We start from the raw sequence: 230,686 nt of genomic DNA on the forward strand, positions 1-230,686 counted from the left end.
CTGACTCACGCTAAAAATGTGTCTGCCATTCTGAGTGCTCGTCCTGAGCTGATGGTGGCAGAAGCTTCAGACGAGAAATTAAAGGAATCACTCGAATGGGCCGATATAGTGGTGATTGGTCCGGGACTGGGGCAGAGCGCCCGTGCCCGTGAGATCCTGAATCAGGTAAAAAAAAGTAAAAAAGACACACTTTGGGATGCCGATGCCCTCAACCTTCTGGCAATCGATCCCGATACACGTCAGAATCGAATTCTTACCCCTCATCCGGGCGAGGCCGCACGATTACTCGGGGTGACGGTCAGTGCCGTCGAACATGACCGGCTACAGGCGGCGCGCGAGCTGACACGGCGTTATGGGGGTGTGGCCGTACTGAAAGGGGCGGGCACAGTGATTGCGGCTTCCGGTGACGGTATGACAATAGCCGATGTGGGAAATCCCGGCATGGCGACCGGGGGCATGGGTGACGTGCTGAGTGGTGTGATTGCGGCACTTGCCGGGCAGAAACTCTCTCTTTATGATGCGGCCTGTGCCGGTGTGATTGCCCACGGCGCCGCAGCCGATGCGGTTGCCAGCGAATTCGGCATGCGTGGTATGTTAGCCAGTGATTTATTTCTTCCGCTTAGGCGATTTGTTAATCCGGATATGAACGTAAAATAAAGAATGAAAACCTCTGTTATCGCTTTACCTGATGAATCGGCCACTCTGGCTTTAGGCGCATCTCTTGCACAGGCCAGTCACCGGGCCACGGTCATCTATCTGTACGGTGATCTGGGGGCCGGCAAAACGACCTTCAGTCGCGGGTTTATTCAGGCCCTCGGGCATCAGGGAAATGTGAAAAGCCCGACCTACACCCTGGTAGAGCCTTACACCCTGGGGCAGCGCACTGTTTACCATTTTGATCTGTATCGTCTGGCGGATCCTGAAGAGCTGGAATTCATGGGGATCCGTGATTATTTCGGCGCGGAGGCGATCTGTCTGGTTGAATGGCCTCAGCAGGGAAAAGGCTTTTTACCTGAACCGGATCTGACGATTACCCTGAGTTACGTGGCCGATTGCCGGCAGGCAGAGATCGTGGCCCATACCCCGTATGGGGAAAACATTGTCGCGCAGTCAGGCTCAGACAGGGATGGAGTATGACCTTAGGGCAGTTGTATCGGCATGGACTCTTATTACTCATCCTCCTGTTGCCGGGGCTGAGTGCTGCAGCATCGTTATCCAACATCAGTGTCGATAATGGCGGTTCACTGGCCACGGTGACACTGCATTTTAACGGTAAACCTGCCTACTCATGGTTCTCTCTCCACAAACCCGAACGGGTTGTCATGGATATCAATCAGTCGGGTGTGATTAAAGGCCTGCCGCTGAATTTTAGTGGTGAGAATATCGTAAAGCGTATTCGCACCAGTAAACCGGTCAACACGCACAGTTTCCGGCTGGTCTTTGAGCTGACTCAGGCGGCGAAAACCACCACACGGATGAATGTGCAGGGAAATGATTACCAGGTAATTTTTTCTCTGCGCGGAAGAAACGCCGTCACTTCGGCCGCTAAAGCGACGCCGGCCAGTGATCCTTTCAAAGGGCAGAACGGCGCCACGGCGACCAATACCAACACGACGACCTATCCCGGCGGTAAAGTCCGTAATAACGAGCAGGTGATTGTCGCTATCGATGCGGGACATGGCGGCCAGGATCCCGGCGCTATCGGTCAGAACGGTCTGAAAGAGAAAAATGTCACTATCTCTATCGCCCGTAAGCTGCAAACGCTACTGAACGCCGATCCGATGTTTAAAGCGTTGATGACCCGGACCGGCGATTACTATGTCTCCGTGATGGGACGTTCAGAGGTTGCCCGTAAAGAAAAAGCCAACCTGCTGCTCTCCATCCATGCGGATTCTGCACCGAGCCATTCTGCCACCGGGGCCTCAGTCTGGGTGCTTTCTAACAAGCGGGCAAACTCAGAAATGGCTGGCTGGCTTGAACAGAGAGAAAAACAGTCTGAATTACTGGGCGGTGCGGGTGATCTGCTGGCAAATAATCAGGCTGACCCGTATTTCAGTCAGGCCGTGCTGGACCTGCAATTTGGCCATTCACAGCGGGTAGGGTACGACGTTGCGGTTAAAGTCATCCAGCAACTGCGGGGGGTGACGACGATGCACAAGCGTCTGCCTGAACACGCCAGTCTCGGAGTATTACGTTCTCCGGATATCCCGTCCTTACTGGTGGAAACCGGATTTATCAGTAACCGAAAAGAAGAACGTTTACTGGGTAACGGGGCGTATCAGGATAAAATTGCCAAAGCGATTTACCGCGGCCTGCGCAATTACTTTAAAGCGCATCCGCAGCAAAATGTGCCACGGCGGGAAAATAAAGCGCAACCCGCTACACCGGCAATCTCTGCCACATCAACGGTTCATGTGGTGCGATCCGGCGAAACACTGACGGGGATTGCACGGAGTTATGGGGTCACAATCCGTTCACTGATTGACCTTAACCGCCTGAAGAAAGAAACTGTCATGACAGGACAGCGTCTGAAAATCCCTGCGACCGCGGCGAGCCCGCAAAATGTGATCTCCGCTAAACCTTCTGCCACTGTCCGGCATAAAGTGGTCAGAGGAGATACACTCAGCAGTATTTCCGCTAAGTATGGTGTGAGCTCAACGCGTATAATGCAGCAAAACCATATGCGTTCTGAAAATGTCATGCTGGGCCAGACACTGACCATCTCTCCGCCATGATCCGCTGACAGAAGAGCACTTCTGGTCATCAACGTTCTGTGAGGAAGGGAATGACAATAAAAATATTACCACCTCAACTGGCGAACCAGATCGCCGCCGGAGAAGTGGTTGAAAGACCGGCCTCGGTCGTTAAAGAGCTGACAGAAAACAGCCTTGATGCCGGGGCGACCCGCATTGAAATAGAAATTGAGAAAGGTGGTGCAAAGCGGATATCCATCCGTGATAACGGCTGCGGGATAGCTAAAGATGAACTATCGATGGCACTCGCCCGTCATGCTACCAGTAAAATCGCCAGCCTGGATGACCTGGAAGCTATCATGAGCCTGGGGTTTCGCGGTGAAGCCCTGGCCAGTATCAGTTCTGTGTCACGACTGACCCTGACTTCCCGCCCGGAATCGCAGGAAGGCGCATGGCAGGCGTATGCACAGGGGAGGGAGATGGATGTTTCTCTCAAACCGGCGGCGCATCCCTGCGGGACGACTCTGGAAGTGCTGGATCTGTTCTATAACACACCGGCACGGCGGAAGTTTCTGCGTACCGAAAAAACCGAATTTACACATATTGATGAAGTGATCCGCCGCATCGCCCTGGTGCGTTTTGATGTTGAGTTCTCCCTCAGTCATAACGGTAAACGCATCCGTCATTACCGCGCAGCCAGTGAGCAGAAGCAGCAGGAGCGCCGGCTGGCGGCTATCTGCGGGTCTGCTTTTCTGGAACATGCCCTGCACCTTGAATGGCAGCATGATGCCCTGGGGCTGACCGGCTGGGTGGCGGACCCCCGTGCGGCGGGCCAGTTCTCAGAGTTACAGTACTGCTACGTTAATGGCCGTATGATGCGCGATAAACTCATTAATCACGCAATCCGGCAGGCGTATCAGGATAAGCTGGGAGCCGATCAGCAACCCGCCTATGTACTCTATCTGACCATCGACCCGCACCAGGTCGATGTCAATGTCCATCCGGCCAAACATGAAGTCCGCTTCCATCAATCGCGACTGGTCCATGACTTTATCTACCAGGGCGTACTGAGTGCGTTACAAAGTGCGACGGAATACCTGCCGGAGATGACGGAGGCCCCGGTAAGCACGGCGGCAGTGAACCGACGGGCCGCCGGGGATAATCTGTACTCTTCGCCACCGCGGCCTGCGGCTGTCGACCGCCCGGTTCCGGGCGATAATAGCGGCGGCATGCAGGGAAAACTCCCCAGCCGTGCGACCGGGACGGTGGCCCCGGCCGCCTATACCGCACCGCGCTATCAGACCCGGGAAGGGGAGCTGTACCAAAAGATGCTCTCTGCGGCTCAGTTACCGCCGTCAGCACAGGAGCAGGTTCCGGCGCCGGCACGAAGTCATCCACGGGAAACCGACGTGCCTTTAGCCTCACACCCGCGAAGTTTTGGCCGGGTGCTGACCGTGCTGCGCCAGGTGTATGCACTGACCGAACATCGGGACGGGGTGCAGCTGATCGCGCTGCCTGTGGCCTCGCGCTGGCTTATCCAGGCGCAGTTACAGCCGGGTGAGACGGGGCTTCGCTCCCAGCCATTGCTGATCCCTGTCCGGCTGAAAGCAGAAAAGTCAGAGCGTCAGGCACTGTCGGTACACAGTGACGCGCTGCACTCTCTGGGGCTGGACTTTGCGACGGATGCCCAGCATGTCACATTGCGGGGGGTGCCTTTACCATTGCGCACACAAAATTTACAAAACTTGATTCCGGAGCTGTTAGGCTATCTTGCCCGACAATCAGAGGTCAGTGCAGAGCAGCTTGCCCGATGGCTGGCAACCCGCTGTAATACCGGACACTCTGAATGGAATCACTCACAGGCTATTGCTTTACTGGCAGACCTGGAGAGGCTGACACCGTCGCTGGTTGCTGCCCCTCCTGCCGGATTATTACAGGCAGTGGATTTAAACAATGTATTTGAAGCGTTGAAAAATGAGTGAATTAAAACAGTCCGGCCGGCCGAAGGCTATTTTCCTGATGGGGCCGACGGCTTCCGGTAAAACGGCCCAGGCCATTGCATTACGTCAGCAGCTGCCGGTAGAAATTATCAGTGTCGACTCTGCGTTAATTTATAAAGGTATGGATATCGGCACTGCCAAACCGTCAGCAGAAGAACTGGCTCTGGCCCCGCACCGTTTGCTGGATATCCGTGACCCGGCGCAGGCCTATTCGGCGGCAGAGTTCCGCCGGGATGCTCTGAAAGAAATGGATGAAATTTCACAGAGCGGGCGTATTCCGCTGCTGGTGGGCGGTACGATGCTTTATTATAAAGCCTTGCTGGAAGGGTTATCCCCGTTACCTGCGGCTGATCCGGAAATTCGCCGGCAGATAGAAGAAAGAGCGGAAGCGGAAGGCTGGGAAGCGCTGCATCGCGATTTATGCCGGATTGATCCCGAGGCCGGGCATCGTATTCATCCGAATGATCCCCAGAGACTGTCGAGGGCACTGGAAGTTTTTTATATTTCAGGTAAAACTTTAACAGGGCTGACAAAAACATCTGGCGAAGCGTTACCTTATGATGTCATACAGTTTGCAATTGCTCCCTCCAGTCGCGAATTGTTGCATCAACGCATCGCATTGCGGTTTGAGCAGATGCTGGCGTCGGGATTTGAGGCAGAAGTGCGAAAATTATTTATGCGGGGTGATCTGCATACAGATATGCCATCTGTCCGCTGTGTAGGATATCGCCAGATGTGGTCATGGTTATCGGGTGAAATCGATTACGATGAAATGGTTTTTCGCGGGATCTGCGCGACGCGACAACTGGCAAAACGGCAAATCACCTGGTTACGGGGATGGGAAAATATCCACTGGCTTGACAGTGATCAACCCCGGTTAGCACAGGAAACGATAATGAAGGTTGTTAGTGCTAACATTGGGTGATTGTGTACAATTGACGGGTTACGGTGCGCAAAATTTTCGCAATTTTAAACTGTTGGTTCTGAAATAATAAACAACAAGCATATAAGGAAAAGATAGAATGGCTAAAGGGCAATCATTACAAGACCCGTTTTTGAACGCATTGCGTCGCGAACGTGTACCGGTTTCAATTTATCTGGTTAATGGTATTAAATTGCAAGGTCAGATCGAATCCTTCGATCAGTTCGTCATTCTGTTAAAAAATACCGTCAGCCAGATGGTCTATAAGCATGCTATCTCGACGGTAGTACCGTCACGACCGGTATCTCACCACACTAATGCGCCGACGGGTGGCAGTAACTATCATAATAATGGAACTGCATCTGCTCAGTCACAACAAGACGGTGATAGCGCAGAGTAATTTGTCACTGTAATTCCAGGGTCGGTGTCCGCAACAAGGTCGCCGCCCTGGTTTTTTTTATTAAGAGAGGTTTTCGCTTGTTTGAGCGTTATGAAGCTGGCGAGCAGGCTGTTCTGGTCCATATCTGGTTTACCCAGGACCGGGATCAGGAAGATTTACAGGAATTTGAGACACTCGTATCTTCTGCGGGCGTAGAAGCCCTGCAGGTAGTGACCGGTAGCCGTAAGGCACCCCACCCCAAATATTTTGTGGGCGAAGGAAAGGCACAGGAAATTGCTGATGCGGTCAAAGCGACCGGTGCCTCCGTCGTCCTGTTTGATCATGCATTATCCCCGGCCCAGGAACGTAATCTGGAAGCTATCTGCCAGTGCCGGGTCGTCGATCGCACCGGATTGATCCTGGATATTTTTGCTCAGCGTGCACGTACCCATGAGGGTAAATTGCAGGTTGAACTGGCTCAGTTACGTCACCTGGCGACACGACTCGTCAGAGGCTGGACTCACCTGGAACGTCAGAAAGGCGGGATAGGCTTGCGCGGGCCCGGCGAAACCCAGCTGGAAACGGACCGCCGTTTACTGCGTAATCGCATCAGTCTGATCCTCTCGCGCCTGAGCCGGGTGGAGAAGCAGCGTGAGCAGGGACGTCAGGCACGCGCAAAAGCGGACATTCCTACCGTGTCGTTGGTGGGATATACCAACGCCGGGAAATCCACCCTGTTTAACAAGGTGACGTCGGCCGACGTTTATGCGGCTGACCAGTTATTTGCAACGCTGGACCCGACACTCCGTCGCCTGCACATCGCGGATGTCGGGGACGTAGTGCTGGCCGATACGGTCGGGTTTATTCGTCACCTGCCGCATGATCTGGTAGCTGCATTTAAAGCCACCTTGCAGGAAACCCGTGAGGCCTCTCTGCTGATGCATGTGGTGGACGCGGCCGATCTGCGTCTGGATGAAAACATCGATGCCGTCGATGAAGTGCTGGCAGAAATTGAAGCCGATGAAATCCCGGCATTGCTTGTGATGAATAAGATAGACCGGCTGGAAGACTTTGAGCCGCGTATTGACCGTAACGAGGAAAATATGCCGATCCGGGTCTGGTTATCGGCACAAAGCGGAGCCGGCATTCCTCTGCTCTGGCAGGCGCTCTCTGAACGTCTGGCGGGGGAAATTGCGCAATATGAACTCCGCCTGCCGCCTCATGCCGGTAAGTTACGCAGCCGTTTCTACCAGTTACATGCGATCGAAAAAGAATGGAATGAAGATGATGGCAGCACAGGCCTGCACATCCGGATGCCCGTCGTTGACTGGCGCAGGATGTGTAAGCAGGAGCCATCGGTGATTGATTATATTGTCTGATTTATTTTTTCAATACCTGAACGACGTATCTCAGTATCCGATACCACCGCACTTACAATTTTCACCGCAATTACTATAAATGGAGTATAAGCATGGCGTGGAATCAGCCCGGTAATAACGGACAGGACCGCGACCCGTGGGGGAGCAGCAATAAAAAAGGCGGCAACTCCGGGGGTAATCGTGGCGGGCGTGATCAGGGCCCCCCTGATTTGGACGATATTTTCCGTAAACTCAGCGAAAAACTGGGGAAATTTGGCGGATCAAAATCGGGCGGTGCCGGCCAGTCGGGCGGGAAAATCGCCGGCGTGGTTGTACTTGTAGCGGTGGTTGTCTGGGCAGCCAGTGGTTTTTACACTATCGGTGAAGCAGAGCGTGGGGTAGTGACCCGTTTTGGTAAGTTCAGTCATCTGGTTGAACCCGGGCTGAACTGGAAACCGACCTTTATCGACCATGTGCGTGCCGTGAACGTTGAAGCCGTCAGAGAGCTTGCCACCTCAGGTGCGATGCTGACGTCTGATGAAAACGTGGTGCATGTGGAAATGAACGTGCAATACCAGGTCACCGATCCGGAACAGTATCTCTATTCCGTCACCGATGCCGATGACAGTCTGCGCCAGGCGACAGACAGTGCCTTACGTGGCGTCATTGGTCGCTCGACGATGGATCGCGTGCTGACGGAAGGGCGTACGGTAGTACGCAGTGAAACCCAGCGTGAAATCGAAGAGACAATCCGTCCTTACCATATGGGGATCAGCATCCTGGATGTGAACTTCCAGGCGGCCCGTCCTCCGGAGCAGGTGAAAGCCGCGTTTGATGATGCAATTGCTGCCCGGGAAAACCGTGAACAGTACGTGCGTGAAGCCGAGGCATATGCGAACGAAGTCCAGCCAAGGGCAAATGGCCAGGCCCAGCGTATTCTGGAGGAAGCCCGTGCATATAAAGAGCGGACAGTCCTGGAAGCGCAGGGGGAAGTCGCTCGTTTCTCAGAAATTCTGCCGGAATATAAAGCAGCCCCTCAGATAACCAAAGAGCGTCTGTATATCGATACGATGGAGCGGGTATTATCCGAAACCCGTAAAGTGGTGGTCGGTGATAAGAGTAATAACCTGATGGTACTGCCCCTTGATCAATTAATGAATGGCGGATCGTCGGCGCAAAGTAACGGGACCCGTAAAACAGTACCTCCGTTAAAAGCGCCATCAGCGACTTCTTCGGCAACCAATGCACGTCGTGAAGCGTCGTCATTGTCGACGGAAAGCATTATGGATCAGCGCAGAGCGAATGCACTGCGTAATGATGGCCTGCGCGAAGGAGAGGAATAATGCGTAAATCTGTAATAGTTGTCGCAGTGGTCGTGCTGGTCCTGCTGTTTACCTCAATGTTTATCGTGCCGGAAGGGCAGCGGGGGATCGTTGTCCGCTTTGGTAAAGTATTACGCGATAATGAAAACAAGCCTCTGGTCTATTCGCCAGGCCTGCATTTCAAAATCCCGTTTTTTGAAACAGTAAAAACCCTCGATGCGCGTATTCAGACGATGGATAACCAGGCGGATCGTTTTGTCACCAAAGAGAAGAAAGATCTGATTGTCGATTCCTATATTAAATGGCGTATCAGTGATTTCAGCCGTTACTATCTGGCGACCGGCGGCGGCGATATTTCTCAGGCGGAGCTGTTACTGAAGCGTAAGTTTAGTGACCGTCTGCGCTCAGAAATGGGCCGGCTGGATGTGAAAGATATTGTCACTGATTCACGGGGTCGTCTGACAACGGATGTGCGTGATGCACTGAATACCGGGAGTGCCGGAACGGATGATGAAGTTCAGACTCCGGCCGCAGACGATGCTATCGCCAGTGCAGCAGCCCGGGTAGAGAAAGAAACTCAGGGCAAAGTCGCGGCCGTGAATCCGAACAGTATGGCGGCACTGGGTATCGATGTTGTTGATGTCCGCATCAAACAAATCAACCTGCCGGCTGAAGTTTCGGATGCGATTTATAACCGTATGCGTGCGGAGCGTGAATCTGTTGCCCGTAGCCAGCGCTCGCAGGGGCAGGAAGAAGCGGAAAAAATTCGCGCCCAGGCGGATTATCAGGTGACAAAAACACTGGCTGAAGCGCAGCGTCAGGCGCTGATCACCCGGGGTGAAGGGGATGCAGAAGCGACGAAACTGTTCGCGGATGCCTTCAGTAAAGATCCGGACTTCTTTACCTTTATCAGAAGTCTGCGTGCTTATGAAAATAGCTTTAAAGGTGATCGTGACGTGATCGTGATGAGCCCGGACAGTGATTTCCTGCGCTTTATGAAATCACCCGCTCAGACGACTCACTGACAGGCGGTATTAAATGTTCAGGCCGGCCTTTCGCCGGCCTTTTTTATTGGATGGAGAGTATGAATTCAACAATATGGACGGCGCTGGCCCTGGTATTGGTGCTTGAAGGGCTGGGCCCGATGTTATATCCGGGCGGCTGGCGAAAATTTATTGCCGCGATGACTCGATTACCGGATACCTTACTGCGTCGTTTTGGCGGCGGGCTGGTGGTGGCTGGCATCGTTATCTATTACATGGTGAGCCGCTGATTACCGGAAAGGACGGGTGTTGCGGCCTGTGACGGGATGCTGCAGATAACAGTATGATGAAAATTGCGTCAAAAAAAGTGCGCAATCGTATGCTAAAAATGCTGAAAGTGAATTTTTCAGATGGTAGAATCCTTTTTTAAGCAATCGGTGGTTTTGGAAAATGGGTAAGAACGTTGTCGTCCTTGGCACCCAATGGGGTGACGAAGGCAAAGGTAAAATCGTAGATCTTCTGACTGAACGTGCTAATTATGTTGTCCGCTACCAGGGGGGCCACAATGCCGGTCACACACTTGTCATCAACGGTGAAAAAACCGTCCTCCACTTAATTCCATCAGGTATTCTGCGTGAAAACGTTATCAGCATCATTGGTAACGGCGTCGTATTATCACCTGAAGCTCTGATGAAAGAGATGAAAGGCCTGGAAGATCGCGGAATTCCGGTACGCGAACGTCTCCTGTTATCCGAAGCCTGCCCGCTGATCCTTCAGTATCATGTCGCGATGGATCTGGCACGTGAAAAAGCCCGTGGCGATAAAGCTATCGGTACTACAGGACGCGGCATCGGTCCTGCGTACGAAGATAAAGTTGCCCGTCGTGGTCTGCGTGTCGGTGACCTTTTTGATAAAGAAACCTTTGCCGTCAAGCTGAAAGAAATTGTTGAGTATTATAATTTCCAGCTGGTCCATTACTACAAAGCCGAAGCCGTTGATTACGACAAAGTACTGAACGACGTACTGGCGATTGCTGACATCCTGACCGGAATGGTGGTGGATGTTTCTGAATTACTGGATAACGCGCGTAAACGCGGTGATCTGGTGATGTTTGAAGGGGCACAGGGGACACTGCTGGATATTGACCACGGTACCTACCCGTATGTCACCTCTTCAAACACGACCGCAGGTGGTGTCGCGACAGGTTCCGGACTGGGGCCGCGTTACGTGGATTACGTGCTGGGAATTGTTAAAGCCTATTCCACCCGTGTGGGTGCAGGTCCTTTCCCGACCGAACTGTTTGACGATGTCGGTGATTACCTGGGGCAGAAAGGTAATGAGTTTGGCGCAACGACGGGTCGTCGTCGTCGTACCGGCTGGCTGGACGCGGTTGCTGTCCGCCGTGCAGTGCAGATCAACTCATTATCCGGTTTCTGCCTGACCAAACTGGACGTGCTGGATGGATTAGAGACCGTCAAAATTTGTGTCGGATACCGTATGCCTGATGGCCGTGAAGTGACGACCACTCCACTGGCTGCAGAAGGCTGGGAAGGTATTGAGCCGATTTACGAATCAATGCCAGGCTGGACGGAGAGTACTTTCGGTGTGAAAACGCCTGAAGGGTTACCGCAGGCAGCGCACAATTATATTAAGCGTATTGAAGAACTTACCGGCGTACCGATCGATATTATTTCTACCGGTCCCGATCGCAGTGAAACGATGATTTTACGCGACCCGTTTGATGCTTAATCATACTCTGGCCGGAAGTTTTCCGGCCTTTGTCTCTCCTGCTATCAACAGCTCTTTCCCTCTGTTTGCTGATCAAGTTCATCGGTTACTTAAATAATTCTCCGCAAATCCTGACTCTGGTTTATTATCAGTACACAGAGATGCCTTTTGCTTACCAGCCGTGCATCGGTTTTTGTTCGGTACACATTCCGGGGATACAGTGCAGCTAACCAGCTTTACAGATTACGCTCTTCGGGCATTAATTTTTATGGCGACATTGCCTGAAGGCCAGATGACCAGTATCACTGAAGTGACAGATGTCTACGGGGTTTCACGGCATCATATGGTCAAAATTATTAATCAGCTGAGCCATGAAGGCTTTGTGCAGACCAGTCGCGGTAAACATGGCGGGATCCGTCTCGGGATGCGTGCAGAGGCGATAAATCTGGGCCGCGTTGTCCGGCAACTGGAGCCTTTGCAGTTAGTGAATTGTGATGAGTGTGCTATTACCCCGGCTTGCCGCCTGAAAGCAGCGTTACATAATGCAATGGAACAATTTCTGAAAGAACTGGACACCTATACGCTTGCGGATATCGTTAGAGATAACAACAATTTATATAAAATTCTTATCACGGATGCCGCTGTGGTAACGACACATTCATGACATCGGAGGTACCTATGTCACAAGACCCTTTTCAGCAACGGGAAGCGGAAAAATACGAAAACCCGATCCCCAGCAGGGAGTTTATCCTTGCGCATCTGGAAAAACGCGAGAAACCTGCCCGCCGCGATGAGCTGGCACAGGAACTCAATATCACCAGCGAAGAACAAACCGAAGCGCTGCGTCGTCGTCTCCGTGCGATGGAAAGAGACGGTCAGCTGGTCTTTACCCGTCGTCAGTGCTATGCCTTGCCGGAACGGCTGGATTTGCTGCGCGGAAAAGTCATCGGCCATCGTGATGGCTATGGCTTCCTGAGACTCGAAAACGCGAAAGATGATCTCTATTTGTCGGCTGAGCAGATGAAGTTCTGCATGCATGGCGACATTATTCTGGCGCAGGCGGCCGGTGCAGACCGTCGTGGTCGCCGCGAAGCCCGGGTAGTCCGGGTCGTTGAACCCCGTAACAACCAGATCGTCGGGCGTTATTTTGTCGATGCCGGGGCCGGATTTGTGGTGCCGGATGATAGCCGCCTGAGCTTTGATATTCTGATTGAGCCGGAGCACACGCAGAATGCCCGTATGGGCGCTGTCGTGGTGGTGGAACTGGAAAAGCGACCGACCCGCAGAGCAAAAGCGATTGGCCGGGTGATTGAAATCCTCGGGGATAATATGGGTACCGGGCTTGCTGTAGATATGGCCTTACGGACCCATGAAATTCCTCATGACTGGCCGGAAGCCGTTGAACAGCAAATGGCGGCGCTCAGTGAACAGGTCCCGGAAAAGGCGAAAGCCGGACGGGTGGACCTGCGCCAGTTACCCCTGGTCACCATTGATGGTGAAGATGCCCGCGACTTTGACGATGCCGTTTACTGCCAGAAAAAACGCGGTGGCGGCTGGCGTCTGTGGGTGGCTATCGCGGATGTCAGCTACTACGTACGTCCCGGGACCGAGCTTGATAACGAAGCCCAGGCACGTGGCACATCGGTTTACTTCCCTTCGCAGGTCGTACCCATGCTGCCGGAGGTCCTGTCCAACGGACTGTGCTCGCTGAATCCTCAGGTCGACCGTCTGTGTATGGTCTGTGAAATGACCATCTCTGCCAGTGGTAAACTCAGTGGCTATAAGCACTATGAAGCGGTCATGAATTCGCATGCGCGTCTGACCTATACCAAAGTGTGGAATATTCTGCAGGGCAATGAAGAGCTGCGCGAACAGTATGCTCCGCTGGTCGGCGACCTGGAAGAATTGCACCGTATGTATCAGGTGCTGGAACAGGCCCGTGCTCAGCGTGGCGGTATTTCTTTCGAAACGGAAGAAGCGAAGTTCATCTTTAATGCCGATCGCCGTATCGAGCGGGTCGAGCGAACCGCCCGTAACGATGCTCATAAGCTGATTGAAGAATGCATGATCCTGGCGAATATCGCCTCGGCACGTTTTGTCGAAAAATATCAGGAACCGGCGCTGTTCCGTGACCATGATCGTCCTTCAGATGACAGCATCAAAAGCTTCCGTACCGTATTGAGTGAACTGGGCCTGACTCTGTCTGGCGGCACAAAACCGGCACCTGTGGATTATTCGGAATTGCTGGAGAAGATCGCGGGACGTCCGGATGCGGAAATGCTGCAAACTATGCTGCTGCGTTCCATGAAACAGGCGGTCTATGACCCGGAAAACCGCGGTCACTTTGGTCTGGCATTGACCTCCTATGCACACTTTACATCGCCTATCCGCCGCTACCCTGACTTATTACTGCACCGGGCGATTAAATACCTGCTGGCTAAAAATGCCAATGAACTGCAGGGGAACACGACACCGACCGGCGGCTATCACTATGATATGCAACAGATGCTGCAGCTGGGTCAGCATTGTTCCCTGACCGAGCGTCGTGCCGATGAGGCTACCCGCGATGTGGCAGACTGGCTGAAATGTGATTTCATGCAGGACCAGGTCGGGAATACCTTCAGTGGTGTTATCTCGAGCGTGACCGGGTTCGGTTTCTTTGTCCGTCTGAGCGACCTGTTTATTGATGGTCTGGTACACGTCTCGAGCCTGGACAATGACTATTACCGGTTTGACCCGGTCGGTCAGCGGCTGATCGGCGAGTCCGGCGCACATACCTATCGTCTGGGCGATATTGTTGAAGTCCGCGTTGAAGCTGTCCACATGGATGAGCGTAAAATCGATTTCGCACTGATTTCCAGCAAACGTCAGCCACGCGGTGCAGGAAAAACGGCGCGTGAAAAAGATGCCAAAGCGGGTACCACGGCGGGTAAAAGCCGCAAGGGTGCGCGTTCAGGGGCTAACTTCGAAGCGGATGAAACCTTCCGGAGTGAGAAGAAAAAGTCCGGCAAAAAACGCGGCAAGAAGAAGCCTGCGGCGAAAGAAAGTGTGACAGAAGCTCCGGTGAAGAAAGTTAAAAAAGTCTCGGAGAAAACACGTAAAATCGCCGCCGCGACCAAAGCGAAGCGGGCAGCAAAAAAAGATAAGTCTGCGACTAAAAAAGCGGACTGATTTCAACAGCACAGGTCCCCGTCGGGGATCTGTGCCTGGTATTTAACGTCTAACCATTGAACTGAGTTATGAGCGAAATAATTTTTGGCATTCATGCCGTTGAAGCCTTACTGGAGCGTGATCCTCAGCGTTTTCAGGAAGTTTATATTCTGAAAGGGCGCGATGATCGTCGCCTGCAACCGCTGGTCTCCGCACTGGAAACTCAGGGGGTTGCTGTTCAGGTGACAACCCGTCAGTGGCTGGACAGCAAAGCCGAAGGTGCTGTGCATCAGGGCATTGTGGCGCTGGTAAAACCCGGCCGCCAGTACCAGGAAGGCGACCTTCCGGATCTGCTGGAAAAAACCGAACAGCCGTTTTTGTTGATCCTCGACGGTGTGACCGATCCCCATAACCTGGGCGCTTGTCTGCGAAGTGCGGATGCTGCCGGGGTACATGCCGTTATTGTGCCGAAAGATCGTTCTGCCTCGCTGAATGCGACTGCTAAAAAAGTGGCCTGCGGTGCGGCGGAGACGGTTCCGCTTATCCGTGTGACTAACCTGGCGCGTACGATGCGTCTGTTGCAGGAATACCATATCTGGATTGTCGGCACCGCAGGTGAAGCCGATCATACGTTGTATCAGAGCAAAATGACCGGCCCGATGGCGCTGGTGATGGGGGCTGAGGGTGAAGGAATGCGCCGTCTGACCCGGGAACATTGCGATGAACTGATCAGTATCCCGATGGCAGGTAGTGTGTCTTCACTGAATGTCTCAGTGGCGACAGGGATTTGCCTGTTTGAAGCCGTGCGTCAGCGTCAGAGCTGATTTGCCGGGCAGTGCTCCGCAGCCCGCTCAGGGCTGTGGAACGCTCACTGCACAGGAGCCGGCATAGGTTCCGTAGAAGATTGCCTCCCCGTACCACTGCCCCGGAATGACCGTTTCACTGACCATTATAATGCGATACCAGCGGACACCCGTCCGGTTAGCTTTTTCTGCGATAGCCCTCTGTGCATCATCCGGTGACCCCCTGACAACCACATGTACCTCTGCGGTTTTACACAGGTCGTATGTCATGTTTTTGCTCAGCTCCTGAGCATAGGGCTGCAGAGGAGGGCGGGGGGCCGGAGCCGGCGTCAGTAACGCGCAGCCGCTGAGCCCGAAAATCAGGAAGACCGTCAATATCAGCCGATGCATCTCATGCCCCGGAAGACCGGACGTGTTGGCAGGACACGGATTATTTGTCCGTGTAGTTAAACGCCTGCGGATGATTCGCCAGGCTGCCGCTGAGGGCCGCATATAAAACGGTTTTCCCGTCAATCGACAGGGCATCACTGATATTCAGCCACTGTAACTCTTCACGATGGCGAGCTTCGTTGTTACGGGCGAACAGGCCACTCATCGTATTATCGGCGGGTGAGTAAATCAGCGCAAAATTCTCGCTGGCACAATCATGGGGTTTGCAGGCACTGTATACCTGATAAGTGACCCCCTTAAGCGTCACCTGCTGCATCGGACTTTCAACGCCGCCTTTGATTATCCAGTCCGGCAGGTGCTGATGGGCAATCAGTTTAGAAAAGGCGCTGCCCCCCTGCTGACTGGCCACCAGACTGCTCAGTGTGAGCGTCTGAGCCAGAGCAGTGAAAGAGATCCCCGTACAGCAAAGGGTAGTCAGAAGAGCCATTGTGCGAAATTTCATAATATCCCCGGTCCGTCATCATGTGAGTTTAAGTATATCGTGAATTCCGTGAATTACCGGGCGTAAAGGGAATTCTGTTGCCTGTGTAACGGAGGAGCGTATCAGGCCGTGTGGCTGTTTCTCTCTGCCGTGTGATTTAGCGATTTATTTGCTTGAGTTTCAGGCACCATATAAGTATTATTACGCGTCAATTTTTCAGCCGCATTTTAACACGTTCCTTGCTTCCATGGGCCGCGGCTGACCCTGACAGGAGGCTGAATAATCCGTAAGGAGCAACCGATGCGTCATTACGAAATCGTATTTATGGTCCATCCTGACCAGAGCGAGCAGGTTCCTGGCATGATCGAGCGTTACACTGGTGCTATCACTGGTGCTGAAGGCACGATCCATCGTCTGGAAGACTGGGGCCGCCGTCAGCTGGCTTACCCGATCAACAAACTGCACAAAGCACATTACGTTCTGCTGAACGTAGAAGCTCCGCAGAGCGTTATCGATGAGCTGGAAACTAACTTCCGCTTCAACGACGCCGTTATCCGTAGCATGGTTATGCGCGTTAAAAACGCGGTAACTGAAGCATCTCCGATGGTTAAAGCGAAAGAAGAACGTCGTGATCGTCGTGAAGACTTCGCTAACGAAACCTCTGATGACTCAAGTGCTGAGGATTCTGAAGAGTAATCCATGACGGTGGCGAATCGTCTGCGTCTGTCCGGCAATGTCTGTGGCAGAGTCGTCAGAAAGACCAGCCCCTCAGGAATTCCTCACTGCCAGTTTGTGCTTGAGCACCAATCGATGCAGGAGGAAGCCGGATTATCCCGGCATGCATGGTGTCGTATTCCTGTCATTATCAGTGGTACAGCACACCTGCAGATTACTCAACATATAACGGTCGGCACGCAACTCATTATTGACGGTTTCCTGCACTGCCATCAGGCAGCGACGGGACAGAGCAAAATGGTGTTACATGCCGAGCAGATTGAATTGATAGATTCTGGAGACTAGCCTAATGGCACGTTATTTCCGTCGTCGCAAGTTCTGCCGTTTCACCGCGGAAGGCGTTCAAGAGATCGATTATAAAGATATCGCAACGCTGAAAAACTACATCACTGAAAGTGGCAAAATTGTACCGAGCCGTATTACCGGTACTCGCGCAAAATACCAGCGTCAGCTGGCCCGTGCTATCAAGCGCGCGCGCTACCTGTCTCTGCTGCCGTACACTGATCGTCATCAGTAATCGGCCACTGTCCATTAACGACTTTGAGAGGATAAGGTAATGCAAGTTATTCTGCTTGATAAAGTAACAAACCTGGGTAACCTGGGTGATCAGGTCAACGTTAAAGCGGGCTACGCTCGTAACTTCCTGGTACCAAAGGGCAAAGCTGTCCCTGCGACCAAAACTAACATCGAGTTTTTCGAAACTCGTCGTGCTGAGCTGGAAGCTAAACAGGCTGAAACTCAGGCTGCTGCCAATGCCCGTGCTGAGAAAATCAACGCACTGGGTACTGTAACCATCACTTCTAAAGCCGGTGACGGTGGCAGACTGTTTGGTTCTATCGGCGCACGTGACATTGCTGATGCAGTGTCTGCAGCGGGTGTTGAAGTTGCTAAAAGTGAAGTACGTTTATCAGAAGGCGTTCTGCGCTCTACTGGTGAGTACGAAGTTAATTTCCAGGTTCATAGCGACGTTGTTGCTAAACTGGTTGTTAACGTTGTTGCTGCATAATCGCAGACAACATAAAAACGCCGGCCTTGTGCCGGCGTTTTTGTTTTCAGCGCGTACGTTTTTGCGGCTGCGGATCAACGGGCCTGAATAAAACTGCCATCCTGTTGACGAACAAAGAGCACCTGACCCTTTTTAGTGGACAGTGTCAGTCCGGTCACTGTACCGCGATCATTAATTCGTAATCTCACTTCCTGGCCGGTCTGTAAGTTACTGAGCGGTTTATCCTGGTCTTCCACATCTGCCATGGCAAAGACATCCCCGACCGGTAAATTATTGTCACGGAATAACTGGGCCAGCGTTTGTCCGGCAGCAATATGGTAGCGATGCCATTGCCCCTGTGGGTCATCAGAAGAAGGCGGCGGAGATGCGTCGTTAGCATCCTGCGAGTTATCCAGTTGTGCCTGCATCACCGTGGACGACGGTGGGATGGCATGTTCCACCGGGAACGGTTGTCTCTCGCCCGGCAGCAGAACCCCGACGATCAGCATGACCAGTCCGGCAAAAATACCCCAGCGGTGAAACAGCGACAGTGGATCCATCCAGTGCAGCTTTTCAGGCCAGTGCGCCATCGTGCTGACAAACGTTGTGCTACCGTTAATTCTCTGTTTACGCATCGCCGTTTCCTCGCCCGGGGATACCTCTTTCCTGACCAGGCCTTGATATGACTTTAATTTTTCCGTGATACGGTTACGGATTCCGTTGTGTTGCCGACGGGCGAAATGGCCCATAGAGTTTCTCACTTATAACACGGGTGATACCCGGGGATTGATATACCGTCATAGTGTTTATAGCAGAACGACGGATATCTGCATTTTAAGTGTCATATTCTTCATCTTTCTCAAAAAAAAGTCATCAGTGACAGGTTCGGTTTTACCCGGGAAGCATGCGCTGTTATGCTTTCGTTTCACATATAGTAGATAAATCAGGAACAGAAATGACGACTCTTTCTTTTGATAGCGTTGAAGCGCAGGCGAGTTATGGTATCGGTCTGCAAGTGGGGCAGCAGCTGCTGGAATCAGGTTTACAGGGTTTACAGCCTGAAGCGTTACTGGCCGGTCTGCGTGATGCGCTGGAAGGAAACTCGCCTGCTGTGCCTGTAGATGTCGTTCATCGCGCCCTGCGCGAAGTGCATGAACGTGCTGAAGCCGTTCGTCAGGAACGTACACAGCAGATGGCAGCAGAAGGCCTGAAATATCTTGAAGAGAACCGTCAGCGTGAAGGTGTGAACAGCACCGAATCGGGTTTACAGTTCCGGGTGCTGAAACAAGGTGAAGGTGCTATCCCTTCACGTCAGGACCGCGTACGTGTGCATTATACCGGTAAACTTATCGACGGAACGGTCTTTGATAGTTCTGTTCAGCGTGGCGAGCCTGCAGAATTCCCGGTCAGCGGTGTGATTGCGGGCTGGATTGAAGCACTGACGTTGATGCCAGTCGGTTCTAAATGGGAACTGGTGATCCCTCAGCAGCTGGCCTACGGTGAGCGCGGTGCCGGAGCGTCTATTCCGCCACTGAGCACATTGGTCTTTGAAGTTGAGCTGTTAGAAATCCTGTAAGCGATTAGCATTCAGGACAGTAATCAAGCCGGTCAGATGACCGGCTTTTTTTATCCCCTGAACCTGAGCGTGCCGGGTCTTCTCCGTCCTATCGCTGGCTCTGCGTTAAAGAAAAAAATCGGTTACACTGACAGAACACGCTGAAGATAACGCACCTGTCCGCGGGGTGCCGAAAGTAACGAGGTGAATGATGCTGGAACAAATCTGTCAGCTGGCACGGGATGCCGGACGGGAAATTATGGAGATTTATAATGCGGCTCATCCTGCCGAAGTTTCGCATAAGGCCGACAATTCGCCGGTGACGGCTGCGGACATTGCCGCACATCATGTGATCCTTCACGGGCTGACCCGGCTCACCCCGGAGATCCCGGTGCTTTCTGAGGAGTCACCGACGGACTGGGAAGAGCGCCGTCACTGGCAGCGTTACTGGCTGGTTGACCCGCTGGACGGCACGAAAGAGTTTATTCAGCGTAATGGTGAATTTACCGTAAATATCGCGCTGATAGAGCAGGGCGTGCCGGTCTCGGGCGTTGTCTACGCACCCGCCAGTGACCTGATGTATCTGGCTGGCGGGGGAAAAGCCTGGAAAGAAGAGAACGGGGTCCGTACGCAGATTTGGGTACAGGAAGCCCATCCTCCCCTGGTGGTAGTGAGTCGTTCCCATGGTGATGCGGAATTAGCGGAATACCTGCAACAATTAGGTGAGCATCAAACCATTGCCGTTGGGTCATCGCTGAAATTTTGTCTGGTGGCGGAAGGGAAAGCGCAATTGTATCCGCGTTTCGGACCGACCAATATCTGGGATACCGGGGCTGGACATGCCGTTGCTAAAGCGGCCGGTGCCCATGTGACTGACTGGACAGGTAAGACGCTCGATTATACGCCGCGTGAATCTTTTCTGAATCCGGGGTTTCGTGTGAGTCTGTTCTGAAAATAAGGCGAACGGAATATTCACCGTGCTGAGAATAAAAAACCATAGCCGAAGTCATCACTCATAAACCTGAGAAATAATCCCCCGGTTTTCCCCGATCCCACACCCGGTGACTTACCGCGACATCGCACCGCTGAGTGAGCGAATATGTCCAGGACAAGCCGCAGGGACGCGGCGAGAGGTCACGCTGAGCAGGAGCGAATCGTGACCGGTCCGTAAAGGACAAATGAGTGAGCGAAGGTACCGCGCCAGCGGCGGGCAGGCTTGTCGCAAGGCCCGGAGTGCAGAGGGCGCTGCCCTGTGCCCTTTGCCCGGTCGCCCCCGGCGGGGCTAAGGCAGCCTGCCTTAACATAAAGCGAACGGAATACTCACTGTGCTAATAATAAAAGCTACAAACAGACTGAATATTCCCTGTCTGAAATAAAAAACAACAACCAGATTCCTTACCCACAAACCTGAGACAAAAATCTCCCGTTTTTCTCCGGGCGACCAACCCGGTGATTTACCGCGACATCGCACCGCTGAGCGAGGGAATGCGTCCGGGACGAGCCGCAGGGACGCGGCGAGAGGTCACGCTGAGCAGGAGCGAATCGTGACCGGTCCGTCAAGGACAAATGAGTAAGCGAAGGTACCGCGCAGCGGCGGGCAGGCTTGTCGCAAGGCCCGGAGTGCAGAGGGCGCGGCCCTGCGCCCTTTGCCCGGTCGCCCCCGGGGGGGGCTAAGGCAGCCTGCCTTAACATAAAGCGAACGGAACCCCCGCGATATGATCCTAAAAAAATACAGATGAACGGAACACTCACCGCACTGATAATAAAAAGCTCTTCCGTTTTTTCACCGGTCCCATACCGGCGGGCAGGCTTGTCGCAAGGCCTGGAGTGCAGAGGGCGCGGCCATGCGCCCTTCATTTAATTGCAATATCCTTCCGCCAGAATATCTCTCCTGTTAAATGTTAAAACTTTGTGTGCAAACGCACAGTTATGATTTTTGTCCTGCATTACTATCGATATGCAAAATATAAGACTAATCCATAGCGAAAATGTGGTTTATCTGATGGGTAATGCGGCACTTTTTCGGTAACCTGTTGTCTTAACCGTGCCAACTGAGTCTGAACGCAGGGGGCATAGTGATACAGGACATAAGTCAGTAAGGATCAAAAGGATGAAGATTTTTCAGCGATATAACCCTTTGCAGATTGCCAAATACGTCAAGATTTTGTTCAAAGGGCGCTTATATATCCGCGGTATCGGTATGTTCGATTTCGATAAAGGCAGAGTGTTACTGCCTGTCGTGAAGGATAAGCAGCAACTGAATGTGATGTCGGAGATCAATCGGCAGGTGCTGCGTTTACAAGCGGATTATCGTTAGTGATGGCGGGGGCGGATGCCGCCCCCGTGGTAGCAGAAATTATTCGGCGGCGAGATTTCCGACAGGTAAAACGGCAGGGCGCTCGTCAATACGGGTGACCAGTAATTGATCGATGCGATAGCTGTCGATATCTACCACTTCAAACTTATAGCCGGAAAACATCACGAAATCAGTACGTTTCGGGATCTTCCTTAGCATATACATCATAAATCCGCCGATCGTTTCGTAGTTACCGGATTGCGGGAACTCATCGATGTTCAGAACCCGCATCACATCATCGATAGGCGTTCCGCCTTCTACCAGCCAGGAGTTCGCGTCACGGGCAACAATCTGCTCTTCAAAGCCCTGGCCGACCAGGTCTCCCATCAGGGTGGTCATCACATCATTCAGCGTAATGATCCCTACCACTAATGCATATTCGTTCATGATCACGGCAAAGTCTTCACCGGCAGACTTAAAGCTTTCCAGCGCTTCTGACAGGGTTAAGGTATCCGGCACAATCAGTGCCGAGCGGATCTGAACACCGCTATTCAGCGTCAGACTCTGATTGCCTAATACCCGTAACAGTAGTTCCTTCGAGTCCACATAACCAATAATATGGTCAATATCGTTGTTACAGACCAGGAACTTGGAGTGCGGATGGCGGGCAATTTTCGATTTAAGCGTGGCTTCATCTTCGTTTAAATCGAACCAGACAATATTTTCCCTCGAGGTCATGGATGAAGGTACGGTGCGTGATTCCAGCTCGAACACGTTTTCAATAAGCTCATGTTCCTGTTTACGCAGTACCCCGGCAAGGGCGCCGGCCTCAACCACCGCATAGATATCATCGGGTGTAATATCGTCTTTGCGGACCATCGGAATTTTAAACAGTCGGAAAATGTTGTTCGCCATTCCGTTAAAGAACCATACCAGTGGACGGAACACGGTCAGGCAAAACCGCATCGGATGAATAATCCGTAACGCGATAGCTTCCGGGGCAATCATACCGATACGTTTCGGTGTTAAATCCGCAAATAAAATAAACAGGCTGGTGACTATCGTAAATGAACAGATAAAACTCAGCTGTTCTGCCCATTCGGGAGAAAGGAAACGTAAAAATAACCGGTTAAATGCCGGGGAAAACGCCGAATCACCGACGATACCACCGAGGATGGCGACCGCATTCAGTCCGATTTGTACCACGGTAAAGAACATCCCCGGGGATTCCTGCATTTTCAGAATGTGTTGTGCGCGCACATCACCGTCATCTGCCAGCAATTTCAGTTTAATTTTGCGGGCTGCAGCCAGAGAGATTTCAGAAAGAGAGAAAAAAGAACTAATAACAATCAACAATAAGATGACAAGTAAGTTATCTAACATAAGAGATCCAATTTTTATACTCTTGTCATTTTTGGCCTGGGCAACACAATCACGGGTTACCGTACAACAGCACAGTCCCGTGGGCTATCCGCGCCAAAAATGTCTGTCCCGCACCCGGGGCGGGCACTTGTCGGACAGAAACACATCAGGATGACCTGAAGCGCCCATTATAACAGCAGCCGCAGAGAGCCTGCCAGAGGCAAAATTGATTAAATGTTAGCCGATTTTCTATGCGCGGATACCCCGGACGTCGCCCGGTTTAAGGCACGACGGGGCAGATAAATACAGGAAAATACCGGTGAACAGTGTTTTATCTGTTCTCAGGTGTTGTGTTAGCCGGAGCATTTTCAGACAATACCTGCCTGCAGGCGGAGAGCATTTTTTATCGGTTTTTCTCTCCGGTTTCGGAATGGACGACTACGCTGTAGTTAAGCAATTTCATACTGTCAGGGAAATCTCCCCGCAGAAGAGAACGGTTTTTTAACAGGAGTTTACGTGCCACGTCTACGTTTATCACTGTATGGTATGACACTGTTGCTGCTGGCTGCACCAGCAATTCAGGCGGCGACCGTTCGGTTACAACTGGAAGGCTTGTCGGGCGAATTACAAAATAACGTCAGACTCGGTCTCGCCTCCATATCCAGTGAGGAAGTCTCAGCAGATAGTCGCTTTCAGGCACGTTTGACGGATTCAATCAAAAAAAGCCTCAGTGCTCTGGGATATTTTCAGCCGGTAATCACCTTTCAGACATTACCTGAAGCACTGAGCACAAAAAACAGTGTGATTAAAGTGACGGTTGACCCCGGGCCACCGGTCAAAATTGCCGGCAGTACGATCGTGCTGGAAGGGGAAGCCAGACTGGACCCGGAATACCAGGCCTGGATAAAAAAAGGCCGGCCTGTAACAGGGACCATCCTGAATCAGGGTGATTATGATAGCTTCAAAAATGGTTTCTCAAGTCTTGCCCTGCGTAATGGCTATTTTGACGGTGAGTTTAAAAAAAGTCAGCTTGGCGTTTCTGTCGACAGGGGAGAGGCCTTCTGGGATCTGGATTATGACAGCGGTAAACGCTACCACTTTGGTGATGTCAGCTTCCAGGGGTCCCAAATCCGTCAGGAATACCTGCGTCGTCTGGTTCCGTTCCATCAGGGCGATAAATACAGTTCGCTGGATCTTGCTGAATTAAACCGTCGTTTATCGGCGACCGGCTGGTTCAGTTCCGTGGTTGCCTCCCCTGATTTTTCTAAAGCACATACCACAAAAGTATTACCTATCGATGCAGTACTGACCCCCGCGGTGAAAAACAGTGTCGAAACCGGGGTGGGTTATTCCACCGATGTCGGCCCGCATGTCAAAGCGACCTGGAAACGTCCCTGGGTGAATGATGACGGGCAGAGTATGTCTTTCAGCACTTACCTGTCTCAGCCTGAACAGCAACTGGATATGAGTTACAAAGTCCCGTTACTGAAGAGCCCGCTGGAACAGTACTATCTCTTCCAGGGCGGACTGAAACGAACCGATCTGAATGATACCCAGGCCGATACCTCTACCCTGGCGGTGTCCCGTTACTGGGAAAACAGCTCTGGCTGGCAGAAAGCGCTGAACCTGCGCTGGAGACTGGACCACTATACTCAGGGAACCGTCACGGATACCACGATGCTGCTCTACCCGGGCGTCAGCGTCAACCGTACCCGCTCGCGGGGAGGAATGATGCCAACATGGGGTGATTCACAACGTTACTCTGTGGATGTTTCTGATACCACCTGGGGCTCTGACATTGATTTTGTCATTCTGCAGGCACAGAACGTCTGGATCCGCACACTGGCTGAACGTCACCGGTTTGTGTTCCGCGGCAATGTGGGCTGGATAGAAACCAATGACTTTGATCGCGTGCCGCCGGATTTACGTTTCTTCGCCGGGGGGGATCGCAGTATCCGTGGTTATAAATATAAAGATGTCTCGCCGCGAGATTCCGATGACAAGCTGACCGGGGCTTCTAAAATGGCGACCGGTTCGGTGGAGTATCAGTACAACTTTACCGGCAAATGGTGGGGCGCCGTGTTCCTTGATTCCGGTGAAGCGGTAAACGATATCAAAGATACCGACATCAAAACCGGTACCGGGGTCGGGATCCGTTGGGCTTCGCCGGTGGGGCCAATTAAACTGGATATTGCCCGTGCGGTGGGTGATAAAGATGAACGCGGATTACAGTTTTATATCGGGCTGGGGCCGGAATTATGACGCTATGGAAGAAAGTCCTGACAGGGATCCTGGTATTCTTATTACTGCTGATAGTGATTATCGGGTTGTTGATCGGGACAACACCGGGACTGCATCTGGTTCTTAACAGTGCTGCCCGCTGGGTACCGGGATTGAAGATCCAGCAGGTGAACGGTGGCTGGAAAGATCTGACCATTAAAGGCCTCGGCTACCAGATGGATGGGGTGAGTGTATCCGGTGGCGAGCTGCATTTATCGCTGGATGCCGGATGTCTGATCCACTCCTCGGTCTGTGTTAATGATATCACGCTGAAAGATGTGAGTGTGGTGGTGGATAGCAGCAAAATGGCCCCGTCATCGCCCGCCAAAAGTGAGGACAAAGGCAGCGGAGAAATCTCGACCCCTTATCCGATACTGCTGCGGCATGTGGCTTTAGAGAATGTGAATGTCAAAGTCGATGACACCGCCATCTCATTGGGGGGCTTTTCCACGGGGCTAAACTGGCAGGGCCGTCAGCTGACGCTGACCCCGACCCGGATAGAAAACCTGCTTCTGGCCCTGCCAAAAGCGAAAACCGCGGTGGCAAGTGCGGCGACCGATGTCGCGACAAAAACTGTCAACAGTACGCCAGCGAAACCTGCGGCGCCGGGCACAGAGAAAACCGCTCCGGCGGCGGAGAAAGTTCCGCAACAGTCACCGGCAGACATGCTGAATGCGCTTTTTGCCAAACCGTTGCTCAACCTTCCTGAATTCCGTTTACCGCTGGATATTCGTATTGATGAAATCCTCGGTGAAAACCTGCGCCTGACGGGAGACACCGATATTACGGTGAACCGTCTGCAATTAAATGCTCAGGCCATCGATAACCAGGTAAATTTACAAACCCTGCGCATCAATGCACAGCAGGGGATCCTGAGCGCTACCGGACAGGCGACCCTCAGTGGTGACTGGCCGGTGAACCTGACCCTGAACAGCGATGTGAATATGGCCCCGGTGAAGGGTCAGAAAGTCAGACTGCTGATCGATGGTGCGGCGAAGAAACAGGTGAACCTGAATCTGAATCTGTCCGGCCCTGTCCGTGCGCAGCTGCAGGCAATGGCTCAGCCTGCCGTGACCGGACTGCCATTCTCTCTCCGTCTGACCAGCCCGCAGTTACGCTGGCCTCTGAGCGGGCAGTCCGAATGGCTGGTGAATAATCTGGCATTAACGGCCGGCGGGAAAGCGACTGACTACACTATCGCGTTCCGGAGTTCGGTGTCGGGCAGCACTATTCCTCCTGCAGATATTTCGCTGGACGGGAAAGGGAATACGCAGCATTTCTCACTGGATAAACTGCATATCGGTGCATTACAGGGAAGTGCGGATGTTAAGGCTCTGGTTGACTGGACGAAAGCTATCAGCTGGAACAGCCAACTGACGCTGGCCGGCATCAATACCGCGAAGCAATACCCGCAATGGCCGTCACGTCTCGACGGGACGATCACCACCCGGGGCAGCCTGTATGGCGGAAGCTGGCAGGTCAGCGTTCCGACGTTATTACTGAAAGGGAACGTCAAACAGAATGCGGTGAACGTTAAAGGCTCCCTGTCGGGTAACAGTTATAACCAGTGGACGATCCCCGGAGTGACCGTGGCGCTGGGACAAAACCGGCTGGATATTAAAGGGGCGCTGGATAAAAAAATCAGTCTCGATGCTGATATTGACGCCTCGCACCTGGATAACGCACTGCCAGGTCTCGGCGGCAGGGTGAAAGGGTCGGTGAAAGCACGCGGCACACTGGAAGCCCCGGAGATTCAGGCCGACCTCGCGGGCCAGGCATTACGCTGGCAGCAGTTACAGATCCATGATTTCAGTCTGAAAGGTAACGTCAGTTCCGGAAAAGAGATTGCCGGAAAACTGGCCTTACGACTCAACCAGCTCCGGCAGGATTCGCTGGATATCCGTAGTGTGGTACTGGATGCCAGTGGCAGTGAAAAACAGCATCAGCTCACACTGACGGTAGAAGGCAAGCCGGTTTCCGGGCAGTTAACCCTGAAGGGCAGTTTTGACCGTCAGCAGCAACGCTGGCAGGGGGCTCTCAGTAATACCCGCTTTGCGACCCCGGTGGGTGACTGGCGCTTAAGCAAAGCCGTGAGTCTGGATTATAAAAACACGCTGAAGAGTATCACTGTCGGCAGCCATTGCTGGCTGAATCCGGATGCGCAGATCTGTGTACCGGAACCGATTGTCGCCGGCGCAGACGGGCATGCGCGTATTCAGTTAGTCCGTGTTGATTTAGCGATGCTCAAACCGCTGTTACCCGGCACGACGCAACTGAAAGGGGTGTTCAGTGGCGATGCCCGCGTAAACTGGAAAGCCGGTTCAGGCTTACCCACCGGGAATGTTGTGCTGGACGGTAAAGGGGTCGAGGTAAAACAGGAGGTCCAGGGGAAAACTCTGCCTGTCGCATTTGATGCCCTGAACCTGAAGGCGTCGCTGGTCAACGGTAAGGCGCAACTTGGCTGGCTGATCCGGATTGCTAATAACGGTCAGCTGGACGGAAACATACTGATTAATGACCCGCAAAAAGTCCGTAATCTGAGCGGTAACGTCAATATCAATAACTTCTCTCTCGGGTTGTTTAATCCGGTGCTGGCCGCAGGAGAGCAGATCAAGGGGGTACTGAATAGTCAGTTACGGCTGGGCGGAAATCTTGCTAACCCGCGGGTCTACGGCCAGACTGCACTGACCAATGTGGATATCAACGGTAACTTTATGCCGATCGATATGACCACCGGCAACCTGAAGCTGGTGTTCAACGGTGTCAGTTCCACTCTTGAAGGGATGATCGGCACACGGCAGGGGAACCTGAATCTGACCGGCAATGCAGACTGGAGTCAGCTGGATAACTGGCGGGCGAAGATTGCGGCGAAAGGGGAAAAGATCCGTGTTACCGTGCCACCGATGGTCAGAATGGATGTTTCTCCGGACCTGGTGTTTGAAGCCACGCCGGCTGCATTTAATCTGGATGGCAGGGTGGATATCCCATGGGCAAGAATTACTGTACAGTCCGTGCCGCAAAGTGCCGTCGGTAATTCATCAGATCTGGTAATGCTGGATGATAATTTACAGCCTATTAAGCCGAAAACGACTGCAATTCCTATTAATAGTAATTTAATCATACATATAGGTAATGATGTCCGTTTGTCCGCCTTCGGTCTGGATGCCCGGCTGAACGGAGATTTGAAAGTATTACAGGATAAGAATGGACTCGGGCTGAATGGACAGATTAATATCCCTTCAGGACGCTTCCATGCGTATGGTCAGGATCTTGTGGTTCGTAAAGGACAGTTACAGTTCTCCGGACCGCCTTCTGAACCCTATGTCAATCTGGAAGCTATCCGTAATCCTGAAGCGACAGAGGATGATGTTACCGCAGGTATTCGTGTCACCGGTCTGGCAGATGCACCGAAAGTTGAAGTGTTCTCTGACCCGGCAATGTCACAGCAGGAAGCCCTGTCGTATCTGTTACGTGGGCAAGGCCTGGGCAGTGATGGTGACAGTAATGCGCTGACATCGGCTTTGATTGGCCTCGGGGTTGCACAAAGCGGACAGGTGATGGGCAAAATTGGTGAAACCTTTGGTGTCAGTAACCTGGCGCTTGATACCGCGGGTGTCGGCGATAGTCAGCAAGTGCAGGTCAGTGGATATGTCCTGCCGGGACTGCAGGTGAAATATGGTGTCGGCTTATTTGATTCACTGGCGACACTGACACTGCGTTACCGGCTGATGCCTAAACTCTATTTGGAAGCCGTGTCTGGCGTTGACCAGGCGCTCGATTTGCTTTATCAGTTCGAGTTTCAGTAATGCGAATAATTGTCTATGGCAGTTTAAGGCGCAAGCAGGGAAATAGTCACTGGATGACCAATGCGCAGTGGTTAGGGGATTACCGGGCCGAGGGATATGAGCTTTATCATCTGGGGCTCTATCCCGGAGTGGTTGAGGGAGAAGGTAGCGTCTATTGTGAGGTGTACCGGATTGATGCCACCACACTGGGGGAGCTGGATGCGTTGAGAACACGCGGGGGGGAATATTCACGCCGGTTAATCTCTACCCCTTACGGCAGCGCATGGATGTATATTTATCAACGTCCGGTGGCCGGGCGTCAGCGAATTGACAGCGGCGACTGGCTGGAAAGGGACTGAACATCGCCATCAATAAAAAAACGCCGTCTGTTGACCGGACGGCGTTTTTTTTCGTTCAGCAGAAATTACTTCTGAGCGCGTTTGAAAGATTCCAGAATTTCAGCTTTCGCTGCAGCCGCATCGGCCCATCCGTCAACTTTCACCCACTTACCTTTTTCCAGGTCTTTGTAGTGCTCAAAGAAATGTGTGATCTGAGCGCGCAGTAATTCCGGAAGATCAGTCACATCTTTAACGTGATCGTACTCTTTGGTCAGTTTGCTGTGCGGTACAGCAACGACTTTAGCATCTTCACCGGACTCATCGGTCATTTTCAGTACACCCACCGGGCGGCAACGGATCACAGAACCATGCTCTAACGGGTACGGTGTAGGGACCAGTACGTCTACCGGATCACCATCCAGAGACAGGGTATGGTTGATGTAACCATAGTTACATGGGTAGAACATGGCAGTAGACATGAAACGATCGACAAACAGAGCACCTGAGTCTTTATCTACTTCGTATTTGATAGGGTCAGCGTTCGCCGGGATTTCAATGATAACGTAAATATCTTCTGGCAGATCTTTACCTGCCTCAACCAGGTTCAAACTCATCGTTTAATTCCTTTAGTGACGTAAATTAAGTGCCCGGTATTATAGCTAACTGACAGTGAAAGTATTGTCTCTTTTTCTTCTTTCAGAGTGATCCCTCCGGGCGGAATAACGTGGCCGGCCAGGTCAGGGGATACGATGGATAAAAAACCGTCAGCTGCCGCAGGGGCAGGGCGAAGATACGGGGAGAACGTCAGCGTGAGCGGGGCAGGCCCTCACCGGGAGACGGGAAACACCGCAGACCCGAAGTCAGTGGTCGCGATGTCTGTCGTAAGGCAGACATCGTGACTGACACGGCTCCCGGACAGTGTCGCCGAGCTTAGCGTGGCGCTTGTTCCGGGTTCTCGCGCATAAAACGTTCCACGTCATCGACCATGGAAGTGTTACCGACGAAGAACGGGCTCCGCTGGTGGATAGTCTGGGGTTTCAGTTCCAGAATACGGTTTGCGCCGTCACTGGCTTTCCCTCCGGCCTGCTCCGCCAGGAAAGCCATCGGATTACATTCATACAGTAAACGTAATTTACCGTTCGGGTACTGAGCGGTGCTCGGATAGAGGTAGATACCGCCTTTCAGGAGGTTGCGGTGGAAGTCGGCAACCAGTGAACCAATATACCGTGAGGTGTACGGGCGGCGGCTGGCTTCATCATCTTCCTGACAGAATTTAATGTATCTTTTTACTCCTTTCGGGAAACGTGAGTAGTAGCCCTCGTTTATGGAGTATGTACTGCCCTGTGGCGGGAAGGTCATGCGCTCCTGGCTCAGACAGAACAGGCCGAGTGACGGGTCATAGGTAAAGGCATGTACTCCATGGCCGGTGGTGTAGACCAGCATAGTGGACGACCCGTAAACCACATAACCTGCGGCCACCTGCTGCGTACCCGGTTGCATAAAGTCTTCTTCGGTCACCGGCGTTCCGGTCGGGGTGATACGATGATAGATAGAGAAAATGGTGCCGACTGAGACATTGACATCAATGTTAGAAGAGCCGTCGAGGGGATCCATCAGGACCACATACTTACCGTCCTCGACCCCTTCAAAAATGACGAACTCGTCTTCCTCTTCGGAGGCAATCCCGGCGACGATCCCGCGGGCTTTCAGTGCAGATTTCAGTTTTTCGTTGGCGAACAAATCCAGCTTCATTTGCTGCTCGCCCTGAATGTTTTCGACACCGCTGGTACCAAGAATATCCACCAGGCCGGCTTTATTAATATCACGATGAATCACCTTTGCACCCAGCTTGATAGCCGAGATCAGTGCGGTAAGTTCACCGGTGGCATGAGGAAAGTCATGCTGCTTCTCAACAATAAATTCACCCAATGTTTTCATAACAATTCTCTGATTTGTTAATTAATGACTCACCTGATATTAACACTATCGCAACCTTATCGGGGTGCAACAACTTAATCAATCATCTGTTTCTTAGTTGTCGGCTCAGGAGTTACACTGTAGCTGAACTTTTGGGTAATGGATCTGTTTATGCGAATTCACATTCTGGGTATTTGTGGCACATTTATGGGCGGGTTAGCAATACTCGCCCGTGCGCTGGGACATGAAGTCACCGGCTCGGACAACAATGTTTACCCGCCAATGAGCACGCTGCTTGAACAACAGGGTATTGAATTAACTCAGGGTTATGACCCGGAACAACTGGATCCGGCCCCTGACCTGGTCATTATTGGTAACGCGATGGCGCGGGGGAATCCCTGCGTGGAAGCGGTGCTGGAAAAAAATATTCCGTATCTGTCCGGTCCTCAATGGCTTCACGATTTTGTGCTGCGTGACCGCTGGGTGCTGGCGGTCGCGGGAACACACGGTAAAACCACCACCTCAGGGATGGTGGCCTGGATCCTGGAAGCCGCCGGGCTGGCACCGGGATTTGTGATTGGCGGTGTGCCGGGTAATTTTGATGTTTCCGCCAGGCTGGGGGACAGTCCGTTTTTTGTGATCGAAGCCGATGAATACGACAGTGCCTTTTTTGATAAGCGGTCAAAATTCGTCCATTACTGTCCGCGTACTCTGATCCTCAATAACCTCGAGTTCGATCATGCGGATATCTTCGATGACTTACGGGCTATTCAGCGTCAGTTCCATCACCTGATACGCATCGTGCCGGGGCAGGGGAAAATCCTGTGGCCTGAACAGGACAGCCATTTGCGTCTGGTCATCAATATGGGCTGCTGGAGTGAACAGGAAACGCTGGGCGAGCATGGTCACTGGCAGGCACAAAAGCTCACGGCAGATGCGTCACGCTGGAAAGTCTTGTATGACGGCGAGCCGGTGGCAGAGGTCAACTGGTCGCTGGTCGGTGAACACAACATGCATAACGGGCTGATGGCGATGGCTGCCGCGCGACATGTCGGTGTGACCCCGGAAAATGCGGCGCTGGCGCTGAATGACTTTGTGAATGCGAAACGACGTCTGGAATTGCGGGGACAGTTTAACGGTATCGATGTGTATGATGATTTTGCACACCATCCGACGGCCATACTGGCGACCCTGTCAGCGTTGCGCAGCAAAGTCGGCAATGGCGGACGGATTCTGGCAGTCCTTGAACCCCGCTCCAATACCATGAAACTGGGCATCAGTAAGAATGAACTTGCCCCATCGCTTGCCAAGGCTGATCAGGTCTTTCTCTATCAGCCACATCATATCGGCTGGCAGGTATCTGAAGTGGCAGAAGCTTGTCTTCAGCCGGCACACTGGAGTGCGGATATCGATACGCTGGTGGAGATGATTGCCCGGGAAGCAAAACCAGGGGATACCCTGCTGGTCATGAGTAATGGCGGATTTGACGGTATCCACCAGAAACTTCAGCAGCGGTTACTTCAGGCGGGATAAGATCTCAGCCGGGCGAGGAGACTCGCCCGGTCTGAACGCTTATTCTGCTTCTGCCAGCTCACGCAGATACTGAAAGATTAACCGCGCAGATTTTGGCGCTTTGTTTGTCGCCTTCTCTTTTTGTGCGTTGCGGATAAAACTCCGTAGCTGCTGCCGGTCAGCGGCCGGGTAGAGGTTAATGACTTCAGCGATAGCATCATCACCTTGCTCAATTAACCGGTCACGGATCCCTTCCAGCTTATGGAATAACGCGACCTGCTGATTATGGCGGTTTTTCAGCTTATCCAGCGCCTGGCGGATAGGCTCGACATCGCGGGAGCGTAACAGCTTACCGATCAGCTGGATCTGCCGGCGGCGGGCTTCTTTCTTAATACGCTGCGCCAGTTCAATCGCTTCACGTAATTGCTCATCCAGCGGTATACGCTCCAGAGAACTCTTACTCAGGTCGATAAGCTCGGCTCCGAGGCGTTTCAGTTCTTCGGCGTCACGCTTTATCTCACTTTTACTGACCCAGATAATCTCATCATCTTCATCTTCTAGCGGGTCCGGCTCGTGGTCGAGCCACTCTTCGGGTTGTTTTGTCATTATCTGGCTCCTGAAAAAAGAGGCTAATGCTAACAGGTTACAGGGTGACTGCGAAATTGTTCTCTGACTCTGATAGACTGATTATATTCATACATAAGAGTAGACGGCAGATCGATGAACGTATCAACTCAGGTTGCAGAACAACGTAAAGTACTGGAACAGGCAGTTTCTCACGCGCTTGAACTGGCGAAAGCCACCACCGATGGCGCGGAAGTCGCAGTAAGTAAAACGACGGGACTCAGCGTCAGTACCCGCTATGGCGAGGTGGAAAATGTTGAATTCAATAGCGATGGTGCGTTAGGGATCACCGTTTACCTGCAACAGCGTAAAGGCAGCGCTTCTTCGACTGACCTTAGCCCGGAAGCTATTCAGCGGACGGTGCAGGCAGCGGTAGATATTGCACGTTATACCTCACCGGACCCTTATGCCGGTGTCGCAGAAAAAGATCTGCTGGCCTGGAATCCGCCCGATCTGGACCTGTTCCACCCGCTGGACATCGGGGTTGACCGTGCGATTGAACTGGCGGCAGAAGCCGAGCAGAGTGCCTTACAGGCGGATAAACGCATTGTGAATACCGAAGGTGGCAGTTTCAACACCCATGCCAGTATTCGCGTATTCGGTAACAGCCACGGTCTGCTGAACAGCTATTGCAGCAGCCGTCACGGCATTTCCGGCAGCGTAATTGCGGAGCAGGACGGGCATATGGAACGTAACTATGCCTACACCGCGGCCCGTGACTTTGCCGATTTGAAATCTGCGCAATGGGTCGGCGAAGAGTGCGCGCGCCGTACACTTGCCCGCCTGGCCCCGCGTAAACTGGCGACCATGAAAGCGCCGGTGATCTTTGCCTCCGAAGTGGCGACAGGATTATTTGGTCATCTGGTGGGAGCGATCAGTGGCGGCAGTGTCTACCGCAAATCCACTTTCCTGCTCGACTCACTGGGGAAAGAAATTTTTCCGCACTGGCTGACGATTGAAGAACGACCGCACATACTGAAAGGCGTGGCTTCCACGCCGTTTGACAGTGAAGGTGTCACGACCCGCGACCGGACGATTATTGATCACGGTGTCTTACAGCAATGGCTGCTGACCAGTTATTCGGCCAGGAAACTGGGGCTGCACAGCACAGGACATGCCGGTGGCATCCATAACTGGCGTATCGCCGGTCAGGGACATTCCTTTGACCAGCTACTGAAACAGATGGGCACCGGGCTGGTGGTGACTGAACTGATGGGGCAAGGGGTCAGTGCCATGACCGGAGACTACTCCCGTGGCGCTTCCGGCTTCTGGGTAGAAAATGGCGAAATCCAGTATCCGGTCAGTGAAATCACCATTGCCGGGAATCTGCAGGATATGTGGAAGAATATCGTCACCGTGGGTGATGATATCGAAACCCGCAGTAATATTCAGTGTGGTTCCGTTCTGTTACCGGAAATGAAAATCGCCGGTCAGTAGACCCGACAGTAAAATAATATAAGAAAGGGGCCGCTATCGCGGCCCCGTTTACCGTAAGGAGTGAGCAATGCGTCTGTCTTCAGTGGTGGTTCTCACCGCATCATTAATATGCTTCCCGCTCATCGCCAATGCGCTGCCCCTCGAGCAGGACATGGATATTCTGGGTTCTGAACTGGTCACCGTACAGAACGCCGGTAATGCTCAGGAGATGCATCAGTCGCTGGAAAAAATGCGTCATGCCGCAGAAGATGCCAGAACAGGAACCCCGTATACTTTGCAGGGTCAGGCCGCTGACAGTGAAAATATGAAGGCCTACCGTGCCGGCATTGACCAGTTGATTGCACAAATTAATGTTGTGGATGCACTGGCGGTGAAAAATAAATTACCGGAAGCCAAAGCCGCGGCTAAGAAGCTGATTGATATCCGCAATCAGAACCACCGCAAGTTCCGCTAATCACGGAGCCACCACAGCACCCCTGTTGCCCGTGGTGGCCGTGAAACGGGGGCGCGGTTTCTCAGTGGCGATCGTCCGCCTCTAACCAACGTACCAGTGCGTCCCAGTGCTTCTGAGTGACCGGATCATTGCCGTCGCTGAACCGTGCAGACTGCTCCCGGACTTTTTCTATTGCCTGTCGTGGCGCCGGCAGAATATTATCCCGTCCCCCGGCCAGTGCGGCTATCTGGATATTACAGGCCCTCTCAAGGACATGCAGATGACGGAAAGCCTGAGCGATATTCTTACCGGCCGCCAGCAGCCCGTGATTACGCAGGATCATCACATCGCTCTCCCCTAAGTCACGAACCAGTCGCTGCTGTTCATCCAGGTCCAGGGCGACCCCTTCGTAATCGTGATAAGTGATGCGGGAATAGAAACTGAGCGCATGCTGGGACAGCGGCAATAAACCGTCCCGCTGAGCGGAAACGGCGGCACCGTCCCGGGTATGGGTATGCAGGATCACTTTCAGGTCCGGTCTTGCCCGGTGAATAGCACTGTGGATCACATATCCTGCCTGATTGATCCCAAGCCCGGTCGGGTCATCGATAATATGACCGTCTACATCGATTTTGGTCAGGTTTTCCGGGGTGATCTCCTCAAACAGCAGCCCGTAGGGATTAATCAGGAAGTGTTCCTCCTCGCCCGGCACCCTGGCAGAGAAATGGGTATAAATGTGGTCGGTGAATTTCAGCTTTGCTGCCAGGCGGTAGGCCAGGGACAGATCGCGGCGAATACGTGCTTCTTCTGCAGACCAGCGACTATGCTGGCCAGGCGCTGGGCGGACTAATATTTCTGTACTCATTACAACTCCTGTTTTTCAGGGTTACCAGTCTGTTCCCTGGCCGAGCAGGGCCAGGATCTCCTGCCGTTGTTTCACCAGCAAGGGGGAATCGCGATGGCGCGGGAAAGGGGCGGGATTATGGAATTCCGCCAGGATCCGGGCAGGCCGGGGGGAGAACACCACGACGCGGTGACTCAGTAATAACGCCTCTTCAATATCGTGGGTCACCAGTACGCTGGTATACCCCTGACTTTGCCACAAGGTAATCAGCTCACTCTGCATCCGGATACGGGTCAGCGAGTCGAGTTTACCCAGCGGTTCGTCCAGCAGTAACAGGCGCGGTTCATTCAGCAGTGCTCTGGCCAGCGCGGCGCGCTGTGCCATTCCGCCGGATAACTGTGCCGGCCAGGCCTGAGCAAACTCCTGTAAGCCGATGCGTGAAATTAACCGATCTGCCTGAGGGCCTAACCCTTTCAGTCCCCGGGCCTGCGGCCCCAGTAAGACATTCTGTCTGACCGTCAGCCAGGGATAGAGTGTCGGGTCCTGAAAGACCAGGATCCTGTCCGGCCCCGGGGCGGTTACCGGTTGCCCGTCAGCCAGCAGTTGCCCCGCCTGTAAGGGCTCCAGACCGGCCAGCAGACGTAACAGCGTCGATTTACCGCAACCCGACGGACCCAGCAAGGCCACACTCTCGCCCGGCGCTATTTGCAGGCTGACATTGTCCAGTACCGGCAACTGCTTATCTTTCAGAGTGAAACGGTGACTGATATTCTTCAGGCGAATGGCCAGCCCGTCAGCATCCGCTATGTTTTGTGCCGCATTTACCATTTCATCGTTCCTTTTTGCCAGCGTAACACCCGGTTTCTGACTAAAAACAGCAGGCTTATCAACCCGGAGCAGAGCAGGGCCATCAGCAGTAAGGCTGCATACATATTGGGATAGGCCGCCCAGCCCTGGGCCCACTGCAGGTAGAAGCCAATTCCCGATTTAACGCCGACCATTTCGGCCACAATCAGTACTGAGAACGACGCCCCCAGCCCCATAAATAAACCGACAAACACACTGGGCAACGCCGCAGGAATAGCCACGCGTAAGATGAGAAAGCGGGAGTTTCCGCCCAGTGTTCTTGCCACGTCATACCAGGAGGTATCGATAGCCGCGACGCCGGACCAGGTCAGCACCGTGACCGGAAACCAGGTGGCCAGGGCAATCAGAAACACGCTGGCATCGTGACTGGTCGGGAACAGAAAAAAGCACAGCGGTAACAGGGCAGTCGCCGGTAACGGCCCCAGAATGCGCAGTAAGGGATGCATCCAGTAGCCAACCCGTGGAGACCAGCCGATAGCGAGGCCCGCAATAAATCCGGCCAGGGTTCCCAGCACCACCCCACTCAGTAATAACGACAATGAGTGATAAAGACTGTCGAACAGCCGTGGCCAGTCATCGTGAAAGACCTGGATCAACGCCTGTGGCGGAGCAAAAAAAGGTACCGGCAGGATCAGCAATTTCGCGGTTAACAGCTGCCAGGCACTGAGTAATACCGGTAAGGCAATCAGCCAGGCACCTGCGTATTTCAGACGCGGGAGATGCAACGACCACTGGCGAAATGTGAGCGACAGGATCAGTAACAGCAGGGCGATGCCGGCATGACATTCTGCCCAGAGTTGAGAGTAGGGCCACAGCCTGCTGCCGTCCGGCCAGTATTGTGTGATGGCGGCCGAAGCGAGCCAGGCACCGGCGGCGATGACCCCCTGTGCCCACAGCGGCGGCAATAGCCGTGCGGGCCTGTCGAACACCGCCTCAGGCGAAGACATTTGCATAGATACTCTCCGCAAACTGATGAGGATTGACTGACGCACTGATCACCTGTACCCGCTGCAGATCGGTGACGTATTGAGTCATTTCGTTCACAAAGGCCTGGCCGACCGCGTGGTGGCTATGGGCCTGACTCATTAAAATCGCGGACACTTCCTGCGGAGTCGTATTCAGGGCATGCGCCATGAATTCCGTGCCCACTTTTTGAGGATTTGTGGCTGCAAAGCTATGAGCATCCAGCAACGCCTGGGTGAGTGCCGCCGCTGCCTGTTTATGTTTCCGCACCAGGGCACCGCTGACACCAATAACGCAGCAGCTCAGATGCGCGTATTCACCGCTCATATTACTGGCCAGCAGATGATATTTTCCGGTATCCAGTAACCGGGTACTGAAAGGTTCACTGCCACTGATGGCGGCTATCTCGCCTTTATCCAGGGCCTGGCTCATCAGGTCTGCAGGATAGACTTTCCATTCGACCTCTGTAATGGGATCGATACCGTGATTGTTCAGTAAAATGGCAAAGAAATTCTTGTCCGGCCCGGCCATATCGGTGACGCCGATAGCCTTGCCTTTCAGGCTTGCCAGCGAGGTATACGGCGAATGATTGGCGGTGATCAGACTCAGGCAACCGCCGTGGGTGCCGGCGGTCAGTTTGACATCAAACCCCTGCTCCAGAGCTTTAAGCCAGCGTAACGCCATGCCAATACCGGCATCGGCTTTACCGGTCGCAATCGCCTGCAGCAGAACATCGGTCGAATTACCAAAATTAACGAATTCAACATCCAGATTATATTTACTGAACAGATTCTGTTGCTGAGCGACGGTAACCGGCGCGATACAGATAGCGCTCTGATTGATGGCCAGCTTCAGTTTAAAAGGTTCGGCCAGCCGCAGTGATGAGGTATCGGTCTGTCCGCCGGGCGTATTATCGGCCGTTTGTATCCTGTCTGCCATGCCGGGCATGGCACCGGCACTGTCTGCCCATAACGGGGCGGAGAACCCGCCGAGCAGCGAGGTCGCAGCCACACCGGAGCCGAGCGTCAGAAAACGTCTGCGGGAGAGTACGGAAGAGCGCATAAGTCAGTTCCTTTTCATCATTCCCCTGTCCGGGGAGAAAGAGTGAGTCACAAAAGTATTTGTCCGGCTCTGATCATCCGGCCGGGAGTGGCGGCAGAGAGGGTCAGGGCAGACCTGCCTCCAGCCGTTGCCGGCCGGCACTTAGCCAGGCACTGTCCTGTTGCGGTGTATGTACCCGGCCACATAAAACGTTCCGGTAATGTCGTTCCAGCGGGTTACGTCTCGTCAGCCCGTAATTTCCTGATAACCTGAGCGCCAGGTCGACAACCGTGATCGCATTATCTGTGATAGTGTTTTTAGCCAGCCCGGCCCCGACCGTGGTGAAGCCTTCCGCCGCCGCCCGTTCCAGCAGCGTGCTGTTCACCAGTAACAGCGATTCCATCTCTCCGGTCTGTTCCTGAATCCTCGGCAGCGTCGCCAGGGGTTTTCCGGTCCCCGACGGAATGCGTTGTTGCAGCCACCCGGCCAGCCAGTCGGTAGCGGCACGGGCTATTCCGTCGTAAATAGCCGCCAGCAGGGCAGTATTGGCATTCGCTGAGAGCGCTGCCGCCCGGTCATCGGCAGGTGGCTGATGGCCCAACGGGCTGACGGCGGCGGCATAGCTGAGTGGCACAGTGACCTCCTTCAGGATCACTTCATGGCTGCCCGTGCCGCGCATCCCCAGGTGATCCCAGCTGGGAATAATGCGGATGCCGGGGGCCGATTTCGGCACCAGCCAGCTTCCGACCAGTGGAGGCTCATCGTCACTGCGGGCCCATACCGCCAGCCAGTGCAGGCCTTCAATACCGGTGGTGTATAATTTATGGCCATTCAGGACCCAGCCGGTGGCCGTCCGTCTGGCCAGGGTCTGCGGCAGTCCCCCGCGTGCCGGAGATCCGAGTTCCGGTTCGACCCGCAGGCTGTTGATCAATGCCCCCTCCGTCACGGCGGTTTCACTCACCTGACGGACCAGGCTGGCAGGCCAGTTTGCGGGCTGACGCAGACGTAAATGGTGCAGGTAATGCATGCAGACAATCAGCGCGGTTGAAGGCTCAGCCAGGGCAATCGCACGGATCACCGCCTGCAGGGCCGGCAATGAAGCACCGCCACCGCCATAATGCGAGGCCGTCGCCAGTGACAGCAGCCCTTGCTGACGTAACCACGCCAGATTCTGATGCGGGAAAGCCCCCGTCCTGTCGGTCTGCTCTGCGTTTTCCGCCATCGCCTGCGTGATGGCCGCGGCGGGGATAACGCCAGGTGGATGCCCGTTGATCTGTGGCGCACTCTGCTGATTAACCTCAGGCACGTTGGCGTACCTCCTGCTCCTGCTCCTGCTCACGGCGGGCTACTTTTTCCCGGGTGAGCGGTATTAAGGCCTTACCGTAATCAACGGCATCGTTGAGGGGATCAAAACCACGGATAAGAAAGTGACGGACACCGAGGTCGTAGTAGTCGAGCAGGGCATCCGCAACCTGCTCCGGTGTACCGACTAGTGCCGTAGAGTTCTGGCCCCCTCCGACCAGTCGGGCGATCCCTGTCCACAGTCGTTTGTCGACAACCTCTCCGGACTCCGCAATAGCCCGCAGCCGTTGTGCCCCGATACTCTGTGGTTTGTTATCCCGTTTCAGCGGTCCGCTGTGACGCTGACGTTCGGTCGCCACCGCGAGGATGTGATCGGCCTTTGCCCAGGCCGCCTCTTCCGTATCGGCGATAATCGGACGAAATGACACGCTGAAACCGACGGTCCGTCCATGGCGTGCGGCTTCAGCACGGACACGTTCGATGGTCTCTTGTGTCCCGGCCAGCGATTCCCCCCACAGGGCGTACACATCCGCATGCTTACCGGCGACCCGGATAGCCGCTTCGGAGGAGCCCCCAAAAAATACCGGCACAGGGTGCTCAGCCGGAGGACGGATCGCCGAGACGGCCTGTTCTGCCTGATAAAAATCGTTACGGATATCGAGAGGTTTCTCACTGGTCCAGATATCACGGACCACTTGCAGGAAAGCCTCTGAACGGGCATAGCGCTGGTCATGATCCAGATAATCACCATCACGGCGCTGTTCGGCATCACTGCCACCGCTGATGATATGAACCGCCAGACGGTGATTGAGTAACTGATGCAGGGTGGCAAATTTGCGGGCAGCCAGTGTCGGCGAGACAAAACCGGGACGATGAGCTAACAGAAATTTAATTTTTTCCGTCGACAAGCCGGCGAGTGCGGCGACCAGAAAGCCATCCGGCTGGTCAGAGGCATGGGCGACCAGCAGACGGTCAAACCCTGCGGCTTCATGGGCCCTGGCAATACGCGTGATGTAATCAGCATCAAATACCGGACCGGAGGGAGGGAGGGTTTCTGAAGCCAGGCGATGGCTGATCATACCGATAAACTCAATGCTCATAATGGGTTCCCGTGCGTCATGGTCATATCAGGCACGCTCCTGTCAGGGGCGCGTATTTTTTATACTGTAAAACGGCGGCTAATATGATCAAAATTCATTTTTAACATTAGTTACTATGCTTATTTGATATAACAGGCTCCAGACCTTCTTACCGGAGGAAATCCGGCGCGGCATGCTCACTGACATGCACTTTTTCCGGGAGAATGCCGTAACCATAAAAGCGATCGGCGGTGGCCTGCAGACTGGCAATATCGCTGGCATTGACACTGCGCGAGCCGGAAGGCGCCCGTGAGGTGATTAATAGCGCGGTGCGGTAGGGGAGCTGGCTCAGCTGAGCGTAGCTTTGGGCATATAACGCCGGATGGCGGATAGCCCACTCTCTTGCCCGCAGAACGCGGCGCGCAAAATCCCGGATCGCCTGACGTTTGGCAGGGGAGTCCAGTGACGCGGTGGTGGCTGTCAGGAAAGAAAAAGAGGGCGTCAGCTGGCTGGCATCGGTAAGTTTTCGGGCACCATTCTCTTCAGCCACGGCGAGATAGGGGTCAAAGGTTGCCCACGCCCCGATTTGCCCGCTGCTAAAGGCGGCGCTGGCATCGGTCGGCAGTACGAAACGGATCGGCGCATCCTGCCGCGATAACCCGGCCTGCTGCAGTGCCAGGTAGAGCAGATTTTGAGAAATGCTGCCTGCCGCCGAGGAGACGACGACCTGCCGGCCTTTCAGATCACGGATACTTTTCAGGGGGCTGTCAGCCGGCACGATGATCGCATTGCCTTTTCCGGTCCCTGTTTCGGTGAGAATAATGGTCAGTTTTACTCCGCCCGCCAGGGCCTGAATGACCGGTAAGTCTCCGGCGTAGGAGGTATCTACCGCATCTGCCCGCTGGGCCTCAAAAAGCGGGGCCGCTCCCTGAAAGTTAGCCCAGCGCAAATGGTAGGGGATGCCCTGTAACACTCCGGAGGTTTCCAGCAGACTTCGTAAGATCCGGGCCTGGTCGCCGATCACCAGGGTGGGTTCTGCCGTATTAGCGTACGAGTTGCCGGTCAGGGTCAGCCATATCCCCAGCAGACCAGTAAGCAAAGTTAAACGTGAACGGGGCATAAAAGGATAATGCATAACAATTCCCTGCAACTATGAAATGTGATATTTACGTTAGCAAAGGGATTTTCATTCCTAAAATTCAATTTTAAGCTAAGTTAATATGCGTAAAGTTCATAAGAGACGGGTATGCGAATAGACGATATCGACGCACTGCTGGCAGTCGTGCAGTTTTCTTCTCTGAGTCAGGCGGCAGATCATCTGGGGATCACCCAGTCAGCCATTACCCGCCGTTTACAAAGTCTGGAGCAGTCTCTGGGTACCCGGCTGCTTGACCGGCAGACCAAACCTTTACGCCTGACTACGGTCGGACAGCGGGTCTACCAGCAATGTCTGACGATGAAGCGTGAAGCCCGGCGTCTGTATGCCCTGGCTAATGAGGATGGAGAGGCCCGTGGCCCGCTGCGTCTGGGGTTACCGCAAAGCCTGAGCGAACTCTGCCTGTCCCGGACACTCGCCGGCCTGAATGCGCATTCGGCTGAGGCCGATGTGACGGTCAGTTGCGGCTGGGGAGGCCAGTTATTATCACGGCTGGAAAACCTTGATCTGGATGCGATGCTGGCTATCGGACCGGCAAATCTGACCATCCCCGACACGCTCCGCGCGACCCGGCTCAGGCCTTTGGCGGTGGGCGTGATTGTCCGTCAGGGAGTATTCAGCGAAGGTATGACGCTCAGTGAGGTGGCCAGGCTGGGCTGGGTGGTGAACCCGGAAGGTTGTGGCTTACGCGCCGGCGTCATCCGCTATCTGGAGCAGCAGGGAAGCCCGTTTAAAGTGAATGTGGAAAGCGCCGGTATCCATCTGCAGTTACAGCTGGTGGCGAACGGGGCAGGGGTGGGCATTGTGCCTCTGGCGGTGCTGGAAAACAGCCCGTTACGCGAAAGCCTGCAGGTGATTGCCAGCGAAGAGTACTGCCCGGAAAACTATCTGTGGCTATTATCTGCCCCGGACCAGGGCAATCTGGCACCGGCAATCCGTCAGTTTGCGCAGCTGGTCTCAGAGCAGTTACCCTGACGTTCAGACGTTCCTGCGGGGGGAGGCCGGCGATGTCCGGCACCGGCCGGGCGTTGCCAGGTCATGCCGGCAGGCCATATCAATCCGCGCTGGCAGAGAGCGGAAACAAAAAGGGGCTGCTCCTTCCGCGCCCGGTTATCCGGTATGCGGTAAGAAACAGCCCCTGATTGTATCGAATGAGTCGAAGCTGACCGGTAAGCCGGGTTCTGTCGTGGACAGTCATTCGTCTAGGCCAGCAATCGCTCACTGGCTCAAGCAGCCTACCCGGGTTCAGTACGGGCCGTACCATGTGAACCCCTATTTGGCCTTGCTCCGGGTGGAGTTTACCGTGCCACGGACTGTTGCCAGCCGCGCGGTGCGCTCTTACCGCACCCTTTCACCCTTACCTGATCCCGTAAACGGGCCATCGGCGGTTTGCTCTCTGTTGCACTGGTCGTAGGCTTGCGCCTCCCAGGCGTTACCTGGCACCCTGCCCTATGGAGCCCGGACTTTCCTCCCCTCCGCCCGTCTCCCCGAAAGGACGACGACGAAGCGGCGACTGTCTGGTCAGCTTCGGCGGCGGATGATAGGGCATTTGCCACCGTTTGTCACGCGTCTTCCTGATCTTCCTGCTGATCCAGCGCGTACCGGTATAAAGCATTTTTCTTCACGCCATGAATTTCAGCGGTGAGGGCGGCGGCTTTTTTCAACGGCAGTTCGCGCTGCAGAAGGCCGAGTGTCCGTAAGGCTTCCGGAGGCAGAGCTTGTTCATCGGCATGATAACCTTCGACAATCAGCACCATCTCACCTTTACGGCGGTTATCATCCTCGCGGACCCAGGCGAGCAGCTCCGCGACCGGCGCGCCGTAAATGCTTTCCCAGGTTTTAGTAATTTCCCGTGCCAGTACCACATAGCGGGAGCCGCCTAACTCCTGCACCATATCCTGCAGGCAGTCCAGTAAGCGGTGGGTAGATTCATAGAAAATCAGCGTCCGCGGTTCCTGCACTAAGGCGCGGAGGGCATCGCAGCGGCCCTTGGTTTTCGCCGGCAGAAATCCTTCGTAACAGAATCGATCGGACGGTAATCCCGAGGCACTTAATGCTGTGATCGCCGCGCAGGCTCCGGGGAGGGGGACCACCTTCAGTCCGGCTTCCCGGCATTTACTGACCAGATGATAGCCGGGATCATTGATTAATGGCGTACCTGCATCGGAGACCAGGGCTATACTTTGACCCGCCTGTAAGCGGCTGATGAGTTGGTCAGCTTTTTGTTGTTCATTGTGATCGTGCAGTGCGAACAGGCGCGCATTGATTGCGAAATGTTGTAGTAACATACCTGTGTGGCGTGTATCTTCTGCGGCAATCAAGTCTGCATCTGACAGGACAGTCAGCGCACGCTGAGTGATATCGCCCAGGTTACCAATGGGGGTCGGGACAATGTAGAGCGTGCCCGCAGAAATCTCTGTCTGATCGTTTTGTTTCATTGTTTCATCCGAATTGCCGATTTAATATTAGGCGTTCTGAGAAAAACATAACCGGATACCGTATGCTTCTTTCAAAAGTGAATCGTCGTAAAGCAGGGCGTTTTGTCCCCGTCGTTCTCGCCGGGCTGATTCTGGCGGCCTGTACCACTCAGCAGCCCCCGGCACCTGCTGTAGATGTGCAGGGCGCGGAAACTGGCACCTCTGCCTATTACCTGCAGCAGATGCAGCAAAGTCGTGATGATAGCAAGACCGGCTGGCAATTACTCGCAATCCGCGCGCTAATCAACGAGGGTAAAGCCCCGGACGCTGCAAAACTGCTGCAGACACTCCCTGATAACCTGACGGCAGTGCAAAAGCAGGAGCTGAGCTTACTGAAGGCGCAATACGCGGTATCTGTGCATAATGCCGCTGACGCCGTGCCGTCGCTGAAAGCGATTGACCTCAGCAGCTTATCTGCCGATCAGAAGGGCCGGTATTACCGTACCTATATTGCGGCAACCGCCGCACAACCGACGCTGGATACCCTGCGGGCCTTTATTGCTCTTCAGCCTCTGTTGCCGTCTGCGGACGAACAGCAGAAGAACATTAATGCGACCTGGCAGGCACTGCGTGCGATCCCTCAGCCGCAGGCAAATAACTTTGTCATTAATGCCAACGAAAATATTCTGCAGGGCTGGCTCGATCTGCTGGGTGTGTACTACCGCAGCAATAATAATCAGGATGCACTGAAAGCGGGGGTTAAAGACTGGCAGATCCGTTATCCGGATAACCCGGCGTCGAAACGACTGCCTGCCGGATTGCTGCAGAGTATGAATATGACGGCGGCCTCGACCAACACTATTGCTCTGTTACTTCCGTTAAGTGGCCCGGCGGCGATTTTCTCGCAGGCTATAGAGCAGGGGTTTGAGGATGCCCGTAACGGTGTGCTGGCGCAGGCATCGTCACCGCAAACCTCAGCAGCCTCCGCAGGACAAGCTTCGTCTGCAACGGCGGCACCGTCCGGGACCTCAGCACCGGTGGTTGGCAGTGCTGATATGCCTATCAGCGCCACCCGTCCTGCGGCAGCCGCCGCTCCCGCCGCTCCGGTCAGCCAGAATGCGGTGGTCAGTCCTTCCGCCGCGTCGGTGACATCGCTGACGGACCCGGCAGCGGGAAATCCCTCTGCTGCGTCGGCAGGGCAGGTGAACGCGACTCCGGCAACACCCGCCACCCCGGCACTTCCTGCTACCGCACCGGCGAACAGTCAGGCGCAGATCAGGGTCTATGATACCAATACCATGCCCGTGGATCAGTTACTGCAGCAAGCTCAGAGCGACGGCGCAACCCTGGTCGTTGGCCCGTTGCTGAAAGAGAATGTGCAGCAAGTGGCGAATACGTCCACCCCGCTCAATATCCTGGCGCTGAATGAACCGGACGGCTTACAGAATCATGCCAATATGTGCTATTTCGCCCTTTCTCCGGAAGATGAAGCCCGTGATGCGGCTCGCCATATCCGGGCGCAAAATAAGCAGATGCCACTGCTGTTAATTCCCGCCAACAGTTATGGGCAACGGGTGGCGAATGCCTTCGCGCAGGAATGGCAAAAGCTAGGCGGTTCCCAGGTTGAAGAGCAAACTTTCGGTTCGATTGCCGACCTGAAAGCCCGTATAAACAGTAATTCGGGCATTGCAATGACCGGAACACCGGTCACGGTGCAGCCTGCGAATAACACCGCCGGTTCTGCGGTCTCCGTGGCGGGGATGACCTTTAACGCACCACAGACGGCTCCTGAGGCTCCTGCCGCGGCATCCGGCAATATCGATTCTGTGTACATTGTGGCCAGCCAGGGTGAACTTGCGCTGATAAAGCCGATGATCACCATGCGCACCGGGTCCCGCAGTAATATTGCCCTCTATGCCAGCTCCCGCAGTTCTCAGTCCGGAGCCGGCCCGGATTTCCGTCTTGAGATGGACGGGCTGCAGTTCAGTGATATCCCATTGCTGTCCGGGGCGAACCCTGCTTTGATGCAACAGGCAGTGAAGAAGTTTAATAACGACTACTCACTGGCACGCCTGTATGCGATGGGGGTGGATGCCTGGACGCTGGCTAACCACTTTAGCCAGTTACGGAACAGTACCGGTTATCAGATCGACGGAAATACCGGTATTCTGAGTGCCGGCTCAAATTGTGTGATCGACAGGACGTTGTCATGGAATCAGTATTCTCAGGGAGAAATCGTACCGGTGCCACAGACCGCACACTGACCGGTAAAGGGTATGAGTGGCGGGCACGCCACTTTTTACAACAGGCCGGACTGGAGTGGGTCGCCAGTAATGTTCGCTACCGTTACGGTGAAATAGACCTCATTATGCGTGATACCTGTGGATGGGTATTTGTTGAGGTCCGTTTCAGAAAAAATGATCACTTTGGCGGTGCGCTGGCAAGCATCACCCGTGAAAAAAAGCGGCGTCTTCTTCGCGCCGCCGCGGCATGGCTTGCCGCCCGCCAGCAAAGTTTTGCTACGGATGACTGTCGTTTTGATATCATTGCCGTGACAGGAAGTGATGTGCAATGGATTAAAAACGCTTTTGATACCGAAATGTAATTATCAGGTGGTCGTGTGCAGGAAAGAATAAAGTCTTGTTTTACCGAAAGTATTCAGACGCAGATAGCGGCGGCAGAAGCGTTACCGGATGCGATTTCCCGGGCGGCGCTGACGCTGGTTCAGTCGTTACTTAACGGGCACAAAATACTGAGCTGTGGCAACGGTGCCTCCGCCGCTAATGCTCAGCATTTTACTGCAACGATGATAAATCACTTTGAAAATGAACGACCCAGCCTGCCGGCAGTCTCATTAAGTGCCGATAACATTATGCTTACCGCCATCGGAAACGATCGGCAACATGATGAAATCTACGCTAAACAGGTGCGTGCGCTGGGCCAGGCGGGTGATGTGTTACTGGCAATCTCGACCCATGGTAACAGCCGGGATATCGTCAAAGCCGTGGAAGCTGCAGTGACCCGCGATATGACGATTGTCGCATTAACCGGCTATGATGGCGGAGAACTGGCGGGGTTACTGGGTCCGCATGATGTCGAAATTCGTATTCCCTCTCATCGCAGTGCAAGGATTCAGGAAATGCATATGCTGACGGTGAATTGTCTGTGTGAACTGATCGATAACACGCTGTTTCCCCAGCAGGAATAATTGAAGGAGCATTGATGAAAATATTTTCTGTGTTAGCCGTAGTGATGTCCGCTCTGTTGTTACAGGGCTGTGCTGCTGTTGTGATTGGTAGTGCTGCGGTGGCCACAAAATCCGCGACTGACCCGCGTACCGTCGGGACTCAGGTGGATGATGGCACGCTGGAGCTCCGGGTCGCTAATGCCCTGGCGACAGATAAGCAGGTCAAAGCCGCGCATATCAACGCCACCGCTTATCAGGGTAAAGTCCTGCTGACGGGTGAGGCTCCGGATCAGTCTGTCGCGGATAAAGCGAAGCAGATCACCGCCGGTGTCGAAGGGGCTACCGAGGTGTATAACGAAATCCGTATCGGACCCAATGCAAGCCTGGGTACCTCCTCGACAGATACCTGGATCACCACGAAGGTACGTTCACAGTTGCTGGCCAGCGACAGAGTGAAATCGTCGAATGTGAAAGTGACCACAGAGCAGGGAGAAGTCTTTCTGCTGGGACTGGTGACGGCACAGGAAGGCCAGGCCGCCGCAGAGATTGCCAGTAAGATCAGCGGAGTAAAACACGTTACGACCGCATTTACTTTACTGCAATAATAGCCCTGTCAGGCAGCCGTTCAGGCTGCCTGCTCACTCCCGCAACAATCAATAATCAGCAACCGGCAGTCGCTTACGGCGGTAATATTCAGCTGTTTTTCATCGCTGATAAATACACCGTCTCCGCAACCGGCCTGAAGGGAAGTATTCTCTCCGCCCAGTGCCACTTCGCCATACACAGACTGCAGATAGCAATGAGACCCGTGCAGGGGAAAATTCTGTGTCTCTTCCTGCTGTAACGAAAGCTGAAAGACCCGGATCTGCTGACGGAGTTTGAGACTGCCTTGCTGCCCGTCGCCAGAGGCGATCAGTACAGACTGCTCATTGGCCGGTAACGGCCGGTGTTGCAGGATAGGCGCATTTTGTTCCGGACAGGTCTGCAACCACAGTTGTAAACGGACGAGATCGGTCGCCGGTGAGGGATTACTTTCGCGGAAAATCGTATTATCACCGGCAAACAGCAGTGCATCCCCGGCGCGTGCCGATGTCACCTGACCGTCACTGCTACGGTATTCGGCTTCACCCTGCAAAATAATATTCAGGACATCCACTCGCGGGAAACTGCGTGGCTGAAAGGTCGATCCCGCTGCCAGCACTTCCTGATTAAGTACCTGCAGATAGCCAAAACCGAGTAATTGCGGGTCAAAGTAGTGTCCGAAGGAAAAACTGTATCGGGACTTCAGCCAGCCATAGTCAGCACTGCCACACTTTTCAGCGGCTCTTAGCCTAAACATTTTTTTCCTCCGGCCAGTGATATTCTGCATTTATCTTAAAGCGCTGGACGGCTGAATGTTAGCCAGTTAATCTGCCTGCTCTGTTCAAATTTACTGAAAGAGAATCCGATTGTGAGAGAACGGGCACTGACACTTGAAGCGCTGCGCGTGATGGATGCCATTGAGCGGCGCGGTAGTTTTGCCGCCGCAGCTGATGAACTCGGTCGGGTTCCTTCAGCCCTCAGTTACACCATGCAGAAGCTGGAAGAAGAGCTGGATGTGGTGCTGTTTGACCGCTCCGGGCACCGGACAAAGTTCACTAATGTCGGTCGCCTGTTGCTGGATCGCGGCCGGGTGTTGCTGGACGCGGCAGATAAACTGACGACGGATGCGGAAGCCCTGGCGCGTGGCTGGGAACCCCATCTGTCCATCGTGACGGAAGCGCTGGTGCCTTGTGAGCACCTGTTCCCGCTGGTCAATCGTCTGGCCGAAAAGGCGAATACTCAGCTCTCACTGCAGACCGAGGTTCTGGCCGGTGCCTGGGAGCGCTTAGATCAGGGGAAAGCCGATATTGTGGTCGCCCCGGCACTTCATTTCAGGACTTCCAGCGAAATTAATACCCGTAAACTTTACAGCATGATGAGCGTGTATGTGGCCAGTCCGGATCATCCTATTCATCAGGAGCCGGAGCCGCTCTCAGAAACCACCCGGGTGAAGTATCGTGGGATTGCCGTTGCGGATACCGCCCGTGAACGTCCGGTCATTACGGTTCAGTTACTGGATAAACAACAGCGACTGACCGTGAGTTCACTGGCAGATAAACGCAAGGCCCTGCTTGCCGGTCTCGGTGTGGCCACCATGCCCTGGCCCTGGGTAGAAAAAGATGTTGCCGAAGGGCGTCTGAAGGTGGTGAGTCCGGAGTATAAAGCCGACATTAATATCATTATGGCCTGGCGACGGGACAGTATGGGGGAGGCGAAAGCCTGGGCCCTGCGCGAGATCCCGCGCTTACTGACAAAATATCAGACTTCCTCGCGGTGGTAACACCGCGCAGCCGGAAGCGGTACTGTCGTCAGCCGGCATCCCGGTGATGCGGAGCAAGCCAGTCATGCTGCAAACGGCCGGGTACAATGCCGGCGGCTGTGGTCACCGGAAGAAGCGGTACTGTCGTCAGCCGGTATCCCGGTGATGCGGAGCAAGCCAGTCATGCTGCTGACGGCCGGGCACAATGCCGCCGCCTGCGGTCCCCGGCAGTGGCACTGTCGTCAGCCAGCATCCCTGTGATGCGGGGCAAGCCAGTCATGCTGCAGACGGCAGGGGATAATGCCGGCGGGATTAAGATGCGGATGGCTGCGATAGTAGTGGTGACAGATATGGCGGAGGTCCACCGTATCGGCAATGCCGGGCTGTTGATAGATATCGCGTAAGTAGCCGTAGAGATTCGGGTAATCGCTGATGCGACGGCGATGGCATTTAAAATGCGTCACGTAGACGTCATCGAAACGGATCAATGTGGTCCACAGACGAATATCGGCTTCGGTCAGTTGTTCTCCGGCCAGATAACGTTGCTGTGACAGGATCTCTTCCGCTTTATCCAGCCCGTCGAACACCGCGTCTGCCGCGCTATCGTAGGCTTGCTGGCTGGTGGCAAAGCCTGCCTGATAAACACCGTTGTTAATTTGCGGATAGATCCATGCATTGAGGGCATCGATCTGTGGCTGCAATTCCTGAGGATAATAGTCGGGCGTTACGGCAGCCATCTCTGTAAACGCCGTATTCAGCATACGGACGATATCTGCTGATTCATTACTGACTATCGTTTCACGATGTTTATCCCATAACACGGGAACCGTAACCCGTGTCGTCGCCTGAGGATCGGCTTTCTGATACAGCTGATACAGGTAGTCCAGCTGATAAAGTGGATCACCGTCTGTCCGGGGAAAACCCCGGGCGAATGTCCAGCCATTTTCCAGCATCAGCGGGTGAACGACGGAGACGCTAATGAGCTTCTGTAATTGCTTCAGCTGTCGCAGGATAAGCGTCCGGTGTGCCCACGGACAGGCCAGCGACACGTACAGATGGTAGCGTCCCGGCTCAGCCACGAAGCCGCTCGCTCCGTGCGGCCCGGCCTGACCCTCGGCCGTGATCCAATGTCGCCATTGTGACTGTGTACGGACAAATTTGCCCTGACTGGCTGTCGTATCATAGCCAATATCGACCCAGCGACCTTCCTGTAGCATGCCCATCCAGTGCTCCCGGGATAACGTTCTGTGTGATAGAAAAAAGATGAGTATATGGCGTGACGGGGAATAAAAGGGCGGCGAAGTACAACTTCGGCCTTATTCCGGCCTGTGGGGGAAGAACTTTTCAGTCAGCGAGCCGCTGACTGAAAAGAGAGTCGCTTATTAGCGCCGTGGCAGCGCTTTACGGATCATCCGCCAGCTGCTCCATAAACCGAACCCACGCTTGGCCCAGCGGACAATAAACGCAGGATGGCGCATAGACCAGACCGCCGCCAGTCCGCTACCGATCGCAATATAACGGCGTAATCCTACGACGGTATGCCACAGAGTGTCATACCGGGCAGTCCCCTGATACCAGTCACGCTCGCAGGCTTTTAAATCCAGCCGTTGTTGCTGAACCAGAACCAGCAGGGCATTTTTACGTCGTTCTATATCGCGACGGCTCATGACTGACGCTCCTCCAGTAGCTTACGATCCGTGGAAAGTTCTTCACGGGAACTGCTCAGCAAGGTCGAACGCCGGGATTTAACAATGACCCAGATACCCAGTATCAGTGCCAGAGCAAACAACACCCCGGTGGTAACAGCAATTGCCATCAGACGATATTGAGGCTCTACAGCAACGATAACCAGGATCATCAAACTCATCAGTCCGAACGCTGTAAAAAGCATGGTTAATCCGACCATCAGCAACATCTGGATCAGATTCGCCTTTTCCTCTTCTAACTCGACAATTGCCAGACGAACCCGGGTCTCTACAATACTGACCAGGGTCGTGACCATGCGCTGGCCGACATTGATAAGGCCTTTTCCCGGACCTTCGTTCGGTGAATGATTATCCATAATTATCGACGCGAGATAAGAATACCGAAGACCACACCAATCGCCGCACCGATCCCGACGCCGTGCCATGGATTGTCGCTGACATATTCATGGGCTTTTTGTGCCGCTTCACGGGTGGTTTTACTGAGCTGCTGACCGGATTCCCCCAGGCTTTCCCGGGTCGAGTCTAATGTTGCCCGAGCTTTTTTATGTAACTTATCGACTTCAGATTTTGATTTATCACTGGTCCCGCTCAGTACTTCTTCCAGTGTGTCCGCCAGGGCAGACAGTTCAGCACGCAGATCCTTTGAAGATGGAATATCAGCCATATAAAACTCCTTCTGAAAGATGTTGGTTGGCTCCGCCGGGCGGAGAAAAGCACACAGGCACTTAAAAGAGACTTTTCAAACCGCAGAAAAAGGGCCTCTGTTTCTGCGTTATCAGGGCGATGCCGGGTGTGGCGCAGCACGGGTTACCTTGCTGCGGGAGCACTGGCGCTGAATTCCGGCTAATGCCTGTTTCAGGCCGTCGATCCTGTGCTGATTGTGATGCTGCCTCGCCAGTGAGATTTCATACTCAATATTGTTAATGTTGTCCTGAGGGTATCGCGGACAATGGGTCCCGCGGGCATCGGCAGTGACCGGTAATATCATCAGCACAATTAGCAGACCATCTACGCTCTTCATCAGGATCTCTTATCCCGGGCCTAAGTGCATGACATCTGTGTGATGTCACTACAAATTTACCTGACTGTTTTTACTTAGTTATCTGAGTATAGATAGCCCTGGCAGAAAGTTCAAAGTCAGGGCAGAGAGGAAATACAGAAAGCGCCTCTTTCCGGCATGCTGCCGCCGGGTCAGGCCGTGATATACCCTGCCGATAAGATGTGACTAAGGATACGCCGGGCAGCCAGTTGCTGCTCTTCATTTTCCAGGTGGATCACCAGACTATCGGGGCCCGGGGTAATACTTTTTATCGTGATCCCTCTGGCGGTGAGCTGCTGGTAAAGAAAGAAACCATCCGGCAGGCTCATCCCTTTATGGGTCACCATAATCCGTACGACCGGGTCACTCACGACCATGCCAGGCATCAGCCGTATCGTCGCGAGGATAATCAACGCGACGATCACGATAAAAGGGAGCAGCCGATACCTGGAGAACAGCGTTTGGCGGGACATTACAGAGATTTCCCGCCTTGCTGAGAACGTTTACGCCACAGAACATACAACGAGCCGAACAGACCAAAAACCAGCAACACCAGAGGTAACAGCATCAGACAAAACATCAGCTGATCTTCATACTTCTGGAATAAGGGGGTTTTACCGAGGGCGAAGCCGGCGCAGGTCAGGATAACAACCCAGAGTAATCCGCTAAACCAGTTAAAAAACTGGAACCGGGCGCTGCTCAGTCCGGAAATACCCGCAATGGTTGGCAGCAATGTGCGGACAAAGGCGATGAAACGGCCGATCAGTAATGCAGATAATCCGTGCCGGTGAAAAAGTGCATGCGCCCGCTGGTGATATTGTGCCGGAAGGTGAGACAGCCACTTCCTGACCAGCGGCGTATTGCCCAGCCATCGCCCCTGAATATAGCTGACCCAGCACCCCAGACTTGCCGCAACGGTGAGGATAAACAGGGTCATCGGGAAGCCCATAGTCCCTTTTGCGATCAACACGCCGACCAGGATGAGCAGGCTATCGCCCGGTAAAAACGCCGCAGGCAGCAGGCCATTTTCCAGGAATAAAATGATAAATAAAATGCCATAAATAGCCCATACCAGAGAAGGATCGGCGAGCGTTTCAAAATCCTGTTGCCAGAGTGCGTGCAGTAGGGCGTGTAAGGTATCCATTAACTGTTCCTGACCATCATTAATATTCCGGAAGAAGTCTTAAAGATAACGCATTCCGGAAAACCCGGAAGGGCAATGAGGTGACTTCTGAACACTTCACCACTGTTATCCGGGGAAGGATAACAGCAAATAATTGTAACAAAAAATAAGTAAGGGCAATAAGTTTAATCGCGCAGAGGCACAGAGTTTTACCTGTTCTGCGCGATTAAAAAAGGATATTTACACGGACTGACATTCTCCGTGGCTCTGCCGTGCAGAGAAGTCTTGCCGGTAAAGCCGGGAAACGGTGGCGAGTACAAAGAGGGGCACCGTGACGGCGCGGAAGAGATCCCGCACCGTTTCAGACCATTATCTGACCGACGCCTGGCGTTCCGGGCTTTCAGCCGTTCCGGAGACGGATTTTTTCATCGCTTCTGACTGGCAGACCGCGGCGGTAAACAGAATATCGGTGGAAGAGTTCAGTGCAGTTTCCGCAGAGTCCTGCAACACACTGATCAGGAACCCGACGGCGACGACCTGCATGGCGATATCATTAGGGATCCCGAACATATTACAGGCCACGGGGATTAACAGCAGAGAACCACCAGCGACTCCGGAAGCTCCGCAGGCACATAATGATGCCACCAGGCTCAGGACGACCGCCGTCGGTAAATCGACAGCGATGTTCAGGGTATGTACCGCCGCCAGGGTCATCACGGTGATGGTGACAGAGGCACCTGCCATACTGATATTGGCTCCCAGCGGAATCGAGACGGAATAGGTGTCTTCATCCAGATTCAGACGCCTGGCAATCGCCATATTTACCGGAATATTGGCGGCGGAGCTGCGGGTGAAAAATGCAGTTACACCGCTTTCCCGCAGGCATAAGAACACCAGCGGATAAGGGTTGCGGCGAATTTTCCAGAAGACCAGTAACGGGTTGACGACCAGTGCCATAAACAGCATACAGCCCAGGAGCACAGACAGTAAGGTCGCATAGCTCCACAATGCAGAGAAGCCGTTGGTGGCCAGCACCGAGGCGACCAGCCCAAAAATACCCAGCGGAGCACAGCGGATCACCTTACGTACCAGCCAGGTGACCGCAGAAGACATATCATTCAGCACCTGTCGGGTGGTATCACTGCTGTGCCGGAAAGCAAGGCCCAGGCCAATAGCCCAGACCAGAATACCGATATAATTAGCGTTCAGCAGTGCGTCAAACGGGTTAACGACCACACTAAGCAGTAAGCCGCGCAGGATCTCCTCAATGCCCCGGGGCGGAGTGACTCCCTGATGGACATCGGTCAGGCTTAATACCTGAGGGAAGTGGAAACTGGCAACCACGGCCACCACCGCAGCAAAGAAGGTACTGAGCAGATAAAGAATAGCGATCGGTTTGATATTCGTTTTCTGCCCCTGAGCATGGTTGGCGATCGACGAGATCACCAGTACCAGCACCAGTATCGGGGCAACGGCTTTTAAGGCATGAACAAAGAGTTCACCCAGTAACCCGACGTCGCGTGCACTTTCTTTTGACACCGCTGCCAGCAAAATACCCGCCAGCAAACCCGCAATGATCTGTCCAATCAGATTACCTGAGCTCAGCCAGAGCATCAGTTTGTTATTTTTTTTAATCATATAATATTTACTTATTTTTTAAGGAATTCTCATTTTCCTGACGTGGTTAGCGTCACTGAAAATAATGGGTCGCGGGCAAGTATAAGTAAAAGATATACATAATAAAGAAGAAATCAGACCGCCAGATTCTGCAGCCAGTGTGAAAATATCTTCAGGTGTGCGCTTGTTAGCGGTAAATCATGCAGATTGATTCTTACATGAAGGATTTGAGGGGGTTTTTCACCCCCTTCGGGATATTGTTTCGTTATAGCTTGTGCGCCATCTGACGGTTTTTCAGATGATTTATGCCCAGGGTGATCAGCAGGATGGCGGCAACCACCGTCAGGGATACTGCGGTCGGAATATGATAAACCTCCAGCAGCAGCATTTTTATGCCGATAAAGACCAGGATCACGGCCAGGCCATACTTCAGTAATGAGAACCGCTCAGCAACCCCTGCCAGCATAAAATACATGGCCCTCAGACCGAGGATGGCGAACAGATTTGAGGTCAGTACGATGAAAGGGTCGGTCGTGACGGCGAAAATAGCCGGAATACTGTCTACCGCAAAAATAACATCACTGAACTCCACCATGATCAGGGCCAGAAACAGGGGAGTGGCATACCTGAGCCCCTGGCGTTTAACAAAAAAACGCTCACCCTCCAGGGATTCTGTCATACGTATATGGCGGCGTAACCAGCGGACGACCGGCTTTTCTGTGCTGCTGTCTGCCGCTTCGTCGGAAGGGATCGCCATCCTGACCCCGGTGATCACCAGGAAGGCACCGAACAGATAAAGGATCCAGCTGAACTCACTCACCAGCCAGCTGCCGGCAAAAATCATAGCGGTACGCAGTACGATGGCACCCAGAACACCGTACACCAGGACCCGTTGTTGCAGGGCGGCCGGAATAGCAAAATAATTGAATAACATAAGCCAGACGAATACGTTATCTACAGCCAGTGCTTTCTCCAGCACATATCCGGTGAGAAAGGCCAGGGTTTGCGAAGAGGCAACCGCCGGACCTGCATGTTCCCGTAAATACCACCACAATGCGGCACTGAACAACAATGAAAGGGCGACCCAGACAACGGACCAGAGGGCGGCCTGTCTGACCGTCATACCGGCACGATCGCGGCGACCCTGTAAGCGAAGATCAACTAACAGCATGATCACGACAACTACGATAAAACTGCCCCAGAGGAGTGGGTTACCCACGCTGTGCATAATGTTTTCCCCGAAAAAAAACGGCTGAGATCAGAAGATATCAGCCGCTGTGGTGTGACAGGCAAACCTTACCTTCCGGCAAGGTCTCACTTGCAACACCGGATTTCCGGGTTGCGCGGCGACCGGTTGTTATACACAACGTAATGACGATCAGCCGGCTTTTAAGTTACTCCCCTTTGCTTTCTACAGGCTAGGAGGGATCAGGCATAAATTCAAGTAAAAAAGAAATAAAATGAAATATTCTGATAAATCTGTTCACTTAATTGCGGTAAACAGAGTCGATTGCCTCCGGCGGGCGACAGTTTTATCATAGCGGTTCTCCCTCCCGGCCCAGGATACTCAGTGAAAGAAGGTAAGCACGCACTCCGATGGATGGCACTACTGATAGCGATTCCGGTCGGATTCGCCGGCGCGATGGTTACGCTGGCTTTTCGTCATACCCTTGATTTTTTCAATCGCCTGCTGTTCGGGCGTAGTGATGATATCACTCTGGCGATGCATGCCTGGCCCTGGTACTGCTGGCCACTGATTGTGGGGGGCGGGGGACTGATAGCCGGTATCTTCCTGCAATATGCGGTCAGATTAGAGAAAAAACAGCGTATTAATACCGACTATCTGGATGTCATCAATGCCAGGCTGGATGCCGTTCCTACCCGTACCTCGTTGTTTCGGGCACTCTCGTCGATCGCCAGTATTTCCAGTGGGGCCTCCATAGGGAAAGAAGGACCGATGGTCCAGTTAGCGGCACTGTGCGGCAGTATTATCGGTCGTTTTCTGCCCGCCGCGACCTTGCTGAAAAACAGTGATGTTGTGGCGATGGCTGCGGCTGCCGGTCTGGCTTCGGTTTACCATGCACCGCTGGCCTCTGCGATTTTTGTCGCCGAAGTGGCTTTTGGTATCTCCGCCTTGCAGCGGTTGATCCCGCTGGTGATTTCAGCCGCCGTCTCGGTAATGACCTTGTGGTGGCTCGGTGACCGATCAGCCCTCTATCCGCTGGCTGAGGTACAGTTCGACGTCAGTATTACCAGCGTCGTGACGGTGGTGGCGATCGGCTGTATCGGCGGCCTGGCCGGGGCCGGATTTATCACCCTGACCGCCTACAGTAAAAAACAGTTTTCCCGGATCACCCGTCTGCCTTACCGGCTGGCGAGCGGCGGGATCGCCGTGGGCCTGTTAGCCATACTGTCCACGGATATTCTGGGAAATGGCTATGAAGTGATCGTCAATATCTTTCGCGGTCACTACCTGTTGTCCGGGCTGTTGCTGGTGCTGGTGTTAAAATTGCTGGCGACCTGTTGCTCCGTCGGCTCTTCTGCGGTCGGGGGCATGTTTACGCCTTCATTACTGATAGGGGCGCTGGTCGGGGCAATGTTTACGGTGCTGACGGTACACCTCGGGGTTGGCACACAGCCTGGCTGGCTTTACGCGGCCGTGGGGATGGGGGCCGTGCTGGCGGCTATCAGCCAGGCACCGTTAATGGCGATGCTGATGGTGATGGAAATGACCCTGAACAGCAGCCTGCTGTTCCCGTTGATGATAGCCACGGTACTGGCCACGATGGTGACCTATCGCCTGCAGTCCGCCGTGACTTATCCGCTGATCGCTACCCACTTTTCCCGTGCCGAAGCGAAGTTTGATTTTGATAACACCTCGATTGCTGAACTGATCATCCCCGGGGCGGCTATTTTGCCGGGAACCCCGGTCAGTGATGCTCTGGCGATCAGTACACTGAAGCGTGAACGCTACGTCTATGTCATCAATGAAAGCGGGCGCTTTCTGGGGGTGGTTTCTATTCATGAAATCGCAGCCAGTGTGCTTTCCCAGAAGATCACCTCAGACTCTCCGGTCAGTGCCGTGATGGATAACGAGTTTCCGTATGTCTGCCAGGGACAGAGCCTGCGGGAAGGCTGGGAGGCCTTTGAGAAGGTCACGTTAGAGCGTCTGCCGGTACTGAGTAATGATACCGAGCGCTATTTCCTGGGGGCGCTGACGAAAACCAGTCTGGTCCGTAAAGCCGGAGCCTTTATCTGAGCCAGCCGGAACCCGGTCTTTGCGGTTGGGTTTATCGGCTAAAGCCAGTATACTGCGCCCCTTTTCAGAAGCCCCTGTTTGCCAGACCCGTGCCGGAGATATCATGACCGTATTTGAAATGAGTGATTATTCACTTAACCTGCAACGCTTTCCGCGGACAGGCGATGACAGTGCTTTACAGGCCTGGGATGCCGCAGATGAATATCTGTTACAGCAGGAGATACCTCAGGGGCCGGTGTTTGTCTTTAACGACAATTTCGGGGCGCTGACCTGTGCGCTGGTCCATCAGGGGCGTCAGGTCTGGCACATCAGCGACTCACTGAATAGCCAGCAATCGGCACAGCAGAATCTGGCACTGAATGGCCTGGATGAAAGTCATGTCACCTTTGTCGATAGCATGACAGCGCTGCCGTTAATCCCCGCGGTTGTGCTGATTAAAGTGCCAAAAACTCTGGCCCTGCTGGAATTCCAGCTCGGGACGTTGCGTGATGTGCTGCAGCCGGACACGGTGATCATTGGCGGAGCGAAAGCGAAGGATATCCATAATTCCACGCTGGCGCTGTTTGAACGTATTATCGGCGAAACAAAAACCTCACTGGCAAAGAAAAAAGCGCGACTCATTTTCAGTCGCTTCACGGTGGCGGAAATGACCCCGCGTGATGTTGCCGAGCGGTGGCCGCTGGAAGGCACCCCGTATATTATCCATAACCACGCGAATGTTTTTTCCCGTCAGTCGCTGGATATCGGTGCCCGTTTCTTTATGCGTCACCTGCCTCGCGGTCTGGAAGGGGAGATCATTGACCTCGGCTGTGGTAACGGCGTGATCGGCCTGAAAGCGCTGGTGGAGAATCCTGAGGCTAATGTTCACTTTGTGGATGAGTCCTGGATGGCCGTCGCCTCGGCACAGATTAATGCGGAAACGAACCTGCCCCATGAGCTTTCCCGCTGCCGTTTCACGGTGAACAATGTGTTGAGTGGTTTCGCCCCGGACAGCTATTCGGCGGTGTTATGCAATCCGCCCTTCCACCAGCAAAATGCGATTACGGAGCATGTCGCCTGGCAGATGTTCCGTGATGCGTTCCGTTGCCTGCAATACGGCGGGGAATTAAGGATTGTTGCCAACCGTCACCTTGACCATGATCGAAAACTGAAAAAGCTTTTCGGTAACTGCCAGGTGGTGGGTTCTGATACAAAATTTGTCGTGCTGCGTTCCGTTAAACTCCGCTAAGCCGCAGGTCACCGGCGGGTCACTGAGTGTGGCCCGCCGGTCGTCAGGTCCGGTCTGCGCATGCTTTCAGGCTTAATTCCCGCCACCTTTCTGCGGGTCCCGGGTCCCGGAACCAAGCCGTAGCCCTTTAAACCGGTATCGTCTGTAAAACCCGATAACTGCTGTGCAGTCCGGCATAGTGCCGCAAACCCCGATATCCGGTGAAATAAGTGACGCGCCAGCGAAAGCGCATTTCCTCCGGGAACCCCGATATCTGCTGTGGAGTCCGGCATAGTACCGCAAACTCCGATATCCGGTGAAATAAGTGATGCGCAGCGACAGCGCAATTCCTCTGTTAACGCCGGCATCTGCTTCGCAGTCCGTTACTTCCTGTTTCCTGTGGCTCTCTCTGGTCTTCAGTCAGCCTGCGGCCGCGCGGGTAAATCACCGGCAATCCATGAAAAGCGTAACTGATAGCCTTCATCCGTATGAGTATTACGCCGGTAACTGGCCCCCGGTTCTGCCATACAGTAAGTACACTGATTCAGGTTATCGATCCGCGATGCCGCAATTCCTTCCTGCAGTAACATCCGGGTGGCCAGTGCCGGTAAATCCAGCCAGAAAGCGGGCTGTGTGGAGGGCGCGGTCGGGCGCAGAGCGCGGGGATTTATCGCCGGGTGAAAGGCGCCGGGGAGCGGCCCGCTGACATAACGGCAGGCTTTAATCTCTTCCACCAGGGGTAAACCCAGTTCATAGCAACAGGGGCCTATCGCCGGGCCGATCGCCACGAAAAGATCAGCGGCGGTGGATCCCGCCTGAAAAAATTGTCTCAGGGTCTGTTGCAATATCCCGGCCAGCGTACCTTTCAGCCCGGCGTGGGCTGCCGCCACCTGATGTGTTTTTTCTGATGCGATAAGTACCGGTAAACAGTCGGCAGTATAGATGGCGACCGGTTGCCCGTGATGGCTGAACAAGGCATCCGCCACCGACTGCTTCGGGGGAAAGTTACTCTCTGCCGGACAGACGGTAGCGGTATGACGCTGCAGAGCATAGGCTGTGTTATCGGGAGGACGCTGACCTGAAGGTAAAAAGCTATGTCTGACCCAGCCGAGAGAACGGAGAAGGGACGATTGCTGACCTGCGGAAGAGGGAAGGGACATAGGCATTTCCTGTTGAATAATTTCATCCAGCGATTGCATTTATAATGAAGATACTGCGATAGTCCTTACGGGGTCAATGACTGAATATTAACAATAAGATGAGGAAATTAAATGAAAAAGCGCTGGCTTTTAACCTTACCTGCGCTGGTAGTTCTTGGACTATCCGGCTGTGCGCAAAACACACAACAACGACTCAATGACCAGACGGTGACGGCGGTAAACTGGATGCAGCAATCCGGTGAATATCAGGCACTGACCTGGCAGGCATTCAATGCAGCCACGGCCGCGTTCGATCATGCCTCCTCGCTGACCGGTAAACCGAAAGCGGTGATTGTTGATCTGGATGAAACCATGCTGGATAACAGCGCCTATTCGGCCTGGCAGGCGAAGAATGGCAAATCTTTCAGTGATGCGACCTGGTCTGCCTGGACACAGGCGAAGCAAGCCCGTGCTATCCCGGGGGCGGTAGAGTTTGCCCGCTATGTCGACAGCCATGGCGGTACGGTGTTCTATGTCTCTAACCGTGATCAGAAAGACTATCAGGCCACCGTCGAAAATATGCAGGCACTGGGCTTTCCTGGCGTGAACGAAAAAACCGTGTTCCTGAGTACCGGTTCGTCTAATAAGCAGGCCCGTTTTGATCAGATCACCCAATCCGGGGCGAATGTGGTGCTATATATCGGTGATAACCTGAATGACTTTGGCGGGGCGACCTGGCATAAAGGGAATGCTGAGCGCCGTAACTTTGTCAGCAGTAATCATCAGTTGTTTGGTACCCGTTTTATTATTCTGCCCAACGCAGAGTACGGTGACTGGGAGAGCGGAATGGCTCCCGGCTATAACTCTCTGACCGACCAGCAAAAAATCGATGTCCGTGAGCAGCATTTGCGTGCGTGGGACGGAAAATAAAGATTAAGCGTTAAACGGGCGCCCTCTGCGGGGTGCCTTTTCACGATTAAATCCGGCCACCGACCGATATTCACTCTGTCAAAGCCTCCTCCGGTGCAGTAAAATTCCTAACTTCATCCAACATCCGTCGCTCCGTCATCGGAACCCTGACACTGAACGCCTGTCATCGCACACCCGATTGTGCGGTGTATGTTTCGGTTGACTACGGTTTTACCTTCAGGCAGGTCATTACGTTCTGCTGATTTCCGGGTGGTCTTTATCTGCGTGGTCCGCTGAGACACAGCTAACCGGGGCCGCAGGGATCCCGGTTTATGAAGACACGAGCAGGCACTGCCTGGGGTAGTAAGTCATGACATTTCGGGTATTCCGTGAAAAAAATACCGTTGCCAACGGACTGGTCATTTTTTTCTTAACCGCCTTCTTATGCGCTATCGGCAGCCATTTGCGTTTGCCGATGGTGTTATCGCTGTTCTGGATAGTCAATGCGGTCATTGCAGGGTTATTTATCCGTAAGCCCTGGCTGCACACGCCGCTGAACTATCTGTGGTGTTATGGCGGTATGGTGGCCAACGATGTACTTTTTTCCGGGTGGGCGATGGAATCGTTTACGATCAATATCGCAAATATTATTTTTATTCTTATCGCCTCCTGTGCCCTGAACCGTTACCCGCCTTATTTGCAGGGGAAAGCCAATATTCGTCATATTATGCTGATTTTCCCCGTCTGTTTGCTGGCGGCATTGGCCTGCGGTCTCTGGGGGGCACTGGCCTCGGGGGGGATCAATAGCGGGATCGCGTTTATGCTGTCTGCCGGCGACTGGAGCAGTGAACAGTTTTCGACCGGCCTGCTGTTATTACCCCTGATCCTGACGTTTTATCGGAAAAGCGACTATCACTGGCGTCTGCATTCTTTGTTACCGATAGGGTCGGTGATCCTGTTATTAGCCGCCGCCATTATGCTGGGCGGGCCGGGTAGCCTGGCGATCCCCCTGCCCGGGCTTATCTGGTGTGCACTGGTGTTACCGATTTCCGTGACCTGTCTGATGACGTGCCTGACCGGTGTGGCGGAAATCATGCTGATTTATATGAATATTATCCGCGTCAGTTCCGGCTTTTTACCTTCGGCGGTGACACCGCTGATTTCGGTACGTCTCGGGATTGCGGCGCTGGCACTGACGCCTTATATGGTAGCGGTCAGTCTGGAGGCCATTCGGGAGTTAAACCGGCAACTGGCGACGCGTGCTAATTACGATTTCCTGACCCGCCTGCTCTCGCGGGCCGGATTATTCGACAGCCTGACCCGACAGCCTTTCCGCCCCGGTAAGACGATGGGGTTGATCCTGCTGGACGTGGATTTCTTTAAGCAGATCAATGATAACTACGGCCATGATGGCGGTGATTTGGTATTACGGGAAATCAGTCGCCGTCTGGCGGGATCGGTAGTCCCGTCGGCCAGACTGTCACGCTTTGGTGGTGAGGAGTTTGCTGTGGTTCTGTTTGAATGTGATGAACCCCGATTATACCGGCAGGCTGAGGCTTTACGCCTGGCCGTCTCCGGTGAGCCTTTTACCGTAGTACAGGGAGAAATTCCTGTGTCGGTCAGCCTGGGCACTGCGCTGGAAATTGCCGGTGAGGACAAGAACTGGACCACAGTAATGAACCGTCTGGTCAGCGTGGCGGACAGTCATCTGTATACTTCAAAACGTAGTGGCAGAAACCGGACAACTCCGGTCTGGCAGGAGCCTGCCAGACCGGGGGAACCTGACATCGATTAGTGGTCAAAGGCCGCTGTCATTTGTTTATCCTGGTCATAACGTTCAAACGCCAGTTCAATCAACCGGGTGATCAACTCACTGTACCCGAGACCACTGGCCTGCCAGAGTTTAGGGTACATGCTGATATTGGTGAAGCCAGGTAATGTATTGATTTCGTTGATAATAACCTGGTTTTCCGGTGTCAGGAATACATCGACACGCGCCATGCCACAACATTCGAGTGCCTGAAACGCCTGCAGTGCGATTTCACGGATACGGCTATCGGCATCCGGGGATATCTCTGCCGGTACGACCACCTGTGCGCCTTGCTCATTAATGTACTTGGTCTGATAAGAGTAAAACTCATCACTGAGCACGATTTCACCGCAGTGGCTGGCTTCAGGCTGGTCGTTGCCGAGCACAGCACATTCGATTTCACGTCCGACAATGCCGGTCTCGATCAGCACCTTACGGTCATAGCGGAACGCTTCTTCTAACGCCGGCAGTAATTCGCCGGCATGGTGAACTTTACTGACCCCGACAGAAGAGCCCTGGTTCGCCGGTTTTACAAACAGGGGCAGTCCCAGCTCTGCGATCACCGCGGCCGGATCGATCTCCTGCTGGCGGTTACGGTAAGCGGTAATGAAAGGTGCAACCTGTAATCCGGCATCCCGTAACAGGCGTTTAGTGACTTCTTTATCCATGCTGACCGCGGAGCCGAGGACGCCGGAGCCGACAAAGGGCAGGTTTGCCATCCGCAGCAGCCCCTGTAGAGAACCGTCTTCACCCAGCGTGCCGTGGACAATCGGGAAGATGACATCGACCTGCGGCACAGGTGCCAGTACGTCACGCTCAATTAACTGTTGCTGTTCCTTACCGGGAACCAGTGCGACCTCGCGGGCCGAACGGTTAAGCGCAATATGCTGAGGGTCATTAGCATGCAGTAAGAAATCAGACTGCTCATTCAGTTGCCAGTATCCCTGCTTATTAATCCCCAGAAGCACAACTTCAAATTTTGTTTTATCAATAGCATCAATGATATTTTTGGCTGACTGTAATGAGACTTCATGCTCAGCCGATTTCCCACCAAAAATAATTCCTACACGTTGTTTTGTCATTCTGGTCTGCCTGAATAGCCTGGTACAAAGGCACAACATACCATGCAGCGAAAGGCGACAACAGTACTCTGCTTGATTACGCGCCGGGTGGCTCATTTTTCAGACCAAAGATAAGCGTTGTTACTGTCCTGTCCACTCGCGCAACAGGTTATGGTACAGATGCAGTAACGAAACACCGACCGCCGGGGCTTCTGCGTTTTGTTGCAGAGTGCGGATGTTTTCATCGAGAGAAATCAGCATGGCACGTTTGTTTTCATCACGGATCATCGACTGGATCCACATAAAGGAGGCCAGACGCTCTCCGGACGTCACCGGTGTCACACAATGCAAACTGCCGGAGGGGTAGAGCACCATGTCCCCCGCGGGTAATCTGACCCGGTGCTCGCCATAGGTATCCTTAATCACCAGTTCTCCGCCCTGATAACTGTCCGGGTCTGAGAGAAATAAGGTGGCGGAAATGTCTGTTCTCAGCCAGGCGTTGCCTTCACGCCGCACGGCTCCGTCGACATGAAACCCGTAGGTGCCCCCTTCGCGGTAACGGTTGAACAGCGGGCTGGAAATATTGACCGGCAGAGTGGCCGAGAAAAACTGCGGGTGGCTGTTGAGTTTATCCAGCACAAAACGTTGTAACTCCTGCCATTCATGGCTGGCGGTATCGACCTGCTGGTTAGACTTGACCTCAGCCCCCAGATGGCCGGTGGTGGCCCGCCCATCGACCCAGGGGCTGACCGCCAGTTTATTACGGATCAGTCTGACTTCGTCCGGGCTGAGCAGGCCGGAGATTTTTTGCATCATAAACAGGTTCCTGCAAAGATGCCGCAGCCAGGCTGCGGCATGTCGGGGATCAGAAATGAACGTTGGCGGTCAGCATCCAGCTGCGCTCTGCGCCCGGGAAGTACCGGTAGCCGCTTTTATTTATGGACGCCACATAATGGGTATTAAAGACGTTATAGACGTTCAGTTGCAGATCCAGATTATTGTTCACACGGTAGCCGGCCATGGCGTCGGCGACCCAGTAATTATCGACTTTATCCGGTGTTCCTGCCGCACCATCGGACCCGCGATGCATGCTGCCCACATAGCGGGCCCCGGCCCCGGCCAGCAGCTTATCGGTCAGCTGATAGGTCGTCCAGGAGGTGAATGCATGTTTCGGGGTATAACTCAGCGCAGAGGACCCGTCATTACTGACAGTACTGCCTTCTTCGACGACGGCATTCTGCAGGGTATAGCCCATCATCAGATGCCATTTATCGGTCAGATTACCGCTGGCAGTCAGTTCGTATCCCTGTACGCGCTTGCGCCCGGTCTGGACATAGTCGAGCGTGATCGGGTCCCGGGTCACTTCATTACGGATATCGGTACGGAACAGTGCACCGCTCAGTAACAGGGTGTCATCAAACAGGCTCCACTTGGTGCCTACTTCTGCCGTCGCGGTTTTTTGTGGCTGGAAGTCGGTACGGTTCGCACTGTTGCCGCTTCCGCTTTCGGCCAGCTGGAAGTTGCTGCCGCCCGGAGGTTGCTGTGAAACGCCATAGTTAATATAGACGTTCCCCTGCGGGGTCAGATGATACAGGGCACCGGCTTTCCAGTTAAACAGTTTACCGCTTTTGGCGGTGTCTACCGTCGATACCGGTGTCCCGGCAGAGACTCCTGCCGGACAACTGACGGCACCGCGTCCTGTTCCTCCGCAGACCGATAAGGCGCTATAGCGGGTACGGTAACTGTCCAGTCGGACACCTCCGTTCAGCTCGAACGCCGGTGTGACCTGTAAGGTATCAAAGGCATACACGCCAAAGGTATCGGTCGTTCCCCGCGCATCGGCCCCGGTCGGGGTCAGTCCGCCAATGGATACATCACTGTCGGGATGATAGATATTCACCGCCGGTGCCGTCAGAGATTTCACACCGTAGTTGACCTGTGTTTCCCGCGTCACTTCTACCCCGGTACTGATATCGTGGCTCACGGCCCCGGTGGAAAAACGGGAGGTCAGATTGGTCTGGTTAGTGACTATCTTGTTCAGAGCATCTTTGGTGTTGATCAGTCGCGCCCAGTCCCAGTCACCCGCAGAGGCGGAGCCGTGGGTCGTGATCTGGGTGTTTCCGCCCATAATCGACGTCAGTAAATATTTCTGACGTGTCTCTGACCAGCGGGTGGTGTTACGAAGCGTCGTGTTGTCAGAAAAATCATGTTCGAAACGCAGGGTCGCGGTATCACTGTCGGAAATATCAAAATCAGAGTCCGTGCCGTAATAATTGTGGGTGTTGACCTTCCCGCTGCTATTCAGTGCTGCAAAGCCTGCCGGGGCAGTATAGCCCGGCAGACCGATCGTCGGGATACCGCCATCCGGAGTGTTGTGTTGATGTACATGTTCATAATCCAGATAGAGCCGCGTTGGCGTATCCAGTCCGAAAGCGATTGAAGGGGCAATCCCATACTTTTCATGGCTGATATTATTACGGGTATTGCTATGACCTTTGTCGCCCATCATGTTGACACGAAAAGCGGTCGTATCATTAATCATCTGATTATAGTCGACGGTGGCACGTCGTTCAGAACCACTGCCATAGCTCACCGATCCTGCGACAGAGGTTCCTGCCAGTGGCTGTTTGGAAATCCGGTTGATGGACCCGGACGGGGCGCTGCGGCCATAATCCGACCCGGAAGCCCCTTTAATGACTTCAACGCTCTCGGTGTTGAAGGTGTCGCGGGTCGTGGTGCTGATATCGCGGATCCCGTCCAGATAAATACTGGACGACGTATCGATGCCGCGCATATAAATCGTATCCCCGGTCGAGGTACTGCCGTTTTCCCCGGCAAAAAATGCCCCGGCCCCGGCGACGTTTTTCAGCGCATCCGTCAGGGTCGTGGCCTGCTGCTCCTGCATCACCTGTTGCGGAATGACCGTGACCGTCCGTGTGGTGTCAGCCAGCGGGCGGGTAAATTTCGGGTCAGACAGTGTCTGTGGCAGGTAAAGCGACGGTAAGGTACCTTTGACCACCAGGGTCTCGTCCGGGCCAGAGGCTTTTTTCGGGCTTCCGGCGACAGGCGTCGGTGGGGTTAATGCGGTCTCAGTGGCTGACATCGCGGGTGCAGAAAGGCCGACACACAGACTGGCGAAAATGGTCAGTGTGCCTGAGACAGGGAAAGCCGGTGAAATATTGGAATCAGGTTTCAAACGAAAGGTCTCCGCAAATGCTAAATTTAATGAGAATTATTATCATGATGATTCTCATTATGACGTCTTTCATTTTTCAGGTAAAGGGATGTAAATGAATATTGCTGAAAAGAGGTGAAATTGAAAAAACCTGAAGAAAAAACCGACAGAAGACCAAAAAAAGGGGCAGCCATGGCTGCCCCGCAGGGAAGATCTTATCAGATTACTTACGTAACGGTGCCGTGCGTGCCGGAGCATCACCCGCGATATAGTACGGCGCGGTGCTGCGTGGCAGTGGCTGACGACCACGAATGATGTCGGCCATCTTCTCACCGATCATGATGGTGGTGGCGTTCAGGTTACCTGTGACAATTTCGGGCATGATCGACGCATCGACAACACGCAGTCCCTCAAGCCCGTGGACCCGGCCTGCTGCATCAACCACTGCCATCTCATCGTTACCCATTTTACAGGTTCCGCAAGGGTGGTAAGCCGTTTCCGCATGGTTACGTACAAACTCATCCAGCTGTTCATCGCTCTGGCAGTCCATGCCCGGGCTCAGTTCTTTGCCGCGATATTTATCCAGCGCCGGCTGATTGATGATCTCACGGGTCAGGCGGATACAGTCACGAAATTCCTGCCAGTCCTGATCATGAGACATGTAGTTAAACAGAATCGACGGATGCTCATGGGGATCGCGTGATTTAAGCTGGACACGACCGCGGCTCGGAGAACGCATGGAACCGACATGACACTGGAAGCCGTGGGCTTCAATCGCATTGGTGCCGTTGTAGTTAATCGCCACCGGCAGAAAATGGTACTGGATGTTCGGCCAGGTAAACTCTTCGCGGCTGCGGATAAATCCGCCGGCCTCAAACTGGTTACTGGCACCGATGCCGGTACCGTTAAACATCCATTCAGCGCCAATCTTTGGCTGATTCCACCATTTCAGTGCCGGATACAAAGAAACCGGCTCTTTACATTCATATTGCAGATACATTTCCAGATGGTCCTGCAGATTTTCCCCGACCCCGGGTAAATCGTGAACCAGCGGAATATTGAATTTTTTCAGTAACTCTGCAGGGCCGACGCCGGAACGTTGCAGGATCTGCGGTGACGCGATGGCCCCGGCAGACAACAGCACTTCTTTGCGTGCGGTGGCCCGGACAGGGGTTTTATTGTCCCCCTGCAGATATTCCACGGCGATGGCCCGCTTACCTTCAAACAGAATACGGTCCGTCGTGGCGTGGGTCACAATGGTCAGATTACTGCGTTGTTTGGCCTGATCCAGGTATCCGCGCGCGGTACTGGAGCGGCGACCGTTTTTGGTCACGGTACGGTCCATCGGGCCGAAACCTTCCTGCTGGAAACCATTCAGATCATCCGTCCGCGGGTAACCTGCCTGCACACCGGCTTCAACCATGGCGTCGAATAACGGGTTTTTATCCGCTTTCGGGGTGGCGACACTGACCGGGCCTTCACCGCCGTGATAATCGTTCGGGCCGATATCGCGGGTTTCCGCTTTACGGTAGTAGGGCAGGCAGTCCGCATAGGTCCAGTTTTCCAGTCCCGGTGCTTTAGCCCAGTTTTCCAGGTCCATCGCATTACCGCGGATATAGCACATGCCGTTGATCAGGGAGGAGCCGCCGAGGCCTTTGCCGCGTCCGCACTCCATGCGGCGGTTATTCATATGCGGTTCCGGGTCAGTTTCATAGGCCCAGTTATAACGCTTACCCTGCAACGGGTAGGCCAGTGCCGCCGGCATCTGAGTGCGGAAATCGGCACGATAGTCAGGGCCGCCCGCTTCCAGCAGCAGCACCTTAACATTGCTGTCTTCGGTAAGGCGGGTAGCCAGTACGTTGCCGGCAGAACCGGCACCGATAACAATATAATCAAATTCCATCATCATTCCTCAGGCTGAGTGTTTAAAATACGGACTGGAAGGTTTCCAGTTCGACCTGAACAGATTTCACCCGGGTATAACTTTGCAGTGTCATTTGTCCGTTTTCGCGGCCAATCCCTGAATGTTTGTAGCCACCGACCGGCATTTCTGCCGGGGACTCTCCCCAGGTATTGATCCAGCAAATGCCGGCTTCCAGCTGGTGGATAATGCGATGAGCCCGGTTGATTGAAGGCGTGACGACGCCTGCCGCCAGACCAAAATCGGTATCATTAGCCCGGCGGATCACTTCTTCTTCGCTCTCATAGGTCAGAATAGACATCACCGGCCCGAAGATCTCTTCACGGACAATTTCCATATCATCTGTGCAATCGGTAAAGACGGTTGGGGCAACCCAGGCACCGTCGTCAAAGCCCGCTGAGGTCAGCGGTTCACCGCCGCACAGCAGGGTGGCACCATTCTCAACACCGGAACGGATGAAACGCAGCACATTATCGCGATGAGCAAAGCTGACCAGCGGTCCGAAGTTAGTATCCGGCTGTTGCGGATCACCGGCACGGATGCGGGCAACGCGGGTCAGGATCTTTTGTTCAAACTCTTTTTTCAGTGCCGACGGGATGAAGACACGGGTGCCGTTAGTACAGACCTGACCGGAGCTGTAAAAGTTAGCCATCATGGCAATATCGGCCGCCAGATCCAGGTCAGCATCATCACAAATCACCAGCGGTGATTTGCCGCCCAGTTCCATGGTGACTTCTTTCAGGGTAGAACCGGCAGAGTTCGCCATCACTTTACGGCCACTGACCACGCCTCCGGTAAAGGAGACTTTATCGATGCCAGAGTGTTCAGTCAGGGCCTGGCCGGTAACCGCTCCGGTACCCGGTAATACGTTGAAGACGCCATCCGGTACACCGGCTTCGGTATAGATTTCGGCCAGTTTCAGTGCGGTCAGCGGTGTGACTTCACTGGGTTTGAAGATCATGGCATTACCCGCAGCCAGCGCCGGGGCAGATTTCCAGAGGGCAATCTGGATCGGGTAGTTCCAGGCACCGATACCGGCGACCACACCCAGGGGTTCACGGCGGGTATAAGCAAAGGAGGTATCCCGCAGCGGGATTTGCTGGCCTTCAAGGGTAGTTGCCAGCCCGGCATAATATTCCAGCACATCCGCCCCGGTGACGATATCGACCGCCTGAGTTTCGCTCAGGGGTTTTCCGGTATCCAGTGTTTCCAGTACAGCCAGTTCGTCGTTGCGTTCACGCAACAGATCCACGGCTTTGCGCAGGATGCGCGAACGCTCGACGGCAGTCATGGCTGCCCAGATTTTCTGACCCCGGCGCGCGGCGGCCACTGCCAGATCCACATCCTGCTGGCCGGCTTCATGCACCGTGGCGAGAACTTCTCCATTGGCGGGGTTCACCGTCTGAAACGTCGAACCGCTCTGTGCGGGCACACTGGCCCCGTTGATGTACAGTAACTGTTCTGCGAATCGTGACATAGTTTATTCTCCGTCAGTTGATTTTCTGTCCGCCAGCTGCTGGCGGATGAATTGGGTGGTAAGCGCTTTCGCTGACGCCTTGTCGAAAGGTTTTCCGCTCAGCGCGGCGCGCAGCCATAACCCGTCAATAAGTGCTGATAATCCGTAACCGGCAATTCTGGCCTTGTCCCTGGGCAATTCACGGCGAAATTCAGCAATCAGTGTCGAAAGCAGCCGCTGGCTGCTGGCTATCTGTAACCGGTGCAGCATCGGCTGGTGCATACTGCTGGCCCAGAAATCAAGCCAGGCCTTCATTGCGGCACTGTGCAACTGTGTATCATCAAAGTTACCATCAACGATCGCCGACAGACGAACACTGGCATCGGCCGCCGGGAGTTGCTTCAACCGGCTCAGCACGGCAATCCGAAGCTGTGACGTGATATCACGCATCGTGGCTTCCAGCAGTCCGTTTTTATCCCCGAAATAGTGACTGATGATCCCTGTTGAAACACCGGCGCGTTTGGCTATCTGTGCAATAGTGGCGTAATGCAGCCCGACATCATTGATAGTTTCCAGTGTGGCATCGATAAGCTGACGCCGACGAATGGGTTGCATACCTACTTTAGGCATACCGCTGACTCCCCGAGACTTTGTTATGCAGTATTAAAACTTTTTTTGATTGGATGTTCAATATAAAAAAAGAAATTGTTATGATTAACCCCTCAGACTGCTATACGGTCAGGAGAAACGTCCTGACTTCAGAATAAATAACTGCTACAGGGAGTATTAGCAGAGACTATTGTCAGCCCGTAATGGCGGCATCCGGGGGTTATCCACGAACACCCACGGGCAAGCCTGCAGTTTTCACATCGCTTAGTAACCGGAGGTATTGAATGAACCACCCGCCCGCCGAAGGAAAAGACAGAATTAACCCGGTGGTGTTTTACACCTCCGCAGGATTAATTTTGCTGTTTTCGCTGATGACGTTCTTCTTCAGCGACACCTCAGCCAGGATAATTCAGTCGACAGTCAACTGGGTGTCCGCCACTTTTGGCTGGTATTACATGCTGGCCGCGACCCTGTATATCGTCTTCGTTCTGTTTATGGCAGGCTCACGCTTTGGTGCGATTAAACTTGGCCCCGAACACTCAAAACCGGAGTTCAGCTTACCGAGCTGGGCGGCCATGCTGTTTGCCGCAGGTATCGGTATTGACCTGATGTTTTTCTCGGTTGCCGAACCGGTCACCCAGTATATGCAACCCCCGGAAGGGTCGGGTCAGACACTGGAAGCCGCCAGACAAGCGATGGTCTGGACCTTATTCCATTACGGAGTGACCGGCTGGTCGATGTATGCCCTGATGGGAATAGCGCTGGGCTACTTCAGTTATCGCTATAACCTCCCTCTGACCATCCGTTCGGCCTTATACCCGATATTTGGTAAACGGGTAAACGGCCCTATCGGGCATACGGTAGATATCGCCGCCGTGGTGGGTACCATTTTTGGGATCGCGACCACGCTGGGAATTGGTGTGGTACAGCTGAATTACGGGTTGAATGTGTTATTTCACATCCCGGACAGCCTCAGTACTAAAGCCGCCCTGATCGTGCTCTCCGTGGTTATCGCGACCATTTCGGTCACCTCCGGGGTGGATAAAGGGATCCGGTTGCTCTCCGAACTTAATGTCCTGCTGGCGCTGGGCTTGATCCTCTTTGTTTTATTCTTCGGCAATACCGAATTTTTACTGAATGCGCTGGTGCTGAATGTCGGTGATTATATTAACCGCTTTATGGGTATGACGCTGAACACCTTTGCTTTTGATCGTCCGACCGAATGGATGAATAACTGGACCCTGTTTTTCTGGGCCTGGTGGGTGGCCTGGTCGCCGTTTGTCGGCCTGTTTCTGGCGCGTATCTCCCGTGGCCGTACCATCCGCGAGTTTGTGCTTGGCACCCTGATTATTCCGTTTGCCTTTACCCTGTTGTGGCTGTCGGTGTTCGGAAATGCTGCGCTCTACCAGATTATTCACGGTAACCTCAGCTTCGCCAACGATGTTATGCAGCATCCTGAGCGCGGTTTTTATAACCTGCTGGCACAATATCCGGCCTTTACCTTCAGTGCGTCGGTGGCCACCATTACCGGCCTGCTGTTTTATGTGACCTCTGCGGACTCGGGGGCGCTGGTGCTGGGGAACTTCACCTCGCGTCTGAAAGATATCAACAGTGATGCCCCTAACTGGATCCGTATCTTCTGGTCTATCGTTATTGGGGTACTGACGCTGGGAATGCTGATGGCTAACGGGATTTCGGCGCTGCAAAGTACCACCGTGATCATGGGGCTGCCGTTCAGTTTCGTCATTTTCTTTGTGATGGCGGGGCTGTATAAATCGCTGAAGGTTGAAGATTACCGTCGTGTCAGTGCCAGCCGTGATACCGCGCCTTATCTGGCAACGGCCCATGACCGCCGTAGCTGGAAAAAACGGCTTTCCCGGTTGATGAACTATCCGGGCACCGGGTATACCCGCGAAATGCTCGAGCAGACCTGCTGGCCGGCGATGCAGGAAGTGGCGAAAGAGCTCGAATTACGCGGTGCGAATGTGACCTCTGAAAACCTGCTGCCGGAAGGGGATGACGACCTGGGGCATCTTTCTCTGACCGTGAATCTGGGGGAAGAGCAGAACTTTGTTTATGAGATCTGGCCACAGAAGTATTCGATTCCCGGCTTCACCTATCGGGCACGCAGCGGCAAGTCCAGTTACTATCGCCTGGAAACTTTTTTGCTTGAAGGGAGCCAGGGCAATGATTTAATGGACTACAGTAAAGAGCAGGTGATCATTGATATCCTTGATCAATATGAACGCCATCTGAACTTTATTCATTTACACCGGGAAGCACCTGGAAATCATATCAATTTTCCGCACTTGTAAGGATGATTGACCCGGCAGGGGGAAGCCTCTGCCATTCTCTGCGGGGCCGGGGAACGGCCCCGGTCAGCATGTTTTTCCGGCGTTATCGCATCCTGTGAACTGCACTCAGGGAGATGTAATGCAAAAAATCCTCAATACCTTTCTGCCCCTGTACACCACCACACTTCTGATGCTGCTCGGCTCCGGCCTGCTGACAACCTATGTTTCATTGAGACTGGCCCACGAAAATGTGAGCGGTACGATGATTGGTCTGATCACCGCAGCAAACTATGTCGGGCTGGTGGTCGGCGGAAAGATTGGGCATAACCTGATTGCCCGTGTGGGACATATCCGTGCCTATGTCGCCTGTGCCGGGATTATTACCGCGTCAGTCATTGGTCACGGACTCAGTAGCTATATTCCGGTCTGGATTGTGCTGCGCTTTATCATCGGGTTATGCATGATGAGCCAGTATATGGTGCTGGAAAGCTGGCTCAATGATCAGGCAGAGTCTGATCAGCGTGGCGTTATTTTCGGTTTTTATATGGTGGCGACATACCTGGGGTTATCTGCAGGGCAGATTATCTTATCGCTGGAAACCGGCTTCGGTATGCTACCGTTATTGATCGTTGCCCTCTGTTTTGCCTTGTGTCTGGTACCGATTGCCTTAACCACACGAACAAAAGTGCAGCCCATGTCACCGGCTCCGCTGGAGCTGGGCTATTTTCTGAAGAAAATCCCGAAAATCCTGATCATTACCCTGGTCACCGGCATGGTGATCGGCGCGTTCTATGGCATGGCACCGGTCTACGCCAGCCAGATGGGGCTGTCCACCTCACAGATCGGTACCTTTATGGCTGCCACTATTTTTGCCGGACTGGTGACGCAGTTTCCGCTGAGCTGGTTATCCGACCGTTATGATCGCGGGCATCTGCTCTTTTTTATCGCGATTTTATTTCTGGTCGTCTCGCTCCCGCTGGCATTCATGAAACATCTGAGTTTTATCGCTATCCTCAGTATTTCTTTTGTGGTCAGTATGATGCAGTTTGCGTTATATCCGCTGGCGGTGGCGATGGCCAATGACCGGATTGTGGCTGAACGCCGTGTCTCTCTGACCGCATGTCTGCTGATGTCCTATGGTATCGGGGCCAGTATCGGGCCACTCCTCACCGGTGCGGTCATGCAGCCTCTGGGGGGCAATATGTTGTATCTGTTTTTTGCCCTCTGTGGCGTGGTGATTATCGGCCTGACCTGGTTCAGATCGCCGGTCCCGGTTGCGCTGCAGGAAAGCCAGGTTCCGCACGTCCCTCTGACCGATGGTCTGGTGAGTTCACCGCTGGCAGCGGCATTGAACCCGACGCTGGATGAAGAAGATATTCAGAACACGATGGTGACCACGCCGGAAGATGAGGCGGCAGAAACCGATACCGACCCGGCCGCGATGCCGGAAGAGGAGCATCAGCGTGAGCCCTGGCCCTGAGCGCGGGTATCCATGGCCTGACCGGCAACAGCCAGCGGAGCACGTCTCTGCGCCGGCTGCTGCCGGTTATTCGTCCGTCTGCTGATACCAGACTTTAAAATATTCAGGGAACTGTAGAGGATGACATACAGGCTGGCGGAGTACGTCCCTGTGCCGGCTGCTGCCGGTTATTTGTCCGTCTGCTGATACCAGACTTTAAAATATTCAGGAAACTGTAGAGGATGACATACAGGCTGGCGGAGTACGTCCCTGCGCCGGTCGGATCTGCTGACGGTTATTTGTCCGTCTGCTGATACCAGGCTTTAAAATATTTCAGGAAACTGTAGAGAGTGGCATACAGGCCGGTGGCGGCACCGACCTTGCCTTGCCGCCAGGCGCCACTCATCAGGTACCATTTGAAAAATGCCCCGATGGCGCTGATCACTCCGCGCAACAGTGAAGGCCGGATTTTCCGGAAACGGACCAGCCGGGTGGTGTAAGCATTCATTTTGCTGAACATTTCATGCAATGAGTAAAAGGTATCATGCCGCACATGGCCCGGGATTATCTGCGTCAGCACCGGGCCGGTGACTTCATCGTCGACCGGACGGTCATTAAACCGGGCAACGGTACGGTTAAACAGACGTACAGGATAGTCGGGGGAGGAGACCGGATAAATCGTCTGAACCTGTTCTCCCAGCACGTACCAGTAGCGTGAGATGCACCACGCCTGCTCCGGGGGTAAGGGGGCAGGTGAGTCTTTTAACCGGCGCAGGTAAGTGATAGTGGCTTCATCGAGGATCTCATCACTGTCCAGACAAAAAACCCAGTCATGCTCTGCCAGGGCGATCGCGTTATTCATCTGTTTACCGTGCATTTCATACGGGCAGTAGCGTGGCTCAATACCGTACTGACGGCAGACAGACAAGGTCTCATCATTGCTGCCGGAGTCGAGGACAATGACCTGATTGGCAAACTGAAAAACCGGGGCTAACACGGCCTCCAGGGTGCGTGCGGAATTATACGTCAGCAGACAGACGGTTATTTTTATCATAGGCGGTCTGACCAGGATCATCCTGTAAAAGAGTCGATTATAATTAACCGATGCGCCTTCTGATGGACTTTTGATGTGAACGTGCTGGTATTTCAGCAAAGTGTGATCCCGGCCGGAAGGGCAGGGGCACCGGGAAAGCAGCGGCAGGTCGTCTGCAAAGCATCGCAGAAGGTTTTCTTAATTTGTGAGCAACTTCTTTATAAATATTCATTTTAAATCAGCATTTGCCCGGCGTATGGTGTATCCATTCTCCCTGACATTGCAGTAAGGATTTCTTATGACTGATTATGCATTATCTCTGAACCCCACTACCGGTGAGGAAATTGCCCGTTATCCGTTTCAGGGGAGCGATGCCATCGAAAGCAGCCTGCAGCGCAGTACTACCGCTCTGAAAGAGTGGCGGGTCACTTCGATGGATGATCGTGTTGAAGTGTTACGCACCCTGGCGGTTCGTCTGCGTGAACGTTGTGATGAACTGGCGGAAATGATGACCCTGGAGATGGGTAAGCCGATCGCCCAGGCCCGTGCCGAGGTCAACAAATGTGCGCAGGTATGTGAATGGTATGCGGACAATGGCCCGGCCGTCCTGGCGGCACAGCCGACCCAGGTGGAAAATCAGCAAGCCTGGCAGGAGTTTCGTCCGCTGGGCGTGATCCTCGCGGTGATGCCGTGGAACTTCCCTTACTGGCAGGTGCTGCGCGGGGCCGCCGGGATGCTGCTGGCGGGGAATACTTATGTCCTGAAACATGCGCCGAACGTCATGGGATGTGCATCGTTACTGCAGGATGTGATGAATACCGTAGGCTTCCCGGAAGGGACATTCGAATTACTGAATGTGACCAATGAGGGCGTATCTTCACTGATCAAAGACCCGCGTGTTGCCGCCGTGGCCGTGACCGGCAGTGTCGGTGCGGGTGCAGCGATTGCCAGCCAGGCCGGTGCAGCACTGAAGAAAACGGTTCTGGAATTGGGCGGTTCCGACCCGTTTATCGTGCTGGCCGATGCGGATCTGGACGAAGCAGTAAAAGCGGCAGTAGCCGGTCGTTATCAGAATACCGGACAGGTCTGCATGGCCGCAAAACGCTTTATTATCGAAGCGCCGGTGGCGGCTGAATTTGAAGCCCGCTTCCTGGCGGCGTTACAGGCGCTGAAGATGGGCGACCCGCTGGATGAAGCGAACTACCTCGGTCCGATGGCGCGTTATGATCTGCGTGATGAACTGCACAATCAGGTCACTGAAACCCTGAAGCAGGGCGCGCGTCTGGTGTGCGGTGGTGAGAAGATTGAGGGCGCCGGTAACTATTATGCGCCGACGATTCTGGCCGATGTCACTGAGTCAATGACCGCGTTCCGCCAGGAGATCTTTGGTCCTGTCGCGGCCCTGATCACTGCAAAAGATGCCGACCATGCGCTGGAACTGGCTAACAATAGCGATTTCGGTCTGAGTGCGACCGTATGGACCGCGAATGAAGCCGTGGCGGATCACTTCGCGCTCACTCTGGAGACCGGCGCCGTCTTTATTAACGGTTATGGCGCTTCAGATCCGCGGGTAACCATCGGGGGTGTGAAGAAAAGCGGTTATGGCCGTGAGCTAAACCACTTCGGGCTGCATGAGTTCTGTAACATTCAGACGGTCTGGCGTAACCGCCGTTAATCTGAATCCTACCCTGTCTTAGCAGACAGGGTATTTTTTAGCTATCGCCCGGTGACAGAGGGCGCACGCGACAAAGTCCGGCATTGATCAGACATTGTCTCAGCAGATGAAACGCCGTGAAAATCTGCTGTTCATTAACACAGGCATATCCCAGCAGTAACCCGCGTTTTTTCTGACGTTGCATGTAATATTGCGATAATGGTCGCACGCTGACACCTTTACGCAGTGCGTCATGGGCAATGGCAACATCATCACTCTTATCCGGTAATCTCAGTACCAGATGCAGCCCTGCATCATGGTTATAGGGTGGCATAAAGGCTTCACCCAGGTACCGCTGGATAAGCCCCAGCAGAAACCGTCGCCGCTGACTGTAGAGCAGGCGCATCCGGCGGATATGGGCCGCATAATGGCCCTGGCTGATAAATTCCGATACCGCCCGCTGAATAATTAAATGTCCTCCGCGATATAACTCGGCCGCTGCCGTGCGCAGGGGTTGCTGCAGGTTTTTGGGGACCACCAGATAACCGATACGCAACGCGGGATAGAGCGTTTTACTGAAGGTCCCCATATAAAGTACCGGAGCATCTTCTTCCAGGCCCTGCAGCGAAGGATACGGGCTGCCTGAGAAGCGAAATTCGCTGTCATAATCGTCTTCAATTATCCAGAAACGATGGCGACGTGCCATCGCCAGCAGATGTTTCCGGCGACTCAGGCTCAGGTGAACCCCTAACGGATACTGGTGGGAGGGGGTGACAAACACCATTTTCGGGGCCGGATGGCGGGCGGTAATTTCGGGGATCATCCCTTCTTCATCGACCGGAACAGCATGCACATCCAGTCCGTTGATCCTCAACAGGTTACGGGTTCCCCAATAGCCAGGCTCTTCTATCCAGACCGGATCATTCTGGTCACAGAGTACCCTGGATACCAGGTCAACGGCCTGGTGGATCCCTTCGGTAATGATTATCTGATCGGCATCGGCCCGGATGGAACGGACAACCCGCAGATAATCCGCCAGCGCCTGACGCAGGTGCGGGCATCCGCCGCCATTACTGTAAATAAGCTGGTCGATTTCCGGTTGCTGGTGCAGTTTTGCCTGGATTTTACTCAGTGTTTTATGCGGGAACGCCGTCACATCCGGAGCGCCGGGCACAAAAGCCCCCCACTGATGCGGGGAGGCGGTGGCATAACCGAGCAGTGCGGCACCGCGTGACGAAAGGCTGGGCGGCTGGGTCTGCGCGGGATGAGGAGGCTCAGCGGATTGCGCACTGTTCAGGCAGAACTCAGGCAGGGTGCTGGCTACCCGTGTTCCGCTGCCGGTGCGGGAAGTGACATAACCTTCTGCCAGCAAGCTGTCATAGGCATTCATCACGGTGTTACGTGAAACGCCCAATTGTTTTGCTAAATCACGGGTCGATGGCAAGCGTGTTTCCGGCGGAAAGACACCGTCGATAATTGCCTGCTGTAAGACCCGCAGGACGCGCTGATGCAGTCTGCCATGCTGCTCAAACTGTAAACGCTCCAGAAGGTGGTCGGTGTAGAGTGTCCGCAATTGGCTCCCTCATTTTGATGATGAATGGCTCTGGAAACTACCTCAAATGGCAGGATAAATAAACGGAGTTTATTAATAAAAGTCCATCAGCCAGATTAACGAGGCAGGAACATCATGAGCGATTCTAAAAATACATTAAATCAACGCAAGCAAAATGCGCTGCCACGTGGCAATGCTGTCATGTGTGACTGGTATGCCAGCAAAGCCGAGAATGCCACACTCTGGGATACTGAAGGACGTGAAGTTATTGATTTTGCTGGTGGCATCGCGGTACTGAATACCGGGCACCGCCATCCGAAAGTCGTGGCGGCGGTCAAAGCACAGCTGGATAAATTCACGCATACGGCTTTCCAGATCGTGCCTTACGAAAGTTATATCTCTCTGGCGGAACGTATTAACCAGCGTGTTCCGGTGGAAGGCCCGGCTAAAACGGCTTTCTTCTCTACCGGTGCAGAAGCGGTAGAGAACGCGGTGAAGATTGCCCGCAGCTATACCGGCCGTCACGGCGTGGTCACCTTCGGTGGCGCGTTCCATGGTCGTACCATGATGACGATGGCGATGACCGGAAAAGTGTCTCCTTACAAACAGGATTTCGGGCCGATGGTTCCTTCCGTGTTCCACGGACGTTTCCCGGATGAAAAAGAAGTCACTGTTGAGCAGGCCCTGAACAGCCTGGACGATATCTTCCATTACGATATTGCGCCTCATAACGTGGCGGCTATCGTGCTGGAGCCAATACAGGGTGAGGGTGGTTTCCGTGTGGCGCCGAACGCCTTTATGACCGCGCTACGCGAACTGGCAGACAAACATGGCATCCTGCTGATTGCCGATGAGGTGCAAACCGGGTTTGCCCGTACCGGGACGCTGTTTGCGATGGAAAACTTCGATGTGAAACCTGACATTATCACCATGGCGAAAAGCCTGGCCGGTGGCTTCCCGCTGTCAGCCGTGGCTGGTCGCGCAGAAGTGATGGATGCCCCGAACCCGGGCGGTCTGGGGGGTACCTATGCCGGTAACCCGCTGTCGATTGCAGCAGCACATGCGGTACTGGATGCTATCGATGAAGAACAGCTGTGTCAGCGTTCAGTACAACTGGGCGGTGAGCTGGTGAGTTGTCTGCAGGAGCTGCAGGCCCGTTGTACGGCCATCAACGAAGTTCGTGGACTGGGCTCGATGGTGGCTGTGGAATTCCATCAGGCAGACGTTGCCCGTAAGGTGCAGGCGGCTGCCATGGAAGCCGGTTTATTACTGCTGACCTGTGGACAGAAAGGCAATGTTATCCGCTTCCTGTACCCTCTGACCATCCCGACGGAACAGTTCCGTCAGGGACTGACCATTCTGACCCGGGCACTGCAGGAAAACGCTGCCTGATCACGAGAGTTTCTCATGTGCTGTTCCGGAGACCGTTCCTCTCCGGACAGCCTGGTAAAGTACTTCCCGCTCAACCGCAGGTGACTGAATCTTCAGTCACTTAGCAAAAAAACTATTATGAGGGAAAACCATGAGCGTTACTTCTTCTGGTACTGATTCATTATCTCCGGGCCTGAAATCCCGTCATATCCGTATGCTCTCGATTGCCGGTGTGATCGGCGCGGGATTATTTGTCGGTTCCGGCCATGCGATTGCTGAAGCCGGACCCGCTGTTCTGATCGCCTATATTATCGCCGGCGGGCTGGTAGTCTTAATTATGCGTATGCTGGCGGAAATGGCCGTCAGTACCCCCGACTCCGGGTCGTTTTCCACTTATGCACAAAAAGCCCTGGGCCGCTGGGCCGGGTTTACCATCGGCTGGTTATACTGGTGGTTCTGGGTGCTGGTGATCCCGCTGGAAGCCAATGCCGCGGCGACCATACTTAACGCGTGGTTCCCGCAGGTGGCTATCTGGCAGTTCACGCTGGTGATCACCCTGCTACTGACGGCAAGTAACCTGTTCAGTGTGAAACATTACGGTGAATTTGAGTTCTGGCTGGCGCTGGTGAAAGTCGTTGCGATTGTGGCGTTCCTGGTGCTGGGATGTGTGGCTATCTTCGGTCTGATGCCAGGCAGTCAGGTCAGCGGTATGTCGCATTTATACGATACCGGCGGCTTTATGCCCCACGGCTTCGGTGCAGTGCTGGCGGCTATCCTGACCACCATGTTCTCTTTTATGGGCACCGAGATTGTCACGATTGCGGCGGCTGAATCTAAAAACCCGGGCCGTGAAATTTCACGGGCAACGAACTCCGTTATCTGGCGTATTTCTCTGTTCTACCTCTTATCTATCCTGTTTATTGTCTCTCTGGTGCCCTGGAATACCCCGGCACTGGCAAAAAACGGGTCTTATCAGACGGTGCTGGAACTGATGAATATTCCGCATGCCCGGCTGATTGTCGATATCGTGGTGCTGACCGCGGTATGTAGCTGTCTGAACTCTGCCCTTTATACCTCATCACGTATGCTCTATTCACTGGCCACCCGTAAAGATGCCCCTGCGGCAGCGGCGAAAACCAGTAACAGCGGAACACCGTGGGTGGCCGTATTGTCTTCCACCGCGGCCGCGTTCCTGGCGGTGTTTGCGAACTACTTTGCACCTGCAGAAGTGTTTGACTTCCTGCTGGCCAGCTCAGGCGCGATTGCCTTGCTGGTGTATCTGGTCATCTCCTGCTCGCATCTGGTGATGCGTAAACGTATGGAAGCACGGGGTGAGGTGCTGGATTACAGAATGTGGCTGTTCCCTGGCCTGACCTACGCGGTGATAGTGGTGATTGTGGGTATCCTCTGCTCAATGTTGTTTATGCCTGCCCACCGTAGTGAGATTATTGCGACCGGTATTCTGGCGTTACTCGTCGTACTGGCAGGGATGGTGATCCACCGTCGTCAGCGCAACAACCGCTCTGAACCATCATTGCAGGAAAACGGTATCTGATAGCCGTGACCTGTTATAAAGAGCTTCTCTGAAGAGCTGATAATCATAAAACCGCAGACAGAGTGACTGCGGTTTTTTTTGTCTGAACCGGGGCTGGCAGACCGCGAAGCTGTCCTGTAAGCGGCCTCCGTGTTCCCGGGGAGTGAGTGTTTATTCTGAGGTTATCGTAAGAGGTGGTCATGAAATTTACACAAGTCATAACCCGGTTACCGGCCCTGAATTGCGCGGAAGGGCAAACCACGGCGGATGACGGGCGGCCGGATAGCGGGAAAACCCGCCAGCAATTTTTCAGGTATATCGAAATTATGCTGGAACTGGGGATCCGGGTCACTATCCTGCCGGCAGAGCCAGATTTTCCGGATGCACACTTTGTGGAAGACCCGGCGGTGATCCTTCCTGAGCTTGCCATTATCACACATTCCGGGGTACTCAGCCGTCAGGGGGAAGGTGCATTGCTGGCACCTGAACTGGAGAAGTATCGCCCGCTGTATGTGATGAGTGATAAAGGGCAGCTTGATGGCGGGGATGTGTTACTGGCGGATAAACACTTTTTTATCGGGATGACCCGACGCACCAATATGGCCGGGCTTGATGAGTTTGCCACGGTGGTGGCGCCCTTAGGCTACCGGGTGACGCCGGTTGCGGTGGATTCCGGACTGCATCTGAAGAGTGTGGTGAATTATATTGGTCAGAATACGCTGCTGATGACGTCGGCGTATGAAGCTCTGCCCGCGTTTGCCGGGTTCCGGCGGCTGGTGATCCCCGATGATGAAGCCTATGCCGGGAATACCTTACTGATTAACGGCACCCTGGTGATGCCGGAGGGATATCCTGTCACCCGGGAAATCCTCCGTCAGGCAGGCATGCCTGTGGTGACCCTGGATACCAGTGAATTTAAAAGGATGGATGGCAGTTTGTCCTGTCTTTCGTTACGTTTCTGACCCCTCAGATTGCTGAGCCACTCAGGATCTCCTGTTTATCCTGCCGGACGTCGGGTCCGGCTTTTTTGTGATTACGCTCTGTTGCGCCCTTTAACCCCCTGCAGCCGAAGACTGAACCCGGCCCCCAACCCGACTCAGACCCCAATCCAACCCGACTCAGACCCCAATCCAACCCGACTCAGACCCCAATCCAATCCCGACTCAGACCCCGATCCAATCCCGACTCAGACCCCAATCCAATCCCGATTCAGACCCCGATCCGGACCCCGACTCAGATCCCAATCCAACCCGACTCAGACCCCAATCCAACCCCGACTCAGGCAAATACACAGGCCGAATCCGAACCCAACACACAACCCAAAACCCAAAACCCAAAACCCAAAACCCAAAACCCAAAACCCAAAACCCAAAACCCAAAACCCAAAAACCCAAAACCCAAAACCCAAAACCGGCTTTTATCCGGTATCGGTGCCTGAGACGGAGAGCCGCGACAGGGCGGCCGTCTGCGTTTTTCTTTCTCTGTCATCGGGCAGTCCCCGATGACAGAGAAAATCTGATAAGTATTTAGCTGGGCAGTCAGTATAAAAAAAATAATTTCTCTGCCGCCGGCCTCCGGTGATGATGGCCGTTATCAGACTGCGGGGTCATGGTTGCCGGATGCCGGTAACGGAAATGCAGCACGAGCATGACTAAGATATCCCCGCGCAGACATCACATACCGGTTAACGGGGGCAGACCGTGCCGGATCTCTCATCATGACCGAAGGAAGGATGTATCCTATGACAACACCGACCCATACCCGGATCCGAATGTTTAATACCAAAGAGACTTACCCGAACCAGTCTCTGGACAATGATTTATGTCAGGCCGTGCGTGCGGGCAATACCGTTTATGTCCGCGGTCAGGTCGGTACAGACTTTGAAGGGCGTCTGGTCGGGCTGGGCGATGCGCGTGCCCAGGCAGAGCAGGCGATGAAAAATGTGAAGCAGTTACTGGAAGAAGCGGGCAGCGAGTTGTCACATATTGTGAAAACGACGACCTATCTGATCGACCCCCGCTACCGCGAGCCGGTCTATCAGGAGGTCGGTAAGTGGCTGAAAGGTGTATTTCCGATCTCCACCGGACTGGTCGTTTCCGCGTTAGCGCAGCCACAATGGCTGATGGAAATTGATGTGATTGCAGTGATCCCTGATACACAATCCACTGAATAATCTGAGGAGCGACGATGACATTTTCTATAGCCGCCCGTTGTGCGGAGACCGGACAGCTCGGTATTGCAATCAGCTCATCCAGTATTGCGGTAGGTGCGCGCTGCCCCTGGCTGCGTGCCGGTGTGGGGGCCGTCTCCAGTCAGAACATCACCCTGCCGGCCCTCGGGCCACAGATCCTCGCCAGGCTTGAACAGGCCAGCCCGCCGGTACAGGCGATTAAAGAGGTTCTTTTTAGTCAGGGGTACAGCGAATACCGGCAGGTACTGGCGATTGATGCCGGGGGAAATACGGCTTTTTTCAGTGGCGAAAAAACGCTGGGGACCCACCGCGGTGTTGCCGGTAAAGACTGTGTGGCGGGCGGTAATATGCTCCGGACCCCGAAGGTTGTCGACGCGATGGTGAAGGCTTTCGAAGACGCCAGTGGATTGCTTGCCGAACGATTATTGGTCGCCCTGCAGGCGGGACTGGCGGAAGGGGGCGAAGCCGGCCCGGTGCACTCGGCGGCACTGAAAGTGGTGGGAGACCTGGTCTGGCCGGTGGTTGATCTTCGTGTCGACTGGGCAGATAACGATCCGATCGGTGAACTGCAACGGCTGTGGCGTAGCTATGAACCGCAAATGGACGACTATATTTTACGGGCTATCGATCCCTCATTAGCCCCGGGCTACGGAGTCCCCGGCGATGAACGTTAATGTCAAAGAGTGGCTCTCGCGGCTGATTGCCTTCGATACTACCAGCCGGGTGTCGAACCTGCAGTTGATTGAGGCGATAGCCGGGTATCTTTCTGAACTCGGGATAACCCATCAGCTGATCTATAACTCTGAACGCAGTAAAGCCAATTTATATGCGCGGATCGGGCCGGTGACTGCGGGCGGGGTGATGTTGTCCGGACATACCGACGTAGTCCCGGCCCAGGGACAAGTCTGGCAGATGCCTCCTTTTCAACTGACCGAGCAGCAGGGCAGGTATTACGGACGCGGCACTGCGGATATGAAAGGCTTTATCGCCTGTGTGCTGGCCGCTCTGCCGGATTTTCTGACCGCGCCACTGCATGTCCCGCTGCATCTGGCCTTCTCCTATGACGAAGAGGTTGGCTGTCTGGGGGTAAGAAGTCTGATCGATGCTATCAATGACCAGCCGTGTAAACCGGCGCTCTGTATTGTGGGGGAGCCGACCGGAATGCGCCCGGTATTCGGTCATAAAGGGAAAGCGGCCATGCGTTGTCATGTCCGGGGGCATGCCTGTCATTCTGCTTACGCCCCGGAAGGGGTCAATGCGGTGGAATATGCGGCCAGACTGATAAGCCATATGTGCACTCTGGCGGAGACGCTGAAGCAGCATCAGGACAGCCGTTTTTCTCCGCCCTTCAGCACCTTACATACCGGAGTGATCTGCGGCGGGAATGCCCTCAACATCGTCCCTGCAGAATGCAGTTTTGATTTTGAATTACGTCATCTCCCCGACAGTTCCCCGCAGGCTACGCTGGATGCGATCACCGGCTTCGCCAGACAGCAGTTGATACCGCAGATGAAACAGACTGAGGAGACGTGCGATATCCGTTTTACCCGGCTGAGCGAGTATCCGGGCCTGTGTACGGACGTTGAATCCGTGGCGGCGCGGCAGATTATGGCCTGGAGCGGCGTCAGTGACGCCGGTACGGTGCCCTATGGCACAGAGGGTGGATTATTCCATGAAGCAGGCATACCGACCCTGGTCTGTGGCCCGGGAAATATGGATCAGGGTCATAAGCCCGATGAATACGTGGCCATCGATCAACTGGATCAGTGCAGCGCGATGCTGCAGAACCTTTGCCAGTGGATGCAGTCGTCAGACTGATCCCCGGCGGGATCGTTTTCAGGCGTCCTCAGCCAGCATTTCTTTACAGAAATCAACAAATAATCGAGCCGGTTTGGTCAGCTGTGTCCGGGTCAGCCAGGCGGCAGAAAGACCCGAGCCTTCCACTTCTTCGCTGATTTCAAGCGTGACCAGCGGCTTACCATCATAACTGAACGGGCTGTGCGGACAGGTTACCAGTAAGGCGAACCCGAACCCGTGACCGACCATACCGCGCACCATTTCGATGGAGGGCGAGCTGAACACAATGTTAGGGGTTAGATCGGCCTGCGTGAACAGATCGACGAAATAGTTACGGCTTGGCTGTACATCGAGCAGGATCATTGGTTCGGAGGCGAGATCTTTCAGCGATACCGATTGCTGTTGAGAAAAACGGTGGCCTGCCGGCAATAAGACATAGGGCCTGGAAGGAGGCATCAGAGGCTCGGTGGTAATACTCTTATCCAGCTCATGTTTATACAATAACGCCAGATCGAAACTGCCGGCAGTCAGTCCCTGCACCAGTTCATGCTGTTCGCCATCCCGCAGGATAAACTCGACCCCCGGATAGCGTTGTTTGAAACCGGCAATCAGTTTAGGCAGGATCAGCGGGGCAACGGTTTCAAAACAGCCAATATCAATCTGTCCCGCAACAATATCGTTATCGGCCAGCGCGTTTTGTTCAAACTCATGGGCCATACGCAGGAGTTTCTGGGCCTTACGATAAAAGCGTGCACCGGACGGCGTCAGTGAGACTCCCTGCGCATGGTGTCGGATAAAGAGTTGTACCCCGAAGCTGTCTTCCAGTCCTTTAATCGCCGTGGAAATGGAAGGCTGCGCGATATACAGCTTACGTGAGGCTTCTGCCACACTGCCGCATTCCACCGTGGTAATAAAATACTTCAGTTGGCGCAGCGTATAGTTAGCCATTAGTTCTCTCCGGTCATAGCCATTTCCTATGATCAAGCAATTAACATGCCATTAATTCCCTTGTTATTGTGTGGTTTTTGGGTGGGCATGGTCCCGGATAACATCGTTGCCGGTGAGTTATTTTTTTACCGTCCGGGGTCAACGACCGCGGTTAGTTTTTTTAGTGTCAGGGCCAACATATTTAATAATTTTCAGCGATGCCAAAAGCCCTGAGGATGGAGGTGAAGGAGATCCTCTCCGTTCCTCAGTATCTGCCGCTGTGGTTTCGCAGCCCTCGTGCGAATACTGACGTCAAAGCAGAATAAAGGGCGCGCATATGACGTTTGACTGGAGTTATTTATTCAGCCTGTTCAAAGATACGGATTTCTGGTGGGCCACCTGGACCGTGATCCGGCTGAGTCTGTTAGCCTGGGCTATCAGTATGGTACTGGGCTTCGGGCTGGCACTGGCTAAGCAGTCCGCAAAGCCCGTTCTGCGTTTTCTGGCAAATCTTTATATCTGGTTCTTTCGCAGCCTGCCATTGCTGGTGTTACTGATTTTTGTCTACAACATGCCACAGGCCATTCCGTCCACGTCGGGGGTACTGAGTAATCCGTTTTACGCCGGGCTGATCGCGCTGGTACTGAGTGAAACGGCCTATATGGCAGAAATTCACCGCAGCGGCCTGTTGTCGATAAACAAAGGGCAGTACGAGGCCGGAAGGGCGCTGGGGCTGGCCTATGGCGGTATCCAGTGGAAGATCATTATTCCGCAGGCGGTACGCGTCGCTCTGCCCGGGCTTGCCAACGAATATATTTCTATCGTCAAACTGACCTCCCTGGTCTCTATAGTTTCTCTGACGGAGATTCTGCTGGTGGGACAGCGCCTGTATTCAGAAAACTTTCTGGTCATGGAAACGATGACGGCGGTCGCTTTCTACTACATTCTGGTCGTGACCGTGTTTGATTTTTTGCTGAAACAGCTGGAGAAATATCTGGATGTTACGCGCAAAAAAGGACGACAGGTCCCTTCGCAATGGCTGGAACTGGCGCAGACCCCCGTCGCGGTAGTCAGCCCTGCCGCAACGCGGGGAGAGGTTCCGGCGCTGTCAGCGCGGCGATTACATAAAGCGTATAACAACGTCGAAGTCCTCGGTGCGGTAGATCTGAGTGTCAATGCCGGTGAGGTGGTCTCGGTGATCGGGCCTTCCGGGTCCGGGAAAACTACATTGATTCGTTTGCTCAATGGTCTGGAAAAACTGGACCAGGGGGAAGTGAAAATGAACGGTGAATCCTTTATTCATCTGAAGCAGTCTGGCGCATCGTTACCGGTATTTACCGAAAATACGGCCTTGCGATTAAATATCGGGATGGTATTTCAGAGCTTTAATTTATTTCCCCACCTGACGGTGATGGACAACTTACTACTGGCACCGCAGTATCACCATATCGGTGATAAGGCCTCACGGTTGCACCATGCCTGTGCATTGCTGCAGAAAGTGGGCATGCTGGAACATGCCTGCAAATATCCTCACCAGTTGTCAGGCGGCCAGCAGCAACGAGTGGCTATCGCCCGGGCGTTGATGATGCGGCCACAGATTATGCTGTTCGACGAACCCACATCGGCGCTGGACCCGGAGAAAGTTAATGAAGTCCTCGGCGTGATTGAGAGCCTGGCCCAGGAAGGGATCACCATGGTCATCGTCACCCATGAAATGAACTTTGCCTTCGGGGTATCTGACCGGATTGTCTTTATGGAAAAAGGGCGGGTTGTCGTAGATGAAGCCCCCGGACTGCTACGGCAGGGCAGCAATGCAAGGGTCGCAGATTTTCTGAAAGACGTCACGCTGGCCGGATGATCTCCGAGACAACGTGGGGTATCTGATAGCGTCCGGCACCACCTCTGAGAGAGCGAGAAAAGTATGTCGTTAACACCTGAGCAGCAATTACGTATTGATCTGGCGGCCGTCTTCCGGCTTTCGGCTCAACTGGATATGCATGAAGCCGTCGCCAACCATTTCAGTGCAGCCGTGTCTGAAGACGGTAAAAAATTTCTGATTAACCCGAAATGGGTACATTTTTCGCGACTCCGGGCCAGCGATTTACTGCTGCTGGATGCCGATAACCCGGAAGACGGCCTGCGGGACGATGTGGATCCTACCGCCTGGGCGATCCACGGGCAGATCCATCAGCAGTTACCGGAGGTGCGGGTGGTTCTGCATCTGCATCCGGTGTATACCACCGCCATATCCTGCCTGGCGGATCCGGTGATCCCCCCCATCGATCAGAACACGGCACGCTATTTCCGGCGGGTGGCGGTCGATACGTTATATGGCGGCATGGCGGATACGGAATCGGAAGGCAAACGACTTTCTGCCTTGCTGCAGGGCAAACAACGACTGCTGATGGGAAACCACGGTGTGATGGTGACTTCAGGGAATGTGGGAGAAGCCTTCGATGATATTTATACCCTGGAGCGTGCCTGCCGGATCCTGACCACCGCCTGGTCCACCGGTCAGCCGCTGAAAGTGCTTTCCGATGAAGTCGCTGAAAAAACAGCTCAGGACTGGGAGAAAATTACCGACTTTTCCCGCCGGCATTTCGAGGAAATGAAGCTGTTATTGATGAAAAGCGATCCCTCATTTATGGAGTAGTCGTATGACATCCCTGCCGCTATCCCCCGACACAGCAACGTTCACGGGCGGTGCCGTATTTTTAGATTATGCGTCTCTGGATTTCGGAGACCTCGATGCGGCGGCCCTGTATCGGGTATTTCCTGACCTGACGTTGCATCTTCACACCACTCCCGCGCAGATAGCTGAACGTCTGGACGGGGCGGAGGTCGCGATTGTCAGCGATCTTCATTTGCCGGCAGAGATCCTTGGCCGGCTGCCGCGGCTGAAACTGATCCTGCTGGCCTCCACGGGGACGAATGCGGTCGACCTTGCTGCGGTACGGCGGCTGGGGATCACCGTATGTCACTGCCAGGGGTATGGCACGCATGCTGTCGCTCAGCATACTCTGGCGCTGATGCTGGCGCTGACAAATCATGTGGCCCGTTATTCTGCACTGGTCAGTGCCGGCCAATGGTCTGCGGCTGATCGTTTTTGTCTGACGGATTATCCGATCAGCGGGCTGAACGATAAACGGCTGGCGATTGTCGGGCAGGGTGAGCTGGGACGTCGGGTGGCGTATCTGGCGGAGGCCTTCGGAATGCAGGTCAGCTTTGCCGGACTCCCCGGACGTGAAGGTCCGCAGGATAAAATCGCTCTGGATGAACTGCTGCCCCTTGCCGATATCGTGAGCCTGCATTGTCCGTTGACGCCAGAAACGGCCGGGCTGATAAACACGCGGCGGCTCGGGCTGATGAAACGCTCAGCATTACTGATCAATACGGCCCGGGGCGGTCTGATCGATGACACTGCCCTGGCCGGGGCGTTACGGGAGGGACGGCTTGCCGGCGCGGCGCTGGATGTACTGAGTCAGGAACCCCCTCCGCACAACCATCCGTTACTGACCGGCGATATTCCGAATCTGCTGATCACGCCGCATGTGGCCTGGAGTACGACCGGGGCCAGGCAGTGCGCTTTGCAGCAACTGGCCGAAAACGGACAGGCCTGGCTGGCGGGCCAGCCGATCCGGGTCGTGAGTTAAGCGGCCGACAGGAGGTACTTGACTTCCTGCGCCTCAGTAAAGCTTGTGTCTCTGAGGTTTGTTGCTAAGTACAACCGTAGGAAAGGTCCGGATGACAGTATGCCTCAACCTTTTTTTATACGGAATAGTATTTGGGGGGCGTATTCTAAGAACCCCGTAAGATGCATGAAAACTATCCATTATCAGGAGAAAGTACGTGGATTTTCGTCATACGGTAATGCTGACCAAAAATGCTCCCGTGTCGGGGCATACGGCCCGTAGGACTTATTTGGGTGTTAGCTCACTTTGTAATTTTAAAATAAACCTTGACACAGGCGAAACCAATGCCTTAATTCTGCATAGTATATTTATTGATTTAGATATCTTATTTTTGAATTTGCGCTTTATTTATTATTAAAACAAAATGTTCCTCCTTATCGACGCTGTGTCACACATCATATGAAAAGGCCTGTAACAGGATAATGCCGGTCATTTAAGGAAGTAAGACCCGAAAATTCGGGCCTGTGATGAAGTTAATTAGGTTGAAACCCTAATTCCTTTGCTTCCCCACTGAGCATTATTATGAGTTTATATTCATTAAAGCGTTTAACTGACAGGCCTTATGTAACGCGCATTTTTTGTGAAAAATTGGATGAACAGCGTGTCTTTTTAGTCTCTGCCATGAAATGTGCAGTTAATCAGGAGAATGAACCGGGTGAAGGCATTTTTTAAAGGAATGGCGGTGGTTATCTCTGCCTTAAGTATGACGAATATCTATGCTGCTGATCTTTCTGTCCCTACTCATAGCTCACTTGAGGTCCAGGCCGATCCGGCACTGACCAAACTTCTCCCGGTTAACATTACCCAACGCGGTTATGTTGTGGCTGCAACAAACCCGAATACCCCGCCTACGACTTTTTTTGAAAAAGATAACCGGACGCTTGCCGGACGTGAAATCGATGTGATGAATGCGATTGGTGAGCGCCTCGGTCTGAAGGTTCAATGGCGTGACAGCGGTGGGTTCGATAATATTATTCCCGGACTGATGACGGGGCGTTATGATGTAGCGCTGTCTAATATTAATGCGACAAAGACACGTCTGAAACTGGTAGATTTTGTCAGTTATTATGATGCCAGCCGTCTGGGGGTCATCTCCCTGAAATCGTCAAATATTGCACCTTTTACCTCGTTTGACGCACTGTGCGGACAGACGGTGGGCGCAGGTGCCGGAACGACCCAGATCACCCGACTGGAAACTGCCGGTAAGCAGTGTCAGGCGGAAGGTAAAAAAACGATTCAGGTCGCAGTGTTCCCTGATCGACCTTCAGGTGTTCAGGCTGTCGTTAGTGGCCGTGTTCCGCTATTTATCGGGCCTTATGAAGGCTTAACCTGGCAGGTAAAACAAATTGAACCAGCCACAATTAGCGGTGTACTGACCGTTGATGATGCGCCAGTTTCTATCGCTTTACCTAAGAATTCAGCCTTAGAGCCTGCAATACAAGCCGCGCTCAATTCTCTGATCAAGGATGGTAGTTATCAGAAGATCCTTGATCATTGGGGGATCGGTTTCGGCGCAGTGAAGCAGTCATTACGTAATGAAGAGATCTTTCAGTGAAGAACCGTCAGATACCGGAGGATGAGCTTAGGATTGTTGGCAAGCGTTATTACGGACGCTGGTTAAGCGCGATACTGGTGCTATTGGGTGTTGCCGGTATGGCGCATTCGATGTTTGAAAATCCCCGCTTTGAATGGCGGGTTATTGCAGATAATTTCACGGAAGCTTCAATTCTGCAAGGGGTCTTAATGACCCTGCAACTGACGATTATTTCGGTGGTGCTGGGTTTCTTCTTTGGCACGATACTGGCATTGATGAGGTTATCTTCTAACCCCGTACTTTCTGCAGTGAGCTGGGCATATACCTGGTTTTTCCGGGGCGTCCCTATGCTGGTACAACTTTTTCTCTGGTACAACATCGCAGCACTGTACCCGACATTGTCGGTATCATTGCCAGGAGTTGGGGAACTCTGGAGTGTACAATCCAATACACTGATAAGCCCTTTTACCGCGGCGGTCTTCGCTTTAGTTATGCATCAGTCAGCCTATGCCGCAGAGATCGTGCGTGCGGGGATCCAGAGCGTGAATCAGGGGCAGATAGAAGCGGCCAGAGCGCTGGGCTATCGCCCAGCGCAGATTTTCAGGCATACCATCCTGCCTCAGGCGATGCGGGCGATTCTGCCCCCGGCAGGCAATGAAGTGATTGGGCAGTTGAAAACGACCGCGGTGGTCTCTGTGATATCGCTTCAGGATGTCTTGTTTTCTGCTCAGATTATCTATCAGCGCACTTATGAAGTGATCCCATTACTGCTGGTGGCGACACTCTGGTATTTGCTGATGACCTCGGTACTTTCTGTCGGCCAATACTACGTCGAGCGTTATTTCTCTCGTGGACACGGGCGGCGTGAGCCACCGGCACTGTTTACCTTCTTATCCCGGCTGAAAAAACCGATCCTGAAAGGAGCTTCTGATGGCTGAAGCGATTTATTTACGAAAAGTCACCAAGCATTTTTCCGGGAAAACGGTGCTAAATCAGGTCGACCTTGATATTCCTGCAGGGTCAGTGACTGTGATCCTCGGGCCGTCAGGGTCGGGGAAATCTACGCTACTGCGTTGTATCAATCATCTGGAAAAACTGGATGGTGGCACAATTCGGGTCGGTGACGAGTTGGTGGGTTACCATCAGAAAGGACGGGCACTCTATGAGCTGAATCATCGTGAAATTGCGCGGCAACGGCGGGATATCGGGATGGTTTTTCAGCAGTTTAATCTGTTTCCGCATCGGACCGTTCTCCAAAATATTATTGATGCACCTGTGCGGGTGAAAAAACAGAGCCGAAAGCAAAGTATTGCCCTGGCAGTAGACTTGCTGGAAAAAGTAGGGCTGGCTGGTCGTGAAGATGAGTGGCCACAAAATCTGTCGGGCGGGCAGCAGCAGCGGGTTGCCATTGCCAGAGCATTGGCGATGAACCCGCAAGTGATGCTATTCGATGAACCGACCTCTGCTCTTGACCCGGAGCTGGTCGGGGAAGTTTTGCAGGTCATTAAACAACTGGCCCATTCAGGGATAACGATGGTTATCGTGACGCATGAGATCGGGTTTGCTAAAGAAGTTGCCGATAACCTTGTGTTTATGGAATCAGGGGCTATTATCGCCGCCGGACCCACCCGCCAGGTACTGGAGGATCCGAACCAGGCCCGGGTACGCGACTTTATTGCGACAGTACTCTGAATTATTGTCAGGGCGAAGCTTTCGTCCCGGCAGTAGGTTCAGACTGACGGGACGATAAATGGCTATTCAGGCAGCAAGGCCGCAATTAACCGATACAACTGTTCATTTGTGAGCAGGGCACAGTCCTTAAGCACCGCGTGACTTCGTTCTTCAGATTCTCCCTGTAAGGCCCGCTGCAGTTTTTCCTGTACATTAACGCCATCGCGTACTGATTGCTGCCGGGTCCGGCGTTGTATTAATTTCCGACCATCCTTCAGAAAAAGAGTCACTTCATGAAAACGGAGCGCCGGGTTCAGTGCATCCGACGGGGCGCTGTCATCCGGACAACGCCGCACACGTGCCGCAAGTGCCATAATGTCTGCGTTAATCGGGCCTTCGGCGAAATCACGCATTCGCAAGTCACCGTAAAGCAACATGGCTGCCACCACATATTCAAGACTGAAACGTGCGCCGATCCCGGTTACCGGCCGGCGAACGGAGGCAGCAATATCACCCCCGGGCGGGAAGGCTACCTCGATATGGTGGATAGCATTGAGCAGTCCGTTAAGCGTCCGTTCCTCCTGCAACCATTGATTGCGAATGAGTCGTGCAGCTTCTGCGGCACTGTGCGTACCGCTGCACGTCGCAAAAGGCTTAAACTCCAGGCCGGGAGAGACGATCCGCCAGGGGGCTCCCCAACCGCTCGTAAGAAGTTCACCTCTCGCCTGCCCATGACTTCCGAAAGACAAAAAGGATTCCAGAACACCCCTTGACTGCCCGTTGAATCCAGCCAGTGCCAGCTGTGCTGACCTGACCGCACGTTCAGCAGCCAGCCCGGCATGGAGTGGCTTAACGGCAGAAGCGAACTGTGCTCGCAGGCCGCTGGCCTGAGTTGCAGCAATACCCAGCAGCACTGCGGCACGTCCATGAGAGGGACGGGTCAGACGTATCAGTGCTGCTGCAGCAGCCAAAGTCCCGAGTGTCGCTGTATTGTGATTTCCGAGAGCATAATGTTGCTGTGTGATTGCCAGCCCTGTCCGGCCTGCGATTTCTACTCCAATAATATAGGCATCAAGAAAGTCGTTGATGCTAAAGGTGGGCTGCAGACTGCACCACGCAATTAATGCGGGCAGTATGACCGTCGACGGATGCCCCCGGAAATCTGCGTGGAAATCATCAAAATCAAGAGAATGCCCGGCATAACCGAGTATTACCGCCCGGTTTGCTGCACTTTTCCCGGAGTAAACTTCCCGCAGGATCGGCAGGCCCGACTCGGGTATTTGTTGTTGCAGCGGGAACCAGCAGGCAGCGAGAAAATCACAGAATCCTTTGCGGGCACACTGCCGTGCCAACTCATCCGGACGGCTCTCAAGAATATGGCTGACCAGTGATTCAGTGACGCCCATCTTCCGGTCTCTTTTCTGAATGTAATGCACTTTCTGCCAGACGAGCCAGGTAGCGGGAGACTGGTAAAAGAACATCATCATTGATGCGGAAGGCAGGGTGATGTAAAGCATACTGCTGGCCTGTTCCCACCATCACAAACGCTCCGGGAAGTTGCTGCTGATAAAATGCAAAATCTTCACCAATGGGGCTGGCTTCAACCTCTCTGGCTTCAAAACCGCTGGTGGTGGCTTGCTGAAGCGCAAAACCGGCCCAGCCGGCATCATTAATGACCGGTGGCGGACCGGCCTGCCAATCCAGGCGGATTTCAGCCTCAAACCCAGCGGCAATGCCGTTCAGCAGATTTCGTAAACGGGTCTCAATCAGCTGACGTGTCGCGGGCGAAAACGTCCTAACTGTGCCTTCCAGCCAGGCACTGTCCGGGATAACGTTCCATGTCGTACCGCTGTGCATCTGTGTGACAGAGACCACGGCATTATCGGCGGAAGGTGTATTCCGGCTGATCAGCGTCTGTAATGCGGTGACCAACTGACCGGCGATGACTATGGGGTCATTGCCCTCATGGGGACGGGCGGCATGACTACCCGTACCGGTGATAGTGATCCTGAATTTATCCACCGCCGCCGTCAGTGCTCCCGCTTTCGTGCCAATAACACCGGCAGGCAAGGTGGGATCATTATGTAACCCGAAGATCGCAAATGCTTTCTTTAACGCACCGGTATTAATGATATCCGGTGCGCCCTGACCGGTTTCTTCTGCGGCCTGAAAAAGGATCCTGACCCGGCCCTGCAGCGTGGCTTCCTGTTTTTTTAGCAGAATGGCTGCACCCAGTGCGGCGGTGCAATGAAAGTCATGGCCGCAGGCATGCATGACGCCCGGATTTTGTGAACTGTATTCAACGCCGGATTGCTCTTCAATGGGCAACGCATCGATATCTGAGCGTAATACCACCAGCGGGCCCAGAGGATCCCCCACTTCGGCCACCAATCCGGTCTTCAGCGGCAGGTCCAGAATACGGATCTGATAAGATTCCAGCCGGGCACGCAGCCGGGCTGTTGTTTCAAATTCCTGATTAGATAATTCGGGAAAACGGTGAAGTTCATGGCGAAAGGCGATCAGGCTTTTAGCAAAGCCGCTCTCGTTTAATTCAGTCATAGTGTTTCTGTGATCCTGTCATCGGTGGCAGGCTGAACAGCGTGTTGTGTCAGCCAATGTTTATGCGCGGATTCATCAAGGATTTTTTTCATATACAGAGTGATATGACCTTTTCCCAGATTGGCGGTATGCATTCGCGTAAACCCGCGTTTCTGATACATATCTATCAACCAGGGATGGCTTACTGCCGTTCCTAGTGAGACAGCAGGAGCCCGCAGTTGCTCTGCCAGTATTCTCTGTTCCAGCACTTCAAGTACCTTCAGGCCATAATTCTGCCCGGGGTAATCAGGATGTGCTGCATACCAGCCAATGTGCGGTAAGCCAAACGGACCCGGAAGCGGTCCCCAGGGATAGCGAAGAGTCACTGAAGAGACCATCACTGAACCGTTATACAGGGCATACACACCATGACGTTGTATATGTTGCAGAGTTTTTTCCCTGGTGGTACTGGCGGCATCAAAATGAATACCCAGCGCTTTCGTCGGAGCGTAAGCCGCCAGAATCAGCGCCTGATAGTCATCCGTTTCATCTTCCCTGACCTGACGAAAATCAAGAGACATACAATTTTCCTTACCGGTAATCTGTGAATAAAAGAATAACGTCGGTAGTCAGCTGCGGACAAGTTATCAGTAAATGAATAGATGGGTATAGTTAAAATATATCTAAGCTAATGCATATTTTATATTTAACATTGCCGTTTTTTAATTGCGTATACAGGCAGGGGGCGTAATATATGTTCATTTGTTTTCATCCCTGTATTCAGGGGAAAGAAATTATTTTTTGGTGATACGATACGGTATCGTTTAAATGATAAATCTCAATCAGCCATTATTTCTTTAAATAATGTTCAGCTGAACCTCTGAAGCATTAAGATAAAGTAAAGAGCAGGAGATACACCCGGTAAAACAGAAGAGGGCTGTAAAAATAAGCGTTACGGATAAGTCCGCAGGTTTGTCCAGGATGGGATTATACTATGAAGGTCTCTCGCCGGTCAGTGTTTATATCACGAATAAGGTATAAGCCTGTGACGATATTTCCTGCAAGCTTTCTGTTACGGCGCGATGAAACCTACCGGTGACATAATAAATTTATCTCTGTTCTCCGTCTGTTACGGAGAAAAAATCTGTGTGCAGATATTCTTATCCGGAAAAAACCGGAATTATTTCATTAATAGAATACTCAGGAATACTTTATGGACAGTTCAGATATTCAACGCCGCCTTCGTCTGGGGCTTTTTGTTCAGCCTCTCGGGCATCATGTTAGTGGTTGGCGTTTGACCGATAACGCGGGATCTCCTACCGATATCGACTGGTTAATTACCCTGGCAAAAAAAGCAGAAGCCGGGACGTTCGATTTGTTTTTTGTCGGGGATGCCCTGGCGACCAGTATGTATCGTTTACCGTCAACGATGGCACGGCTGGAGCCATTGACGCTTTTATCGGCTCTTGCGGTACATACCCGAAGGATTGGTCTGGCGGCCACGGCATCCACCACATTCAGTGATCCTTTCACCCTGGCCCGTAGTTTGTCCTCACTTGATCATATCAGCCGCGGGCGGGCAGCCTGGAATGTTGTCACGTCATTTTCAAATGATGTGGCACGTAATTTCAGCCGTGATGATATGCCGGACCATGCCCAACGTTACGGGCGGGCCCGCGAGTTCCTTGATGTCGCCAGTAAATTATGGAATGGCTGGGAGGAAGGGGCAGTTCAGCCGGACGCAGACAGTGGCCGCTATTTTGTCGATGAAAAAATAAAAGCCGTTAACCATCGCGGCGAGCATTTTCAGGTTCAGGGGCCGCTGAATATCACGCGTTCCCCGCAGGGGAAGCCTGTGATTATCGCCGCTGGTTCCTCTACCGACGGACAGAAACTGGCGGCTGAAACAGCAGAAGTTATTTTTACGGCATCAGCCACGCTGGAAGAAGGACAGGAATTTTACCGTGTTCAGAAACAGCAAATCAGGGTAGCAGGGCGCGATCCGGCCAATGTGGTCATTATGCCCGGAGTGATGCCGATTATCGGCCGTACGCGTGAGGAAGCCCGTGCACTCTGGAAACAACTGAATACCCTGGTCGATCTTGAGAACGGGATCAATCAGTTATCGCTGCGTTTTGGTATCGATTTATCGGGTTACCCACTGGATGAGCCGGTACCCGACGTGCCGTTGGGCGAGGGTAACCAGAGCCGTGTCAGATTGATGCTGGATATGGCGAAGCGGGATAACCTGACGTTAGGTGATCTGGCTGCAATCGCGGCCGGATCACGCGGGCATCGGGTGATCATCGGTACGGCAGAAGATATCGCCGATGATTTTCAATTATGGCTGAATCACAACGCCGCGGATGGTTTTAACATTATGCCGGCGATTATGCCGGAGCAACTGGATCTGTTTATTGAGCTGGTGATCCCTGAACTGCGTCGCCGTGGCTTGTTCCATCAGGATTATGCGTATAGCACGCTGCGTGAAAATCTGGGGCTACCGCGCATATAGCGGCTTTCACTCTGAATGACTGTATATTCTGAAAAATAAAAGCAGGTACGGGATACCCTGGAGTCGTTTCCTGCACCTGCTTTGACAATGATCTCTACCCGCCGGTGCCGACATATCCCCCCTAACCGAAGAAAGCATCTCTTTGCAGTGTCCGGGAGAGTGGTATACCGTAATAATTCTCCGTGCCTTGTCTTGTGGATAGTCCGGCAACGATCTGTGTCTTATCGCTTCCTGGCGGTCTGCTACGTCCTTTAGTGCCCGGGAAATTCCGTGCTCAGTCTCATGTATTAGCGGAGAGCTTCAGATAACAATGACCTGCTTTCGGACAATGATTTTTATCACGAGCCTGATATGATGAAGGCGGTTTTTCGGTGAGGGTCCGACAGGATTACAACGCGAGTCTGTTACTGTCCGTGTTTCGGCCGCTGTGCCGGATGGCTTGCTCCAAAAACCGGTAGCGTACGTTGTGAGACTGATCGTGTTATTATCCGGTAATACACACTTTTCGCGCCTGTCGGTGAGGAAGTGTCCTTGTGCAGAGCGCAGGGGGACGCTGGCAGAATGATACAGATGACCCGCAGAGCCGGGAACCGGTCGCTGGCTGGCGTCACGGACAGGGAAAAGCCGTCGACAAACCTTTGCTGATGTTCTGCAAAACCTTGTCACAGATGAGGACAGGAAAAAGCGGCGTAATGCTGTTCTACTTAGCGCCGGATAAGCTATAAACCTTTGTGTTAACCTGTCGCCTTTATTACTGCCCGTCGTGGGAAAGTTTGTTAGGGAGTTTTTATGCGTAAGCCGTTTGTTTTAGCCTCATCTGTCATGCTGATGACGGTGAGTTTACTGGGTGTCAGTCAGGTCAATGCGGAAGATGCCCCTGTAACCCCGGTCACTTCTGCGCCTGCGGCCTCTCCGGCCCCGGCAGAAGCCCCGGCAGCCTCCGCTCCCGCGACCGCGCCTTCAGGCACGTCAAAAGATCCGCTGGATCGTGATACGGTTTTTGGTGATTTCCATCACTATGCTATCGGCGATGTTGTTCCGCCGTTGTACCGTTCAGCGACCTACAATATTGCCAAATGGCAGTTGAGAAAATTACCGGCGCCGGTTGCCGGCAGTCACTGGACCTATATGGGCGGTGATTACATCCTGATCACCGATGCGGAAGGAAAAATACTGCGTATTATTTCCGGCGATATTATCTACCGTTAAGCTGTTTTCTGCAGAGGGGGCGTGATGCCCCCTCGCTTATTTCTGAACACGCCTGCCTGTCAGGGCTGACCGTCCCCGGTGACAATCTGTAATGACTGTAAGCCTATCCCCAGTTTACGCGGATCCTGTCCGATAATATTATCCAGCATACTTTCTGTAGGTTCCGGCGGGGTCAGGGTAATAACACGGCTGCCTGCCGGCGGCGTGAAATGCAACTGATACTCTGCGAATGTCGCCGTCGGAATAAAGGTCTGTTGCTGATCACCGACCGTCACTTTCACTGGCTTGCCGATATTCGGGCCAAAACCTTTGGCGGTGATCCGCAGCGTGAATGCCGCCGGCAGGGGCATTTTGTAGGTCAGTGTCACGGCCGGGGCAAGATTCGCATTGGACCAGCGACCCCAATTCTCGTTTCTTGACAAGCCACTGAAGGACATGACGGACTCCGGCGCACCTGGCAGGTTAAAAAGATAGACGGCCGACGGGTAGCGGATAGCGTTGTCGGGCATTTTCAACAGAGAGATCGCCTGCTGATAGAGGTCTGCCGAAGGAAGTGCCGGTGTGAAAACCACCTTGCCCTGGAAGAGACCGCTCCCGAGTTCGGTCACTTCCGGTGTCCCTCCTAACTGGCCGTGGGTATAACAAAGCGCATCGCTCAATGCCAGCGAGGGTGCCCACAGACGGCCGGCTTTATAACATTTATCGATCCAGACAAATTTATCCCCGGCCGCAAACCGGCTAAGCCGTGCAGTCAGAGTTTCAGCATAGACGCCTTCAGGAATAGGCTCGACTTTGTCGGCATCGACTTTAATCAGCACCGGCAACCGGAAGGTGGAGCCGGAAAAACTCAGGGTATTTTTCTGCTGATCGACGGTGAAGTGATCTATTTTCCGGGGGAAGTTCCAGAGCTGAATAATGTCCGGCTTCCACTGCAGTACTTTCTGCGACAGGTTATCAAACACCTCTGACAGAGAAGTTCCGGAAAGCGTACTGCGTCCCAGACCGATAAAATTATCGCCGCCCAGGATATCCAGTACGGTGGCACCATTATCCATCGTATTACGTTTGTTGTTCTGGGTAACGGCATCAGGCTTATCGCCGCGGATCACAAAGAACGTATCGTGACGAGGATAGCGGGTCAGGTAACGGTAGGCCGTATTATTCATCGCCAGGTGATCTGACCCGACAACAATGACCGTGTTTTTAAAGCCGGGGGATTGCTTTATCCGTGCGATCAGTCGCGCGATATGTTCCTGAGAACAAGCCACCGCACTGAAGGAGAGATTATTTTTCCCCTCGTAAGGATAGGTTTTCCGCTGACAGGACGCAGAAATAAAACCATCCGGATGATGGGTATCGACAGTCAGCGCAAACAGAGCAAAGCGTTGATTCTGCGCCGACAGTTGCTGGTATTTATCGAAAACTTTATCCAGCACGGTATCGTCATAAAACCCCCAGTTATTCCGGTAGCCGGGGTCCGCGACCTGCGTTTTCAGCTCTTCCGAGCCTTCCATATGCTGCGTTTCAAATCCATGAGAGCGCAGGAAGACATCTTTTCCGCCAAAGCGTAAATCGGCGCCCTGAATAAACCAGTTCTGGTAACCGGAATTTTTCAGAATATCGCCGAGGCAGATATTTTGCGGATAAAAACTGGAAAGCGAAGACGATGCATTCCCTTCAAACGGGGCAAACAGAGGGATCCCGCACTGCGAAGCGACCATGCCGGCGATGGTATAGTCGGTGCCGGGTAACTGTGCGGTGGATGTGAAATCGATGCCTGACTGCATTTGCCGGATCAGTTCCGGGGCAAGATCCGGGAAGGCCTGCTGGTTGAAATACGTTCTTTCCAGACTTTCTGCATAGATATAGACCAGATTCAGGTGAGGTTTTTTAATCGTGCTGTCAGGGACTTTATAATAGTCATCAAAATCAGACCCTTCCTGGAAAGAGTGCGAGGCAATCAGGGTCTTTATCTGCTGATAGGCCGGACTGGTATTAATGGAAAGACCGGCCAGCAGACAGGCAAAAATACTCCAGCCGAAATGGTGCTGATGATTTTTATTCCGCAGAATACGGGTCAGTACCAGAAAAATGAGTACGATAGCGAGGAGTAACGCAGCGGCGGGTAATAGATAGCGTCCGGTACCGGCTCCGGTCAGGTTATTTGTCAGAGTATAAATAACGGCTTCGGTTATTCCGTTGCCGGTAAAGTAATTACTGGCAAATAATGTCGCATTCAGCAGCAGAAAGCTCATCAGCAGCAGAGTAATAATAACAAACCAGAGCCGGTGACGGCCGGCTTTACGGGCGTAAATAATGACCGAGGCCGCAAAAAGTCCTGATGAAATAAGCTCTGAAACCAAAATGCTCTCCTGTAAAGCGTAGGTGGCGGCCAGGGGCCGGGGGCCAATGACCGGAAGGTGCCCAGTGGCCGTGTCAGATTTTTATGCCGGGCAATGTGCTATTTTCCGGGGGTTAGGACAATGTTTTTCTCTCTATTTAAAATATTTTTTTTGAACCAGGTCGCGAAGCTGAGATAAAAAACCCTTTTTCGTTCGTGACTATGCAGGAAGGGTGTCATATTACTGACATATCTTTACGCTAATTTTCTCTGCAGTGCAGGGGCTAATTACCGTCTTTCTGCACTAACAATGTGATTTTACTCTCAATAACCGAATGATTAATTCATTTGAAACAGGAAAACATCTGAGGATTATAAAACACAATGGATTTTCTGTGCGCTTTTTCTTGATTTATCTACGCGCGTAGATAAAATTCCTGCCGAAAAACGCCCACGAAAAATCGGTGCAATCCGGTCATTCAGTTGCTCTTGTAACATTTAAATGATTAGTCATCTAAGACTGGCACAAATGACAAGCGAATATTCCGACACCAGGGAATTTCTTCTGATCTCCGTATGCCGGAGAGCCATTGCGTACTGTGGGCGTTTTTCACTCAGTACTGCAGAAAGCCACTTTCTGAACCGACCGACAGGGAGTACTGAGTTATGACACATCCTCCCGGGCATCAGACCCGTCATCCCTTGCTGATCCTGGCAGAAGAGAGAGAAGCCCGCCGTGATTTCCGGCGCGCAACGTTTTCCTGCTGGCTCGGCACCGCGATGGAATATGCTGACTTCGCACTCTACGGCTTAGCTGCCGGTATTATCTTCGGGGATGTCTTTTTCCCTGAGGTCACCCCTGCCATGGCGCTGCTGTCCAGTTTTGCCACCTGGTCGGTGGGTTTTATTGCCAGGCCCATCGGGGCACTGTTCTTTGGCTGGCTCGGGGATCGTCACGGGCGTAAATCGGTCATGGTGATCACTATCCTGCTGATGGGGCTGTCTACCATGCTGATAGGGCTTATTCCGGATTACCGGACTATCGGTCTCTGGGCACCGGCCTGCCTGGTGATATTGCGTTTCACCCAGGGGTTGGGGGCCGGGGCTGAGCTGTCCGGGGGAACGGTTATGCTGGGAGAATACGCCCCACCGGCAAGGCGCGGACTGGTCTCTTCGGTGATTGCCCTGGGGTCTAACAGTGGCACCCTGATAGCTTCTGTCGTCTGGTTACTGGTGGTTCAGCTCGACCATCAAAGCCTGATCAGTTGGGGATGGCGGATCCCGTTTTTGTGCAGTTTCCTGATTGCGCTTGGGGCACTGTGGATGCGGCGTTCGGTCCGGGAAACCCCGGTCTTTGAGCAACGCCGGAAAACGCTGATGGCAGAACGCCAGCAAACCCTGCACACGGCCTCACTGAGCGACAGGAAGCCTCGCGGCCCCGGTAAAGCCTTCTGGGTCATGATGGGTCTGAGAATTGGTGAAAATGGTCCTTCGTATCTGGCGCAGGGATTTATGGTCGGTTATGTCGCCAGAGTACTGATGATGGATAAATCCGTGCCGACGACCGCCGTTTTTATCGCCTCTGTACTGGGCTTTTTGGTGATCCCTCTGGCCGGCTGGCTGTCTGACCGTTATGGTCGCCGTAAACTCTATCGTCTCTTTTGTCTGTTACTAATGATCTACGCCTGGCCAGCGTTCACGTTGCTGGACAGTCATCAGCCCTGGATTGTGATTTCGACCATTGTTGTCGGAATGGCTCTGGCTTCCCTGGGCATTTACGGGGTCCAGGCCGCATGGGGGGTGGAGTTATTTGGTGTTACACATCGCTATAGCAAAATGGCCGTGGCCAAAGAACTGGGGTCCATTATTTCCGGCGGAACAGCCCCGCTGGTGGCCGCAGCACTGTTATCCTGTTTCGGGCACTGGTGGGCGATAGCGGTCTATTTTACGCTGATGGCGGGTATCGGTTTTGTGACGACCTTTATTGCCCCGGAAACCCGGGGCCGGGACCTGAATTTACCGGATGACGCAATTTAGAGGACTGGCCCGGGGCGGATATCCGGCCGGAGAAAACAGGAGAGTGTGTGGGTAAACGGTTAACTCAGCGAAGAGTGACGCGGGAAGAGGTTGCCAGCCTGGCCGGGACATCGGTGGCGGTGGTCAGTTATGTGATTAATAACGGACCGCGCCCGGTGGCAGAGGCGACACGGGAACGGGTACTGCAGGCTATTCGCCAGACGGGCTATCAACCCAACGGTATTGCCCGTGCGCTGGCTTCCGGAACCACCCGTACATTCGGGGTGGTGGTTCCGGATATTTCTAACCCGTTTATCGCGTCTCTGGCTCATGAATTACTACAGGAGTCGATGCGTTACGGTCACGTCATGCTGCTGGGGGATTCCGGAGATGACGGTCAGCGGGAGCAGGACATCATTCAGGGATTACTGAACCGCCAGGTCGACGGACTGATCTATATCAGTGCTGACCGTCAGCCGCACACGGAGATTATCCGTCGCAGCGGAACACCGGTGATCATGCTGGACGGTGTCGAGCCGGGACCGGGGGTTTCGGTCTTACGGATGGATGAACGGCAGGCCGCCAGAGAAGCGACGGCACATCTGTTGAGCCATGGCTACCGGGAAGTCGGGATCATTACCGGACCTGCCTGGATGCTGAATACCCGTGACCGTTTACAGGGCTGGCGTGACGCGATGGAACATGCCGGGCTGGCGGTTAACCCGCACTGGGTGGTGCCGGCAGATTATACGCGTCAGGGCGGATATCAGGCAGCATTGCATCTGCTGTCCGGCCCGGGGTGCCCGCGGGCGCTGTTTGTCTGTAATGAACAAATGGCGATAGGCAGTCTGCGGGCCTTTCATCAGCAAGGGATTCGGGTACCGGATGATCTGGCCATTGTCGGTTTTAACGGGACGGATCAGGGCGCTTACCATCTGCCTTCACTGACCTCTGTCCGTCAGCCGATTGCTGAAATTGCGGCGACGGCCATCCGTCTGCTCCATGAGTGGCAGGCCGGGGGCGGGTTGCATGACATCCGGCATTTTCTGGAACCCGGCGAGTCCTGCGGGTGTCCTGCCGGTTCTCCTTCACTTCAGCCAGGTCTGCGAAAAAATGCAACGGATAATTATTGATTGTGACCCCGGAAACGGGATCGCGGGGGCCAATACGGATGACGGTTTAGCCCTCGCGCTGGCGCTGGCCTCGGCGGATCTGCAGGTAGAGATGGTCACCACTGTCAGCGGGAATACTCCGGCCGCGACCGGCGCCCGGGTGGTAACCGATCTGGTCCGGCGTTGCGGCTTAATGGTGCCGGTCTATTGTGGTGCTGAGCGCGCGCTCTGTGAACCGGAAGAAGAGTGGCGTCGCCAGCTGGACACACGGGTCGAGGCACTTTCTCTCGGGTATTTGTGGGATTCCGTCCGCCCGCCGGCACGGTTGTCAGAGTATTCACGTCATGCCGCAGAACGGATGGCCGAATGTATCTGTGCCTCGCCGGGAGAGATAACCCTGCTGGCACTGGGGCCGCTGACCAATATTGCCCATGCGTTACAGCGTTTTCCGCAGATGGCCGGTGCGGTGGCAGAAATTATTATTATGGGCGGTGTCTTTCACCTGGACGATTATATTAAAGACACCAATTTTGGTCTGGACCCGGAAGCCGCCTCTCTGGTGCTGAACTGCGGGGCAAAAATTACGCTGGTTCCGATGGATGTGACGGTGAATACGTTGCTGACCCGGAAAGACTTACAGCGGATCACGGCCGGATCTTCGCCGCTGGCCCTGTTTGTGCGTGACACGCTGACGCCCTGGATAACCTATTCAATGCTCACCCGGCATCCCGGGGGAAGCTGGATCCATGATGTGCTGGTGGTGGCGTGGCTGCTGGATCCGCAGGTGGCAACCGCAGAGAATTTTCGTGCCGGTATTGAGATACGCCCTGGCCTGACGCGGGGTAAAAGCTGGCGTTACCGGCCACCTCTGCGTGTAGGGGTAGGGATCGATCCCGAAGAGGGGGCTGACATCCGTATTCTGACCTCGGTCGACAACGCCTTGTTACTTCGTCTGCTGGAACGTGTGCTCAGCCCTCCGGCGGCGGCGGACATGTCCCGGCGAATGTCCTGACGGTGTCATCTGCCGCCGGACTTTCGCGATAAATATACTTTCTTACAACTGATACAGTGAGCTGGCGCAGGTTCTGTCATGCGGTTTGTTTTTTACATGCTATATAAAAATATATAACAAACTAAATACATACCTGCTGCTCTGTGACTGCTCCCTCTGCCCGGCACTGTTAAGCGCTGTGCAACGGGACCGGCAAGGATCTCTGCCATGCTCCACTGGACCGCTACACAAAAGAATGTCGCTTTTTCCTGTTTTACCAGCTGGATGCTGGATGCCTTCGATTTTTTTATCCTTGTCTTCGTCCTCAGTGATCTGGCGGACTATTTCCATCGCAGTATGACGGAAGTTTCGCTGGCGATCATGCTGACACTGGCGGTAAGACCGGCAGGGGCTCTGTTATTTGGCTGGCTGGCGGAAAAGTATGGTCGCCGGCCGATACTGATGCTGAATATCGTGATGTTCTCGCTGTTTGAGCTGTTATCGGCCTGGTCTCCGACCTTTACCGCATTCCTGATTTTCCGGGGGCTTTACGGTGTGGCCATGGGAGGTATCTGGGGCGTCGCCTCCTCACTGGCGATGGAGACGATCCCGGATCGCTCACGCGGTCTGATGTCCGGAGTTTTTCAGGCCGGTTATCCCTGCGGTTATCTGCTGGCCTCGGTGATCTTCGGGCTCTGCTATACGCTGCTCGGCTGGCGGGGCATGTTTCTGGTCGGGACTGCGCCGGTGCTGCTCCTGCCGTTTATCTATTTTAGGGTGCCTGAATCCCCGGTCTGGCTGGCGTCGAAAGCGAAAGCCGAAAAGTATGCGTTATTACCGATCATCAGACAGCATGCCAGGTTATGTCTTTATCTGGTGTTACTGATGGCCTGCTTCAATTTCTTCAGCCACGGGACGCAGGATTTATATCCGACTTTCCTGAAAATACAGCATCAGTTTGATGCTCATACCATCAGTGTGATCGCCATCAGCTATAACATCGCGGCTATGGCGGGGGGGATCGGCTTTGGTTTACTTTCTGAGAAGATTGGCCGTAAAAAAGCAATTATGCTGGCCTCGTTTCTGGCACTGCCGGTCCTGCCTCTGTGGGCATTTTCATCGGGGTCCTGGATGATTGGCCTGGGGGCATTTTTAATGCAGTTTATGGTGCAGGGAGCCTGGGGAGTGATCCCGACCTGGCTGACCGAACTGGTGCCGGCGAATGCCCGTGCCGTCCTCCCGGGCTTCGTCTATCAGTCCGGTAATCTGATAGCCTCGGTGAATGCGACGTTGCAGTCGGGTATCGCCTCTGCCCACGGTGGAAATTACGGACTGAGTATGGCTCTGGTCGCCGGAGTGGTGGCGGTACTGATTTGTCTGCTGACCGCGCTGGGCAAAGAAACCCGGGGGATGACGATCACCGGCAAAGAATAACGGCGGCCCCCGGGCCGCCGGGGGCGTTACTGGCTGACATCCACCCAGCGGGCTTCCGTCAGTTCTGCCATGCGCTGTGGGGTGATACGCACGCAGCTATGTGTGCTGCCGGCGGCGGGCAGCACTTCGCTGAATGCCTGCAGCGAAACATCACAATAGATCGTTAACGGATTCTCCAGCCCGAAAGGGCAGACCCCGCCGACCGGATGCCCGGTCGCATTGATAACCTCATCCACACTGAGCATCCTGGCTTTGGCCCCCAGGGTGGCTCTGAGCTTTTTGTTATCCAGCCGTGCGTTTCCGCTCATTACAACCAGAATAATTTCCTGCTTCACTTTCAGTGACAGGGTCTTCGCAATTTGTCCGGGTTCGACCCGATGGACCCGGGCTGCCATATCGACAGTCGCGGTACTTTCTGCGGCTTCTATGACTTCAATATCCGGGGCATGCTCAGCAAAGAACTGCTGTACCGACTGCAGACTCATTTTATTCTCCAGGAATTTTTCAGATTTAAAAATTGCCATAAGCGGAGGAGGCTGTAAACGCTTCTGCGGGAAATTACACCGGGTTTGGTGAAAAAACTTTTTTGTGCTCAGGAAGCATAAAATAAGTTGAAAATGATAACTACTATCATATGATATTGAAAATCATTCTCGTTAATAGGGTTTATTGATGGAAATGGCGATGGTAGCGTCAGGATCGTTGTGGATATTCAGCTGGATGATGGGCAAAAAGATCGACAGCGGCTGGGGCGTTTTGCTGCCCTGTGCGGCAATGCCGGTCTTTGCGCTCTGGCATCCCGGGTTTGAGCAATGGCGGATCATTATGCTGATGGCGTTGATACTGACGCTGGTGATGTTATTACATCCCCGTTTACGTCATTACCTGTTACTGCCTGCCTGTCTGGTCGTTTCCGGCAGTGTAGCCGCAATGGTGGTGAATTTCCCTTAGCGGGTACCGGATAAGCAAAGCATCAAAGGGGATCACGATAGCTGTGAAGTAAGGATAAAAACGGGAAATAACAGAAACAGCACGCGGGATAACAGAAAGGTTTAGCAGAGAAGACAACGTGGTGCGAAGAGAGGGACTTGAACCCTCACGTCCGTTAAGACACTAACACCTGAAGCTAGCGCGTCTACCAATTCCGCCACCTTCGCATCTGTGTTGTCTGTTCATCGATTGTCCTGGTGCGAAGAGAGGGACTTGAACCCTCACGTCCGTTAAGACACTAACACCTGAAGCTAGCGCGTCTACCAATTCCGCCACCTTCGCAGTATTCAGGATAATGATGAAACATGTGGTGATTGGTGCGAAGAGAGGGACTTGAACCCTCACGTCCGTTAAGACACTAACACCTGAAGCTAGCGCGTCTACCAATTCCGCCACCTTCGCATACCATCAATACAAAAAGATTGTATTGTTACCACGGAGGCGCATTGTAGAGATTTTACACCCCGCGTCAACTGATATTTCGCTGAGCGGAGTGTGACTGCTGTAAAAACCAGCAGACGCTGCGGTGGCCGGCAGAAGCAGGTCAGCCGCCGGTATTATTTCGCCCGGCTGCCCCGTCCGTATACGCTGCGGTACACGCGGAATTTGCCGGTCTGCGCCAGTATCTCGTGATTACCGAAGGTCTCTTCCAGAATTTGCGGGTACGGGAGGAAGGCATTCGCCACAATACGCAGTTCACCGCCGGTATTCAGGTGTTTTGCTGCACCGCGGATCAATGCTGAGGCCGCGTCCAGGCTGGTCTGTAATCCGTCATGGAACGGCGGGTTAGAGATGATCATATCGAAACGGCCACTGACGTCTGAGAAAACGTTACTGGCGAACACTTCACCTTCCACACCGTTTGACGCTAACGTCGCTTCACTGGCGGCCAGGGCGGCGGCATTCACATCGGTCAGCCACAGACGGACTTTCGGTGAATGTTTTGCCAGAGCCACCGAGAGCACGCCCGCACCGCATCCCATATCCAGCACTTTGCCTTTGGTATGTGGTGTCAGGGTGGAAAGTAGCAGCGCACTGCCGTTATCCAGGCCATCGCGGCTGAAGACGCCCGGGAGAGTATCAATGGTCAGGGTCTCTGTCTGGTATTGCTCCCGGAATTCAGCGATATCGAATGCCGGCTGAGTTTCCAGCTGGCCGTGATACAGACCACAGCGGCGGGCGCTGTCGATTTTCTCTAACCGGGCCCACGGGGCCAGCAGGGTTTCTGCGCTACGGACGCCGCTGCGGTTTTCGCCGATCACGAAGATATCGCAACCGACGGGCAGCAGGGACAGCAGATTCTGTAACTGAAAACGGGCTTCCGGCTTATTTTTTGGCCAGTAATACACCAGAGTGTCGCAGCCGTTGACCATAGCGGCATCGGCCGCCAGGCTGAAGCTGGCATCTTCACCCATCAGCTGGCTCAGTTTTTGCCAGTGGTGATATTGCTGGGTATGAACTTTGCGGGAAGCCGTCACCAGATGGGCGGGCAGGTCATCCTGCAGGTCCCCGGCAAATAAAACCTGACGGGTTTCGAATTCTTCACTGTGGCGCAGTATGACTTCACTGGCCGGTGTATATACGGACATGTTAGCTCCTTATTCTTAAGCCGGATGATTATAGTGGTTTGTTGGCGCATGTACGATGGGTTTGCTAGCATAGACACGCAATCTTCTTCAGGACGGATAAATGCATGGCAGGCAGGCGCGACTGGTTATTACAGCAGATGGGTATTACGCAATATCGTTTACATCGCCCACGGGTGCTCCGGGGGGAGGTGGCTGTTCGTCTGCGCGCGGAAACCCGGCTGGTGATTGTCACCTCAGAGACACTCTCTCTGACACCTGCATTTATGCAGGACGTGTTGCGTACTCTGGACCTTAATGAACATCAGTTATTAATACTGACAGAGCGGCAACTTTCTATGCTGCCGGCGCCGGTGCCTTGTGCCCTGTGGCTTCTGGGGGTTCCGGCCGAAAAACAGTATGCCGGGGTGCAACTGACCACGCCGCCACTGGCAGAACTTATTGATAACAGCGAAGCGAAACGTAACCTGTGGCAACAGATAATAACTTATGACAGTCATTTCTTTTCTCGCGCCTGAAGATCAGGCGCTGGCGCTGGCGCTGGCGATAGAGCAGCGCAGCCACGCCTTTCCCTGGTCGGCTGAAACCTTTGCCGGCAATCACGGTGAGCGTTACCTCAATCTGCGGGTGGACGCCGACGGAAAAATGGCAGGATTTGCCATTACTCAGATAGTCCTCGACGAAGCTTCGCTATTTAATATTGCGGTCGACCCGCAATTCCAGCGTCGGGGGTTCGGAAAACAACTGCTCGAACATCTGGTGGCCTTGCTGACAGAGCGCGGTGTACTGACCCTGTGGCTGGAAGTTCGTGAGTCCAATGCCGCCGCGATTGCGCTCTATGAACAGATGGGATTTAACCAGGTCTCCCGCCGGGCGCGTTACTATCCGACGGCGACCGGTCGTGAAGATGCTCTTCTCATGGCGCTGGTCTTGTAATCAGCACCCAATTTCGCGGAGATTTCATGCTTAATACTCTGGATTGCATCATTTTCGATGCCGATGAAACACTGTTTGCTTTTGATGCCTTTCAGGGGTTACAGAAGATGTTTCAGGCTTATGATGTTGTTTTTTCTGCAGATGACTATCAGGCTTATCAGGCGGTCAATAAACCCCTCTGGGTCGATTATCAGGACGGAAAAATCACTGCGGCTCAGTTGCAGACCCGCCGTTTTATTCCCTGGGCCACCCGTCTGAATGTGTCTGCGGAAACGCTGAACCATAACTTCCTGCTGGCGATGGCGGAGATCTGTCAGCCACTGGAGGGGGCAGCGGCATTACTCGACAGCGTAAAAGGCAAGGTCCGGCTGGCTATCATCACCAACGGGTTCACGGCATTACAGCAGGCCCGTCTGCAGCGTACCGGATTCGGTGAGTATTTTGATGCGCTGGTCATTTCTGAGCAGGTCGGCGTAGCAAAACCGGATCCTGTGATTTTCGAACATACCCTGAAACTGTTAGGTAATCCGGCCCCGGAGCGGGTACTGATGGTCGGGGATACTCCGGAATCGGATATTCTGGGGGGCATCAAGGCCGGAATGAAAACCTGCTGGTTAGATCATGGCGTCCGGACTCTGCCGGACACGATCCACCCGACCTGGCAGGTACAGAACCTGGCCGGGTTGCAGCAGTTATTAACCGGCCGCGGCTGAGAACCGATGGCGGACGGTTACGACAGGCTGGCGTCCGCGTCGGAAAGCAGATGGCGATAAAAGGTCTGCGCCAGTGCTGACTGTTCGTTGGCCGGGGCCGCCAGGTAGATGTCGCAGGGTGGCAGGTCATCCAGCGGAAAGTGATAAAGCCCGTCCAGCGCGGGGTTACCGGCAATAAACGTCTGTGGCATGACGGTAAACCCCAGCCCCTGGCGCACGGCATTCAGTATCAGGTCATAGGACTCAATATCCGACTGCCGTGAATAGCTCAGTTCCTGCTGGCTTAGCCACTGACGAGCCAGCAGATAGTAGAAACAGCTTTCACCGAAGCTGAATAAGGTCAGCCCTGCGGCCTGAGCCTTAAACTGCTGCTGATCCGCCAGATGGGTGACCAGTGACAGGCTTTCCGGCGCGAAAAAATGGGTTTTCAGCGCCGGATGCTGAACCGGACCATCGACCAGAATCATATCCAGATCCCCGCGAAGTAATCTCTCCATCAGCGGTAATGACGAATCACAGCAAATATTAATCTGTACCTGAGGGTTCTGCTGCATAAAACGGATAACCGGTGCCTGTAAGCGGCCTTTCAGTGCCACGTCCAGCACCCCGAGCCGGAGTGTTCCCTGCAACAAGGCGTGGCGGAAAAAGGTCCGGCACTGCCGGCTCTGCTCCAGCAACTGCTGTGCCTGCGGATAAAAAGCCCGACCTTCCGGCGTCAGTGTCAGACGCTGTTTGTCACGGTTAACCAGGGGCACTTCCAGGCTGGCTTCCAGTTCTTTAATGCGGGTACTGACATTGGACGGAACACAGCACATCCGATCTGCCGCGGCCGCGATACTGCCTTCTTCCACCAGTGCGCAGAAAAAACTTAACTGATGCAGTTTTAATAGCATGCTGACTCCGTCATACACATAATCGCTATAAAACGCTGTGCCAGGCGGCCAGCGTGATGAATGAAAACAGGATACCGTAACTTTGCAGGGCATTGGCCAGTTCCGGTCTGAGCCCTGCCCGTTGTGCCATCATGGCGGCCGCAATCATCGGCGCCATGCCGGCCTGTAACAGTGACACACTGACAACCTGATGGCTGAGTGAGGAAAACCCGGTGGATAACAACCAGACCAGGGCCGGAGCGGCAATCAGTTTCCAGCAGGTCCCGGTGATCAGTGGGCCGAGCAACAGACGCGGAGGACGAAGCCGGATTTGTAAACCGGTGCTGAACAGCGCCAGTGGCGTCATCGTGGCCCCGATGGTGGCCAGCGGGGTCTGAAGTATTTCCGGCAGTCCGCCAAAAGGTTTGAGCGCGAGGCTGACGATAAGCGCGATAAACGGCGGGAAGGTCACAATTCGTGTGGCTACACTGCGCAGGCTGACTCCGCTTCCTGAGCAGAACGCCATCGTCACCACACCTGCCGTGGACAGAATAATAAAACTGCCTAACTGGTCGGCGATAACCGCTATTTTCAGCCCGTCAGCCCCGTAGTAGCCGGAGATCACCGGGAAACCCATAAAGGAGGTATTGCCGATACCGGCCACTAAGACCAGTACGCCACACACTTCCCGTGACCAGCCCGCGAAACGCCATGCCAGCAGGGCAACCGCCACAGCCCCCAGAAAGACCACCCACATACTCAGTACCGGAAACAGACCGGAGGTATCAATGCAGGTGTGCGGAATCAATGTCAGAATAACGCAGGGCAGTGCAATGGTGATAAGCCACCAGTTTACTGAAGGCACCAGTTGCTGAGGATAGCGTCCCGTACAGCGGACACCTGCGCCAATCAGCAGACAGAGGACCAGTAACATATTCATGGGCGTTCCTGTCATGATATTGCACGGTCGCGGGCGTTACCGCCAGGCGGGGAGAGGCACTCCCCGCGTGCGATTAGTGATAGTCGATATAGACGGTTTTACGTTTTACGTATAACTGATAGCCGTGTTCGCCATCGTCGCCCCCCAGACCGGAGAGTTTCCAGCCCGCATGGAAGCCGTTGATCTCCTCAGGCCCGTGACGGTTGATATACACTTCACCGTACTCCAGGGCGTCAGACAGGGTCAGTGCAACCGACAGATCCCGGGTATAGAGATAAGAGCTGAGCCCGTATTCAGAGTCATTGGCCTTTTCAATCACTTCCTCAGGCGTATCAAAGACGACCACCGGCAATATCGGACCAAAGACTTCTTCCCGCAGGATGCGCGCATTATCCGGCAGATCGGTGACGATGGCGGGAGCCACCCAGTTCCCTCCCTGCAGTTCAGGGTCGCGGGGTAATTCCGCCTGCCATATCACTTTGCCGCCTTCCTGCAGCGTTTCCTTCATCAGCGCTTCCACATGTTCTTTTTCCGGAACAGAGACTTTAGGGCCAACCGTTGTCGATTCTGCCATCGGATCACCCACCAACACGCCGGCGGCCGCTTTCAGCAGTGCCTGAATAAAAGCGTCATAAACCCCGCGCTGCACATAAGTTCGTTCGTTACAGATACAGACCTGACCGCAGTTTGACATCCGCGCATTCAGGGCATCGGTAGCGGCCCGCTCAATATCGGCATCGTTCATTACAATGAAGGGGGCTTTTCCTCCCAGTTCCAGTGATACCGGGATCACTTTCTCCGCGGCATTTTTCATTATCTGTTTACCGGCGCCGGTAGACCCGGTCATGGTAATCAGTGCAATGTCCGGATGTTTTACCAGCGCATCGCCAACGACGCGTCCGGTACCGCAGACCACATTGATGACACCCGCCGGGATCCCCGCCTTCTGACTCAGCGTGGCCAGGGCCAGGGCACTGAGGGGAGTCACCTCACTGGGTTTAACCACAATCGTGTTCCCGGCCACGATGGCAGGAGCGGTTTTACGGATAAACAGGGCGAGCGGGAAATTCCAGGGCGTAATCGCCCCGACCACTCCCAGAGGGACTTCACGGGTCACGGAGTGTTGTCCCGGGGCGCTGGCGGCAAGGACTTCACCCTGATTTCGCCAGGCAAAGCTTGCCGAGTAACGCAACATGGTGAGTGCCATCTCCACTTCACCGCGGGCTTCACTCAATGGTTTACCTTGTTCGGTCACCAGCAGATGAGCCAGTGCTTCAGCATGTTCTTTAACCTGCTCAATCCATGCCCCGAGGAAGGCTGCGCGCTCCGGCTGGGGTTTTTTAGCCCAATGCTTCCGGGCTGTCGCTGCCTGCCTGACGGCCTGGTCGACGGTTGTTTTATCCCCGGTGGCGACCCGCGTAATGACTTTACCGGTCGACGGGTTAAGGACCTCATCGCTTTCAGACGCGGAAACCCACTGACCATTGATAAAATGCGAGGGCTGTTCAGGGAGCAGATGCTTAAACAGGTGAGTCATAGACACTCCTTAGCTTAGGGACAGAGATAAAAAGAAGACGTTAGTCTGCAAGCGGGGTGGGTTGCAGGATCTCAATCCAGTAGCCGTCAGGGTCTTTGATAAACGCGACGTATTTCATCCGGCCTTCAGATAATTTTTTGCGAAAAGGCACGGATAACTGCTCAAAGCGTTCACAGGCCTTGCGGACATCCGGCACGGTGACGCAGAGATGGCCAAACCCCTGCGGGTCACTGTTACCGTCGTGATAGCTGAATCCGGCGTCTTTTTCGGTACCGTGGTTCCAGGTCAGCTCAAGTACGCCTGGCTGGCTTAATACCCACTCTTTGAGAACCTCGTCATCCTGGGGAATTTCTGCAATGGGTCGGCGGACCAGGTAAACAATGGTAAATGCCGCCTCTTCAAAGCGTTCCTCATAGACCGGAACAAACCCGAGAACACGACTGTAAAAATCAATAGCGACCGGGAGGTCTTTCACGCGGATCATCGTATGATTGAATACATAGCCGGCGGCCAGCAGGTTATCGCCCGCATTGATCCGGTATTTATCAATTAAGTCAGATAATGGCATGGTCAATTCCCTCATCGTTGATGAATAACAGGGTGTTTATCAGTACCGACGCAGGAGTATTCCGGCTCTGCGCGGTCACCCCGGCGAGGGAGAGAAGGCACGGCGAACACCGTTTTGCGGTTCCCGCAAAGCGATGCGTTTCCTTCCTTCCCCGTGGCTGATGAGATAAGCCTGGCAGATAACCGGAGTGCACGGTATTAACTTTTTTAGCAAAAAGTTATTCACTTTTAGTGAAGTAAGGTGAAGCAGGCCGTTTAGCAGGGGACTGCAGACGGATAGCAAGCGCCGGGCGAGGGTGCCGGAGATAAGTGCAGGCAGCGGCGGTGAGAGAAACAGACTCAGCCGGCTAAGGGCCGTCCGGGGAGGTCAGAGTAAGAGAAGACTGAAGACTGGGATGGGGTATGTGCAGGCAGCGGCGGTGAGAGAAACAGACTCAGCCGGCTAAGGGCCGTCCGCGAAGGTCAGAGTAAGACAAGGCTGAAGACTGTGGTGGGGTATGTGCAGGCAGCGGCGGTGAGAGAAACAGACTCAGTCGGCTAAGGGCCGTCCGCGAAGGTCAGAGTAAGACAAGGCTGAAGACTGTGGTGGGGCTGGCTCAGGCAGCGCAGGGCAGACAAGTGACCGCCGCCGGAATCGTCCGGCGGCGGTCGGGGCGGCCGGTCAGCGACCGGCAGGGCGTTTTTTACGTGGCCGGTATCGCTGCGGCGTGGCCGGTTTTTTTGCTGCCGGACGCGCAGGTGCTGCGGGTTTCTCTGCATCCTCTTCCGGATCCTCCTGCGGGACGGGCTGGCTGGCCGTGAGCAGAAAGGGGGATTGCTGCCAGTGGGTCCGCCGGTTCCTGAGCAGTGTCTGGCTCAGCACCAGACCGATCGCCAGCGCCAGCAACAGCATCAGTCGCAGGATATTGGTGGTGTTATCCACCTGCCGGGATTCGGTCGCCAGCACGTGTGTGTCCAGAGTGATGCGCAGAAAACCCAGTGGCCCGTTTTTTCCGATGACGGGCTGGACCAGCTGGTGGCTGAAATAACTGCCGGCCCGCTGGCCATCGAGTGCCAGCCGGTCACGCACGGTAATATTCTCCCCGCTTTCTGCGATGACGGCCCCGGTCGTGTCATAGAGTGAGGCATCCAGAATACGGCTTCGGGTGGTCAGCTGTTTTAAAATGGCATCGATACGCGCCTGGTGTTCATTGCTGTCATCCATTAGCGGTTCGAGACTAAAAGCGACCTGCCGGGCAAGGGTCTGAGCCAGTTCCTCCGCCTGGGTTGACTGAACTTTCTGGTGATTCTGACTAAACCAGGAGGCTCCCTGCATCAGTAATACCAGTAATGCCAGACAGACCAGCGTAATGACAGTCCGGTGCAGTTTGATCTTCATTTTTTGCTGTGCCATGGGCGGCGGATCTCATTCCTGAGGTGAATATTCGAGATGACTTATGGTTTATGTTGCCAGAATAGCTGCACTCGGGGTAGCCTCTTGCGTGGTTTTGTTGTCCCCCTACAGGAGTTCTGATGCCGAACCGTCTTACCTGGTGCGATCTGCCTGCGGATGTTGCGCAATGGCCGGGTCTGCCTTTATCTCTGAGTGGTGATGAAGTGATGCCACTGGATTATCGTGCCGGGAGTACCGGCTGGTTACTTTACGGACAGGGGCTGGATAAACAGCGACTGACCGATTATCAGCACCGTTTAGGGGCTGCGATGGTTATCGTCAGTGGCTGGTCTGTTGACGATGTTCAGGTCATCCGGCTTGCCGGTTCGCTGACACCAAGAGCCAGTAAACTGGCCCATGACAGCGGACTGGATGTCGTTCCTTTAGGTAACCTCCCGCATCTGAAAACCCCCGGGTTACTGGTAATGGATATGGATTCCACCGCGATAGAGATCGAATGTATCGATGAAATCGCCAGACTGGCAGGGTGTGGCGAACAGGTCGCGGAAGTCACAGAACGCGCGATGCGCGGAGAACTGGATTTTGAAGAAAGCCTGCGCCAGCGGGTGGCCGCCCTGAAAGATGCCGATGCCGGTATCCTCAGACAGGTGCGTGATGAGTTGCCGCTGATGCCGGGATTACGTTATCTGGTGCGTGAATTGCAGAAGTATGACTGGAAGGTGGCGATAGCGTCCGGCGGTTTTACCTTCTTTGCCGATTACCTGCGCGATGAACTGGACCTGGTGGCTGTTGCTGCCAACGAACTGGAAATCTTTGACGGGCGTCTGACAGGTAAGGTCATTGGTCAGGTCGTGGATGCGAAATATAAAGCCGTGACGCTGGAAAAACTGGCCGCACGTTTTGAGATCCCGCCACAGCAGACGGTGGCGATCGGTGACGGTGCAAACGACCTGGTGATGATGAAAGCCGCCGGGTTAGGCATTGCGTACCATGCCAAGCCGAAGGTGAATGAAAAGGCGCGGGTCAGCATCCGTAATGCATCCCTGCTCGGGGTGCTGTGTATTCTGAGTGGTAGTTTGATCCACGAACAGCGATAAGCTGAGGAGTAGTTTTGGCCAAAGCGGCAAAACGTGCCTATGTCTGTAATGAATGTGGCGCTGATTATCCCCGCTGGCAGGGGCAATGCAGTGCCTGTCAGGCATGGAATAGTATTACCGAGGTGCGTATCGCCTCTACCCCTGCGGCTGCCCGCAGTGAGCGGTTATCCGGTTACGCCGGCAGCGCCGGAGTGTCTAAGGTACAGAAGCTTTCAGAAATCAGTCTGGAGGCCTTGCCACGCTTCTCCACCGGGTTTATCGAGTTCGACCGGGTATTAGGCGGCGGCGTGGTGCCCGGCAGCGCAATTTTGATCGGCGGCAGCCCGGGCGCCGGAAAATCCACATTACTGCTACAGACGCTTTGCAAGTTGTCAGAGCAGATGAAGACGTTGTATGTGACCGGTGAAGAGTCCCTGCAGCAGGTAGCGATGCGTGCTCACCGGCTGGGATTACCGACCGAAAACCTGAATATGCTGTCGGAAACCAGTATTGAGCAAATCTGCCAGATTGCCGGCGAAGAGAAACCCGGCCTGATGGTGATCGATTCTATCCAGGTGATGCATATGGCGGATGTTCAGTCATCCCCCGGCAGCGTCGCGCAGGTCAGAGAAACGGCCGCGTATCTGACCCGTTTTGCCAAACTGCAAGGCGTGGCCATCATTATGGTCGGGCATGTGACTAAAGATGGCTCACTGGCCGGCCCGAAGGTACTTGAACACTGTATCGACTGTTCGGTATTACTGGATGGTGATGCGGATTCCCGCTTCCGGACCTTACGCAGTCATAAAAACCGTTTCGGTGCGGTGAATGAACTGGGTGTATTCGCGATGACCGGGCAAGGGATGCGTGAGGTGAGTAATCCTTCCGCCATCTTCCTGTCCCGCGGTGAGGAAGTGACCTCCGGAAGTTCAATCGTCGTAGTCCGCGAAGGGACGCGTCCTTTGCTGGTCGAAATTCAGGCGCTGGTAGACCACTCGATGATGGGGAACCCGCGACGGGTGGCTGTGGGTCTGGAACAGAACCGGCTGGCGATTTTACTGGCGGTGCTTCACCGGCATGGTGGCCTGCAAATGGCCGACCAGGACGTATTTGTCAATGTGGTCGGCGGGGTGAAAGTGACCGAAACCAGTGCTGACCTGGCGTTATTGCTGGCGCTGGTTTCCAGCCTGCGCGATCGTCCGTTGCCTCAGGATCTGGTTATCTTTGGTGAGGTCGGGCTGGCCGGTGAGATCCGCCCTGTCCCTGGCGGCCAGGAAAGGATCAGTGAAGCCGCCAAGCATGGCTTCCGGCGAGCGATCGTTCCGGCGGCCAATGTTCCGAAGAAGCCGCCGGAAGGGATGAAAGTCTATAGTGTGAAAAAACTGGCTGATGCGCTGGATATCTTCGACGAACTGGCCTGAGGCCGGACAGACAGCGGACTTTTTTCAGGCTCAATTGCAGTATTCAGTGTTGCAGTTAAGCCTGCAGCGCCAGTCCCCGGAGCAGAGTGACAGATACGCTCTGCCTGCGAATAGTTAAGAGGCACTGAATGTCGACTTACGATTATTTAAAAACGGCAATCCGCCAGCAGGGGCATACACTGCAACAAGTGGCCGATGCCTGTGATATGACCAAGGGCTACCTCAGTCAGCTGATTAATGCAAAAATTAACAGCCCGAGTGCCCGTAAACTGGAAGCCTTACACCGTTTTCTTGGCCTGGAATTTCCCCGCCGGGAAAAGACGGTCGGGGTGGTTTTTGGTAAGTTTTATCCGCTACACACCGGTCATATCTATCTTATCCAGCGTGCCTGCAGCCAGGTCGATGAGTTGCACATCATCATGGGGCACGATGACCCGCGGGATCGTCTGCTGTTTGAAAACAGTGCCATGTCAGAACAGCCGACCACCAGCGATCGCCTGCGCTGGCTGCTTCAGACCTTTAAATATCAGAAAAATATCCGGATTCATTCCTTTAACGAAGAAGGAATGGAACCGTACCCCCATGGCTGGGATGTCTGGAGCCGCGGGATGACCAACTTTATGTCGGAACACGGGATTACCCCGGACCGGGTATATACCAGTGAAGCGGCCGATGCGCCGATGTTTGAGAAGTATCTGTCGATACAATCAGTCCTGGTGGATCCCGATCGTTCTTTTATGAATATCAGTGGTAAGCAAATCCGTCAGGATCCTTTCCGCTACTGGGAATATATTCCTACCGAAGTGAAGCCATTCTTTGTGCGTAAGGTGGCGTTACTGGGCGGTGAATCCAGCGGTAAGTCGACGCTGGTGAATAAGCTGGCGAATATCTTCAATACCACCAGTGCATGGGAATACGGGCGTGATTATGTCTTCTCACATCTGGGGGGCGATGAGATTGCGCTGCAATATTCAGATTACGATAAGATTGCCCTCGGTCAGGCACAATATATTGATTTTGCTGTAAAATATGCAAACAAGGTCGCCTTTATTGATACGGATTTCGTGACCACTCAGGCTTTCTGTCTTAAATATGAAGGGCGACGACATCCCTTTGTGCAGGCGATGATCGATGAATACCGCTTCGATTTGGTGATCGTGCTCGAAAATAATGTGCCCTGGGTCGCTGATGGTTTACGTAGCCTGGGGAGTTCGGTGGATCGCCGTGAGTTTCAGGGTCTGTTACTGGATATGCTGGCAGAGAATAATATCGATTATGTCCGGGTCGAGGAAGATGATTATGACTCACGTTTTCTTCGTTGTATCGAGCTGGTGAAGCATATGCTGGAGCATCCGGCAGAACAGCCCCCGGTCATTCGTAAACCCTGAAGGGCAGGGGGGGGGGCGCCTTTTTCGCCTGCTTAACGAGGTCGAATTAAGAGATAAAGGATAATCCCGTTGGGTGCGTTTGAACTCAGTCATCATCACGTTCTCCGGATTTACGTCCGGAACGTGTCAACCCTCTTCAGGACGGGTCATGCCCGTAAAAAAAGCCACCGGCATTCACCGGTGGCTTTTTTACAGGAATAACCGGTAATTACTTGGTCATACGCTTGTACTTGATACGTTTTGGTTCCAGTGCATCGGCACCCAGGGTACGTTTTTTGTACTCTTCATATTCGGTGAAGTTACCTTCAAAGAAGGCAACATTCCCTTCATCCTGATAATCCAGAATATGAGTTGCAATACGGTCAAGGAACCAACGGTCGTGGGAAATAACCATCGCGCAGCCCGGGAATTCGAGCAGCGCATTTTCCAGCGCACGCAGGGTTTCCACGTCCAGGTCGTTGGTCGGTTCATCCAGCAGCAACAGGTTACCGCCGACCTGCAGCAGTTTTGCCAGGTGCAGACGGCCACGTTCACCACCGGACAGTTCGCCTACGCGTTTGCCCTGATCGGTGCCTTTGAAGTTAAAGCGGCCAACGTAGGCACGGCTTGGCATTTCAAAGTTGCCGATCTTCATAATGTCCTGACCCCCGGACACTTCTTCCCAGACGGTCTTACTGTTATCCATGGCATCACGGAACTGATCCACCGAGGCCAGTTTCACCGTCTCGCCCAGGGTCACAGAGCCGGAATCCGGTTGCTCCTGGCCTGAAAGCATACGGAACAGTGTCGATTTACCGGCACCGTTAGGACCGATGATCCCGACAATGGCTCCTTTTGGTACAGAGAAAGAGAGATCGTCGATCAATACGCGGTCGCCGTAGCTTTTCGTCAGGTGTTCAACTTCGATCACCTTATCGCCCAGGCGAGCCCCTGGCGGGATAAACAGTTCGCTGGTTTCGTTACGTTTCTGATAATCGACGCTGTTCAGCTCTTCAAAACGGGCCAGACGCGCTTTGCCTTTAGACTGACGGCCTTTCGCTCCCTGACGCACCCATTCCAGCTCTTTCTCGATTGACTTACGGCGGGCGGCTTCAGATGAAGCCTCCTGGGCCAGACGCTGATCTTTCTGCTCAAGCCAGGAGGAGTAGTTACCTTCCCATGGGATCCCTTCACCGCGGTCCAGTTCGAGGATCCAGCCCGCCACATTGTCCAGGAAGTAACGGTCATGGGTAATCGCAACGACGGTACCTTCAAAGTCGTGCAGGAAGCGTTCCAGCCAGGCGACAGACTCTGCATCCAGGTGGTTCGTCGGTTCATCCAGCAACAGCATATCCGGCTTTTCTAACAGCAGACGGCACAGTGCAACACGACGACGTTCACCCCCGGAAAGGTTCGCAATTTTTGCATCCCAGTCCGGCAGACGCAGGGCATCCGCCGCACGTTCAAACTGGGTATTAATGTTGTGACCATCGTGCGCCTGGATGATCTCTTCCAGACGTCCCTGCTCGGCGGCCAGTTTATCAAAATCAGCCTCCGGCTCGGCGTAGAGCGCATAGACTTCGTCCAGACGTTTCAGGGCGCCGACAACTTCAGCCATCGCTTCTTCCACGGACTCACGTACCGTGTGTTCAGGATTCAGCTGAGGTTCCTGTGGCAGATAGCCGATTTTCAGGCCAGGCTGCGGGCGGGCTTCACCTTCAATGTCGGTATCAATCCCGGCCATGATACGTAACAGCGTTGATTTACCTGCACCGTTAAGACCGAGAACCCCGATTTTTGCGCCGGGGAAAAAACTCAGAGAGATATTTTTCAGTATGTGACGCTTCGGCGGGACGACTTTGCCCACGCGATGCATGCTGTAAACGAATTGAGCCACGGAAATGAGCCTCTTTTAATACATAGTGTTCATAGGAATTCAGGCGGCAAGTGTAGCCTTTTTCACGACATATTCACACCCACTGTCGCTGAATGTCCGCCATCAGATAGCCTGCTGACCCGTGGCACGGAAGAGTACAGCAGACAGCCCTCCGGCCGCAGAGCGGCCTTATAACGGGTCGGTACGCGGAGGGACGCGCGGCCGGAAAAGAGAGCAGCGCTGCACCGGTAAGGTGATGATCAGCAGACACAGCAGAATCAGTCCGATCCCGGCCCAGCCAGTGAAAGGCAGTCGTTCACCGACCAGAGTGACCGCGAGCAGTGCAGCCACGACCGGTTCCGTCAGAGTCAGGGTGGTGGCGGTACTGGCCCGGATGCGGGCCAGGCCATAGCCGTAGCAAAGGTAGCCAATAAACATCGGGACCAGCGCCATATAGGCCCCTACGGCAGTATTCATCCGGCTGTCAAGCAAAGGCGCCCCGGTGAACAGCAATACCGGCAGCAACAGCAGGGCACCGGCACCAAAGGTGGCTCCCATGGCTGCGCTGGCGCTGACCCCGTTTTGCATCATCCGCCGGGCGGACCAGGAATAGAGAGCATAAGTAAAACCGGCCACCAGTCCGAGCAGGATCCCGACCGCGATGTGCAGGCCATTACCTGCGGACGCCACATGGCTTTCTGCGAGACATAACAGCACCATTCCGGCGACGCCGGTCAGGGCACCGAGGGTCCACTGGCGGCTCAGTGGATGCTTATCAAACCCATATTCGATCAGGGCAGAAAGCAGAGGCGCTGAACCGATGGAGACGACCGTACCTGCCGCGACACCGGCATTGTGCATAGAGGTGTAAAAGGCCAGCGGATAGATACCCACAGCCAGAGCGCCAATCAGTAAATAGCGGAAGTTCCCGGCGATCCGCCGACGCTGACGCAGTACCGGACGTAATGCGATCAGGGCCTGCAGCAGCCCCCCGGTCCCCATGGCGACGGAACCAATCGCCAGCGGGCTGACACCGGTGGCGAAAGTGGCCGCGGTTCCGGTCGTGCCCCACAGAATCGCAGCCATCAGGACGGCCATTATCCCCGGCAGAGTGCGGGTATCGGACTGGCTCATAAGGCCTCCATTAAGGCTTTCGCCATCGATCCCGCCTGACGAACACAGTCACCGTTACCTTCCAGGCCGGCACGGGAGGCACTGCCCTCCAGCAGAAAAGCCAGATGGCGGGCCAGCAGACGACAGCGCTGCGGGTCTGAAACAAGCTGGCAAAGGTGGCTGTTCAGTATCGCCTCCACTTCCTCTTTATGCTGGCGGATAGCCTGCCGGCCGGGCGCGCCGGCGGGCAGTTCGGCGGCTGCGTTCAGTAGTCCACAGCCGCGGAACCCGGCCTCATAAGCCACCCCGGCATGATCCGCATACGCGTCAAACACCGCCATCACGCCCTCCCGCGGGTTAGTGACCCGCGCCGCCCTTTTCTGATAGAGATCCAGCCACTCCTGATGCCGCACCGTCAGATAGACGGCAATCAGTTCGTCTTTTGAACTGAAATTGTTATACAGACTTTTTTTCGCTACCCCGGCTCGTTTTACGATGGCATCAATCCCGGTAGCGGTGATCCCGTAGTTATAAAACAGCACACGGGCCGCATTGATCAGTTTGTCATGGGCGGAAATTTTGTCGCGCTGTATCGCAGTCATGGCAATGCTCTCGGATTAAGTAGGTAGACCAGTATACTTACTTTTTCTCCCGGATCGAGATCGGTCAGAAAAAAAACGGCAGCAGAACACCCTTGCGGTATTCAGAGAGTTCCGGAAATGGCGGGGCGACCAACACCGGCCACGTCAGGGGAACGTACCGGGGAGATTCCCCGTTATAGTGAGTGCGACACGTGCTATAACTAAAGATGACCCGGCCAGCCCGGCGATAAATTCCCCCTGTATCCCGCAGATTTGTTCAGTATGATTGCCCTTCGTGGAGAATTATTCTGTGAGTCAGTCCGGGTAAATTTTCAGCCAGCCATAGCAAGTCAGGGGGCAACCCGTTAGCATGGAAGACTGCCAGTGATACGGTATTCAACGCCAGGCGACAAGAGGAGAGAAGTGTGATTAAGTGGAAGAACTGGGTATTAGGTCTCTGTCTGACGGGAATTGCAGGGATAAGTCAGGCCGATTCCTTAGATCAGCAGCGCCTGCGTTATCAGCAAATCAAACAAGCCTGGGATAATAATCAGATGGACACGGTTGATCAGTTGCTGCCGTCGCTGAAGGATTATCCGCTTTATCCGTACCTTGAATACCGCCTGATCTCTCAGGATCTCGATCAGGAAACCCCGCTGGCGGTGACCAACTTTATTAACCAGTACCCGACTTTGCCTTCTTCTTATAGCCTGAAAGGCCGCTTTATCAATGAGCTTGCCCGCCGTCAGGACTGGCAGGGGATCATCAGTTTCAGTCCGAATCCGCCAGGCCCGGTACAGGCGCGGTGTAACTGGTATTACGCCAACTGGGCGACCGGTAAACAAGCTATCGCCTGGGAAGGTGCTAAGAAACTGTGGATGACGGGGGCTAATCTGCCTTCAAGCTGTGATGCTTTGTTCACGGCATGGCAATCCTCCACCACATTCTCCCCGCAGTCCGTGCTGCTACGGATTGAATTAGCCTTTAATGACGGTAATGATGCATTGGTAAGAAAGTTAATTGCCATGCTGCCAGCCGATTACGGCACTCTGGCCGGGGCGCTTGGCGCGCTGCAACAGAACCCTCAGGGATTAAGCCTGTTTGCCGGTGCCGTGTCGCCCACCGATTTCAGCCGTGAAATTACCCGCATCGCGTTTGCCAGGCTGGCCCGGCAGGATGCGGATAATGCGAGAGCGATGATCCCTGTGCTGGCTTCTGAACAGAAAATGAGTGATGAGGAAGTCCAGCATCTGAAGGAGGATGTCGCCTGGCAATATATGGGCACCGATATCACCTCAGAACAACTGCGCTGGCGTGACAACGTGGTGATGGATAGTGATTCGACCGCTCTGATCGAGCGCCGGGTCAGACAGGCGATTTCAGATGATGACCACCGGGGGCTGAATACCTGGATTGCCCGGTTACCGGTAGAAGCGAAACAGAAAGATGAATGGCAGTACTGGCAGGCAGAATTACTGCTGGAGCAAGGGCATAAGCCGGAAGCGCAGCAGATTTTACGTGATCTGATGCAGCAACGCGGGTTTTATCCGATGGTCGCTGCTCAGAAACTGGGCGTACCTTACCATTTAACGATAGATCCGGCCCCGGCCCCGACGACCGCCATCACTCAGGGGGCCGAAATTGCCCGGGTCAGAGAACTGATGTACTGGGGGATGGATAACCTGGCCCGCAGTGAATGGGTAAACCTTATCCGCAGCAAACCCCGCACTGAGCAGCAAATGCTGGCACGCTACGCAGACGAACAGGACTGGTGGGATCTGAGTGTTCAGGCGACCATTACTGCAAAAATGTGGGACAGCCTGAAAGAGCGGTTCCCGCTCGCCTGGCAGCAATACTACCAGCAGTACGCTGCAGGCAAAGCGATCCCTGTAAGCTACGCCATGGCGATTTCCCGTCAGGAAAGTGCCTGGAACCCGAAAATCCGCTCCCCCGTCGGCGCCAGTGGTTTAATGCAGGTCATGCCGGGAACGGCGGCACATACCGTGAAAATGTTCCCGGTCAGCGATTACGTGAACAGCAGTCAGTTGCTCGACCCGCAGATGAATATTCAGATCGGGATGCAGTACCTGGATTATGTCTATCGTCAGTTCGACCAGAATCGTATCTTTGCATCTGCCGCCTACAATGCAGGGCCCGGGCGGGTACGTAAATGGCTGACAGTCAGTGCCGGTAAGCTGGATGCCGTAGGCTTCATCGAAACCATCCCGTTTGCTGAAACACGTAACTACGTGAAAAACGTGCTGGCTTATGATGCCTATTACCGTTATTTCCTGGGCCAGCCTGATCAGATAATCCAGGACCCGGAGTGGAATCGTCGCTACTGAGTGTGCTATGCTTCCGTACTCTTCAACGAGTACGGAAGTCTCCTATGCTGCCTGATGCACCTGCGGACGAAAATTTTGAAGTTAACTGGTCACGTTATGTGATGCTGCTGCAACAGGCAGTGCATGATAAGCAAGCAGAAACTCTGCTCCGGTTAATGATGACCCCGGACGAGCGTGAGGCATTAGCCACACGTTTGCGGATAATTGAAGAGCTGATGCGGGGTGAACTGAGCCAGCGGCAGCTAAAAGATCAGCTGGGGGTGGGTATTGCTACCATTACCCGTGGCTCGAACAGTCTGAAAGAGTCGCCGGCGGAACTGCGTCAGTGGCTCGAAACCCTGCTACCGAAACTCTGAGTGTTATGGCAGCGTCGCCTGCTGATAAAGCGGATGCTGCATCGAACACAGCGCCAGTAACAGTGCCTGATGATATACCGACGTGCGTGTCAGCAGGCCGTCAGTGATAACACTGATGGCGCCTCCCTTTTGCTTAATATTCTCAATACCGGTCAGTCCGGCCATGACATGTCCCAGTTCCTGTCCCTGACGGAGCGCATCCATAATCGTGGACGGCAGGGGTAAACTGGCCGAGCGGGATTCCGCCCGGGTGGCAGAGTTTTCGATAACAATCCAGCCAAACGTCTGATTTTCATCAATACCGGCTTCTATCGCGACCCAGAAATCAGCCTCCGGATGCTGCTGACGCGCATTGAATACCCTCTGGCGTGCCCCCGTCAGGGTTTCCTGACTACTCATTGGCTGATCTGCTACACCACTCTCAGTTTCTGCCCCCGATATGTGGCACTGATCAGGGCCGAAAACGTCAGCGAAGGCCCCGGTAATGGCTTTGATTTTTGCCGGGTTGCGGGTAGCGGCGACAACATGGTACATAATGGTTAACTCACTTCGGGCAGTGGCTGGATCTGCCTCAGTATAATGGATAGGTAACATGCTACAAGTCTTTCTGGTTCGTCATGGTGAAACACAATGGAATGCCGAACGCCGCCTGCAGGGACAGAGTGATAGCCCTTTAACCGCTCTGGGAGAGCAGCAGGCCAGGCAGGTCGGAGAGCGTCTGAAATCGTACGGGATCACCCATATCATCAGCAGTGATCTGGGACGTACGCAGCAAACCGCAGCTATCATCGCGGAGTGTATCGGGTGTTCAGTACAATCAGATCCTCGCCTCAGGGAATTAAATATGGGGGTGCTGGAAACCCGTATTCTGAGCGGACTGACCACAGAAGAAGAAGGCTGGCGACAGTCGCTGGTGGACGGAACCTGTGAGGGGCGTATCCCGCAGGGGGAGAGTATGTCTGAAGTCGCCAGCAGAATGCGACAGGCGCTGGATGCCTGCCGGGAATTGCCTGCCGGAAGCCGCCCTTTACTGGTCAGCCACGGTATGGCGCTGGGCACGCTGATTAATACGTTACTTGGCCTGCCAGCCTGGGCCGAAAGACGCCTCAGGCTGAGAAACTGTTCTTTGTCGCGGGTCGATTTTCAGCACAGTCCCTGGCTGGCAGACGGCTGGATCGTGGAAACGGCAGGGGATGTGGCACATCTCGGAATGGTCACTGAGAATGCCAGTCAGTAGACGTCGGGATTTCATCACGACCCAGCGGTACAGTGCGCGGAATCGCTGAGAAATCCCGGAAGTTTAGCGGCTATGATCACCCTGATTGCGAATAGGAATGAGATATTCGCAATGCACTTCCACGTTGACCTCCCGGCTCAGTTTGCCGCCACGCGTAAAGAAGCGTTCGATATCCTGTCCGGCACGACGGGTCAGACCGAGGGTTGGCATACAGGTACTGTAGAGCACCAGGATGAACTCCTGCAGTTTTTCCTTTGGCCCTTTATAAGTAAACTGCACATAATCGCCGCCCTCAAGCGTGATTTTTTGTGCCGTTTGCAGATTACGGGCTGAGTCGTCGTCCGGGACCGCGGTGGTATACAGAATCTCCTGCTCGTCTTCTTTATCGATGCTGGAGCGGACCTGATGCAAGCCATAAAGAATGCGCGGAGCGGATTCGGTATCATGCAGAAACTGACGCCAGAAGTGGCTGCGCATTTCCGCCCTGTAGACAGAGATTTGTTCCAGTGTGCAGCTATAACTTTGCGTCTGGCCCAGCAGAGAGGTTTCCGGCAGAGTGACAAAAGTCGCCTGAGGCATGGAGAATTCCCCCATCCGGATAGGCGGGCGCAGACCATAAGAGTTCCAGTCAGATGCCCGCCGATATCCTGCCGGCGTCTGGTTGAACTGCTTTTTAAACGCCCGGGTGAATGTCTGCTGAGAATCAAAACGGTATTGCAAAGCGATGTCCAGAATAGGACGACTGGTTAGCCTTAGTGCGACAGCTGCCTTAGAGAGACGTCTTGCCCGGATATAGGCGCCGATAGCATGCCCCGTTACATTTTTAAACATCCGCTGTAAATGCCACTTTGAGTATCCGGCCTTGAACGCAACATTATCCAGAGATAAGGGTTGGTCCAGATGGCTCTCCAGCCAGACAAGCAAATCGCGAATGATACCAGCTTGGTCCATATTACATCCTCACAGTCCTGGTTGGCACAAAAAGTAAGCAACCTACGCCAAACTAAGAATAGCATTAAATGCAAAAAAAACAGGGGCGGCGCACCGGTACCGTTTCCTGTTGTTACAATAATTCAGTGCTACAAAAGGAACACTTGAAGATATCAATAGTAACCTTATATTGATTATTCAGTAATCACCTAATAACGGGTACCTTAATGAAAATCAAAAAACTCCAGTATTTTGCCAACAAATTCCTCGCCGCTGGCTGCATTTTCTGTGCTTTTCAGGGAGTCGTTCATGCGGAAGAAATCGGTTCTGTTGACACAGTTTTCAAACTGTTAGGCCCTGACCACAAGATTGTAATCGAAGCGTTTGATGATCCAGATGTTAAAAATGTTACATGTTATATCAGCAGGGCGAAAACCGGTGGTATCAAAGGCGGTCTGGGATTGGCAGAAGATACCTCCGATGCTGCTATCTCCTGTCAGCAGGTAGGGCCGGTCGAATTATCCGACACTATTCAACCCGGAAAGTCAGATGTCGTGTTTAAAAAACGCACTTCTCTGATTTTCAAGAGCCTGCAGGTTGTACGTTTTTACGATAAAAAGAGAAATACACTGGTTTACATGAGCTATTCAGACAAGCTGGTTAACGGCTCGCCGAAAAATGCGATTAGCGCGGTTCCGATTATGCCCTGGCATTAAGAGGTCATAAAAAAGGGCCTGACAGCATCACTGTCAGGCCCTCAGAAAGCCGGTTTCCGCGGATTAATGCTCTTCTAACTCACCGCAAAAACGATAGCCTTCACCATGAATGGTGGCGATGATTTCCGGGGTATCCGCATTTGATTCAAAATGTTTGCGGATTCGACGAATAGTCACATCGACCGTCCGGTCATGAGGTTTCAGATCACGGCCCGTCATTTTTTTCAGCAAGTCGGCGCGGGTCTGAATTTTGCCCGGGTTCTCACAGAAATGCAGCATCGCGCGGAATTCGCTACGCGGCAGCTTGTACTGCTCACCCTGAGGGCTAATCAGTGAACGGCTATTGATATCCAGCGTCCAGCCATTAAACTGATAGTTTTCTACATGCTTACGCTCTTCGGTGCTCACGGCCAGGTTCATGGTACGTGACAGAAGGTTGCGGGCACGGATCGTCAGCTCACGCGGGTTAAACGGTTTGGTGATATAATCATCCGCACCGATTTCCAGACCCAGAATTTTGTCGACTTCGTTGTCACGTCCGGTCAGGAACATCAGCGCAACACTGGCTTGCTCCCGTAATTCACGTGCCAGCAGCAGTCCGTTTTTACCTGGCAGGTTGATATCCATAATCACCAGGTTGACATCGTTGTCAGTCAAAAGCTGGTGCATTTCGGCACCATCAGTCGCCTCGAATACAACGTATCCTTCAGCTTCAAAAATACTTTTCAGGGTATTTCGGGTTACGAGCTCGTCTTCGACGATAAGAATTTGCGGGGTCTGCATGTTTTGCTACCTAAAATTTGCCATCAAAATTGATACAAGGCATACAGTGCTGATGTCTGAGATATCGGTTAACGTATTATGAGTCTGCATTGCCAATTTACGACGTTTTGTTCTTGATGCAGCACAGAATAACGCTAACGGCGGGTTCAGCTTAAACACAATCTGTCTGTATGCGCCGAAACGGGTCTTTCTCTGTTTTCATCCTAACCGCTTTAACAGCCAGCTAACAGCACCAACAACATTCAGGAAGCAAATAAAAACGCTTCGTTGACTTATATCAAAACTGAGTGTAGCACGTTAACACTTGTGTGAAAAATATCTCTTTTTTATCTCTCATAGGATAAATCGCTAAATAATTCACATACCGGCGGGGTCTGACGGGTATTTCGGGGATTTTTACATATAACTTATTGTAATTAAATAGTAAAAATGAATTTAACTTCGCTTATTCTCTGTCAGGCATGAATTCTGCCCCGCCAGCCGGTTAAAATAGACCGTTATCTGGCGCATAAAGTCTTCAGGCTTGTCCCGTCTATACCCATCGATAAGGTAATGAAATGTCCTTTCCTGTTATTTTAGTCTCACCGGCCAGACCCGAAAATGTGGGGGCTGCGGCCCGCGCGATGAAAACCATGGGGTTTAGCGAATTACGCATTGTGAACAGCGACGTCTGGCAGGACCCTGCGGCTTACCGCGTGGCACATGGTGCGACGGAGATCCTTGATAATGTTCGTCCGTTTCCGGATCTTGCGTCTGCGCTGGCCGACGTGGACTTCTCCGTGGCAACCACCGCCCGCAGCAGAGCAAAATTTCGCTATTACGCCACCCCGCAGCAGGCAGAAGTCTTACTGAAAGAGAAGCAGCAATGGGCAAGGCGTCTGGCCCTGATTTTCGGTTGTGAAGAGAGTGGCCTGACCAATGATGAACTGGCTCTGGCCGATCTGCTGACCGGTATTCCTATGGCCGTGGACTATCCCTCCCTCAACCTCGGGCAGGCAGTCATGGTACTTTGTTATCAGTTCTCCTCCCTGATGCAGGTTTCTGCGCCCCGTCATGCAACGGCGGACCCTCAGCAGTTACAGGCACTGCGTGCGCGTCTTCATCAATTGCTGGAACGTCTGGATGTCAGTGATGACCTGAAAATGACAGACTGGCTGGATCAGCGACTGGGATTGCTGGAACAAAGAGACAGTGCAATGTTACATCGCTTGCTGCACGATATCGAAAAAAAACTGACAGAGTAAATGGCTGTTTAACTTCCTTTTAGCAGCGGCTGATGTTGTCATCTGGCGGCAGAGTTTACGGATCGTACGGAATTTTACTGAATGTGCCGAGCATTAAAGTGCCGGGGAAAAGCGGTGAATATGATAAATTTATTGACTTAGAGGGCAGTTTGTTTTACTTCTGAAAGCAGACAGATTAAAAGCAAAGCAGACAGAAAATACATGCGTAACTACAGCCTGAACATTACTATTATTACCATCACCATTACCACAGGTAACGGTGCGGGCTGACGCATAACAGGAAAAAATGAAAAAGCCCGCACCCCATCAGGTGCGGGCTTTTTTTTGGCGTAAATTCAGGAGTTAGTGAATCATGCGAGTGTTGAAATTTGGCGGAACCTCCGTTGCCAATGCCGAGCGGTTTATGCGCGTTGTCGACATACTGGAAAATAATGCAAAACAGGAGCAGGTTGCGACAGTTCTCTCTGCACCGGCCAGAATTACTAACCACTTAGTCGCGTTAATAGAGAAGACGATTTCCGGGCAGGATGCGTCCGCCAATCTGCAGGATGCCCGACACATTTTTGACACTCTGCTGAAAGAGTTATCGGTGGCACAGCCGGGGTTCGATCTGGCAGCACTCACACAATTCCTTGAAACTGAATTTGCCCGTTTACAGCACGTTATCCACGGGATTACCTTACTGGGACAATGCCCGGACAGCGTCAATGCTGCGGTCATCTGTACCGGTGAAAAACTCTCGATTGCCATTATGCAGGCGTTATTACAGGCCCGGGGCCATCGTGTTACGGTGATTGATCCGGTTGAAAAGTTACTGGCCATCGGTGGTTACCTTGAATCCACGGTGGATATTACCGAATCCACCCGCCGTATTGCTGCCAGCCAAATCCCGACGGATCACTTTATTCTGATGGCGGGCTTCACCGCCGGTAACGAACAGGGTGAACTGGTCGTGCTGGGACGCAATGGTTCTGATTATTCTGCGGCGGTGCTGGCTGCGTGTTTGCGGGCAGACTGTTGTGAAATCTGGACAGATGTCGACGGGGTCTATACCTGTGATCCGCGTCAGGTACCGGATGCCAGATTACTGACCTCGATGTCGTACCAGGAAGCGATGGAACTCTCCTACTTTGGTGCTAAAGTGCTTCACCCCCGGACCATCACCCCTATCGCCCGTTTCCAGATCCCCTGCATTATTAAAAACACCGCCAACCCTTCCGCCCCGGGCACCCTGATTTCGGGAAATGCCGGGGATGACAACACACCGGTCAAAGGGATCACTAACCTGAATAATATGGCGATGTTTAATGTCTCCGGTCCCGGAATGAAAGGGATGGTGGGTATGGCCGCCCGGGTGTTTGCGGTCATGTCCCGTAAAGGGATCTCGGTGGTTTTAATTACCCAATCGTCCTCTGAATACAGTATCAGTTTTTGTGTTCCTCAAAACGAGATGCTGGCGGCCCGCCGGGCGCTGGAAGATGAGTTCTATCTGGAACTGAAAGACGGGCTATTAGAGCCGCTGGACGTTATCGAAAAACTGGCCATCATCTCGGTGGTCGGCGATGGAATGCGCACGCTGCGTGGGATCTCCGCCAGGTTCTTTGCCGCACTGGCGCGGGCTAACATTAATATTGTTGCGATTGCCCAGGGGTCGTCGGAACGCTCCATTTCGGTGGTGGTCAGCAATGAGGATGCCACGACCGGCGTCAGAGTCGTCCATCAGATGTTATTTGCAACCGACCAGGTCATTGAAGTGTTTGTGGTCGGTACCGGCGGTGTGGGCGGTGCCTTGCTGGAACAGTTGCATCGCCAGCAGAAGTGGCTGAAGAATAAACATATTGATCTGCGGGTCTGTGGTATCGCTAATTCGCGGGCCATGCTGACCAATGTGCATGGCATCCCGCTGGATAACTGGCAGGAACAATTATCGGGGGCAAAAGAGGTCTTCTCACTGGAGCGCCTGACACGACTGGCGAAGGAGTATCACCTGCTGAACCCGGTGATTGTGGATTGTACCTCCAGCCAGTCAATGGCCGATCAGTATGCGGATTTCCTGGGTGAAGGTTTCCATGTGGTGACGCCGAATAAGAAAGCGAATACCTCTTCCCTCGAGTACTATCAGGAAATACGCACGGCGGCTGAAAAGTCGCGTCGTAAGTTCCTGTACGATACCAATGTCGGTGCCGGATTACCGGTGATCGAAAATCTGCAAAACCTGCTGAATGCCGGGGATGAGCTGATTAAGTTCGACGGCATTCTGTCCGGTTCGCTCTCTTATATTTTCGGTATGCTCGACGACGGCGTCACGCTTTCCGAAGCCACCCGTAAGGCCCGTGAACTCGGGTTTACTGAGCCGGATCCGCGTGATGATCTTTCCGGCATGGATGTCGCCCGTAAGTTATTAATTCTGGCCCGTGAGGCCGGAATGTCGCTGGAACTGAGTGATATTGCTATCGAAGCCGTTCTGCCGCAGGCGTTAACGGATCTGACAGATACGGAAGAGTTTATGCGTCGTCTGCCGGAACTGGATGCCACCTTTGCTGCCCGCGTCAGTGAGGCGCGTGAAGAAGGTAAGGTATTACGTTTTGTCGGCGCTATCGATGAGCAGGGGCAATGCAGCGTGAAAATTGCTGCGGTCGATAACAACGACCCGCTCTATAAAGTGAAGAATGGTGAAAATGCGCTGGCTTTCTACAGCCGTTATTATCAGCCGATCCCGCTGGTTCTGCGCGGGTACGGTGCAGGAAATGATGTGACTGCAGCCGGTGTATTTGCAGATTTATTGAGAACTCTGTCGTGGAAGCTGGGAGTCTGATCATGGTAAAAGTTTACGCACCGGCCTCTATCGGCAATGTCAGTGTCGGTTTTGATGTTCTGGGGGCCGCGGTCTCTCCGGTGGATGGTACCTTACTGGGGGACTGCGTCACCGTCGAAACAGCGGATGTCTTCAGTCTCGAAAACCGCGGAAAGTTTGTGGCAAAGCTCCCGGCTGATCCGAAGGAAAATATTGTTTATCAATGCTGGCAACGTTTTTGCCAGGAAATCGGCCGCGAAGTTCCGGTAAAAATGGTACTGGAAAAAAATATGCCTATCGGCTCCGGTCTCGGCTCCAGTGCCTGTTCGGTGGTTGCCGGACTGATGGCAATGAATGAGTTTTGCGGTAAGCCTCTGGATGATAATCGCCTGCTGGCGCTGATGGGCGAACTGGAAGGCCGCGTCTCCGGCAGTGTCCATTTTGACAATGTGGCTCCCTGTTTCCTCGGCGGTCTACAGCTGATGCTGGAATCCGCGGGGATCACCTGTCAGCCGGTACCGTGCTTTGAGGAGTGGTACTGGGTTATGGCCTATCCGGGGATCAAGGTGTCGACAGCGGAAGCCCGTGCCATTTTACCGGCGACGTACAGTAAATCTGACTGTATTACCCATGGACGTATGCTTTCCGGGTTTATCCATGCCTGCCATACCCGACAGCCTCAACTGGCGGCAAGCCTGATGAAAGATGTCATGGCCGAACCGTATCGTGCCGGACTTTTGCCAGGGTTTGCACAGGCGCGTCAGGCCGTCACCGGATTAGGCGCACTGGCCTGCGGTATCTCCGGATCGGGTCCGACATTGTTCGCCGTCTGTGACACGCAGGAAGTGGCTGAACAAGCCCGCCAATGGTTGCAGCAGAACTACCTGCAGAACGATGAAGGCTTTGTACATATTTGCCGTCTTGATACGACCGGCGCACGAAAACTGGGATAAGCAATGAAATTATATAATCTGAAAGATCATAACGAGCAGGTCAGTTTTACTCAGGCCGTAAAGCAGGGGCTTGGCTCACAGCAGGGGCTGTTCTTTCCTAACGAACTCCCTGAGTTTGAACTGACAGAGATAGACCAGCTGCTGGAGATGGATTTTGTCAGCCGCAGCAGCAAGATCCTGTCGGCGTTTATCGGCGATGAGATCCCTGAACAGGAACTGGCAGCCCGTATCAACGCGGCCTTTACTTTCGGAGCCCCGGTACAGACGGTTTCTGACGATGTGGCGTGTCTGGAACTGTTTCATGGGCCGACGCTGGCATTTAAAGACTTTGGCGGCCGTTTTATGGCGCAGATGCTGGCGTTAAGCAAAAGCAGTGATGAAAAAATCACTATTCTGACTGCCACCTCCGGTGATACCGGTGCGGCTGTGGCCCATGCGTTTTATGGTATGGAAAACATTAATGTCGTGATCCTCTATCCGCAGGGGAAAATCAGCCCGCTGCAGGAGAAGCTGTTCTGTACGCTGGGAGGAAATATCCGGACTATCGCCATTGAAGGCGATTTTGATGACTGTCAGGCGCTGGTCAAACAGGCATTTGATGATCAGGAACTGAAACAGGCCATCGGCCTGAACTCAGCGAACTCGATCAATATCAGCCGGTTACTGGCGCAGATATGCTACTACTTTGAAGCCGTCGCCCAGTTGCCTCAGGAAAAACGTAATCAACTGGTGATCTCAGTCCCCAGCGGCAACTTCGGGGATCTGACCGCAGGTTTGCTGGCGAAGAGCCTGGGGCTGCCGGTGAAGCGTTTTATCGCAGCCACTAATGCCAATGATACGGTTCCGCGTTTTCTGAGCAGTGGCGACTGGACACCTCATAAAACAGTAGCCACCTTATCGAACGCGATGGATGTCAGCCAGCCGAACAACTGGCCGCGTGTTGAGGAGTTGTTCCGCCGTAAATCGTGGCAGCTGAATGAACTGGGATACGGTGCGCTCAGTGATGAGCAAACCCGGGTGGCGGTACGTGAGCTGGCTGCAGAAGGCTATATTTCTGAACCCCATGCGGCCATCGCCTGGCGGGTTCTGCGTGATCAGTTACAGGACGGTGAGTATGGTCTGTTCCTGGGAACGGCCCATCCCGCGAAATTTAAGGAAAGCGTGGAAGAGATCCTGCAGCAGACACTGCCACTGCCGGCAGAGCTGGCAGAACGTGCAGAGCTGCCGCTGTTATCTGAGACCTTACCCGCAGATTTTGCTGCGCTGAGACGCTTCCTGACCGGTAACTCAGCGGAATAAGGTGTTACCGCCGGCGGGTCGTCAGACCCGCTGTCGTCACCGGTGGCCGGGCAGGTCACGCAGGTTTACTTATTGTTCGTGACGTTTGAAGACCAGTTCATCTGCACTGCTGCCCGCTTCATCATAGAAATACCCATCGGTATCAAAGGCCTTAAGCTGTTCAACCGAGCTCAGACGGTTGCGGATAATGTAGCGGGTCATCAGTCCGCGGGCTTTTTTCGCGTAGAAGCTAATCACCTTAAACTTGCCATTCTTTTCATCCAGGAATACCGGTTTCACTATCCGGCCTTTCAGGCTGCCCGGCTTCACCGCTTTGAAATATTCATCGGAGGCCAGGTTAACCAGCACATCGTCACCCTGATCGGCCAGAGCGTCGTTCAGCACTTTCGTCAGCCTATCTCCCCAGAAACTGTAGAGGTCTTTACCTTGCGGATTTGACAGTTTAATCCCCATTTCCAGACGGTAAGGCTGCATCAGATCGAGTGGTCGTAACACGCCGTACAGACCGGAAAGCATCCGCAGATGTTGCTGTGCAAAGGTGAAATCATCTTCTTCCAGCGTCCCGGCATCCAGCCCGGTATACACATCACCTTTAAAGGCCAGAATCGCCTGGCGGGCATTGTCAGGGGTAAAGTCTGCCTGCCAGTCATTAAAGCGTTCGGCATTCAGGTGCGCCAGTTTATCGCTGATACTCATCAGGGAGGCTATTTGTGCCGGGCTTAGCTGGCGGGCGATATCGATAAGTTGCTGCGATGCGGCGAGCAGTTCTGGCTGTGTATATTTTTCAGTGGCCAACGGGCTTTCATAATCCAGCGTTTTCGCCGGGGATATCACCATTAACATTTACCATTCCTCTTGATTTCAGGCCCGCAGGCGATAGCTGATAGCCGGAGTTTAACAAAAAAGTTGCACGGATTGATCAATCGTTACTATTCCTCCGGGCTATGGTTAACAGGTCTGCCGGCATTTCAGCAGGCCTGAGAGGCTATCCGCACGGCATTATTTCACGGCTGTTTATCCGGGGCGGCCTTGCGCCTCAGCAAGTGCGTGATATTATCCGGAGAGGCTTTTTACACTGACAGTACAACAGAAGAGAAGCAAAACATGACGGACAAACTTTCATCACTGCGCAAGATCACCACCGTTGTAGCCGATACCGGTGATATCGAAGCAATGAAACTCTACCAGCCACAGGATGCAACCACTAACCCTTCACTGATCCTGAATGCTGCACAGATCCCTGAATACCGTAAACTGATCGATGAAGCTATCGAGTGGGCGCGTAAACAAAGCAATGATAAAGAGCAGCAGATTGCTTTTGCTTCCGACAAGCTGGCGGTAAACATCGGTCTGGAAATTCTGAAATTAATTCCTGGCCGTATCTCAACAGAAGTTGACGCACGTCTTTCTTACGATACCGAAGCGAGTATTGCTAAGGCTCATAGCCTGATCAAGCTGTACAATGATGCGGGTATCAGCAATGACCGTATTCTTATCAAGCTGGCATCGACCTGGCAGGGCATCCGTGCTGCCGAGCAGCTGGAGAAAGAAGGTATCAACTGTAACCTGACGCTGTTGTTCTCTTTCGCTCAGGCCCGTGCCTGCGCAGAAGCGGGTGTATTCCTGATCTCTCCGTTTGTTGGACGTATTCTGGACTGGTACAAAGCTAACACCGATAAGAAAGAGTATGCCCCTCAGGAAGATCCGGGCGTTGTTTCTGTCACCGAGATTTATGACTATTACAAACAACATGGTTATGAGACTGTGGTCATGGGTGCCAGCTTCCGTAACACCGGTGAGATTATTGAACTGGCCGGATGCGACCGTCTGACAATTTCTCCGGCACTGCTGAAAGAACTGTCTGAAACTCAGGGTGAAGTTGAACGTAAACTGAGTTACAGCGGTGAAGTGTCAGCCCGTCCTGAAAAAATGACCGAAGCTGAATTCCTGTGGGAGCACAACCAGGATCCGATGGCTATCGACAAACTGGCACAGGGTATCCGCAACTTCGCTCTGGACCAGGGCAAACTGGAAAAAATGATTGCAGACCTGCTGTAATCTTTCCTCTCTCCCGCGACACGTTGCGTGTTGCGGGCTATTACTTCCTGCCTGCCGCTTTTACTGTTTCGACAGTCTCAATATAAAGTGAATTATCATGAATACTCTACGAATCGGACTGGTGTCGGTCTCTGATCGTGCCTCCCAGGGCCTTTATCAGGACCAGGGCATTCCTGCGCTGTCTGACTGGCTGGGTCAGGCGATGGCCACGCCTTTTGTGCTGGAAAGCCGGGTGATCCCTGACGAACAGTCAGTGATCGAACAGACCTTATGTGAACTGGTTGATGAATATCATTGTCAGCTGGTGCTGACGACCGGCGGGACCGGACCGGCACTGCGTGATGTCACACCGGAGGCGACCCTGGCGGTGGGGGATCGTGTCATGCCTGGCTTTGGTGAACAGATGCGCCAGATAAGCCTTCATTTTGTTCCCACCGCCATTTTGTCACGACAAACGGCCGTTATCCGTCAGCAGTCACTGATCCTGAACTTACCGGGGCAGCCAAAATCGATCAAAGAAACTCTGGAAGGGCTGAAAGATGACACCGGCCATGTCCGTGTGCCCGGGATTTTTGCAAGTGTACCGTATTGTTTACAGTTGCTTGAGGGGCCTTATGTGGAGACTCACCCCGACGTGGTAGCATCATTCCGTCCTAAAAGCGCAAGTCGTGAGATAAACGACTAAATATCGTTTTTTTTAAGTGGAAAATTCAGGGGTGCTGGTGTATCAAAATATTGACGATATAGTAATGACGGATTTACAACAATAACGTCACCGGACCTCTGAAAAGACGACTTAACATGGAAAAACACGCTGCAAGACCCCTGAATGCTCAGGACTATAAGACCTTGCTGCTGGCTGCCCTGGGCGGAGCACTGGAATTTTACGATTTTATCATTTTCGTTTTTTTTGCCGCCGTCATTGGCGAACTCTTTTTCCCCGCGGATATTCCTGAATGGCTGCGGCAGGTACAGACCTTCGGGATCTTTGCGGCAGGTTACCTGGCCAGGCCGTTGGGCGGCATCATCATGGCGCATTTCGGCGATATTCTGGGCCGTAAAAAAATGTTCAGCCTGAGCATTTTACTGATGGCCTTGCCGACACTGGCGATGGGGCTGTTACCTTCCTACGACGTACTTGGCCTGGCCGCTCCGTTGTTACTGTTACTGATGCGTCTTTTACAGGGCGCTGCTATCGGCGGTGAAGTCCCCGGTGCCTGGGTATTTGTGGCCGAGCATGTGCCGGAAAAGCGTACCGGGATAGCCTGCGGAACCCTGACCGCCGGTCTCACCGTCGGAATTTTACTTGGGTCGCTGGTGGCCGGTGAAATTAACCGGCATATGACACCTCAGCAGGTGGCCTCTGTCGGATGGCGTCTGGCGTTTCTGCTGGGGGGCGTGTTCGGATTCGTAGCACTTTTCCTGCGCCGCTGGCTGCAGGAAACCCCGGTGTTTAAGCAGATGCAACAACAAAAAGCGCTGGCTGAATCGCTGCCTTTACAGGCAGTGATCCGCGATCATCGTAAGAGTCTGATGGTGTCGGTGTTACTGACCTGGCTATTGTCCGGTGCGCTGGTAGTACTGATCCTGATGGCTCCGGCACTGATGCAGAAGATGTATCACATCCCGGCTGTGGTCAGTTTGCAGGCTAACAGCGTTGCCACGCTGATGCTTCTTGCCGGGTGTCTGCTGGCCGGGGTGCTGGTCGATCGTTACGGAGCCGGGCCTTGCCTGATTGCCGGGTGCGCATTTCTGGCGCTGATGACCTGGGTATTTTTCACCGTGACGGCGCTATACCCACAATATCTGTTACCGGTTTATGGGTTGCTGGGGCTGAGTGTCGGAACGGTAGGGATTGTTCCGTTTGTGATGGTGAGGGCGTTCCCGCCCGCCATACGCTTCAGCGGAATTTCACTGGCCTATAATCTGTCGTATGCCATTTTTGGCGGCCTGACGCCGGTCATTGTGACGCTGGCGTTACGCCTGACGCCGATGGCACCCTGCGTATACATGGTCAGTCTGTGTGTCATGGGGGCAATAATTGGCGGTTATCTCTGTCGGCGGAGTCGCGGAGAAACGGTACCGCAAACGGCGTAAACCAGGCGGCAGATCTGAAAAGCAGCGCGGTGCGCTGTTTTTTTTGATTTTTTTTCGGGGTAAACACTTGATGCGTGTTAAAGCAGCCCCATTTACTTTGTCATGCCGGAGAATGAATCTGAAAAAAAAGTTTTTTCTGCCGCTTGAAATTAGTTTCGGCGACCACATTTATGGTTCATATCCGAACAAAAACAGAATTTACGTGGGAGATGTGTAGAGATGGGTAAAATTATTGGTATTGACCTGGGTACAACCAATTCATGTGTTGCAATTATGGATGGTGGCAAAGCGCGCGTACTGGAAAATGCTGAGGGTGATCGTACCACACCTTCAATCATCGCCTACACTCAGGATGGCGAGACTCTGGTAGGTCAGCCTGCTAAACGTCAGGCCGTGACTAACCCGCAAAATACCCTGTTTGCTATTAAGCGTCTGATTGGTCGTCGTTTCCAGGACGAAGAAGTCCAGCGTGACCTGAAAATCATGCCTTACAAAATCGTCGGTTCAGACAATGGCGATGCCTGGCTGGAAGTGAAAGGCCAGAAAATGGCACCTCCGCAGATTTCTGCTGAAGTGCTGAAGAAAATGAAAAAAACCGCAGAAGATTATCTGGGTGAGCCGGTGACTGAAGCAGTCATCACCGTACCGGCTTACTTTAACGATGCTCAGCGTCAGGCTACTAAAGATGCCGGCCGTATCGCTGGTCTGGAAGTTAAGCGTATCATCAACGAACCTACCGCAGCGGCACTGGCCTACGGTATGGATAAAGCACAGGGTAACCGTACTATCGCGGTATATGACCTGGGGGGTGGTACTTTCGATATCTCTATTATCGAAATCGACGAAGTTGATGGCGAAAAAACCTTTGAAGTTCTGGCAACCAATGGTGATACCCATCTGGGTGGTGAAGACTTCGATAGCCGTCTGATCAACTATCTGGTTGAAGAATTTAAGAAAGAGCAGGGCATTGACCTGCGTAATGATCCGCTGGCAATGCAGCGTCTGAAAGAAGCGGCAGAGAAAGCAAAAATTGAGCTTTCTTCTGCGCAGCAGACCGACGTTAACCTGCCATATGTTACTGCGGATGCGACCGGTCCTAAGCACCTGAACATCAAAGTAACACGTTCAAAACTGGAATCACTGGTTGAAGATCTGGTGACCCGCTCGATTGAGCCGCTGAAAGTTGCTCTGAACGATGCTGGCCTGTCAGTTTCTGAAATCCATGACGTTATTCTGGTCGGTGGTCAGACCCGTATGCCTATGGTTCAGACCAAGGTAAAAGATTTCTTTGGTAAAGAGCCACGTAAAGACGTTAACCCTGATGAAGCTGTCGCTATCGGTGCCGCAGTGCAGGGTGGTGTTCTGGCCGGTGATGTAAAAGACGTTCTGCTGCTGGATGTCAGCCCGCTGTCCCTGGGTATCGAAACTATGGGCGGTGTGATGACGACCCTGATCAGCAAGAACACCACTATCCCGACCAAACACAGTCAGGTGTTCTCAACGGCAGAAGACAACCAGTCTGCGGTAACTATCCATGTGCTGCAGGGTGAGCGTAAACGTTCTTCTGATAACAAGTCGCTGGGTCAGTTTAACCTGGACGGTATTCAGGCAGCACCACGCGGTATGCCGCAGATCGAAGTGACTTTCGACATCGATGCTGATGGTATCCTGCACGTTTCTGCTAAAGACAAAAACAGCGGTAAAGAGCAGAAAATCACCATCAAGGCCTCTTCCGGTCTGAACGATGATGAAATCGAAAAAATGGTTCGTGATGCAGAACTGAATGCAGAATCAGACCGTAAATTCGAAGAACTGGTTCAGGCTCGTAACCAGGGTGACCAGGTTGTTCACAGCACCCGTAAGCAGTTAGAAGAAGCCGGTGACAAACTGTCTGCTGATGACAAAGCACCGATTGACGCTGCGCTGGCTGAGCTGGAAACTGCGCTGAAAGGCGAAGACAAAGCGGCTATCGATGCGAAGATTCAGGCACTGGCTGAAGTTTCCGGTAAGCTGATGGAAATGGCTCAGCAGTCCGCTCAGGCGAATGCCGCGGGTGCAGATGCTTCAGCTCAGAAAGATGACGATGTTGTCGATGCTGAATTTGAAGAAGTTAAAGATAAAAAATAATTGCCCATGAAGGGCCGGGCGAGGGGTAAAACCTTCGCCTTCAACCAGCACGGGCGTAGGATAATATCCACGCCCGTGCGATCATGTTAAGGGCAATGAAAAAATGGCGAAGAGTGATTACTACGAGGTTTTAGGCGTATCCAAAACAGCGGATGAGCGTGAAATCAAAAAGGCCTATAAACGGCTGGCAATGAAATATCACCCTGACCGTAATCCGGATGATGCAGAGGCGCTTGAGAAATTTAAAGAAGTTAAAGAAGCCTATGAAATTCTGACGGATGAACAGAAGCGCGCAGCTTACGACCAGTATGGTCATGCGGCCTTTGAACAAGGTGGCATGGGCGGCGGCGGATTCGGCGGTGGCTTCGGTGGCGGTGGTGCTGATTTTGGCGATATCTTTGGCGACGTATTTGGCGATATCTTCGGGGGTGGCCGTCGGCAGCGTTCTGCGCGGGGTTCTGACTTACGTTACAATATGGAACTCACGCTGGAAGAAGCGGTACGCGGTGTCAGCAAAGAGATCCGTATTCCGACATTGCAGGAATGCGATACCTGCGATGGCAGCGGTGCAAAAGCAGGTTCAAAACCTCAGACCTGTTCTACCTGTAAAGGGGCCGGTCAGGTCCAGATGCGTCAGGGGTTCTTTGCGGTTCAGCAACCTTGTCCGACCTGCCAGGGACGCGGGACGATTATCAAAGATCCTTGTAACTCCTGCCACGGTCATGGCCGCGTAGAAACCACCAAAACACTGTCAGTGAAAATTCCTGCCGGTGTGGATACCGGTGACCGTATTCGTCTGTCAGGCGAAGGTGAAGCGGGTGAACAGGGCGCACCTGCCGGTGATTTATATGTTCAGGTGTCGGTGAAAAAACACCCGATCTTTGAACGTGAAGACAGTAACCTCTATTGCGAAGTGCCTATCAATTTTGCCATGGCTGCACTGGGGGGCGAAATTGAAGTGCCAACCCTCGATGGCCGGGTAAAACTGAAAATTCCGGCCGGTACACAAACGGATAAATTATTCCGTATGCGCGGTAAAGGTGTTAAATCGGTGCGTGGTGGCGCTGTGGGTGATCTGTTATGCCGGGTTGTCGTTGAAACCCCGGTGAACCTGAGTGAGAAGCAGAAAGAGCTGCTTAGCGAACTGGGTGAAACCCTGGGCGGACCTTCAGGTGATAACAATAGCCCGCGCTCAAAAAGCTTTTTTGATGGCGTGAAGAAGTTTTTTGATGATCTGACGCGCTAACCGGTCTGTTCCGGTAGAGACTGAAGCCAGTCCCCCTTGGGGCTGGCTTTTTTTATGCTGGCGGAAAGTGCCGGTGAGTTGCGTCATGCGATGTTAAAATTTTTACCGACATGTAAAGATATACGGACTTAAGATTCACTGAGAGGATGCTTACGGAATGTCAGTACTGCATAAATGGATAAAAAGCGAAGCTGCGGGCGGCGTGATACTGATTATCGCTGCCGGACTGGCGTTAATACTGGCCAACGCCGGCTGGAGTGCGGAAGGCTATCAGCGTTTCCTGCATTATACGCCGACGGGACTGAGCAGCGGTGAGCATCCGCACGACATCCTTTTCTGGATCAATGATGCCCTGATGGCGCTGTTTTTCCTGCTGGTCGGATTAGAAGTAAAGCGGGAACTGGTGACAGGGGCGCTGGCCAGTAAACAGCAGGCACTTTTTCCGCTGATCGCGGCCCTCGGAGGCATGATTGCCCCCGCCCTGATTTTCCTGGCATTTAATGCCTCTCACCCCGATATCCGCGATGGATGGGCGATTCCGACGGCGACAGATATTGCTTTTGCATTAGGGATCCTTGCCTTGCTGGGCAGCCGTGTGCCGCCGGTATTAAAAGTTTTTCTGATGGCATTGGCGGTGATTGATGATCTGGGCGCGATCGTTATTATCGCGATATTTTACAGCAGCCATATCGCCTGGGGCGCGATGGCGCTGGTCGTAGCGGCGGTGGCCGTATTAGCACTGATGAACAGAGCGAAGGTATCCTCACGGCTCCCTTATCTGCTGGTCGGGGCCGTGTTATGGGTTGCCGTACTGCTGTCCGGGATTCATGCCACGATTGCCGGTGTGGTTCTCGGCCTGATGATGCCGGTGAAAGGTTTATCTGAGACGGCGGCTGCCCCCCGTTTAACCCACTCTCTGGAGCCCTGGGTCCGCTGGCTGGTATTGCCGTTATTTGCGTTCGCCAATGCCGGAGTGGTGGTGGGTGATATTTCGCTTACTCAGGCCTTTTCTTCATTGCCGTCGGGGATTATTGCCGGTTTGCTGATTGGAAAGCCATTGGGCATCACGGTGGCGTGCTGGCTAAGTCTCCGCCTGGGATTAACCCGGTTACCGGAAAATACCGGGGTCAGGGATATCGCGGCCATCGGGGTGTTGTGTGGGATTGGCTTCACGATGTCTATCTTTATTGCTTCTCTGGCGTATGGTCAGGAGGCGGCCTCGCTGGTCAATGAGGCCAAACTGGGTATTCTGGGCGGTTCGGTACTTTCTGCGGTTGCCGGGTATTTGTTACTGCGCCGCCGGTATACCTTGCCATAATCGCGGGCCGCTTTCAGTGAACCGTCAGGCTGCGGGGGTCAGAGAACCAGCCTGGCGGCATTGCGTGTGAAGATACCGGTGAGGTGCTGTGAGTCGTTCCCTGCACCGTTCACGTTGATGTTGCCAGGTACGTTAATCCCGCAATGCAACAAAGCGCTCAGGGATGATTTATGCGGGTTAAAGACCGGCGTGGCAGTTTGTCTCAGTGGTAACAGAAGAGCCGGGGGTAAAAATCACGGCAGGGAGGGGAAGCAGGAATAACGGACATAAAAAAACCGGCCTGAGCCGGTTCTTTTCAAAGCAACAACAAATCAGCGATTAAGCCAGTTTGTTGATTTGTGCAGTCAGGTTTGCTTTATGACGTGCAGCTTTGTTTTTGTGGATCAGACCTTTAGCAGCCTGACGGTCCACGATTGGTTGCATTTCGTTAAATGCGTTTTGCGCAGCAGCTTTATCGCCAGCGGCGATTGCAGCGTATACTTTTTTGATGAAAGTACGCAGCATTGAGCGACGGCTTGCATTGTGCTTGCGACGTTTCTCAGATGTTACAGCGCGTTTCTTAGCTGATTTGATATTAGCCAAGGTCCAACTCCCAAATATGTTCTATATGGACAAATCAAAGGCCGAGGACTATGCCTTTTGCGCCTTCTCTTGTCAATGGATTTGTGCAAATAAGCGTCGTTTAAAAAACAACACCCGGTTACGTAATTGATGGCGCAAGATTCTACCAGCTTCCTTGTGTTGAATACAGCTTTTCGCAACAAAATTGTCGGGATTTTGCCCGGCAGGTAAGAAACATGAGGAAAAGCAGCAAAGAAGCGACGAAAGGCTACGCTAACGGGTTAATTTTGTACGCTGTAAAGGGTATAATCCGGCGATTTCCAGCGATTTGAGTCAGCCATGAAGTTTATCCGCGGTTTACATAATCTCACAAAGCAGCATCGTGGCTGCGTTTTGACTATTGGTAATTTTGACGGTGTGCATCGCGGGCATCAGGCATTGCTGAAACAGCTTTGTGAAGAAGGCAGAAGGCGACAGCTGCCGGTGGTGGTGATGTTATTTGAACCGCAACCTCGCGAGTTTTTCACCAGCGGTAATGTGCCGCCCCGCCTGACGCGTCTGCGGGAAAAAGTGACCTATCTGGCCGCGGCCGGGGTGGACACCGTGCTCTGCGTGCGCTTCGATAGCGACTTTGCCGCACTGAATGCCGGCGATTTCATCCATGATATCCTGGTGGATAAGCTGGATGTCCGCTTTCTGGCGGTCGGTGATGACTTCCGGTTCGGCGCTGGTCGTGAAGGTGATTTCCTGTTATTACAGAACGCCGGGCGCCGTTACCACTTTGATGTGGTGAATACCCGAACCTTTTGTGAGCAGGGGACCCGAATCAGTAGCACCCGGGTCCGCCAGGCGCTGGCAGACGATGACCTTGCGGGGGCAGAACGGTTACTGGGACGGCCTTATGCCATCAGCGGCCGGGTGGTTCATGGCGATGCGCTGGGCAGAACGCTGGGATTCCCGACGGCCAATATTCCCCTGCGACGTGCGGTCTCACCGGTCAGCGGTGTGTATGCCGTAGAGGTGCTGGGGATTGCAGAAAAACCGTACTACGGTGTGGCTAATATCGGCACACGACCGACGGTGAAAGGTATACGGCAGCAGCTGGAAGTGAACCTGCTGGACGTCAGTATGAATTTATATGGCCGCCATATCTCTGTGGTATTGCGGCATAAAATACGCAATGAGCAACGATTTGCCTCTCTTGATGAATTAAAAGCGCAAATTGCCAAAGATGTGGTGACGGCCCGCGAATTTTTTGGGCTAAAAGCAACGGTGTAATCACCGAAATATGGAACCGAGAATCTGATGAGTGACTATAAATCTACCCTGAACTTGCCGGAAACAGGCTTCCCGATGCGTGGCGACTTAGCCAAACGGGAACCTGCGATGTTGCAGCGCTGGACCACCGATAACCTGTACGGTGCGATCCGCGCGGCTAAAAAAGGCAAAAAAACATTTATCCTGCATGATGGCCCTCCGTACGCCAACGGCAACATTCATATCGGTCACTCAGTTAACAAGATTCTGAAAGATATTATTGTTAAATCTAAAGGTCTGTCCGGATTTGACGCGCCTTATATCCCCGGCTGGGACTGCCACGGATTACCGATTGAGCATAAAGTCGAACAAATGATCGGCAAGCCTGGCGAAAAAGTATCTGCCGCAGAATTCCGTGCCGCGTGTCGTCAGTATGCCGCTGAGCAGGTGGAAGGGCAGAAAAAAGACTTTATCCGTCTGGGCGTACTGGGCGACTGGGATCGCCCGTACCTGACGATGGACTTCAACACCGAAGCGAATATCATCCGCGCATTAGGTCGTATCATCGGTAATGGTCACCTGCATAAAGGGGCCAAGCCGGTTCACTGGTGCCTGGATTGTCGTTCTGCATTAGCGGAAGCTGAAGTGGAATATTATGACAAGACATCCCTGTCTATCGATGTCATGTTCAACGCCACGCAGCCGGAGACAGTCGCCGCCGCGTTCTCCGCAGCCACTCCGTCAACGCCGGTGTCGCTGGTGATCTGGACCACCACCCCCTGGACGATGCCGTCAAACCGGGCCATCTCGGTCAACCCGGAATTTGACTACCAGCTCATCCGGACGGAAGAGAGAGCACTGATCCTGGCGAAAGATCTGGTCGACAGTGTGATGAAGCGTGCCGGTATTACCGAATGGCAGGTACTGGGTGAATGTAAAGGCAGCGCGCTGGAAATGTTACGCTTCGCGCATCCGTTCCTGGCCTTTGATGTCCCTGTTCTGCTGGGCGACCATGTCACTCTGGATGCCGGTACCGGTGCTGTCCATACTGCTCCGGGCCACGGTCCGGATGACTATGTCATCGGGCAAAAATACGGTATTGAAGCGGCTAACCCGGTCGGTCCGGATGGATGCTACTTACCAGGCACTTACCCCGGGCTGGATGGCGTAAACGTCTTCAAAGCCAACGAAATGATCGCCGATCTGCTGCGCGAAAAAGGCGCGTTACTGCACCTGGAAAAACTGCACCACAGTTATCCGCACTGCTGGCGTCATAAAACCCCAATCATTTTCCGTGCGACCCCGCAGTGGTTTATCAGCATGGATCAGAAAGGCTTACGTGCGCAGTCGCTGAAAGAAATTAAAGGCGTGCAGTGGATCCCGGACTGGGGTCAGGCACGTATTGAATCGATGGTGGCTAATCGTCCGGACTGGTGTATCTCGCGTCAGCGTACCTGGGGCGTGCCGATGGCTCTGTTTGTTCACAACCAGACCGAAGAGCTGCATCCGGATACCCTTAACCTGATGGAGCAGGTTGCTCTGCGGGTTGAGCAGGAAGGTATTCAGGCGTGGTGGGATCTGGACGCGAAAGAACTGCTGGGTGCAGACGCGGACAACTACACCAAGGTCCCGGATACGCTGGATGTCTGGTTTGACTCCGGATCTACCAGCTGTTCAGTGGTCGATGTGCGTCCGGAATTTAACGGGCATAGCGCAGATATCTACCTGGAAGGCTCCGACCAGCACCGTGGCTGGTTTATGTCATCGCTGATGATCTCGACGGCGATTAAAAACAAAGCCCCTTACCGTCAGGTGCTGACCCACGGATTTACCGTCGATGGTCAGGGTCGTAAGATGTCGAAGTCTATCGGTAATACCGTGAGTCCTCAGGATGTGATGAACAAACTGGGTGCCGATATTTTACGTCTGTGGGTGGCTTCAACCGACTATTCCGGGGAAATGGCCGTTTCGGATGAGATCCTGAAACGTTCGGCGGATGCTTACCGTCGTATCCGTAATACAGCCCGTTTCCTGCTGGCTAACCTGAATGGCTTTAATCCGGAGACGGATCAGGTGGCGCCGGAAGAGATGGTCGTGGTTGACCGCTGGGCGGTGGGCCGTGCGCTGGCCGCACAGCAGGATATTGTGGCCTCTTACGAAAACTATGATTTCCATGAAGTGGTTCAGCGTCTGATGCAGTTCTGTTCTGTGGAAATGGGTTCGTTCTACCTGGATGTGATTAAAGACCGTCAGTACACCGCGAAAGCTGACAGTGTGGCTCGTCGCAGTTGTCAGACCGCGCTGTGGCATATTGCTGAAGCACTGGTTCGCTGGATGGCACCGATTATGTCGTTCACTGCCGATGAAATCTGGGGACATTTATCCGGGCAACGTGATCAGTACGTGTTCACCGGGGAATGGTATCAGGGGCTGTTTGGCCTGCCTGAGAACGAAACACTGAATGACTCGTACTGGGAACAACTGCTTAAAGTTCGTGGTGAAGTGAACAAGGTTATTGAGCAGGCGCGTTCGGACAAACGTGTCGGTGGCGCGCTGGAAGCGTCAGTGACTCTGTATGCCGATGCGGCACTGTCAGAAAAACTGACAGCGCTCGGCGATGAACTTCGTTTTGTGTTACTGACCTCGGCCGTTAAGGTCGCGCCACTGGACGCTGCGCCGGCAGATGCGGTGCAGAGCGAACACCTGAAAGGTCTGAAAATTACTCTGGCTAAAGCCGATGGTGAGAAATGCCCGCGTTGCTGGCATTACACGACGGATGTGGGTCAGAACCCTGAACATGCTGAGATCTGTGGACGCTGCTACACCAACGTCTCCGGTGAAGGTGAAGAGCGTAAGTTTGCCTGATGAGTAAATCGTTATGTTCAACCGGCCTGCGCTGGTTGTGGGTTATGGTGCTGGTGATAGTCGCAGACTTCGCCAGCAAACAGTGGATTATGGCCCACATGCAATTGCATGAAACCCGGGCCCTGCTCCCTTCACTTAATCTGTTTTATGCCCATAATTACGGGGCGGCCTTTAGTTTTCTGGCCGATAAGGGCGGCTGGCAGCGCTGGTTCTTTGCCGGTATCGCGATAGCCATCGCTATCACACTGGTGGTGATGATGTACCGTAATCGCGCCAGTCAGCGTCTGACGAATATCGCCTATGCGATGATCATCGGCGGTGCGCTGGGCAATTTACTGGATCGTTTCTGGCATGGTTTTGTGGTCGATTTTATCGATTTCTATGTCGGTGACTGGCATTTTGCGACCTTTAATATTGCGGATTGTGGGATCTGTATCGGGGCCGCGTTGGTGATCCTGGAAGGGTTTATTGCGTCCTCCCGTAAAACGGACAAAGGGTAAGCCATGAGTTATCAGGTACAGCACGACAGTTCACTGTTAGTGCATTTTACCCTCACTCTGGAAGATGGCTCGCTGGCAGAGTCGACCCGGGCCAATGGTAAGCCTGCCTTGTTTCGCTTAGGCGATGGTAGCCTGTCGCCGGCTTTCGGTCAGGCTCTATCCGGTATGACTGCCGGGGAAACCCGGCAGTTTACCCTGACGCCTGAGGATGCGTTTGGCCCTGCCAACCCTGATCTGATTCAGTACTTCTCGCGCCGGGACTTCGCCGGTGCGGCTGAACCGGAGACTGGAACCATAATGTTGTTCACCGCCATCGATGGCAGTGAGATGCCTGGTATTATCCGTGACGTTTCCGGTGATTCGGTGACGGTAGATTTTAATCATCCGCTGGCCGGGCAGACGGTGACGTTTGCTGTGGAAGTGCTGGAGGTTGATCCGGTCCTGGAGAATGAAAATGCAGATTCTGCTCGCTAATCCCCGTGGTTTTTGTGCCGGTGTAGACCGCGCTATCAGTATAGTGGAGCGGGCGCTGGAAATGTACGGCGCACCTATCTATGTCCGCCATGAGGTCGTGCATAACCGTTATGTGGTCGAAAGTTTACGCGACCGTGGGGCGATTTTTATCGAAGAAATCAGTGAAGTCCCTGACGGAGCGATCCTGATCTTTTCGGCCCATGGGGTGTCGCAGGCTGTCAGGGCTGAAGCCCGTGCCCGCTCACTGACCATGTTGTTTGATGCCACCTGTCCGCTGGTCACCAAGGTGCATATGGAAGTCGCCCGGGCCAGCCGTAAGGGTGTAGAAGCGATCCTTATCGGTCATGCCGGTCACCCGGAAGTGGAAGGCACGATGGGGCAGTATAATAATCCTGAAGGTGGCATGTATCTGGTGGAATGCCCGGAAGATGTGTTCAGACTGAAGATTAAAGATGAGTCAAACCTGAGTTTTATGACTCAGACCACGCTGTCGGTGGATGACACTTCTGAGATCATCGATGCGCTGCGTCAGCGTTTTCCGGCGATTATCGGGCCACGCAAAGATGATATCTGCTATGCGACCACCAATCGCCAGGAAGCGGTTCGTACGCTGTCTCAGCAGGCCGATGTGATTCTGGTGGTGGGTTCGCGTAACTCTTCAAACTCGAATCGGCTGGCTGAACTTGCCCGCCGGGCCGGTAAGCAGGCGTGGCTGATCGACTCCGCAGAAGATATCAGCGAAAGCTGGCTGAAAGACGCGGCTTGTATTGGTGTCACTGCCGGAGCGTCGGCTCCGGATATCCTGGTACAGCAGGTGATTAGCCGTCTGCGTGAGCTGGGCGGTGACGCCGCTATCGAATTGATTGGTCGTGAAGAAAATATCGTGTTCGAGGTTCCTAAGGAACTTCGTGTGGAAGTCAAAGAAGTCGAATAATCTGTCTTATCCCGTAGCCGTCTGCTCAGGCTGGCTACGGGCCCCGCCTTTCTGTCCCGTGCGTTACCGGCGTCCTGCCGGGCACCGCTATTCACTCCCTATTGATTTTACTGATAAGATTATCGGTGAAACCTGAAATTCTAATGATATTTTTTTTTGCTGGTACTGGCTCTGGTGGCTGGTTACCCTGACTCCGCATGCATGTGTACAGGAATGAATAGTTATGAATAATATCCGAATAGGTATTGTCGGTGCCTCCGGAAGAATGGGCCGTCAATTAATTGAAGCCACAAAACTGACTGACGGAGCCACCCTGGGGGCTGCTGTTGTGCGTCAGGGCTCCTCTCTGGTTGGCTGCGATGCCGGTGAATTAGCCGGGAGTGGCAAAACCGGTATTCTGGTCAGCGATAATCTGGATGCGGTGAAGGATGACTTCGATGTGCTTATTGATTTTACACGCCCTGAAGCCACGGCCGGCTACCTGAAATTCTGCCAGACACACCGTAAAGCCATTGTGATAGGGACTACCGGATTTGATGACGCGGGTAAACAGGCTATCCGCGCTGCCGCAGAGTCTATCCCGGTGGTGTTTGCCGCGAACTTCAGTGTCGGGGTCAACCTTGTGCTGAAACTGCTGGAGAAAGCCGCTAAAGTGATGGGCGAGTATAGCGATATTGAAATCACCGAAGCCCATCACCGGCATAAAGTCGATGCTCCGTCAGGAACGGCTCTGGCAATGGGGGAATCTATTGCCGATGCGATGAACTGGACACTCTCTGAACATGCCGTCTATAGCCGGGAAGGGCATACCGGCGAGCGTAAGCCCGGGACTATCGGTTTTGCGACAGTCCGTGCCGGTGATATTGTTGGTGAGCACACGGCAATGTTTGCAGACATCGGAGAACGGGTAGAGATTACCCACAAGGCCTCCAGCCGGATGACGTTTGCAAAGGGTGCGGTAAAGGCAGCTTTGTGGTTAAACGGACATAACCATGGTTTCTATGACATGCGTGACGTGCTTTCTCTGAATGATATCTGATGTTTTTCGTTCAGTCTTCCTTGTTTAATTAAATGATTATAAAGGGGATTTTATTAATATCCCCTTATGTTTGTGAAAATTGACCATTTGGTCTGGTTTTTGGTTTAAACGGTGCTTTACCTGTAATTATTGTTATTTTTATCGCCGTTTTTTTTGCGTCAGATACCTTTCTGTACACATCTTCACCGTAATTCTCTCTCCCGGGATACATTTCTTCAGGCAATCGTTTTATCCACCCTCCATACGTGCCTTTTTATCGCTGTTTTATAGTTTTTACTCCCAATGGCGTAAAAAAAACAACTTTATCCGCTTTCAGACTGGACATAAGCAAAGCTGCTCATTAGAATGCGCCCAATTTGCCGAAAATCGAGTATTCAGCGTTTTTTGGATTGATTCAGGCGACACTTATGAATTAATATGCAGGTATAGTGACTATTTATTCCCCGGAGGAAGTTTTGATTAAGTCAGCAATCCTGGTTCTGGAAGACGGAACCGAATTCCATGGCCGGTCCATAGGCGCAAGCGGGTCGGCAGTCGGAGAAGTCGTTTTCAACACATCAATGACCGGCTATCAAGAAATTCTTACTGATCCTTCCTATTCCCGCCAGATTGTCACTCTTACTTATCCCCATATTGGTAATGTTGGTACTAACCCCGCTGATGAAGAGTCATCTCACGTTCATGCTCAGGGCCTCGTCATCCGCGATTTACCGCTGATCACCAGCAATTACCGTAGTAAAGAAGACCTCTCTGCTTATCTCTCACGCCATAACATCGTTGCTATCGCCGACATTGATACCCGTAAACTGACCCGCCTGCTGCGCGAAAAAGGTGCTCAGAATGGCTGTATCATTGCCGGGAACGCGCCGGATGTGGCTGCGGCCTTAGCGCAGGCGAAAGCCTTCCCGGGACTGAAAGGGATGGATTTAGCGAAAGAAGTCACCACGCAGAAAAGCTACTCCTGGACACAGGGAAGCTGGACGCTGAGTGATGAACTGCCTGCGCCAAAAGAGGAAAGCGAACTGCCATACCACGTGGTGGCCTATGACTTTGGTGCGAAGAGCAATATCCTGCGTATGCTGACCGACCGTGGATGCCGCCTGACCGTGGTTCCGGCTCAGACCCCTGCGGAGGAAGTCCTGAAGATGGCACCGGACGGGATTTTCCTGTCTAACGGACCGGGTGACCCGGAGCCGTGTGATTATGCCATCAGCGCGATTAAAACCTTCCTGACCACCGACATTCCGGTATTTGGTATCTGTCTGGGTCACCAGTTGCTCGCTCTGGCAAGCGGCGCGTCAACCGTAAAAATGAAGCTGGGACACCACGGCGGGAACCATCCGGTCAAAGATCTTGACCGTGATGTGGTGATGATCACCGCGCAGAACCATGGCTTTGCTGTCGATAAAGAGGGCCTGCCGGAATGCTTGCGCGTCACTCATACGTCACTGTTTGACCATACCGTGCAAGGTATCCATCGTACCGACAAGCCTGCATTCAGCTTCCAGGGACATCCGGAAGCGAGCCCGGGGCCGCATGATGCAGCGCCACTGTTCGACCACTTTATCGAGTTAATCAATACCTACCGTTCAGAAACCCGGTAATCAGGAGCTAATCAATGCCAAAACGTACAGACATAAAATCCATCCTGATCCTGGGTGCCGGTCCGATTGTTATTGGTCAGGCCTGTGAATTTGACTACTCCGGTGCGCAGGCGTGTAAAGCTCTGCGTGAAGAGGGTTACCGCGTTATTCTGGTGAACTCAAACCCGGCAACCATCATGACCGACCCGGAAATGGCCGATGCGACCTACATTGAGCCGATTAACTGGGAAGTTGTGCGCAAAATCATCGAAAAAGAGCGTCCGGATGCTGTCCTGCCGACCATGGGTGGGCAGACTGCCCTGAACTGTGCTCTGGAACTGGAAAGACAAGGCGTTCTGGAAGAGTTCGGCGTCACCATGATTGGTGCAACCGCCGATGCGATTGATAAAGCAGAAGATCGTCGTCGTTTTGATAAAGCGATGAAAAGCATCGGTCTGGATACTGCGCGCTCCGGTATCGCACACACAATGGAAGAAGCATTTCAGGTGGCTGATGATGTTGGCTTCCCTTGCATCATCCGTCCTTCCTTTACTATGGGCGGTACCGGTGGCGGAATTGCCTATAACCGGGAAGAGTTTGAAGAGATCTGTACCCGCGGGCTGGATCTTTCCCCGACCAATGAGTTGCTGATTGATGAATCACTGATTGGCTGGAAAGAGTATGAAATGGAAGTGGTCCGTGACAAAAATGATAACTGTATCATTGTTTGTTCCATCGAAAACTTCGATGCCATGGGGATCCATACCGGTGACTCCATCACTGTTGCGCCGGCACAGACGCTGACCGACAAAGAATACCAGATCATGCGTAATGCCTCGATGGCCGTATTACGTGAAATCGGTGTGGAAACCGGCGGTTCTAACGTCCAGTTCTCCGTTAACCCGGAAAATGGTCGCCTGATTGTTATCGAAATGAACCCAAGGGTATCGCGTTCGTCCGCCCTGGCATCTAAAGCGACAGGCTTCCCGATTGCGAAGATCGCCGCAAAACTCGCCGTAGGTTATACGCTGGATGAGCTGATGAATGATATTACCGGTGGACTGACGCCGGCATCCTTCGAGCCTTCCATCGACTATGTTGTGACCAAGATCCCGCGTTTTAACTTCGAAAAATTCGCCGGCAGTAATGATCGCCTGACCACCCAAATGAAATCTGTCGGTGAAGTCATGGCAATCGGCCGCACGTTCCAGGAATCTGTGCAGAAAGCACTGCGCGGCCTGGAAGTCGGCGCCAGCGGATTTGACCCGAAAGTCGAGGCTGAAGACCCGGAAGCCCTGACCCGTATCCGCCGCGAACTGAAAGATGCCGGTAGCGACCGTATCTGGTATATCGCCGATGCTTTCCGTCTGGGGATGTCCGTGGATGGCGTTTTCAATCTGACCAATATCGACCGCTGGTTCCTGGTGCAGATTGAGGAGCTGGTTCGTCTGGAAGAGCAGGTTGCCCGCCAGGGACTCAATGGCCTGACGGCCGGTTTCCTGCGTCAGCTGAAACGTAAAGGGTTCTCGGATCTGCGTCTGGCCAAACTGGCCGGTGTTGCGGAAAGCGAAGTCCGCAAACTGCGTCAGCAATATAACCTGAATCCGGTCTATAAGCGGGTGGATACCTGCGCGGCAGAATTCGCGACCGATACCGCTTACATGTATTCCACTTATGAAGAAGAGTGTGAAGCTAACCCATCTACCGATCGTGCCAAAATCATGATCCTGGGGGGCGGCCCGAACCGTATCGGTCAGGGTATCGAGTTTGACTATTGCTGTGTTCACGCGGCGCTGGCCTTACGTGAAGACGGTTACGAAACTATTATGGTGAACTGTAACCCGGAAACCGTATCTACCGACTACGATACCTCCGACCGTCTCTATTTTGAGCCGGTGACGCTGGAAGATGTACTGGAAATTGTCCGCATCGAAAAACCTGAAGGCGTCATTGTACAGTACGGTGGTCAGACACCACTGAAACTGGCCCGTGAGCTGGAAGCTGCCGGCGTACCGGTGATCGGTACCAGTCCGGATGCCATTGACCGTGCCGAAGACCGTGAACGTTTCCAGCAGGCCGTTGATCGCCTGGCGCTGAAGCAACCGGCGAATGCCACCGTAACCGCTCTGGAGCAGGCCGTCGAAAAAGCCGCGACCATCGGTTATCCCCTGGTGGTACGTCCTTCTTATGTTCTGGGCGGTCGGGCGATGGAAATCGTCTATGACGAACAGGATCTGAAGCGTTACTTTATGACTGCGGTGTCCGTCTCAAATGATGCGCCGGTTCTGCTGGACCGCTTCCTGGATGATGCGGTAGAAGTGGATGTCGATGCCATCTGTGACGGTGAGCGGGTACTGATCGGCGGGATCATGGAGCATATCGAACAGGCAGGTGTTCACTCCGGTGACTCCGCATGTTCATTACCGGCTTACACGCTGAACCAGGAAATCCAGGATGTTATGCGTGACCAGGTCAGTAAGCTGGCCTTCGAGCTGAATGTCCGTGGTCTGATGAACGTACAGTTTGCGGTTAAAGATAACGAAGTGTATTTGATTGAAGTTAACCCGCGCGCTGCCCGTACGGTACCTTTTGTCTCGAAAGCGACCGGTGTTCCGCTGGCGAAAGTGGCTGCCCGTGTGATGGCCGGTAAAACGCTGGCGGCTCAGGGAGTGACAGAGGAAGTGATCCCGCCTTATTATTCGGTGAAAGAAGTGGTTCTGCCATTTAACAAGTTCCAGGGCGTTGACCCGATCCTTGGCCCTGAAATGCGGTCTACCGGTGAAGTGATGGGCGTGGGCAGAACCTTTGCCGAAGCCTTCTCCAAAGCGATGCTCGGTGCTCAGGCGACGATGAAAAAGTCCGGTCGTGCGTTATTATCCGTCCGTGAAGGTGATAAAAAGCGTGTGGTTGACCTGGCGGCTAAGTTACTGAAATTCGGTTACGAGCTGGATGCAACACACGGTACTGCTGTGGTACTGGGGGAAGCCGGGATTAATCCACGCCTGGTCAATAAAGTTCATGAAGGTCGTCCGCATATTCAGGACCGTCTGAAAAATGGTGAATACAGCTATATCGTAAACACCACAGCCGGACGTCAGGCCATTGAAGACTCCCGTCTGATCAGACGCAGTGCACTGCAGTATAAAGTCCACTACGACACCACGCTGAACGGTGGTTTCGCGACAGCGATGGCGCTGAATGCTGACCCGACCGATCGTGTAATTTCGGTTCAGGAAATGCATGCTGAAATAAAAGGCTAAGACCTTACCCGGATAAGCAACCCTGTTTCAGGGTTGCTTATCTCTGTCCGCACTGGCTTCTCACTCCCCACTGTTGTTTTATTTCCTACTGCTGACTGCTGACTGCTGACTGCTGACTGCTGACTGCTGACTGCTGACTGCTGACCTTTTACTTCTTACCTCTTACCTCTTACCTCTAATGGCTAATGGCTAATGGCTAATGGCTATCTGTCTCAATCCGGGAATAACGCGAGTCTCGCCGTGCTCTGGTGTTCTGCCAGCCGGATGACTCACAGGCAGGCATTATGTGCAGGGCGGGGGTTTACCCCCGGACTCACTTAACCGGGGATCCTGTCCGTCAGAAGTATGACGCAAGGCACCGGATAATCTGTGACCGGCTGACCGCCATCAGAGCAGGTGGTCATGCCATACCGTATTTTCCGGCTAATCAGTGTATGCCTTTATTATTTTTATCAGGGGAAGTTGCTACTTTTTGGTTACCGCTGAAATTCTCCCCGTATATGACTTTTCTCTGAAAGTAATACCCTGAATAAGTCGTGATAAATGTTCTACTTAGGATCTTCATCGTAGATTGCCGGCTTATTTATATCATTCTAAGGGTTATCACTAAAAAAGAGTTGTTGTCTGCCTGATGATAATAAAAATGGCTATGCCAGATTATAGGGGGGCGGGAGAATTATTTAACCAGAGTGAGTTTATATTACCCGGTTATTCCCATCGTCCGATAGCTGTGGTTTCTGACATCAGGAAATCTTTTATTTTTTATCTGAAGCAGGTCCGTCAGTTCACCGTCTGAAGTCACCCTGGTTCAGCGGCCCCTGGGAGGATGATTTATTAAGTCGCTTAACTTTTCAGAGGGGGAAGCCCGGCACCCCGGGGTAAGTCATTCTGCCGGAACGAAGGGAGCATCTCTGCAGGGGAGTATTGAGGGTGGCACCCGTTTTCGTTTTACAGCAACTTACGGACTTAACGAGGGGCCGGACCGGACATACCATGACGAGTCGGGTGTGAATATTCCGGTACGACTCCACCGGGAACATGATTATTGCCGGGCCGGAGGTAATACCCTTCGCAAAATGTCAGCTACCGGACTAAGCCGCAAGGCGCGGGTAAGTAAATCTTCGCCAGAGTCGCCGTATTGATCAGGATATTATCGGGGCTGAAACCGGTATCCGGGAATACGATTGACCGGGAAAAGCACCGGCGAATGGCATTCAGGAAGATGACGAGCGGCCGGGTTACACCCCCGTTATCAGAAAGCCTCCGGTGTTATAAAGTTGCTGACGACGTCTCTGTTCTCTGGCAGTGATTATCTGTCCGGCAATGGAGCAGATCACTAAAGAAAAACGGAGGTCGCCGGGGCCTGATGACTAACTCTGAACTCTGGCCGGGGATTCGCGTGGAACGGAACGACACCAGGGCCGTAAGGTGTCATCGCACTCTTACGAAGATAAAAATGATATTCAAAACATCCGGGGTCGAGGTTCAGTGGCAAATACGACCCATCCTCAATCGCGTCCGGTGACGTTTGGTATCCGTATTTTCCCCCTGCTAAACGCAGGGATGTGAATCATTACTTTGCCGGGGATGCGTGGGGTGTTGCGTACTATGCAGGTTACAGAACAGTACAGATTACAAAAAGTGCCCCCTTATTGATGAGAGACAAAATGCAATTTGCGACCGGAAGAAATTATCAATTTACAGACAATGGGTTACGGATTCCCTTCACTCTGGCAGACGGTCAGAGTATGAATGATGAAAATACCCCGACCCCCGGGTCTGATAATTCAGACGGTATCAATCTGGTCCGGTTTAACGATGATTTTTAGTGTTAAAAACAGCAGGTAAGGGACGTTTAATTCATTTCAACGCGGCGGTGAAACCGCCGGAGTTCCTGAATTGGGCAAATACCGGGACCGTCAGCCCTGTTAAGGCAGGACTTTGTGCCGGAGAAGGGTTTAGTGAAATAATGACCAATCCCTATCGACGAAGTCGATCCCTTTCCGTATGATGGCGCCAATTTTTCCAGCGGGTTAATGTAATGATTAGTTTGATTGCTGCAATGGCGGCAGATCGGGTTATCGGTATGGATAATGCCATGCCATGGAATTTGCCAGCGGATCTGGCCTGGTTTAAAAAACAGACCCTGAATAAACCCGTGATCATGGGGCGGCGTACGTTTGAGTCCATTGGCCGGCCACTGCCCGGACGACTGAATATCGTGATCAGCCGTTCAGCGGGTACCGCTGAGGGCGTCAGCTGGGTCACTTCCCCCGAAGAGGCGCTGAAACTGGTCGCCGATGCGCCGGAGATCATGGTGATCGGCGGCGGTAAAATCTATGCTCAGATGCTGGAAAAAGCCGACCGGCTCTATCTGACACATATCGATGCAGAAGTCGAAGGAGATACCCAGTTTCCGGATTACGATCCCGATCATTGGCAGTCTGTATTCAGTGAGTTTCATGACGCAGATGCGAATAACACCCACAGCTTCTGTTTTGAGATCCTGGATCGTCGGGTCTGCACTGACTGACGGAAAATCACTCTCGTCCGTAAAGAATAATATTCTGCCACAGGGGAATCAGCCCCTGTGGCAGGTCCTTGTTATGACATGCAGTAATAAGTAACGTATTTCCTTTTATTCTAAAATAGACCTTCCTCACAGTTTTAATCTCCCATTAAAATTAATCTGTATCGCGTTGTGAATGATAGAACTCTCCCCGTCTGGTCATATTTTTTAATAAATTCATCGGTAATTACGGATTGACAGGATATCGGTTTACCCGTGGGCGCGGTTCAGACTTTTATTTCCTGATGCCCGTAGTTCGGGTTATTTTCTGAAGAACCGTATTGTCCCGGGAATATAGGATTTTATCCTTCCGGATAATTACCGGGATACTTTTCGCCGGACGGGTAAAGGTGGTTTTTTCAGTAAACGCGGCTCGCGTATAGCCGTAAATACGGTATCCCGTATTTTGAAGATTTCACCCTGAATATTAAAAAAGTGCTCAGTAAGGATTATCCGGGCACGATGATTTGCGGAAAATTGATCATCCTGCAAAGGACTGGTGCTGTAAATTAAGGAGATTAGGATGACCCGATATTTGCAATTAGCAGAACAGATTATTGAGGACGCAGGGGGAAAGAAAAATATCCGGACACTCGTCCACTGTGCGACACGGCTGCGTTTTAAACTGCATCATACCCCGGCAGGGGCAGCGGACCGGATAAAATCTCTGGACGGGGTTATCGCCGTCGTCGAAAGCGGGGGGCAGTTCCAGGTGGTCATCGGCAATCATGTGGGCGAGGTGTTTCGTGCCATTGAAAGCTGCCTGGCCGGAACCGCCGTGACTTCTCAGCAGCCCGTCCACGGCTCTGAGCGCGAAGATGAAAAGAACCCCGCAGCGTCTCTGCTGGCACGCTTTATCGATCTGGTTTCCGGGATTTTTACTCCGGTCCTGAGTGTGATGGCAGCCTCCGGGATCCTGAAAGGATTTCTTGCGTTGTTTGTGGCGCTGGACCTGCTGGATCCGCAAAGCGCGACTTATCAGGTCTGGTTTGCAGCCAGTGATGCTCTGTTCTATTTCTTCCCGATGGTTCTCGGTTATACGGCCGGTAAGAAGTTCGGTGGCTCGCCGTTCCTGACGATGGCCATCGGTGGCGCACTGGTTCACCCGACTATCCTGTCACTTGCGGAACCGGCGAGCTTCTTCGGTATTCCGCTGACGTTGATCAATTACAGTTCCTCGGTGATCCCGATTATTTTCTCTGCGTGGCTGAGTTGCTGGCTGGAGAAAACGCTTTACCCGCGCCTGCCTGAATCCATCCGCAATTTTACCGCCCCGCTGATTTGTCTGATAGTGATTGTCCCGCTGACCTTCCTGGTGATCGGGCCGCTGTTTACGTTCCTCAGCCATCTGCTGGCCAGCGGTTATCAATGGATTTACGATATCGCGCCCTGGATTGCCGGGATTTTCCTTGGCGCAGTGTGGCAGGTCTGTGTCATTTTCGGCCTGCACTGGGGCCTGGTGCCTGTCGCAATCAACAATCTCAGTGTGCTGGGATACGACACCATCATTCCGTTGTTACTGCCAGCGGTAATGGGTCAGGCCGGTGCAGCCCTTGGGGTGTTTCTGGCAACCCGGGATGCCCGGCTTAAAATGCTGGCCGGGACATCGGTGACGGCGGGCATTTTCGGTATTACAGAGCCGGCAATCTACGGCGTGACATTGCCCCTGAAACTGCCTTTCCTGTTCGGGTGTATTGCCGGGGGACTCGGGGGCGGCATCGTGGGTCTGTGCCAGGTGAAAGTCTGGTCATTCGGACTGGTGAGTATTTTTTCTGTGACACAGATGATCCCGGCCAGCGGGATAGATCTTACCGTCTGGGCTGCGATCGGTGCGGCAATCCTGGCACTGTTCCTGTCTTGTCTGCTGACGTTCCTGTTCGGGGTGCCTCGTACCGGGCCAACTCACAGCACAGTGAACAATGGATAACATGGCCGGCCTGTCGCAGTTATGACAGGCCATGCGTGATTGGAGTGATTCATCATCATCAGGGAGAGAGTTATGAAGTTATTTCCGGAACATTTTCTGTGGGGAGGCGCGATTGCGGCCAACCAGGTGGAAGGTGCATGGCGTGAAGGAGGGAAGGGGCTATCGACATCCGATGTTCTGCCGGAAGGTCTGTTCGGGCGCCTTGATGAGCGCGGGTCTGATAATGAATATCTGAAGGACGTGGCGATCGATTTCTATCATCGCTACCCGCAGGATATCGCGTTATTTGCTGAAATGGGATTCACCTGCCTGCGCCTGTCGATCGCGTGGAGCCGTATTTTTCCCCGCGGTGATGAGGCGGCACCGAATGAAGCCGGGCTTGCGTACTATGACGCGATTTTTGCTGAACTGGCAAAACACAGGATCCTGCCAGTAGTGACACTTTCTCATTACGAGATGCCCTGGGCATTAGTTAAAGAATACGGTGGCTGGGGAAATCGTCAGGTCATTACTTTCTTCCTGCATTATGCCAGAACGGTGTTTCAGCGTTACCGCCACCAGGTGCGTTTATGGCTGACGTTCAATGAAATTAATATGTCACTGCATGCGCCCCTGACCGGTGTTGGTATCCCGATGGAGAGTTCGCCGGGAGAAATTTATCAGGCCATCCATCATCAGCTGGTGGCCAGTAGCCTGACGGTCAAAACCTGCCATGAAATGATCCCGGGAGCCAGAATAGGCAATATGCTGCTGGGCGGTTTACAGTATCCGTTAAGCAGCAAACCGGCCGATGTGATGGCGGCCATGGAGGCAAACCGGCACTGGTTATTTTTCGGGGATGTGCAGGTCAGGGGAGAGTACCCGGGCTATATGCAACGTTATTTCCGCGATAATGCGATTGAGCTGCATATCACCGATGAAGATCGTGACGCTCTCAGACACGGCGTGGATTTTGTCTCATTCAGTTATTACATGTCCGGATGTGCCAGTGCCGAGCCGGAAAAATATCTGCAACAGCGCGGAAATATCCTGAACATGATCCCGAACCCGCACCTGAGTGCATCGGAATGGGGGTGGCAGATAGACCCGCAGGGATTACGGATACTGCTAAACCTGCTCTGGGATCGTTATCAAAAACCGCTGTTTATTGTAGAGAATGGCCTGGGGGCACGGGATCAACTCACGGCGGAGGGCCAGGTTAACGATGATTACCGCATCAGTTATCTGAATGATCATCTGCAACAAGTCCGGGAAGCTCTGGACGATGGTGTGGATATTATGGGGTACACCAGCTGGGGGCCTATCGATTTAGTCAGTGCTTCCAAAGGTGAACTTTCCAAGCGCTATGGCTTTATTTATGTCGATCGCCACGACGATGGTACCGGGACGCTGCAACGTTACCGTAAAAAAAGTTTCGGCTGGTATCAGTCGGTGATTGCCAGCCGGGGGGCCGTACTGAAATAAGAGAAAATTCAGGGGCGGTCACGGAGCGACGGCCCCGGAAGGTTAACTCTTTTTCTTCTGCAGGGAAGGCTGGTGGAAATACTGCTGGTCTTCCCAGCGCAGCAGGGTCAGCGTTCCGCCCCAGCAGCATCCGGTATCCAGCCCCAGAATCCCCGCCGGCATGCCTTTACCTTCCAGCGATGCCCAATGACCGAAGGCAATGGTATAGCCTTCACGCACCGGGCCTTCCAGCATAAACCAGGGTTTGAGCGGCGGTGTCGCTTTTTCCGGAACATCTTTGCAGATCATGTCCAGCTGTCCGTTCGGAAAGCAATAGCGCATCCGCGTCAGTGCATTTGCACTGAAACGCAGCTTAGCCAGTCCGCTGAGTTCGGGGGTCCAGTTATTTGGCATATCGCCGTACATGGCATCCAGGAATAACGGATAGCTGTCACTGGAGAGTATGACTTCCAGTTCCCTGGCACAGGCTTTTGCGGTTTCGATATCCCACTGTGGTGTGATCCCGGCATGGGCCATCACCAGTTTTTTCTCTTCATCCACCTGCAATAATGGCTGACGACGCAGCCAGTTGATCAGGTCATCGCAGTCATCGGCGGCCAGCAGCGCGGCCAGATTATCTTTAGGTTTGTTGCGACTGATCCCGGCATACACCGCCAGAATATGCAGATCATGGTTGCCCAGCACCAGCCGGACAGAGTCACCCAGTGACTTCACTTTTCTCAGCACAGCCAGTGAGTCCGGGCCACGGGCGACTAAATCACCGGTCAGCCAGAGTTCATCCCTGGCCGGGTCAAAACTGACCTGATCCAGCAATGCACAAAATTCAGTGTAACAACCGTGAATATCGCCTATCAGATACGTACTCATGTAAATCCTGTCAGCATAAACCCCGGGCCTGCAGAGACAGACCAGAGGGCGGCTTAATGAAGCTGAGTAGAGACAGCAAGGCGAAACACAGGGATCGGGGTAGTAAAACGCTCGCCGTTTTCGTCTTCCATGACATAGTGCCCCTGCATGGTACCTATCGGCGTTTCGAGGACGGCACCACTGGTATACTGGTATTCGTCACCGGGCTTTATCCGCGGCTGTTCACCGACCACCCCTTCACCCTGAACCTCTGTCTCTTTCCCGTTACCATTAGTGATTAACCAGTAGCGCTCACGTAACTGCACTTCAGAGTGCCCTAAATTACGGATGGTGATGGTATAAGCAAACACATAACGTTCTTCCTCAGGCAGTGACTGCGAGGCGGCATAAAATGTTTGTACATGTACGTAAACGCGTCTGGATCCACTCATGATTAACTCTCCCGGGGTTGTTCCGGATGCTCTGTCAGCCAGTGTGCCAGCTGGCAGTATTGGGCAATCGAGATATTCTCTGCCCGCAGGGTATCATCAATACCAAGATCAGAAAGTACCCCGGCAGAGAACAGGTGACCGAGGCTGTTGCGTAATGTCTTACGACGTTTCCCGAAGGCTTCTGTCGTGATCCGGCTGAGGATTTTGACATCCACTTCAGGATACGGAGAACGGGTATGTGGCACCAGGCGCACGACGGCAGAATCTACTTTCGGTGGCGGAGTAAAGGATTGTGGCGGTACTTCCAGCACCGGGATGACCTGACAGTAGTACTGAGCCATAACCGTCAGACGGCCGTAAGCCTTACTGCCGGGGCCTGCCACCAGGCGATTGACGACCTCTTTCTGTAGCATAAAGTGCATATCTTTAATGGCACCCGGATAGCTAAACAGATGGAACATCAATGGCGTTGAGATATTGTAAGGCAGGTTACCGAAAACACGTAACGGTTGCCCGCGCTCAGCGGCCAGTTCAGCAAAATTGAATGTCATCGCATCCTGCTGAAAAATAGTCAGTTTCGGACCCAGGAATGGGTGAGTCTGCAGGCGGGCAGCCAGATCACGGTCGAGCTCGACCACCGTCAGCGCATCGACTTTTTCACCGACCGGTTCGGTCAATGCCCCCAGGCCGGGACCAATCTCCACCAACGCATCACTGGTAAGCGGATGGATGGCTGAGACAATGCTGTCAATAATATATTGATCGTTCAGGAAGTTCTGCCCGAAACGTTTACGGGCGTAGTGCCCCTGATGGACGCGATTATTCATTACTGCTCTTAATCATATTGATGGCGAGTTTAATCGCCGTAATAAAGCTGCCCGGATCGGCCTGACCACGACCTGCCAGTTCAAGGGCAGTTCCATGGTCGACTGAAGTCCGGATAAATGGGAGACCCAGGGTAATATTTACCGCCCGGCCAAATCCCTGATATTTTAACACCGGCAGTCCCTGATCATGGTACATCGCCAATACAGCATCGGCATGTTCAAGATATTTTGGCTGAAACAGGGTATCGGCTGGCAGCGGCCCGATGAGCGTAATGCCCTGCTGGCGCAACTCTTCCAGTGCCGGTTCGATAATATCAATTTCTTCACGTCCCATATGCCCGCTTTCGCCGGCATGAGGATTTAATCCGCACACCAGAATTTTCGGTTCAGGAAGATGAAATTTCTGCTGTAAATCCCGATGAAGGATGGTGATCACTTCGTGCAGGTTTTCCCGCGTAATCGCGGCAGAGACGTCTTTTAACGGAAGGTGTGTGGTGGCGAGAGCGACCCGTAATTCGGTCGTCGCCAGCATCATGACGACTTTATGGCAGCCGGCACGATCCGCAAAAAATTCGGTATGCCCGGTAAAAGGTATCCCGGCGTCATTAATCACGCCCTTATGGACGGGGCCTGTGACCAGAGCGGAAAATTCTCCGGCAAGACACCCATCACAGGCGGTCGCGAGAGATTCGACCACATAGGCACTGTGACTGGCGGACAGTTTGCCGGCGGTCACTGCCGCAGGTAAATCCACCGGCAGCAAGGTCAGTGTGCCGGCTTTCTGTGCGGCGGCAGGGCGTTCCGGCTGGTAATCGGTCAGCGTGACGGAGATCCCAAGCTGTGCGGCTCTGTCCAGTAACAGTTGCCTGTCGGCACAGACCACTAACTGAACTGGCCAGTCAAAGCTGGCCAGTTGTAACGTCAGGTCAGGTCCAATCCCGGCGGGTTCGCCGGGAGTGATGACGATACGTGGTATATCAGTCATTGTTATCCAGAACTTTCACATAAGCAGATGCGCGTTCTTCCTGCATCCAGGTCTGCGCTTCTTCTGCGAATTTACGGTTAAACAGGATACGATAGGCACGATCTTTCGCCGCCTCATCCGTTCTGTCAACCTGACGGGTATCCAGCAACTGGATCAGATGCCATCCGAAGGAAGAACGGACAGGCTGGCTCAGCTGGCCTTTTTTCAGGTGCATGACCGCATCACGGAACGCCGGGTCATAAATGTTCGGCGATGCCCAGCCTAAATCCCCGCCCAGATTGGCAGAGCCCGGGTCATCAGAATATTTATTGGCGGCGTCGGCAAAGGTCAGTTTGCCATCACGGATATCCGCGGCGATCTGTTCAATTTTGGCATGAGCCTGCTGATCATTCATTATCGGGGTCACTTTGATCAGGATATGGCGCGCATGAACTTCCGTAACCGAAACGTTCTGAGATTCACCACGCATATCGTTCACTTTCAGAATATGGAAACCGACACCCGAACGAATAGGACCGACGATATCACCTTTATGGGCGGTGCTTAATGCCTGACTGAACAGGCTTGGCAGCTCTTCAATTTTGCCCCAGCCCATATTGCCGCCTTTCAGCGCCTGAGGGTCGGCAGAATAGGTGACGGCCATTTTTCCGAAATCGGCACCGTTTTTCAGCTCACCGACCAGTTTTTTTGCCAGAGCTTCTTCATCATCAACCTGTTGCTGGGACGGATTTTCCGGTAACGGCAGCAGGATCATGCTGAGGTTAATTTCTGTGCCCGGCACGTTTTGCGCTGAAATCTGTTTGGCCAGATTATTCACCTCTTCAGGGAGAATAGTAATACGGCTTCTGACTTCGTTATTACGAACTTCTGCGATCAGCATCTCTTTACGGATCTGATTACGGTAATCGTTGTAATTCACCCCGTCGTAGGTCAGGCGGCTGCGTAACTGATCCATACTCAGGTGGTTCTGCGCGGCGATATTCTGAATTGCCTGATCCAGTTCCTGGTCACTGATCTGCATGCCGGCACGCTGGCCCATCTGAGTGATGATGCTGTCCATAATCTCGCGTTCGAGGATCTGATGACGTAAGGTCTGATCATCTGGCAACTGCTGGCCGGCCTCCTTTGCCTGAGTTTTCACAGTGCGCATCAGGTCATCAACATCGCTTTCAAGAACCACACCGTTGTTGACGATCGCTGCGACTTTATCAATCATCTGTGGTGCAGCCAGAGCAGTCGTTGCCTTAAGCGCGACACACAGAATCAGCATTCTCCAGTTCTTCATACTATTTCCATCGTTGTTACCGCTATGCGGAATTTACCGGCCATACATTACAACATCAAAACGCTGACTGATAAGGGATAATCCCCTGGCTCAGCATTTGACTGGTTCCCAGACTATAGTTTGAACTCAGGCCCCGGAACTCAATGTTGAATGAAATCTGGTTGTCATATTTACTTGTATCGTTTTCCCAGCCATTGATCTTACGCTCATAGCCTAAACGGATGGCATAACAACAAGAACTGTATTGAACACCTAACAGTTGCTCAGCAGGTTTACGGTTACGGGTATCGTAATAGTAAGCGCCGACCACTGACCATGCATCTGCGATAGGCCAGCTGGCAGTTGCGCCCGCCTGCGATATCCCGTTTTTGTAAATCGGGCTGTTCAGCAAGGATTCATCGTTCAGTGCTGCAGCAACATACTGAGGGCTGCTATAACGGTAACTCAACTGCACCATGCGGTCGGCGTCACGACGATATTCCAGTATCGCATTCCCCTGGGAGACATTATCCAGTTTGGTATCATATTGCAGACCCCCACGGACACCCCAGCGATCGCTGATCTTCCAGTACGTATCACCGGCCCAGGTCAGGCTACCGGTGCTGTCTTCATCGTCGATTGATGCAATTCCCGTACGTGCAGGGGTAAACGAATATATCTGACCCACAGAAATGTTAAATCGTTCAACCAGATTACTATCATAAATGCGGGAAGTAACCCCGGAGGCGACCTGATTCGCAGATGCGATGCGATCCAGACCGCTATAAGTCCGGTCACGGAACAGCCCGGTATAGTCAGTTTGTAATAAGGTCGAGTCGTAAGGATAGATATCGCTCTGATTACGGTAAGGCACATACAGGTACTGAACACGAGGTTCCAGGGTCTGGGTATACCCCGGAGACCAGTCCATGTCCCGGTCAAAGACCATCCGGCCATCGACTTTAAACTGCGGCATCGTCCGGTTGACGGAATCTTTCAGATTATAACGGGAGCCGTTTTCTGTCAGGTCACCGCTGTTGTAATCATCCAGGTTATCCTGCTGATAATGTGTCGCCAGCAGTTTTGCTTCGGTATTCAGGCTGGCCCAGCTGTTGGACAGAGGTAAGTCCAGGGTCGGTTCGACATGCAGACGGGTAGCCTGCGGATAACGCGGGTTGGTATTGGTAAAACGCGCCACCTGACCAAAGACATGGCCATCAAACGGGCCGATATCATTCTGATAAAGGTTAACATCAAGCTGCGGCAGGGTGCGGTAAATATTACTGTTGGTGCGTGAGAATGTCTGGAAGTCACGCGTGGATAAGGTAGCATCCCAGTGAGTATCGGCATAACCAATACTGAATTTCTGCGAGGCATAACCATCCGTTGAACTGTAATATTTCGAATCCAGGTCGTTAAAGTAGTAAGTATCACTGACTTTGGTGTAGTCGGCATTGAACCGCCAGTGTTGATCATAAACACCGGAATGGCGCCAGTAGAACAACCAGCGGTCAGAGCTGGCACTGTCGGCGATACCCCTCGCGGATTTTTCGTTGTTATATTGCTGATCCGAAGGCAGGTAATCCAGCTCCATCAGCCCGCCGCCTAATCCGGAAAGATAGCGGAATTCGTTTTGCAACTGCATCCCACGCTTGCTCATGTAATGAGGCGTGATCGTGGCATCCATTTGTGGCGCAATATTCCAGTAATACGGCAACATAAACTCGAAGCCGTTATTATTGCCATATTTCGCATTCGGGATCAGGAACCCTGAACGGCGGCGGTCACCGATCGGCAGTTGCAGGTAAGGGCTGTAAAAAACAGGAACCGAACCGATTTTGAAGCGGGCATTCCAGATTTCGGCGACTTCTTCCTGACGGTCCTGAATGATTTCAGAGCCGACCACACTCCAGCTATTACTGCCGGGCAGGCAGGAGGTAAAGCTGCCGTTTTCCAGGATGGTGTAGCGGTTATTATCACGCAGTTTCATCTGGGTCGCGGTGCCACGGCCCTGGCGTCCGACCATCTGATAATCGCCATTCCAGACGTTAGTATCTTTATTATTCAGGTTGGACCAGGCTTTTGAGCCCTTCAGAATTACCTGATTGTCGTCATAATGAACGTTGCCCAGTGCATCGACAGTACGGGTCGGTGTACTCTGGCCGGATTGCTCATTCTGATGAAGTTGTATTTCATCGGCCTGCAGCTGTCCGTTGCCCTGATTAACGATGACTTTACCGGAAAAAACGGAATTGTTCGGATACGTTCCCTTCGCCGAGTCAGAGTTGATGGTGACGGGTTGCTCATTAGGCGTTCCGCTGGTGAGCGGGCGATTATATGAGGGAACGCCCAGCATACATTGCGACATCAGGTCATCTGCAAGGGTATGCTGACTGTAGAGCGCTGCACCAATCATCGTGGCAAGCAGGGTAGGTATACGTTTATTCATACGCAGTATCTGGGATTCCGTTAAAACTGGCATCATGCCGACAATTGGCGAAGACTAACTTACCGCATTATGAAGCCGGTGTTAATCCTGATCTATCCGGTTTGCCGATAGGCGGTTGAGTAAATGACGGGTATGATAATGCAAATTTCGACCTGAAGCATGGCGAATTGAGGAGTTTATGCGCTATTGGGGTAAAGTAATTGGATTTATGGTGGGTCTTTTCTCTGGCGCCGGCTTTTGGGGCGTGGTTCTGGGGATGATGATTGGCCATGCCATCGATAAAGTCATGAGCAGTAAGGGGCAGGGATATTTTTCTGACAACCAGTCACGTCAGAACCTGTTTTTCCGCACCACATTTCAGGTGATGGGGCATCTGACCAAATCGAAAGGACGGGTCACCGAAGCGGATATTCAGGTCGCTTCCGCGTTTATGGATCGTCTGCAACTGCACGGAGAGTCCCGCCGATCGGCTCAGCAGGCATTCCGCGAAGGTAAAGACAGCCAGTATCCGTTACGTGAGAAGTTGCGGGAGTTTCGCAGTGCCTGTTTCGGACGTTTTGATCTGATCCGCATGTTTCTGGAAATCCAGGTTCAGGCGGCTTTCGCCGACGGAATTCTGCATCCCAGTGAACGGCAGGTCTTATATGTGATTGCCGAAGAACTCGGTATCTCCCGCGGACAGTTCGATCAGTTTCTGCGGATGATGGCGGGGGGCGAGCAGTTCTCCGGGGGGAGTTATTCCCGCCAGGAACAGTATCAGCACGCGCAGCGTGGTCCGACGCTGGAAGATGCCTGCAGTGTACTGGGTGTTAAGCCTGGTGACGATCCGACGACCATTAAGCGGGCGTACCGCAAACTGATGACTGAACATCATCCGGATAAACTGGTGGCGAAGGGATTACCGCCGGAGATGATGGAAATGGCGAAACAGAAGACACAAAAGATCCAGTCTGCTTACGACATGATCCGTAAAGAGAAAGGGTTTAAATAGTCCGGGAACAGAGCCGTTACCGGTGCGGGAAACGGCTCTTTGAGTGACTGCCGGTCAGAAACCGGCAGGCTGGCGAAACGTCATCGGCGTGCCGTACGCCGGATGCGTGATCGTCAGTGATTCTGCATGCAGTAACAGACGATCGGCCATTGCTAAGGCTTCAGGATGTGCATAGAACCGGTCTCCCAGAATGGGGTGGCCCAGCGCCAGCATATGTACCCTGAGCTGATGTGATCGCCCGGTAATGGGTTTCAGTTCGACCCGGCAACTGGCATCATCACAATACTCCATTACCCGCCATTCCGTCTGCGCCGCTTTCCCGGTGTCGAAGCACACTTTCTGCATCGGCCGGTTCGGCCAGTCACAGATCAGTGGCAGGTCGACCAGTCCCTTTTCTGCGGCCGGATGGCCCCAGATGCGGGCGATGTAGGTCTTCTGAGGTTCGCGCTCACGGAACTGACGTTTCAGTTCCCGTTCAGCGGCTTTGGTCAGAGCGACCACAATCACACCGCTGGTGGCCATATCCAGACGGTGAACCGACTGTGCCGCCGGATAATCACGCTGAACCCTGAGCATGATACTGTCATGGTGTTCCGGCAAACGCCCCGGCACGGACAACAGCCCGCTCGGTTTATTCACCACCATGATATGGCTGTCCTGGTAAAGGATATGCAGCCAGGGTTCGGTGGGAGGATTATAGGGTTCCATACACGTTTCCATCGGGGGCCGAAGCCCCCGTAACCGGTTACTGGTGGGTGACAACAATCAGCCGTAAAGCATCCAGCCGCCAGTTTGCCTGAGCCAGGCTTTCCATCACTTCCTGGCGGTTGGTTTCCAGTGCTTCGACTTCATCGTCACGGATATTCGGGTTCACTGCCTGCAGGGCACGTAACCTGTCCAGTTCAGCCGTCAGTGTCTCATCCGCCTGATGGCGGGCTTCTTCAATCACGGCCTGCGCATCGGTCACCACCAGTTCTTCCCCCCGGGTCAGGATCTGATAAACATCCTGCTGGACCGCATTCACCAGTTTGCTACCGGTATGACGGTTGACGGCACTCAACTGACGGTTGAAGCTTTCAAATTCAACCTTCGCCGCCAGGTTATTTCCGGCTTTATCCAGCATCAGACGCAATGGGGTCGGTGGCAGGAACCGGGTCAGTTGCAGGTGTTTAGGTGCCTGTGCTTCCACCACATAGACCAGTTCAACCAGTAAGGTCCCGACCGGCAGTGCTTTATTTTTCAGTAAGGAAATGGCGCTGCTGCCGGTATCACCGGACAGGATCAGGTCCAGACCATTACGGATCAACGGATGTTCCCAGGTAATAAACTGGGTATCCTCGCGGGAAAGCGCCTGTTCACGGTCAAAGGTGACAGTACAGCCTTCTTCCGGTAACCCCGGAAAGTCCGGTACCAGCATATGATCCGACGGCGTCAGGACAATCAGATTATCACTGCGGTCTTCCTGATTAATACCGACGATATCGAACAGGTTCAGGGCAAAATTCACCAGTTCGGTATCGTTATCCTGCGCGGCGATGGCCTCTGCTAACCCGACAGCGGCTTCACCCCCGTTGGAGTTCAGCTCCAGCAGACGGTCACGCCCTTGTTCCAGCTGTGCTTTCATAGCATCATGTTGCTGACGGCAGTCGGCAATAAATTCATCCAGCCCTTCGGTTTTTTCCGGTGCGGCCAGATACGTCAGCAACTGCGGATGTACCTGGTCATAGACCGTACGTCCGGTCGGGCAGGTATGCTCAAAGGCATCCAGCCCTTCGTGGAACCAGCGCAGCAATACGGCCTGAGCGGTGTTTTCCAGCCAGGGAACCAGGATCTGAATGTCGTTCTGTTGCCCGATGCGATCCAGACGTCCGATACGTTGTTCCAGCAGATCCGGGTTGAAAGGCAGGTCAAACATGACCAGCCGGCTGGCGAACTGGAAGTTACGTCCTTCAGAACCGATTTCCGAACACAGCAGCACCTGTGCTCCCTCTTCCTGTGAAGCAAAGAACGCCGACGCTCTGTCACGTTCAATAATCGACAGGCCTTCGTGGAAAACGGCGGCACGGATACCTTCCCGCTCACGCAGGAATTGTTCCAGTTGCAGTGCCGTCGCGGCTTTGGCGCAGATCACCAGCACTTTCTCTTTACGGTTTTCCAGCAGATAGTCGGTCAGCCATTCGACACGCGGGTCAAAGGCCCACCAGGTACCGGAATCGCCTTCAAACTCCTGATAAATCTGCTCAGGGTAGAGCATATCGCGGGCGCGTTCTTCGGCGCTTTTACGGCTGCCCATGATCCCGGAGACCTTGATGGCCGTCTGGTATTGCGAAGGCAGCGGCAGGCGGAATTGCTGCAGCTGACGTGAAGGGAAGCCTTTAACACCCTGACGGGTATTACGGAACAAAACGCGGCTGGTGCCGTGGCGATCCATCAACAGGGAGACCAGCTTTTTACGAGCCTCAAGGCGCAGTTCATCGCCGCTGTTTGCCCGGGCGATCAGTGCGGAAATATCCTGGTCGCTGATCAGGTCATTGATCATCGCTTCTTCGCTGGTCGCGATAGGGGTATCCGCCAGTAAAGAGGTGACGGCATCGGCGACCGGCTGGTACTGCTCCTGTTCTTCAACAAAAGACTGATAGTCGTGGAAACGGTCCGGATCCAGCAGGCGCAGACGGGCGAAATGGCTTTCCATACCCAGCTGCTCCGGAGTGGCGGTCAGCAGCAACACACCAGGAATGTTTTCAGCCAGTTTCTCGACCACCAGATATTCACGGCCAGGTTTACCTTCAGACCAGGACAGGTGGTGGGCTTCATCGACCACCAGCAGATCCCATTCCGCCTCAGACATCGCTTCCAGGCGCTGCCGGTTCTTACAGGCAAAATCGAGTGAACAGATGACCAGCTGTTCGGTAAAGAACGGGTTGCTGGTGTCAAACTGTGCTTCGTTGTAGCGGTCATCATCGAACAGCGCAAAGCGCAGGTTGAAACGACGCAGCATTTCAACCAGCCACTGGTGCTGTAGCGTTTCAGGGACCACGATCAGTACACGTTCAGCACGGCCCGCCAGTAGCTGCTGCTGAATGATCATCCCGGCCTCAATGGTTTTTCCAAGGCCGACTTCATCGGCCAGTAATACGCGCGGTGCATGGCGACGGCCCACATCGTGGGCAATATGCAACTGATGCGGGATCAGGTTCGTCCGCATGCCGCGCATACCACTGACGGGCAGACGATATTGCGCACTCTGATATTTACGGGCGCGGAAACGCAAGGCAAAGCGATCCATCCGATCGAGCTGACCGGCAAATAACCTGTCCTGAGGTTTGCTGAATACCAGTTTACTGTCGAGCATGACTTCACGCAGGCTGACATCATTTTCCTGAGTATCCGTACGTGTCCCGGTGTAGGTCATGACACCGTCATTATCCCGGACACTTTCTACGGTTAACTGCCAGCCTTCATGGCTGGTGATGGTATCGCCCGGGTTAAAGATGACCCGGGTAATAGGAGAATCATTACGGGCATACAGTCTGTTTTCGCCAGTAGCCGGAAAAAGTAAAGTGACCATACGTGCATCGATAGCGACGACCGTCCCCAGTCCAAGTTCACTTTCTGTATCACTAATCCAGCGCTGACCAAGTGTAAAAGGCATAAATAATTAGCTCGATTCTCTTAACGTGTAAAAAGATATTCATGCGCTGCAGGCAATAGCATGGCGACCAGACAAAAGGTCTGGTAAATAAAATGCAGAGCAATGAGATTCAGGGAGGGCGCTATGGTACTGGAAGGTGAGCCATTCGTCACCTATCAAAACAGTCCCAGCTGCCCGGTAATCAGTGTGTTGAAGTCGCCGCCGACAAACCCGAGTATGCCGTCCGCCACAGGTTCCAGCTGACGTGTCAGGTAATGATCATAATCCAGCGGGGCACTGCGGGCATTCAGGGGTTCCGGCCCGCGGGTGGTCATCACATAACGGATGGTCCCGCCTTTCTGATACCGTAACGGGTGTCCGGCCTTACGGGCATAGTCATCAGACAGCCTGGCGGCCCGCGCATGGGGCGGCACATTTCGCTGGTACTCATCCAGCGGACGCCGTAACCGCTTGCTGTAAATTAATTTATCATCCAGTTCACCCGCCATCAGTTGAGCCACCGTGTCCCGGACATATTGCTGCCAGGGCTCGCGCCGGAAAATCAGGGAATACAGCGTTTGCTGGAACTCTTTGGCCAGTGGGGTCCAGTCCGTACGGACCGTCTCCAGCCCTTTAAAAACAATCTGGTCCCGGCCGTGATGATTCACCCGGCCGGCATAACGCTTTTTACTGCCCTGTTCGGCACCCCGGATGGTGGGCATCAGAAAACGGCAATAATGGGTTTCGTATTCCAGCTCAAGGGCGCTGTCCAGCTGAAACTGTTGTGCGAGCTGCTGCTTCCACCAGTCATTGACGCTGGCGGCCAGCTGGCGGCCAATTTCCTCCGCCCGGGCTTCGCTGTGGGCCGTTTTCAGCCAGACAAAGGTCGAGTCGGTATCGCCGTAAATCACGCGGTATCCCTGTTGTTCAATAAAATCACGGGTCTTTTGCATAATTTCGTGACCGCGCAGGGTGATGGAGGAGGCCAGCCGCGGATCAAAGAACCGGCAGGAAGGGGTTCCCAGCACACCGTAAAACGCATTCATAATGATTTTCAGCGCCTGGGAGAGTGGCTGATTATTCTGCCGTTTTGCCTGTTCACGGCTTTGCCAGATCTGCCCGACGATATCCGGCAGGCAGAAGGTCTGCCGTGAGAAACGGGCATCCAGAAAACCGGGCATCGAAGTGTCATCCGCAGGGTGCGCCATGCCTTCCACCAGTCCGACCGGATCGATCAGAAAGGTTTTGATGATGGAGGGGTACAGACTCTTATAGTCCAGCACCAGCACGGAGTCATATAATCCCGGGCTTGAGTCCATCACATACCCGCCGGGGCTGGCGGCCGGAGCAACTTCACCGGTATTGGGCGCGACATAACCGGCCCGATGCATCCGCGGAATATAGAGGTGGCTGAAAGAGGCGACGGACCCGCCGTGACGATCGGCCTGCAGCCCGTTCACACTGCTGCGTTCCAGCAGGAAGGGCATCAGGCGGGTATGGAGGAAGATCCGCGTGACAAGCTCGCAGTCCCGCAGGTTATAACGCGCCAGGGCCGGTTTATCGGTGGCAAAACGTTGATTGATCTCCGCCATCCGGTTGCCCGGCTCATCAATAAATTTGCCCTCGCCAAACAGCGTTTGTGAGACATTCTCCAGACTAAAGGAATCGAAATTCATAAAGGCCGATTTGAGTGCCTCAATACCATCAATGATCAGCCGGCCGGCCGCCTGAGCAATATAGGTGCCGGGTTTAAAACCATGTTCCCGCCACTCAAGGGGGACGCCGCCGCGTCCGGCCAGCAGAGGGATCTGATACCGGTCAGCCTGTTTTTGTAAAACGCGTAAATCGAACTGGATCACATTCCAGCCGATAATGACATCCGGATCGTGGTCGGTGAACCACTGGTTCAGCCTCTCCAGCAGTTCCCTGCGGGTAGGGACATACTCCAGGGTGAAATCCACTGTCTGTCCACCGGGCGTCGGGGGGCCGAGCATTATCACCCGCCGTTCACCACAGCCCTCAATACCGATGCAGTACAACTCGCCATGCTCGTTGGTTTCGATATCGAGAGACATCCAGGTCAGGGACGGACGATAGTCCGGGTGAGGTTTGAGCCGTGCCTCATCGATCAGACCGTCACGGGCCACACCACTGAACCAGACCGGCGCCATAATAAAGCGTTCCATCAGGTAGCGGTCCGGTGGACGGATATCGGCTTCAGCCACCGGAATGGCATTTTCCCGTAACAATTTTTCAAACCGTTGCAGTTGACGATATTGCGAACAATACAGGCCGGCCTGTGGCTGCCGATGGAAGTCGAGCAATTGCAGCGGACTCAGCCGGAACGCTTTTTCCCGCGACAGCAATCCCCGGGCTTTTTCGCAAGCGGACTGTGGTATAAAGGCAACCGCCTGCTGAGCCGGCACGCGCACTTTTACCGGCCCGGAATCGGTGGCCAGCCAGAAATAAAGTTCGATGCCCCGGGGGGTATCCCGCCAGTGACGGGTTAATAAAAAACCAGCTTGAGGATTGTTCACAAAGACTCCGGTGTTGCAGAGTCTTCAGTATAGCACAGGGGGCAGGGAGCCCGGAGAGACGCAAGGGGCAGGGATGTTTTGTATCTGTTTGTATTTAACCGAACACTTAGCTTGACGTTCCCGGGCTTGCTCAGGACAATCCAGGCTCTGTTTACTTGAGGAATCTTTATGGAAGTCTGGATCCAACATCTGCTTACCCAATCGCTGGAGTGGGCCCTGTTTGCGGTCGCGGTAGTGACTTTTTTTGAGTCACTGGCCCTGGTCGGGTTAGTCCTGCCCGGCACCGTAATGATGGCGAGCCTGGGAGCGTTGATCGGCAGTGGCAAGATCGGGCTGTATCCTGCCTGGGGGGCCGGATTCATCGGGTGCCTGCTGGGAGACTGGATTTCCTTTTATATTGGCTGGCGTTTCAAAGGTCCGCTGCATCGCTGGAAGTACCTGCAAAAATACCGGAAATTGCTGGATAAAACCGAGCATGCCCTCAACGAGCACAGTATTGCCACCCTCCTGATCGGTCGTTTTGTCGGTCCGACCCGTCCGCTGATCCCGATGCTGGCAGGAATGCTGGAACTGCCGGTGAAAAAATTTCTGCCACCGAATATTGCCGGTTGTCTGCTATGGCCGCCGGTGTATCTGTTACCGGGCATCCTGGCCGGTGTGGCGATTGATGCACCGCATACCGCACAGAGCAGCGATTTTAAGTGGCTGTTACTGGCGGAAGCGGTGATGATCTGGCTGGCGGCGTGGTCTGGCTGGCGGTGGGGCCGCGCTATCAAAAGTAAAAAACCCGTGAGCGGATTTTTAACGACAAAACGTCTGCACTGGCTGGCCCCGTTACTGATTATTCTGGCGATTGGCGGATTTGTCGCACTTCAGTTCCATCCGATGATGCCGGGGTTCCGTCATCTGTTATGGCGTGTCTTTATTGCCTGATCCCGGGGGGGTAAAGCCCGGGATCACTGCGTCGCCAGGGGCATCGACCTCCCGGGCGACATGTCCGTCACGGATAACAATGGCCCGGTCCGCAATCCGGCGGATATCATCCTGATGGTGGGTGACCATTAACAGGGTGATCGTATGTTCACGACAGAGCTGATCCGTCAGGGTGATCATTTCCTGCCGCAGGTGCGGGTCCAGGGCAGAAAACGGCTCGTCCAGCAGTAACAAAGGGCGCTGGCGTAACAAACAACGGGCCAGCGCTACCCGCTGACGCTGGCCGCCGGACAACTGCCCCGGCAAACGGTCTGCTAACCCGTCCAGTCCTGCCTGCAGGAGAATATCACTGATCTGCTTTTTCTGTGGTGGAGTCAGGCGCAGACCGGGGTGCAGACCTAACCCGAGATTCTGCTGTACATTCAGATGCGCAAACAGATTATTTTCCTGAAACAGCATTGAGACCGGACGTTCAGCCGGCGGCAGGCCGGTACAGGCTTTGCCGTCTATCCATAACTCTCCTCCGGTGACCGGCAAAAACCCCGCAATCAGGCTCAGTAGCGTACTTTTTCCGGCACCGCTTGGCCCGAGGATGGCAAGCCGTTCGCCTTTCGCGGCCTGCAAAGTAAAGCTCAGTGTCCGGGACTGATAGCGGTAGCTCAGGTCATTCAGTGTCAGCATGGGTTCCTGCTATTTTTTCAATCAGTGAGAAAAGAATAAAACATACCAGCAGCAGTACTAAGGCGGTGATGGCTCCCTGTTGCTGCCGGTAGGCTCCTATCTGCTGATACAGATAAAACGGTAACGTCCGGAAATCATCGTTACCGAACAGAGAAATAACCCCGAAATCGCCGACCGAGAGGACACTGGCAAAGGCCAGTGCCTGAGCCAGAGGGCGTTTTAATGCCGGGTACTCGACCAACCGGAGTCGCCGCCAGCCGGTAACATCCAGGGACATGCACAGCCAGCTGTAGTTGCGGGCGATATCCCGCATCGGATTATCCAGGATCTTTATGGCGTAGGGCATCGCCATCAGGGCATTGGTGACAATAATGATCGATGCGGGTGAGTCGGGGATGCCTGTAGTGGCATTAAAAAACATAAAGAAGCCGCTGGCCAGCACAATACCCGGCATCGCCAGGATCAGCATACCACTGGTTTCCAGCACTCTGGCGGGAAACAGTTGCTCACGTAAACGAAGTTCACGGCTGCTCCACAGCAGCATAACGGTCAGGACCGTGGCCAGTAAACCGGCCCGCAAGGCAATACTGACGGAGGTCAGCGTGGCCTGCCAGAGCACGGGTTGTTGCAGTGAGGGAAGTATATCGCCGTTAATACCATTAATGATCACCGCCAGCACCGGGGGAACCAGTAATATCAGGGCCAGCAGGATCCAGGCACTGTCAGACAACCGTGCCAGCCACCGCTGTTCCGGGGCGCGCCAGGGGGACATCAGAGAGGTGTTACCGGTCAGCACCGTATTCAGCCGCAGACTGATCACGACCAGTGTCAGACAAAAACCTAACTGAACCAGTGCCAGTATTGCCGCTTTTGCCGGGTCGAAGTCATAACTCAGGGCCTGATAGATTGCCAGTTCAAGCGTGGTGGCGCGGGGGCCGCCCCCCAGCGCAAGGACAATGGCAAAGCTTGAAAAACAGAGCATAAAAATCAGTGCGGCCACCGGCAACAACTGGCGCTTAAGCCAGGGCCACTCCAGCCAGCGGAACAGATTCAGCCCCTGCATATTAAGCTGAGCGGCCAGCTGACGTTGTTCGGCCGGGATCTGTTCAAAGGTCTGTAACAGAAGCCGGGCCGCCATAGGCAGATTAAAAAAGACATGGGCCAGTAAGATGCCTGGCAGCCCGTAAAGCGAAAAGGTATAGCGCAGGCCCAGCCAGGCACAAGCCTGCGCCAGCCAGCCGTCACGTCCATAGACACTAATAATGCCAAACACTGCAACCAGTACCGGTAATACCAGCGTCATAGCACACAGGCGAAGTAACCAGCGTCGTCCCGGGAAGCGACGACGATAGAGTGCTCTGGCTACCGGTAGGGCCAGCAGAACGGAGAGGGCCGTGGAAAGCGTCGCCTGTTCAAACGAGAAGCGGACGACGTGCCACAGGTAAGGGTCGGAAAGCAGATTCAGCCAGCGTACCTGCGGAGCATTGAAGAACAGGCTTGCCAGTGCGAGCAGCGCGACACAGCAACTTAACAGGGCTGCAAGCAGCCCGGGAATAAGCCAGCGGGGCATTACTGACTCACTGCATTTTGCCACGCATCCACCCAGGCTTCACGGTGCTCAGCGACCTGCGCAGGGGAATATTGCAGGGCCGTTTTTGGCACCACCAGTGACTGATAACCGGCAGGTAATGGCATTTTTATGACCGGATACATCCAGTTGCCTTCCGGCAAGGTTTTCTGGAAGGCCGGACCGGTGACAAATTGCATAAACTCTTTTGCCAATGCGGGTTGCGGGCTGTTCTTCAGGCGTGCGGCAACTTCCACTTCCATATAATGGCCTTCACTGAAGTCTGCGGCGGCGTAATTCGTTTTATGTTCTTCGATGATATGGTACGCCGGCGACGTGGTGTAACTGAGGACCAGGTCGCTTTCCCCTTTCAGGAACAGGCTGTAGGCTTCACTCCAGCCACGGGTGACGGTGACGGTTTTCGCCGCCAGTTTCTTCCAGGCGGCAGGGGCGTTATCGCCATAGACCTTTTGCATCCATAGCAGCAGGCCCAGCCCCGGGGTGCTGGTGCGCGGATCTTCATAGATGACGCGCCATTTTTCAGGGCTTTCAACCAGCTGTTTCAGGCTGGTGGGCGGGTTCTTCAGCGTTTTTTTATTATAGACAAAGGCAAAGTAGCCATAGTCATAAGGCACGAATGTTTTGCTGGTCCAGCCACCCGGCACGGTAAGCTGATCGGTGCTGACGTCTGACGGGGCGAACAGTCCGGTTTTTTCTGCGGAATCCATCAGGTTATTGTCGAGTCCGATAACCACATCGGCTTTACTGTGGCGGCCTTCCATGCGCAGGCGGTTGAGCAGAGCCACGCCATCACCCAGCGCGACATATTTAAGCTCGCAGCCACAACTGGCTTCAAAGGCTTTTTTTACCGCCGGTCCGGGGCCCCAGTCTGATGAAAAAGAGTCATAGGTATAAACGGTCAGCACCGGTTTGGCGGCCAGCGCCGGGGTGCAGACAACCAGTAAAACGGGCAGGATTTTTTTTAACACTTTGCGCTCCTTGAGGCATTATTTAGCAAGGCGCAAAGGATCTGAGGGGGCTGACTCTCAAATCCCTACGCCGGTATTAACCGGATCAGGTTCGACGGGTATCTCTCAGCATTCACATGCACCCCGTTGAGAACGGCTTATTCTATGTAATTCTGCAGGGCGGGGGAAGCCCGGCGTGAAGCGTGGGGAGGCGCGGTCACGATGACGTCCACGGTTTTCAGCAGACGGTGCCTGTTACCTGCTCGCCGGAAACCGCAGAATTTTGTTATCGTCCCAGTTTATTCACGATATTCTGCGGTACACAGGGCCATTCCGGTGTAGATTATCCACCGGACCTCAGGTCACGCTGTCCCGTGTCTTAACGCAATGTTGTCTCATCTTATCCGGATATTTTTATGGAAACCCCTGAAAGGTTGCCTGCAAAAGGCAATACCGTGTTTATCTTTTTTATGCTGGTCACCTTTTTTGTCAGTATTGCCGGAGCCTTGCAGGCACCGACGCTGAGCCTGTTTCTCAGCCATGAACTGCATGCCAAACCGTTTATGGTCGGTGCATTTTTTACGGTCAATGCGGTGACAGGAATTATTGTCAGCTTCCTGCTGGCCCGGCGATCGGATAAACAGGGCGACCGGCGCAACTTACTGATGCTTTGCTGCCTGATGGCGCTTGGCAACGCGATCGTCTTTGCCTTTACCCGCAGTTACTGGGTACTGATCACGCTCGGACTGATACTGTCAGCCTTTTCCACGGTCGTGATGCCGCAGATTTTTGCCCTCGCCCGGGAATATGCGGATCACACTTCCCGTGAGGTGGTGATGTTCAGTTCGCTGATGCGCGCGCAGATGTCGCTGGCATGGGTGATCGGCCCGCCGATTTCTTTTGCACTGGCCCTGAATTATGGCTTTATTGTGCTCTATCTGGTGGCGGCCGCTTTATTTTTACTGGCACTGGGGTTTATCCGCTTTACTCTGCCCTCGGTACCGAAAGTCTTTCCCCCGGCGGATATTGCCCGCAGCGCGGTGACCGGCTGGAAAAACAGCCATGTTCGTCGCCTGTTTATCGCCTCGGTCCTGATGTGGATCTGTAATCTGATGTATATCATCGATATGCCGCTCTATATCAGTCAAACCCTCGGGATGCCGGAGAAAATGGCCGGGGTCTTTATGGGAACGGCGGCCGGGCTGGAGATCCCGATCATGCTGCTGGCCGGATTACTGGCCAAACGGGTAGGTAAACGTCCTCTGGTGCTGCTGGCGGTGATGGCCGGGGTACTGTTTTATCCGGGCATGCTGATGTTTCCCACCCGCGGAGCGATGCTGGTATTACAGTTATTAAATGCCATCTTTATCGGCATCGTTGCCGGCCTGGTCATGCTCTGGTTCCAGGATCTGATGCCGGGTAAAGCGGGTGCCGCGACGACGATGTTTACCAACTCGGTGTCGACCGGGATGATTTTTGCCGGATTATTGCAGGGAATTCTCAGTGACTGGCTGGGGCATCGGGCCATTTACGGGCTGGCATCGGGGCTGATGCTGCTGGCGCTGGTACTGATCTGGCGGGTGAAAGAGCCTGTTCAGGGCTGATTTCCCCCCTCCGGAGGGGAGGGGGAAGTGCTAAAACTGTGGCTCAGTGCGACTTAACGCAGGAAAGCAGGCTGTGCAGATTCGTACGAGGAGATAGCCTCCTCATGCTGCAAGGTCAGACCGATGCTGTCCAGTCCATTGATCATGCAATGCCGGCGGAAGCTGTCCAGGGTAAACGGATAGACGTTGTCACCGGCAGAGATCACCAGTTTCTCCAGATCTACGACAAATTCGATGCCCGGTTCTGCTTTCACCAGACGGAACAACTCGTCCACTTCAGTCTCGGTCAGGGTGACCGGCAGCAGCTGGTTATTGAAGCTGTTTCCGTAAAAAATATCGGCGAAAGAAGGCGCGATCACCACACGGAATCCAAAATCGGTCAGTGCCCAGGGGGCATGTTCGCGTGACGATCCGCAACCAAAGTTTTCACGGGCCAGCAGAATGCTGGCACCTTTAAACTCAGGTTTATTCAGTACAAACTCCGGGTTAGGCACCTGACCGGCATCATCCAGAAAACGCCAGTCATTAAACAGATGCTGCCCGAAACCGGTACGGGTCACTTTCTGCAAAAATTGCTTAGGAATAATGGCATCGGTATCGACGTTAGCCGCATCCAGCGGGGCAACAATACCGGTATGTTGGGTAAATTTACTGGCCATAAAGTCTTCCTTAATTCAGTTCACGAATATCGGCGAAGCGGCCGGTGACGGCAGCTGCAGCAGCCATGGCCGGGCTGACCAGGTGGGTACGTCCGCCACGGCCCTGACGCCCTTCGAAGTTACGGTTGCTGGTAGAGGCACAACGCTCACCGGCATTCAGACGGTCATTATTCATCGCCAGACACATGGAACAGCCAGGCAGACGCCATTCAAACCCGGCATCGATAAATATTTTGTCCAGGCCTTCTTCTTCTGCCTGGGCTTTCACCGGACCGGAGCCCGGAACCACCATGGCAACGATCCCCGGAGCGACCTTACGTCCCTTCGCGATCGCGGCGGCTGCCCGCAAATCTTCAATACGTGAGTTAGTACAGGAACCGATAAAGACTTTATCAATGGCAACGTCGGTCAGTCTGACGCCCGCATCCAGCCCCATATAAGCCAGTGCTTTTTCAGCGGAAGCGCGCTCGACCGGGTCACTAAAGGATTCCGGTGCCGGAATCGGCTGGTTAATGGCAATGACCTGGCCCGGGTTGGTTCCCCAGGTGACCTGAGGGGCAATGTCTGCGGCATCCAGGGTGACGACCGCGTCAAAAACGGCATCGCTGTCCGATTTCAGACCCTGCCAGTAAGCCACCGCCTGTTCCCATTTTTCACCTTTCGGCGAGAACTGACGGCCTTTCAGGTAAGTAAAGGTAGTTTCATCCGGGGCGACCAGGCCTGCTTTGGCGCCCATTTCGATCGCCATGTTACACAGGGTCATCCTGCCTTCCATGCTCAGGGCTTCGATCGCCGGACCACAGAACTCGACGACATGCCCGGTACCGCCGGCACTGCCGGTTTTACCGATCACGGCCAGCACGATGTCTTTTGCGGTGATCCCCGGCGCAGCATCGCCGGTCACTTCAATTTTCATGGTTTTAGCACGACCCTGTTTCAGGGTCTGGGTGGCCATAACATGTTCCACCTCTGAGGTACCGATACCAAAGGCCAGCGACCCGAATGCGCCGTGGGTGGCGGTATGGGAGTCACCACAGACAATGGTCATCCCCGGCAGCGTCATACCCTGCTCAGGGCCGATGACATGCACAATGCCCTGGAAGGGATGATTCAGGTCATATAACTGTACGCCGAACTCTTCGCAGTTTTTAATTAACTCCTGCATCTGAATACGCGCCATCTCACCGGAAGCATTAATATCACGGGTCTCCGTAGAGACGTTGTGATCCATGGTGGCGAAGGTTTTTGAAGGCTGACGCAGCGGGCGTCCCTGTGCACGCAGGCCATCAAATGCCTGCGGAGAGGTCACTTCATGGACCAGGTGACGGTCGATATACAGTAACGGTGTTTCATTAGGGGCTTCATAAACGACATGTGCATCAAATAACTTCTGGTATAAGGTCTTGCTCATTTTTATTTTTCTCCGGTGATAAAGCGGGCAATGATGTCACCCATTTCATCGGTACTGACAGAAGGCCCCTGACCGGCCAGATCGCGTGTCCGGTAGCCTGCTTCCAGTGCCTGGTTAACGGCCTGCTCAATACTGTCTGCGGCTTCGCCGGCGTTCAGGCTGTAACGTAACAGCAGCGCCAGTGATAAAATCTGTGCCACCGGGTTAGCGATATTTTGTCCCGCGATATCCGGTGCGGAACCGCCTGCCGGTTCGTACAGGCCAAAGCCTTGCTCATTCAGGCTGGCGGAGGGCAGCATCCCCATCGAGCCGGTGATCATGGCACATTCATCCGACAGAATGTCACCAAACAGGTTTGAACATAACAGCACATCAAACTGCGACGGATCTTTAATCAACTGCATTGTCGCGTTATCGATGTAGATATGTTCCAGTTCAATCTCCGGGTACTCTTTGGCGATTTCTGTCACGGTTTCACGCCACAGGATGGACGATTGCAGGACGTTGGATTTATCGACCGAGGTGACTTTTTTACGGCGTTTCGCCGCAGATTCGAAAGCCAGTCGGGCAATACGTTCAATCTCATAGCGGTAATAGACTTCGGTATCGAACGCCCGTAATTCGTCACCGCTGCCTTCACGGCCTTTGGGTTGACCGAAATAGATGCCCCCGGTCAATTCACGGACGCATAAAATGTCGAACCCACGGGCGGCGATATCACTGCGCAGAGGACAAAAAGCTTCCAGTCCGTGATAAAGCGCAGCAGGGCGCAGGTTGCTGAACAATTTAAAATGTTTACGCAGGGGTAACAATGCGCCACGCTCAGGTTGCGCATCCGGCGCCAGGTGTTGCCACTTCGGACCGCCTACAGAACCAAACAGGACCGCATCTGCCTGCTCACAGCCGGCTAACGTTTCCGGCGGCAGTGGCTGGCCATGATTATCAATGGCAATACCGCCTACATCATACTGACGGGTGGTGATGTCGAGAGAAAAGCGTTCACGGATAGCCTTTAATACTTTCAGGGCCTGCGCCATGACTTCCGGACCGATGCCGTCACCCGGCAATACTGCAATGTGAAATGATGTAGACATAATTACACGGTTTCCTTAGCTTCATTCTTAAATTTACGCTGCAATTCGATTTCAACCTGCTTCGCCTGCCAGATATTATTCAGGGCGTTGACCATCGCGGTCGCCGACGACTCCACAATATCAGTAGCCAGACCAACGCCATGGAATTTACGGTTGTTATAGCGGATGACGATATCCACCTGACCCAGCGCATTCTCGCCGTGGCCCTTGGCAGATAACTGGTATTTGACCAGCTCAGCCTGATACCCGGTAATGCGGTTAATGGCCTGATAAACCGCATCAACAGGGCCGTTGCCGGTCGCGGCTTCTTCTTTAATGTCATCACCACAGGCCAGTTTCACGGATGCGGTGGCAGAGATGCTGGAACCTGACTGAACGTTGAAGTCCTGCAGGCGGAAATGGTCGTGCTCTTCATTCTGTTTATTAATGAAGGCCAGTGCTTCCAGGTCGTAATCGAAAATCTGCCCTTTCTTATCGGCCAGTTTCAGGAAGGCATCGTACAGCGCCTCTGCATCATAATCGGTCTCTTTATAGCCCATCTCTTCCATGCGGTGTTTCACCGCGGCACGGCCTGAACGGGAAGTCAGGTTCAGCTGGATCTGATGCAGACCGATAGATTCCGGGGTCATGATTTCGTAGTTTTCGCGGTTTTTCAGTACGCCGTCCTGATGGATCCCTGAAGAGTGAGCAAATGCGTTGGAACCCACCACCGCTTTGTTCGCCGGGATAGGCATGTTACAAATCTGACTGACAATCTGACTGGTACGGTAGATTTCCTGATGATTGATCCCGGTCGTCACATTCAGGATCTGCTGACGGGTTTTAATCGCCATAATCACTTCTTCCAGTGCACAGTTACCGGCGCGTTCACCCAGACCGTTCAGGGTTCCTTCCACCTGGCGTGCGCCGGCCTGCACTGCGGCCACAGCATTCCCGGTCGCCATTCCCAGGTCGTCATGGGTATGTACCGACAGGATGGCTTTATCGATATTCGGAACGCGTTGGGTTAACTGAGAGATGATATTGGCATATTCATGGGGCAGGGTATAACCGACGGTATCAGGGATGTTGATGGTCCGTGCACCGGCATTGATCGCGGCTTCGACGACGCGACACAGATCGTCTATCGGTGTCCGTCCGCCATCTTCACACGAGAACTCCACATCGTCGGTATAACGGCGGGCGTGCTTGATCATATGCACCGCACGTTCAATCACCTCCGGCAACGTACTGCGTAACTTTGTGGCGATGTGCATCGGCGAGGTGGCAATAAACGTATGAATACGAAAGGCTTCTGCGACACGTAAGGCTTCACCGGCGGCATCAATATCTTTCTCTACACAGCGGGCCAGCGCGCACACACGGCTGTTTTTAATGGTTCTGGCAATGGTCTGTACGGATTCAAAATCGCCAGGTGAAGAGACCGGAAAACCGACTTCCATGACATCGACTTTCATACGTTCCAGTGCCATTGCAATCTGCAGTTTTTCTTTAACACTCAGGCTGGCCTGTAACGCTTGTTCACCATCACGCAATGTTGTATCAAAAATAATGACTTGCTGGCTCATATTCGTAGATTCCTTAAGTGTTTTTGGCACCGGCCAGCGGGTATAAAAAAACCCGCGCTGCGGCGCGGGTTTTTTTGTTCTCAGGCCCGAATCATTTTTTAATTCCGCCCGCAACACTACCGCGCATATTTAATGCGAGAAGTAGTAGTCCTGCGAGGCGGATAAAACGAATCATTAGTTCAGACCCAATAAAATAAAGTATGCCTATATTGGTACTGTAAACGCCGGCCAATGTCAACCTTAATGACGCAGGAATCAATACCGGTGAGAAAGATGAATCTTCTGCATTTTTACCGGCAGAGAGCGCACTATCATGTGCAGACACCCTGCCCGGCGGATCAACGGCCGGATGCATGGCTGGTGAAGGGAGAGGTGTTTCGTAATCTATTGATATACAATGTTTTTATGACACGCTCCGGCCAGTGTAAAGCATGGTTTTTTAACGGGCGGCCAGTGGAAAATGTCGGGCGATGGGTTTTTTTTAGTAAATAACCTTGCGTGGCTACGATTATTCCGGACAGGGCGCTGACATTCAGGTAAATATAAAAAAGCTAAATTTAATAACTCTCTACCATTAAATGAAAACGCAGAATATTTAACTAATAACTCTGCGCCCCCCGCTATTATTCTGAGCCATCAGTTGAGTATCGCAGAAGCTTTTATTTACACCTTTGCATACTTCTTTCCTGTGGATGTTTGCCTGTGGTCATTTCTGCGGTTATGTTAACCAGAACAAAAACCGATAATAAAATGCCAGCTATCCCGGTTAAACGTAATAAACAGCACATTTCACCGATCCGGGTGTCAGTTTTTGCTGGTGATTATGTTACGTATATTACGGAAGGTTTTGGTGGTCAGTTATAGGTATCCGTGAGTTCAGTGTTCACCTGGAGGAAAGAATGGAGATGTTGTCAGGGGCCGAGATGGTCATCCGATCGTTGATCGATCAGGGCGTAAAACAGGTATTTGGTTATCCCGGTGGGGCAGTGCTGGATATTTATGATGCACTTCAGACCGTCGGCGGTGTTGACCATATCCTTGTACGCCATGAGCAGGCAGCGGTACATATGGCGGATGCACTGGCCCGTGCCACCGGTGAAACGGGGGTTGTGCTGGTCACCTCCGGGCCTGGCGCGACCAATGCCATTACCGGTATTGCAACGGCTTATATGGATTCGATCCCGATGGTGGTGCTTTCCGGACAGGTAGCCTCTTCACTGATCGGCAGTGATGCCTTCCAGGAATGCGACATGGTCGGAATTTCACGGCCTATCGTCAAACACAGCTTTCTGGTTAATAAAGCCGAAGACATCCCGGCGGTAATCAAAAAAGCCTTCTGGCTGGCATCTTCCGGCCGCCCGGGGCCGGTGGTGATCGATCTGCCCAAAGATATCCTGAACCCTGCGGCCAAGTATTCGTATCAGTGGCCGGAACAAGTCTCGCTGCGTTCTTACAATCCAACGACGCAGGGGCATCGCGGGCAGATTAAACGGGCCTTGCAGCAGCTATTAGCCGCCAGAAAACCGGTGATCTATGCCGGGGGCGGGGTTATCACTGCGGGGGCGGAAAAAGCGCTGATCCAGTTAGCCGAAGTGCTTAATATTCCGGTGACCACCACGCTGATGGGACTGGGGGTCTTTCCCGGTACGCATCGCCAGAGCGTTGGTATGCTGGGGATGCACGGTACTTACGAAGCGAATATGACAATGCATAACGCGGATGTCATTTTTGCCATCGGTGTACGTTTTGATGATCGTACGACAAATAATCTGGAAAAATATTGTCCGGATGCCACGGTCATTCATATCGATATTGACCCGACCTCTATTTCCAAAACGGTCATGGCGGACATTCCTGTCGTCGGCGATGCCGCTCTGGTGCTTCAGCAAATGCTGGAATTACTGCCGGCTGAAGAGACAGATAACGCCGAAAAGGCTGACTGGTGGGCGCAGATTGAAACGTGGCGCGCCCGTAACTGCCTGGCATTTGACAAACATTCCCAGACCATCAAACCTCAGGCCGCCATCGATGCGCTGTGGCGTCTGACCGGTGGCGATGCTTACGTGGCGTCGGATGTCGGCCAGCATCAGATGTTTGCAGCCCTGCATTACCGCTTTAATAAACCACGGCGCTGGATCAACTCCGGAGGACTGGGCACCATGGGCTTCGGTCTGCCGGCAGCGCTGGGCGTGAAACTGGCCGTGCCGGAGGCGACCGTTGTCTGTGTGACGGGCGATGGCAGCATTCAGATGAATATCCAGGAACTGTCGACGGCCTCACAATATAATCTGCCGGTGCTGATACTGAATCTGAACAACGGCTATCTGGGGATGGTGAAGCAGTGGCAGGATATGATCTATTCCGGACGCCACTCGCAGTCTTATATGGAGTCATTACCTGACTTTGTGCGTCTGGCTGAAGCCTATGGCCACGTCGGTATGGTCATTGATAAACCGGAAGAGCTGGATGAAAAAATGGCAGAAGCCCTGGCGATAGTGGCCAGCGGCCGTCTGGTGTTCCTGGATGTCAGAGTCGATGGCAGTGAGCATGTCTACCCGATGCTGGTACGCGGGGGCGCAATGAATGATATGTGGTTAAGCAAAACGGAGAGGACAGAATAATGCGCCGTATTTTATCGGTATTACTTGAGAACGAGTCAGGCGCATTATCCCGCGTAGTTGGCCTGTTTTCCCAGCGGGGCTATAACATTGAGAGCCTGACCGTTGCTCCGACCGAAGACCCGACGCTGTCGCGGATGACTATCCAGACCGTGGGCGATGAAAAAGTACTGGAACAGATTGAGAAACAACTGCACAAGCTGGTCGATGTTTTGCGTGTCAGCGAACTCGGTCAGGGGCCGCATGTTGAACGTGAAATCATGCTGGTGAAGGTGAAAGCAGAAGGTGCGCAACGTGAAGAAGTAAAACGCTGTGCCGATATCTTCCGTGGCCAAATTATTGATGTCACGGCAACCCTGTATACGTTGCAACTGACTGGAACCAGCGAAAAACTGGATGCCTGTCTGAGCGCATTGCGTGCGGTGACGGAGATTGCCGAGGTCGTGCGCTCCGGTGTCGTGGGGGTTTCCCGCGGCGAACGCACTATTGGCTAAAGCCAGACCACACTCTCTGTCATGATGACACTCAGGCCCGGGTTTTCCGGGCCTTTTTTATGGTCAGGGTTTACAATAAAAAAGTTGCCGGGCCCGGATATCTGCGCTTAGATACGAAAGATAAAGGAATACCCCTCTGATAATGCTTATCTCTGTGGGGCAACGTGTGGGGTGGGGTGAGAGTGAAACTGGATGAAATTGCTCGTCTTGCGGGAGTCTCGCGTACGACCGCGAGTTATGTCATCAATGGCAAAGCCAGACAATACCGGGTCAGTGAAAAAACGGTAGAGAAGGTGATGGCCGTTGTCCGGGAATACAACTATCAGCCGAATGCCGTTGCCGCAGGATTGCGCGCGGGACGCACCCGCTCAATCGGACTGGTGATCCCTGATCTGGAAAACACCAGTTATACACGTATTGCTAACTATCTGGAACGTCAGGCCAGGCAACGCGGTTATCAGCTGCTGATCGCCTGCTCGGAAGATCAGCCGGACAACGAAATCCGCTGTATCGAACATTTGCTGCAACGCCAGATAGATGCCCTGATAGTTTCTACCTCATTGCCGCCGGAACACCCTTTTTATCAGCACTGGGTGGGAAAATCCTTACCTATTATCGCCCTTGACCGTGCCCTCGACCGTGAAAATTTCACCAGCGTCGTCGGCGCTGACCAGGACGATGCGTTCGCCCTGGCCCGGGAACTCCGTAAACAACCGATCAGTGATGTGCTTTTTTTAGGGGCATTGCCGGAATTATCGGTCAGCTTTCTGCGTGAGCAGGGGTTTCGTCAGGCCTGGGAAGGGGATGAACGCCGGGTCGAGTTTATCTACAGTAATAGCTTTGAGCGGAGTGTTGCCGCAGAGACCTTCGTCCGCTTTTTAAGTGAACATGAGATGCCGGCGGCAGTGTTTACGACGTCTTTCGGTTTATTACAGGGAATGATGGATGCCTGTCTTCGCGTCCACGGTCATTTACCTGCCCACGTATCTATCGCGACCTTCGGGGATAATGAACTCCTGGATTTCCTGGAATGTCCGGTGCTATCGGCCGGTCAGCGTCATCGCGATGTGGCGGAACGGGTGCTGGAATTAGTGCTGGCAAGCCTGGATGAGCCGTCCCGGCCGAAGCCCGGGCTGACGCGCATTCGCCGTAACCTCTACCAGCGTGGGCGTCTCGGTCGTCGTCCGCAGTGAGGCTGACGGCCGGCAGACCACCTCCCGGACACTGGGGGCGTTTCGCCCCACGATTAATTTTACAAATATCGTGCCGGTCCTGCTGTGCTTCAGCTAAGAAATTCCTTAAAATGGCGTTTATGACTACGCCGCACGAAGTTAACAATTCCGTCGTTTTTCGCCGCTGTTTTTGGATCCTTCCTCGCCGTTTTCTTAAATTCCTTCAATTATTCATCGGGTTAATACTATTTGTGCTGTTTTTTGTCCATTTTACCTCTGGATTTCAGCGAATTTACCGCAGGAAATAATGTTATTAAGCGACCGTTGTCGCTTGACAAGGATTTCGTCCGCTCCGTACACTCAATCAGTGGTAAAATGTGGGATAAAGTGGTGAAACAGGTTAACTGAGGGCAACGACAGTTATGTTTCGTGGGGCAACGCTGGTTAATCTCGACGGTAAAGGCCGTATAGCAGTCCCTACACGCTATCGGGAAATACTGATCGGAGAATCACAGGGGCAAATGGTCTGCACCATTGACCTCCATCAGCCCTGCCTGCTGCTTTATACCCTGCCGGAGTGGGAAGTGATTGAGCGAAAGCTCTCACGCCTTTCTACCATGAACCCGGCAGAGCGTCGTGTTCAGCGGTTGTTACTGGGGCATGCCAGCGAATGTCAGATGGATAATGCCGGACGATTATTGCTTGCCAGCACCCTGAGGCAACACGCCGGATTACAGAAAGAAATTATGCTGGTCGGTCAGTTCAACAAGTTTGAACTGTGGGATGAACAGACCTGGTATCAACAAATCAGGGAAGATATCGAATCAGAATCGGCTCAGGGGGAGCTCTCTGAGCGATTGCAGGATTTATCGTTATAGCCTATGTCGGAAAATTTTAAACATACGACCGTCCTCTTAGATGAAGCGGTTAACGGACTCAACCTTCAGCCGGAGGGGATCTATATTGATGGAACCTTTGGCCGGGGAGGTCACTCGCGCCTGATCCTTTCACAATTAGGTGAAAAGGGCCGGTTAATCGCCATCGACAGAGATCCGCAGGCTATTGCAGCGGCCGCTGAAATTACCGACCCCCGGTTTTCGATTATCCATGGGCCGTTTTCAGGGCTGGCAGAATACGTTGAGTCGCTCGGGTTGAGCGGAAAAATCAACGGCATTTTGCTGGATTTAGGAGTCTCTTCGCCTCAGTTGGATGATGCCGAACGCGGATTTTCCTTTATGCGTGACGGGCCTCTGGATATGCGTATGGACCCGACGCGTGGACAGTCTGCCGCGGAATGGTTACTGCAGGCCGAAGAGCAGGACATTGCTTTTGTACTCAAAGCGTATGGTGAAGAGCGTTTTGCGAAACGTATTGCCCGGGCCATCGTGGAACGTAACCGTGAGCAGCCGATGACCCGTACGAAAGAGCTGGCTGACGTGATTTATCACGCCACGCCGGTAAAGGATAAGTTTAAGCATCCGGCGACCCGCAGTTTTCAGGCTATCCGTATCTGGGTGAACAGTGAACTTGAGGAAATTACTCAGGCACTGAAAGGGTCTCTGAGTGTACTGGCACCGGAAGGGCGGTTATCGATTATCAGTTTCCACTCGCTGGAAGACCGGCTGGTAAAACGCTTTATGCGGGATCAGAGCCGGGGGGTTCAGGTCCCTTCCGGCCTGCCACTCACCGAAGCTCAGTTAAAATCACTGGGAGGACGTGAATTGAAAACGCTTGGCAAACTGATCCCCGGGGAGCAGGAAGTGAAAGAAAACCCGCGTGCCCGTAGCTCAGTATTACGCATTGCGCAGAGGACGGCTGAATGATCGGCAACGAGCGCCATAGCCTGCCCGGAATTATCGGTGGCGATCTGCTGCGTCACGGAAAGCTGCCGCTGATACTGCTTATTGCCGTACTGGTCACTGCGATGATGGTTGTTATTACCACGCATAAGACCCGGTTACTGACCGCACAACGGGAACAGATGGTGCTGGAGCGGGATTCGCTGGATATCGAATGGCGAAACCTGATCCTGGAAGAAAATGCATTAGGCGATCATAGCCGTGTTGAACGACTGGCTATCGAAAAGCTTCATATGCAACATGTTGATCCTTCACAGGAAAATATAGTGGTTCAACCATAGGGAATCCATGACTGAATGAGCAGCGCGAAGAAAACGCTGAAATCCGGAAAACAGGAAAATAAGGCCAGCTTTATCAGCTGGCGTTTTGCGTTGCTCTGTCTGGGAATTCTGGCTGCACTGGTAGGTCTCATCTCCCGGGTCGGTTACCTGCAGGTCGTCAATCCCGGTAAACTGGTCAGGGAAGGGGATTTGCGCTCATTGCGTGTGCAGTCCATTCCCTCTTCCCGGGGAATGATCAGCGACCGTGCCGGCCGGCCTTTAGCCGTCAGCGTGCCGGTCAATGCTGTCTGGATCGATCCGAAAGAAGTGATTGAGAAAGGCGGGGTCACCCTCGATAACCGCTGGAAAGCCCTGGCGGATACGTTATCGATGACCACGGATCAGTTATCTGCCCGTGTCACGACCAATCCGAATAGCCGTTTTATCTATCTTGCCCGCCAGATCACGCCCTCGGTGGGTGACTACATTAAAAAGCTGAAACTGCCCGGGGTAAATCTGCGGGAAGAGTCACGCCGATATTATCCGGCAGGGCAGGTGACTGCGCACTTAATCGGTTTTACCAACATCGATGGCGTGGGCATTGAGGGTATCGAAAAGAGCTTTAATCAGTGGCTCACCGGTCAGCCGGGTGAACGTACGGTCCGTAAAGATCGTCAGGGCCGGGTGATTGAGGATATCTCCTCCACCGATAGCCAGGCGGCACATAATCTGACGCTGAGTATCGATGAGCGATTACAAGCCCAGGTGTATCGCGAACTGAACAACGCGGTGGCTTTTAATAAAGCGGAATCCGGGTCTGCGGTGCTGGTGGATGTGAATACCGGCGAAATTCTGGCGATGGCTAACAGCCCCGCGTATAACCCCAATAATCTGGGGCATACCTCGAAAGATGTCATGAGAAACCGGGCTATCACCGATATCTTCGAACCGGGTTCGACCGTAAAACCGATGGTAGTGATGACGGCATTACAGCGGGGGGTTGTGCGGGAAGGCAGTGTGCTCAATACCGTGCCGTACCGGATTAATGGTCATGAAATCAAAGACGTTGCACGATATAACGAACTGACGCTCACCGGCGTCTTACAGAAGTCGAGTAACGTGGGTGTTTCCCGGCTGGCGTTAGCGATGCCGTCTTCGGCTCTGGTCGATACCTACTCACGCTTCGGCCTCGGGAAACCGACCAACCTCGGGTTAGTCGGTGAAAGCAGCGGTATTTTCCCCAAAAAACAACGGTGGTCTGACATTGAGCGGGCCACCTTCTCCTTCGGTTACGGCCTGATGGTCACCCCGTTACAGCTAGCGCGGGTCTATGCCACGATCGGCAGCTACGGCATAGCCAGACCCCTCTCCATTACCAAAGTCGATCCTCCGGTCGGCGGTGAACGGGTATTCCCTGAAGCGACGGTTAAAACGGTTCTCCATATGATGGAGAGTGTGGCTCTGCCGGGCGGTGGCGGGGTAAAAGCGGCCATTAAAGGTTACCGTATTGCCATTAAGACCGGGACCGCGAAGAAGGTCGGCCCTGACGGACGGTATATCAATAAATATATCGCTTATACCGCAGGTGTCGCACCGGCAAGCCACCCGCGTTTTGCGCTGGTGGTTGTGATCAATGACCCGCAGGCCGGTAAATATTACGGGGGTGCGGTATCTGCACCGGTATTCGGCGCCATTATGGGCGGCGTGCTACGCACGATGAATATCGAGCCGGATGCCTTACCCATCAGTGACAAAAATGATTCAGTAATTCATAACAATGGGGATTCAAGTGACAGATCGTAACTTGCGTTACCTGCTGGCCCCCTGGGTGCCGGGTGCGCCGGAGCGTCAACTGAGGGAAATGACACTGGATAGCCGCGCTGCGGCTGCCGGCGATCTGTTCGTGGCTGTTACGGGGCATCAGGCCGATGGTCGCCAATATATCCCGCAGGCGATTGCCGGGGGCGCCGCGGCGGTGATTGCCGATGCCGAAGGTGAAGCTGCCGACGGGGATATCAGAGAATTTCAGGGCGTGCCGGTGATCTACCTGCGACAACTATCGCAACGCCTTTCTGCACTGGCCGGTCGATTCTATGGTCAGCCGGCGGAGCAACAGAAAGTCATTGGTATTACCGGGACCAACGGTAAAACCACCACCAGTCAGTTGCTGGCTCAATGGGCTAATCTGCTGGGTGAAACCGGCGCCGTCATGGGAACCGTCGGTAACGGTCTTTTTGGTCAGCTGGTTCCGGCAGAAAATACCACCGGGTCAGCGGTAGAGATTCAGCATGTGCTGTCAGATCTGCAGGCCCGCGGGGCTACGCTGACGGCAATGGAAGTTTCTTCTCATGGGCTGGTTCAGCATCGGGTGGCTGCCATTCCCTTTGCCGCCGCCGTCTTCACCAACCTGAGCCGCGATCACCTGGATTACCACGGGGATATGCAAAGCTACGAAGCCGCAAAATGGTCATTGTTCTCCGAACATCAGGTCGGGCAAGCCATTATCAATGCGGATGACACGACCGGACGTTTATGGCTGAAAAAGCTGACGGACGGCGTGGCGGTCAGTATGGAAGGGAATATCGCCGCGGATCATAAGGGCCGCGCGGTCGAGGCCGTCAGTGTTGTCTATCTGGAAAAAGGTGCCAGAGTGACTTTCCGTTCTGACTGGGGTGAAGGTGAGTTCACCAGCCAGCTGATGGGAGCATTCAATGTCAGCAACATGCTGATGGCGATGGCCACCTTATTGTCGCTGGGATATCCGCTGGCGCGCTTATGTGAAACGGCACAACAGCTGCAACCGGTTTGCGGACGTATGGAAGTTTTCCATACCGAAGGCCGTCCTGCGGTGGTGGTCGATTATGCCCACACCCCGGACGCACTGGAAAAAGCCTTAACCGCCGCCCGCTTACACTGCCGCGGCAAGCTGTGGTGCCTGTTTGGCTGTGGCGGTGACCGGGATAAAGGTAAACGCCCGCTGATGGGGGCGATTGCTGAAGAGCTGGCCGATCAGGTCGTCATCTCTGACGATAACCCGCGCACCGAAGATCCCGCCGCTATCGTCAAAGATATTCTCAGTGGTTTGCTGGACCCGGGGAAAGCGCTGACTATCGCGGGCCGTGCCCGTGCCGTTGAACAGGTACTGGCACAGGCCGGGCCGGACGATATTGTGCTGGTCGCCGGTAAAGGCCATGAAGATTATCAGATTATCGGGCAACGACGTTTTGATTACTCGGACAGGACGACTGTCGCGGGGCTGCTGGGAGTAATGGCATGATTTCCGTAAGTTTACAGCAACTGGCTGCGGTGACCGGCGGGCAACTCTCGCGGGAACCGGCCTTTGAGTTTACTGCCGTCACCACGGATACCCGTAAGGTGACGCCGGGTTGCCTGTTTGTTGCCCTGATCGGTGAGCGTTTTGATGCGCATGACTTTATTGCGGATGCGATCACCGCCGGCGCTGGGGCCTTACTGGTGAGTAAACCTCTGCCGATAGATGTTCCGCAGGTGGTGGTCAAAGATACCCGCATTGCCTTTGGTGAGCTGGCTGGCTGGGTCCGGCAGCAGGTCCCTGCCCGGGTGGTGGCTCTGACCGGCTCTTCGGGGAAAACGTCGGTGAAAGAGATGACCGCCGCCATCCTGAAGCAGTGCGGCAATACGCTCTACACCGCGGGCAACCTGAATAACGATATTGGTGTGCCGATGACGTTATTGCGGCTGACCCGGGAGCATGAATACGCAGTCATTGAGTTAGGGGCAAACCACCAGGGGGAAATCGCCTACACCACGGCGATGGTCCGGCCTGAAGCGGCGCTGGTCAACAACCTGGCCGCGGCGCACCTGGAAGGTTTCGGATCTCTGGCCGGAGTGGCGAAAGCGAAAGGCGAAATTTTCGAAGGTCTCCCGGCAGGAGGCATCGCTATTCTTAATCACGACAGTAATGATCAGGTGAACTGGCAGCCTCGCCTGGCAGATAAAATCGTCTGGCATTTCTCGCCAAACGCGGAAGCCGGGGTCGGTTTTTATGCCAGCCAGGTTGTGATCCACGGCGGGGGAACCTCATTTACGTTGCACTCTCCGCAGGGAGAGGTGGAAGTGACTCTGCCATTGCCAGGCCGCCACAATATTGCGAATGCGCTGGCGGCCGCTGCATTGTCTCAGGCGGTCGGTGCACCACTCAGCGCTATCCGCCACGGACTCAGTACTCTGCAACCCGTCCCCGGGCGTCTTTATCCCATCCGGCTGTCTGAAACACACCGTTTGCTGGATGACAGCTATAACGCGAATGTCGGGTCGATGACTGCCGCTGCACAGGTGCTGGGCGAAATGCCGGGCTACCGGATCATGGTGGTCGGGGATATGGGGGAACTGGGCGATGAAGCGGAACAGTGTCATCGTGCCGTGGGCCAGGCCACCCGGCAAGCGGGGATCGATAAAGTATTAAGCACCGGTCATCTGAGCCGGTTTATCTCAGAAGAGAGCCCGGACGGGGAACATTTCATTACCAAACCGGCGCTGGTTGACCGGTTAAAGACATTATTATCTGAACATCAGGAAGTCACTATTTTGATTAAGGGTTCGCGAAGTGCAGCTATGGAAGAAGTGGTTCAGCAATTACAGGAGATGGGCGCATGTTAGTCTGGCTGGCTGAACATCTGGTTTCATTTTATTCAGGGTTTAATATTTTTTCTTACCTGACATTTCGCGCGATTGTCAGTCTGCTGACTTCGTTATTTATCAGCCTGTGGATGGGCCCTCGCCTGATCACCTGGCTGCAAAAGTTACAGATTGGTCAGGTCGTCCGTAACGACGGCCCTGAATCACATTTCAGTAAACGGGGGACCCCGACGATGGGGGGCCTGATGATCCTTGCCTCTATCACGATTTCGGTACTGATGTGGGCTTATCCGTCAAACCCGTATGTCTGGTGTGTGCTGTTCGTACTGATTGGCTACGGGATTGTCGGGTTTGTTGATGATTACCGTAAGGTCGTGCGCAAAGACACCAAAGGCCTGATTGCCCGCTGGAAATATTTCTGGCAGTCCGTGATCGCGCTGACCGTTGCCTTTGCATTATATGCGACAGGTAAAGGAACGCCGGCCACAGAACTGGTGGTGCCGTTCTTCAAAGATGTGATGCCTCAGCTGGGCCTCAGCTATCTGTTACTGACCTACTTTGTCATCGTGGGAACCAGTAATGCAGTGAATCTGACCGATGGCCTGGACGGCCTGGCGATTATGCCGACCGTGTTTGTGGCCGCCGGATTCGGGCTGGTAGCCTGGGCCACCGGTAACGTGAATTTTGCCGAATATCTGCATATCCCTTATCTGCGCTATGCCGGCGAACTGGTGATTGTCTGTACAGCGATTGTGGGTGCCGGACTCGGCTTTCTCTGGTTTAACACCTATCCGGCTCAGGTCTTTATGGGAGATGTCGGGTCGCTGGCCCTGGGCGGCGCGTTAGGGACCATAGCCGTGTTACTGCGTGAAGAGTTCCTGCTGGTAATTATGGGCGGTGTTTTTGTTGTGGAAACATTGTCGGTCATTCTGCAGGTGGGATCGTTCAAGCTCCGCGGACAGCGTATTTTCCGTATGGCACCGATCCATCATCACTATGAACTGAAAGGCTGGCCGGAACCGCGTGTCATCGTACGCTTCTGGATCATCTCATTAATGCTGGTTCTGATCGGGCTGGCAACCCTTAAGGTACGTTAATTATGTCTGACTATCGGGGTAAAAAAGTCGTCATTATCGGGCTGGGGCTGACCGGCCTCTCCTGTGTTGATTTCTTTCTGGCGCGGGGAGTTACCCCGCGTGTCACAGATACCCGGATATCACCGGCGGGACTCGAAAAACTCCCTGAAACGGTAGAACGTTTTGTCGGGGGCATTAATGAAGACTGGTTGCTGGACGCGGATTTAATCGTCGCAAGCCCGGGTATCGCACTTTCCCATCCGGCACTTTCCCGTGCAGAAGAGGCGGGAGTCGAGATCGTCGGGGACGTTGAACTGTTTTGTCGTGAGGCCCGGGCCCCGATCGTCGCTATCACCGGGTCTAACGGTAAAAGCACCGTGACGATGATGGTGGGTGAAATGGCGAAAGCGGCGGGTTGCCAGGTGGCCATCGGCGGTAATATCGGTCTGCCGGTACTCTCGCTGCTCAGTGAGACTGTCGAATTATATGTGCTGGAGCTATCGAGCTTTCAGCTGGAAACTACTCATAGCCTGAAAGCGGCCGCCGCGACCATTCTGAATGTCAGCGAGGATCATATGGATCGCTACCCGCTGGGCATGCAGCAATATCGTGCTGCCAAATTACGCATTTACGAACAGGCGACCACCTGTGTCGTCAACGCGGATGACGGATTAACGATGCCGGTGCGTGGCGTGGACAGCCGGTGTATCAGTTTCGGGGTGAATGTCGGTGATTATCACCTGAACACGCAGCAGGGGAGTACCTGGCTGCGGGTCAAAGGGGAAAAAGTGCTGGATACCGGGGAAATGAGACTGACCGGGCAGCACAACTACACGAATGCCCTTGCTGCTCTGGCTCTGGCGGATGCCGTCGGATTACCCCGGGCGACCAGCCTGAAGGCGCTGACGACGTTTACAGGGCTGAGTCACCGGTATTGCCTGGCTCACCGTCAACATGGCGTTGACTGGATTAATGATTCGAAAGCTACCAACGTGGGTAGCACCGAGGCGGCATTGAAAGGGCTGACCGTGAAAGGTCAGTTATGGCTGCTGCTGGGCGGGGATGGTAAATCGGCAGATTTTACGCCGCTGTTACCGTATCTGCAGAGAGATAACCTGAAAATTTATTGCTTCGGTCGTGACGGTGATGAACTGGCGGCTCTGCGCCCCGAGATCTCTGTGCGGACCGGGACCCTGCAGCAAGCGATGGCAGAGATAGCCCCGCAGACGGCTCCGGGGGATCTGGTTCTGTTATCGCCGGCCTGCGCCAGCCTCGATCAGTTTAAAAATTTTGAGCAACGGGGTGATGAATTTACCCGTCTTGCAAAGGAGTTAGGTTAATGCGTATCCCGGGCCTGAGATACCCTCTCGCACTGATACTTGCCATCTCCGGTCGTCTGAGAGACTGGGTGATGGGGGCAAAAGAGAGCGACGATACAGCCATTATTCTGTATGACCGCACCCTGTTATGGCTGACCTTCGGTTTAGCCATCATCGGTTTTGTGATGGTGACTTCCGCGTCTGTGCCGGTCGGGCAGAGAATGAATGACGACCCGTTCTATTTTGCTAAACGTGATGCCTTCTATCTGGGGCTGGGGTTTGCTATCTCGCTGGTCACGCTGCGTTTACCGATGTCTTTCTGGCAACGTTACAGTAACGTGATGCTGCTGATCTCTATGGTTATGTTGCTGGTTGTACTGGTGGTGGGGAGTTCGGTCAACGGTGCATCCCGCTGGATTGCCCTGGGCCCGTTACGTATTCAGCCGGCAGAATTTTCTAAACTGTCTCTGTTCTGTTATCTCGCCAGCTATCTGGTGCGAAAGGTGGATGAGGTCCGCAGTAATTTCTGGGGATTCTGTAAACCGATGGGGGTCATGGTGGTACTGGCAGTCCTGCTGCTGGCGCAGCCCGACCTCGGGACGGTCATCGTACTGTTTGTAACGACACTGGCCATGCTGTTTCTGGCCGGGGCAAAGCTGTGGCAGTTTCTTGCGATTATCGGTTCCGGGCTTTTCGCCGTGGTGCTGCTGATCCTGGCGGAACCCTATCGTATGCGCCGCGTGACTTCCTTCTGGAATCCCTGGGCGGATCCTTTCGGCAGCGGCTATCAGCTGACCCAGTCTCTGATGGCTTTTGGCCGAGGTGAGTTCTGGGGGCAAGGGCTGGGGAACTCGGTTCAGAAGCTGGAATATCTGCCTGAAGCCCATACCGACTTTATCTTCTCAATTATCGGCGAAGAACTCGGCTTTTTCGGTGTGGCATTGGCTCTTTTGATGGTATTCTTCGTCGCTTTTCGGGCGATGTCGATTGGCCGCAGAGCATTGGAGCTGGATCAACGTTTTTCCGGCTTTCTGGCGTGTGCTATCGGGGTCTGGTTCAGTTTCCAGGCGCTGGTTAACGTCGGTGCCGCTGCGGGGATGCTGCCGACCAAAGGTCTGACCCTGCCGTTAATCAGTTACGGTGGGTCCAGTCTGATCATCATGTCGACAGCCATCGTGCTGTTATTACGAATAGATTATGAAACACGCCTGACCAAAGCGCAGGCGTTTACCCGGGGTAGCCGATGAGCGGCAAACGATTAATGGTCATGGCCGGAGGCACCGGCGGACATGTTTTTCCGGGCCTGGCTGTGGCCCATCACCTGATGGCACAGGGCTGGCAGGTTCGCTGGCTGGGAACCGCTGATCGTATGGAAGCGGATCTGGTCCCGAAGCATGGTATTGAAATTGATTTTATCCGCATCAGCGGATTACGTGGTAAAGGGGTAAAAGCCCAGTTGCTGGCCCCCTGGCGTATCTTTACGGCATGGCGGCAGGCCAGGGCGATTATGAAACGCTGGAAACCGGATGTGGTGCTGGGTATGGGCGGCTATGTTTCCGGTCCCGGCGGGCTGGCGGCGTGGAGTTGTGGTATTCCTGTGGTGCTGCATGAGCAGAACGGGATTGCCGGCCTGACAAATAAAGGGTTATCACGGATTGCCAGCAAAGTGTTACAGGCTTTCCCCGGGGCTTTTGCGAAAGCCGATGTGGTCGGGAATCCGGTGCGCACTGACGTGCTGGCCTTACCGACACCGGAACAACGTTTTGCCGGCCGTGAAGGACCGATACGTGTCCTGGTCGTCGGGGGCAGCCAGGGGGCCAGAATACTGAACCAGACAATGCCTTACGTGGCTGAAAAATGTGGTGACCGTATTACTCTCTGGCACCAGACCGGTAAAGGTGCGCTGGAAGCCGTTGAAGCTGAATATGCCAGTGTCGGACAGACCGGTCATCGCATCAATGAGTTTATTGATGATATGGCACAGGCGTATGCCTGGGCCGATGTGGTGGTTTGTCGTTCCGGGGCATTAACGGTCAGTGAGATCGCTGCCGCCGGGCTGGCTGCGATTTTCGTGCCATTTCAGCATAAAGATCGGCAGCAGTACTGGAATGCGCTGCCGCTGGAGAATGCCGGGGCGGCCAGGATTTTTGAACAACCCGCCTTTACGGCTTCTGTTATCGCAGAAACCTTAAATAGCTGGGATCGTCAGCAGTTGCTGGCGATGGCATTGAATGCCCGCGCAGTTGCCGTTCCGGACGCGACTGAACGCGTAGCAAATGAAGTGGCGAAAGTCGTTAAATGAATATAGCTCCGTGTGAGCGGCTTTTCCGGGGGGATGTCCCGGGGAAAGTATGAACAGGTAGTGTAACGAGATGAATACTCAACAATTAGCAAAACTGCGGTCTGTTGTGCCTGAAATGCGTCGGGTCAGGCATATCCATTTCGTCGGCATTGGTGGTGCCGGGATGGGCGGTATTGCTGAAGTGTTGGCGAATGAAGGGTATCAGATCAGTGGGTCTGACCTGGCACCGAACCCGGTCACTCAGCATCTGAGTGCGCTGGGGGCGACCATTTATTTCAACCACCGGCCCGAGAATGTGACCGACGCCAGTGTGGTCGTGGTTTCCAGTGCCATATCGGCGGACAACCCGGAACTGATCGCCGCCCGTGAGGCCAGGATCCCGGTGATCCGTCGTGCAGAGATGCTGGCAGAACTGATGCGTTTCCGTCACGGAATTGCTATTGCCGGAACCCACGGTAAAACGACGACTACCGCGATGGTATCCAGTATTTATGCCGAAGGTGGACTGGATCCGACCTTTGTCAATGGCGGGCTGGTGAAAGCCGCCGGCACACATGCCCGGCTGGGCAGTAGTCGTTACCTGATTGCTGAAGCGGATGAGAGTGATGCATCGTTCCTGCACCTGCAACCGATGGTCGCCGTGGTAACAAATATTGAAGCGGATCACATGGATACGTATCAGGGAAATTTTGACATCCTGAAACAGACCTTCGTGAACTTTTTACATAATCTGCCGTTTTATGGGCGTGCCGTGTTGTGTGTAGACGACCCTGTGATCCGCGAGCTTATCCCGGAGATCGGGCGTCAGATCACGACTTACGGTTTCAGTGACGATGCCGATGTCAGGATTGAAGACTACCGGCAGCAAGGGGCTCAGGGGCACTTTACGCTGGTCCGTCATGATAAACCGGTGATGACAGTCACTCTGAATGCGCCGGGACGCCATAATGCGCTGAATGCCGCCGCAGCGGTCGCGGTGGCGAGTGAAGAGGGCATCGAAGATAAAGATATCCTCACCGCGCTTGAAAATTTCCAGGGGACAGGGCGCCGCTTTGATCTTCTGGGGGAATACCCGACGGCACCGGTGAATGGTCTGCCCGGGACGGCGATGCTGGTAGATGATTACGGTCATCATCCGACAGAAGTGGATGCCACCATTAAAGCTGCGCGGGCCGGCTGGCCGGATAAAAAGCTGGTGATGATTTTTCAGCCTCACCGTTATACGCGTACCCGTGATTTGTTCGATGATTTTGCGAACGTGCTGTCTCAGGTGGATGTCCTGCTGATGCTGGAAGTCTATTCTGCGGGAGAAGCACCGATCGCCGGGGCCGATAGTCGTGCACTTTGCCGCTCTGTCAGAAGCCGTGGCAAAGTTGAACCGATACTGGTCTCCGATAATGAGATGCTGGCCGATGCGCTGGCTCCGGCCCTGAGCGGAAATGATCTCGTTCTGGCTCAGGGGGCAGGAACCGTCGGACGTATAGCGCGGACGCTGGCTGATCGGAAGTTGCAGCAGATGACCCGGACAGAAGAACAGCCTGGCTGAGCAGGGGCCCGGGAATGCCCGGGGTTACCGTGCCGGAAAAGGGCGTGACAAGCTGTCACCGTCATCGGCCGAAGAGCGGTTTAAACGAATTATTTTCAAGGGGATAGCAATATTCCCTGTGACGGACGGCCCCGGTAACACGACAGACGTTTCCGGGGGAGCAGGTAAGAAACTGCGGCGTCCGGCATGTATTAAGGTTAAAAGTGAATTTTGCGACTACAATGCTTAGTATCTTGCTGATGAGAAACAGGATTTCTGTCACTCAGATGCTCAAAAACGACAGCAGCGTGCGCAGAACAAAGACATCCTGCAGAGGTTAAAGGGTCGCAGAACAGAAGGCATCGATGTGCACTATGCGAATCATCGTTGTTTTCAGCCATTACCCGTCGATCTCTCGTCAGAGACGATTCGCCGGAATCCGGGGACTTTAACAGCAAAGCAGGCGGCGATGAATTTTTCGAACTTAATGAGCAATAGGCTGGAGTTAACAAACTGATATGTCTCAGGCGGCTTTAAATACACGGAACCGGGAGCCTCAGGGGCGCCAGGGATCCGGACGGAGTAATGGTACGCGCCTGTTCGGATTGATCTTTTTGTTACTGGTCATAGGGACGATGGTGCTGGGTGGCGTAATGGTCCTGAAATGGATGGACGATGCCTCCCGCTTACCGTTATCGAAGCTGGTGGTCACCGGACAAACGCGTTATACCACCCACGATGATATCCGGCAGGCGATTTTATCACTCGGCCCTCCCGGCACGTTTATGTCACAGAACGTAGACGTGATACAGCAGCAGATTGAACGGCTTCCCTGGATTAAGCAGGTAAGTGTCCGGAAGCAATGGCCTGATGAATTAAAGATTCATCTGGTTGAATATGTGCCGGTGGCACGATGGAATGATCAGAATGTCGTTGATGCCGACGGCGTCTCATTCCGGTTGCCTTTAAGTCTTTCGGCACAGCAACCTATGCCAATGCTTTACGGACCGGAAGGCAGCGAAAACGAAGTGATGGCCGGTTTTTATCAGATGAGTGATGCCTTAAAGCCTTCGAAAATTACGCTAAAGGCGGCTTCGATGACAGCAAGGCGTTCATGGCAGCTGGTCACCAGCGATGACATGAAAATTGAGTTGGGACGTGATGACACAATGAAACGTCTGCAGCGTTTTATTGACCTCTACCCGGTTCTGCTTCGCCAGGCGCAGGCAGAGAATAAACGGATAGGCTACGTAGATTTACGTTATGACTCCGGTGCGGCGGTGGGATGGATTGCCGCCCCTGTCGACCCAAAGAACAGTAACCAGCAACAAAAGCAGGCACAGGCTAAACAATGATCAAGTCAACGGACAGAAAACTTGTAGTAGGACTAGAAATCGGCACCGCTAAGGTTGCTGCCCTTGTAGGGGAGATTCTGCCCGATGGTATGGTCAACATTATCGGCGTCGGCAGTTGTCCTTCCCGCGGTATGGACAAAGGCGGTGTGAATGACCTGGAATCGGTGGTCAAATGTGTACAGCGGGCGATTGACCAGGCAGAATTAATGGCCGATTGTCAGATTTCTTCGGTATATCTGGCGCTTTCCGGTAAACATATCAGTTGTCAGAACGAAATCGGGATGGTTCCGATTTCCGAAGAAGAAGTAACACAGGATGATGTGGAAAACGTCGTGCATACAGCGAAATCTGTGCGCGTTCGTGATGAGCACCGTATTCTGCATGTGATCCCTCAGGAATATGCCATCGACTACCAGGAAGGCATCAAGAACCCTGTGGGTTTATCCGGTGTCCGGATGCATGCCAAGGTGCACCTGATCACCTGCCATAATGATATGGCGAAGAATATCGTGAAGGCCGTTGAACGATGCGGTCTGAAAGTGGACCAGCTGATTTTCGCAGGTCTGGCCTCCAGTTATGCCGTGTTAACCGAAGATGAACGCGAATTAGGCGTCTGTGTGGTTGATATCGGTGGTGGCACAATGGATATGGCGGTTTATACCGGTGGCGCATTACGACACACTAAAGTGATCCCTTATGCCGGCAATGTGGTGACCAGCGATATCGCCTATGCCTTCGGGACACCCCCGACCGATGCGGAAGCCATTAAAGTCCGTCACGGGTGCGCATTAGGGTCGATTGTCGGTAAAGACGAAAATGTCGAAGTACCGAGTGTGGGCGGACGTCCGCCACGCAGTCTGCAACGTCAGACCCTGGCAGAAGTGATCGAACCGCGTTATACCGAATTACTGAACCTGGTGAATGATGAAATTCTGGAATTACAGGAACAACTTCGTCAGCAGGGAGTAAAACATCATCTGGCCGCCGGCATCGTATTAACCGGTGGGGCAGGGCAGATTGAAGGGTTAGCCGCGTGCGCCCAGAAAGTGTTCCATACACAGGTCCGTATCGGACAGCCTTTAAATATTACCGGCCTGACCGATTATGCTCAGGAACCTTATTATTCGACGGCTGTAGGGCTGCTGCACTATGGTAAAGAGTCACACCTGGGCGGCGAAGGCGATAGCGAAAAAAGAGCATCAGTCGGTGGTTGGTTTAAACGAATTAACAGCTGGCTGAAAAAAGAGTTTTAATTTTTACTAAAAGGAGATCATGCTATTAGCATTTATGGTCTCCAGGCGACAGGCACATAACGGAGAGAAATCATGTTTGAACCTATGGAATTAACCAATGATGCGGTGATAAAAGTCATCGGCGTTGGTGGTGGCGGCGGTAACGCCGTAGAGCACATGGTACGCGAGCGTATCGAAGGTGTTGAATTCTTTGCAGTGAATACCGACGCTCAGGCACTGCGTAAAACCGCAGTGGGTCAGACCATCCAGATTGGTAATAACATTACTAAAGGTCTGGGTGCCGGTGCGAACCCGGAAGTCGGACGTAACTCAGCAGAAGAAGACCGTGAAGCCCTGCGCGCTGCGCTGGACGGTGCAGATATGGTCTTCATCGCCGCGGGTATGGGTGGCGGTACCGGTACCGGTGCTGCGCCGGTTGTTGCTGAAGTCGCGAAGGATCTGGGTATCCTGACCGTTGCTGTGGTGACTAAACCTTTTAACTTTGAAGGCAAAAAGCGTATGGCTTTTGCCGAGCAAGGTATTGCTGAGCTTTCCAAGCATGTCGATTCACTGATCACTATCCCGAATGACAAGCTGCTGAAAGTGTTGGGTCGTGGTATTTCTTTACTGGATGCTTTCGGTGCTGCCAATGACGTGCTGAAAGGTGCGGTACAGGGTATCGCTGAACTGATCACTCGTCCTGGCCTGATGAACGTCGACTTTGCGGATGTGCGCACAGTGATGTCTGAGATGGGCTATGCGATGATGGGATCCGGGGTGGCCTGTGGTGAAGACCGTGCGGAAGAAGCTGCAGAAATGGCTATCTCCAGCCCGTTACTGGAAGATATCGATCTGTCCGGTGCCCGTGGCGTTCTGGTCAACATTACCGCCGGCTTCGATCTGCGTCTGGACGAGTTTGAAACGGTGGGTAACACCATCCGTGCATTTGCTTCCGACAATGCCACCGTCGTTATCGGTACCTCGCTGGATCCGGAAATGAACGACGAACTGCGCGTAACTGTTGTCGCTACCGGTATTGGCATGGATAAACGCCCTGAGATCACTCTGGTCACTAACAAAACCACCAGCCAGCCTGTCATGGATCACCGCTATCAGCAGCATGGCCTGACTCCGTTACCTCAGGAGCAGAAACCTGCCGCGAAAGTGGTGAACGACCCTGCCGGCCAGGCGAACAAAGAACCTGATTATCTGGATATTCCCGCGTTCCTGCGTAAGCAGGCGGACTAAGAATATACCGATATTTGGACTGGTTCGCTCTTTGTGCTAAACTGGCGGTCAGTCAGTCATGTATAGTGACGAACGAAGAGTAATATTGCGAGATTAATACGATGATCAAACAAAGGACATTAAAACGTATTGTTCAGGCGACAGGTATCGGTTTGCATACCGGTAAAAAAGTCAGCCTGACACTGCGCCCTGCGCCAGCGAATACTGGGGTCATCTATCGTCGCACAGACTTGAATCCACCGGTTGATTTCCCGGCTGATGCAAAATACGTGCGCGATACCATGCTCAGTACTTGCCTGGTAAACGACGAAGGCGTGCGTATTTCTACTGTTGAGCACCTTAACTCAGCACTGGCCGGTTTAGGTATCGACAACATTATTGTTGAAGTCGATGCGCCTGAAATCCCGATTATGGATGGTAGTGCTGCACCTTTCGTTTATCTGCTGCTGGATGCAGGGATCGACGAACTGAACAGTGCTAAGAAATTCGTTCGTATTAAACAAGCCGTACGTGTTGAAGACGGTGATAAGTGGGCAGAGTTAACGCCTTACAATGGCTTTTCTCTGGACTTTACTATCGACTTCAGGCATCCGGCGATCGATTCCAGCTCACAGCGTTATCAGCTGAACTTCTCAGCGGATGCGTTCGTTCGCCAGATCAGTCGCGCACGTACCTTCGGTTTTATGCGTGAAATTGAGTATTTACAGTCTCGTGGCCTGTGCCTGGGTGGTAGTCTTGACTGTGCCATCGGTTTAGATGATTTCCGTGTATTAAACGAAGAAGGTTTGCGTTTTGATGACGAGTTCGTTCGTCATAAAATGCTGGATGCTATCGGTGATTTGTTCATGTGTGGTCATAACGTTATCGGTGCGTTCAGTGCCTTTAAATCAGGGCATGCATTGAATAACAAATTACTGCAAGCCGTACTGGCTAAACAGGAAGCCTGGGAATGGGCGACCTTCGAAGATGATGCTGAACTGCCACAGGCATTCAAAGCACCGAATCTGGTACTGGCGTAAAATCGCTTAATGCAGCAGGTGTTACTGATACTCTCTCCGGTCAGTAATCCTGCTGTTTTTTTATGCTTTTCGTCCGCTGTCTAAAAATCCCCCAAAAACACCGAATTTATTCATCGCTTCCTGATTCTCTGATGTTGAAATCTGACATTAGTGATACTATCTCATTACTATTATATTGGCGTATCCGGTCAGTGAACGCAGGGATTGCTGAGAGTCTCCCGGAACGCATAAATCAGTTTTCAATGGATAGAGTGTGATCGGAATTTTTTCGCGTTGGCGACAACTTGGCAGACGGTACTTCTGGCCGCATCTCCTTTTGGGGATGGTCGCGGCCAGTCTTGGCCTGCCTGTCGCGAATGCGCAACCGCCGGAATCCGGCACGGTCTCCGGAAAATCTGCCAATACACTCTTCGTCGGTAATGCGGTTCGTTTTGAAAACCTTATCCGCTTGCGAGATACGGCCCGCAGGCCGGGGATCAGCGCCGATTACTGGCATCAGCATGCTATCAGAGTGGTTATCCGCCATCTCTCATTCTCTTTACCGCAAATGCAACCGCAGGTGCGGCATCAGCTTCTTCCTCTGACTGCGCAGAAAATTGCTGTTTTACAGTCACTGCATGCGCTGCTGACGACACATCACCCGGTCAGCAAGCCGGCCTCTGCAGAGGATGTCTTCGTTTCCGTTCAGCCCGCTGGTTTTAATAGCGGGTTATGGCTTTCCGGGGTTCAGGGTATCCGGGCCGGGCCCGCTTCCTCTGAGATCTGATAGTCCCGGACGTACACTTCCCCCGAATTTTGAAGCCAATGAGCTGAACTGAGATTATAAAAACTATGGTCATGAAATTATTAACTAAAATTTTTGGCAGCAGTAATGATCGTACCTTACGTCGTATGCGTAAGTCGGTTGATGTTATTAATAAAATGGAACCTGAGTTCACGGCGCTGACCGATGAGCAACTGAAAGCCAAAACCATCGAATTCCGTGCCCGCCTGGAAAAAGGTGAAGCATTAGAAAGCCTGATCCCCGAAGCATTTGCCACGGTCCGTGAAGCCAGTCGTCGTATTTTCAATATGCGTCACTTCGACGTTCAGTTAATGGGCGGTATGGTTCTGAATGAGCGTTGCATTGCAGAGATGCGTACCGGTGAAGGTAAAACGCTGACCGCCACCTTACCGGCCTATCTGAATGCACTGACCGGTAAAGGCGTACACGTGGTGACCGTCAACGATTATCTGGCACAGCGTGATGCCGAAAATAACCGTCCGCTGTTCGAGTTCCTGGGGCTGACCGTCGGGATTAACCTGCCAGGGATGCCAGCCCCTGCCAAGCGTGAAGCTTACAATGCGGATATCACCTACGGTACCAATAACGAATACGGGTTTGACTATCTGCGCGATAACATGGCCTTCAGCCCGGAAGAGCGTGTACAGCGTAAACTGAACTATGCGCTGGTGGATGAAGTCGACTCCATCCTGATCGATGAAGCCCGTACACCTCTGATCATCTCGGGGCCGGCGGAAGACAGCTCAGAGCTCTACATCAAAGTGAACAAGATCATCCCTCATCTGGTTCGTCAGGACAAAGAAGATTCTGATACCTTCCAGGGGGAAGGTGACTTTTCGGTGGACGAAAAATCCCGTCAGGTTCACCTCACCGAACGTGGTCTGGTAAAAATCGAACAACTGCTGGTCAGCCAGGGCATTATGGAAGAAGGAGAGTCCCTCTATTCTCCGACCAATATTATGCTGATGCATCATGTAACCGCGGCCTTACGGGCGCACGCTCTGTTCACCCGTGATGTGGATTACATCGTTAAAGATGGCGAAGTCGTTATTGTCGATGAGCATACCGGCCGTACCATGCAGGGACGTCGCTGGTCAGATGGCCTCCATCAGGCAGTGGAAGCGAAAGAAGGGGTTGAAATCCAGAATGAGAACCAGACACTGGCATCCATTACCTTCCAGAACTATTTCCGCTTATATGACAAACTGGCGGGGATGACCGGTACCGCGGATACGGAAGCCTTTGAATTCAGCTCAATTTACAAGCTGGATACCATTGTTCTGCCAACCAACCGTCCGATGGTTCGTAAAGATATGCCGGATCTGGTGTATATGACCGAGCAGGAAAAAATTGGGGCGATTATCGAAGACATCCGTGAACGTACGGCGAATGGTCAGCCTATTCTGGTCGGGACCATTTCTATCGAAAAATCGGAAGTCGTCTCTCACGAGCTGACAAAAGCCGGTATCAAACATAATGTTCTGAATGCTAAATTCCACGCCAGCGAAGCCGATATTATCGCGCAGGCTGGCCAGCCGGGTGCCGTTACCATTGCCACTAATATGGCCGGTCGTGGTACCGATATTATGCTGGGCGGAAGCTGGCATGCGGAAGTTGAAGCAAAAGAAAATCCGACTCCGGAAGAGATCGAGGCGATCAAAGCCGAATGGCAGAAACGTCATGACGCGGTTCTGGAAGCCGGAGGGCTGCACATTATCGGTACTGAACGACATGAATCCCGTCGTATCGATAACCAGTTACGTGGTCGTGCCGGTCGTCAGGGGGATAAAGGTTCTTCACGCTTCTACCTGTCAATGGAAGATGCCCTGATGCGTATTTTCGCCTCTGACCGTGTCTCTGGCATGATGCGTAAACTGGGTATGAAGCCAGGTGAAGCCATCGAGCACCCATGGGTAACTAAAGCGATTGCTAATGCACAGCGTAAGGTGGAAAGCCGTAACTTCGATATCCGTAAACAGTTACTGGAATATGATGATGTTGCCAGTGATCAGCGTCGCGCTATCTATACACAGCGTAACGAACTGCTGGATGTCTCCGATGTGAGCGAGACCATTAACGGTATTCGCGGTGATGTACTGTCGGCCACTATCGATAACTATATTCCGCCACAATCACTGGAAGAGATGTGGGATGTTCAGGGACTGGAAGAGCGCTTACGCACCGACTTCGACCTGAACCTGCCGATTTCAGAATGGCTGGATAAAGAACCTGAACTGCATGAAGAAACACTGCGCGAACGTATCATGGAACGTGCCGATGAGAACTACAGAGAGAAAGAGACTGTCGTCGGTACTGAAATGATGCGTAACTTCGAAAAAGGCGTGATGTTGCAGACTCTGGATACGCTGTGGAAAGAGCACCTGGCATCCATGGACTACCTGCGTCAGGGGATCCACTTACGGGGTTATGCGCAGAAAGATCCTAAGCAGGAATATAAGCGTGAGTCTTTCGCCATGTTCTCTGCGATGCTGGAATCACTGAAATATGAAGTGGTCAGCACGCTGAGCAAAGTTCAGGTGCGCATGCCTGAAGAAGTCGAAGCCATGGAGCAGCAGCGCCGTGAGGAAGCCGAACGTCTGGCGGCCCAGCAACAACTGAGCCATGTGGATTCAGAAACTGAAGCGGCTGCCGAACTGGCTGCGCAGGGTGGCGAGCGCAAAGTCGGACGTAATGATCTTTGCCCGTGTGGTTCCGGTAAAAAATACAAACAGTGCCATGGGCGTATTGCATAATGCCCCGTCCCTGGCCTACGGCCAGGGCGCTTTCTGACTGTTTTTGTCTGAGGTTCATGGCGACATGGACCTTTTTATCGTCTGTCATAAAGTAAACCGCTGACAGGTCTGCTGTTTGCTATATATAAGGATAACTATGAAACATCTGCAGGTAGCGGTCGGGATTATCCGGGATCCGCAACGGGGTATTTTTCTGGCACGTCGTTCATCCTCTTCGCATATGGCCAATAAATGGGAATTCCCTGGCGGCAAAATTGAAAAAGATGAAACCGCTGATCAGGCACTGAAACGTGAACTGATGGAAGAGACCGGCATTGAGGTGCTCAGCGCACAGGCTATCGGCCAGGCAGATCATACCTACGACGATGTTCACGTCACATTGCACTTTTTCCTGGTGGAACAATGGCAGGGCGAGCCCTGGGGGAAAGAGGGGCAGCCGCATCGTTGGGTCAGGCAGGAGGCATTGATTGCCGAAGAATTCCCGCCGGCCAATCATCAACTGGTCAGCCGACTGGTGGCCGGTGAGCTGTAATGAAAATAAAGGGCGCAACCCTCAGGGATGTGCCCTCTGTCTGACGGAAAGCGTTACTCTCCGCTCCATTCATCTTCATCAGAAAGTTTATCATCCAGCGGGATACGCTTTTCTTCGGCCGCCCATTCCCCTAAATCAATCAGCTGACAGCGCTTAGAACAAAACGGGCGCCAGGGACTGAGACTGTCCCAGATCACATCCGCCTGGCATTGAGGGCATTTCACTGTGACAACGTCTTCCTGCATAGTACCTTCTTAACAACATGCGAGTTCAAACTGCAGACGTGCGGGAATTTCACCCTGTTCACTGTCTGCTGGCATAAAGCGGATAGCGTAACGATTCTTGTGCCCTGAAATCTGCGGGTAAAGATCGTCATCAGCGTTAAGCTTCAGACGAAGCAAATCGGCATCTTCCGCATTATCCTGAAAAAAACCATTGAGACTGGTTTGTGTGTGGAAACTACCAGACTGACGGATGAGATCCAACACCAGAGATAAACTTTCTTTTAAGGGTTGCAGAGTCGAACACCATTCGTCAACCTGTGCCTGACGCTCAGTCTCCGGACTATTGAGCCAGATATGCAGTGAGGGCAGGTCAAAGCTACAACATCCGCCGGGTATGCCCAGCCGCTGACGAACCTGGCTGATAAACCTGTCTTCCCGTAGTTGTTGCCCCATCCGCGGGACCGCCATCATTCTGATCCCCTGCTGTTTGAGTTCCTGCTGCAGTTCACTGACTCTGACGGTATCTACGCCACTGACGGATAACCAGCCGCAAAGCTTTTGTTGCTGGCGATCCAGTTCTTTGACCAGGTCTGCCCGGAAGTCTCCGCGATCAAAAATATCCAGTAAGTCACCGATCCCGCGGAAGAAACTTAATGCACTGGCAGGATCATTCACCGGCTGACTGCTACTGAGATTCTTCAGGAGGTATTCGATCCGCAGCCAGGTGCGCATTTTTTCGTTAAGCGGGTACTCAAACAGGATTACGGTGCTCATGATACAGATCCTTTTTTCACTGACGCCAGCCTCGGATAGAGACGGAGTAACCTATTGATATCCTGCTCTTGTTCGGCAGGTCCTCCGGTGTTATCGATGATATCATCGGCAACCGCTAACCGTGATTGCCTGCTCGCTTGTGCAATCAGTATAGCTTCCGCCTGCTGACGAGTGATCCGGTCTCTTGCCATGGTACGACTGATCTGGGTTTCTTCATCCACATCGATCACCAGTACACGATCAGCTTTCAGGTGCAGATTATTTTCGACCAGTAAGGGGACGACCCAAAGGCACCAGTCGGTGGTCACGGCAGCGATCATTTCCTGTGTCCGTTGCTGGATCAACGGATGAAGGAGGTTGTTCAGCCAGGTCTTCTGTTGTGGATCGGCAAAAATCTGCTGACGTAACCAGCGGCGATCCAGTGAACCTTCAGGCAGTAATGCCTGATCCCCGAAATGTGCCACAATCTGCTGAAGGGCTGCTGAGCCTGGCGCAACGACTTCCCGGGCAATTTTATCGGCATCAATCACCGGGACTCCCCGTTCAGAAAACCGGTTAGCCACCGTTGTTTTACCGCTGCCGATCCCGCCGGTAAGTGCGACAACATAGGTCATAACATAAGTATCCTGACTAATAAAAAAACTATCCGCTGAAAAATGCCGCAGAGTGACGAATTATCTCAGGCAGATTAGACGAATTGTAGCCCAATAAAAAATAAAAACGCAGTTCTGTTATGACGTTATTATTTTCCGGCTGCGGTCTGCAGCCGTCTGAACATGGGTGACAGAGATCTTTGCCCGTGCACCGTAACAGGTCACGGGCAACCGGAGAAAAAGAAAACGATGACCGCAGTGTATTTTACGGCGTAACGACACGTTAAGCGTGATATTCCCCGGGGTATGTATCGTGTTTTTATATCTGAATGTAAAGGTAATTTACAGTCATTCGGCAGGAGTTATGCACTATGCGAGCCGGGGGGAATAAGCATTTATCGCTGCGCCTGGATTCGACAAGCTCGCAATGAATCCGCCATATTCTGAAGACGGAGCCAAAGAGCATACGCTGACCGCTTTAAATCATCTGAATGAAAAAGGCACTATGGCCGCAGTCCTGCCAGTGGGTGATCAACCGGAAGCGTGGATAGGTGGTGAGTTCGTTGGTGTCCGGTCAGGCAAGAGTCCTCTGGTGAAGTTCAGGAGTCAGATATCAGCGTCAGTGCATTTGTGCTTAAGCGTTCAGAAAAAGCTTAATCACTCTGCGGGACAATGGGGAGAATAAGCAGTAACCTAATGAAAATTCGATTAAAAGAGAATTGTCTATGGCATTAAAAACAATAGCCTTAACCATTGGCCTGGTAATGATTTCATTAAATGCATCAGCGACTTTACCACTTAATGACTCTCTGCTCGGGCAACCATTTGATGTCGTTGCAAACGGCAAAAAGGTCAGCATAAACACATGTCAGGATCTGATAAATCTGAGACAGCGTTCGGGAAAAATTACCGACGTCCTGGCACATATTAACGACATGATGTGGCACGGGTTAATCGATGACATGACTGCCTGCCAGTTCGAAAACCAGCTCAGACTGATAAATGCTCATCCTGTGAAGGATTCAGCACTGACATTAAAAGAGATTGTACGTCATTTTCCGGCTAATTATTACCCAGCCCGAATCCTGCGGATTATCATCAAAACATCCATAAAAGCATTGAGCAGGCTTTTCCTGACATTCAGGTAACAGATGATACAGCCTCGACTGTTATGGATGGGGCAAATCTGCGTTTAATGGATCAAAAGACTTTTAAGACTAAAGACGGGGTTAAAATTAAGATTGTCAGTATTGGTGCAGGAGTGTCAGGGGGGACCTGGAGCACTAAACAAATATTTATCTTACAGAATACGGGCAATAAATTATGGAAAGTGACGCAATTTGACTATAACACAGTATTAAATCCCGTTACTTTACGATGATTACTTTCCATCGGTTGCCGTTATTGCTGAAGAGTTTGCGTAACGTTGCCGTGAAGAAATTGAATGCTGCCCCGGTATCTGATCATCGAAAATATTTGCCCTGAACAAACTCATCAGATATCTCCACTGAGAAATAATATCAGCAGGTGATCACAGGCATAACCGTCGGGGGAGTGAATGACCTGTCTACGGGGATATAAAACAGGCGAGGTGTGCCGGTTAAAATATCGCCTCACCCGGATTAAACATCGGCAGATACATACCGATGACAATACTGCCGGTAATCAGCCCCGTGATCAGTAATATCTCAGGCTCAATGCTGTTACTCAGAAGGTCGGTTTGTTGCCTGATGACCTGGCTTCGGGTATGAAAACAGGCATCGCGGGCTGATTAAAATATCGCCTCACCCGGATTAAACATCGGCAGATACATACCGATGACAATACTGCCGGTAATCAGCCCCGTGATCAGTAATATCGCAGGCTCAATGCTGTTACTCAGAAGGTCGGTTTGTTGTCTGATGACCTGGCTTCGGGTATATAAAACAGGCGAGGTGTGCCGGTTAAAATATCGCCTCACCCGGATTAAACATCGGCAGATACATACCGATGACAATGCTACCGGTCATCAGCCCCGTGATCAGTAACATCGCAGGCTCAATGATGTTACTCAGAAGGTCGGTTTGTTGTCTGATGACCTGGCTTCGGGTATATAAAACAGGCATCGCGGGCTGATTAAAATATCGCCTCACCCAGATTAAACATTGGCAGATACATACCGATGACAATGCTGCCGGTAATCAGCCCCGTGATCAGTAACATCGCAGGCTCAATGCTGTTACTCAGAAGATCGGTTTGTTGGCTGGCTTCAGTTTCAAACCACCGGGCCAGCCGCATAAAAACCACATCCAGGGTACCCGTTTGTTCCCCTGAGCGGGCCAGCAGGTAACATATCGGCGGGAAACCGGGCTGGTCATTCAGACCGGCCGAGAGAGGAAACCCCTGTTCAATATGATGACGCAGTGTGGTCAGTGCCTGTTGCCAGAAAGGTGTGGCAAACACATTCTCTGCTATCTGCAATCCTTCACTCAGGGGTAATCCGGAACGCTGGGTCAGTGCCAGAATATCGAAAAGTTGCGCCAGTATGGTAAATTGCCACAACCTGCCCGCTAACGGCAGACGTAATAAAAAACGCTGGCCTGCCAGTACCCGGGCCGGTTTTTTTTTGCATCTCATAACCCCGAAACACCCCGCCATCACCATCATCAGCACCAGCGGCAGGGAATGTAACAAAGACTGCGAAAAACCGATCAGACACCGCGTAAAAGCGGGCAGAGGGGTGTTAGCCGAACGATAGATAGCGGCAAACTCCGGTAAAATCCACAGTAACATCCCGAGGCTTATCACCGCGGCCAGCAGAAGAACAAACAGCGGATATCTCAGTGCCTTAATAAGCTGCTGCTTCAGCTGTCGTTGTTTTTGCTGCTGTGCCGCCAGATTTTTACAACAATATTCCAGCTGGCCGGTCTGTTCGCCGGTTCGTATCATCGCTATGCAGAGGGGTGGAAAAATGCCAGGCCAGTGACTGAGTGCCGACGAAAAGCTGATCCCTGACAGGATTTGCTGCTGTAATTGTTCCAGTAACGATCGCCATGCCTTCGCCGGATGCCCGCCTGCCAACAGAAGCAAGCCTTCTGACAGCGGCAGTCCTGCCTGAAGTAACATGCCTGTCTGGCTGAAGAAGACAATCCGCTCCTGACGCAGCCAGTAGCGCGATGAATAACACTTTTTTCGGGTGATTTTCAGCGGGAGTAAGCCCTGACGAAACATCATCTCCTGTAACTGACGGGGGTTATCTGCCAGCATGTCGCCCTGGCAATGAAGTCCGTCAGGATCGATAGCCTGCCAGTGAAACAGACAGTAATTACTCATCGCTTCCCCCGGTAACACGCAGTACCTCGGCCCAGGAGGTCTCAGCGCGGCTGACAGCATTCAGTCCGGATACGAATAGCGGCTGCATGCCCTGCCGGGAGGCAATCACTTTTAATTCCTGAGAGGAAACATTGGCAGCGATGGCCTGGTGCAAATCCCCCGTCACGGCCAGTATTTCAAAAATAGCGAAGCGACCATAATAGCCGCCAAAGCAATGGTCACATCCCCCTGCCAGCCAGTGAGGAATGGCGGGACGCTGCAGGCCGGGCGGACAGGGCAGTTTGTCGTCTGCCAGGCGACGACAATGCCGGCAAAGCCTGCGAACCAGCCGCTGGGCGATGACTAAACGCAGGGATGCTGCCAGCAGATACCCGGCAATCCCCATCTGGCGCAAACGGGTCACGGCTTCCGGGGTCGAATTCGTGTGCAGTGTGGAGAACACCAGATGACCGGTCTGAGCTGCTTTCACGGCAATGTCTGCCGTTTCGTTATCCCTGATTTCTCCGATCATAATGACATCCGGGTCCTGGCGAAGCAGTGCCCGCAGAATACGGGCAAAGTCCAGCCCGGCCCGGGTATTGATTTGTGTCTGATTAATGCCGGGCAGAGTCATTTCTATCGGGTCTTCCACCGTGGAGAGGTTTTTATCCGGAGTATTTAAGGTATTCAGCAGGCTATACAGGGTAAAGGTTTTACCACTGCCTGTCGGCCCGGTGACCAGGATCATGCCCTGCGGTTGCTGTAATACGGCCAGTAACTGAGCCAGTGCCTCTGGATCCAGCCCCAGCTCTGCCGGTGTCAGGGCGGTGGACAGCGTCTGCAGACGCCTGAGCACGACTTTCTCTCCGAATTGTGTTGGCAGGGTCGACAGGCGGAAGCTCTGCCGCTCACCGCCACTTTCACCGCTAAGCTGACCATCCTGAGGCAGGCGGTTTTCAGCAATATCCACCCCGGCCAGAATTTTAAATCGGGCAATCAGTGAGTTCGCCGGGCAGGGCAGGGCGAGCGGGCAGGGGGTTAGAATACCGTCGATTCTCAGACGGGCCCGTATCCCTTGCGGCGTCGGTTCAATATGAATATCAGAAGCCCGCAAACGGACCGCCAGATCAAGCAGTTGTCCGGCAAGCTCCGGTATATTACCGCTCTCAGGGGGGCCGGCGGCGGGAGGGGATGGCGCAGAGTCTGGCTGCTGACGGAAAGCTTCAATACGGGCTAACGGCCAGAATTCGAAACTGACTTGTCGCTGGCTGGTAAAGCGCAAGGATTCGATCATCTCTTCTGCTGGCAGCGCCGTGACTGCCAGCCTGAGCTGCGTGGCGTCCAGTGACAGGATGCAGGCGGGGATCAGCCGGCATAAATTATCCAGCGAGGGTGGGATCATAGCTCCTCCTGCTCATCAGCAAACCTGAATTGTGATCGGCAATTGTTGAGCAACAGCCGGTTGTCACTCAGGCATCGCCTGGTCCAGGAAAACTCACCCTCCTGTGCATTCCAGTGGGGGAGCAGTTCGACCGTTAAACCTTTCAACGTCTCGCTGCCGGTGAGTGTCATTTTACCGTCGCTGACCTGCAGGCGTGCGGTGTAACGGGACCCTTTTACTGCGGGGATACCGAAAGTTTCTGCATTGCACCCCTGGCTGGTTCCTTTCTCCATACTGCACAATTCAATCGCGGTTTTATACGGCAGCATGAGTTGCAACATATCGGTAATAGCGGCTTTTTGCAGGTAGTTCTGGTACGCCGGTAACCCGATAGCACTGAGGATGGCGATAATAGCGATGACGATCATCAGCTCAATCAGGGTAAAACCTTGCTGTTTTTTCATAGTCACTCTCCTTGCGATAAGCAAAGAAGAGTAAGACATTATGCTGGCGGGATGAGGGGCTGCTTACCGGCACTCAGGAAGCGGCATCCGGCATTTTATTCGTTTTTTCATCGCAGGCAGGCAAAGATGCGGGCCACTATCCGTCATACAGAAACCGGCCCGGAAAGGTTATGCGCTGACAGGTAAAAACTGCAGAGAGATATCCAGAGGCTGTGGCCGGCTCAGGAGTGCACTGGCAGCAAGGTAATCTGCACCGGTCTGTGAAAGCGCCGGCAGATGCTGACAGGCATTTTGTCCGCCGATGACCAGCATCGGTAACACCTGTTGTCTGTGACGTTCAGCGACCGCCGCATTGATTTCCGGTAGCGTGAAATTATGCAGCAGGATAAGGTCCGCCCCGGCGACCAGGGCCTGTGAGAATTGCGTCAGGGAGGTCACTGTGACTTCCACCGGGCGGTCGGGATCAATCCAGCGGGCATTTTCTATCGCCGAAACCACGGAGCCACAGGCGATAATATGGTTTTCGTTAATGGGGATCAGGTCGCTCAGGTCCAGCCGCTGTGTCGTGTGATCACCGCAGAGCCGCGCATATTTGACTGCGTTACTGACCCCGGGCTGAGTATTCAGGGAATCAATCACGCGGAATGACGTCTCCGCGAGCTGACTCAGACTGTGGCTAAAGCGGGTTGAAATTCCGGATAATGTCTGTAAAAAATGCAGAAGCGTCGTTTCTGCACTGAGCAATACGCTGGCGGGGCCGCTCAGGGTGGCCAGGATTTGCCCCTGATGGATAGCCCCGGCATCGCTGGTATGCCACTGCAACGTTATGTCAGGGCTCATCTGCTGAAGCACCGTCTCTGCCCAGGCTTTACCGCAGAAGATACCGTCCTGATGACTGATGAGCTGAGCCTGACTGCGCTGCGTTTCGCTGACCAGGCGTGTCACCAGCGGATGGTCCGGGTGCTGCCGGCCGGCCGGCGCATTTTGTAATGCCTGCTTAACGAGCGCCGGTATGTCGTTGCTGACGCGTTCGAGTAGCTGTCGTTTGCAGTGTTCTGAGGCAGTATGGCTTACGGGCATGGGGCTGTTTGCTCCTTTAGTCACAGGAGTAAATACTGTAGCCTGAAGTGTCATGACTCTCCAGCCGAATAGCGTAACCAGTTGAGTCATCAGGCCTGCCGGGGGAACCCGTCAGCCTGAGAGTCACTGGTACCTGACCCGGAGAAGCAATATCATGATAACTCTTATGTTATTCTCGACCTTATGCAGGGAAACATGACCATATGAAACTTGAATCTGGCTGGCTGACAACGGCAAGAAAAGTCCCTTCAGCGCATTTTAACGAGCGCCCTGAGGAGGTGTCACCCTGGCTACTGGTGATCCATAATATCAGCCTGCCGCCGGGAAAATTTGGCGGACCCTGGATAGACCAGCTCTTTACCGGCACCCTTAATCCCGACGATGACCCCTATTTTGAAGGGATAGCGGCGCTGAAAGTCGCTGCACATTGCCTTATCCGACGCGATGGTGAAATTGTGCAATACGTGGCTTTTGATAAGCGGGCCTGGCATGCAGGACAGTCCTCGTATCACGGGCAGGACAATTGTAATGATTTTTCTATCGGTATTGAGCTGGAGGGCACGGATACCCTGGCGTATACCGGGCAGCAATACGCTTCTCTGTGTCAGATAACGCGTCTTCTGATGCAACATTATCCGATAAACACTGACGATATTACCGGGCACAGTGATATAGCCCCCGGACGTAAGACGGACCCCGGCGAGGCATTTGACTGGCAGTATTACCGGCAACAACTGCAGGCGATAACCGGCGAGCAGGCCGGACTGAAATGAAATAAGGGCTGGAAAGAATGACGTTATTTACATTGTTACTGGTGTTAGGCTGGGAGCGGTTATTTAAATTCGGTGAACACTGGCAACTGGAGCACCGGTTACGGCCGGTTTTCCGTGGCCAGACACACTTCTCGATGATTCGTACGACCGGTATGGCGATTCTGGCGATGCTGATCACGCTGGTACTGGTGTTAAGCCTGCGGGGGTTATTCTTCGGTGTGCCATCGTTACTGTTGTGGGTCGTGGTCGGGGTACTCTGTATCGGCGCCGGGGTCACGCGTCTGCACTATCATGCCTACCTGAAATCGGCCAGCGTCGATGATCAGGCGGCCCATCAGGCGATGGCTGAAGAGTTGAGTCAGATCCATGGGTTGCCGGACACCGCAAATGAGCGGGTGTATCTGCGTGAATTACAGAATGCCCTGCTGTGGATTAACTACCGCTTCTACCTTGCGCCGCTGTTCTGGTTCGTGGTCGGGGGACCGTGGGGGCCGGTAACTCTGGTCGGATATGCCTTCTTACGTGCCTGGCAAGGCTGGCTGGCGGCTCACCAGACGGCGGCTGAACGTGAGCAGTCCGGCGTGGAGAAATTACTCTTTGTGCTGGATTGGATCCCTGTACGCCTTGCCGGTGTGGCTTATGCGCTGTTAGGGCATGGCGAAAAAGCCTTACCCGCCTGGTGGAAATTTCTCAGAGATGTACGACATACCCCGTATCAGGTCCTGACCCGTCTGGCACAGTTTTCTCTGGAACGGGACCCCTGTACGGATAAAGTAGAAAAACCCCGTATGGCGGTAGCGCTGGCGAAACGCATCACCCTGGTGCTGGTGGTGGTGGTAGCGCTACTGACCATTACCGGCACACTGCTCTGACCGGACACTGAGGATAAACAACAAGGGCGCAGTCAGATCTCTCTGAGCTGCGCCCTTTTTTATGGCTGCATGAATGATCAGGCCGGACGTTTTTTGGTCCTGGATAGATACCCGATAGCCAGAATAACCAGCCAGACGGGGATCAGCCACACAGACATCGCCATTCCCGGGGTCATGACCATAATGACCAGAATCGCCGCCATAAACAGCAGGCAAATCCAGTTACCCAGCGGGTAAAGAAGCGCTTTAAAGCGTGTATTGACACCCTGTCGCTCTTTCGCTTTACGGAATTTGAGATGCGCCAGGCTTATCATCGCCCAGTTAATGACCAGTGCAGAAACCACCAGCGACATCAGTAAGCCAAAGGCTTTTGCCGGCATCAGGTAGTTGATCAGTACACCGATAGCAGTTGCCACAGCGGACAGACCCAGAGCGACATAAGGCACCCCACGGCGGTCGACCTTCAGTAGCGCGCGCGGACCGTTGCCCTGTTTCGCCAGCCCGTACAGCATACGGCTGTTACTGTAGACGCAACTGTTATAGACAGAGAGGGCCGCCGTCAGTATCACAATATTCAGCGCATTCGCGACCAGACTGTCACCCAGTTCATGGAAGATAAGCACAAACGGGCTGCCACCTTCGACCACTTTAGTCCATGGGTAGAGTGATAGCAGAATAGTCAGTGAACCGATGTAAAAGATCAGAATACGGTACAACACCTGGTTAGTGGCTTTAGGAATGCTGCGCTCCGGATTATCGGCTTCTGCTGCAGTGATCCCTACCAGTTCAAGCCCGCCGAAGGAGAACATAATGACCGCCATCGACATCACAAGCCCGGAGATACCGTGAGGGAAAAAGCCCCCGATGGCCCAGATATTCGATAAAGAGGCTTCAGGCGCGCCATGGCCGCTGAATAACATCCAGCCACCAAACAGGATCATACCGATGACGGCAACGACTTTTATGATAGAGAACCAGAACTCCATCTCACCGTAGACCTTCACGTTGCTCAGGTTGATGGCATTGATCAGCACAAAGAAGACGGCCGCAGACACCCATGTCGGAATTTCCGGCCACCAGTACTGAATATAGACGCCGACCGCGGTAAGCTCGGCCATGGCCACCAGTACATAGAGCACCCAATAGTTCCAGCCGGAAGCGAACCCTGCAAAACTTCCCCAGTATTTATAGGCGAAATGACTGAATGACCCGGCGACCGGCTCTTCTACCACCATTTCACCCAGCTGGCGCATGATCAGAAAGGCGATAAACCCACCGATAGCATAGCCCAGCAGAACAGAAGGACCGGCCATTTTGATGGTCTGAGCGATCCCGAGAAACAGGCCCGTACCAATGGCACCCCCCAGAGCAATTAGCTGAATATGACGATTTTTCAATCCCCGCTTCAGCGTGTCCTCTTGCTGCTTTTCCATAAAAAACCTCTTAATCATCTACAGAACTGCGTTCCACGGGTGACGGAATGCAGTGATTTATAGTGCTTTCGTTATTATTTTACCTGTCCGTAACAGCACAATACTGCCGTCTGTCCGCGGATCAGAATAGTGATAAGTCATACGCTTTGCACCTTGCTTTTGTTGTTTCGTGCTTAAAAAAACCTATCTGCGTAAATGGGCACGGTTCCATCCGGGGGTGGCGGGAAAAACAGGGGAGTTAACCTCCGCGACGACAGGCGGAAGAACAGCAGGAAATCCGGACTAAAAAGGCTGATGACGTTGATGGTAAAGCAAAAAACGCATATTTACGGAATTTGATCCTGATGCAAAGCCGGCACGGGTATATGGACAGCGGGTAAATAGTTTGTTACTTTTAGCGCCCGTATTTTGCTAATTGGTAATACCAATTATCCGGCACAATGACAGGAATAAATTAACCACTGTGATGGCGTACAGCAAAATCCGACAACCTAAGCTGTCAGATGTGATTGAGCAGCAACTGGAGTCGCTGATTATGGAAGGCTCATTGTGTCCGGGAGAGCAACTCCCCCCGGAACGCGAGCTTGCCCGTCAATTTGATGTTTCGCGTCCCTCCGTACGTGAGGCAATACAGCGCCTGGAAGCCCGGGGGTTATTGTCGCGCCGTCAGGGCGGCGGAACCTTTGTGCAGACGGCTCTCTGGCAAAGCCTGAGCGACCCGCTGGTCGGTATCCTGGCGAATTCCCCTGAATCCCGTTTTGATTTACTGGAAACCCGGCATGCGCTGGAGGGGATAGCGGCTTACTATGCAGCCCTGCGGGGGACGGAAGAAGATTTAGCACGTATCCGTGCACATCATCTTCGTATTCAGCAGGCACAGGATAGCGGTAACCTGGATGCCGAAGCCGACGCCGTCATTAAATATCAAATAACCGTCACCGAAGCCGCCCATAATATGGTGCTATTGCACCTTGTGCGTGCCATGGGGCCGTTGCTGGAACAAAATGTCCGGCAGAATTTTGAAACACTCTACCTACGACGCGATATGCTAGCGAAAGTGAGTGGACACCGCGCCAGAATTTTTGAGGCGATTATTGCACGTGAGCCGGAAAAAGCCCGTGAAGAATCACACTCGCACCTGGCGTTTCTTGAGGAAATATTGCTGGAAAGAAGCCGGGAAGAAAGCCGGCGGGAACGTTCGTTAAGACGTCTTCAGCAACGCAAGGGTTAGGCACATCAAGGTATGTGCAATTATGAAGTGCTTATCTGCGTTGTACCCAAACCGAGTTGTACAGATAAGCTACTCAAAATTCAACGTATTAGACACAGATAAGGAATAGCCCCATGTCAGAACGTTTACCTAATGACGTGGATCCGATTGAAACCCGCGACTGGTTACAGGCGCTCGAATCGGTCATCCGTGAAGAAGGTGTTGAACGCGCTCAGTACTTAATCGATCAGGTACTTGATGCGGCTCGCAAAGGTGGTGTCAGTGTGGCTGCCGGCGCATCTGCGCAGGACTACATCAATACTATTTCCGTCGAAGATGAACCGGAATACCCGGGGAACCAGGCACTGGAGCGGCGTATTCGTTCAGCTATTCGCTGGAATGCGATTATGACGGTACTGAGAGCGTCTAAAAAAGATCTGGAGCTGGGCGGCCATATGGCGTCTTTCCAGTCTTCTGCCACCGTTTACGAAGTGTGTTTTAACCACTTCTTCCGCGCCCGTACTGCGCAGGATGGCGGCGACCTGGTCTATTTCCAGGGGCATATCTCACCAGGTATCTATGCCCGAGCTTTCCTGGAAGGGCGTTTAACCGAAGATCAGTTAAACAATTTCCGTCAGGAAGTTCATGGTAAGGGGCTCTCTTCTTATCCGCACCCTAAACTGATGCCTGATTTCTGGCAGTTCCCAACGGTTTCTATGGGGCTGGGGCCGTTATCGGCAATCTATCAGGCAAAATTCCTGAAGTATCTGGAACACCGTGGTCTGAAAAAGACCTCGGCGCAAACCGTGTATGCCTTCCTGGGCGACGGTGAAATGGATGAACCGGAATCCAAAGGGGCGATCACTATCGCAACCCGTGAAAAACTGGATAACCTGGTATTCATTATTAACTGTAACCTGCAACGTCTGGATGGACCGGTCACAGGTAACGGTAAAATCATTAATGAACTGGACGGTATCTTTACCGGTGCCGGCTGGGAAGTGATCAAAGTCATCTGGGGCGATCGCTGGGATGAACTGCTGCGTAAAGACACCAGCGGTAAGCTGATTCAGCTGATGAATGAAACCGTTGACGGTGACTATCAGACCTTTAAGTCAAAAGACGGTGGCTATGTACGTGAGCACTTCTTCGGAAAATATCCGGAGACGGCGGCGCTGGTCAAAGATATGTCCGACGATGAGATCTGGGCACTGAACCGTGGTGGTCATGATCCGAAGAAAGTTTATGCGGCCCTGAAAAAAGCGCAGGACACCAAAGGCAAACCGGTACTGATCCTGGCGCATACCGTCAAAGGCTATGGTATGGGTGAAACCGCGGAAGGTAAAAACATCGCCCACCAGGTGAAGAAAATGAACATGGATGGCGTGCGCTATATCCGTGACCGTTTCAATGTGCCTGTCAGTGATGAGCAGCTGGAAACCCTGCCGTATGTCACCTTCGACAAAGGGTCGGAAGAGTATCAGTATCTGCATG

199 protein-coding genes, 3 tRNA genes, 1 other RNA gene, 1 pseudogene, 1 riboswitch and 1 other annotated feature (2 of these 206 only partly in view) are annotated in these 230,686 nt (G+C 53.4%); of the genes and pseudogenes, 121 read left to right on the forward strand and 83 right to left on the reverse strand.

Annotation, left to right across the window (positions count from 1 at the left end; translation table 11 throughout):
• From ABD035_RS00835 to rlmB, 14 genes are all read left to right on the forward strand, one after another.
• Window positions 1-657: the end of an NAD(P)H-hydrate dehydratase gene (locus tag ABD035_RS00835; protein WP_343866915.1), read on the forward strand. Its footprint begins 852 nt before the window's first position; only the last 657 of its 1,509 coding nucleotides appear in the window; its start codon lies beyond the left edge, outside the window; it ends in the stop codon at window positions 655-657.
• 3 nt (window positions 658-660) lie between these two features.
• Entirely contained in the window at window positions 661-1,137 is a 477-nt protein-coding gene (gene tsaE / locus ABD035_RS00840) for a tRNA (adenosine(37)-N6)-threonylcarbamoyltransferase complex ATPase subunit type 1 TsaE (protein ID WP_343866917.1), read from the forward strand.
• On the forward strand, window positions 1,134-2,735 hold the full coding sequence (gene amiB / locus ABD035_RS00845; protein WP_343866919.1) for an N-acetylmuramoyl-L-alanine amidase AmiB: 1,602 nt from the start codon (window positions 1,134-1,136) through the stop codon (window positions 2,733-2,735). Before tsaE ends, amiB begins: the two co-directional genes overlap by 4 nt.
• A gap of 50 nt (window positions 2,736-2,785) precedes the next feature.
• Window positions 2,786-4,675, forward strand: coding sequence for a DNA mismatch repair endonuclease MutL (gene mutL / locus ABD035_RS00850; RefSeq protein WP_343866921.1), 1,890 nt, complete (start codon window positions 2,786-2,788; stop codon window positions 4,673-4,675).
• Window positions 4,668-5,618 carry a tRNA (adenosine(37)-N6)-dimethylallyltransferase MiaA gene (miaA, locus tag ABD035_RS00855; protein WP_343866923.1) on the forward strand — a complete coding sequence of 317 codons (951 nt, stop codon included), beginning with the start codon at window positions 4,668-4,670 and terminating at the stop codon, window positions 5,616-5,618. Before mutL ends, miaA begins: the two co-directional genes overlap by 8 nt.
• 97 nt (window positions 5,619-5,715) lie before the next feature.
• The gene (hfq, locus tag ABD035_RS00860) at window positions 5,716-6,015 is read left to right on the forward strand and encodes an RNA chaperone Hfq (RefSeq protein ID WP_212713202.1); all 300 of its coding nucleotides are present in this window, start codon (window positions 5,716-5,718) and stop codon (window positions 6,013-6,015) included.
• 77 nt (window positions 6,016-6,092) lie between these two features.
• Window positions 6,093-7,373 carry a ribosome rescue GTPase HflX gene (hflX, locus tag ABD035_RS00865; RefSeq protein ID WP_343866926.1) on the forward strand — a complete coding sequence of 427 codons (1,281 nt, stop codon included), beginning with the start codon at window positions 6,093-6,095 and terminating at the stop codon, window positions 7,371-7,373.
• Window positions 7,374-7,465: 92 nt separating this feature from the next.
• Entirely contained in the window at window positions 7,466-8,695 is a 1,230-nt protein-coding gene (hflK, locus tag ABD035_RS00870; RefSeq protein WP_343866928.1) for an FtsH protease activity modulator HflK, read from the forward strand.
• Window positions 8,695-9,699, forward strand: a complete 1,005-nt coding sequence (gene hflC, locus ABD035_RS00875) for a protease modulator HflC (protein WP_212713199.1) — start codon at window positions 8,695-8,697, stop codon at window positions 9,697-9,699. The genes hflK and hflC overlap by 1 nt, the downstream gene beginning before the upstream one ends.
• A 59-nt stretch (window positions 9,700-9,758) precedes the next feature.
• The gene (locus ABD035_RS00880; RefSeq protein ID WP_212713198.1) at window positions 9,759-9,947 is read left to right on the forward strand and encodes a DUF2065 domain-containing protein; all 189 of its coding nucleotides are present in this window, start codon (window positions 9,759-9,761) and stop codon (window positions 9,945-9,947) included.
• A 160-nt stretch (window positions 9,948-10,107) separates the two neighbouring features.
• Complete coding sequence (locus ABD035_RS00885; protein WP_343866932.1) at window positions 10,108-11,406, forward strand: adenylosuccinate synthase; 1,299 nt, start codon at window positions 10,108-10,110, stop codon at window positions 11,404-11,406.
• Between the two features lie 199 nt (window positions 11,407-11,605).
• On the forward strand, window positions 11,606-12,049 hold the full coding sequence (nsrR, locus tag ABD035_RS00890; RefSeq protein WP_212713196.1) for a nitric oxide-sensing transcriptional repressor NsrR: 444 nt from the start codon (window positions 11,606-11,608) through the stop codon (window positions 12,047-12,049).
• A 14-nt stretch (window positions 12,050-12,063) separates the two neighbouring features.
• Entirely contained in the window at window positions 12,064-14,556 is a 2,493-nt protein-coding gene (gene rnr, locus ABD035_RS00895; protein WP_343866933.1) for a ribonuclease R, read from the forward strand.
• Window positions 14,557-14,624: 68 nt separating this feature from the next.
• On the forward strand, window positions 14,625-15,359 hold the full coding sequence (gene rlmB, locus ABD035_RS00900) for a 23S rRNA (guanosine(2251)-2'-O)-methyltransferase RlmB (protein ID WP_025901091.1): 735 nt from the start codon (window positions 14,625-14,627) through the stop codon (window positions 15,357-15,359).
• A 27-nt stretch (window positions 15,360-15,386) separates the two neighbouring features.
• Here the strand turns inward: rlmB and bsmA are convergent, their stop codons facing one another.
• Window positions 15,387-15,728, reverse strand: coding sequence for a biofilm peroxide resistance protein BsmA (gene bsmA / locus ABD035_RS00905; protein ID WP_343866937.1), 342 nt, complete (start codon window positions 15,726-15,728; stop codon window positions 15,387-15,389).
• Between the two features lie 40 nt (window positions 15,729-15,768).
• Window positions 15,769-16,230 (reverse strand): Ivy family c-type lysozyme inhibitor, encoded by a 462-nt coding sequence (locus tag ABD035_RS00910; RefSeq protein ID WP_343866939.1) that lies wholly within the window; start codon window positions 16,228-16,230, stop codon window positions 15,769-15,771.
• 279 nt (window positions 16,231-16,509) lie between these two features.
• Here ABD035_RS00910 and rpsF point away from each other — a divergent pair, with 279 nt between their 5' ends.
• From rpsF to rplI, 4 genes are read left to right on the forward strand one after another with little or no spacing between them, the layout of a single operon-like run.
• Window positions 16,510-16,905, forward strand: a complete 396-nt coding sequence (gene rpsF / locus ABD035_RS00915) for a 30S ribosomal protein S6 (RefSeq protein ID WP_025901094.1) — start codon at window positions 16,510-16,512, stop codon at window positions 16,903-16,905.
• Between the two features lie 3 nt (window positions 16,906-16,908).
• On the forward strand, window positions 16,909-17,229 hold the full coding sequence (gene priB / locus ABD035_RS00920; protein ID WP_212713192.1) for a primosomal replication protein N: 321 nt from the start codon (window positions 16,909-16,911) through the stop codon (window positions 17,227-17,229).
• Window positions 17,230-17,233: 4 nt separating this feature from the next.
• Window positions 17,234-17,461, forward strand: coding sequence for a 30S ribosomal protein S18 (rpsR, locus tag ABD035_RS00925; protein ID WP_000135199.1), 228 nt, complete (start codon window positions 17,234-17,236; stop codon window positions 17,459-17,461).
• Between the two features lie 39 nt (window positions 17,462-17,500).
• Window positions 17,501-17,950 (forward strand): 50S ribosomal protein L9, encoded by a 450-nt coding sequence (gene rplI, locus ABD035_RS00930; protein WP_212713191.1) that lies wholly within the window; start codon window positions 17,501-17,503, stop codon window positions 17,948-17,950.
• Between the two features lie 74 nt (window positions 17,951-18,024).
• On the opposite strand, the gene ABD035_RS00935 is transcribed toward rplI, so the two are convergent.
• Window positions 18,025-18,564 (reverse strand): LysM-like peptidoglycan-binding domain-containing protein, encoded by a 540-nt coding sequence (locus tag ABD035_RS00935; protein ID WP_212713190.1) that lies wholly within the window; start codon window positions 18,562-18,564, stop codon window positions 18,025-18,027.
• Between the two features lie 320 nt (window positions 18,565-18,884).
• Here ABD035_RS00935 and bamJ point away from each other — a divergent pair, with 320 nt between their 5' ends.
• The 3 genes from bamJ (at window position 18,885) to ABD035_RS00950 (ending at window position 21,801) form a co-directional block, all read left to right on the forward strand.
• The gene (gene bamJ / locus ABD035_RS00940; RefSeq protein ID WP_212713189.1) at window positions 18,885-19,505 is read left to right on the forward strand and encodes a BamJ family beta-barrel-assembly machinery protein; all 621 of its coding nucleotides are present in this window, start codon (window positions 18,885-18,887) and stop codon (window positions 19,503-19,505) included.
• A 190-nt stretch (window positions 19,506-19,695) separates the two neighbouring features.
• On the forward strand, window positions 19,696-20,436 hold the full coding sequence (cysQ, locus tag ABD035_RS00945; protein ID WP_343867287.1) for a 3'(2'),5'-bisphosphate nucleotidase CysQ: 741 nt from the start codon (window positions 19,696-19,698) through the stop codon (window positions 20,434-20,436).
• Window positions 20,437-21,594: 1,158 nt separating this feature from the next.
• A complete protein-coding gene (locus ABD035_RS00950) occupies window positions 21,595-21,801 on the forward strand; it encodes a DUF1107 domain-containing protein (protein ID WP_343866957.1) in 207 nt (68 codons plus the stop codon).
• A gap of 39 nt (window positions 21,802-21,840) precedes the next feature.
• On the opposite strand, the gene paeA is transcribed toward ABD035_RS00950, so the two are convergent.
• The gene (paeA, locus tag ABD035_RS00955; protein ID WP_212713187.1) at window positions 21,841-23,163 is read right to left on the reverse strand and encodes a polyamine export protein PaeA; all 1,323 of its coding nucleotides are present in this window, start codon (window positions 23,161-23,163) and stop codon (window positions 21,841-21,843) included.
• 525 nt (window positions 23,164-23,688) lie between these two features.
• Between paeA and tamA the strand changes: the two genes are divergently transcribed.
• From tamA to ABD035_RS00970, 3 genes are read left to right on the forward strand one after another with little or no spacing between them, the layout of a single operon-like run.
• The gene (gene tamA, locus ABD035_RS00960; RefSeq protein WP_343867289.1) at window positions 23,689-25,404 is read left to right on the forward strand and encodes an autotransporter assembly complex protein TamA; all 1,716 of its coding nucleotides are present in this window, start codon (window positions 23,689-23,691) and stop codon (window positions 25,402-25,404) included.
• Window positions 25,401-29,228: an autotransporter assembly complex protein TamB gene (tamB, locus tag ABD035_RS00965; protein ID WP_343866961.1), complete on the forward strand. Its 3,828-nt coding sequence runs from the start codon at window positions 25,401-25,403 to the stop codon at window positions 29,226-29,228. The genes tamA and tamB overlap by 4 nt, the downstream gene beginning before the upstream one ends.
• Window positions 29,228-29,566 (forward strand): gamma-glutamylcyclotransferase family protein, encoded by a 339-nt coding sequence (locus ABD035_RS00970; RefSeq protein WP_212713184.1) that lies wholly within the window; start codon window positions 29,228-29,230, stop codon window positions 29,564-29,566. Before tamB ends, ABD035_RS00970 begins: the two co-directional genes overlap by 1 nt.
• Before the next feature lie 65 nt (window positions 29,567-29,631).
• Here the strand turns inward: ABD035_RS00970 and ppa are convergent, their stop codons facing one another.
• Window positions 29,632-30,159: an inorganic diphosphatase gene (ppa, locus tag ABD035_RS00975; protein ID WP_212713183.1), complete on the reverse strand. Its 528-nt coding sequence runs from the start codon at window positions 30,157-30,159 to the stop codon at window positions 29,632-29,634.
• A gap of 316 nt (window positions 30,160-30,475) precedes the next feature.
• On the reverse strand, window positions 30,476-31,483 hold the full coding sequence (gene fbp, locus ABD035_RS00980; RefSeq protein ID WP_212713182.1) for a class 1 fructose-bisphosphatase: 1,008 nt from the start codon (window positions 31,481-31,483) through the stop codon (window positions 30,476-30,478).
• Between the two features lie 150 nt (window positions 31,484-31,633).
• Here fbp and mpl point away from each other — a divergent pair, with 150 nt between their 5' ends.
• Window positions 31,634-32,995, forward strand: coding sequence for a UDP-N-acetylmuramate:L-alanyl-gamma-D-glutamyl-meso-diaminopimelate ligase (gene mpl / locus ABD035_RS00985; RefSeq protein ID WP_343866965.1), 1,362 nt, complete (start codon window positions 31,634-31,636; stop codon window positions 32,993-32,995).
• Between the two features lie 39 nt (window positions 32,996-33,034).
• On the opposite strand, the gene yjgA is transcribed toward mpl, so the two are convergent.
• Entirely contained in the window at window positions 33,035-33,580 is a 546-nt protein-coding gene (yjgA, locus tag ABD035_RS00990) for a ribosome biogenesis factor YjgA (protein ID WP_212713180.1), read from the reverse strand.
• A gap of 114 nt (window positions 33,581-33,694) precedes the next feature.
• Here yjgA and pmbA point away from each other — a divergent pair, with 114 nt between their 5' ends.
• Entirely contained in the window at window positions 33,695-35,035 is a 1,341-nt protein-coding gene (pmbA, locus tag ABD035_RS00995; RefSeq protein ID WP_343866969.1) for a metalloprotease PmbA, read from the forward strand.
• 67 nt (window positions 35,036-35,102) lie between these two features.
• Complete coding sequence (gene cybC, locus ABD035_RS01000; protein WP_212713178.1) at window positions 35,103-35,489, forward strand: cytochrome b562; 387 nt, start codon at window positions 35,103-35,105, stop codon at window positions 35,487-35,489.
• 61 nt (window positions 35,490-35,550) lie between these two features.
• On the opposite strand, the gene ABD035_RS01005 is transcribed toward cybC, so the two are convergent.
• The 7 genes from ABD035_RS01005 to ABD035_RS01035 all read right to left on the reverse strand — a co-directional run bounded on the left by ABD035_RS01005 (window position 35,551) and on the right by ABD035_RS01035 (window position 42,699).
• Window positions 35,551-36,333 carry a class II aldolase/adducin family protein gene (locus tag ABD035_RS01005; RefSeq protein ID WP_212713177.1) on the reverse strand — a complete coding sequence of 261 codons (783 nt, stop codon included), beginning with the start codon at window positions 36,331-36,333 and terminating at the stop codon, window positions 35,551-35,553.
• Window positions 36,334-36,354: 21 nt separating this feature from the next.
• Entirely contained in the window at window positions 36,355-37,140 is a 786-nt protein-coding gene (locus tag ABD035_RS01010) for an ABC transporter ATP-binding protein (protein WP_212713176.1), read from the reverse strand.
• A complete protein-coding gene (locus tag ABD035_RS01015) occupies window positions 37,134-38,132 on the reverse strand; it encodes an ABC transporter permease (protein ID WP_425579696.1) in 999 nt (332 codons plus the stop codon). Before ABD035_RS01015 ends, ABD035_RS01010 begins: the two co-directional genes overlap by 7 nt.
• The gene (locus ABD035_RS01020) at window positions 38,113-39,204 is read right to left on the reverse strand and encodes an ABC transporter substrate-binding protein (protein ID WP_343866972.1); all 1,092 of its coding nucleotides are present in this window, start codon (window positions 39,202-39,204) and stop codon (window positions 38,113-38,115) included. The genes ABD035_RS01015 and ABD035_RS01020 overlap by 20 nt, the downstream gene beginning before the upstream one ends.
• Before the next feature lie 103 nt (window positions 39,205-39,307).
• Window positions 39,308-40,405, reverse strand: a complete 1,098-nt coding sequence (locus ABD035_RS01025; RefSeq protein ID WP_343867293.1) for an acyl-CoA dehydrogenase family protein — start codon at window positions 40,403-40,405, stop codon at window positions 39,308-39,310.
• A gap of 76 nt (window positions 40,406-40,481) precedes the next feature.
• Complete coding sequence (locus tag ABD035_RS01030) at window positions 40,482-41,585, reverse strand: LLM class flavin-dependent oxidoreductase (RefSeq protein WP_343866974.1); 1,104 nt, start codon at window positions 41,583-41,585, stop codon at window positions 40,482-40,484.
• A gap of 148 nt (window positions 41,586-41,733) precedes the next feature.
• Window positions 41,734-42,699 carry an ABC transporter substrate-binding protein gene (locus ABD035_RS01035; protein ID WP_343866976.1) on the reverse strand — a complete coding sequence of 322 codons (966 nt, stop codon included), beginning with the start codon at window positions 42,697-42,699 and terminating at the stop codon, window positions 41,734-41,736.
• Window positions 42,700-42,810: 111 nt separating this feature from the next.
• Between ABD035_RS01035 and ABD035_RS01040 the strand changes: the two genes are divergently transcribed.
• Complete coding sequence (locus tag ABD035_RS01040) at window positions 42,811-43,695, forward strand: LysR family transcriptional regulator (protein ID WP_343866978.1); 885 nt, start codon at window positions 42,811-42,813, stop codon at window positions 43,693-43,695.
• 179 nt (window positions 43,696-43,874) lie between these two features.
• Here ABD035_RS01040 and rnpB read toward each other — a convergent pair.
• Window positions 43,875-44,249: RNase P RNA component class A (gene rnpB, locus ABD035_RS01045), an RNA gene on the reverse strand.
• Window positions 44,250-44,282: 33 nt separating this feature from the next.
• A complete protein-coding gene (gene rsmI, locus ABD035_RS01050) occupies window positions 44,283-45,158 on the reverse strand; it encodes a 16S rRNA (cytidine(1402)-2'-O)-methyltransferase (RefSeq protein ID WP_343866980.1) in 876 nt (291 codons plus the stop codon).
• Window positions 45,159-45,220: 62 nt separating this feature from the next.
• On the opposite strand from rsmI, the gene ABD035_RS01055 reads away from it, so the two are divergent.
• From ABD035_RS01055 to dolP, 4 genes are read left to right on the forward strand one after another with little or no spacing between them, the layout of a single operon-like run.
• Window positions 45,221-47,401 carry a penicillin-binding protein activator gene (locus ABD035_RS01055; protein WP_343866982.1) on the forward strand — a complete coding sequence of 727 codons (2,181 nt, stop codon included), beginning with the start codon at window positions 45,221-45,223 and terminating at the stop codon, window positions 47,399-47,401.
• Entirely contained in the window at window positions 47,347-47,742 is a 396-nt protein-coding gene (locus tag ABD035_RS01060; RefSeq protein ID WP_343866984.1) for a YraN family protein, read from the forward strand. The genes ABD035_RS01055 and ABD035_RS01060 overlap by 55 nt, the downstream gene beginning before the upstream one ends.
• A gap of 15 nt (window positions 47,743-47,757) precedes the next feature.
• The gene (gene diaA, locus ABD035_RS01065) at window positions 47,758-48,345 is read left to right on the forward strand and encodes a DnaA initiator-associating protein DiaA (protein WP_212713169.1); all 588 of its coding nucleotides are present in this window, start codon (window positions 47,758-47,760) and stop codon (window positions 48,343-48,345) included.
• Between the two features lie 14 nt (window positions 48,346-48,359).
• On the forward strand, window positions 48,360-48,929 hold the full coding sequence (dolP, locus tag ABD035_RS01070; RefSeq protein ID WP_212713168.1) for a division/outer membrane stress-associated lipid-binding lipoprotein: 570 nt from the start codon (window positions 48,360-48,362) through the stop codon (window positions 48,927-48,929).
• A gap of 20 nt (window positions 48,930-48,949) precedes the next feature.
• Here dolP and ABD035_RS01075 read toward each other — a convergent pair whose 3' ends face one another.
• Entirely contained in the window at window positions 48,950-49,663 is a 714-nt protein-coding gene (locus ABD035_RS01075) for a pirin family protein (RefSeq protein WP_343866987.1), read from the reverse strand.
• 108 nt (window positions 49,664-49,771) lie between these two features.
• Here ABD035_RS01075 and ABD035_RS01080 point away from each other — a divergent pair, with 108 nt between their 5' ends.
• Window positions 49,772-50,686 (forward strand): LysR family transcriptional regulator, encoded by a 915-nt coding sequence (locus ABD035_RS01080; protein ID WP_212713222.1) that lies wholly within the window; start codon window positions 49,772-49,774, stop codon window positions 50,684-50,686.
• A gap of 221 nt (window positions 50,687-50,907) precedes the next feature.
• Here the strand turns inward: ABD035_RS01080 and ABD035_RS01085 are convergent, their stop codons facing one another.
• From ABD035_RS01085 to ABD035_RS01125, 9 genes are all read right to left on the reverse strand, one after another.
• Window positions 50,908-51,888: a glutathione S-transferase family protein gene (locus ABD035_RS01085; RefSeq protein WP_343866989.1), complete on the reverse strand. Its 981-nt coding sequence runs from the start codon at window positions 51,886-51,888 to the stop codon at window positions 50,908-50,910.
• Window positions 51,889-52,047: 159 nt separating this feature from the next.
• Window positions 52,048-52,332 (reverse strand): YqjK-like family protein, encoded by a 285-nt coding sequence (locus ABD035_RS01090; protein WP_212713165.1) that lies wholly within the window; start codon window positions 52,330-52,332, stop codon window positions 52,048-52,050.
• On the reverse strand, window positions 52,329-52,727 hold the full coding sequence (locus ABD035_RS01095; RefSeq protein ID WP_212713164.1) for a phage holin family protein: 399 nt from the start codon (window positions 52,725-52,727) through the stop codon (window positions 52,329-52,331). The genes ABD035_RS01090 and ABD035_RS01095 overlap by 4 nt, the downstream gene beginning before the upstream one ends.
• A gap of 2 nt (window positions 52,728-52,729) precedes the next feature.
• The gene (locus tag ABD035_RS01100; protein WP_343866993.1) at window positions 52,730-53,035 is read right to left on the reverse strand and encodes an ElaB/YgaM/YqjD family protein; all 306 of its coding nucleotides are present in this window, start codon (window positions 53,033-53,035) and stop codon (window positions 52,730-52,732) included.
• A gap of 111 nt (window positions 53,036-53,146) precedes the next feature.
• Window positions 53,147-53,392: a DUF1090 family protein gene (locus tag ABD035_RS01105; protein ID WP_343866995.1), complete on the reverse strand. Its 246-nt coding sequence runs from the start codon at window positions 53,390-53,392 to the stop codon at window positions 53,147-53,149.
• A gap of 170 nt (window positions 53,393-53,562) precedes the next feature.
• Window positions 53,563-53,883, reverse strand: a complete 321-nt coding sequence (gene mzrA, locus ABD035_RS01110; protein WP_212713162.1) for an EnvZ/OmpR regulon moderator MzrA — start codon at window positions 53,881-53,883, stop codon at window positions 53,563-53,565.
• Window positions 53,883-54,554, reverse strand: a complete 672-nt coding sequence (locus ABD035_RS01115) for a DedA family protein (RefSeq protein WP_212713161.1) — start codon at window positions 54,552-54,554, stop codon at window positions 53,883-53,885. Before ABD035_RS01115 ends, mzrA begins: the two co-directional genes overlap by 1 nt.
• A gap of 348 nt (window positions 54,555-54,902) precedes the next feature.
• The gene (gene sstT, locus ABD035_RS01120; protein WP_212713160.1) at window positions 54,903-56,171 is read right to left on the reverse strand and encodes a serine/threonine transporter SstT; all 1,269 of its coding nucleotides are present in this window, start codon (window positions 56,169-56,171) and stop codon (window positions 54,903-54,905) included.
• Window positions 56,172-56,415: 244 nt separating this feature from the next.
• Window positions 56,416-57,378: a TerC family protein gene (locus tag ABD035_RS01125; RefSeq protein WP_212713159.1), complete on the reverse strand. Its 963-nt coding sequence runs from the start codon at window positions 57,376-57,378 to the stop codon at window positions 56,416-56,418.
• A 342-nt stretch (window positions 57,379-57,720) separates the two neighbouring features.
• On the opposite strand from ABD035_RS01125, the gene ABD035_RS01130 reads away from it, so the two are divergent.
• Together ABD035_RS01130 and rlmG are read left to right on the forward strand one after the other, a co-directional pair.
• Window positions 57,721-59,409, forward strand: a complete 1,689-nt coding sequence (locus tag ABD035_RS01130) for a chloride channel protein (protein ID WP_343867002.1) — start codon at window positions 57,721-57,723, stop codon at window positions 59,407-59,409.
• Window positions 59,410-59,512: 103 nt separating this feature from the next.
• Window positions 59,513-60,637, forward strand: coding sequence for a 23S rRNA (guanine(1835)-N(2))-methyltransferase RlmG (gene rlmG / locus ABD035_RS01135; protein ID WP_343867004.1), 1,125 nt, complete (start codon window positions 59,513-59,515; stop codon window positions 60,635-60,637).
• Window positions 60,638-61,032: 395 nt separating this feature from the next.
• On the opposite strand, the gene ABD035_RS01140 is transcribed toward rlmG, so the two are convergent.
• On the reverse strand, window positions 61,033-61,776 hold the full coding sequence (locus ABD035_RS01140; protein ID WP_343867006.1) for a purine nucleoside phosphorylase YfiH/LACC1 family protein: 744 nt from the start codon (window positions 61,774-61,776) through the stop codon (window positions 61,033-61,035).
• 111 nt (window positions 61,777-61,887) lie between these two features.
• Here ABD035_RS01140 and ABD035_RS01145 point away from each other — a divergent pair, with 111 nt between their 5' ends.
• On the forward strand, window positions 61,888-62,685 hold the full coding sequence (locus ABD035_RS01145) for a 5'-nucleotidase, lipoprotein e(P4) family (RefSeq protein WP_212713155.1): 798 nt from the start codon (window positions 61,888-61,890) through the stop codon (window positions 62,683-62,685).
• Window positions 62,686-63,034: 349 nt separating this feature from the next.
• A complete protein-coding gene (locus tag ABD035_RS01150) occupies window positions 63,035-64,459 on the forward strand; it encodes a GGDEF domain-containing protein (protein WP_343867008.1) in 1,425 nt (474 codons plus the stop codon).
• Here the strand turns inward: ABD035_RS01150 and ddlA are convergent.
• The 6 genes from ddlA to betI form a co-directional block, all read right to left on the reverse strand.
• Window positions 64,456-65,556 carry a D-alanine--D-alanine ligase gene (gene ddlA / locus ABD035_RS01155; protein WP_212713153.1) on the reverse strand — a complete coding sequence of 367 codons (1,101 nt, stop codon included), beginning with the start codon at window positions 65,554-65,556 and terminating at the stop codon, window positions 64,456-64,458. The two genes, ABD035_RS01150 and ddlA, sit on opposite strands and share 4 nt — an antisense overlap.
• 120 nt (window positions 65,557-65,676) lie before the next feature.
• Window positions 65,677-66,351, reverse strand: a complete 675-nt coding sequence (locus ABD035_RS01160) for a Fe2+-dependent dioxygenase (protein WP_343867011.1) — start codon at window positions 66,349-66,351, stop codon at window positions 65,677-65,679.
• Between the two features lie 49 nt (window positions 66,352-66,400).
• Window positions 66,401-68,638: a catecholate siderophore receptor Fiu gene (locus tag ABD035_RS01165; protein WP_343867297.1), complete on the reverse strand. Its 2,238-nt coding sequence runs from the start codon at window positions 68,636-68,638 to the stop codon at window positions 66,401-66,403.
• A 295-nt stretch (window positions 68,639-68,933) separates the two neighbouring features.
• The gene (gene betA, locus ABD035_RS01170) at window positions 68,934-70,613 is read right to left on the reverse strand and encodes a choline dehydrogenase (RefSeq protein ID WP_343867013.1); all 1,680 of its coding nucleotides are present in this window, start codon (window positions 70,611-70,613) and stop codon (window positions 68,934-68,936) included.
• Between the two features lie 22 nt (window positions 70,614-70,635).
• Window positions 70,636-72,108, reverse strand: a complete 1,473-nt coding sequence (betB, locus tag ABD035_RS01175; protein ID WP_343867015.1) for a betaine-aldehyde dehydrogenase — start codon at window positions 72,106-72,108, stop codon at window positions 70,636-70,638.
• Between the two features lie 3 nt (window positions 72,109-72,111).
• The gene (betI, locus tag ABD035_RS01180; RefSeq protein ID WP_212713149.1) at window positions 72,112-72,717 is read right to left on the reverse strand and encodes a transcriptional regulator BetI; all 606 of its coding nucleotides are present in this window, start codon (window positions 72,715-72,717) and stop codon (window positions 72,112-72,114) included.
• A 263-nt stretch (window positions 72,718-72,980) separates the two neighbouring features.
• Here betI and ABD035_RS01185 point away from each other — a divergent pair, with 263 nt between their 5' ends.
• Window positions 72,981-75,011 carry a choline transporter gene (locus tag ABD035_RS01185; RefSeq protein WP_343867017.1) on the forward strand — a complete coding sequence of 677 codons (2,031 nt, stop codon included), beginning with the start codon at window positions 72,981-72,983 and terminating at the stop codon, window positions 75,009-75,011.
• Window positions 75,012-75,129: 118 nt separating this feature from the next.
• Window positions 75,130-76,470, forward strand: coding sequence for an MFS transporter (locus tag ABD035_RS01190; protein WP_343867019.1), 1,341 nt, complete (start codon window positions 75,130-75,132; stop codon window positions 76,468-76,470).
• Window positions 76,471-76,744: 274 nt separating this feature from the next.
• Here the strand turns inward: ABD035_RS01190 and ABD035_RS01195 are convergent, their stop codons facing one another.
• Window positions 76,745-77,503: a glycosyltransferase family 2 protein gene (locus tag ABD035_RS01195; protein WP_343867021.1), complete on the reverse strand. Its 759-nt coding sequence runs from the start codon at window positions 77,501-77,503 to the stop codon at window positions 76,745-76,747.
• Window positions 77,504-77,780: 277 nt separating this feature from the next.
• On the opposite strand from ABD035_RS01195, the gene ABD035_RS01200 reads away from it, so the two are divergent.
• Window positions 77,781-79,157, forward strand: a complete 1,377-nt coding sequence (locus ABD035_RS01200) for an aldehyde dehydrogenase family protein (RefSeq protein WP_343867023.1) — start codon at window positions 77,781-77,783, stop codon at window positions 79,155-79,157.
• 37 nt (window positions 79,158-79,194) lie between these two features.
• Here ABD035_RS01200 and pdxR read toward each other — a convergent pair whose 3' ends face one another.
• Window positions 79,195-80,709 (reverse strand): MocR-like pyridoxine biosynthesis transcription factor PdxR, encoded by a 1,515-nt coding sequence (pdxR, locus tag ABD035_RS01205; RefSeq protein ID WP_212713144.1) that lies wholly within the window; start codon window positions 80,707-80,709, stop codon window positions 79,195-79,197.
• A 114-nt stretch (window positions 80,710-80,823) separates the two neighbouring features.
• Here pdxR and gabT point away from each other — a divergent pair, with 114 nt between their 5' ends.
• From gabT to argE, 6 genes are all read left to right on the forward strand, one after another.
• Window positions 80,824-82,080 (forward strand): 4-aminobutyrate--2-oxoglutarate transaminase, encoded by a 1,257-nt coding sequence (gabT, locus tag ABD035_RS01210; RefSeq protein WP_343867027.1) that lies wholly within the window; start codon window positions 80,824-80,826, stop codon window positions 82,078-82,080.
• Window positions 82,081-82,210: 130 nt separating this feature from the next.
• On the forward strand, window positions 82,211-83,614 hold the full coding sequence (gabP, locus tag ABD035_RS01215; protein WP_212713142.1) for a GABA permease: 1,404 nt from the start codon (window positions 82,211-82,213) through the stop codon (window positions 83,612-83,614).
• Between the two features lie 179 nt (window positions 83,615-83,793).
• Complete coding sequence (locus ABD035_RS01220) at window positions 83,794-84,555, forward strand: dimethylarginine dimethylaminohydrolase family protein (protein ID WP_343867030.1); 762 nt, start codon at window positions 83,794-83,796, stop codon at window positions 84,553-84,555.
• 779 nt (window positions 84,556-85,334) lie between these two features.
• Complete coding sequence (locus ABD035_RS01225) at window positions 85,335-85,766, forward strand: RidA family protein (RefSeq protein ID WP_212713140.1); 432 nt, start codon at window positions 85,335-85,337, stop codon at window positions 85,764-85,766.
• A 14-nt stretch (window positions 85,767-85,780) separates the two neighbouring features.
• Entirely contained in the window at window positions 85,781-86,458 is a 678-nt protein-coding gene (locus tag ABD035_RS01230) for a DUF1028 domain-containing protein (RefSeq protein ID WP_212713139.1), read from the forward strand.
• On the forward strand, window positions 86,448-87,602 hold the full coding sequence (argE, locus tag ABD035_RS01235; RefSeq protein ID WP_343867033.1) for an acetylornithine deacetylase: 1,155 nt from the start codon (window positions 86,448-86,450) through the stop codon (window positions 87,600-87,602). The genes ABD035_RS01230 and argE overlap by 11 nt, the downstream gene beginning before the upstream one ends.
• A gap of 18 nt (window positions 87,603-87,620) precedes the next feature.
• On the opposite strand, the gene ABD035_RS01240 is transcribed toward argE, so the two are convergent.
• On the reverse strand, window positions 87,621-88,529 hold the full coding sequence (locus ABD035_RS01240; protein ID WP_212713137.1) for a LysR family transcriptional regulator: 909 nt from the start codon (window positions 88,527-88,529) through the stop codon (window positions 87,621-87,623).
• Window positions 88,530-88,845: 316 nt separating this feature from the next.
• Here ABD035_RS01240 and ABD035_RS01245 point away from each other — a divergent pair, with 316 nt between their 5' ends.
• The 6 genes from ABD035_RS01245 to ABD035_RS01270 all read left to right on the forward strand — a co-directional run bounded on the left by ABD035_RS01245 (window position 88,846) and on the right by ABD035_RS01270 (window position 95,426).
• A complete protein-coding gene (locus tag ABD035_RS01245; protein ID WP_212713136.1) occupies window positions 88,846-90,366 on the forward strand; it encodes an amino acid ABC transporter permease/ATP-binding protein in 1,521 nt (506 codons plus the stop codon).
• 63 nt (window positions 90,367-90,429) lie between these two features.
• Window positions 90,430-91,161: a class II aldolase and adducin N-terminal domain-containing protein gene (locus tag ABD035_RS01250; protein WP_212713135.1), complete on the forward strand. Its 732-nt coding sequence runs from the start codon at window positions 90,430-90,432 to the stop codon at window positions 91,159-91,161.
• A 4-nt stretch (window positions 91,162-91,165) separates the two neighbouring features.
• Entirely contained in the window at window positions 91,166-92,161 is a 996-nt protein-coding gene (locus ABD035_RS01255) for an NAD(P)-dependent oxidoreductase (protein WP_343867039.1), read from the forward strand.
• Between the two features lie 715 nt (window positions 92,162-92,876).
• On the forward strand, window positions 92,877-93,755 hold the full coding sequence (locus ABD035_RS01260; protein WP_343867299.1) for an ABC transporter substrate-binding protein: 879 nt from the start codon (window positions 92,877-92,879) through the stop codon (window positions 93,753-93,755).
• Window positions 93,752-94,672, forward strand: a complete 921-nt coding sequence (locus ABD035_RS01265) for an amino acid ABC transporter permease (protein ID WP_343867041.1) — start codon at window positions 93,752-93,754, stop codon at window positions 94,670-94,672. The genes ABD035_RS01260 and ABD035_RS01265 overlap by 4 nt, the downstream gene beginning before the upstream one ends.
• On the forward strand, window positions 94,665-95,426 hold the full coding sequence (locus ABD035_RS01270; protein ID WP_343867043.1) for an amino acid ABC transporter ATP-binding protein: 762 nt from the start codon (window positions 94,665-94,667) through the stop codon (window positions 95,424-95,426). The genes ABD035_RS01265 and ABD035_RS01270 overlap by 8 nt, the downstream gene beginning before the upstream one ends.
• 62 nt (window positions 95,427-95,488) lie before the next feature.
• Here ABD035_RS01270 and ABD035_RS01275 read toward each other — a convergent pair whose 3' ends face one another.
• The 3 genes from ABD035_RS01275 to ABD035_RS01285 are packed head-to-tail and all read right to left on the reverse strand — an operon-like array spanning window position 95,489 to window position 98,524.
• Window positions 95,489-96,811, reverse strand: coding sequence for an MmgE/PrpD family protein (locus ABD035_RS01275; protein WP_343867045.1), 1,323 nt, complete (start codon window positions 96,809-96,811; stop codon window positions 95,489-95,491).
• Entirely contained in the window at window positions 96,798-97,964 is a 1,167-nt protein-coding gene (locus ABD035_RS01280; RefSeq protein WP_343867047.1) for an amidohydrolase, read from the reverse strand. Before ABD035_RS01280 ends, ABD035_RS01275 begins: the two co-directional genes overlap by 14 nt.
• Window positions 97,961-98,524, reverse strand: coding sequence for a GNAT family N-acetyltransferase (locus ABD035_RS01285; RefSeq protein ID WP_343867049.1), 564 nt, complete (start codon window positions 98,522-98,524; stop codon window positions 97,961-97,963). The genes ABD035_RS01280 and ABD035_RS01285 overlap by 4 nt, the downstream gene beginning before the upstream one ends.
• 632 nt (window positions 98,525-99,156) lie before the next feature.
• Here ABD035_RS01285 and ABD035_RS01290 point away from each other — a divergent pair.
• From ABD035_RS01290 to ABD035_RS01300, 3 genes are all read left to right on the forward strand, one after another.
• Window positions 99,157-100,458, forward strand: a complete 1,302-nt coding sequence (locus ABD035_RS01290; protein ID WP_343867051.1) for an LLM class flavin-dependent oxidoreductase — start codon at window positions 99,157-99,159, stop codon at window positions 100,456-100,458.
• 533 nt (window positions 100,459-100,991) lie between these two features.
• Window positions 100,992-101,183, forward strand: coding sequence for a hypothetical protein (locus ABD035_RS01295; RefSeq protein WP_343867053.1), 192 nt, complete (start codon window positions 100,992-100,994; stop codon window positions 101,181-101,183).
• A gap of 64 nt (window positions 101,184-101,247) precedes the next feature.
• Complete coding sequence (locus tag ABD035_RS01300; protein ID WP_343867055.1) at window positions 101,248-101,667, forward strand: RcnB family protein; 420 nt, start codon at window positions 101,248-101,250, stop codon at window positions 101,665-101,667.
• Between the two features lie 59 nt (window positions 101,668-101,726).
• On the opposite strand, the gene opgB is transcribed toward ABD035_RS01300, so the two are convergent.
• The gene (opgB, locus tag ABD035_RS01305) at window positions 101,727-104,033 is read right to left on the reverse strand and encodes a phosphatidylglycerol--membrane-oligosaccharide glycerophosphotransferase (RefSeq protein ID WP_343867301.1); all 2,307 of its coding nucleotides are present in this window, start codon (window positions 104,031-104,033) and stop codon (window positions 101,727-101,729) included.
• A gap of 641 nt (window positions 104,034-104,674) precedes the next feature.
• On the opposite strand from opgB, the gene ABD035_RS01310 reads away from it, so the two are divergent.
• The 4 genes from ABD035_RS01310 to ABD035_RS01325 all read left to right on the forward strand — a co-directional run bounded on the left by ABD035_RS01310 (window position 104,675) and on the right by ABD035_RS01325 (window position 109,561).
• Window positions 104,675-106,045 (forward strand): MFS transporter, encoded by a 1,371-nt coding sequence (locus ABD035_RS01310; protein ID WP_343867057.1) that lies wholly within the window; start codon window positions 104,675-104,677, stop codon window positions 106,043-106,045.
• Window positions 106,046-106,092: 47 nt separating this feature from the next.
• Window positions 106,093-107,157 (forward strand): LacI family DNA-binding transcriptional regulator, encoded by a 1,065-nt coding sequence (locus ABD035_RS01315; protein ID WP_343867059.1) that lies wholly within the window; start codon window positions 106,093-106,095, stop codon window positions 107,155-107,157.
• Entirely contained in the window at window positions 107,138-108,148 is a 1,011-nt protein-coding gene (locus tag ABD035_RS01320) for a nucleoside hydrolase (RefSeq protein ID WP_343867061.1), read from the forward strand. The genes ABD035_RS01315 and ABD035_RS01320 overlap by 20 nt, the downstream gene beginning before the upstream one ends.
• Window positions 108,149-108,355: 207 nt before the next feature.
• Window positions 108,356-109,561 carry an MFS transporter gene (locus ABD035_RS01325; RefSeq protein ID WP_425579697.1) on the forward strand — a complete coding sequence of 402 codons (1,206 nt, stop codon included), beginning with the start codon at window positions 108,356-108,358 and terminating at the stop codon, window positions 109,559-109,561.
• Window positions 109,562-109,587: 26 nt separating this feature from the next.
• Here the strand turns inward: ABD035_RS01325 and ABD035_RS01330 are convergent, their stop codons facing one another.
• Window positions 109,588-110,046 (reverse strand): YbaK/EbsC family protein, encoded by a 459-nt coding sequence (locus ABD035_RS01330; RefSeq protein ID WP_212713127.1) that lies wholly within the window; start codon window positions 110,044-110,046, stop codon window positions 109,588-109,590.
• Window positions 110,047-110,233: 187 nt separating this feature from the next.
• Here ABD035_RS01330 and ABD035_RS01335 point away from each other — a divergent pair, with 187 nt between their 5' ends.
• Window positions 110,234-110,512, forward strand: a complete 279-nt coding sequence (locus ABD035_RS01335) for a DUF1435 domain-containing protein (RefSeq protein ID WP_212713126.1) — start codon at window positions 110,234-110,236, stop codon at window positions 110,510-110,512.
• Window positions 110,513-110,631: 119 nt separating this feature from the next.
• Here ABD035_RS01335 and ABD035_RS01340 read toward each other — a convergent pair.
• The 4 genes from ABD035_RS01340 to rsmC all read right to left on the reverse strand — a co-directional run bounded on the left by ABD035_RS01340 (window position 110,632) and on the right by rsmC (window position 112,140).
• Window positions 110,632-110,718: transfer RNA gene (locus tag ABD035_RS01340), tRNA-Leu, on the reverse strand.
• Between the two features lie 28 nt (window positions 110,719-110,746).
• Window positions 110,747-110,833 (reverse strand) — tRNA-Leu (locus ABD035_RS01345).
• A 33-nt stretch (window positions 110,834-110,866) separates the two neighbouring features.
• A tRNA-Leu gene (locus ABD035_RS01350) sits at window positions 110,867-110,953 on the reverse strand.
• A 155-nt stretch (window positions 110,954-111,108) separates the two neighbouring features.
• Complete coding sequence (rsmC, locus tag ABD035_RS01355; protein WP_343867064.1) at window positions 111,109-112,140, reverse strand: 16S rRNA (guanine(1207)-N(2))-methyltransferase RsmC; 1,032 nt, start codon at window positions 112,138-112,140, stop codon at window positions 111,109-111,111.
• Between the two features lie 104 nt (window positions 112,141-112,244).
• Between rsmC and ABD035_RS01360 the strand changes: the two genes are divergently transcribed.
• The 3 genes from ABD035_RS01360 to yjjG are packed head-to-tail and all read left to right on the forward strand — an operon-like array spanning window position 112,245 to window position 113,786.
• Window positions 112,245-112,655 (forward strand): DNA polymerase III subunit psi, encoded by a 411-nt coding sequence (locus ABD035_RS01360; RefSeq protein ID WP_343867066.1) that lies wholly within the window; start codon window positions 112,245-112,247, stop codon window positions 112,653-112,655.
• Window positions 112,627-113,073 (forward strand): ribosomal protein S18-alanine N-acetyltransferase, encoded by a 447-nt coding sequence (gene rimI, locus ABD035_RS01365; RefSeq protein ID WP_343867068.1) that lies wholly within the window; start codon window positions 112,627-112,629, stop codon window positions 113,071-113,073. Before ABD035_RS01360 ends, rimI begins: the two co-directional genes overlap by 29 nt.
• A gap of 26 nt (window positions 113,074-113,099) precedes the next feature.
• Window positions 113,100-113,786, forward strand: coding sequence for a pyrimidine 5'-nucleotidase (gene yjjG / locus ABD035_RS01370; protein ID WP_343867070.1), 687 nt, complete (start codon window positions 113,100-113,102; stop codon window positions 113,784-113,786).
• A 17-nt stretch (window positions 113,787-113,803) separates the two neighbouring features.
• On the opposite strand, the gene ABD035_RS01375 is transcribed toward yjjG, so the two are convergent.
• The 5 genes from ABD035_RS01375 to ABD035_RS01395 form a co-directional block, all read right to left on the reverse strand.
• Window positions 113,804-114,679, reverse strand: coding sequence for a LysR family transcriptional regulator (locus ABD035_RS01375; protein WP_343867072.1), 876 nt, complete (start codon window positions 114,677-114,679; stop codon window positions 113,804-113,806).
• A 25-nt stretch (window positions 114,680-114,704) separates the two neighbouring features.
• On the reverse strand, window positions 114,705-115,598 hold the full coding sequence (locus ABD035_RS01380) for an AEC family transporter (protein WP_343867074.1): 894 nt from the start codon (window positions 115,596-115,598) through the stop codon (window positions 114,705-114,707).
• Window positions 115,599-115,671: 73 nt separating this feature from the next.
• Complete coding sequence (locus ABD035_RS01385; RefSeq protein ID WP_343867076.1) at window positions 115,672-117,135, reverse strand: aldehyde dehydrogenase family protein; 1,464 nt, start codon at window positions 117,133-117,135, stop codon at window positions 115,672-115,674.
• A 40-nt stretch (window positions 117,136-117,175) separates the two neighbouring features.
• A complete protein-coding gene (gloA, locus tag ABD035_RS01390) occupies window positions 117,176-117,703 on the reverse strand; it encodes a lactoylglutathione lyase (RefSeq protein WP_212713118.1) in 528 nt (175 codons plus the stop codon).
• A gap of 660 nt (window positions 117,704-118,363) precedes the next feature.
• Window positions 118,364-119,095, reverse strand: coding sequence for a YtjB family periplasmic protein (locus ABD035_RS01395; protein ID WP_343867079.1), 732 nt, complete (start codon window positions 119,093-119,095; stop codon window positions 118,364-118,366).
• Between the two features lie 119 nt (window positions 119,096-119,214).
• On the opposite strand from ABD035_RS01395, the gene serB reads away from it, so the two are divergent.
• The 3 genes from serB (at window position 119,215) to nadR (ending at window position 122,980) form a co-directional block, all read left to right on the forward strand.
• Window positions 119,215-120,192: a phosphoserine phosphatase gene (gene serB / locus ABD035_RS01400; RefSeq protein WP_343867081.1), complete on the forward strand. Its 978-nt coding sequence runs from the start codon at window positions 119,215-119,217 to the stop codon at window positions 120,190-120,192.
• 14 nt (window positions 120,193-120,206) lie between these two features.
• Window positions 120,207-121,592: a DNA repair protein RadA gene (gene radA, locus ABD035_RS01405; protein ID WP_212713115.1), complete on the forward strand. Its 1,386-nt coding sequence runs from the start codon at window positions 120,207-120,209 to the stop codon at window positions 121,590-121,592.
• A 128-nt stretch (window positions 121,593-121,720) separates the two neighbouring features.
• Window positions 121,721-122,980, forward strand: coding sequence for a multifunctional transcriptional regulator/nicotinamide-nucleotide adenylyltransferase/ribosylnicotinamide kinase NadR (nadR, locus tag ABD035_RS01410; protein ID WP_212713114.1), 1,260 nt, complete (start codon window positions 121,721-121,723; stop codon window positions 122,978-122,980).
• Between the two features lie 208 nt (window positions 122,981-123,188).
• On the opposite strand, the gene ettA is transcribed toward nadR, so the two are convergent.
• From ettA to ABD035_RS01425, 3 genes are all read right to left on the reverse strand, one after another.
• A complete protein-coding gene (gene ettA / locus ABD035_RS01415; protein WP_212713113.1) occupies window positions 123,189-124,856 on the reverse strand; it encodes an energy-dependent translational throttle protein EttA in 1,668 nt (555 codons plus the stop codon).
• A gap of 168 nt (window positions 124,857-125,024) precedes the next feature.
• On the reverse strand, window positions 125,025-125,969 hold the full coding sequence (locus tag ABD035_RS01420) for a DMT family transporter (protein WP_343867084.1): 945 nt from the start codon (window positions 125,967-125,969) through the stop codon (window positions 125,025-125,027).
• Window positions 125,966-126,550 carry a TetR/AcrR family transcriptional regulator gene (locus ABD035_RS01425; protein WP_343867086.1) on the reverse strand — a complete coding sequence of 195 codons (585 nt, stop codon included), beginning with the start codon at window positions 126,548-126,550 and terminating at the stop codon, window positions 125,966-125,968. Before ABD035_RS01425 ends, ABD035_RS01420 begins: the two co-directional genes overlap by 4 nt.
• A 404-nt stretch (window positions 126,551-126,954) precedes the next feature.
• On the opposite strand from ABD035_RS01425, the gene sltY reads away from it, so the two are divergent.
• Both sltY and trpR read left to right on the forward strand, forming a co-directional pair.
• Window positions 126,955-128,874 carry a murein transglycosylase gene (gene sltY, locus ABD035_RS01430; protein ID WP_343867088.1) on the forward strand — a complete coding sequence of 640 codons (1,920 nt, stop codon included), beginning with the start codon at window positions 126,955-126,957 and terminating at the stop codon, window positions 128,872-128,874.
• Window positions 128,875-128,918: 44 nt separating this feature from the next.
• A complete protein-coding gene (gene trpR / locus ABD035_RS01435; RefSeq protein ID WP_343867090.1) occupies window positions 128,919-129,230 on the forward strand; it encodes a trp operon repressor in 312 nt (103 codons plus the stop codon).
• Window positions 129,231-129,233: 3 nt separating this feature from the next.
• Here trpR and yjjX read toward each other — a convergent pair whose 3' ends face one another.
• Window positions 129,234-129,764 (reverse strand): inosine/xanthosine triphosphatase, encoded by a 531-nt coding sequence (gene yjjX / locus ABD035_RS01440; RefSeq protein ID WP_343867305.1) that lies wholly within the window; start codon window positions 129,762-129,764, stop codon window positions 129,234-129,236.
• 58 nt (window positions 129,765-129,822) lie between these two features.
• Between yjjX and gpmB the strand changes: the two genes are divergently transcribed.
• Entirely contained in the window at window positions 129,823-130,467 is a 645-nt protein-coding gene (gpmB, locus tag ABD035_RS01445; RefSeq protein ID WP_343867092.1) for a 2,3-diphosphoglycerate-dependent phosphoglycerate mutase GpmB, read from the forward strand.
• A 63-nt stretch (window positions 130,468-130,530) separates the two neighbouring features.
• Here the strand turns inward: gpmB and robA are convergent, their stop codons facing one another.
• Complete coding sequence (gene robA, locus ABD035_RS01450; protein ID WP_343867094.1) at window positions 130,531-131,418, reverse strand: MDR efflux pump AcrAB transcriptional activator RobA; 888 nt, start codon at window positions 131,416-131,418, stop codon at window positions 130,531-130,533.
• A gap of 206 nt (window positions 131,419-131,624) precedes the next feature.
• Between robA and creA the strand changes: the two genes are divergently transcribed.
• Window positions 131,625-132,113: a protein CreA gene (gene creA / locus ABD035_RS01455; RefSeq protein ID WP_212713106.1), complete on the forward strand. Its 489-nt coding sequence runs from the start codon at window positions 131,625-131,627 to the stop codon at window positions 132,111-132,113.
• A 63-nt stretch (window positions 132,114-132,176) separates the two neighbouring features.
• Here the strand turns inward: creA and arcA are convergent, their stop codons facing one another.
• The gene (gene arcA, locus ABD035_RS01460) at window positions 132,177-132,896 is read right to left on the reverse strand and encodes a two-component system response regulator ArcA (protein WP_212713105.1); all 720 of its coding nucleotides are present in this window, start codon (window positions 132,894-132,896) and stop codon (window positions 132,177-132,179) included.
• Between the two features lie 557 nt (window positions 132,897-133,453).
• Between arcA and ABD035_RS01465 the strand changes: the two genes are divergently transcribed.
• From ABD035_RS01465 to thrC, 5 genes are all read left to right on the forward strand, one after another.
• A complete protein-coding gene (locus ABD035_RS01465) occupies window positions 133,454-134,140 on the forward strand; it encodes a tRNA/rRNA methyltransferase (RefSeq protein WP_343867097.1) in 687 nt (228 codons plus the stop codon).
• 201 nt (window positions 134,141-134,341) lie between these two features.
• Window positions 134,342-134,410, forward strand: a complete 69-nt coding sequence (gene thrL / locus ABD035_RS17605) for a thr operon leader peptide (protein ID WP_212713216.1) — start codon at window positions 134,342-134,344, stop codon at window positions 134,408-134,410.
• Window positions 134,349-134,467, forward strand: a sequence feature (Thr leader region). Its footprint overlaps the gene before it by 62 nt.
• Window positions 134,468-134,492: 25 nt before the next feature.
• Window positions 134,493-136,955 carry a bifunctional aspartate kinase/homoserine dehydrogenase I gene (gene thrA / locus ABD035_RS01470; protein WP_343867100.1) on the forward strand — a complete coding sequence of 821 codons (2,463 nt, stop codon included), beginning with the start codon at window positions 134,493-134,495 and terminating at the stop codon, window positions 136,953-136,955.
• 2 nt (window positions 136,956-136,957) lie between these two features.
• A complete protein-coding gene (gene thrB, locus ABD035_RS01475; RefSeq protein ID WP_212713102.1) occupies window positions 136,958-137,887 on the forward strand; it encodes a homoserine kinase in 930 nt (309 codons plus the stop codon).
• Window positions 137,888-137,890: 3 nt separating this feature from the next.
• Window positions 137,891-139,186, forward strand: a complete 1,296-nt coding sequence (gene thrC / locus ABD035_RS01480) for a threonine synthase (protein ID WP_343867102.1) — start codon at window positions 137,891-137,893, stop codon at window positions 139,184-139,186.
• Window positions 139,187-139,255: 69 nt separating this feature from the next.
• Here thrC and yaaA read toward each other — a convergent pair whose 3' ends face one another.
• Window positions 139,256-140,029: a peroxide stress protein YaaA gene (gene yaaA / locus ABD035_RS01485; RefSeq protein ID WP_212713100.1), complete on the reverse strand. Its 774-nt coding sequence runs from the start codon at window positions 140,027-140,029 to the stop codon at window positions 139,256-139,258.
• 261 nt (window positions 140,030-140,290) lie between these two features.
• On the opposite strand from yaaA, the gene tal reads away from it, so the two are divergent.
• The 6 genes from tal (at window position 140,291) to nhaA (ending at window position 148,032) form a co-directional block, all read left to right on the forward strand.
• Window positions 140,291-141,244 (forward strand): transaldolase, encoded by a 954-nt coding sequence (gene tal / locus ABD035_RS01490; RefSeq protein WP_212713099.1) that lies wholly within the window; start codon window positions 140,291-140,293, stop codon window positions 141,242-141,244.
• 97 nt (window positions 141,245-141,341) lie between these two features.
• Window positions 141,342-141,929: a molybdopterin adenylyltransferase gene (gene mog / locus ABD035_RS01495; RefSeq protein WP_343867105.1), complete on the forward strand. Its 588-nt coding sequence runs from the start codon at window positions 141,342-141,344 to the stop codon at window positions 141,927-141,929.
• Between the two features lie 116 nt (window positions 141,930-142,045).
• A complete protein-coding gene (locus ABD035_RS01500; protein WP_343867107.1) occupies window positions 142,046-143,341 on the forward strand; it encodes an MFS transporter in 1,296 nt (431 codons plus the stop codon).
• Between the two features lie 219 nt (window positions 143,342-143,560).
• The gene (gene dnaK / locus ABD035_RS01505; RefSeq protein WP_212713096.1) at window positions 143,561-145,468 is read left to right on the forward strand and encodes a molecular chaperone DnaK; all 1,908 of its coding nucleotides are present in this window, start codon (window positions 143,561-143,563) and stop codon (window positions 145,466-145,468) included.
• Window positions 145,469-145,571: 103 nt separating this feature from the next.
• On the forward strand, window positions 145,572-146,714 hold the full coding sequence (gene dnaJ, locus ABD035_RS01510) for a molecular chaperone DnaJ (protein WP_212713095.1): 1,143 nt from the start codon (window positions 145,572-145,574) through the stop codon (window positions 146,712-146,714).
• A 157-nt stretch (window positions 146,715-146,871) separates the two neighbouring features.
• Window positions 146,872-148,032, forward strand: coding sequence for a Na+/H+ antiporter NhaA (gene nhaA, locus ABD035_RS01515; RefSeq protein WP_343867109.1), 1,161 nt, complete (start codon window positions 146,872-146,874; stop codon window positions 148,030-148,032).
• A gap of 318 nt (window positions 148,033-148,350) precedes the next feature.
• On the opposite strand, the gene rpsT is transcribed toward nhaA, so the two are convergent.
• Entirely contained in the window at window positions 148,351-148,614 is a 264-nt protein-coding gene (rpsT, locus tag ABD035_RS01520) for a 30S ribosomal protein S20 (protein ID WP_152322954.1), read from the reverse strand.
• Window positions 148,615-148,932: 318 nt separating this feature from the next.
• Here rpsT and ribF point away from each other — a divergent pair, with 318 nt between their 5' ends.
• The 11 genes and pseudogenes from ribF to ascB all read left to right on the forward strand — a co-directional run bounded on the left by ribF (window position 148,933) and on the right by ascB (window position 166,465).
• A complete protein-coding gene (gene ribF, locus ABD035_RS01525; RefSeq protein WP_343867114.1) occupies window positions 148,933-149,871 on the forward strand; it encodes a bifunctional riboflavin kinase/FAD synthetase in 939 nt (312 codons plus the stop codon).
• A gap of 27 nt (window positions 149,872-149,898) precedes the next feature.
• Window positions 149,899-152,715, forward strand: coding sequence for an isoleucine--tRNA ligase (ileS, locus tag ABD035_RS01530; RefSeq protein WP_343867116.1), 2,817 nt, complete (start codon window positions 149,899-149,901; stop codon window positions 152,713-152,715).
• Entirely contained in the window at window positions 152,715-153,215 is a 501-nt protein-coding gene (lspA, locus tag ABD035_RS01535) for a signal peptidase II (RefSeq protein WP_343867118.1), read from the forward strand. The genes ileS and lspA overlap by 1 nt, the downstream gene beginning before the upstream one ends.
• Before the next feature lie 3 nt (window positions 153,216-153,218).
• Entirely contained in the window at window positions 153,219-153,689 is a 471-nt protein-coding gene (fkpB, locus tag ABD035_RS01540) for an FKBP-type peptidyl-prolyl cis-trans isomerase (RefSeq protein WP_212713090.1), read from the forward strand.
• Window positions 153,670-154,623 carry a 4-hydroxy-3-methylbut-2-enyl diphosphate reductase gene (ispH, locus tag ABD035_RS01545; protein WP_212713215.1) on the forward strand — a complete coding sequence of 318 codons (954 nt, stop codon included), beginning with the start codon at window positions 153,670-153,672 and terminating at the stop codon, window positions 154,621-154,623. The genes fkpB and ispH overlap by 20 nt, the downstream gene beginning before the upstream one ends.
• A 223-nt stretch (window positions 154,624-154,846) precedes the next feature.
• On the forward strand, window positions 154,847-155,662 hold the full coding sequence (gene dapB, locus ABD035_RS01550) for a 4-hydroxy-tetrahydrodipicolinate reductase (protein ID WP_343867120.1): 816 nt from the start codon (window positions 154,847-154,849) through the stop codon (window positions 155,660-155,662).
• 455 nt (window positions 155,663-156,117) lie between these two features.
• Window positions 156,118-157,266 carry a glutamine-hydrolyzing carbamoyl-phosphate synthase small subunit gene (gene carA / locus ABD035_RS01555; RefSeq protein ID WP_212713088.1) on the forward strand — a complete coding sequence of 383 codons (1,149 nt, stop codon included), beginning with the start codon at window positions 156,118-156,120 and terminating at the stop codon, window positions 157,264-157,266.
• 14 nt (window positions 157,267-157,280) lie between these two features.
• Window positions 157,281-160,505, forward strand: coding sequence for a carbamoyl-phosphate synthase large subunit (gene carB, locus ABD035_RS01560; protein ID WP_212713087.1), 3,225 nt, complete (start codon window positions 157,281-157,283; stop codon window positions 160,503-160,505).
• 2,041 nt (window positions 160,506-162,546) lie between these two features.
• The gene (gene folA, locus ABD035_RS01565) at window positions 162,547-163,038 is read left to right on the forward strand and encodes a type 3 dihydrofolate reductase (protein ID WP_212713086.1); all 492 of its coding nucleotides are present in this window, start codon (window positions 162,547-162,549) and stop codon (window positions 163,036-163,038) included.
• A 559-nt stretch (window positions 163,039-163,597) separates the two neighbouring features.
• Window positions 163,598-164,962 (forward strand): annotated as a pseudogene (locus tag ABD035_RS01570) (PTS transporter subunit EIIC); the annotation flags it as partial.
• Window positions 164,963-165,073: 111 nt separating this feature from the next.
• On the forward strand, window positions 165,074-166,465 hold the full coding sequence (gene ascB, locus ABD035_RS01575; RefSeq protein WP_343867124.1) for a 6-phospho-beta-glucosidase: 1,392 nt from the start codon (window positions 165,074-165,076) through the stop codon (window positions 166,463-166,465).
• Window positions 166,466-166,507: 42 nt separating this feature from the next.
• On the opposite strand, the gene apaH is transcribed toward ascB, so the two are convergent.
• From apaH to lptD, 6 genes are read right to left on the reverse strand one after another with little or no spacing between them, the layout of a single operon-like run.
• On the reverse strand, window positions 166,508-167,332 hold the full coding sequence (gene apaH / locus ABD035_RS01580; RefSeq protein ID WP_212713083.1) for a bis(5'-nucleosyl)-tetraphosphatase (symmetrical) ApaH: 825 nt from the start codon (window positions 167,330-167,332) through the stop codon (window positions 166,508-166,510).
• Window positions 167,333-167,385: 53 nt separating this feature from the next.
• The gene (gene apaG, locus ABD035_RS01585) at window positions 167,386-167,763 is read right to left on the reverse strand and encodes a Co2+/Mg2+ efflux protein ApaG (RefSeq protein ID WP_212713082.1); all 378 of its coding nucleotides are present in this window, start codon (window positions 167,761-167,763) and stop codon (window positions 167,386-167,388) included.
• 2 nt (window positions 167,764-167,765) lie between these two features.
• Window positions 167,766-168,590, reverse strand: coding sequence for a 16S rRNA (adenine(1518)-N(6)/adenine(1519)-N(6))-dimethyltransferase RsmA (gene rsmA / locus ABD035_RS01590; RefSeq protein WP_343867127.1), 825 nt, complete (start codon window positions 168,588-168,590; stop codon window positions 167,766-167,768).
• A complete protein-coding gene (pdxA, locus tag ABD035_RS01595; protein ID WP_343867129.1) occupies window positions 168,583-169,575 on the reverse strand; it encodes a 4-hydroxythreonine-4-phosphate dehydrogenase PdxA in 993 nt (330 codons plus the stop codon). Before pdxA ends, rsmA begins: the two co-directional genes overlap by 8 nt.
• Window positions 169,568-170,860: a peptidylprolyl isomerase SurA gene (surA, locus tag ABD035_RS01600; RefSeq protein ID WP_212713079.1), complete on the reverse strand. Its 1,293-nt coding sequence runs from the start codon at window positions 170,858-170,860 to the stop codon at window positions 169,568-169,570. The genes pdxA and surA overlap by 8 nt, the downstream gene beginning before the upstream one ends.
• 55 nt (window positions 170,861-170,915) lie before the next feature.
• Window positions 170,916-173,288: an LPS assembly protein LptD gene (gene lptD / locus ABD035_RS01605; RefSeq protein WP_212713078.1), complete on the reverse strand. Its 2,373-nt coding sequence runs from the start codon at window positions 173,286-173,288 to the stop codon at window positions 170,916-170,918.
• A gap of 178 nt (window positions 173,289-173,466) precedes the next feature.
• On the opposite strand from lptD, the gene djlA reads away from it, so the two are divergent.
• On the forward strand, window positions 173,467-174,279 hold the full coding sequence (gene djlA, locus ABD035_RS01610; RefSeq protein WP_212713077.1) for a co-chaperone DjlA: 813 nt from the start codon (window positions 173,467-173,469) through the stop codon (window positions 174,277-174,279).
• A 54-nt stretch (window positions 174,280-174,333) separates the two neighbouring features.
• Here djlA and rluA read toward each other — a convergent pair whose 3' ends face one another.
• The 3 genes from rluA to ABD035_RS01625 form a co-directional block, all read right to left on the reverse strand.
• Window positions 174,334-174,987, reverse strand: a complete 654-nt coding sequence (gene rluA, locus ABD035_RS01615) for a bifunctional tRNA pseudouridine(32) synthase/23S rRNA pseudouridine(746) synthase RluA (protein ID WP_212713076.1) — start codon at window positions 174,985-174,987, stop codon at window positions 174,334-174,336.
• A 37-nt stretch (window positions 174,988-175,024) separates the two neighbouring features.
• Window positions 175,025-177,931, reverse strand: coding sequence for an RNA polymerase-associated protein RapA (gene rapA, locus ABD035_RS01620; protein WP_343867135.1), 2,907 nt, complete (start codon window positions 177,929-177,931; stop codon window positions 175,025-175,027).
• A gap of 155 nt (window positions 177,932-178,086) precedes the next feature.
• Window positions 178,087-180,447 (reverse strand): DNA polymerase II, encoded by a 2,361-nt coding sequence (locus ABD035_RS01625; RefSeq protein ID WP_343867136.1) that lies wholly within the window; start codon window positions 180,445-180,447, stop codon window positions 178,087-178,089.
• Window positions 180,448-180,615: 168 nt separating this feature from the next.
• Between ABD035_RS01625 and ABD035_RS01630 the strand changes: the two genes are divergently transcribed.
• Entirely contained in the window at window positions 180,616-181,380 is a 765-nt protein-coding gene (locus tag ABD035_RS01630) for a DedA family protein (RefSeq protein WP_343867138.1), read from the forward strand.
• Here ABD035_RS01630 and thiQ read toward each other — a convergent pair.
• Genes thiQ through thiB form a run of 3 tightly spaced genes read right to left on the reverse strand, consistent with a single transcriptional unit; the run spans window position 181,357 to window position 184,617 of the window.
• Complete coding sequence (gene thiQ / locus ABD035_RS01635; RefSeq protein ID WP_343867140.1) at window positions 181,357-182,061, reverse strand: thiamine ABC transporter ATP-binding protein ThiQ; 705 nt, start codon at window positions 182,059-182,061, stop codon at window positions 181,357-181,359. The two genes, ABD035_RS01630 and thiQ, sit on opposite strands and share 24 nt — an antisense overlap.
• A complete protein-coding gene (gene thiP, locus ABD035_RS01640) occupies window positions 182,045-183,655 on the reverse strand; it encodes a thiamine/thiamine pyrophosphate ABC transporter permease ThiP (RefSeq protein WP_343867142.1) in 1,611 nt (536 codons plus the stop codon). Before thiP ends, thiQ begins: the two co-directional genes overlap by 17 nt.
• A complete protein-coding gene (gene thiB, locus ABD035_RS01645; protein ID WP_212713070.1) occupies window positions 183,631-184,617 on the reverse strand; it encodes a thiamine ABC transporter substrate binding subunit in 987 nt (328 codons plus the stop codon). Before thiB ends, thiP begins: the two co-directional genes overlap by 25 nt.
• 44 nt (window positions 184,618-184,661) lie before the next feature.
• A riboswitch (TPP riboswitch) is annotated at window positions 184,662-184,753 on the reverse strand.
• A gap of 259 nt (window positions 184,754-185,012) precedes the next feature.
• Between thiB and ABD035_RS01650 the strand changes: the two genes are divergently transcribed.
• Entirely contained in the window at window positions 185,013-186,200 is a 1,188-nt protein-coding gene (locus ABD035_RS01650) for an MFS transporter (protein ID WP_343867146.1), read from the forward strand.
• A gap of 53 nt (window positions 186,201-186,253) precedes the next feature.
• On the opposite strand, the gene leuD is transcribed toward ABD035_RS01650, so the two are convergent.
• Genes leuD through leuA form a run of 4 tightly spaced genes read right to left on the reverse strand, consistent with a single transcriptional unit; the run spans window position 186,254 to window position 190,932 of the window.
• A complete protein-coding gene (leuD, locus tag ABD035_RS01655; protein ID WP_343867148.1) occupies window positions 186,254-186,859 on the reverse strand; it encodes a 3-isopropylmalate dehydratase small subunit in 606 nt (201 codons plus the stop codon).
• 10 nt (window positions 186,860-186,869) lie between these two features.
• Window positions 186,870-188,270: a 3-isopropylmalate dehydratase large subunit gene (gene leuC, locus ABD035_RS01660; protein ID WP_343867150.1), complete on the reverse strand. Its 1,401-nt coding sequence runs from the start codon at window positions 188,268-188,270 to the stop codon at window positions 186,870-186,872.
• 2 nt (window positions 188,271-188,272) lie between these two features.
• The gene (gene leuB, locus ABD035_RS01665; protein ID WP_212713066.1) at window positions 188,273-189,364 is read right to left on the reverse strand and encodes a 3-isopropylmalate dehydrogenase; all 1,092 of its coding nucleotides are present in this window, start codon (window positions 189,362-189,364) and stop codon (window positions 188,273-188,275) included.
• 2 nt (window positions 189,365-189,366) lie between these two features.
• On the reverse strand, window positions 189,367-190,932 hold the full coding sequence (gene leuA, locus ABD035_RS01670) for a 2-isopropylmalate synthase (protein ID WP_212713065.1): 1,566 nt from the start codon (window positions 190,930-190,932) through the stop codon (window positions 189,367-189,369).
• Window positions 190,933-191,831: 899 nt separating this feature from the next.
• Between leuA and ilvI the strand changes: the two genes are divergently transcribed.
• The 21 genes from ilvI (at window position 191,832) to mutT (ending at window position 217,097) form a co-directional block, all read left to right on the forward strand.
• Window positions 191,832-193,553 carry an acetolactate synthase 3 large subunit gene (gene ilvI, locus ABD035_RS01675; protein WP_343867153.1) on the forward strand — a complete coding sequence of 574 codons (1,722 nt, stop codon included), beginning with the start codon at window positions 191,832-191,834 and terminating at the stop codon, window positions 193,551-193,553.
• Entirely contained in the window at window positions 193,553-194,044 is a 492-nt protein-coding gene (gene ilvN, locus ABD035_RS01680; RefSeq protein ID WP_025901223.1) for an acetolactate synthase small subunit, read from the forward strand. Before ilvI ends, ilvN begins: the two co-directional genes overlap by 1 nt.
• Before the next feature lie 182 nt (window positions 194,045-194,226).
• Window positions 194,227-195,237 carry a catabolite repressor/activator gene (gene cra, locus ABD035_RS01685; RefSeq protein WP_343867157.1) on the forward strand — a complete coding sequence of 337 codons (1,011 nt, stop codon included), beginning with the start codon at window positions 194,227-194,229 and terminating at the stop codon, window positions 195,235-195,237.
• A 401-nt stretch (window positions 195,238-195,638) separates the two neighbouring features.
• Window positions 195,639-196,094, forward strand: a complete 456-nt coding sequence (gene mraZ, locus ABD035_RS01690; RefSeq protein WP_212713062.1) for a division/cell wall cluster transcriptional repressor MraZ — start codon at window positions 195,639-195,641, stop codon at window positions 196,092-196,094.
• Window positions 196,095-196,097: 3 nt separating this feature from the next.
• Window positions 196,098-197,039 carry a 16S rRNA (cytosine(1402)-N(4))-methyltransferase RsmH gene (gene rsmH / locus ABD035_RS01695; RefSeq protein WP_212713061.1) on the forward strand — a complete coding sequence of 314 codons (942 nt, stop codon included), beginning with the start codon at window positions 196,098-196,100 and terminating at the stop codon, window positions 197,037-197,039.
• Window positions 197,036-197,356, forward strand: coding sequence for a cell division protein FtsL (gene ftsL / locus ABD035_RS01700; RefSeq protein WP_212713060.1), 321 nt, complete (start codon window positions 197,036-197,038; stop codon window positions 197,354-197,356). The genes rsmH and ftsL overlap by 4 nt, the downstream gene beginning before the upstream one ends.
• 15 nt (window positions 197,357-197,371) lie before the next feature.
• Window positions 197,372-199,138, forward strand: coding sequence for a peptidoglycan glycosyltransferase FtsI (locus ABD035_RS01705; RefSeq protein ID WP_343867162.1), 1,767 nt, complete (start codon window positions 197,372-197,374; stop codon window positions 199,136-199,138).
• Entirely contained in the window at window positions 199,125-200,612 is a 1,488-nt protein-coding gene (murE, locus tag ABD035_RS01710) for a UDP-N-acetylmuramoyl-L-alanyl-D-glutamate--2,6-diaminopimelate ligase (protein ID WP_343867164.1), read from the forward strand. The genes ABD035_RS01705 and murE overlap by 14 nt, the downstream gene beginning before the upstream one ends.
• Complete coding sequence (murF, locus tag ABD035_RS01715; RefSeq protein ID WP_343867166.1) at window positions 200,609-201,973, forward strand: UDP-N-acetylmuramoyl-tripeptide--D-alanyl-D-alanine ligase; 1,365 nt, start codon at window positions 200,609-200,611, stop codon at window positions 201,971-201,973. Before murE ends, murF begins: the two co-directional genes overlap by 4 nt.
• Window positions 201,967-203,049 (forward strand): phospho-N-acetylmuramoyl-pentapeptide-transferase, encoded by a 1,083-nt coding sequence (mraY, locus tag ABD035_RS01720; protein ID WP_212713056.1) that lies wholly within the window; start codon window positions 201,967-201,969, stop codon window positions 203,047-203,049. The genes murF and mraY overlap by 7 nt, the downstream gene beginning before the upstream one ends.
• Before the next feature lie 2 nt (window positions 203,050-203,051).
• Window positions 203,052-204,368 carry a UDP-N-acetylmuramoyl-L-alanine--D-glutamate ligase gene (murD, locus tag ABD035_RS01725; RefSeq protein ID WP_343867169.1) on the forward strand — a complete coding sequence of 439 codons (1,317 nt, stop codon included), beginning with the start codon at window positions 203,052-203,054 and terminating at the stop codon, window positions 204,366-204,368.
• Window positions 204,368-205,594: a cell division protein FtsW gene (gene ftsW, locus ABD035_RS01730; RefSeq protein ID WP_212713054.1), complete on the forward strand. Its 1,227-nt coding sequence runs from the start codon at window positions 204,368-204,370 to the stop codon at window positions 205,592-205,594. The genes murD and ftsW overlap by 1 nt, the downstream gene beginning before the upstream one ends.
• Window positions 205,591-206,649, forward strand: a complete 1,059-nt coding sequence (murG, locus tag ABD035_RS01735; RefSeq protein WP_343867171.1) for an undecaprenyldiphospho-muramoylpentapeptide beta-N-acetylglucosaminyltransferase — start codon at window positions 205,591-205,593, stop codon at window positions 206,647-206,649. Before ftsW ends, murG begins: the two co-directional genes overlap by 4 nt.
• Window positions 206,650-206,719: 70 nt before the next feature.
• Complete coding sequence (gene murC, locus ABD035_RS01740; protein ID WP_343867173.1) at window positions 206,720-208,195, forward strand: UDP-N-acetylmuramate--L-alanine ligase; 1,476 nt, start codon at window positions 206,720-206,722, stop codon at window positions 208,193-208,195.
• Between the two features lie 497 nt (window positions 208,196-208,692).
• Window positions 208,693-209,529, forward strand: a complete 837-nt coding sequence (ftsQ, locus tag ABD035_RS01745) for a cell division protein FtsQ (protein ID WP_343867175.1) — start codon at window positions 208,693-208,695, stop codon at window positions 209,527-209,529.
• Window positions 209,526-210,782 (forward strand): cell division protein FtsA, encoded by a 1,257-nt coding sequence (ftsA, locus tag ABD035_RS01750; protein WP_212713050.1) that lies wholly within the window; start codon window positions 209,526-209,528, stop codon window positions 210,780-210,782. The genes ftsQ and ftsA overlap by 4 nt, the downstream gene beginning before the upstream one ends.
• A gap of 72 nt (window positions 210,783-210,854) precedes the next feature.
• Complete coding sequence (gene ftsZ, locus ABD035_RS01755; RefSeq protein WP_212713049.1) at window positions 210,855-212,009, forward strand: cell division protein FtsZ; 1,155 nt, start codon at window positions 210,855-210,857, stop codon at window positions 212,007-212,009.
• A 101-nt stretch (window positions 212,010-212,110) separates the two neighbouring features.
• Window positions 212,111-213,028: a UDP-3-O-acyl-N-acetylglucosamine deacetylase gene (lpxC, locus tag ABD035_RS01760; RefSeq protein ID WP_212713048.1), complete on the forward strand. Its 918-nt coding sequence runs from the start codon at window positions 212,111-212,113 to the stop codon at window positions 213,026-213,028.
• A 253-nt stretch (window positions 213,029-213,281) separates the two neighbouring features.
• Window positions 213,282-213,794, forward strand: a complete 513-nt coding sequence (secM, locus tag ABD035_RS01765) for a secA translation cis-regulator SecM (RefSeq protein WP_343867178.1) — start codon at window positions 213,282-213,284, stop codon at window positions 213,792-213,794.
• Between the two features lie 65 nt (window positions 213,795-213,859).
• Window positions 213,860-216,565: a preprotein translocase subunit SecA gene (gene secA, locus ABD035_RS01770; protein WP_212713046.1), complete on the forward strand. Its 2,706-nt coding sequence runs from the start codon at window positions 213,860-213,862 to the stop codon at window positions 216,563-216,565.
• A 136-nt stretch (window positions 216,566-216,701) separates the two neighbouring features.
• Window positions 216,702-217,097, forward strand: a complete 396-nt coding sequence (mutT, locus tag ABD035_RS01775) for an 8-oxo-dGTP diphosphatase MutT (protein WP_343867180.1) — start codon at window positions 216,702-216,704, stop codon at window positions 217,095-217,097.
• A 53-nt stretch (window positions 217,098-217,150) separates the two neighbouring features.
• Here the strand turns inward: mutT and yacG are convergent, their stop codons facing one another.
• The 3 genes from yacG to coaE are packed head-to-tail and all read right to left on the reverse strand — an operon-like array spanning window position 217,151 to window position 218,709.
• Entirely contained in the window at window positions 217,151-217,342 is a 192-nt protein-coding gene (gene yacG, locus ABD035_RS01780; protein WP_212713044.1) for a DNA gyrase inhibitor YacG, read from the reverse strand.
• 9 nt (window positions 217,343-217,351) lie between these two features.
• Entirely contained in the window at window positions 217,352-218,095 is a 744-nt protein-coding gene (gene zapD / locus ABD035_RS01785; RefSeq protein WP_343867184.1) for a cell division protein ZapD, read from the reverse strand.
• Entirely contained in the window at window positions 218,092-218,709 is a 618-nt protein-coding gene (gene coaE / locus ABD035_RS01790) for a dephospho-CoA kinase (protein WP_212713042.1), read from the reverse strand. Before coaE ends, zapD begins: the two co-directional genes overlap by 4 nt.
• 704 nt (window positions 218,710-219,413) lie before the next feature.
• Between coaE and ABD035_RS01795 the strand changes: the two genes are divergently transcribed.
• Complete coding sequence (locus ABD035_RS01795) at window positions 219,414-219,836, forward strand: hypothetical protein (protein ID WP_343867187.1); 423 nt, start codon at window positions 219,414-219,416, stop codon at window positions 219,834-219,836.
• A 795-nt stretch (window positions 219,837-220,631) separates the two neighbouring features.
• Here the strand turns inward: ABD035_RS01795 and ABD035_RS01800 are convergent.
• From ABD035_RS01800 to ABD035_RS01820, 5 genes are all read right to left on the reverse strand, one after another.
• A complete protein-coding gene (locus ABD035_RS01800) occupies window positions 220,632-220,793 on the reverse strand; it encodes a hypothetical protein (RefSeq protein WP_343867189.1) in 162 nt (53 codons plus the stop codon).
• Window positions 220,794-220,803: 10 nt separating this feature from the next.
• On the reverse strand, window positions 220,804-222,000 hold the full coding sequence (gene hofC, locus ABD035_RS01805) for a protein transport protein HofC (protein ID WP_343867191.1): 1,197 nt from the start codon (window positions 221,998-222,000) through the stop codon (window positions 220,804-220,806).
• A complete protein-coding gene (locus ABD035_RS01810) occupies window positions 221,993-223,381 on the reverse strand; it encodes an ATPase, T2SS/T4P/T4SS family (RefSeq protein WP_343867193.1) in 1,389 nt (462 codons plus the stop codon). Before ABD035_RS01810 ends, hofC begins: the two co-directional genes overlap by 8 nt.
• The gene (gene ppdD, locus ABD035_RS01815; RefSeq protein ID WP_343867195.1) at window positions 223,378-223,824 is read right to left on the reverse strand and encodes a prepilin peptidase-dependent pilin; all 447 of its coding nucleotides are present in this window, start codon (window positions 223,822-223,824) and stop codon (window positions 223,378-223,380) included. The genes ABD035_RS01810 and ppdD overlap by 4 nt, the downstream gene beginning before the upstream one ends.
• A 168-nt stretch (window positions 223,825-223,992) precedes the next feature.
• Window positions 223,993-224,904, reverse strand: coding sequence for a nicotinate-nucleotide diphosphorylase (locus ABD035_RS01820; protein WP_343867197.1), 912 nt, complete (start codon window positions 224,902-224,904; stop codon window positions 223,993-223,995).
• Between the two features lie 203 nt (window positions 224,905-225,107).
• Between ABD035_RS01820 and ampD the strand changes: the two genes are divergently transcribed.
• A complete protein-coding gene (gene ampD / locus ABD035_RS01825) occupies window positions 225,108-225,677 on the forward strand; it encodes a 1,6-anhydro-N-acetylmuramyl-L-alanine amidase AmpD (protein ID WP_343867199.1) in 570 nt (189 codons plus the stop codon).
• Between the two features lie 17 nt (window positions 225,678-225,694).
• On the forward strand, window positions 225,695-226,549 hold the full coding sequence (ampE, locus tag ABD035_RS01830; protein WP_343867201.1) for a beta-lactamase regulator AmpE: 855 nt from the start codon (window positions 225,695-225,697) through the stop codon (window positions 226,547-226,549).
• 77 nt (window positions 226,550-226,626) lie between these two features.
• Here ampE and aroP read toward each other — a convergent pair whose 3' ends face one another.
• Window positions 226,627-227,982 carry an aromatic amino acid transporter AroP gene (gene aroP, locus ABD035_RS01835; protein ID WP_343867203.1) on the reverse strand — a complete coding sequence of 452 codons (1,356 nt, stop codon included), beginning with the start codon at window positions 227,980-227,982 and terminating at the stop codon, window positions 226,627-226,629.
• 466 nt (window positions 227,983-228,448) lie between these two features.
• Between aroP and pdhR the strand changes: the two genes are divergently transcribed.
• Window positions 228,449-229,213, forward strand: a complete 765-nt coding sequence (gene pdhR, locus ABD035_RS01840) for a pyruvate dehydrogenase complex transcriptional repressor PdhR (protein ID WP_212713033.1) — start codon at window positions 228,449-228,451, stop codon at window positions 229,211-229,213.
• A gap of 113 nt (window positions 229,214-229,326) precedes the next feature.
• A protein-coding gene (aceE, locus tag ABD035_RS01845; protein ID WP_343867205.1) for a pyruvate dehydrogenase (acetyl-transferring), homodimeric type crosses the window boundary here: on the forward strand, window positions 229,327-230,686 show its 5' portion. The gene runs 1,304 nt beyond the window's last position; only the first 1,360 of its 2,664 coding nucleotides appear in the window; its start codon is at window positions 229,327-229,329; its stop codon lies off the right edge, out of view.

It is taken from the genome of Tatumella terrea (assembly GCF_039523755.1).
Lineage (GTDB): Bacteria > Pseudomonadota > Gammaproteobacteria > Enterobacterales > Enterobacteriaceae > Tatumella > Tatumella terrea.

Coding starts and splice junctions, on each gene's coding strand:
- tsaE (WP_343866917.1), top strand. CDS start 661: ATGAAAACCTCTGTTATCGCTTTACCTGATGAATCGGCCACTCTGGCT.
- amiB (WP_343866919.1), top strand. CDS start 1,134: ATGACCTTAGGGCAGTTGTATCGGCATGGACTCTTATTACTCATCCTC.
- mutL (WP_343866921.1), top strand. CDS start 2,786: ATGACAATAAAAATATTACCACCTCAACTGGCGAACCAGATCGCCGCC.
- miaA (WP_343866923.1), top strand. CDS start 4,668: ATGAGTGAATTAAAACAGTCCGGCCGGCCGAAGGCTATTTTCCTGATG.
- hfq (WP_212713202.1), top strand. CDS start 5,716: ATGGCTAAAGGGCAATCATTACAAGACCCGTTTTTGAACGCATTGCGT.
- hflK (WP_343866928.1), top strand. CDS start 7,466: ATGGCGTGGAATCAGCCCGGTAATAACGGACAGGACCGCGACCCGTGG.
- hflC (WP_212713199.1), top strand. CDS start 8,695: ATGCGTAAATCTGTAATAGTTGTCGCAGTGGTCGTGCTGGTCCTGCTG.
- ABD035_RS00880 (WP_212713198.1), top strand. CDS start 9,759: ATGAATTCAACAATATGGACGGCGCTGGCCCTGGTATTGGTGCTTGAA.
- ABD035_RS00885 (WP_343866932.1), top strand. CDS start 10,108: ATGGGTAAGAACGTTGTCGTCCTTGGCACCCAATGGGGTGACGAAGGC.
- rnr (WP_343866933.1), top strand. CDS start 12,064: ATGTCACAAGACCCTTTTCAGCAACGGGAAGCGGAAAAATACGAAAAC.
- rlmB (WP_025901091.1), top strand. CDS start 14,625: ATGAGCGAAATAATTTTTGGCATTCATGCCGTTGAAGCCTTACTGGAG.
- bsmA (WP_343866937.1), bottom strand. CDS start 15,728: ATGCATCGGCTGATATTGACGGTCTTCCTGATTTTCGGGCTCAGCGGC.
- ABD035_RS00910 (WP_343866939.1), bottom strand. CDS start 16,230: ATGAAATTTCGCACAATGGCTCTTCTGACTACCCTTTGCTGTACGGGG.
- rpsF (WP_025901094.1), top strand. CDS start 16,510: ATGCGTCATTACGAAATCGTATTTATGGTCCATCCTGACCAGAGCGAG.
- priB (WP_212713192.1), top strand. CDS start 16,909: ATGACGGTGGCGAATCGTCTGCGTCTGTCCGGCAATGTCTGTGGCAGA.
- rpsR (WP_000135199.1), top strand. CDS start 17,234: ATGGCACGTTATTTCCGTCGTCGCAAGTTCTGCCGTTTCACCGCGGAA.
- rplI (WP_212713191.1), top strand. CDS start 17,501: ATGCAAGTTATTCTGCTTGATAAAGTAACAAACCTGGGTAACCTGGGT.
- ABD035_RS00935 (WP_212713190.1), bottom strand. CDS start 18,564: ATGCGTAAACAGAGAATTAACGGTAGCACAACGTTTGTCAGCACGATG.
- bamJ (WP_212713189.1), top strand. CDS start 18,885: ATGACGACTCTTTCTTTTGATAGCGTTGAAGCGCAGGCGAGTTATGGT.
- cysQ (WP_343867287.1), top strand. CDS start 19,696: ATGCTGGAACAAATCTGTCAGCTGGCACGGGATGCCGGACGGGAAATT.
- ABD035_RS00950 (WP_343866957.1), top strand. CDS start 21,595: ATGAAGATTTTTCAGCGATATAACCCTTTGCAGATTGCCAAATACGTC.
- paeA (WP_212713187.1), bottom strand. CDS start 23,163: ATGTTAGATAACTTACTTGTCATCTTATTGTTGATTGTTATTAGTTCT.
- tamA (WP_343867289.1), top strand. CDS start 23,689: ATGACACTGTTGCTGCTGGCTGCACCAGCAATTCAGGCGGCGACCGTT.
- tamB (WP_343866961.1), top strand. CDS start 25,401: ATGACGCTATGGAAGAAAGTCCTGACAGGGATCCTGGTATTCTTATTA.
- ABD035_RS00970 (WP_212713184.1), top strand. CDS start 29,228: ATGCGAATAATTGTCTATGGCAGTTTAAGGCGCAAGCAGGGAAATAGT.
- ppa (WP_212713183.1), bottom strand. CDS start 30,159: ATGAGTTTGAACCTGGTTGAGGCAGGTAAAGATCTGCCAGAAGATATT.
- fbp (WP_212713182.1), bottom strand. CDS start 31,483: ATGAAAACATTGGGTGAATTTATTGTTGAGAAGCAGCATGACTTTCCT.
- mpl (WP_343866965.1), top strand. CDS start 31,634: ATGCGAATTCACATTCTGGGTATTTGTGGCACATTTATGGGCGGGTTA.
- yjgA (WP_212713180.1), bottom strand. CDS start 33,580: ATGACAAAACAACCCGAAGAGTGGCTCGACCACGAGCCGGACCCGCTA.
- pmbA (WP_343866969.1), top strand. CDS start 33,695: ATGAACGTATCAACTCAGGTTGCAGAACAACGTAAAGTACTGGAACAG.
- cybC (WP_212713178.1), top strand. CDS start 35,103: ATGCGTCTGTCTTCAGTGGTGGTTCTCACCGCATCATTAATATGCTTC.
- ABD035_RS01005 (WP_212713177.1), bottom strand. CDS start 36,333: ATGAGTACAGAAATATTAGTCCGCCCAGCGCCTGGCCAGCATAGTCGC.
- ABD035_RS01010 (WP_212713176.1), bottom strand. CDS start 37,140: ATGGTAAATGCGGCACAAAACATAGCGGATGCTGACGGGCTGGCCATT.
- ABD035_RS01015 (WP_425579696.1), bottom strand. CDS start 38,132: ATGCAAATGTCTTCGCCTGAGGCGGTGTTCGACAGGCCCGCACGGCTA.
- ABD035_RS01020 (WP_343866972.1), bottom strand. CDS start 39,204: ATGCGCTCTTCCGTACTCTCCCGCAGACGTTTTCTGACGCTCGGCTCC.
- ABD035_RS01025 (WP_343867293.1), bottom strand. CDS start 40,405: ATGGCGGAAAACGCAGAGCAGACCGACAGGACGGGGGCTTTCCCGCAT.
- ABD035_RS01030 (WP_343866974.1), bottom strand. CDS start 41,585: ATGAGCATTGAGTTTATCGGTATGATCAGCCATCGCCTGGCTTCAGAA.
- ABD035_RS01035 (WP_343866976.1), bottom strand. CDS start 42,699: ATGCATTATCCTTTTATGCCCCGTTCACGTTTAACTTTGCTTACTGGT.
- ABD035_RS01040 (WP_343866978.1), top strand. CDS start 42,811: ATGCGAATAGACGATATCGACGCACTGCTGGCAGTCGTGCAGTTTTCT.
- rsmI (WP_343866980.1), bottom strand. CDS start 45,158: ATGAAACAAAACGATCAGACAGAGATTTCTGCGGGCACGCTCTACATT.
- ABD035_RS01055 (WP_343866982.1), top strand. CDS start 45,221: ATGCTTCTTTCAAAAGTGAATCGTCGTAAAGCAGGGCGTTTTGTCCCC.
- ABD035_RS01060 (WP_343866984.1), top strand. CDS start 47,347: ATGGAATCAGTATTCTCAGGGAGAAATCGTACCGGTGCCACAGACCGC.
- dolP (WP_212713168.1), top strand. CDS start 48,360: ATGAAAATATTTTCTGTGTTAGCCGTAGTGATGTCCGCTCTGTTGTTA.
- ABD035_RS01075 (WP_343866987.1), bottom strand. CDS start 49,663: ATGTTTAGGCTAAGAGCCGCTGAAAAGTGTGGCAGTGCTGACTATGGC.
- ABD035_RS01085 (WP_343866989.1), bottom strand. CDS start 51,888: ATGGGCATGCTACAGGAAGGTCGCTGGGTCGATATTGGCTATGATACG.
- ABD035_RS01090 (WP_212713165.1), bottom strand. CDS start 52,332: ATGAGCCGTCGCGATATAGAACGACGTAAAAATGCCCTGCTGGTTCTG.
- ABD035_RS01095 (WP_212713164.1), bottom strand. CDS start 52,727: ATGGATAATCATTCACCGAACGAAGGTCCGGGAAAAGGCCTTATCAAT.
- ABD035_RS01100 (WP_343866993.1), bottom strand. CDS start 53,035: ATGGCTGATATTCCATCTTCAAAGGATCTGCGTGCTGAACTGTCTGCC.
- ABD035_RS01105 (WP_343866995.1), bottom strand. CDS start 53,392: ATGAAGAGCGTAGATGGTCTGCTAATTGTGCTGATGATATTACCGGTC.
- mzrA (WP_212713162.1), bottom strand. CDS start 53,883: ATGTCCCGCCAAACGCTGTTCTCCAGGTATCGGCTGCTCCCTTTTATC.
- ABD035_RS01115 (WP_212713161.1), bottom strand. CDS start 54,554: ATGGATACCTTACACGCCCTACTGCACGCACTCTGGCAACAGGATTTT.
- sstT (WP_212713160.1), bottom strand. CDS start 56,171: ATGATTAAAAAAAATAACAAACTGATGCTCTGGCTGAGCTCAGGTAAT.
- ABD035_RS01125 (WP_212713159.1), bottom strand. CDS start 57,378: ATGCACAGCGTGGGTAACCCACTCCTCTGGGGCAGTTTTATCGTAGTT.
- rlmG (WP_343867004.1), top strand. CDS start 59,513: ATGACCGTATTTGAAATGAGTGATTATTCACTTAACCTGCAACGCTTT.
- ABD035_RS01140 (WP_343867006.1), bottom strand. CDS start 61,776: ATGTCCCTTCCCTCTTCCGCAGGTCAGCAATCGTCCCTTCTCCGTTCT.
- ABD035_RS01145 (WP_212713155.1), top strand. CDS start 61,888: ATGAAAAAGCGCTGGCTTTTAACCTTACCTGCGCTGGTAGTTCTTGGA.
- ABD035_RS01150 (WP_343867008.1), top strand. CDS start 63,035: ATGACATTTCGGGTATTCCGTGAAAAAAATACCGTTGCCAACGGACTG.
- ddlA (WP_212713153.1), bottom strand. CDS start 65,556: ATGACAAAACAACGTGTAGGAATTATTTTTGGTGGGAAATCGGCTGAG.
- ABD035_RS01160 (WP_343867011.1), bottom strand. CDS start 66,351: ATGATGCAAAAAATCTCCGGCCTGCTCAGCCCGGACGAAGTCAGACTG.
- ABD035_RS01165 (WP_343867297.1), bottom strand. CDS start 68,638: ATGTCAGCCACTGAGACCGCATTAACCCCACCGACGCCTGTCGCCGGA.
- betA (WP_343867013.1), bottom strand. CDS start 70,613: ATGGAATTTGATTATATTGTTATCGGTGCCGGTTCTGCCGGCAACGTA.
- betB (WP_343867015.1), bottom strand. CDS start 72,108: ATGTCACGATTCGCAGAACAGTTACTGTACATCAACGGGGCCAGTGTG.
- betI (WP_212713149.1), bottom strand. CDS start 72,717: ATGCCTAAAGTAGGTATGCAACCCATTCGTCGGCGTCAGCTTATCGAT.
- ABD035_RS01185 (WP_343867017.1), top strand. CDS start 72,981: ATGAACCACCCGCCCGCCGAAGGAAAAGACAGAATTAACCCGGTGGTG.
- ABD035_RS01190 (WP_343867019.1), top strand. CDS start 75,130: ATGCAAAAAATCCTCAATACCTTTCTGCCCCTGTACACCACCACACTT.
- ABD035_RS01195 (WP_343867021.1), bottom strand. CDS start 77,503: ATGATAAAAATAACCGTCTGTCTGCTGACGTATAATTCCGCACGCACC.
- ABD035_RS01200 (WP_343867023.1), top strand. CDS start 77,781: ATGACTGATTATGCATTATCTCTGAACCCCACTACCGGTGAGGAAATT.
- gabT (WP_343867027.1), top strand. CDS start 80,824: ATGAGCGATTCTAAAAATACATTAAATCAACGCAAGCAAAATGCGCTG.
- gabP (WP_212713142.1), top strand. CDS start 82,211: ATGAGCGTTACTTCTTCTGGTACTGATTCATTATCTCCGGGCCTGAAA.
- ABD035_RS01220 (WP_343867030.1), top strand. CDS start 83,794: ATGAAATTTACACAAGTCATAACCCGGTTACCGGCCCTGAATTGCGCG.
- ABD035_RS01225 (WP_212713140.1), top strand. CDS start 85,335: ATGACAACACCGACCCATACCCGGATCCGAATGTTTAATACCAAAGAG.
- ABD035_RS01230 (WP_212713139.1), top strand. CDS start 85,781: ATGACATTTTCTATAGCCGCCCGTTGTGCGGAGACCGGACAGCTCGGT.
- argE (WP_343867033.1), top strand. CDS start 86,448: ATGAACGTTAATGTCAAAGAGTGGCTCTCGCGGCTGATTGCCTTCGAT.
- ABD035_RS01240 (WP_212713137.1), bottom strand. CDS start 88,529: ATGGCTAACTATACGCTGCGCCAACTGAAGTATTTTATTACCACGGTG.
- ABD035_RS01245 (WP_212713136.1), top strand. CDS start 88,846: ATGACGTTTGACTGGAGTTATTTATTCAGCCTGTTCAAAGATACGGAT.
- ABD035_RS01250 (WP_212713135.1), top strand. CDS start 90,430: ATGTCGTTAACACCTGAGCAGCAATTACGTATTGATCTGGCGGCCGTC.
- ABD035_RS01255 (WP_343867039.1), top strand. CDS start 91,166: ATGACATCCCTGCCGCTATCCCCCGACACAGCAACGTTCACGGGCGGT.
- ABD035_RS01260 (WP_343867299.1), top strand. CDS start 92,877: ATGGCGGTGGTTATCTCTGCCTTAAGTATGACGAATATCTATGCTGCT.
- ABD035_RS01270 (WP_343867043.1), top strand. CDS start 94,665: ATGGCTGAAGCGATTTATTTACGAAAAGTCACCAAGCATTTTTCCGGG.
- ABD035_RS01275 (WP_343867045.1), bottom strand. CDS start 96,811: ATGGGCGTCACTGAATCACTGGTCAGCCATATTCTTGAGAGCCGTCCG.
- ABD035_RS01280 (WP_343867047.1), bottom strand. CDS start 97,964: ATGACTGAATTAAACGAGAGCGGCTTTGCTAAAAGCCTGATCGCCTTT.
- ABD035_RS01285 (WP_343867049.1), bottom strand. CDS start 98,524: ATGTCTCTTGATTTTCGTCAGGTCAGGGAAGATGAAACGGATGACTAT.
- ABD035_RS01290 (WP_343867051.1), top strand. CDS start 99,157: ATGGACAGTTCAGATATTCAACGCCGCCTTCGTCTGGGGCTTTTTGTT.
- ABD035_RS01300 (WP_343867055.1), top strand. CDS start 101,248: ATGCGTAAGCCGTTTGTTTTAGCCTCATCTGTCATGCTGATGACGGTG.
- ABD035_RS01310 (WP_343867057.1), top strand. CDS start 104,675: ATGACACATCCTCCCGGGCATCAGACCCGTCATCCCTTGCTGATCCTG.
- ABD035_RS01320 (WP_343867061.1), top strand. CDS start 107,138: ATGCAACGGATAATTATTGATTGTGACCCCGGAAACGGGATCGCGGGG.
- ABD035_RS01325 (WP_425579697.1), top strand. CDS start 108,356: ATGCTCCACTGGACCGCTACACAAAAGAATGTCGCTTTTTCCTGTTTT.
- ABD035_RS01330 (WP_212713127.1), bottom strand. CDS start 110,046: ATGAGTCTGCAGTCGGTACAGCAGTTCTTTGCTGAGCATGCCCCGGAT.
- ABD035_RS01335 (WP_212713126.1), top strand. CDS start 110,234: ATGGAAATGGCGATGGTAGCGTCAGGATCGTTGTGGATATTCAGCTGG.
- rsmC (WP_343867064.1), bottom strand. CDS start 112,140: ATGTCCGTATATACACCGGCCAGTGAAGTCATACTGCGCCACAGTGAA.
- ABD035_RS01360 (WP_343867066.1), top strand. CDS start 112,245: ATGGCAGGCAGGCGCGACTGGTTATTACAGCAGATGGGTATTACGCAA.
- rimI (WP_343867068.1), top strand. CDS start 112,627: ATGACAGTCATTTCTTTTCTCGCGCCTGAAGATCAGGCGCTGGCGCTG.
- yjjG (WP_343867070.1), top strand. CDS start 113,100: ATGCTTAATACTCTGGATTGCATCATTTTCGATGCCGATGAAACACTG.
- ABD035_RS01375 (WP_343867072.1), bottom strand. CDS start 114,679: ATGCTATTAAAACTGCATCAGTTAAGTTTTTTCTGCGCACTGGTGGAA.
- ABD035_RS01380 (WP_343867074.1), bottom strand. CDS start 115,598: ATGAATATGTTACTGGTCCTCTGTCTGCTGATTGGCGCAGGTGTCCGC.
- ABD035_RS01385 (WP_343867076.1), bottom strand. CDS start 117,135: ATGACTCACCTGTTTAAGCATCTGCTCCCTGAACAGCCCTCGCATTTT.
- gloA (WP_212713118.1), bottom strand. CDS start 117,703: ATGCCATTATCTGACTTAATTGATAAATACCGGATCAATGCGGGCGAT.
- ABD035_RS01395 (WP_343867079.1), bottom strand. CDS start 119,095: ATGGCACAGCAAAAAATGAAGATCAAACTGCACCGGACTGTCATTACG.
- serB (WP_343867081.1), top strand. CDS start 119,215: ATGCCGAACCGTCTTACCTGGTGCGATCTGCCTGCGGATGTTGCGCAA.
- nadR (WP_212713114.1), top strand. CDS start 121,721: ATGTCGACTTACGATTATTTAAAAACGGCAATCCGCCAGCAGGGGCAT.
- ABD035_RS01420 (WP_343867084.1), bottom strand. CDS start 125,969: ATGAGCCAGTCCGATACCCGCACTCTGCCGGGGATAATGGCCGTCCTG.
- ABD035_RS01425 (WP_343867086.1), bottom strand. CDS start 126,550: ATGACTGCGATACAGCGCGACAAAATTTCCGCCCATGACAAACTGATC.
- trpR (WP_343867090.1), top strand. CDS start 128,919: ATGCTGCCTGATGCACCTGCGGACGAAAATTTTGAAGTTAACTGGTCA.
- yjjX (WP_343867305.1), bottom strand. CDS start 129,764: ATGTACCATGTTGTCGCCGCTACCCGCAACCCGGCAAAAATCAAAGCC.
- gpmB (WP_343867092.1), top strand. CDS start 129,823: ATGCTACAAGTCTTTCTGGTTCGTCATGGTGAAACACAATGGAATGCC.
- robA (WP_343867094.1), bottom strand. CDS start 131,418: ATGGACCAAGCTGGTATCATTCGCGATTTGCTTGTCTGGCTGGAGAGC.
- creA (WP_212713106.1), top strand. CDS start 131,625: ATGAAAATCAAAAAACTCCAGTATTTTGCCAACAAATTCCTCGCCGCT.
- arcA (WP_212713105.1), bottom strand. CDS start 132,896: ATGCAGACCCCGCAAATTCTTATCGTCGAAGACGAGCTCGTAACCCGA.
- ABD035_RS01465 (WP_343867097.1), top strand. CDS start 133,454: ATGTCCTTTCCTGTTATTTTAGTCTCACCGGCCAGACCCGAAAATGTG.
- thrA (WP_343867100.1), top strand. CDS start 134,493: ATGCGAGTGTTGAAATTTGGCGGAACCTCCGTTGCCAATGCCGAGCGG.
- thrB (WP_212713102.1), top strand. CDS start 136,958: ATGGTAAAAGTTTACGCACCGGCCTCTATCGGCAATGTCAGTGTCGGT.
- thrC (WP_343867102.1), top strand. CDS start 137,891: ATGAAATTATATAATCTGAAAGATCATAACGAGCAGGTCAGTTTTACT.
- yaaA (WP_212713100.1), bottom strand. CDS start 140,029: ATGTTAATGGTGATATCCCCGGCGAAAACGCTGGATTATGAAAGCCCG.
- tal (WP_212713099.1), top strand. CDS start 140,291: ATGACGGACAAACTTTCATCACTGCGCAAGATCACCACCGTTGTAGCC.
- mog (WP_343867105.1), top strand. CDS start 141,342: ATGAATACTCTACGAATCGGACTGGTGTCGGTCTCTGATCGTGCCTCC.
- ABD035_RS01500 (WP_343867107.1), top strand. CDS start 142,046: ATGGAAAAACACGCTGCAAGACCCCTGAATGCTCAGGACTATAAGACC.
- dnaK (WP_212713096.1), top strand. CDS start 143,561: ATGGGTAAAATTATTGGTATTGACCTGGGTACAACCAATTCATGTGTT.
- dnaJ (WP_212713095.1), top strand. CDS start 145,572: ATGGCGAAGAGTGATTACTACGAGGTTTTAGGCGTATCCAAAACAGCG.
- nhaA (WP_343867109.1), top strand. CDS start 146,872: ATGTCAGTACTGCATAAATGGATAAAAAGCGAAGCTGCGGGCGGCGTG.
- ribF (WP_343867114.1), top strand. CDS start 148,933: ATGAAGTTTATCCGCGGTTTACATAATCTCACAAAGCAGCATCGTGGC.
- ileS (WP_343867116.1), top strand. CDS start 149,899: ATGAGTGACTATAAATCTACCCTGAACTTGCCGGAAACAGGCTTCCCG.
- lspA (WP_343867118.1), top strand. CDS start 152,715: ATGAGTAAATCGTTATGTTCAACCGGCCTGCGCTGGTTGTGGGTTATG.
- fkpB (WP_212713090.1), top strand. CDS start 153,219: ATGAGTTATCAGGTACAGCACGACAGTTCACTGTTAGTGCATTTTACC.
- ispH (WP_212713215.1), top strand. CDS start 153,670: ATGCAGATTCTGCTCGCTAATCCCCGTGGTTTTTGTGCCGGTGTAGAC.
- dapB (WP_343867120.1), top strand. CDS start 154,847: ATGAATAATATCCGAATAGGTATTGTCGGTGCCTCCGGAAGAATGGGC.
- carB (WP_212713087.1), top strand. CDS start 157,281: ATGCCAAAACGTACAGACATAAAATCCATCCTGATCCTGGGTGCCGGT.
- folA (WP_212713086.1), top strand. CDS start 162,547: ATGATTAGTTTGATTGCTGCAATGGCGGCAGATCGGGTTATCGGTATG.
- ascB (WP_343867124.1), top strand. CDS start 165,074: ATGAAGTTATTTCCGGAACATTTTCTGTGGGGAGGCGCGATTGCGGCC.
- apaH (WP_212713083.1), bottom strand. CDS start 167,332: ATGAGTACGTATCTGATAGGCGATATTCACGGTTGTTACACTGAATTT.
- apaG (WP_212713082.1), bottom strand. CDS start 167,763: ATGAGTGGATCCAGACGCGTTTACGTACATGTACAAACATTTTATGCC.
- rsmA (WP_343867127.1), bottom strand. CDS start 168,590: ATGAATAATCGCGTCCATCAGGGGCACTACGCCCGTAAACGTTTCGGG.
- pdxA (WP_343867129.1), bottom strand. CDS start 169,575: ATGACTGATATACCACGTATCGTCATCACTCCCGGCGAACCCGCCGGG.
- surA (WP_212713079.1), bottom strand. CDS start 170,860: ATGAAGAACTGGAGAATGCTGATTCTGTGTGTCGCGCTTAAGGCAACG.
- lptD (WP_212713078.1), bottom strand. CDS start 173,288: ATGAATAAACGTATACCTACCCTGCTTGCCACGATGATTGGTGCAGCG.
- djlA (WP_212713077.1), top strand. CDS start 173,467: ATGCGCTATTGGGGTAAAGTAATTGGATTTATGGTGGGTCTTTTCTCT.
- rluA (WP_212713076.1), bottom strand. CDS start 174,987: ATGGAACCCTATAATCCTCCCACCGAACCCTGGCTGCATATCCTTTAC.
- rapA (WP_343867135.1), bottom strand. CDS start 177,931: ATGCCTTTTACACTTGGTCAGCGCTGGATTAGTGATACAGAAAGTGAA.
- ABD035_RS01630 (WP_343867138.1), top strand. CDS start 180,616: ATGGAAGTCTGGATCCAACATCTGCTTACCCAATCGCTGGAGTGGGCC.
- thiQ (WP_343867140.1), bottom strand. CDS start 182,061: ATGCTGACACTGAATGACCTGAGCTACCGCTATCAGTCCCGGACACTG.
- ABD035_RS01650 (WP_343867146.1), top strand. CDS start 185,013: ATGGAAACCCCTGAAAGGTTGCCTGCAAAAGGCAATACCGTGTTTATC.
- leuD (WP_343867148.1), bottom strand. CDS start 186,859: ATGGCCAGTAAATTTACCCAACATACCGGTATTGTTGCCCCGCTGGAT.
- leuC (WP_343867150.1), bottom strand. CDS start 188,270: ATGAGCAAGACCTTATACCAGAAGTTATTTGATGCACATGTCGTTTAT.
- leuB (WP_212713066.1), bottom strand. CDS start 189,364: ATGTCTACATCATTTCACATTGCAGTATTGCCGGGTGACGGCATCGGT.
- leuA (WP_212713065.1), bottom strand. CDS start 190,932: ATGAGCCAGCAAGTCATTATTTTTGATACAACATTGCGTGATGGTGAA.
- ilvI (WP_343867153.1), top strand. CDS start 191,832: ATGGAGATGTTGTCAGGGGCCGAGATGGTCATCCGATCGTTGATCGAT.
- ilvN (WP_025901223.1), top strand. CDS start 193,553: ATGCGCCGTATTTTATCGGTATTACTTGAGAACGAGTCAGGCGCATTA.
- mraZ (WP_212713062.1), top strand. CDS start 195,639: ATGTTTCGTGGGGCAACGCTGGTTAATCTCGACGGTAAAGGCCGTATA.
- rsmH (WP_212713061.1), top strand. CDS start 196,098: ATGTCGGAAAATTTTAAACATACGACCGTCCTCTTAGATGAAGCGGTT.
- ftsL (WP_212713060.1), top strand. CDS start 197,036: ATGATCGGCAACGAGCGCCATAGCCTGCCCGGAATTATCGGTGGCGAT.
- ABD035_RS01705 (WP_343867162.1), top strand. CDS start 197,372: ATGAGCAGCGCGAAGAAAACGCTGAAATCCGGAAAACAGGAAAATAAG.
- murF (WP_343867166.1), top strand. CDS start 200,609: ATGATTTCCGTAAGTTTACAGCAACTGGCTGCGGTGACCGGCGGGCAA.
- mraY (WP_212713056.1), top strand. CDS start 201,967: ATGTTAGTCTGGCTGGCTGAACATCTGGTTTCATTTTATTCAGGGTTT.
- murD (WP_343867169.1), top strand. CDS start 203,052: ATGTCTGACTATCGGGGTAAAAAAGTCGTCATTATCGGGCTGGGGCTG.
- ftsW (WP_212713054.1), top strand. CDS start 204,368: ATGCGTATCCCGGGCCTGAGATACCCTCTCGCACTGATACTTGCCATC.
- murG (WP_343867171.1), top strand. CDS start 205,591: ATGAGCGGCAAACGATTAATGGTCATGGCCGGAGGCACCGGCGGACAT.
- murC (WP_343867173.1), top strand. CDS start 206,720: ATGAATACTCAACAATTAGCAAAACTGCGGTCTGTTGTGCCTGAAATG.
- ftsQ (WP_343867175.1), top strand. CDS start 208,693: ATGTCTCAGGCGGCTTTAAATACACGGAACCGGGAGCCTCAGGGGCGC.
- ftsA (WP_212713050.1), top strand. CDS start 209,526: ATGATCAAGTCAACGGACAGAAAACTTGTAGTAGGACTAGAAATCGGC.
- ftsZ (WP_212713049.1), top strand. CDS start 210,855: ATGTTTGAACCTATGGAATTAACCAATGATGCGGTGATAAAAGTCATC.
- lpxC (WP_212713048.1), top strand. CDS start 212,111: ATGATCAAACAAAGGACATTAAAACGTATTGTTCAGGCGACAGGTATC.
- secA (WP_212713046.1), top strand. CDS start 213,860: ATGGTCATGAAATTATTAACTAAAATTTTTGGCAGCAGTAATGATCGT.
- mutT (WP_343867180.1), top strand. CDS start 216,702: ATGAAACATCTGCAGGTAGCGGTCGGGATTATCCGGGATCCGCAACGG.
- yacG (WP_212713044.1), bottom strand. CDS start 217,342: ATGCAGGAAGACGTTGTCACAGTGAAATGCCCTCAATGCCAGGCGGAT.
- zapD (WP_343867184.1), bottom strand. CDS start 218,095: ATGAGCACCGTAATCCTGTTTGAGTACCCGCTTAACGAAAAAATGCGC.
- coaE (WP_212713042.1), bottom strand. CDS start 218,709: ATGACCTATGTTGTCGCACTTACCGGCGGGATCGGCAGCGGTAAAACA.
- ABD035_RS01795 (WP_343867187.1), top strand. CDS start 219,414: ATGGCATTAAAAACAATAGCCTTAACCATTGGCCTGGTAATGATTTCA.
- ABD035_RS01800 (WP_343867189.1), bottom strand. CDS start 220,793: ATGCCTGTTTTATATACCCGAAGCCAGGTCATCAGACAACAAACCGAC.
- hofC (WP_343867191.1), bottom strand. CDS start 222,000: ATGAGTAATTACTGTCTGTTTCACTGGCAGGCTATCGATCCTGACGGA.
- ABD035_RS01810 (WP_343867193.1), bottom strand. CDS start 223,381: ATGATCCCACCCTCGCTGGATAATTTATGCCGGCTGATCCCCGCCTGC.
- ppdD (WP_343867195.1), bottom strand. CDS start 223,824: ATGAAAAAACAGCAAGGTTTTACCCTGATTGAGCTGATGATCGTCATC.
- ABD035_RS01820 (WP_343867197.1), bottom strand. CDS start 224,904: ATGCCCGTAAGCCATACTGCCTCAGAACACTGCAAACGACAGCTACTC.
- ampD (WP_343867199.1), top strand. CDS start 225,108: ATGAAACTTGAATCTGGCTGGCTGACAACGGCAAGAAAAGTCCCTTCA.
- ampE (WP_343867201.1), top strand. CDS start 225,695: ATGACGTTATTTACATTGTTACTGGTGTTAGGCTGGGAGCGGTTATTT.
- aroP (WP_343867203.1), bottom strand. CDS start 227,982: ATGGAAAAGCAGCAAGAGGACACGCTGAAGCGGGGATTGAAAAATCGT.
- pdhR (WP_212713033.1), top strand. CDS start 228,449: ATGGCGTACAGCAAAATCCGACAACCTAAGCTGTCAGATGTGATTGAG.